This window comes from Nostoc parmelioides FACHB-3921, from assembly GCF_014696625.1.
Lineage (GTDB): Bacteria > Cyanobacteriota > Cyanobacteriia > Cyanobacteriales > Nostocaceae > Trichormus > Trichormus parmelioides.
In genome coordinates, this window is record NZ_JACJQL010000001.1 from 1 (window position 1) to 230,686 (window position 230,686).

At 41.7% G+C, this 230,686-nt stretch carries 181 protein-coding genes, 1 tRNA gene, 1 pseudogene and 1 riboswitch; of the genes and pseudogenes, 87 read left to right on the plus strand and 96 right to left on the minus strand.

The features are described 5' to 3' along the window. The first annotated feature begins 350 nt into the window (after nucleotides 1-350). Nucleotides 351-1,340 (plus strand): protochlorophyllide reductase, encoded by a 990-nt coding sequence (locus tag H6G14_RS00005; protein ID WP_190565125.1) that lies wholly within the window; start codon nucleotides 351-353, stop codon nucleotides 1,338-1,340. Nucleotides 1,341-1,481: 141 nt separating this feature from the next. Here H6G14_RS00005 and dnaK read toward each other — a convergent pair whose 3' ends face one another. Further along, nucleotides 1,482-3,383, minus strand: a complete 1,902-nt coding sequence (gene dnaK / locus H6G14_RS00010; protein ID WP_190565126.1) for a molecular chaperone DnaK — start codon at nucleotides 3,381-3,383, stop codon at nucleotides 1,482-1,484. A gap of 676 nt (nucleotides 3,384-4,059) precedes the next feature. Here dnaK and H6G14_RS00015 point away from each other — a divergent pair. Next, nucleotides 4,060-6,573, plus strand: coding sequence for a U32 family peptidase (locus H6G14_RS00015; protein ID WP_190565127.1), 2,514 nt, complete (start codon nucleotides 4,060-4,062; stop codon nucleotides 6,571-6,573). Nucleotides 6,574-6,816: 243 nt separating this feature from the next. Here H6G14_RS00015 and H6G14_RS00020 read toward each other — a convergent pair whose 3' ends face one another. Next, a complete protein-coding gene (locus H6G14_RS00020; protein WP_190565128.1) occupies nucleotides 6,817-7,515 on the minus strand; it encodes a YdcF family protein in 699 nt (232 codons plus the stop codon). Nucleotides 7,516-7,838: 323 nt separating this feature from the next. On the opposite strand from H6G14_RS00020, the gene ctpB reads away from it, so the two are divergent. Both ctpB and H6G14_RS00030 read left to right on the plus strand, forming a co-directional pair. Next, nucleotides 7,839-9,176, plus strand: coding sequence for a carboxyl-terminal processing protease CtpB (gene ctpB / locus H6G14_RS00025; protein WP_190565129.1), 1,338 nt, complete (start codon nucleotides 7,839-7,841; stop codon nucleotides 9,174-9,176). 181 nt (nucleotides 9,177-9,357) lie between these two features. Next, nucleotides 9,358-10,569: an RNA-guided endonuclease InsQ/TnpB family protein gene (locus tag H6G14_RS00030; RefSeq protein ID WP_190565130.1), complete on the plus strand. Its 1,212-nt coding sequence runs from the start codon at nucleotides 9,358-9,360 to the stop codon at nucleotides 10,567-10,569. Nucleotide 10,570: 1 nt separating this feature from the next. Here the strand turns inward: H6G14_RS00030 and H6G14_RS00035 are convergent, their stop codons facing one another. Continuing rightward, nucleotides 10,571-10,807 carry a hypothetical protein gene (locus tag H6G14_RS00035; RefSeq protein ID WP_190565131.1) on the minus strand — a complete coding sequence of 79 codons (237 nt, stop codon included), beginning with the start codon at nucleotides 10,805-10,807 and terminating at the stop codon, nucleotides 10,571-10,573. 598 nt (nucleotides 10,808-11,405) lie between these two features. Here H6G14_RS00035 and H6G14_RS00040 point away from each other — a divergent pair. Further along, nucleotides 11,406-12,407, plus strand: coding sequence for a cyanophycin synthetase (locus H6G14_RS00040; protein WP_190565132.1), 1,002 nt, complete (start codon nucleotides 11,406-11,408; stop codon nucleotides 12,405-12,407). 36 nt (nucleotides 12,408-12,443) lie between these two features. On the opposite strand, the gene H6G14_RS00045 is transcribed toward H6G14_RS00040, so the two are convergent. From H6G14_RS00045 to rbsK, 5 genes are all read right to left on the minus strand, one after another. Further along, entirely contained in the window at nucleotides 12,444-13,181 is a 738-nt protein-coding gene (locus H6G14_RS00045) for a cobalt-precorrin-6A reductase (protein ID WP_190565133.1), read from the minus strand. 291 nt (nucleotides 13,182-13,472) lie between these two features. Next, nucleotides 13,473-13,865, minus strand: a complete 393-nt coding sequence (locus H6G14_RS00050) for a DUF1636 domain-containing protein (protein ID WP_011317143.1) — start codon at nucleotides 13,863-13,865, stop codon at nucleotides 13,473-13,475. Between the two features lie 18 nt (nucleotides 13,866-13,883). Then, nucleotides 13,884-14,059, minus strand: a riboswitch (cobalamin riboswitch). Between the two features lie 236 nt (nucleotides 14,060-14,295). After that, nucleotides 14,296-16,143 carry a vWA domain-containing protein gene (locus tag H6G14_RS00055; RefSeq protein WP_190565134.1) on the minus strand — a complete coding sequence of 616 codons (1,848 nt, stop codon included), beginning with the start codon at nucleotides 16,141-16,143 and terminating at the stop codon, nucleotides 14,296-14,298. A gap of 169 nt (nucleotides 16,144-16,312) precedes the next feature. After that, complete coding sequence (locus H6G14_RS00060; RefSeq protein ID WP_190565135.1) at nucleotides 16,313-16,918, minus strand: DUF4360 domain-containing protein; 606 nt, start codon at nucleotides 16,916-16,918, stop codon at nucleotides 16,313-16,315. A 97-nt stretch (nucleotides 16,919-17,015) separates the two neighbouring features. Beyond that, on the minus strand, nucleotides 17,016-17,939 hold the full coding sequence (rbsK, locus tag H6G14_RS00065; protein ID WP_190565136.1) for a ribokinase: 924 nt from the start codon (nucleotides 17,937-17,939) through the stop codon (nucleotides 17,016-17,018). A 206-nt stretch (nucleotides 17,940-18,145) separates the two neighbouring features. Between rbsK and H6G14_RS00070 the strand changes: the two genes are divergently transcribed. The 3 genes from H6G14_RS00070 (at nucleotide 18,146) to H6G14_RS00080 (ending at nucleotide 23,326) form a co-directional block, all read left to right on the plus strand. Next, a complete protein-coding gene (locus H6G14_RS00070; protein WP_190565137.1) occupies nucleotides 18,146-20,605 on the plus strand; it encodes a dynamin-like GTPase family protein in 2,460 nt (819 codons plus the stop codon). 624 nt (nucleotides 20,606-21,229) lie between these two features. Then, on the plus strand, nucleotides 21,230-23,017 hold the full coding sequence (gene aspS / locus H6G14_RS00075) for an aspartate--tRNA ligase (protein WP_190565138.1): 1,788 nt from the start codon (nucleotides 21,230-21,232) through the stop codon (nucleotides 23,015-23,017). 99 nt (nucleotides 23,018-23,116) lie between these two features. After that, complete coding sequence (locus H6G14_RS00080; protein WP_190565139.1) at nucleotides 23,117-23,326, plus strand: hypothetical protein; 210 nt, start codon at nucleotides 23,117-23,119, stop codon at nucleotides 23,324-23,326. A 200-nt stretch (nucleotides 23,327-23,526) separates the two neighbouring features. Here the strand turns inward: H6G14_RS00080 and H6G14_RS00085 are convergent, their stop codons facing one another. From H6G14_RS00085 to H6G14_RS00100, 4 genes are all read right to left on the minus strand, one after another. Beyond that, nucleotides 23,527-24,720, minus strand: a complete 1,194-nt coding sequence (locus H6G14_RS00085) for an MFS transporter (protein ID WP_190565140.1) — start codon at nucleotides 24,718-24,720, stop codon at nucleotides 23,527-23,529. Nucleotides 24,721-24,817: 97 nt separating this feature from the next. Next, nucleotides 24,818-26,623 (minus strand): molybdate ABC transporter permease subunit, encoded by a 1,806-nt coding sequence (modB, locus tag H6G14_RS00090; RefSeq protein ID WP_190565141.1) that lies wholly within the window; start codon nucleotides 26,621-26,623, stop codon nucleotides 24,818-24,820. Between the two features lie 250 nt (nucleotides 26,624-26,873). After that, entirely contained in the window at nucleotides 26,874-27,797 is a 924-nt protein-coding gene (gene murQ / locus H6G14_RS00095; RefSeq protein WP_190565142.1) for an N-acetylmuramic acid 6-phosphate etherase, read from the minus strand. 92 nt (nucleotides 27,798-27,889) lie between these two features. Then, entirely contained in the window at nucleotides 27,890-28,324 is a 435-nt protein-coding gene (locus H6G14_RS00100; RefSeq protein ID WP_190565143.1) for a DUF3110 domain-containing protein, read from the minus strand. 325 nt (nucleotides 28,325-28,649) lie between these two features. Here H6G14_RS00100 and H6G14_RS00105 point away from each other — a divergent pair, with 325 nt between their 5' ends. Then, entirely contained in the window at nucleotides 28,650-34,796 is a 6,147-nt protein-coding gene (locus tag H6G14_RS00105; protein ID WP_190565144.1) for a translocation/assembly module TamB domain-containing protein, read from the plus strand. Between the two features lie 48 nt (nucleotides 34,797-34,844). Here H6G14_RS00105 and H6G14_RS00110 read toward each other — a convergent pair whose 3' ends face one another. From H6G14_RS00110 to H6G14_RS00125, 4 genes are all read right to left on the minus strand, one after another. Continuing rightward, nucleotides 34,845-35,228 (minus strand): response regulator, encoded by a 384-nt coding sequence (locus H6G14_RS00110; RefSeq protein WP_190565145.1) that lies wholly within the window; start codon nucleotides 35,226-35,228, stop codon nucleotides 34,845-34,847. A 324-nt stretch (nucleotides 35,229-35,552) separates the two neighbouring features. Beyond that, the gene (locus H6G14_RS00115; protein WP_190565146.1) at nucleotides 35,553-40,457 is read right to left on the minus strand and encodes a response regulator; all 4,905 of its coding nucleotides are present in this window, start codon (nucleotides 40,455-40,457) and stop codon (nucleotides 35,553-35,555) included. Nucleotides 40,458-40,795: 338 nt separating this feature from the next. Further along, a complete protein-coding gene (locus H6G14_RS00120; protein ID WP_190565147.1) occupies nucleotides 40,796-41,032 on the minus strand; it encodes a DUF6737 family protein in 237 nt (78 codons plus the stop codon). Nucleotides 41,033-41,070: 38 nt separating this feature from the next. Continuing rightward, nucleotides 41,071-41,559, minus strand: a complete 489-nt coding sequence (locus tag H6G14_RS00125; RefSeq protein WP_190565148.1) for a hypothetical protein — start codon at nucleotides 41,557-41,559, stop codon at nucleotides 41,071-41,073. 565 nt (nucleotides 41,560-42,124) lie between these two features. Between H6G14_RS00125 and H6G14_RS00130 the strand changes: the two genes are divergently transcribed. Together H6G14_RS00130 and H6G14_RS00135 are read left to right on the plus strand one after the other, a co-directional pair. Continuing rightward, nucleotides 42,125-42,991 (plus strand): D-Ala-D-Ala carboxypeptidase family metallohydrolase, encoded by an 867-nt coding sequence (locus H6G14_RS00130; RefSeq protein ID WP_242053313.1) that lies wholly within the window; start codon nucleotides 42,125-42,127, stop codon nucleotides 42,989-42,991. Between the two features lie 370 nt (nucleotides 42,992-43,361). Next, nucleotides 43,362-43,772 (plus strand): hypothetical protein, encoded by a 411-nt coding sequence (locus tag H6G14_RS00135; RefSeq protein WP_190565149.1) that lies wholly within the window; start codon nucleotides 43,362-43,364, stop codon nucleotides 43,770-43,772. Nucleotides 43,773-44,123: 351 nt separating this feature from the next. Here the strand turns inward: H6G14_RS00135 and H6G14_RS00140 are convergent, their stop codons facing one another. Further along, nucleotides 44,124-44,300: a hypothetical protein gene (locus H6G14_RS00140; RefSeq protein WP_190565150.1), complete on the minus strand. Its 177-nt coding sequence runs from the start codon at nucleotides 44,298-44,300 to the stop codon at nucleotides 44,124-44,126. Nucleotides 44,301-44,312: 12 nt separating this feature from the next. Here H6G14_RS00140 and H6G14_RS00145 point away from each other — a divergent pair, with 12 nt between their 5' ends. After that, entirely contained in the window at nucleotides 44,313-46,958 is a 2,646-nt protein-coding gene (locus tag H6G14_RS00145; protein ID WP_242053314.1) for a tetratricopeptide repeat protein, read from the plus strand. A gap of 38 nt (nucleotides 46,959-46,996) precedes the next feature. On the opposite strand, the gene alaS is transcribed toward H6G14_RS00145, so the two are convergent. Next, the gene (gene alaS, locus H6G14_RS00150; RefSeq protein ID WP_190565151.1) at nucleotides 46,997-49,639 is read right to left on the minus strand and encodes an alanine--tRNA ligase; all 2,643 of its coding nucleotides are present in this window, start codon (nucleotides 49,637-49,639) and stop codon (nucleotides 46,997-46,999) included. A gap of 539 nt (nucleotides 49,640-50,178) precedes the next feature. Here alaS and H6G14_RS00155 point away from each other — a divergent pair. The 3 genes from H6G14_RS00155 to H6G14_RS00165 all read left to right on the plus strand — a co-directional run bounded on the left by H6G14_RS00155 (nucleotide 50,179) and on the right by H6G14_RS00165 (nucleotide 53,781). Next, a complete protein-coding gene (locus tag H6G14_RS00155) occupies nucleotides 50,179-50,355 on the plus strand; it encodes a cation transporter (protein WP_190565440.1) in 177 nt (58 codons plus the stop codon). 787 nt (nucleotides 50,356-51,142) lie between these two features. Then, nucleotides 51,143-52,141, plus strand: coding sequence for a GGDEF domain-containing protein (locus tag H6G14_RS00160; RefSeq protein ID WP_190565152.1), 999 nt, complete (start codon nucleotides 51,143-51,145; stop codon nucleotides 52,139-52,141). A gap of 878 nt (nucleotides 52,142-53,019) precedes the next feature. Further along, a complete protein-coding gene (locus tag H6G14_RS00165) occupies nucleotides 53,020-53,781 on the plus strand; it encodes a hypothetical protein (protein ID WP_242053315.1) in 762 nt (253 codons plus the stop codon). A gap of 35 nt (nucleotides 53,782-53,816) precedes the next feature. Here the strand turns inward: H6G14_RS00165 and H6G14_RS00170 are convergent, their stop codons facing one another. Further along, nucleotides 53,817-54,515, minus strand: a complete 699-nt coding sequence (locus H6G14_RS00170; RefSeq protein ID WP_190565153.1) for an ATP-dependent Zn protease — start codon at nucleotides 54,513-54,515, stop codon at nucleotides 53,817-53,819. Between the two features lie 210 nt (nucleotides 54,516-54,725). On the opposite strand from H6G14_RS00170, the gene H6G14_RS00175 reads away from it, so the two are divergent. Then, nucleotides 54,726-55,928: a DUF4336 domain-containing protein gene (locus tag H6G14_RS00175; RefSeq protein ID WP_190565154.1), complete on the plus strand. Its 1,203-nt coding sequence runs from the start codon at nucleotides 54,726-54,728 to the stop codon at nucleotides 55,926-55,928. Nucleotides 55,929-56,045: 117 nt separating this feature from the next. On the opposite strand, the gene H6G14_RS00180 is transcribed toward H6G14_RS00175, so the two are convergent. Both H6G14_RS00180 and H6G14_RS00185 read right to left on the minus strand, forming a co-directional pair. After that, nucleotides 56,046-58,184, minus strand: a complete 2,139-nt coding sequence (locus tag H6G14_RS00180) for a serine/threonine-protein kinase (protein WP_190565155.1) — start codon at nucleotides 58,182-58,184, stop codon at nucleotides 56,046-56,048. Between the two features lie 43 nt (nucleotides 58,185-58,227). Further along, a complete protein-coding gene (locus H6G14_RS00185; protein WP_190565156.1) occupies nucleotides 58,228-59,919 on the minus strand; it encodes a serine/threonine-protein kinase in 1,692 nt (563 codons plus the stop codon). A gap of 220 nt (nucleotides 59,920-60,139) precedes the next feature. On the opposite strand from H6G14_RS00185, the gene H6G14_RS00190 reads away from it, so the two are divergent. Then, the gene (locus H6G14_RS00190; protein WP_190565157.1) at nucleotides 60,140-61,657 is read left to right on the plus strand and encodes a phenylacetate--CoA ligase family protein; all 1,518 of its coding nucleotides are present in this window, start codon (nucleotides 60,140-60,142) and stop codon (nucleotides 61,655-61,657) included. 93 nt (nucleotides 61,658-61,750) lie between these two features. Here H6G14_RS00190 and H6G14_RS00195 read toward each other — a convergent pair whose 3' ends face one another. The 3 genes from H6G14_RS00195 to H6G14_RS00205 form a co-directional block, all read right to left on the minus strand. Continuing rightward, entirely contained in the window at nucleotides 61,751-62,503 is a 753-nt protein-coding gene (locus H6G14_RS00195; protein WP_190565158.1) for a thioesterase domain-containing protein, read from the minus strand. Between the two features lie 144 nt (nucleotides 62,504-62,647). Further along, the gene (gene fldA, locus H6G14_RS00200) at nucleotides 62,648-63,160 is read right to left on the minus strand and encodes a flavodoxin FldA (RefSeq protein WP_190565159.1); all 513 of its coding nucleotides are present in this window, start codon (nucleotides 63,158-63,160) and stop codon (nucleotides 62,648-62,650) included. A gap of 432 nt (nucleotides 63,161-63,592) precedes the next feature. After that, nucleotides 63,593-64,534: a DUF1338 domain-containing protein gene (locus tag H6G14_RS00205; RefSeq protein WP_190565160.1), complete on the minus strand. Its 942-nt coding sequence runs from the start codon at nucleotides 64,532-64,534 to the stop codon at nucleotides 63,593-63,595. Between the two features lie 95 nt (nucleotides 64,535-64,629). Here H6G14_RS00205 and H6G14_RS00210 point away from each other — a divergent pair, with 95 nt between their 5' ends. The 3 genes from H6G14_RS00210 (at nucleotide 64,630) to H6G14_RS00220 (ending at nucleotide 65,695) form a co-directional block, all read left to right on the plus strand. Then, a complete protein-coding gene (locus tag H6G14_RS00210; protein WP_190565161.1) occupies nucleotides 64,630-64,923 on the plus strand; it encodes a helix-turn-helix domain-containing transcriptional regulator in 294 nt (97 codons plus the stop codon). 137 nt (nucleotides 64,924-65,060) lie between these two features. After that, the gene (locus tag H6G14_RS00215) at nucleotides 65,061-65,354 is read left to right on the plus strand and encodes a DUF433 domain-containing protein (protein WP_190565162.1); all 294 of its coding nucleotides are present in this window, start codon (nucleotides 65,061-65,063) and stop codon (nucleotides 65,352-65,354) included. Continuing rightward, nucleotides 65,351-65,695, plus strand: a complete 345-nt coding sequence (locus H6G14_RS00220) for a DUF5615 family PIN-like protein (RefSeq protein ID WP_190565163.1) — start codon at nucleotides 65,351-65,353, stop codon at nucleotides 65,693-65,695. Before H6G14_RS00215 ends, H6G14_RS00220 begins: the two co-directional genes overlap by 4 nt. 267 nt (nucleotides 65,696-65,962) lie before the next feature. Here the strand turns inward: H6G14_RS00220 and H6G14_RS00225 are convergent, their stop codons facing one another. Next, on the minus strand, nucleotides 65,963-66,256 hold the full coding sequence (locus tag H6G14_RS00225) for a hypothetical protein (RefSeq protein ID WP_190565460.1): 294 nt from the start codon (nucleotides 66,254-66,256) through the stop codon (nucleotides 65,963-65,965). Between the two features lie 446 nt (nucleotides 66,257-66,702). On the opposite strand from H6G14_RS00225, the gene H6G14_RS00230 reads away from it, so the two are divergent. Continuing rightward, nucleotides 66,703-67,461, plus strand: coding sequence for a Uma2 family endonuclease (locus H6G14_RS00230; protein WP_190565164.1), 759 nt, complete (start codon nucleotides 66,703-66,705; stop codon nucleotides 67,459-67,461). A gap of 109 nt (nucleotides 67,462-67,570) precedes the next feature. Here the strand turns inward: H6G14_RS00230 and H6G14_RS00235 are convergent, their stop codons facing one another. Next, the gene (locus tag H6G14_RS00235) at nucleotides 67,571-68,875 is read right to left on the minus strand and encodes an acetyl ornithine aminotransferase family protein (RefSeq protein ID WP_190565165.1); all 1,305 of its coding nucleotides are present in this window, start codon (nucleotides 68,873-68,875) and stop codon (nucleotides 67,571-67,573) included. 395 nt (nucleotides 68,876-69,270) lie between these two features. On the opposite strand from H6G14_RS00235, the gene H6G14_RS00240 reads away from it, so the two are divergent. Further along, nucleotides 69,271-70,635 carry a hypothetical protein gene (locus tag H6G14_RS00240; RefSeq protein WP_190565166.1) on the plus strand — a complete coding sequence of 455 codons (1,365 nt, stop codon included), beginning with the start codon at nucleotides 69,271-69,273 and terminating at the stop codon, nucleotides 70,633-70,635. Between the two features lie 275 nt (nucleotides 70,636-70,910). Then, on the plus strand, nucleotides 70,911-71,570 hold the full coding sequence (locus H6G14_RS00245) for a pentapeptide repeat-containing protein (RefSeq protein ID WP_190565167.1): 660 nt from the start codon (nucleotides 70,911-70,913) through the stop codon (nucleotides 71,568-71,570). Between the two features lies 1 nt (nucleotide 71,571). On the opposite strand, the gene H6G14_RS00250 is transcribed toward H6G14_RS00245, so the two are convergent. The 3 genes from H6G14_RS00250 to fraC all read right to left on the minus strand — a co-directional run bounded on the left by H6G14_RS00250 (nucleotide 71,572) and on the right by fraC (nucleotide 74,058). Beyond that, nucleotides 71,572-72,345 (minus strand): ABC transporter permease, encoded by a 774-nt coding sequence (locus H6G14_RS00250; protein WP_190565168.1) that lies wholly within the window; start codon nucleotides 72,343-72,345, stop codon nucleotides 71,572-71,574. 94 nt (nucleotides 72,346-72,439) lie between these two features. After that, nucleotides 72,440-73,471, minus strand: a complete 1,032-nt coding sequence (gene fraD, locus H6G14_RS00255; protein WP_190565169.1) for a filament integrity protein FraD — start codon at nucleotides 73,469-73,471, stop codon at nucleotides 72,440-72,442. A gap of 47 nt (nucleotides 73,472-73,518) precedes the next feature. After that, nucleotides 73,519-74,058 carry a filament integrity protein FraC gene (fraC, locus tag H6G14_RS00260; RefSeq protein WP_190565170.1) on the minus strand — a complete coding sequence of 180 codons (540 nt, stop codon included), beginning with the start codon at nucleotides 74,056-74,058 and terminating at the stop codon, nucleotides 73,519-73,521. 293 nt (nucleotides 74,059-74,351) lie between these two features. On the opposite strand from fraC, the gene H6G14_RS00265 reads away from it, so the two are divergent. Both H6G14_RS00265 and thyD read left to right on the plus strand, forming a co-directional pair. Continuing rightward, nucleotides 74,352-75,488, plus strand: a complete 1,137-nt coding sequence (locus tag H6G14_RS00265) for a cob(I)yrinic acid a,c-diamide adenosyltransferase (RefSeq protein ID WP_190565442.1) — start codon at nucleotides 74,352-74,354, stop codon at nucleotides 75,486-75,488. Nucleotides 75,489-75,637: 149 nt separating this feature from the next. Next, nucleotides 75,638-76,558, plus strand: coding sequence for a thylakoid membrane protein ThyD (gene thyD, locus H6G14_RS00270; protein ID WP_190565171.1), 921 nt, complete (start codon nucleotides 75,638-75,640; stop codon nucleotides 76,556-76,558). Nucleotides 76,559-76,568: 10 nt separating this feature from the next. Here the strand turns inward: thyD and H6G14_RS00275 are convergent, their stop codons facing one another. The 5 genes from H6G14_RS00275 to H6G14_RS00290 form a co-directional block, all read right to left on the minus strand. Further along, on the minus strand, nucleotides 76,569-76,751 hold the full coding sequence (locus tag H6G14_RS00275) for a DUF6887 family protein (protein ID WP_190565172.1): 183 nt from the start codon (nucleotides 76,749-76,751) through the stop codon (nucleotides 76,569-76,571). Next, nucleotides 76,748-76,924 (minus strand): DUF6888 family protein, encoded by a 177-nt coding sequence (locus H6G14_RS34305; RefSeq protein WP_422394060.1) that lies wholly within the window; start codon nucleotides 76,922-76,924, stop codon nucleotides 76,748-76,750. Before H6G14_RS34305 ends, H6G14_RS00275 begins: the two co-directional genes overlap by 4 nt. 57 nt (nucleotides 76,925-76,981) lie before the next feature. Continuing rightward, nucleotides 76,982-77,227, minus strand: a complete 246-nt coding sequence (locus H6G14_RS00280) for a hypothetical protein (protein WP_190565173.1) — start codon at nucleotides 77,225-77,227, stop codon at nucleotides 76,982-76,984. A gap of 102 nt (nucleotides 77,228-77,329) precedes the next feature. Next, nucleotides 77,330-77,752 (minus strand): tetratricopeptide repeat protein, encoded by a 423-nt coding sequence (locus H6G14_RS00285; protein ID WP_010996542.1) that lies wholly within the window; start codon nucleotides 77,750-77,752, stop codon nucleotides 77,330-77,332. Between the two features lie 78 nt (nucleotides 77,753-77,830). Then, on the minus strand, nucleotides 77,831-78,187 hold the full coding sequence (locus tag H6G14_RS00290; protein ID WP_011317092.1) for an iron-sulfur cluster assembly accessory protein: 357 nt from the start codon (nucleotides 78,185-78,187) through the stop codon (nucleotides 77,831-77,833). Nucleotides 78,188-78,488: 301 nt separating this feature from the next. On the opposite strand from H6G14_RS00290, the gene H6G14_RS00295 reads away from it, so the two are divergent. From H6G14_RS00295 to H6G14_RS00315, 5 genes are all read left to right on the plus strand, one after another. Beyond that, a complete protein-coding gene (locus tag H6G14_RS00295; RefSeq protein WP_190565174.1) occupies nucleotides 78,489-80,129 on the plus strand; it encodes a DUF6930 domain-containing protein in 1,641 nt (546 codons plus the stop codon). 2,062 nt (nucleotides 80,130-82,191) lie between these two features. Next, nucleotides 82,192-82,368: a ribbon-helix-helix protein, CopG family gene (locus H6G14_RS00300; protein WP_190565175.1), complete on the plus strand. Its 177-nt coding sequence runs from the start codon at nucleotides 82,192-82,194 to the stop codon at nucleotides 82,366-82,368. A gap of 294 nt (nucleotides 82,369-82,662) precedes the next feature. Beyond that, entirely contained in the window at nucleotides 82,663-84,102 is a 1,440-nt protein-coding gene (gene zds / locus H6G14_RS00305) for a 9,9'-di-cis-zeta-carotene desaturase (RefSeq protein ID WP_190565176.1), read from the plus strand. A 43-nt stretch (nucleotides 84,103-84,145) separates the two neighbouring features. Then, complete coding sequence (locus H6G14_RS00310; RefSeq protein WP_011317088.1) at nucleotides 84,146-84,601, plus strand: SRPBCC family protein; 456 nt, start codon at nucleotides 84,146-84,148, stop codon at nucleotides 84,599-84,601. Nucleotides 84,602-85,616: 1,015 nt separating this feature from the next. Next, the gene (locus H6G14_RS00315) at nucleotides 85,617-89,651 is read left to right on the plus strand and encodes a PAS domain S-box protein (RefSeq protein WP_190565177.1); all 4,035 of its coding nucleotides are present in this window, start codon (nucleotides 85,617-85,619) and stop codon (nucleotides 89,649-89,651) included. 181 nt (nucleotides 89,652-89,832) lie between these two features. Here the strand turns inward: H6G14_RS00315 and H6G14_RS00320 are convergent, their stop codons facing one another. The 3 genes from H6G14_RS00320 to H6G14_RS00330 form a co-directional block, all read right to left on the minus strand. Further along, the gene (locus H6G14_RS00320) at nucleotides 89,833-90,072 is read right to left on the minus strand and encodes a 2Fe-2S iron-sulfur cluster-binding protein (RefSeq protein WP_190565178.1); all 240 of its coding nucleotides are present in this window, start codon (nucleotides 90,070-90,072) and stop codon (nucleotides 89,833-89,835) included. A gap of 15 nt (nucleotides 90,073-90,087) precedes the next feature. Next, nucleotides 90,088-91,563 (minus strand): cobyric acid synthase CobQ, encoded by a 1,476-nt coding sequence (cobQ, locus tag H6G14_RS00325; protein ID WP_190565179.1) that lies wholly within the window; start codon nucleotides 91,561-91,563, stop codon nucleotides 90,088-90,090. A 417-nt stretch (nucleotides 91,564-91,980) separates the two neighbouring features. Next, nucleotides 91,981-92,385, minus strand: coding sequence for an Npun_F0494 family protein (locus H6G14_RS00330; protein WP_190565180.1), 405 nt, complete (start codon nucleotides 92,383-92,385; stop codon nucleotides 91,981-91,983). Nucleotides 92,386-92,550: 165 nt separating this feature from the next. On the opposite strand from H6G14_RS00330, the gene H6G14_RS00335 reads away from it, so the two are divergent. Continuing rightward, complete coding sequence (locus H6G14_RS00335) at nucleotides 92,551-92,988, plus strand: peroxiredoxin (RefSeq protein WP_011317083.1); 438 nt, start codon at nucleotides 92,551-92,553, stop codon at nucleotides 92,986-92,988. 67 nt (nucleotides 92,989-93,055) lie between these two features. Here the strand turns inward: H6G14_RS00335 and H6G14_RS00340 are convergent, their stop codons facing one another. From H6G14_RS00340 to H6G14_RS00350, 3 genes are all read right to left on the minus strand, one after another. After that, complete coding sequence (locus tag H6G14_RS00340) at nucleotides 93,056-93,445, minus strand: hypothetical protein (RefSeq protein WP_190565181.1); 390 nt, start codon at nucleotides 93,443-93,445, stop codon at nucleotides 93,056-93,058. Between the two features lie 44 nt (nucleotides 93,446-93,489). Beyond that, entirely contained in the window at nucleotides 93,490-94,377 is an 888-nt protein-coding gene (locus H6G14_RS00345; RefSeq protein WP_190565182.1) for an ABC transporter permease, read from the minus strand. A gap of 152 nt (nucleotides 94,378-94,529) precedes the next feature. Further along, nucleotides 94,530-95,549, minus strand: coding sequence for an ABC transporter ATP-binding protein (locus H6G14_RS00350; protein WP_190565183.1), 1,020 nt, complete (start codon nucleotides 95,547-95,549; stop codon nucleotides 94,530-94,532). Between the two features lie 717 nt (nucleotides 95,550-96,266). Between H6G14_RS00350 and H6G14_RS00355 the strand changes: the two genes are divergently transcribed. Continuing rightward, nucleotides 96,267-96,680 carry a hypothetical protein gene (locus H6G14_RS00355; protein WP_190565184.1) on the plus strand — a complete coding sequence of 138 codons (414 nt, stop codon included), beginning with the start codon at nucleotides 96,267-96,269 and terminating at the stop codon, nucleotides 96,678-96,680. Nucleotides 96,681-96,742: 62 nt separating this feature from the next. On the opposite strand, the gene H6G14_RS00360 is transcribed toward H6G14_RS00355, so the two are convergent. Further along, nucleotides 96,743-97,006, minus strand: a complete 264-nt coding sequence (locus H6G14_RS00360; RefSeq protein WP_190565185.1) for a hypothetical protein — start codon at nucleotides 97,004-97,006, stop codon at nucleotides 96,743-96,745. Between the two features lie 265 nt (nucleotides 97,007-97,271). On the opposite strand from H6G14_RS00360, the gene infC reads away from it, so the two are divergent. Both infC and trxA read left to right on the plus strand, forming a co-directional pair. Then, a complete protein-coding gene (infC, locus tag H6G14_RS00365; protein ID WP_338421173.1) occupies nucleotides 97,272-97,739 on the plus strand; it encodes a translation initiation factor IF-3 in 468 nt (155 codons plus the stop codon). Between the two features lie 323 nt (nucleotides 97,740-98,062). Beyond that, nucleotides 98,063-98,389 (plus strand): thioredoxin, encoded by a 327-nt coding sequence (trxA, locus tag H6G14_RS00370; RefSeq protein WP_190565186.1) that lies wholly within the window; start codon nucleotides 98,063-98,065, stop codon nucleotides 98,387-98,389. 235 nt (nucleotides 98,390-98,624) lie between these two features. On the opposite strand, the gene H6G14_RS00375 is transcribed toward trxA, so the two are convergent. Then, entirely contained in the window at nucleotides 98,625-98,915 is a 291-nt protein-coding gene (locus H6G14_RS00375) for a hypothetical protein (RefSeq protein WP_190565187.1), read from the minus strand. 925 nt (nucleotides 98,916-99,840) lie between these two features. Between H6G14_RS00375 and accD the strand changes: the two genes are divergently transcribed. Next, nucleotides 99,841-100,791 (plus strand): acetyl-CoA carboxylase, carboxyltransferase subunit beta, encoded by a 951-nt coding sequence (gene accD / locus H6G14_RS00380; RefSeq protein ID WP_190565188.1) that lies wholly within the window; start codon nucleotides 99,841-99,843, stop codon nucleotides 100,789-100,791. A gap of 79 nt (nucleotides 100,792-100,870) precedes the next feature. Here the strand turns inward: accD and H6G14_RS00385 are convergent, their stop codons facing one another. Further along, nucleotides 100,871-102,283: an MFS transporter gene (locus tag H6G14_RS00385; protein WP_190565189.1), complete on the minus strand. Its 1,413-nt coding sequence runs from the start codon at nucleotides 102,281-102,283 to the stop codon at nucleotides 100,871-100,873. A 425-nt stretch (nucleotides 102,284-102,708) separates the two neighbouring features. Between H6G14_RS00385 and H6G14_RS00390 the strand changes: the two genes are divergently transcribed. Both H6G14_RS00390 and H6G14_RS00395 read left to right on the plus strand, forming a co-directional pair. After that, nucleotides 102,709-103,911, plus strand: coding sequence for a murein hydrolase activator EnvC family protein (locus tag H6G14_RS00390; protein ID WP_190565190.1), 1,203 nt, complete (start codon nucleotides 102,709-102,711; stop codon nucleotides 103,909-103,911). A gap of 41 nt (nucleotides 103,912-103,952) precedes the next feature. Continuing rightward, a tRNA-Arg gene (locus tag H6G14_RS00395) sits at nucleotides 103,953-104,025 on the plus strand. 139 nt (nucleotides 104,026-104,164) lie between these two features. Here the strand turns inward: H6G14_RS00395 and H6G14_RS00400 are convergent. Then, nucleotides 104,165-106,693 carry a mannose-1-phosphate guanyltransferase gene (locus H6G14_RS00400; protein ID WP_190565191.1) on the minus strand — a complete coding sequence of 843 codons (2,529 nt, stop codon included), beginning with the start codon at nucleotides 106,691-106,693 and terminating at the stop codon, nucleotides 104,165-104,167. Between the two features lie 586 nt (nucleotides 106,694-107,279). On the opposite strand from H6G14_RS00400, the gene H6G14_RS00405 reads away from it, so the two are divergent. Then, on the plus strand, nucleotides 107,280-107,471 hold the full coding sequence (locus H6G14_RS00405; protein WP_044521340.1) for a hypothetical protein: 192 nt from the start codon (nucleotides 107,280-107,282) through the stop codon (nucleotides 107,469-107,471). A gap of 306 nt (nucleotides 107,472-107,777) precedes the next feature. On the opposite strand, the gene H6G14_RS00410 is transcribed toward H6G14_RS00405, so the two are convergent. Then, nucleotides 107,778-108,185: a hypothetical protein gene (locus H6G14_RS00410; RefSeq protein ID WP_190565192.1), complete on the minus strand. Its 408-nt coding sequence runs from the start codon at nucleotides 108,183-108,185 to the stop codon at nucleotides 107,778-107,780. 539 nt (nucleotides 108,186-108,724) lie between these two features. Here H6G14_RS00410 and H6G14_RS00415 point away from each other — a divergent pair. From H6G14_RS00415 to phnE, 3 genes are all read left to right on the plus strand, one after another. Further along, nucleotides 108,725-109,699 (plus strand): phosphate/phosphite/phosphonate ABC transporter substrate-binding protein, encoded by a 975-nt coding sequence (locus H6G14_RS00415; RefSeq protein ID WP_190565193.1) that lies wholly within the window; start codon nucleotides 108,725-108,727, stop codon nucleotides 109,697-109,699. A 307-nt stretch (nucleotides 109,700-110,006) separates the two neighbouring features. Continuing rightward, nucleotides 110,007-110,741 carry a phosphonate ABC transporter ATP-binding protein gene (locus tag H6G14_RS00420; protein WP_190565194.1) on the plus strand — a complete coding sequence of 245 codons (735 nt, stop codon included), beginning with the start codon at nucleotides 110,007-110,009 and terminating at the stop codon, nucleotides 110,739-110,741. 68 nt (nucleotides 110,742-110,809) lie between these two features. Next, complete coding sequence (gene phnE / locus H6G14_RS00425; RefSeq protein WP_190565195.1) at nucleotides 110,810-111,604, plus strand: phosphonate ABC transporter, permease protein PhnE; 795 nt, start codon at nucleotides 110,810-110,812, stop codon at nucleotides 111,602-111,604. Nucleotides 111,605-111,686: 82 nt separating this feature from the next. On the opposite strand, the gene ald is transcribed toward phnE, so the two are convergent. Beyond that, complete coding sequence (ald, locus tag H6G14_RS00430) at nucleotides 111,687-112,778, minus strand: alanine dehydrogenase (RefSeq protein WP_190565196.1); 1,092 nt, start codon at nucleotides 112,776-112,778, stop codon at nucleotides 111,687-111,689. 302 nt (nucleotides 112,779-113,080) lie between these two features. Between ald and H6G14_RS00435 the strand changes: the two genes are divergently transcribed. From H6G14_RS00435 to H6G14_RS00445, 3 genes are all read left to right on the plus strand, one after another. Then, nucleotides 113,081-113,251 carry a chlorophyll a/b-binding protein gene (locus tag H6G14_RS00435; protein ID WP_010996510.1) on the plus strand — a complete coding sequence of 57 codons (171 nt, stop codon included), beginning with the start codon at nucleotides 113,081-113,083 and terminating at the stop codon, nucleotides 113,249-113,251. A gap of 493 nt (nucleotides 113,252-113,744) precedes the next feature. Then, nucleotides 113,745-114,041 (plus strand): hypothetical protein, encoded by a 297-nt coding sequence (locus H6G14_RS00440; RefSeq protein WP_010996509.1) that lies wholly within the window; start codon nucleotides 113,745-113,747, stop codon nucleotides 114,039-114,041. Between the two features lie 113 nt (nucleotides 114,042-114,154). Next, nucleotides 114,155-115,195 (plus strand): WD40 repeat domain-containing protein, encoded by a 1,041-nt coding sequence (locus tag H6G14_RS00445; RefSeq protein WP_190565197.1) that lies wholly within the window; start codon nucleotides 114,155-114,157, stop codon nucleotides 115,193-115,195. 27 nt (nucleotides 115,196-115,222) lie between these two features. Here H6G14_RS00445 and radC read toward each other — a convergent pair whose 3' ends face one another. Further along, nucleotides 115,223-115,954, minus strand: coding sequence for a RadC family protein (gene radC / locus H6G14_RS00450; protein WP_190565198.1), 732 nt, complete (start codon nucleotides 115,952-115,954; stop codon nucleotides 115,223-115,225). A gap of 169 nt (nucleotides 115,955-116,123) precedes the next feature. Next, entirely contained in the window at nucleotides 116,124-117,062 is a 939-nt protein-coding gene (locus H6G14_RS00455; protein ID WP_190565444.1) for a phosphoribulokinase, read from the minus strand. 575 nt (nucleotides 117,063-117,637) lie between these two features. Here H6G14_RS00455 and H6G14_RS00460 point away from each other — a divergent pair. After that, nucleotides 117,638-119,239, plus strand: coding sequence for a peptide ligase PGM1-related protein (locus tag H6G14_RS00460; RefSeq protein ID WP_190565199.1), 1,602 nt, complete (start codon nucleotides 117,638-117,640; stop codon nucleotides 119,237-119,239). 14 nt (nucleotides 119,240-119,253) lie between these two features. Here the strand turns inward: H6G14_RS00460 and H6G14_RS34310 are convergent, their stop codons facing one another. Then, complete coding sequence (locus tag H6G14_RS34310) at nucleotides 119,254-119,418, minus strand: DUF4351 domain-containing protein (protein WP_422394064.1); 165 nt, start codon at nucleotides 119,416-119,418, stop codon at nucleotides 119,254-119,256. Further along, complete coding sequence (locus H6G14_RS00465; protein WP_422394062.1) at nucleotides 119,403-120,230, minus strand: Rpn family recombination-promoting nuclease/putative transposase; 828 nt, start codon at nucleotides 120,228-120,230, stop codon at nucleotides 119,403-119,405. Before H6G14_RS00465 ends, H6G14_RS34310 begins: the two co-directional genes overlap by 16 nt. Here H6G14_RS00465 and menB point away from each other — a divergent pair. Then, nucleotides 120,229-121,062, plus strand: coding sequence for a 1,4-dihydroxy-2-naphthoyl-CoA synthase (gene menB / locus H6G14_RS00470; RefSeq protein ID WP_011317058.1), 834 nt, complete (start codon nucleotides 120,229-120,231; stop codon nucleotides 121,060-121,062). The two genes, H6G14_RS00465 and menB, sit on opposite strands and share 2 nt — an antisense overlap. A gap of 149 nt (nucleotides 121,063-121,211) precedes the next feature. Here menB and H6G14_RS00475 read toward each other — a convergent pair whose 3' ends face one another. Together H6G14_RS00475 and H6G14_RS00480 are read right to left on the minus strand one after the other, a co-directional pair. Continuing rightward, a complete protein-coding gene (locus H6G14_RS00475; protein WP_190565200.1) occupies nucleotides 121,212-121,526 on the minus strand; it encodes a hypothetical protein in 315 nt (104 codons plus the stop codon). Nucleotides 121,527-121,898: 372 nt separating this feature from the next. After that, the gene (locus H6G14_RS00480) at nucleotides 121,899-122,456 is read right to left on the minus strand and encodes a DciA family protein (protein WP_190565201.1); all 558 of its coding nucleotides are present in this window, start codon (nucleotides 122,454-122,456) and stop codon (nucleotides 121,899-121,901) included. 393 nt (nucleotides 122,457-122,849) lie between these two features. Between H6G14_RS00480 and H6G14_RS00485 the strand changes: the two genes are divergently transcribed. The 5 genes from H6G14_RS00485 (at nucleotide 122,850) to H6G14_RS00505 (ending at nucleotide 127,914) form a co-directional block, all read left to right on the plus strand. Further along, nucleotides 122,850-124,169 (plus strand): hypothetical protein, encoded by a 1,320-nt coding sequence (locus H6G14_RS00485; RefSeq protein ID WP_190565202.1) that lies wholly within the window; start codon nucleotides 122,850-122,852, stop codon nucleotides 124,167-124,169. A gap of 243 nt (nucleotides 124,170-124,412) precedes the next feature. Then, the gene (locus tag H6G14_RS00490; RefSeq protein WP_190565203.1) at nucleotides 124,413-125,120 is read left to right on the plus strand and encodes a PspA/IM30 family protein; all 708 of its coding nucleotides are present in this window, start codon (nucleotides 124,413-124,415) and stop codon (nucleotides 125,118-125,120) included. A gap of 162 nt (nucleotides 125,121-125,282) precedes the next feature. Beyond that, nucleotides 125,283-126,059 (plus strand): PspA/IM30 family protein, encoded by a 777-nt coding sequence (locus H6G14_RS00495; protein ID WP_190565204.1) that lies wholly within the window; start codon nucleotides 125,283-125,285, stop codon nucleotides 126,057-126,059. Between the two features lie 222 nt (nucleotides 126,060-126,281). Further along, nucleotides 126,282-126,617, plus strand: coding sequence for a thioredoxin family protein (locus tag H6G14_RS00500; protein ID WP_190565205.1), 336 nt, complete (start codon nucleotides 126,282-126,284; stop codon nucleotides 126,615-126,617). A 73-nt stretch (nucleotides 126,618-126,690) separates the two neighbouring features. Then, complete coding sequence (locus tag H6G14_RS00505) at nucleotides 126,691-127,914, plus strand: LL-diaminopimelate aminotransferase (protein WP_190565206.1); 1,224 nt, start codon at nucleotides 126,691-126,693, stop codon at nucleotides 127,912-127,914. 362 nt (nucleotides 127,915-128,276) lie between these two features. Here the strand turns inward: H6G14_RS00505 and hetR are convergent, their stop codons facing one another. The 6 genes from hetR to H6G14_RS00535 all read right to left on the minus strand — a co-directional run bounded on the left by hetR (nucleotide 128,277) and on the right by H6G14_RS00535 (nucleotide 136,627). After that, entirely contained in the window at nucleotides 128,277-129,176 is a 900-nt protein-coding gene (gene hetR / locus H6G14_RS00510) for a heterocyst differentiation master regulator HetR (RefSeq protein ID WP_010996495.1), read from the minus strand. A 949-nt stretch (nucleotides 129,177-130,125) separates the two neighbouring features. Then, nucleotides 130,126-132,435, minus strand: coding sequence for a septal junction formation protein SepJ (gene sepJ, locus H6G14_RS00515; RefSeq protein ID WP_190565207.1), 2,310 nt, complete (start codon nucleotides 132,433-132,435; stop codon nucleotides 130,126-130,128). A gap of 632 nt (nucleotides 132,436-133,067) precedes the next feature. Next, nucleotides 133,068-134,366: an inorganic phosphate transporter gene (locus tag H6G14_RS00520; RefSeq protein ID WP_199325993.1), complete on the minus strand. Its 1,299-nt coding sequence runs from the start codon at nucleotides 134,364-134,366 to the stop codon at nucleotides 133,068-133,070. A gap of 77 nt (nucleotides 134,367-134,443) precedes the next feature. Next, nucleotides 134,444-135,502 (minus strand): alcohol dehydrogenase catalytic domain-containing protein, encoded by a 1,059-nt coding sequence (locus H6G14_RS00525; RefSeq protein ID WP_190565208.1) that lies wholly within the window; start codon nucleotides 135,500-135,502, stop codon nucleotides 134,444-134,446. 55 nt (nucleotides 135,503-135,557) lie between these two features. Continuing rightward, nucleotides 135,558-136,115 (minus strand): PIN domain-containing protein, encoded by a 558-nt coding sequence (locus H6G14_RS00530; RefSeq protein WP_190565209.1) that lies wholly within the window; start codon nucleotides 136,113-136,115, stop codon nucleotides 135,558-135,560. Between the two features lie 59 nt (nucleotides 136,116-136,174). Next, nucleotides 136,175-136,627 carry a helix-turn-helix domain-containing protein gene (locus H6G14_RS00535; protein ID WP_190565210.1) on the minus strand — a complete coding sequence of 151 codons (453 nt, stop codon included), beginning with the start codon at nucleotides 136,625-136,627 and terminating at the stop codon, nucleotides 136,175-136,177. A gap of 199 nt (nucleotides 136,628-136,826) precedes the next feature. On the opposite strand from H6G14_RS00535, the gene H6G14_RS00540 reads away from it, so the two are divergent. From H6G14_RS00540 to patX, 3 genes are all read left to right on the plus strand, one after another. Further along, entirely contained in the window at nucleotides 136,827-138,284 is a 1,458-nt protein-coding gene (locus H6G14_RS00540) for a serine/threonine-protein kinase (RefSeq protein WP_190565446.1), read from the plus strand. Nucleotides 138,285-138,797: 513 nt separating this feature from the next. Further along, complete coding sequence (locus H6G14_RS00545; protein ID WP_190565211.1) at nucleotides 138,798-140,585, plus strand: FAD-dependent oxidoreductase; 1,788 nt, start codon at nucleotides 138,798-138,800, stop codon at nucleotides 140,583-140,585. A gap of 85 nt (nucleotides 140,586-140,670) precedes the next feature. After that, on the plus strand, nucleotides 140,671-140,904 hold the full coding sequence (gene patX, locus H6G14_RS00550) for a heterocyst-inhibiting protein PatX (RefSeq protein ID WP_190565212.1): 234 nt from the start codon (nucleotides 140,671-140,673) through the stop codon (nucleotides 140,902-140,904). A gap of 481 nt (nucleotides 140,905-141,385) precedes the next feature. Here patX and H6G14_RS00555 read toward each other — a convergent pair whose 3' ends face one another. Then, nucleotides 141,386-142,270 (minus strand): ferritin-like domain-containing protein, encoded by an 885-nt coding sequence (locus H6G14_RS00555; protein ID WP_190565213.1) that lies wholly within the window; start codon nucleotides 142,268-142,270, stop codon nucleotides 141,386-141,388. A gap of 287 nt (nucleotides 142,271-142,557) precedes the next feature. On the opposite strand from H6G14_RS00555, the gene gifA reads away from it, so the two are divergent. Beyond that, nucleotides 142,558-142,761: a glutamine synthetase inactivation factor IF7A gene (gene gifA / locus H6G14_RS00560; RefSeq protein WP_010996485.1), complete on the plus strand. Its 204-nt coding sequence runs from the start codon at nucleotides 142,558-142,560 to the stop codon at nucleotides 142,759-142,761. Nucleotides 142,762-143,013: 252 nt separating this feature from the next. Here the strand turns inward: gifA and glnA are convergent, their stop codons facing one another. Further along, nucleotides 143,014-144,438: a type I glutamate--ammonia ligase gene (gene glnA / locus H6G14_RS00565; protein WP_011317041.1), complete on the minus strand. Its 1,425-nt coding sequence runs from the start codon at nucleotides 144,436-144,438 to the stop codon at nucleotides 143,014-143,016. A gap of 359 nt (nucleotides 144,439-144,797) precedes the next feature. Here glnA and apcB point away from each other — a divergent pair, with 359 nt between their 5' ends. Then, complete coding sequence (gene apcB / locus H6G14_RS00570) at nucleotides 144,798-145,307, plus strand: allophycocyanin subunit beta (protein ID WP_190565214.1); 510 nt, start codon at nucleotides 144,798-144,800, stop codon at nucleotides 145,305-145,307. A gap of 313 nt (nucleotides 145,308-145,620) precedes the next feature. Here apcB and H6G14_RS00575 read toward each other — a convergent pair whose 3' ends face one another. The 7 genes from H6G14_RS00575 to gloA all read right to left on the minus strand — a co-directional run bounded on the left by H6G14_RS00575 (nucleotide 145,621) and on the right by gloA (nucleotide 157,315). Then, nucleotides 145,621-147,405: a M61 family metallopeptidase gene (locus tag H6G14_RS00575; RefSeq protein WP_190565215.1), complete on the minus strand. Its 1,785-nt coding sequence runs from the start codon at nucleotides 147,403-147,405 to the stop codon at nucleotides 145,621-145,623. 567 nt (nucleotides 147,406-147,972) lie between these two features. After that, on the minus strand, nucleotides 147,973-148,656 hold the full coding sequence (locus H6G14_RS00580) for a Crp/Fnr family transcriptional regulator (protein ID WP_190565216.1): 684 nt from the start codon (nucleotides 148,654-148,656) through the stop codon (nucleotides 147,973-147,975). Nucleotides 148,657-149,118: 462 nt separating this feature from the next. Further along, the gene (locus tag H6G14_RS00585; RefSeq protein WP_190565217.1) at nucleotides 149,119-150,312 is read right to left on the minus strand and encodes a pilus assembly protein PilB; all 1,194 of its coding nucleotides are present in this window, start codon (nucleotides 150,310-150,312) and stop codon (nucleotides 149,119-149,121) included. 750 nt (nucleotides 150,313-151,062) lie between these two features. After that, nucleotides 151,063-151,299, minus strand: coding sequence for a 50S ribosomal protein L28 (rpmB, locus tag H6G14_RS00590; RefSeq protein ID WP_011317036.1), 237 nt, complete (start codon nucleotides 151,297-151,299; stop codon nucleotides 151,063-151,065). 231 nt (nucleotides 151,300-151,530) lie between these two features. Further along, nucleotides 151,531-153,507: a molecular chaperone HtpG gene (gene htpG / locus H6G14_RS00595; protein WP_190565218.1), complete on the minus strand. Its 1,977-nt coding sequence runs from the start codon at nucleotides 153,505-153,507 to the stop codon at nucleotides 151,531-151,533. A gap of 248 nt (nucleotides 153,508-153,755) precedes the next feature. Further along, nucleotides 153,756-156,398 carry an ATP-dependent chaperone ClpB gene (gene clpB, locus H6G14_RS00600; RefSeq protein WP_190565219.1) on the minus strand — a complete coding sequence of 881 codons (2,643 nt, stop codon included), beginning with the start codon at nucleotides 156,396-156,398 and terminating at the stop codon, nucleotides 153,756-153,758. Between the two features lie 479 nt (nucleotides 156,399-156,877). Beyond that, nucleotides 156,878-157,315 carry a lactoylglutathione lyase gene (gloA, locus tag H6G14_RS00605; RefSeq protein ID WP_190565220.1) on the minus strand — a complete coding sequence of 146 codons (438 nt, stop codon included), beginning with the start codon at nucleotides 157,313-157,315 and terminating at the stop codon, nucleotides 156,878-156,880. 381 nt (nucleotides 157,316-157,696) lie between these two features. Between gloA and H6G14_RS00610 the strand changes: the two genes are divergently transcribed. From H6G14_RS00610 to H6G14_RS00640, 7 genes are all read left to right on the plus strand, one after another. Continuing rightward, on the plus strand, nucleotides 157,697-158,290 hold the full coding sequence (locus H6G14_RS00610) for a hypothetical protein (protein ID WP_190565221.1): 594 nt from the start codon (nucleotides 157,697-157,699) through the stop codon (nucleotides 158,288-158,290). Between the two features lie 392 nt (nucleotides 158,291-158,682). After that, a complete protein-coding gene (locus tag H6G14_RS00615) occupies nucleotides 158,683-159,021 on the plus strand; it encodes a P-II family nitrogen regulator (RefSeq protein WP_010996475.1) in 339 nt (112 codons plus the stop codon). Nucleotides 159,022-159,193: 172 nt separating this feature from the next. Beyond that, nucleotides 159,194-159,988, plus strand: coding sequence for a Tab2/Atab2 family RNA-binding protein (locus H6G14_RS00620; protein ID WP_190565222.1), 795 nt, complete (start codon nucleotides 159,194-159,196; stop codon nucleotides 159,986-159,988). Nucleotides 159,989-160,052: 64 nt separating this feature from the next. Beyond that, nucleotides 160,053-160,481, plus strand: a complete 429-nt coding sequence (locus H6G14_RS00625; protein ID WP_190565223.1) for a thermonuclease family protein — start codon at nucleotides 160,053-160,055, stop codon at nucleotides 160,479-160,481. A gap of 269 nt (nucleotides 160,482-160,750) precedes the next feature. Continuing rightward, the gene (locus H6G14_RS00630) at nucleotides 160,751-161,605 is read left to right on the plus strand and encodes an aldo/keto reductase (protein ID WP_190565224.1); all 855 of its coding nucleotides are present in this window, start codon (nucleotides 160,751-160,753) and stop codon (nucleotides 161,603-161,605) included. 119 nt (nucleotides 161,606-161,724) lie between these two features. Further along, complete coding sequence (ilvC, locus tag H6G14_RS00635) at nucleotides 161,725-162,720, plus strand: ketol-acid reductoisomerase (protein ID WP_011317028.1); 996 nt, start codon at nucleotides 161,725-161,727, stop codon at nucleotides 162,718-162,720. A 103-nt stretch (nucleotides 162,721-162,823) separates the two neighbouring features. Further along, a complete protein-coding gene (locus H6G14_RS00640; protein WP_190565225.1) occupies nucleotides 162,824-163,633 on the plus strand; it encodes an EndoU domain-containing protein in 810 nt (269 codons plus the stop codon). Nucleotides 163,634-163,888: 255 nt separating this feature from the next. Here H6G14_RS00640 and H6G14_RS00645 read toward each other — a convergent pair whose 3' ends face one another. From H6G14_RS00645 to lepB, 10 genes are all read right to left on the minus strand, one after another. Continuing rightward, a complete protein-coding gene (locus H6G14_RS00645; protein ID WP_190565447.1) occupies nucleotides 163,889-164,668 on the minus strand; it encodes a COP23 domain-containing protein in 780 nt (259 codons plus the stop codon). 298 nt (nucleotides 164,669-164,966) lie between these two features. Then, nucleotides 164,967-166,553 carry a M48 family metallopeptidase gene (locus H6G14_RS00650; protein WP_190565226.1) on the minus strand — a complete coding sequence of 529 codons (1,587 nt, stop codon included), beginning with the start codon at nucleotides 166,551-166,553 and terminating at the stop codon, nucleotides 164,967-164,969. A 188-nt stretch (nucleotides 166,554-166,741) separates the two neighbouring features. Further along, a complete protein-coding gene (locus H6G14_RS00655) occupies nucleotides 166,742-167,053 on the minus strand; it encodes an RNA recognition motif domain-containing protein (RefSeq protein ID WP_011317024.1) in 312 nt (103 codons plus the stop codon). A 419-nt stretch (nucleotides 167,054-167,472) separates the two neighbouring features. Further along, a complete protein-coding gene (gene speB, locus H6G14_RS00660) occupies nucleotides 167,473-168,513 on the minus strand; it encodes an agmatinase SpeB (protein WP_190565227.1) in 1,041 nt (346 codons plus the stop codon). A 91-nt stretch (nucleotides 168,514-168,604) separates the two neighbouring features. Beyond that, a complete protein-coding gene (locus H6G14_RS00665) occupies nucleotides 168,605-170,344 on the minus strand; it encodes a R3H domain-containing nucleic acid-binding protein (protein ID WP_190565228.1) in 1,740 nt (579 codons plus the stop codon). A gap of 39 nt (nucleotides 170,345-170,383) precedes the next feature. Next, nucleotides 170,384-171,598, minus strand: coding sequence for a circadian clock protein LdpA (gene ldpA / locus H6G14_RS00670; protein WP_190565229.1), 1,215 nt, complete (start codon nucleotides 171,596-171,598; stop codon nucleotides 170,384-170,386). A gap of 64 nt (nucleotides 171,599-171,662) precedes the next feature. Next, nucleotides 171,663-173,075, minus strand: coding sequence for a hybrid sensor histidine kinase/response regulator (locus H6G14_RS00675; RefSeq protein ID WP_190565230.1), 1,413 nt, complete (start codon nucleotides 173,073-173,075; stop codon nucleotides 171,663-171,665). Nucleotides 173,076-173,257: 182 nt separating this feature from the next. Continuing rightward, nucleotides 173,258-175,093 (minus strand): GGDEF/EAL domain-containing response regulator, encoded by a 1,836-nt coding sequence (locus tag H6G14_RS00680; protein WP_190565231.1) that lies wholly within the window; start codon nucleotides 175,091-175,093, stop codon nucleotides 173,258-173,260. A gap of 932 nt (nucleotides 175,094-176,025) precedes the next feature. Continuing rightward, complete coding sequence (locus H6G14_RS00685) at nucleotides 176,026-176,817, minus strand: MOSC domain-containing protein (protein ID WP_190565232.1); 792 nt, start codon at nucleotides 176,815-176,817, stop codon at nucleotides 176,026-176,028. A gap of 114 nt (nucleotides 176,818-176,931) precedes the next feature. Next, nucleotides 176,932-177,579, minus strand: a complete 648-nt coding sequence (gene lepB, locus H6G14_RS00690) for a signal peptidase I (RefSeq protein WP_190565233.1) — start codon at nucleotides 177,577-177,579, stop codon at nucleotides 176,932-176,934. 290 nt (nucleotides 177,580-177,869) lie between these two features. Here lepB and H6G14_RS00695 point away from each other — a divergent pair, with 290 nt between their 5' ends. Then, nucleotides 177,870-179,189, plus strand: coding sequence for a dihydroorotase (locus H6G14_RS00695; protein WP_190565234.1), 1,320 nt, complete (start codon nucleotides 177,870-177,872; stop codon nucleotides 179,187-179,189). A 1,162-nt stretch (nucleotides 179,190-180,351) separates the two neighbouring features. Here the strand turns inward: H6G14_RS00695 and tsaE are convergent. After that, complete coding sequence (gene tsaE, locus H6G14_RS00700; RefSeq protein WP_190565235.1) at nucleotides 180,352-180,810, minus strand: tRNA (adenosine(37)-N6)-threonylcarbamoyltransferase complex ATPase subunit type 1 TsaE; 459 nt, start codon at nucleotides 180,808-180,810, stop codon at nucleotides 180,352-180,354. Between the two features lie 302 nt (nucleotides 180,811-181,112). Here tsaE and H6G14_RS00705 point away from each other — a divergent pair, with 302 nt between their 5' ends. From H6G14_RS00705 to H6G14_RS00715, 3 genes and pseudogenes are all read left to right on the plus strand, one after another. Beyond that, nucleotides 181,113-181,352, plus strand: coding sequence for a hypothetical protein (locus H6G14_RS00705; RefSeq protein ID WP_190565236.1), 240 nt, complete (start codon nucleotides 181,113-181,115; stop codon nucleotides 181,350-181,352). A gap of 56 nt (nucleotides 181,353-181,408) precedes the next feature. Beyond that, a pseudogene (locus H6G14_RS00710) lies at nucleotides 181,409-181,650 on the plus strand (hypothetical protein); the annotation flags it as partial. 241 nt (nucleotides 181,651-181,891) lie between these two features. Continuing rightward, nucleotides 181,892-182,137: a DUF3592 domain-containing protein gene (locus H6G14_RS00715; RefSeq protein ID WP_190565237.1), complete on the plus strand. Its 246-nt coding sequence runs from the start codon at nucleotides 181,892-181,894 to the stop codon at nucleotides 182,135-182,137. 10 nt (nucleotides 182,138-182,147) lie between these two features. Here H6G14_RS00715 and H6G14_RS00720 read toward each other — a convergent pair whose 3' ends face one another. After that, nucleotides 182,148-183,518 (minus strand): gluconeogenesis factor YvcK family protein, encoded by a 1,371-nt coding sequence (locus H6G14_RS00720; RefSeq protein WP_190565238.1) that lies wholly within the window; start codon nucleotides 183,516-183,518, stop codon nucleotides 182,148-182,150. A gap of 171 nt (nucleotides 183,519-183,689) precedes the next feature. Between H6G14_RS00720 and ruvC the strand changes: the two genes are divergently transcribed. Further along, nucleotides 183,690-184,181 carry a crossover junction endodeoxyribonuclease RuvC gene (gene ruvC, locus H6G14_RS00725; protein ID WP_190565239.1) on the plus strand — a complete coding sequence of 164 codons (492 nt, stop codon included), beginning with the start codon at nucleotides 183,690-183,692 and terminating at the stop codon, nucleotides 184,179-184,181. Between the two features lie 29 nt (nucleotides 184,182-184,210). On the opposite strand, the gene H6G14_RS00730 is transcribed toward ruvC, so the two are convergent. From H6G14_RS00730 to H6G14_RS00740, 3 genes are all read right to left on the minus strand, one after another. Then, nucleotides 184,211-185,491 (minus strand): O-antigen ligase domain-containing protein, encoded by a 1,281-nt coding sequence (locus tag H6G14_RS00730; protein ID WP_190565240.1) that lies wholly within the window; start codon nucleotides 185,489-185,491, stop codon nucleotides 184,211-184,213. 64 nt (nucleotides 185,492-185,555) lie between these two features. Beyond that, nucleotides 185,556-186,953 carry a GumC family protein gene (locus H6G14_RS00735; RefSeq protein WP_190565241.1) on the minus strand — a complete coding sequence of 466 codons (1,398 nt, stop codon included), beginning with the start codon at nucleotides 186,951-186,953 and terminating at the stop codon, nucleotides 185,556-185,558. Then, nucleotides 186,950-187,978: a polysaccharide biosynthesis/export family protein gene (locus tag H6G14_RS00740; protein WP_190565242.1), complete on the minus strand. Its 1,029-nt coding sequence runs from the start codon at nucleotides 187,976-187,978 to the stop codon at nucleotides 186,950-186,952. Before H6G14_RS00740 ends, H6G14_RS00735 begins: the two co-directional genes overlap by 4 nt. 350 nt (nucleotides 187,979-188,328) lie before the next feature. Between H6G14_RS00740 and H6G14_RS00745 the strand changes: the two genes are divergently transcribed. The 13 genes from H6G14_RS00745 to H6G14_RS00805 all read left to right on the plus strand — a co-directional run bounded on the left by H6G14_RS00745 (nucleotide 188,329) and on the right by H6G14_RS00805 (nucleotide 204,327). After that, on the plus strand, nucleotides 188,329-189,426 hold the full coding sequence (locus H6G14_RS00745; protein WP_190565243.1) for a polysaccharide pyruvyl transferase family protein: 1,098 nt from the start codon (nucleotides 188,329-188,331) through the stop codon (nucleotides 189,424-189,426). 67 nt (nucleotides 189,427-189,493) lie between these two features. Continuing rightward, on the plus strand, nucleotides 189,494-190,672 hold the full coding sequence (locus H6G14_RS00750; RefSeq protein ID WP_190565244.1) for a glycosyltransferase: 1,179 nt from the start codon (nucleotides 189,494-189,496) through the stop codon (nucleotides 190,670-190,672). Continuing rightward, nucleotides 190,669-191,655 (plus strand): glycosyltransferase family 4 protein, encoded by a 987-nt coding sequence (locus tag H6G14_RS00755; protein WP_190565245.1) that lies wholly within the window; start codon nucleotides 190,669-190,671, stop codon nucleotides 191,653-191,655. The genes H6G14_RS00750 and H6G14_RS00755 overlap by 4 nt, the downstream gene beginning before the upstream one ends. Continuing rightward, entirely contained in the window at nucleotides 191,652-192,929 is a 1,278-nt protein-coding gene (locus tag H6G14_RS00760; protein ID WP_190565246.1) for a lipopolysaccharide biosynthesis protein, read from the plus strand. Before H6G14_RS00755 ends, H6G14_RS00760 begins: the two co-directional genes overlap by 4 nt. Then, nucleotides 192,926-193,915, plus strand: a complete 990-nt coding sequence (locus H6G14_RS00765; protein ID WP_190565247.1) for a glycosyltransferase family 2 protein — start codon at nucleotides 192,926-192,928, stop codon at nucleotides 193,913-193,915. The genes H6G14_RS00760 and H6G14_RS00765 overlap by 4 nt, the downstream gene beginning before the upstream one ends. Before the next feature lie 86 nt (nucleotides 193,916-194,001). Continuing rightward, nucleotides 194,002-195,033 carry a glycosyltransferase family 2 protein gene (locus tag H6G14_RS00770; protein WP_190565248.1) on the plus strand — a complete coding sequence of 344 codons (1,032 nt, stop codon included), beginning with the start codon at nucleotides 194,002-194,004 and terminating at the stop codon, nucleotides 195,031-195,033. Between the two features lie 83 nt (nucleotides 195,034-195,116). After that, nucleotides 195,117-195,572, plus strand: a complete 456-nt coding sequence (gene pssD / locus H6G14_RS00775; protein ID WP_190565249.1) for a PssD/Cps14F family polysaccharide biosynthesis glycosyltransferase — start codon at nucleotides 195,117-195,119, stop codon at nucleotides 195,570-195,572. Then, on the plus strand, nucleotides 195,569-196,078 hold the full coding sequence (locus H6G14_RS00780) for a glycosyltransferase (protein ID WP_190565250.1): 510 nt from the start codon (nucleotides 195,569-195,571) through the stop codon (nucleotides 196,076-196,078). Before pssD ends, H6G14_RS00780 begins: the two co-directional genes overlap by 4 nt. Then, nucleotides 196,075-197,076, plus strand: coding sequence for a sugar transferase (locus H6G14_RS00785; protein ID WP_190565251.1), 1,002 nt, complete (start codon nucleotides 196,075-196,077; stop codon nucleotides 197,074-197,076). The genes H6G14_RS00780 and H6G14_RS00785 overlap by 4 nt, the downstream gene beginning before the upstream one ends. Further along, nucleotides 197,077-197,553 carry an ATP-binding protein gene (locus tag H6G14_RS00790; RefSeq protein WP_190565252.1) on the plus strand — a complete coding sequence of 159 codons (477 nt, stop codon included), beginning with the start codon at nucleotides 197,077-197,079 and terminating at the stop codon, nucleotides 197,551-197,553. It abuts the gene before it with no gap. A gap of 155 nt (nucleotides 197,554-197,708) precedes the next feature. Beyond that, complete coding sequence (locus H6G14_RS00795; protein WP_190565253.1) at nucleotides 197,709-198,038, plus strand: STAS domain-containing protein; 330 nt, start codon at nucleotides 197,709-197,711, stop codon at nucleotides 198,036-198,038. 246 nt (nucleotides 198,039-198,284) lie between these two features. Next, nucleotides 198,285-203,636, plus strand: a complete 5,352-nt coding sequence (locus H6G14_RS00800) for a trifunctional serine/threonine-protein kinase/ATP-binding protein/sensor histidine kinase (protein ID WP_190565254.1) — start codon at nucleotides 198,285-198,287, stop codon at nucleotides 203,634-203,636. Further along, nucleotides 203,629-204,327 (plus strand): response regulator, encoded by a 699-nt coding sequence (locus H6G14_RS00805; protein ID WP_190565255.1) that lies wholly within the window; start codon nucleotides 203,629-203,631, stop codon nucleotides 204,325-204,327. Before H6G14_RS00800 ends, H6G14_RS00805 begins: the two co-directional genes overlap by 8 nt. A gap of 201 nt (nucleotides 204,328-204,528) precedes the next feature. Here H6G14_RS00805 and H6G14_RS00810 read toward each other — a convergent pair whose 3' ends face one another. The 3 genes from H6G14_RS00810 to H6G14_RS00820 are packed head-to-tail and all read right to left on the minus strand — an operon-like array spanning nucleotide 204,529 to nucleotide 210,288. After that, the gene (locus H6G14_RS00810; protein ID WP_199325994.1) at nucleotides 204,529-205,794 is read right to left on the minus strand and encodes a PP2C family protein-serine/threonine phosphatase; all 1,266 of its coding nucleotides are present in this window, start codon (nucleotides 205,792-205,794) and stop codon (nucleotides 204,529-204,531) included. A 38-nt stretch (nucleotides 205,795-205,832) separates the two neighbouring features. Continuing rightward, complete coding sequence (locus H6G14_RS00815; protein WP_190565256.1) at nucleotides 205,833-209,729, minus strand: response regulator; 3,897 nt, start codon at nucleotides 209,727-209,729, stop codon at nucleotides 205,833-205,835. Beyond that, nucleotides 209,719-210,288 (minus strand): heme NO-binding domain-containing protein, encoded by a 570-nt coding sequence (locus H6G14_RS00820; protein WP_190565257.1) that lies wholly within the window; start codon nucleotides 210,286-210,288, stop codon nucleotides 209,719-209,721. The genes H6G14_RS00815 and H6G14_RS00820 overlap by 11 nt, the downstream gene beginning before the upstream one ends. A gap of 490 nt (nucleotides 210,289-210,778) precedes the next feature. On the opposite strand from H6G14_RS00820, the gene H6G14_RS00825 reads away from it, so the two are divergent. Then, entirely contained in the window at nucleotides 210,779-211,744 is a 966-nt protein-coding gene (locus H6G14_RS00825; RefSeq protein ID WP_190565258.1) for an aldo/keto reductase, read from the plus strand. A 180-nt stretch (nucleotides 211,745-211,924) separates the two neighbouring features. On the opposite strand, the gene H6G14_RS00830 is transcribed toward H6G14_RS00825, so the two are convergent. Beyond that, nucleotides 211,925-213,220: a DNA cytosine methyltransferase gene (locus H6G14_RS00830; RefSeq protein WP_190565259.1), complete on the minus strand. Its 1,296-nt coding sequence runs from the start codon at nucleotides 213,218-213,220 to the stop codon at nucleotides 211,925-211,927. Between the two features lie 237 nt (nucleotides 213,221-213,457). On the opposite strand from H6G14_RS00830, the gene H6G14_RS00835 reads away from it, so the two are divergent. Continuing rightward, the gene (locus tag H6G14_RS00835) at nucleotides 213,458-214,042 is read left to right on the plus strand and encodes a Uma2 family endonuclease (RefSeq protein ID WP_190565260.1); all 585 of its coding nucleotides are present in this window, start codon (nucleotides 213,458-213,460) and stop codon (nucleotides 214,040-214,042) included. Between the two features lie 55 nt (nucleotides 214,043-214,097). Here the strand turns inward: H6G14_RS00835 and H6G14_RS00840 are convergent, their stop codons facing one another. The 7 genes from H6G14_RS00840 to purC all read right to left on the minus strand — a co-directional run bounded on the left by H6G14_RS00840 (nucleotide 214,098) and on the right by purC (nucleotide 221,657). Beyond that, nucleotides 214,098-214,235 (minus strand): hypothetical protein, encoded by a 138-nt coding sequence (locus H6G14_RS00840; protein WP_158629508.1) that lies wholly within the window; start codon nucleotides 214,233-214,235, stop codon nucleotides 214,098-214,100. Nucleotides 214,236-214,352: 117 nt separating this feature from the next. Then, entirely contained in the window at nucleotides 214,353-215,507 is a 1,155-nt protein-coding gene (gene lpxB / locus H6G14_RS00845) for a lipid-A-disaccharide synthase (protein ID WP_190565261.1), read from the minus strand. 123 nt (nucleotides 215,508-215,630) lie between these two features. Beyond that, nucleotides 215,631-216,449 (minus strand): acyl-ACP--UDP-N-acetylglucosamine O-acyltransferase, encoded by an 819-nt coding sequence (gene lpxA, locus H6G14_RS00850; RefSeq protein WP_190565262.1) that lies wholly within the window; start codon nucleotides 216,447-216,449, stop codon nucleotides 215,631-215,633. A gap of 247 nt (nucleotides 216,450-216,696) precedes the next feature. Beyond that, the gene (gene fabZ / locus H6G14_RS00855; protein WP_011316993.1) at nucleotides 216,697-217,212 is read right to left on the minus strand and encodes a 3-hydroxyacyl-ACP dehydratase FabZ; all 516 of its coding nucleotides are present in this window, start codon (nucleotides 217,210-217,212) and stop codon (nucleotides 216,697-216,699) included. Between the two features lie 77 nt (nucleotides 217,213-217,289). After that, a complete protein-coding gene (gene lpxC / locus H6G14_RS00860) occupies nucleotides 217,290-218,141 on the minus strand; it encodes a UDP-3-O-acyl-N-acetylglucosamine deacetylase (RefSeq protein ID WP_190565263.1) in 852 nt (283 codons plus the stop codon). 127 nt (nucleotides 218,142-218,268) lie between these two features. Beyond that, a complete protein-coding gene (locus H6G14_RS00865) occupies nucleotides 218,269-220,791 on the minus strand; it encodes a BamA/TamA family outer membrane protein (protein ID WP_190565264.1) in 2,523 nt (840 codons plus the stop codon). Between the two features lie 128 nt (nucleotides 220,792-220,919). Then, on the minus strand, nucleotides 220,920-221,657 hold the full coding sequence (gene purC, locus H6G14_RS00870; RefSeq protein WP_190565265.1) for a phosphoribosylaminoimidazolesuccinocarboxamide synthase: 738 nt from the start codon (nucleotides 221,655-221,657) through the stop codon (nucleotides 220,920-220,922). A 765-nt stretch (nucleotides 221,658-222,422) separates the two neighbouring features. On the opposite strand from purC, the gene H6G14_RS00875 reads away from it, so the two are divergent. After that, nucleotides 222,423-222,707: a DUF7219 family protein gene (locus H6G14_RS00875; RefSeq protein WP_190565266.1), complete on the plus strand. Its 285-nt coding sequence runs from the start codon at nucleotides 222,423-222,425 to the stop codon at nucleotides 222,705-222,707. 115 nt (nucleotides 222,708-222,822) lie between these two features. On the opposite strand, the gene H6G14_RS00880 is transcribed toward H6G14_RS00875, so the two are convergent. Then, nucleotides 222,823-225,402, minus strand: coding sequence for a GAF domain-containing protein (locus H6G14_RS00880; RefSeq protein WP_190565267.1), 2,580 nt, complete (start codon nucleotides 225,400-225,402; stop codon nucleotides 222,823-222,825). Nucleotides 225,403-225,552: 150 nt separating this feature from the next. Continuing rightward, entirely contained in the window at nucleotides 225,553-226,689 is a 1,137-nt protein-coding gene (locus H6G14_RS00885) for a glycosyltransferase family 4 protein (RefSeq protein WP_190565268.1), read from the minus strand. 579 nt (nucleotides 226,690-227,268) lie between these two features. Between H6G14_RS00885 and H6G14_RS00890 the strand changes: the two genes are divergently transcribed. Continuing rightward, on the plus strand, nucleotides 227,269-228,138 hold the full coding sequence (locus H6G14_RS00890; protein WP_190565269.1) for a zinc metalloprotease HtpX: 870 nt from the start codon (nucleotides 227,269-227,271) through the stop codon (nucleotides 228,136-228,138). 51 nt (nucleotides 228,139-228,189) lie between these two features. Next, the gene (locus tag H6G14_RS00895) at nucleotides 228,190-228,618 is read left to right on the plus strand and encodes a nucleotide exchange factor GrpE (protein WP_190565270.1); all 429 of its coding nucleotides are present in this window, start codon (nucleotides 228,190-228,192) and stop codon (nucleotides 228,616-228,618) included. Between the two features lie 111 nt (nucleotides 228,619-228,729). Here the strand turns inward: H6G14_RS00895 and H6G14_RS00900 are convergent, their stop codons facing one another. Beyond that, entirely contained in the window at nucleotides 228,730-229,554 is an 825-nt protein-coding gene (locus H6G14_RS00900; protein WP_338421174.1) for a phosphate/phosphite/phosphonate ABC transporter substrate-binding protein, read from the minus strand. Nucleotides 229,555-229,696: 142 nt separating this feature from the next. Here H6G14_RS00900 and H6G14_RS00905 point away from each other — a divergent pair, with 142 nt between their 5' ends. Then, nucleotides 229,697-230,599 (plus strand): c-type heme family protein, encoded by a 903-nt coding sequence (locus H6G14_RS00905; protein ID WP_190565271.1) that lies wholly within the window; start codon nucleotides 229,697-229,699, stop codon nucleotides 230,597-230,599. Nucleotides 230,600-230,686 lie beyond the last annotated feature (87 nt).

Genomic DNA, 230,686 nt, shown 5'->3' on the forward strand with positions numbered 1-230,686 from the left:
CCCAAGTTATTGTGTTGTTACAATGCTTTTTCGTTCCATATTTTATCTGCTAAAAATTTTAATGATAATGATAATCGAAAAGAGGGGGGAGGAGGCGAGCGACGCTCGCCTCCTCCCCCTCCCCACCACATGATTATCATTTTTATTTAGATAAGTTTAAGTATTTTAGCTCATTGACAAAATACACTTTAATCTAACCCCTCACGAGTGGATTTATTAAGTAATTTGAACCAAAAGTTAAGATTGATGTGACTCTATGTAACAGTCAGTAATCAACCAATCAGAGGTAGCAACTCCTTAAGGTAAGATCCTGAAAATAGGAAAAGGCGATTACATAGAGTCTTAAGACAATGGCACAGGATCGAAAATCAACAGTTATAGTCACTGGAGCTTCTTCTGGGGTTGGTTTGTACGCTGCAAAAGCCCTTGCTAAAAGAGGATGGCACGTCGTCATGGCTTGCCGCAATTTAGAGAAAGCAGAACAAGCCGCGCAAGAAGTCGGCATCCCCAAGGATAGCTACACCATCATACATATTGACTTAGGCTCATTGGATAGTGTGCGCCAATTTGTCAATGACTTTAGAGCTACTGGCAAATCCTTAGACGCTTTATTGTGCAATGCTGCCATTTATATGCCCTTAATCAAGGAGCCTTTACGCAGCCCAGAAGGTTACGAATTGACTATGACCACCAATCACCTTGGTCATTTTCTGCTGTGTAAGCTGATGCTTGAAGATTTGCAGAAGTCATCGGCTGTGGATAAACGACTTGTGATTTTAGGCACTGTCACCCACAACCCAGACGAACTAGGTGGTAAAATTCCCCCACGCCCAGACTTGGGTAATTTGGAAGGGTTTGCCCAAGGTTTTAAACCACCAATTTCTATGATTGACGGCAAGAAATTTGAACCAGTGAAGGCTTACAAAGACAGCAAAGTTTGTAACGTCCTCACCATGCGGGAACTGCATCGCCGTTATCACGAATCCACCGGCATTACCTTCACTTCCCTTTATCCCGGTTGTGTGGCCGAAACACCACTATTCCGCAACCACTATCCCCTATTCCAGAAAATCTTCCCCCTATTCCAGAAGTACATTACTGGTGGATACGTATCCCAAGAGTTGGCAGGAGAAAGGGTTGCAGATGTAATTGCTGCACCTGAGTATAAACAATCTGGTGCTTATTGGAGTTGGGGAAATCGTCAAAAGAAAGATGGTAAGTCTTTTGTACAAAAGGTTTCTCCCCAAGCTCGTGATGACGAAAAAGCCGAACGCCTATGGGATTTGAGCGAAAAGCTAGTCGGACTGGAGTCACAAAAGCCAGTTGCACTCAATAGTTAGTAATTTGTGTTGGTTGTTGAAGGTTGACAGTCAACGGTCAACTGTTAACAGGCCTCATAAAAAAAATTCCCACCCAAACATCGATTTGGGTGGGTGATATTGAGTAGGTACAAATTAATGTACCTTAAATCATTACCAAGATTATTTAGTCTCTGTAAAATCAGCGTCAATTACATCATCACCACCATCAGATGAAGTAGTACCGCCATCTTGAGGAGCCGCACCAGGCGCAGCACCGCCACCAGCTTGTTGATAGATGTTGCTACCAACTGCGAACAATGCTTGTTGCAATTCTGGGGTCAGCTTTTTGATTTGCTCGTCGTCTTCCTTAGCAATGGCTTCCCGCAGGTCTTTCACTAAACCTTCAACTTTGGTTTTATCAGCTTCGGGGACTTTATCGCCCAATTCTTGTAGCTGCTTCTCAGCTTGGTATGCCAAAGAATCGGCTTGGTTTTTACGCTCAATTTTTTCCCGACGTTCTTTGTCAGATGAAGCGTTTTGTTCCGCTTCTCTCACCATGCGGTCAATGTCAGTTTTATCCAGAGTGGAAGCACCAGTAATACTGATGGACTGTTCCTTACCAGTACCTTTGTCCTTAGCGGTGACGTTCAGGATACCGTTAGCATCAATGTCGAACACGACTTCGATTTGGGGAACACCCCGTGGTGCTGGAGGAATACCATCGAGGCGGAAGGTTCCCAAGCTCTTGTTATCGTTCGCAAATTCTCGTTCACCTTGGAGGACGTGAATTTCCACGTTGGTTTGACCATCCACGGCTGTAGAGAAGACTTCAGATTTCTTGGTGGGAATTGTGGTGTTACGAGGAATAATTTTTGTCATTACACCACCCAAGGTTTCTACACCCAAGGACAATGGTGTTACATCTAACAACAAGATACCTGTGACTTCACCACCCAGTACACCTGCTTGAATCGCTGCACCAACTGCTACAACTTCATCAGGGTTAACAGTTTGGTTTGGTTCTTTACCTAGCAGATTCTTAACAAGTTGTTGTACCGCAGGGATACGGGTAGAACCACCAACTAAGACCACTTCGTCAATATTGTCTTTCTTAAGTTTGGCATCCCGTAGCGCCTGTTCCACAGGAATACGACAACGGTCAATCAAGTCGGCACAAAGTTCTTCAAACTTAGCGCGAGTCAGGGTCATATCCAGGTGTTTGGGGCCGTCCTGGGTAGCGGTGATGAATGGTAGGTTGATTTCTGCTTGGGTTACGCTGGAAAGCTCAATCTTGGCTTTCTCTGCTGCTTCAGTTAAGCGTTGCAGTGCTTGTTTGTCTTTGCGGAGGTCAATACCTTCGTCTTTTCTGAACTGTTCAGCGAGGAAATCAACGATTTTTTTATCAAAGTCGTCACCACCAAGGTGGGTATCACCAGAAGTAGCCAATACTTCAAATACGCCGTCGCCTACTTCTAGGACGGATACGTCGAATGTACCGCCACCAAGGTCAAATACAAGGATGGTTTCATTGCTCTTTTTATCAAAACCGTAAGCCAAGGAAGCGGCTGTTGGTTCGTTGATAATCCGCATGACTTCAATACCAGCAATCTTACCAGCGTCTTTGGTAGCTTGACGTTGGGAGTCATTGAAGTATGCGGGAACGGTAATTACCGCTTGGGTTACAGTTTCACCAAGATATTTACTAGCATCTTCCACTAGTTTGCGGAGAACCTTGGCAGAAATTTCTTCAGGAGCAAATTGTTTACCGGCTCCAGGAGAGTCCACCTTAACGTTACCGCCACTGCTGAGAACTTTGTAGGAAACTTCTGTAGCTTCGTTTGTTACTTCGTCGTAGCGACGACCAATAAAGCGCTTAACAGAATAGAAAGTGTTTTCGGGGTTCATCACCGCTTGACGCTTGGCGATTTGTCCTACTAGGGTGTCGCCATTTTTAGCAAATGCTACTACCGAAGGTGTGGTGCGGAAACCTTCTGCGTTGGCAATAACTGTGGGTTTACCACCTTCCATTACTGCGACGCAGGAGTTAGTTGTTCCTAAGTCAATTCCAACTACTTTTGCCATTTTAGGTGCTGGCTCCGTATAACTACAAATGAATGGGAATATAAAGGGCTTAATTTTTGAACTAACTAGTGAAAAAAGCAGTCAGTTCAGTATCCATAACCGTTGATTTGGTCTTCCTGGGTGGGAAACTTCAAGTTATGCTGATATATATACTGAAGCTCAGGGATCGCCAGTCCATGAAGGGTGGTTTCCCGAACCTTGAATGGGACGGTTAATTTTAAAAGTTGTTTTTAGCTGGTTCATGGATTAAACTGCTGTCACTCTGTCTAATTTATGAGAATTAATACTTTGAGTAATTAGGGTCAACCGTAAAGTTAATGTGGTGTTTGCCGTCTTCAGAGATAAATAACTCTGGTTTGCCTAAGATTAACTAGGCAATAAATGTAGTGCACTCCCCTAATTACGTTAAGTTACTGATATAAATACACCATTGGTAATTGCTGATTCTCTTCCAGTCGCCAGTTTTTCTTAGATAAAATTAACGCGGTGTGCAACTTTCGCTCAAACCTAACCCCCAACCCCTTCCCTGCGAGGGAAGGGGAGTAAGATTCAAAGCCTCTCTCCGCTTGCCTAACGGCAGGCTAACGCCAACGGGGAGAGGTTTGGAGAGGGGTTTCAAAAATAAGTCGCACATCGCGTAAATTACTATGGTGATACATAACCTTTGCCAAACTTGATGAAAAGCGCTGACAGACAAAATCCCCAATCCTCCTTTCCACGTCCTGACATCCTCGCACCGGCTGGTAACTGGGAATGTGCTAAAGCTGCTGTAGAAAATGGGGCAGATGCGATTTATTTTGGTTTGGATAGGTTTAACGCCAGAATGCGGGCGCAAAATTTTACTGAGGCAGATTTACCGGAATTAATGGCATTTCTGCACCTGCGGGGTGTAAAAGGTTATGTCACCGTCAATACACTGATTTTTCCCCAAGAATTAGCCCAAGCGCAGCAATATCTCCGCACAATTATTGCTGCTGGTGTGGATGCGGTGATTGTGCAGGATGTGGGTATTTGTCGGCTTATCCGTCATTTGTCACCGGATTTTCCCATTCACGCTTCCACACAAATGACCATCACTAGCCCTGCTGGCGTGGAATTTGCCAAGTCTCTTGGTTGTGAATTGGTAGTACTAGCCCGTGAATGTTCTCTTGCGGAAATTAACAAGATTCAACAGCAGATTGCACAAAGGTCTGCTTCCCTACCCCTAGAAGTTTTTGTTCACGGGGCTTTGTGTGTAGCCTATTCTGGTCAATGTTTGACTAGTGAAGCCTTGGGGGGACGTTCTGCCAATCGTGGTGAGTGCGCCCAGGCTTGCCGAATGCCCTATGAATTAACTGTTGATGGGGAAATTATAGATTTAGGCGATCGCAAATATTTACTTAGCCCCCAAGATTTAGCAGGATTGGACATCTTACCTGATTTGGTCAAGTCAGGAGTGACAAGTCTCAAAATTGAAGGGCGGTTAAAAGCACCAGAGTATGTGGCTAATGTTACCCGTGTCTATCGACAAGCATTAGATCGGGTGATAGGACACTCACAAAGGGATAATGTATCACACCAAGAACGCTACGACTTAGAAATGGCTTTTTCTCGTGGACTTTACACGGGTTGGTTTCAGGGAATTAACAATCAAGAACTAGTTCACGCCAGATTTGGCAAGAAGCGAGGAGTTTACTTAGGTGAAGTTAGCCGCATTCGTAACGAAGAGGTGACAATTAAATTAGCGGCACCTGTGAAGCCAGGGGATGGTGTAGTGTTTGACTGTGGTCATCCAGAGGCGAAAGAAGAAGGCGGTCGAGTCTATGGGGTAGTGCAGAAAGGTAAAGAAGTTGTATTAAGTTTTGGTCAAGGTAATGTGAACTTCCGCCGCGTTCATGTGGGAGATAAACTGTGGAAAACTAGCGACCCAGAACTTGATAAACAATTGCGCCAAAGCTTTGCTGGAGATAACCCCCAATTTCAACGTCCCATAGACTGGGAAATTCATGGGGAAATTGGTCAGCCATTGATAGCGATCGCCCGCGATGAACTTGGTAACATTGTACAAGTAGAATCAGCAATTTCACTAGTCCCAGCCCACACCAAACCCTTAGATACAGAACGTCTACAAGAACAATTTGGTCGTCTAGGTAACACACCATTCCGTTTAGGAACTCTCACCAATCACCTCAGTGGTGCTGTCATGGTTCCCGTCAGTGAGTTAAATCGGATGCGGCGAGAAGTTGTGACTCAATTGGAAGAGTTACGCAGTCAACCCAAACGCTGGCAACTACGTAGTCATGTTTCTTTCCAAGACCTCCTCCCTCCCCTATCTCCCCCATCCCCTCAATCCCCCTCCCTCATTGTTTTAGTCCGCAACCTCAAGCAACTCCAAGCCGCCTTACAAACTGGTGTCGAAACCCTATACTGCGAATTTGAAGATCCCCGCACCTATAAAGAAGCAGTAAAATTAGTACATGAGGTAAGGCTAGAATCCGCCTCTCCCCAAATCTTCGTCGCTCCTCCCCGCATTACCAAACCAGGCGAAAACTGGATTTTACAGCAAGTCCGCGCCGCCAAAGCTGATGGTTATCTCATACGCAACTACGACCAGTTAGAATTTTTTGCAGGCGATATTTGCATTGGTGATTTTTCGCTGAATGTTGCCAACCCCTTAACCGCAGGCTACTTTAAACAAAACTTTGCTTTGGAAAGGTTGACAGCATCCTATGATTTAAATATCAATCAACTAGAAAACTTACTTACCAGTTGCCCAGCCCAATGGTTTGAGGTAACCATCCATCAACATATACCGATGTTCCACATGGAGCATTGTGTATTTTGCGCTTTTCTCTCAGAAGGAACTGACTATACCAATTGTGGCAGACCTTGCGAAAAACATGAAGTAAAATTGCGCGATCGCGTGGGTAGTGAACACGTCCTACAAGCAGACGCAGGCTGCCGTAATACTGTATTTAACGGCACAGCCCAAACCGGAGCCGAATACGTACAGCGTTTGATCAGCTTGGGTTTACGTCACTTCCGCCTTGAGTTTGTCAATGAAACACCTGAACAAGTGACTAAAACAATACAGCGTTATCATCAATTACTAGCAGGTGAAATTACAGGTTCTCAACTGTGGCGAGAGTTGAAATTACAAAATCAGCTAGGTGTAACTCGCGGCCCCTTGGGTGTAGCAGCACTGCGATGAAATGCTTGCTGGGAGAGGAAAAGAATCCGCCACTAAAATTCATAAAAGCGGAGTCCTCCCTGTGGGACTCTACGCGAACGTGGGTGGTCGAGGTTGCTCACCCCGCCAATGCAGGTAATAGGTAATGGTAGTCCAATTACCTATTACCCATTACCCATTACCAGATTCCTCATCCCCTTGTGGGTGGCTGTATTTAATTTTGAATTTTGAATTTTGAATTTTGAATTTTGAATTGTTAACCTCTCACATCCTCAAGTCCCCTTGATATTCACACTTAAAACCTCGACTTTGCCAAGTTGACATATTTACTTTGCTCAGTTGCATAACTTTTGGACATTGGGGCTGAATGATTTGACTCAAGCCAGCCCATAATATACTACGAGTGACATCTAACCCTGTTTTGATCCAAGACTCCCGATTACCAGGAACACCAGTTTCTTTAACCACCTCAACTTCTACCCAAATACCACGAGCGCCTAAAAGAATCTGTGCCATCCATTTAGCTCTTGGTAAATGAGTGGGTGAAGTAATTAGTCTGACTTTATGTACTCCCCAACGTTTTAATATCGGTACTCCATAGTAGAAATTTTCAAAGGTGGAATTAGCACATTTTTCCAGCCAAACATTAGACAAATCTGCTACCTCACGCTCAAAAATTAGCTTGATACATGGATCTGGAGAACCTTGGGAAATTAAAATGGGAATTTGTGGATATTGTTTGGCTATTTGGGCAATATAAATTTCCCGTCTAATACTACCGCCAAGGACAAAGAAGGCATCTGGAGGCTGAGAAGAAGCAAAAACTAGGGTTATAGTGGTGATGATTAGCCAACTGCCAAGCACCAGACATAAAACCCCCACAAGTTTTTGTATTAAGCGCCACTTTTTCCTTATGTCTTCTGTTGTAGGGACTGATAAATTTCTGTTGAATTTGCGCCTCATGACACAAGATAAAAAAGCTTGGTTAGTTAAGCTGAAAAGACCAGCAATTCTCTGATAGAAGTGCTATCTTAGGAAATTAATATGGGGTGTAAAGATGACAGTAACAAAACTGTCACACTATTGTCACACTGCTAGATTAGACTAGCTAAGAAACTCAAAGAAATAGTAATGATTGTTAATAAATTAATGCAAAATATTAGCATAATTTAAAGGGGAGAATTAATGAGGGGAGTGTAGCTAAAAATTGAGTATAAAAACTTAAAACTTTACCGAAAGTCTGATTGCTAAACTGTCAAAATCACAATAAATCCCTGCTGATATACATGAACTCATCTGCGAAACATCACTCGCTGCTCCAGGTTGCTATGATTGGAGGAGCGATCGCTACAACAGCAACTGTATCTGTATTTGGCCCGGCTTGGACTCGTAGCGTTCGTGCCGCTTTACAAGACAGTCCTAAAGCGGTAGTAGACCAAGTATGGCAATTAGTAAACAACGAATATGTTGATGGTAAGTTTAATCAACAAGATTGGCTGGCAGTTAGAAAAAGTTTATTAAGCAAAGATTATTCATCTAAAGAAGAAGCTTACGTGGCGATTCGGGAAGCCCTACAAAGGCTGAACGATCCATATACCAGGTTTATGGACCCCAAGCAGTTTGAAGTCCTTACCAGTCAAACATCTGGGGAAGTATCTGGTATAGGTATCCGCATGGAGTTAAACGAAACAACCAAGCGGCTGACTGTTTTAGAAGCCATAGAAAACTCTCCAGCCTTGAAAGCTGGGATTAAAGCAGGTGATGAAATCCTAGCCATTGACGGCAAACCCACTCAGCAAATGAAAGTGGATGATGCCTCTAAATTAATTCGCGGTAAAGAAGGCACAGCTATTACTTTACGTCTAGGACGTACTGGAAACAGCGCCTTTGATTTGAAGCTCACCAGAGCCAAAATAGAAGTCCCAACCGTTGCGTATAACCTCAAGCAAGAAGGTAGCAGACGGGTTGGTTACATTCGCTTACGGGAGTTTAGCGCCCACGCCGCCGAGCAAATGGCACGAGCTATCCGCAATTTAAACGGTCAAAAAGTAGATTCTTACGTGTTAGATTTGCGGGGAAACCCTGGTGGTTTATTGCAGGCGAGTATTGAAATTGCTCGGATGTGGTTAGATGATGGTGGCATTGTCCGCACCGTTAACCGTCAGGGATTTAACGAAGATACAAAAGCTAACCGGACTGCCTTAACAAAACTCCCCCTAGCAGTATTGGTAGATGGTAACTCAGCTAGCGCCAGTGAGATTCTGACAGGTGCGCTCAAGGATAATAAACGAGCTGTAGTAATTGGTGGTCAAACCTTCGGCAAAGCTTTAGTCCAGTCAGTCCATGAATTACCAGATGGTTCAGGTTTGGCCGTGACGATCGCTCACTACTATACTCCCAACGGTACAGACATCAACCATAAAGGTATTACACCAGATATCAAACTGGAGTTAACCGACGCACAGGAACGCCAACTAGCCACCAATCCCAAACTAATTGGGACTCAAAACGATCCGCAATATGCCCGTGCGATCGCTGTATTATCTGGCAATACCTTTGCTCGTCCTCCCCTCAATCAAAGCAATCAACCAATGAGTCTGGGTGCGAATGAGTTGAAGTTTTAAAAATCTGTTCTATGAGTGATTAGTTACCAGGTGTTCATTAGATTCTCCGGGAAACCGCATCCCCTTGTGGGTACGGAGGGATAGGAGCGTCGATGGAGTGGGGTTCGATGCCCCCGAAATCGACACACAATCTTTGCAACTCACAGATAACCTCTCTGATATATGAAGGTATAATGTGTGTATGCAAAGAACGATTCGCATCCAACTCAAACCCGACATTGAAACTGATTCGGTGCTGTCTCAAACGATTGAGCAATACACTTGGTCGTTTAATGCTGTTTGCAAGCATGGATGGAAAAACGACTTGGCAAATGGCGTGGAGTTGCACAAGGCAACCTACTACGACCATCGGGCTATTACTGGTTTGCCTTCTCAACTGGTCTGTGCTGCTAGAGTCAAAGCAACCGAGGCTTTGAAATCGGCTAAGAGCCTGAAGAAGAAGGGCAAGACGGTTAGTTGTCCAATCTCGAAACGTTGCCCAATTCGGTACGACGCTCGGTCTTACACGGCTTGGTTTGACCGTTCTGAGTTGTCGATTCTCAGTATCAACGGACGGGTAAAACTGTCCTTTGAAATCGCTGAATACTATCGGCAATATCTGGCCTGGAAAAACACCAGTGCGGACTTGCTGCAAGACCGCAAGGGTTGTTGGTGGCTGCACGTTGTCATGGAGATTGAAACTCCTCAAGCCAGTGTTACTGACGAGGTTGTAGGTGTGGATTTGGGTATCGCTTCTCCGGCTGTGGATAGCAGAGGAAGCAAGTATGGTTCTGGCCATTGGAAGAAAATAGAAGACAAAACATTTGAGTTGCATCGTAGACTGCAAAGCAAAGGCACGAAATCTGCCAAGGGACATCTGAAAAAGTTGTCGGGCAGACAGAGACGGTTCCGCAAAGATTGTGACCATGTGCTGAGTAAGCGACTGGCTCGGTCTGTTGAGTCTGGTGCAACATTGGTTTTTGAAGACCTCACAAATATTCGCGGTAGAGCCAAGATGAGAAAGGCTCAACGCCGTAGATTGCATGGATGGAGCTTCGCTCAATTCCAAGCATTCGTGACCTACAAAGCTGAAGCTAGAGGCGTGAATGTGGGCTTCGTTGATCCGCGCTACACCTCCCAGAAATGCAGCCAATGTGGACATATTGAGCGAGGAAATCGCCCGTCTCAGGCTGAATTTCGGTGTAAGAAGTGTGGGTATGAGCGCCATGCGGATTACAACGCAGCGATAAATATTAGAGCAGAAGGAATCAGAATGCTAAAGGCGGAAGGTTCAGCCGTCTCTGCTGTAGGAGGGGAGATAAGACCAAAGCTTGGGCGAAAGTCTAAGTTGCGGCACTCCCCTGTGAGTACAGAAGCCGACACTGTACTTGGTACTCCAAGTCAGTGTGGGTAGTTCACATAGCTGCTTCTTCACGTTGACAGTCAAAAACAATCATAAAGGAAGCATTCGGTATAACTTGGCGTAGATGCTGTATGTAACCATCTGCATCAGAACGACTGCGAAAGCGAGCCACAATCTCACGTTGTGTATCCGGAAGTAACCGCGCAATAGCCCAAGAATTTAAACGTTGTTTATAGGCGATTGGCTGAGTTTCAGAGTTTGTTGTTGTGTATTCAGTGTTTTGTGGCATGATTGTCTTAACCGTATAAAGTTTCAGTAAGGTGTTAGTAAATATCTGAGCAGAGATTTACTAACTCTTTTTTTATGATCTGCCACCTTGTTATTCGATTATTTAAAAATTGTCAACACTGAGTGCTACATTTTAGACCTAACTTAAGTTATGAATTGTAGTCGTCTTCTAGTTGTAAATCAGCAAGAGACTGGCTTCGCTACAGATTATTGACTCCAGTCGTTTAGCAGCGATCGCCATCTATGAGAAAGCAAACTCACGCTTAAAATTAAATTTAGTAAATTCTCATTGCTGTAGTTCCTGGTATCATTTCTTCAGATAAACTTAATATTAGTATTTATTTAAAATATTTTGTATTAAATCTTACAAAAATTTCTAAAAACTTTAGTATATATTCTGTCTTTGTGTTATATGGTATATAAGTATTTGATAAATATCAAATCTTGCTTAAATTGCTTTAGATAATTTCTTAACATTTACATAAACTTTCCAGATAAATCGCCAAACAATTGAATTTAGTATTTATTAGTTTTTATCTTGACCAAGATTGAGATGTTAGTTAAAATTCCTGCATTAAATTATACTTTTGGACTAAAAAATGCCATTAGTCACGTCAATAATTCAGAAGATAGCACCCCAAATAGGTGCGGTTGTTGTGGTAGATCCAGAATATGAATTAGTGGGGCATATTACATTTAAGAATGGAAAAAAATCATTTTTTAGTACGACGAAATTAAATATTAACGGTTTTGGTTCCGCAGAAATAGCAAAAGATAAGGGTTATTCAAAATTCTTCCTTAAACATTTTGGTTATCATGTGACTGAAGGGCAAACCTTTTTTAGTCATAAATTTTGTAAAAAAATAGGTAATGAAAGAGATATTGATGCTGGATTTGAATATGCTAAATTTATTGGATTTCCAGTAATTATTAAACCCATTAATTTAAGCCAAGGAAAATTAGTTACAAAAGTTCATAATAAAACGGAATATTATCAAGTATCAAAAAAAATATTTCGAGCTAATGCAGGATTGATTATTGAGAGATTTTATCTCGGTAAAGATTACAGAATTGTGGTGATAGATGACGAAATAATAGCGGCATATCAAAGGCTGCCTCTATCAGTAATTGGAGATGGAAAATCAAATGTTACAGAATTGATACAGCGTAAACAAGATGGTTTTATCCAAAATTTGGGAAAAAAAATTATTGATGTTGATGATTTTCGGATTAAACGCAAGTTGCAGAAGCAAAGCCTCAACTTAAACAGTGTGATTCCCAACGGTAAGGTAGTGTATCTTTTAGATAATGCCAATTTATCTAGTGGTGGTGAAGCAGTGGATGTTACGGACAATATTCATCCCGACTTTCAGAAATTGGCTTTAAACGTCACAAAAGATATGGGATTACGATTAATGGGTTTGGATATAATCACTCAAGATATTACCAGACCAATGGTGGATTATGTGATTATTGAAGTTAATGGTTCTCCTGGCCTGACACATTATGCTTCCATTGGAGATATTCAAACTAAGAGAGTGGAAGATTTATATCTCAAAGTTTTGAAAGCATTGGAAACGGAGTACAACAGCGAAAATTAAGTAGCCGTGATGAACGGCATATGCCAGAACTTATGGTTACAACTTTTCTAGTAGCCAGGCTACCGCCGTATCAGTATCTGTCACTTGTTCACCGTTTGGTACGACTGGACGATTGACCATGACAACTTGTACGCCTAGTTCTCTTGCTGCAACAATCTTGGCATAGGTGGCATCACCGCCACTATTTTTACTAACTAAAGTATCAATATTATGTTGAATGAGGATGTCTCTTTCTTGGGGTAGGGTAAAGGGGCCGCGATCGCACAATATCACCCCAGGCGGAACTAAAGCATCAGCAGCAGGAGGATCGATCATCCGCATGAGAAACCAAATATCATGTAGATGAGCGAAGGCGGAGAGTTCTTGTCTACCAACAGTTAAAAATACTCTTTTGGCTTGATTTTTCAAAATAGCGGCGGCGGCGCTTGTAGTATCAACTTCTATCCAGCGATCGCCTGCTACTTTCACCCAGGGAGGACGGATTAACATCAAACGTGGTATCCCCACCTCATCAGCCGCCAGCGCCGCATTCTCAGAAATTTGTGAAGCAAAAGGGTGAGTAGCGTCAATTAATAAATCAACCTGCATTTGACGCAGATACTCAGCTAATCCAGGCGCACCACCAAAACCCCCCACACGGACGTTACCAGATGGGAGAGAAGGTTCACGGGTGCGACCGGCTAAAGATGCGATCGCTTCAATACCGGGAATAGTGGCAACTTTGGCACTGAGTTCGGCTGCATCTCCGGTTCCACCCAGAATTAAAAGGCGCATCTTAACAAGTAAAAAGTAAAAAGTAAAAAGATAATCCCCATAAATAAAGCGCAAAGTCAGAGTGCCGGCTTCCGGCGAACTGAACTTTGCAAGATCGAGGATTTATAATGAACGCCTTATTTCTCGCGCTATGCGTCTCGAAATAAATGTTTCTATTTCGTTGCATAAATGAATTTAGGGCGAAGTCAGAGCGCCGGAAACCAGCGATCTGAACTTCGTAAGAGAGGGGCTTATGACCATTGTTCTTTTTCTTTCTTTTGCCTTTTAGCTTTTAACTTTTGCCTTATTTGGTCAGGTGGGAATCCTGGCGAGAATGCCTTTTTTCAAAGGTTCGGGACGTTCTGACCAAGGCAGTAAACCATCTGCTTTATCGTAGTATTTACTAGCACATTCCAATACCGCAGAGGCATGATCATCTACAGCTAGATCACCAAATAAATAGGTCAATTTACCTTTGCCTGTAAAAGCTACAACACAAGAACGGTTGCAAGCACTCATACATTCAACTTCTCGGATCGGGAATTTATCCCGTAACTCCCACTCTTGTGCTAGCTGTTGGAGTTGATTTAAAAGTTTTTGACCGCCGCTTTCACCTACGCGTTTACCATCTTGCCAGACACTAGCGCAGGTTTTGCAGACAAAGAGTGTGTGTTCTGCCACACTCAAGGAATTATCAGTAGTCATCCGTACCTCGCAGATGTTGAGAATCGTCAATTTCGGCGGGCATTCTGGCTGGGAAAGTTACAAGAGTTTTCTTTCCTTCACAGTTGCGGGACAGCGCCGGACTTACACCGTTCACCTACGAAAGATTGCAGGTATACTTTCCCCGTTACCTCTGGTGACTGCTCCCCACCAGAACCGAATATTTACTTAATGGTAACATCTAGGACTTAAGCATGAAAACGAAAAATCAAGGGTTTGGAGAAGGGTGTAGGGGTATGAATCAATTCAAAATACCCTACGGGAAGCTAAAGCTACAAAATACCCTACGGGAAGGCTACGCCAACAAAATTCAAAATAAATGTTTGAAACCCTTACACCCTTACACCCCTACACCCAGTCTCAACAGAAAATCTGGGTGCGTAAGTCTTATGTTTCCAACTCTTAACTTAATTTAGTTAGTGATATTTGGTTGTAAAAATCGCTTAATCTCACCAGAAGCAATATAAGATTTGCCATCGGGTGCTGTCTTCACTTCCTCAACGACATAAAGCATTCCTTCCTCACGAATTGAACGAGGAAAACGCATATTCCAATCCGGTTCATATCCGTCGGAAACTACCCTAGCGCGCAACTTGCTGCCATCTTTGACGCATTGAATGAGAACACCATGATCTATGGTATCAGTGGTGGGAAGATCGGCCGCAGTGGCTGGGGCTTTGGAGGCTTTACTTGTGCTAGTTGACCTCGATTGTCTAGGAGCAACAAAAATATCTGTTTCGCCAGGTTTGGCAAAACGGCTGACTTTGCCGACTACACGGTAGAAAGAGCCATTGCTTGACAATTCTAGTCCTTCAACAATATACCGCGCTCCTTCAGCACGAATGGAACGGGGAAATTGAACATTTTTAGTTTGGTCGTAACCATCAGATATAACTTTAATCCGCAGTTTACCGCCTTCACGGACGCAAGCAAGTTCCACTCCAGTACCGATTTCATTGACAACCGGCATTGCGTATACTTCATCGCCAGCAGTGACACCTCGCCCCGCCAAATCACCGCGATTACGCGTCATTGTCTGATAACTTTGATCCCGCAGTTCTTTCCGCCCGGCGTTACCTAGAGCTTGTTGTGCAATTCGACCTGCGAAATACTCCAGCTGATCAATCTCTTCGGCAATTTCAAAATTCTCATTTAAGCCTTGGTCTCGGAGATACTGCACCAAATCACGGAGGGTTTTTTCCGCAGCTTGATGTTGACCATGTTCTGCTAATTCGAGGGCTGTTTCTTTAGCTTTGGCGATCGTCAGGCGGCTGAGGTCAAGGATAATATGACTGGAAGAGGCTAACGCTGATTCCTCGATTGTCCCAACTTTGGCGATGACATCTGTTGTTCCGGAAACGCTTTGAATAACGTCATTCTGCACTACATCAGCACTGTAATGCAGCTTCATCACTGGTAAATTACCTACTTGAGCAGAAGATATCATCAAACTCAAACCCAGAAGTTTATCTTCTCCCTCGTAAAGCTCCCCCAAGGTAATCACAGGTTGACCAGCTTCATTTTGGCTAACTTTCGCAAGACTTAAAGTATCAACCAGAGTGATACCATCAGCTAACTCTAGTGTTACTTTCAAGTTTTGACCTACCACAGCTCTAAGACTATCCAGTTCAATGCTAAAAACTTCTGCTGCTTCATCAATGCTTTGAATGAAGTAGAAGTTGCCATTAGCAGCTCTCGCCATCCCAATTAGTAGATCCTCATTGAAACCTTGAGCAAACCCCAAAGTAGTTGTAGTAATCCCTTCCTCAGCTTTTTGGGCCGATGTGGCTGTGAGTATCTTTGGGTCTTGAATACCCATATTGGCGTGACCATCAGTCAGCAGCAGTACACGATTAATTTTTTGCGGATCAAGTTGATTCTTGACATACTCACAGCCCTTAAGCCATCCTCCCGATAAGTTAGTAATACCACCTGCCCTCACCTGACGGATGGACTTTTTGAGCGCAGGTTTGTCAGTTACAGGTTGGGGTGAAACAACCGTATCTACCGCATCATCGTAAACTACCACTGAGAGAATATCTTTTGGCTCAAGTTGATCTACCACAGATTCAGCCGCCTTGAGGGCATGATGTAAAGCTGCACCTGCCATAGAACCTGAGCGGTCAATTACAAGGGAAAGGTTAAGGTTGCGTCGGGGAGATTCGGGTATTTCCGCACGAAAACGCAGTAGGATATTAGCCTTTAATGAAAATCCGGCAGGTAAAATAGGTTGGTCGAATTCATAACTTGTTTTTACCATTTCATTTTCCCCTGTGAGTTATTTGTCATCAGCCGCAACCCTGATGATGTTTCAACACTAAGTGTTGCGATTAGTGTACCCAGGATGTTTTCATGACTTAGGGTATAAAAAACCCAGCCTGACATTTTGGCAAAGCTAAGAGTTTCTTAACTCCTAGCTTTGGAAAAACCTAACGGCACTGACGATATTTAACGTGATAAACCAAGCCACGGTGAGCCAGGTCAAAAGAGTCAACAGTTGCCATCCCTTGGCCACTAGCAGTCATTGCAGCATTCACACGCATATTTACACTGTCACCACAACGTGACCAGACATTACCCACAGTAACTAATTTATCTCGGACGTTGTAGTCAGTTTCGCCTCTAAATGTTCTGGAGAAAACTGGCCCGCGCTGACCAGCAAAAAAGTACTCTGCTCTTAGTCTCCCAGTGGTGCCAGGAGCAACATAGCCCCGATAATCAGCATCATAAAGGGAAATTTGAAAGCCTTGGGGTACTTTAATCGGAATGCTCATATTACAGCTTTTGCGACGTTCTGCTGCCTTATTGCCTAGAGCAATAAATTGATCAAATAGAATACTTAACTCTTGACCATCAGGGCTAACATTCACACTAGCAGACCCATCGGGGCAACCGTTACCACCATATTCTGCGCCTAAAATTTCAACTTTGTTGTTAGCAAGGGCAGGGCCGACAGAAGCCATGATCATTGTGGACGCGGCTAGAAAAGCTTTTACGAAGTTGATAGATGTTTTTGTGAAGTTTTGATTAGTCATAAATCTACTCTCCTGTATGGAGTATCTTGAATAGCTTTAAATTCAAGTGTAATCCGAAGAATTTCGGAAACTTCGAGTATAAGAAACTTCACAAAAGTCACAAACCTCTTTCCTTGAGGAAAGCCTCAAGTGTCAACTTGTCAGGTAACGAAGTTTGTGCGCCCAATTTTGTTGCGGCTAAAGCACCTGCTGCCGCACCCCAAACAACTGCCTGATGTAAGGAAAGCCCAGAATAAAGTGCTGTTGCCAAACCACCATTAAAGGCATCACCAGCCGCTACAGTATCAACTGTATCCACAAAGAAGGCTGGGACAAAAAAGGTATCTTTGTCTGTGGCGCAAACAACACCTTTAGCGCCCAGTTTAACGATCGCACTTTTCACACCTTTTTGCAATAACGCTCTGGCTGCCTTTAGCGCTGTATCTTCCCCGTCTACAGGAAAGCCCACAAGTTGTCCGGCTTCTACTTCATTGGGGGTAATGATATCAACCAAGGGGTAAAGTTCTGCTGGTAAATCTGATAGTGCAGGTGCGGGATCTAAAATTACTGTGATATTCTTACTTCTTGCTGCTTGGGCAGCTGCGATAACGGCGGGTACAGGAATTTCTAATTGTAATAGCAGGGCTGTAGCTGTGGGTAATATGTGTGATAGTCGTTCTACATCTGATTGATTGACTCGTCCGTTAGCACCAGGAATAACAACTATTTGATTTTCACCATCATGAGCGACGGTAATCATCGCCACTCCAGAACTGGTAGTTTCATCTACAAAAATATTGTCAGTTCGTACGCCAGCATTTTGCAGATTTTCCATCAGTTCTGTACCAAAACCATGTGCGCCAACACGTCCCACCATTTGGGTAGGAACTCCCAGTTTGGCTACTGCTACAGCTTGGTTTGCACCTTTACCCCCAGGAACCTTGAAAAAGTCTTCTCCCAGTAAGGTTTCTCCTGCAATTGGTAACTTGGGTGCTGTGGCAACTAAATCTATATTGATGCTACCGAAGACGATAATGCTCATAAGAATGATTTTTATTGATCATCATAAATCTTACGCTCTGGGTCATAACTAATAAGTGATGATGCTTTATTTCTACTTTTACCAATTACTCATTCCCAAAGTATTATTAGCCATACCAATTCTCAATTAAATTCAGTATGTATTAATACTGAACTTTTAGTATAAAGTTTTTGTTAGGTTTTACATAGAAGCTTATAGGTGCTTTTATGTCGGGTATGCCTTCGCAGTGTCATAATCTAAAAGATCAAGTTGAGTCTATATTGCAGCTTTTACAGCAGGAATTATCTTTGCGATCGCAAGATATCACATCTGTACAAACTTCTCTAGGTAAGGCGATTTCTCCCAAGTTTGAAATTGTGTTTGCTGGTGCATTTAGTGCAGGTAAGTCTATGCTGATTAATGCACTATTAGAACGGGAATTGTTATACAGTGCAGAAGGACACGCCACAGGTACAGAGTGCAAAATTGAGTATGCAGAATTAGATAAAGAACGGGTAGTTTTAACTTTTTTAAGTGAGGTAGAAATTCGGGAACAAGCAAACTCTCTGTGTCAACAGTTGGGATTTACGACAGCAGTTAATATTAATCAAGCTGAAGTGGTTAGCTTATTACATCAAGGATGTGAAGCGATTATTCAGCAAGAGGGTGGTGAGAGTAAATCAGAACGTGCCAAGCAAGCTAAAGCATTAATACTTTTACTACAAGGATATGAGGCGAATCGACAACATATTCATACAGTAAATAATGCTACATATTCGATGGAACATTTTAATTTTTCCAACCTGAAAGAGGCGGCTGGATATGCGCGTCGTGGTAGTAATAGTGCCGTATTAAAACAGATTGAATACTTTTGCAACCATCCGCTTTTGCAAGATGGAAACGTGATTATTGACACCCCAGGGATTGATGCACCAGTGGAAAAGGATGCACAACTAACCTACGCCAAGATACAACATCCTGATACTTCGGCGGTGGTGTGTGTGCTGAAACCTGCTTCGGCGGGTGATATGACGAAAGAGGAAACAGAACTGTTAGAAAAGATGCGGCAAAATGGAGGAATACGCGATCGCGTGTTTTATGTCTTCAATCGCATCGACGAAACTTGGTACAATACCCAGTTAAGGCAACGCTTGGATAATTTAATCAACGCACAATTCCGGGACACAAGCCGGGTTTATAAAACCAGTGGGTTACTCGGTTTTTATGGGAGTCAGATTAAACAGACAAGTACTCAAGATAGATTTGGTTTAGATTCTATCTTTGGAGAAAGTGCCAAAGGTGCAAATGGTAATGAGGAAACACCACAATTTGTTTACGCCTTTAATAACTACTGTGTCAGTTCTGGTAAATTAGCCTCTAGTAATTTTCGGATTTCTCTCAATGGTTTTGAAACACCGAATCAAAACTATGTGCGGATTTTAGCTGAACAAGGAACACCTTTAATTAATCAGTTAATTCAAGATAGTGGGATTGAAGAATTTCGCACAGCTATCACACGTTATCTGACTGAAGAAAAGCATCCCCAGCTTTTTAAAAATCTTGCTGATGATTTAGAAGATATTTGTATTAACCTGAAAAAACATTATCAGACTGTACATCGTGACTTAGATAGTCAGCCTCGTGAAATTGAGATGATGAAGGCGCAGGAATTACAATATCTCAATCAGCAATTGCAACAAGTTGGTAAAGATTACAACCTACACATAACAGAAGAAGTTAATAATGTAATTAATCATGTTTGTGATGGATTTGAGGCAGATTTTCGCCAATTGCAATCACGGATGATTCGTCGTTTAGATGAATTGTTGGATACATTTTCCGTCGCTGATGCTTATCGTCGTGCTACTCTGAGTCATCCGCGTAATGCTACTGCGCCATTACTGGCAATTTTAGTAGAGGCGTTTTATTATTTGGCGAACCAATTAGAGGATATCTTAGTAGATTCATCTCAGGAACTAATGACTAATCTTTTCCAAAGGTTGATGGAGAAGATTCGTAAATCAGAATATTATCGCCAGTTGTATCGTTTGCTGGGTAACGATGCGGGGATTGAACAAGAACTCAAAGCTTTAGAAAAACGTGTGACTCAATCTTTAGTAGATGCAGCTAGTGTAGAATGCGATCGCTTTGTTAGAGAAAGTCCCAGTTTTTATGATGAAAATACTTTTTCTATATATCAATTCCGTCAAACCTTGCTGCAAACATCTCAAAGTTATGACAGCGAAAGTATGGTAGAAGCAGAGCCAGCAATTAGGCAATTATTAAAGTTAGATTTTGAGCCAAAGGTTTCTCATACTATTCGCAAAACATTCCGTCAAACTATTAACCAAATCCTCAAAACTCAATTGTTGCCAATGGCGAAACAGCAAGGAGATGAGATTTTACAACAGTACCCACAAGCGAGAGTTTATTTAGAAGACAAATTGCAACAAGAAGCGGAGGAGAAGATTAATAATAATAACCGCTTACTTGGTGTCGTGGAAGGAAAAGTAGATGTGTATAATACGGCGATTGCTAATATTAACAATTGTTTACAAGCGATGCAATTATATGACCATTTATTACCTTTAATTAATCTGGGCGAGTTAACAGTTGTTGAGCAGATTGCAGCTAGTAATGGTGTGATTGTCTCTGACGGGTTATTAGATGGAGTGGCGCAGGTTTAGGAATTAGGTGATTTTGAAGTCCGCCTGTGCGGACTTTTTTTGATTATAGTTGTTGTGAAATATTCTACTTTTAACTTATACCAATTCAGTTAATGATTGCAATACATCCTTGGGTTAAGAAGACGCGATGAATCGCGTCTCTACAAATGGTTTATTTGTCGCATTCTTTTTTCAAATTGGTATTACACAATCCATCTTGATACCTTTTCTTAATGAAGATGTGCTTTATTCTGGACTTTAGAGACTTTGTATCTAACGTCTCTACATCATTTATTGGTTGCAACTTCATAGAGAATTTGTATGAGCGTTGTTGATACTTGATTGCCACCGACTATATGATCAGCTTTTGAAAGGGATGATGTAGCAAAGCCAGGGTAGGGGCGATCGCATCAAACTGTTTAGTAGCTCTATAATTTTTACCTGAACAAGAACAGGCTGAAGTATTAGAGTTTGTGGGTATGCAGAGGATTTCTGGTAAAAATATACTCAGGTGTATTAAGGTTATAGAATGTCGCGTAATGAGATTATGCCAACTGTTCTTCAATTAGATACGATTGATGCTAGATAATGGGAAGGCTTTGGCATTCACTAGCAAATCTAGCCCGGAAGAACAAATTAACAACTATGCGAACTCACTATTGCGGCGAACTCCGACAAAAGGATATTGGAGAAACTGTTACCTTATATGGATGGGTAGACCGTCGCCGCGATCATGGGGGCGTGATATTCTTGGATTTACGCGATCGCTCTGGCATTGTCCAAGTTGTCAGCGATCCGCAACGCACCCCAGATTCCTACGAACTGGCTAACTCTCTACGTAATGAATACGTTGTGGAAATTACTGGTAGGGTAACACAACGTCCAGAAGAATCACTGAATAGCCGCATCCCGACTGGGGAAGTGGAAATCTACGCTGATAAGATTGAACTACTCAATGGGGTGCGGAAACAGTTACCCTTTCAAGTTTCTACAGCCGATACTGAGACGGTGAGGGAAGACTTACGGCTGAAATATCGTTACTTGGACTTGCGGCGCGATCGCATGGCGCGTAACATACAACTACGTCATCAAGTGGTGAAAGCGATGCGTCGTTATTTGGAAGACGTAGAAGGTTTCATCGAAGTGGAAACCCCAATTCTCACCCGTTCCACCCCCGAAGGCGCGCGGGATTATGTGCTACCTAGCCGCGTCAATCCTGGTGAATGGTTTGCTTTACCCCAATCACCACAACTATTTAAACAGATCCTCATGGTATCTGGGTTAGATAGATATTATCAAATTGCGCGATGCTTCCGCGATGAGGACTTACGCGCCGACAGACAGCCAGAATTTACGCAGTTAGACATGGAAATGAGTTTCATGTCTGAGGAAGAGATTATCGAACTGAACGAAAAGTTAGTTAGCTATATCTTCAAAACCGTTAAAGGCGTTGAGTTACCGCTTCCGTTCCCCCGTCTCACCTACGCCGAAGCAATGGAACGTTACGGTTGTGATAAACCAGATACCCGCTACGATTTACAACTGGTTAATGTTTCCGATGTCATGAAAGACTCTGGTTTCAAAGTCTTTCGGGATGCTGTCGCCAATGGTGGTATCGTCAAAATTCTGCCAATTCCCAACGGTAACGAGCAAATTTCTAACGTGCGGATTAAACCGGGTGGGGATTTATTCAGAGAAGCCAGCGAAGCCGGTGCAAAAGGTTTGGCTTACATCCGTGTGCGGGAAGATGGGGAAATTGACACCATCGGCGCAATTAAAGATAACCTCTCAGAAGAGCAGAAACAGGAAATCTTGCAGCGCACAGGTGCAAAACCAGGACATTTGTTACTGTTTGGTGCTGGTGATGCGGCTACCGTAAATAAAACCTTGGATAGATTGCGGCAAGCGATCGCCAAAGAATTTGGTTTAATTGATCCAGATAAAATCAATTTGCTCTGGGTTGTCGATTTCCCCATGTTTGAGTGGAATGCAGACGAGAAACGCCTAGAAGCACTACACCACCCATTTACCGCACCCCACCCTGATGATTTGCATGACTTAAAAACTGCCCGCGCTCAAGCTTATGATTTAGTATTCAACGGTTTTGAAGTTGGTGGCGGTAGTCGGCGGATTTATCAACGGGAAGTCCAAGAACAGGTATTTGAAACCATTGGTTTATCTCCCGAAGAAGCCCAAAATAAATTCGGTTTCCTGTTGGAGGCGTTTGAATATGGTACACCGCCACACGGTGGTATCGCCTACGGTTTAGACCGATTGGTGATGTTGTTTGCTGGGGAAGAATCGATTCGAGATGTTATTGCTTTTCCGAAGACACAGCAAGCACGTTGTTTGTTGACAGATGCACCTTCTGGTGTAGATGTCAAGCAGTTGAAGGAATTACACGTTGCTTCGACTTATAAGCCGAAGTCTTAGGGATGAGAAATAAGATACCTGGATTTTTGAAAGTTCGGGTATCTTATTTTTAACGCGGAGGTTCGCGGAGGGTAAGAGTTTGAAAGTTGGAGTTATGCAATGTCATCCACCGCAATTACGACAGTTATCAAAATGATGGAGTCTCTACCTGTAGAGATTCAGGCGCAAGTTGCAGAACATCTTCGAGAGTATATTAGCGATTTACAAGATGAAGCACGATGGGAACAATCGTTTCAGAAAACACAAGCCAACCTGGTTGCTGCGGCTCGTCGTGCTAGAGAAGAAATGCGTAAGGGTGTAAAGGTATAGGAGGGGTGTAAGGGTTTTTGGCGTTGCTGATTGGTGGGATGATTTTTGTCGGGCTACGCCCCACCAACGCTAACACGCAAAGGCGCAAAGGCGCAAAGAATAACTATTTTGCTGTGTACAAAAGTCCCAATTCATCCCGCATTTATGCAACGCCGGGTTTTTAACTCAGTCCCCAATCCCCAATCCCCAGTCCCCAGTCCTTAAGACGCTTGATTTGTGATAGTTGTAGGGGAATCATCGGCTTTTAGTTTCACCCAAACGAAGAAGGGAATTGCTAAAAGCTGGGTTGCAGAGGAGAAGACGATCAATGTAGTGATGGAATGATCGTATAGAATCCCCATGAGAGCGCTGCCTAAGAACCAGGATAGACCGTAGCCAGTGCTGAAAATGCCGTAGGCGGTGGCGCGTTTATGTTTGGGAACCATACCGGCGATCGCCGCTTTTAAGATGGATTCTTGCGCTCCCATACCAATTCCCCAAAATGCTATGCCTAAAAGTGCTAGATGGGTATCGCCTAAAAATACCAGTGGGGCAAATAAACATGAGATAAAAGCCGCGATAATTAAGATAGAAATGCCTAGTCGGTCAAATAGGTAGCCAAATATTAAGGCAGCGATCGCATCTACACCCATCGCCAAGGCATAAAACAGAGGTATTGTCTCTCCTGTAGCAATGGCTGATTTTTGAAAATGGAAGGCAATTAAGGGAAAATCTGCATATCCGGCGGCAATAACGGCTACTGCACCTAAATAAATCCAAAATATGCGCGGTAATCCTTCTTGTTGTTTCTGTTCCTCGGTTTCTTCTTCAAAATCACTGGGATTGGGATAGAGAAATTGTAGTACTAACAACACCACCAATCCCAAAACCGCAGGTACAATCAAAATCGTAAAGGCGTGACGATACTCTCCCTGGAAATAGACCATTGCAGCCACAGCCAAAGGCCCCATAACTGCACCGGTCTGATCCATTGCCTCATGTAAACCAAAGCCAAAGCCTCTGCCAATTTGACTCGCACCGTGGGAAAGCAGCGCATCTCGTGGGGGAGTACGCACAGCCTTACCAGTACGTTCAGCCATCATCAAACCTGCGGCTGCTTCCCATCTTCCGGTTAAGGCTAACAATGGTACAACGGCAGTGTTTAAGATGTAACCTAAAGTTGTAATTCCCCAATATTTGCGTGACTGGTCGCTGAGATAACCAATCACTAAGCGTAAACCATAGCCAATCAACTCACCAAAACCAGCTACTAAGCCTACCACAGTGCCGCTAGCGCCTAAAACCTGTAAATAAGCCCCTGTGATACTGCGCGCCCCTTCATAGGTCGCATCGGCGCAAAGGCTCACGAAACCTAATAAGATGACAAACCTTAACGCGGCTGATTTCTGTGGCATACCATTCTTTGTAATTTACGGCTTCCATATTGAAACACTGAATTACAAAAAACAGTTGTTGATGAACTACAAAATTAGATTGTTTATGCTTTTAAATTTAATTCATGAGAATTAAGCGTAGTGGATCTAATGTGACATACCAAGGAAATGGTTTTTCTTTGATATTTAGCCATTTTTCTTTGAAGACTTCTGCTTGTAGGTTGTAATCTTGTGGGCTGTTGGCTGGGGAATGGAGTTTTAAAAATAATGTAATGCGATGGGGTGTTTCACTTGTCCGTACTAGCCAGCAGGGAAAGGTGTTTTCTTGGTTGGGGTCATTGGTAAAGGTTATTTGATGGGCGCGGATGCCGATGTGAGATAATTCGTTGGGAATTGGTGCAATAACTTTAAGATGACAACCCCAATCTATTGCTTCTATTTGTTGCGCTGATTCGACAATAGCATTGGAGAAGTTTTTACAGCCAGTGATTTGAGCCACACTCACAGTAGCGGGATGCTCAAAAATCTCATATTTAGAACCATAATGTACCGGGCTACCGTCCTCCAATACCAAGAGATTGGGGCAAATTCGGTAAGCTTCTTCCATGTTATGGGTGACAAATAAAGATACACCTTGGTAGTTTGTGAGGGTTTCCATCATTTGCTGTTCTAATTGACTCCGCAGGTGGGTATCAAGGGCAGAGAATGGCTCATCTAACAATAAAGCCTCTGGTTGACTGGCTAAAGCCCTAGCTAAAGCTACCCGTTGTTGCTGTCCTCCTGAAAGTTGGTGCGGATAGCGATCGCCTAATCCTTGTAACTGCATGGCGATCAGTTGTTCTTCTACCTGCACCCGCATACTGTTGTCTGATAGTTTTTTGGGTAAGCCAAAAGCAATGTTTTGCGCCACTGTCATGTGGGGAAACAGGGCGTAATTTTGGACTAAAAAACCGATGCGGCGATCGCGGCTAGGCAAATTAATTCCCTGTTCGGAATCAAATAATACCCTACCATTCAATACTATCCGCCCTCTTGTAGGTGTTTCAATCCCTGCAATACATCGCAGAATCATACTCTTACCGGCACCCGAACCCCCCAACAATCCCAAAGGTTGCTCATCGGTGGTGAAAGCAACTTTTAAATGAAAACTGGGCAGATGTTTTTCTATATCTACCAACAGTTCCACTTGAGAAGCAGGCGCAGACAACAAAACTACTTCATTCCCTTGCTCTTTTGTCTGTTTTGCTTGTCCCCCTCTTCCCTTCTTTTCCCTCACCTCTTGCCAAAAGTTAACAGCAATAATCCCCGATAGGGAAATCACCATAATCATAATTGCCCAAAACCAAGCCTCATTGGTCGCCCCCGCTTCCACTGCAAAATAAATCGCCATTGGGATTGTTTGCGTTTGTCCAGGGATATTCCCAGCCAACATTAACGTTGCACCAAATTCACCCAAGGCACGGGCAAAGGATAACATTGTCGCGGCTACAATCCCAGGGAATGCCAAAGGCAAACTGATACGCCAAAAGATAGTAGATTCACTAGCCCCCAAGGTTCTCGCTACCCGTAGTAAATTACCGTCAATCTGGGCAAAGGCTCCCAATGAGGTTTTATACATGAGAGGAAAAGAGACAATGGTCGCGGCGATCGCTGCCCCATACCATGTAAAAACTATACTGAAATCAAAAAGCCCCATCAGTTTCCCCATAGGGCCGTTTTTCCCGAAAAACAGCAGTAACAGAAAGCCAACAACAGTAGGAGGTAAAATCAAGGGAGCGACAAAGATACCTTCAATCAAGGATTTGCCTTTACCGCGATAACTCAACATCCAATAAGCAGCAGCAATACCTAAAAAGAAGGTGATGAATGTGGCAAGTAAGGATGTTTTGAGTGATATCCAAAGCGGCGACAAATCTAGTGGCATGGTGATATTTGTATAGAGTTCGTAATTCGTAATTACTTTGCGCTCAGAGTTTTATGAATTAGCAACAAATCTTGTAGTAATTAAGATTCCTCTTCTGGCTTCAAATAATAATCTACCAACTTTTTACGCAAAAGGTTGGTAGATGACAACAAATTACCGAATATACTTAAAAGTCAATGGTCAATAGTCAACATTGCAAGATTTTTGACTAATGACTAATGACAACTGACAACTGACAACTGACAACTAACTAATCACCTTGATTTTTATAACTAGTAACAGCTTCCCGAAGATTTCCTTGATGTGCTGATAAAAGCCGATCGCCTGCGTCTTTATCCAAACCAGTCCAGTGCATTACCAGCGCCAATTTTACCCACTTACCACTACGTTCTAATAAAAAACCAGCCGCTTCCCGACTTAAGCCGGTGAGGTCTTGCAAAATTCGCAAAGCGCGATCGCGTAATTTCTGATTTGTGACTGCTACATCCACCATCCGATTGCCGTAAACTTTGCCCAGCTTGACCATCACCCCAGTCGAGAGGATATTTAGCGTTAATTTGGTAACTGTACCGGCTTTGAGACGTGTGGAACCTGCCAATATTTCCGGCCCTGTTAACAGGCGAATGTCAATATCAGCTGTAAAACTCACTTGTTCAGCAGGTACACAAGCAATGAAAATTGTCAAGGCTCCCCGTTGACGAGCAGAGTTAATTGCACCGTGGACAAAAGGCGTTGTTCCACCAGCCGTAATACCAACAACAACATCTAACTGGGTAATATGACGTTGAGCGATCGCTGCGTCTCCATCTTCCGCCCGGTCTTCTAAATCTTCCGAACTGCGTACCAATGCACCCGCACCACCAGCAATAATTCCCTGTACCAACTCTGGGGGGGTACAAAAAGTTGGTGGACACTCAGCCGCATCTAACACGCCTAACCTACCACTGGTTCCAGCACCAACATAAAACAAGCGTCCCCCTTGACGCAGGCGATCGGCTGTCTGTTCAATCGCTGTCGCAATCTGGACTTTAGCCGCCGCCACCGCCTCCACAGTCTTGAGGTCTTCACTATTAAACAACTCCACCAATTCCAGAGAACTGAGTTGATCTAAGTTTTGACTGAGAGGATTGACTTGTTCGGTCAATAAATGCCCACGTTCCTGCAAATTTGCCATGTATTTTGATGTCCCCTGCCATTATGTAACTTAGTCCAGAATCTTCATGTACAGACGTTGCATGAAACGTCTCTAATGACTAAACGACTAAGTTACAACAATCCTTCCAATTTGCGACGAATATTTTCCAACTCAGTCTCAGAAAACTCCGAATCTTGAGCCGGTGGTACTAGGTCAGACTCAAAACTTTCGTCCTCAGTATCCTCGTCATCATACTGACCATCAGGTTGCCAGTCAGTTTCTTCCACGTTAATATCTGGGGGAATTACGAGGTCGCTATTTTCTGGGATTAATTCCCAATCATAATTAGCACTGGCGCAAAATTCCTTAACATCCTCAGCATCAATCGCCTCTACTGTGGGAGTGGGGAAATCCTGGGCTTCCAACATGAGGGCAAAACGGACAGCATCATCTTGGGATTCAAACATGAGAATTTTATTGCGGTCGCCCACACGAACGGTATGAATCCCCTCATTTTCCGTATTAGCGTTAAAAATTAAAACAAAAACCCGCATTGGCGTAATCATCTATATGTTCCGAGGTCTATTGATTAATTAAAGTTCTAGACCGTGTACCTGGGAAAGTCACAGCAATATTTTCACTTTAATTCAGATTTGACTGACAATATTAATGGTTTATTTTCCCGCATTGAGGATATGGGAGATGAAAAGGTATGGTAACAAGGAGCAAAAATTCTTAGTCCACAGCCCCTAGTCAATTTCACTCACCGAGTTGATCCGAATGTCAAAAGTCCTAATTGATTTGTATCCTGGTATTGGCATATAAACGCAAATGCCAAATAATGCTTGCAGTGCGTCAACCACCTCCAGCAAATAAAAGTAAATTCATACCATGAATAATCCTCCCAAGCAAAATCAAAGCCCACAAACCTCACGTAGGAGTCTATGGTTGCTGATTTTGAGTCGTGGCGGTATGGCAGTAGGTGGACTTTTAATTGTGGGTTTGATGGGAGGTGTTTGGCGTTTATGGACTTTCGTCCAAAAGGAATTAACACCGTTAGCGCAAGCAAGTCTGACTACAACTCTTAACCGTCCCGTACAACTGGGAAAAGTCACTAACTTTTCGTTAATTGGAGTACAGTTTGCGGCTTCGTCCATTCCTCCTACGCCTACAGACCCAGATAAGTTAACAGTGGATGCAGTGGAAGTGGATTTTAATCCACTGCTGTTAGTTTTTAATCGCCAGCTAAAACTAAATGTGACCTTAGTCAATCCTAATGTTTACATCGAACAGGATAATCAAGGACGCTGGATTACTACGACCATAGTGCCACCAGGTTCAGCAGGAGCGATTAAAACAGACTTAGATCATATCAATTTCCGTAATGGTAAGTTGTCGCTGCTACCACAGGTGAGGAATTTGGCAGTGGGTGAAGCTAAAACTACAACCCCCTCATCTTCTTTATACCCCCCTGCCTCCTGCCCCCAGCCCCCCTGCCTCCTGCCTCCATTAGAATTTTCGCAACTCAATGGAACGGCTCAAATACTGGAAAACAACCAGCTAATTAAGTTCTCAGCTAAAGGTATATCCGATAGCGGGGGCAGTGTGGAAATGGAGGGCGAAGTACGTCCTAAGACGACTGCGGCGAATATTCAAGTGCGAGGACAAGAATTACTGGCGGCGGATGTTAGTCGCTTGGTAAAGTTACCAGTGGGTCTAGAAGCCGGTAAAGTTAATGGTGATTTGCGAGTTGAATTATTACCAGGACAAACCCCTTTACTATATGGCAGTGCTGATTTGCACAAGGTGACAGTCCAAATTCCTCGCGCACCGCAAGTATTGACAAACACCCAAGCTAATGCTTATTTCCAAGGCACAGAAGTAAAATTAGAAAATGTGGTGGCTAACTATGGCAGCATCCCTCTAGTGGCGGCGGGGACAATCGACACCAAAGCAGGCTATAAGCTAGCAGGGCGTGTTAACTCAGTGAGTGTAGCCAATGCCCAAAACACACTCAAATTAAAATTCCCTGTACCGGTGGCTGGACAATTACAAGCTGATTTACAGGTAGTGGGAGCCGCAAATAAGCCTATTCTCTCAGGTATAGTTAGGACTATTAATACTGCCCGCATCGATAAAGTTGATTTTCAGAGTATTAGTAGTAAGTTTGAGTTTTCGCCCAACGACAACTTAGTTAGTTTGGCAGATGTCCAAGGCAAGACCACAACAGGCGGCACAATTACTGGTGGTGGCAGAATCTTAGTTGGGGAAAATGCCCAACTGAATCTGAATTTCACTGCCAGGAATGTAGCCGGAGATGCGATCGCCAAACTATACAATGCTAATACTCCATTTCAAATTGGTACTGTATCGGCTACGGCTCAAGTCACAGGTACGCCCACCAATGTCAGAACTTTAGTAAACTTTGCCGCACCGCAGGCAGCCTATCCCGCCACTGGGGAAGTGATTATCGGCGCTAATCGTAATATTAACTTTCGCAATGTGGCTGTGAAGGTTGCGGGTGGAACGGTGCGGGGTTATGGCAATTTTGCTAATGAACGTTGGCAAGCTGTAGCTAACGCTAACGGGGTGAATTTGGCACCATTTGTCAACCAAAATCAACTGAAAAATGTCTCCTTAGCAGGGGCGCAATTTAACGGTCGTTTAATTCTGGCTGGTACGGCTACACCCTTTCAAATTGCCAGCATTCGTACAGAAGGGGCAGGGGTGCAAATTGGTGGCGGGACAGTTGCAGTATCTAATATTCAACTGCAAGACCAGGCCTTTGCCGCCAAATTGGTGGCGAATAATGTCCGCCTAGCACGCATCCTGAAAAATGCGCCGCCAGCTTTAGCTAATCCTTTGGCTGGGACATTCCAAGTAGCCGGTAATAGAGAAAATTTTAGCCTCAAAACCTTACAAGCTACAGGTGATGCCCGCCTTAGTGTAGGTAGAGGAACAGTTACGGCCGGGAATATTCAATTAGCTAACAGTGTATATCAGGCACAAGTCCAAGCTAATAATGTCCCTGTGCAACGCTTGGCAACCTTACCACCCCAGTTTCAAGGCAACCTGACGGGGAAATTTGCTGTTACTGGTTCTGCTGAGTCCTTCAGTCCCCAATCTATCCAAGCCAGTGGTCAAGCACGGTTAAATGTTGGCAATGGTACGATTACCTCTTCCAACATTCAATTAGCTAACGGTAGATATCAGGCGCAAGTCCAAGCTAATAACGTCCCTGTACAAAATTTAGCCGCAGTACCACCAAAGTTGCAAGGTAATTTAACTGGACAATTCAATGTTGCTGGTTCCGTTGCACCCTTCAGTCCCCAATCTATCCAAGCCAGTGGTCAAGGGCGTTTAAATGTCGGCAATGGTACGATTACAGCTTCTAACCTACAATTAGCTAACGGTAGATATCAAGCACAAGTCCAAGCCAATAATGTCCCCGTACAACGTTTAGCAGCAGTACCGACCCAGTTGCAAGGTAATTTGAACGGGCAATTAAATCTGACTGGTTCTGTTGCACCCTTCAGTCCCCAATCTATCCAAGCCAGTGGTCAAGCACAGCTAAATGTTGGCAATGGCACAATTACAGCCGCCAACATCCGAGTTGCCAATGGTAACTATCAGGCGCAAGTCCAAGCCAATAACGTCCCTATACAACGTTTAGCTGCTGTACCGACCCAGTTGCAAGGTAATTTGAATGGACAATTTAATGTTGCTGGGTCTGCTGCATCTTTCAGTCCCCAATCTATTCAAGCCAGTGGTCAAGCACAACTACAAGTGGCGGGAGGGGGTACGATTAATGCGGCGAATATCCAACTGGCTAAAGGTCGTTATCAGACTGTAGTGGCGGCGACTGGGTTGCAGTTAAATCGTTTTAATCAACAGTTGCGGGGTCAATTTGCTGGCCAGTTGCAACTAGCAGGTAACTTGGGTTCGACGCGGTTAGCGGATGTGAGTGCTGCGGGTCAGGTACAATTAACTCAAGGCCTCCCCGGTGTTGAGCGTCCCCTGAATGCGGCGATCGCCTGGAATGGTGAAAGGTTAACAATTCAACAAGCTACAGCCCCCGGTTTAAATATCAATGGTGATATCTTAGCCAACGCTACCAAACCAGGCATACCAGAAATTACCGCCCTCAATCTCAACGTCCAAGCCCAGGACTTTAATCTACAACAGTTACCAGTCACCTTACCGAATCAAGTAGCTGTGACAGGCAGAGCAGATTTTAACGGTAAAGTTACAGGTAAATTGCCTTTGCCCAATGTTAACGGGCAACTCAGCTTAAAGGATTTAGTAGTCCAAAACATTGCTTTTGAACCTTTATTAACAGGTAGGATTCAATCTGGACAAGGATTAAACTTAAATTTAGCTGGGAATAGCGATCGCCTTGCCCTGAGTTTAGACAGTAATAATCGCCCCCAATCCTTCCTAGTACAGTGGCAACAAGCCTTAGCCTCAGGTCAAGTGAAAGGCAATGATTGGGCTGTGAAAGTTGCCAACTTCCCCTTAACGCTGTTCAACTTGTCACCACCCCCAAGTCTGCGTTTAGGTGCTGGGAGAGTAGCCGGGACAGTGACAGGGGATGTGCAGTTTAACCAGCGTACATTTGCGACTAACGTCAATTTGGCGATCGCTAATCCCGAAATTGGTAGAATTAAAGGCGATCGCTTCACAACCCAATTCCGCTACAGTGATGGTACAGCCACCCTCACCAGTAGCCAATTTATCAAAGGAAACAGTCGTTACGCCTTAGCTGGTAATTTTGGGCTAACCCCCAAAGGCCCCCGCATCCAAGGCAAGCTGAACGTTACTCAAGGTAACATCCAAGATGTGCTGACAGTAGCACAAATCTTTGATTTACAAGACTTCCAGCGTAATGGAGACGAACCCAACTACGGTACGGCCTCGGATCTCAAGACCTACGCCCAAGGTTTGCCTGATCAGTCTTTATTCGACCAAATCAAGCGCTTTTACGAAATTGATGCGATCATCGCAAAACAAGAAGAAGAACGTAATGCTTCACCCATACCAAACCTAGCAGATTTGCAAGGAACCTTTAACGGAGAAGTAGCTGTAGACACTGCCACTGCTAATGGTTTAGCAGTACAGTTCAATTTGAATGGTCAAAACTTTGTCTGGGGTAAGGAAGCAGAACCCAATCGTTTTTATCGTGCCGATAATATCATTGCTGAAGGTAGTTTTGCTGATGGGGTTTTGCAGCTGCGACCAGTGCGTATTGAGTCCGAGAATAGTCTGTTAGCCTTCACTGGTAATATAGGCGGGAACGAACAATCTGGACAACTGCGCGTCAATAACTTTCCCCTTCAGTTACTCAATAACTTCGTCAATCTCCCAGTCGGTGTGACGGGGAATCTTAGTGGGACAGCAGCTTTAGCAGGTAGTATTGCCAACCCTCAAGCCAGAGGAGAATGGCAAATCACTGAGGGTACACTCAACCAAAAACCCGTGGAATCAGCCACAGCTAGTTTTAGTTACGCTAATGGTCGCTTAAATTTTGGTAGTACAGTCGCTATTACTGGGCCGCAACCTGTGAATATTTCAGGTAGCATACCTTATCAGTTACCTTTTGCCTCCGTCGCCCCTGATAACAATCAAATCAGTTTGGATGTCAAAGTTGAAAATGAAGGATTGGCACTACTGAATCTGTTAAGTAATCAAGTAGCCTTTGAAGACGGTCAAGGTCAAATAGACTTGAAGGTAAGCGGAACCAGAGAACAGCCTATAGTCGAGGGTATTGCTACTATCCAAAAAGCTACTTTTGCGGCTCAAGCTTTACCAGAAAAAGTCAGAGATGTTACAGGTAGAGTCCGGTTTAATTTTGACCAAATATTAGTAGAAGGTCTGGAAGGTAAATTTAGTCGCGGACAAGTACAAGCGTCTGGAGCAATTCCTGTATTCGACAACAGTAGCGTCGCTATCGAAAATCCTCTCACTGTCAACCTTGAACAGTTAAAACTTAATCTCAAAGGCTTGTATCAAGGCGGTGCTAATGGAAATATTCAAGTTACTGGTTCTGCACTCAATCCTAGAATTGGCGGTAAGGTGGATTTGTATAGTGGTCAAATATTATTAGCAGAATCCAGTGATCTTAACCAACCTGCAAATAATGTTTCTGCATTATCACTAACGAAGTTTAACAAACAAGACACACCCATAACTACAACTGCCAACACGAGTTTCAACAATTTAGAACTGGAGTTAGGTAAAAACGTAGAAATTGCCCGTCCTCCCCTTCTCAGTTTCGCTGCTACGGGGAATCTCAAAGTTAATGGTTCTTTAGCTGATCCTGTACCTGTAGGCACTATTCGCTTAAGAAAAGGCGGGGTGAATTTATTTACAACTCAGTTTAACTTGACTCGTGGTTACGAACACACCGCCACTTTTAGAGCTAATCAACCCCGTGACCCCGATTTAGATATTCAACTACTGGCTAAAGTGCTAGAAGTGGTGCAGAACAGTGACCTAAACAGAGTTAATTCTGTAGGGTTAGGTGCTTTAGAAACTGTGAGAGTTGAAGCCAATATTAAAGGCCCAGCTAGCAGACTGAACGAAAGCTTGGAATTAAGAAGTAGTCCCTCCCGGAGTGAAACTGAATTAGTCGCCCTTTTAGGTGGTGGATTTGTTGATACTCAAGGACGTGGTGACAGTACCTTAGGTTTAATTAACATCGCCGGGTCAGCTGTTTTCGGTAACTTTCAATCTGCTTTTAATCAAATCGGTACTGCTTTTGGTTTAAGTGAATTGCGAATTTTCCCCACAGTGATTTCTGACAATCCAGAAGCTAGTAATAGTAATAGTAGTAGAGTTGGTTCCAGTATAGAATTGGCAGCTGAAGCGGGAGTAGATATTTCTAACAAGTTCTCTATTTCTAGCATCAAAATTTTAACGGCAAATGATCCTTTCCAGTGGGGTCTTAATTACCGTATCAATGATGAGTTTCGTATACGTGCTTCTACTAATTTAGAAGATGATAGTCGTGCAGTAATTGAGTATCAAAATAGGTTTTGAGAATTGGTAATTGGTAATTGGTAATTGGTTGGGCTTGACATCGGTAGTTCAGGTTAAACTCCAGCCAAGGGCGGTGGCTACTTGACCAGCTAATTCTAGCGGGTTGAAGGGTTTAGCGATCGCACTCACCATTCCCAACTGGGCGTAACGGCGACGATCAGAGGCTTGAATTTTGGCGGTTAATAAGATTACTGGTATTTCTTTGGTGACGGAATTGGCTTGCAGTTTCTCAAATGTAGCGATACCATCCATATCCGGCATCATCACATCTAATAAAATTGCATCTGGTTGGTAAGTCTCGGCTTTATTTATGCCTTCTTGTCCTGAACTGGCTGTGACAACTTCCCAGCCTGCTACTGTTTCTAAACAAATCTTGGCAACTTCTTGAATATACTGCTCGTTATCGACCACTAAAATTCGTTTATTGTTCATAATTTAAGTTAGTTATTAGTTATAGCTGTTGACGGTTAACGGTTGACTGTTGACAGACTTGAAAGCCTTGTCTTGTCAGAGTTTTATTGGGAGAAGTTAGGTTTAAAACCTCGCCCCTTGTGGGCGATAGCTCCCCTGCTCCCCTGCTTTTTTACCTGAGCTTGATGTCTTAATCTATCTGGCTACGGCTATATTAGTCATTAGTTCATAGTCAAAAGTGATTCTCCCTTATTCCCCAATCCCAAATCCCCAACTAAAGTCAAAAGTCAAAAGAAAAAATCTTTTACCTTTTTACTTTTTACTTTTTACTTTTTTCCCCAATCCCTAACCCCTAACATTTGTCTGCGTAATTCGCTGAAGTAGTTCAATTACCCGTTGTTCAAACTCCTTGGTTGTGACACGGCCTTTAGTTAAAAATTCTGTATGTCCTAGCTTGAGGCGTTTACGTTCTGATTCATCCAAGTCCTTAGCAGAGTAGACTACTACCGGAACATTACATAGGCGCTGGTGTTTCTGTAGCCAATCTACCACTGCAAAACCATCAGTTTCCGGCAAAATCAAATCGAGAATGAGTAAGTCAGGATTAACTTCTTGGCTGAGGTGGATGGCTTCCCGTCCGGTTTTGGCTGAGAAAGTTTCAATATCATGTCTTTCAAACAAGGTAACGAATAGTTCTGCCAAATCTGCGTCATCTTCAACTATAAGAATACGGACTCGCCCGGAAGATTTGGTGTAGGCGTAGCCTGTCGTAGACATTGCTTGTCTGAGAGAATGTAAAAGATTACTTTCTTGGACTGGCTTACTTACCCAATCAACAAAATCACTACTGGGTTGTTTATTTGTAGTCGGTTTGTACACACTGCAAATCACTATTGGGATATGTTTGGTTTCTGTACTTTCCTTCAACATAGCCATTGTTTCCCAACCATTCATCCCTGGCATGAGCAAATCTAGTACAATCACATCTGGATGTTGAGTTGACGCCGAGGCGATCGCTTCTTGTCCAGTAGCTACTGTGACTACTCGATATCCCCCTTGTTCTAAGAGTGACTGTAGTTCTGTGCGGATGAGTGGATCATCATCACAAACTAAAACTAGGGGGGAGTGGGTAGAAGAGATTGGAGAAGGTGCAGCCCCTTCTGGGGATAAGGGGTAATGGGGGAGAGAGTCGGCAAGTTCTGAATTTTGGGATATTGGTAAAATTGGTAAAGTAAAGTAAAAACTACTACCTTCACCCAAGACACTTTCTGCCCAGATGCGTCCGCCATGCTGCTGTACGATACTTTGGCAAATAGCTAAACCCAAACCAGTACCGTCATGGTTGCGTGAATCGGAAGAATCTACCTGTTGAAATCGCTCAAAAATACTATCAAGTTTGTCGGCGGGAATACCGCGTCCGTTATCTTTCACTGTCAGCAATAGTTCATCGCCGTATTGTTGTGCTAATAACCACACTGTTTTTTCCGCCGTCGAGAATTTAATTGCATTACTCAACAGGTTAGTTAATGTCTGCACAATCCGGTCTGGATCAACCCATAATTGGATTGATGGATGGGAAACTGATAATTTCACTCCAGCTTTATTAGCTAAAGGCTGCATAATACTAACTGCGGACTCTATCAAGTCGGTAAGGTTGCAACTTTCTCGCTCCATTTTTACCCTACCAGATTCGATGCGTTCTATATCTAATATGTCGTTAATCAAACGTACTAGGCGTTCTGTACTGTCAGTGGCAATTTCCAACAAACGTTTTCCCTGTTCTGAGTCGGCTGGTAATAAACCACTAGCCAGCATTCCTAAGGAACCATGAATAGAAGTTAAGGGGGTGCGGAGTTCATGACTGACAACAGAAACAAACTCATCTTTCATCCGTTCGATTTGTTTTCTTTCTGTAACATCACGTAAAATTACCGTATAAAATACTTCTTTGTCTAGTTGAAATTTGGAGATAGAAGCTTCAGCCGGGAATTCTGTTCCATCTTGACGACAACCAAATATTTCTCGCCGCTCTCCCATACGCCGCGCCAAGTTGGGAGCCTGCCCAAAATCAGCTACGTGTTGACGATGGGCCTGGGTGAAACGCTGGGGTATGAGTGTATCCAGGCGCTGTCCGATAATTTCCTCGGCAGAGTAGCCAAAAATTTTCTCTGCACCTTGATTAAATAAAGTTATTTGTTGGTTACCGTTAATAGAAATAATGGCATCATCAGCAATGTCTAAAATGCGTGCCAGTCGCACTTGGGATATGCGTAGTGCTTCTTCTATGCGCTGGCGTTCGTCGAGTTCTGATTGCAATTGTCGATTGACGTTGACTAACTCAGCAGTTCGTTCTGCTACTCTCAACTCCAGTTCGTTATTGACTTTTTGCAGAGTTGCTTCTATTCGCTTGCGGGAAGTAATATCTCTGACTATACCCAACATCCGCACGGCTTCGCCCATTTCGTTGTAGTAGAGTTTGCCTGTTCCTTCAATCCAGTGAATATCTCCATCTGGCGAAATGATGCGAAATTCATGACTGTAGTCGGTTTTTTGCTGGCGAGCAGAATTGATTACCTCTGCTAATCCTCCCCTGTCTTCAGGATAAATACAAGCTTGAAAGGCTTCATAAGTCCCATCAAATTTCCCTGATTCTATGCCAAATAATCGGGCGTGACCTTCAGACCAGATAATTTGGTTAGTAGTGATATTCCAGTCCCAAATGCCTAAGTTAACTGCTTCTAGGGTTAGGGAAAGACGTTCTTGACTTTCTCGTAGTGCTGCTTCGGCTATTTGGCGATCGCGCCGATTGCGTAATGCTACTATGCCATAAGCCACATCTGCTGTCAGTTCCTCTAAAAGTTTCACTTCATCACTATCAAAAGCATTCGCTTCCGCAGCGTAGATGTTCAAGGCACCAAAAGCTTGACCATTATTCATTAAAGGTAAAGAAATGGACGATGCGTAACCCCGATTATTAGCTTGACAGCGCCAAATTTCAAATCTAGGATCAGTCAAAATATTTTGAATAATGGCAGTTTTTCCGGTGCGAATTGCCGTTCCTGTCGGCCCTTGACCCCGGACTGTATCTGCCCAAGTAAGATTGAGAGATTGCAGATATCCTTGTTCATAACCGGCTTGAGCTACCGGATGAATACTTTTTTCAGCATCATTTTCTGCAAAAGCCACCCAAGCTAATCGATAGTTACCAACATCCACTAAAATTTGGCAAACTTTCTGCAATAACTCATTTTCATCTTGAGTACGTATCACTAATTGATTGCAGTCACTTAAAGTTTGCAAGGTGCGATTAATGCGTTTAATTTCCAGTTCTGCTTGTTTGTATTGGGTGACATCCCGTGTAATGGACAACTGCACCAAATTACCATCTGTTTCATTTCGCACGGGTACAGCGTGAGTCGCCATCCAGCGACGATTACCACGACAAGTGATAATTTCAAATTCCAGAGTTCCCTGTTGTCCTTGACAAACGCTTTCATTGAGTTGGCGAAACACCTGCTGATATTCAGGAACTACTAACGAATACACTCGCTTACCAATCACTGCACCAGCACTATCAGCTTCTATCGCTGCCACACCGGCTGGATTGATATCCAATAAAGTACCATCAGTAGCCACTATCATCACGCATTCTGGTTCAGCGTTAAAAATAGTGCGCCAATCTGTGAAGCTAGGGGATGGAGGAGAAATTTTTTCCCCTACACCCCTACTCTCACTCACCCTACGTAGTAATTTCACCCGTTCTAACCGATTGATAATTCGCGTTACTAGTTCAGGCCCCACAATGGGTTTGCTAACAAAGTCGTCAGCACCAACACTAAATACCTGATTGACAATTTCCCCGTCTTTGTGAACCGTCAGGAAGAGTATGGGCAATTCACTCCATTGGGGATCATTTCTCACCACCTGGCAGAGTTCTATACCATTGGTATAAGGCATCTCTACATCTAGAATTAACAGGTCTGGATTCACATCTCTTAAGGTTTCCCAGAATTGACGCGGATCATCTAAGGTAATTACTTGTAATCCCCAAGGATGAAGTAATGTTTGCAATATGGCAAGAATTTGCGGGTCGTCGTCTACTGCTAAGACTTTTGCTTCTGCTTGGGGAGGTTGTGGCTGGAGGATAGCTGCTGAAGTTGTTTCTGGTGATGCTGCTTGCGATTCATGTGCTGCAACCTCTTGCCTTAATAACTTGACCCAATTTTGCAAACTCTGAATCTCAGTTGGCGTTAATTTCTTACCAGATTTTAATAGTTGCTCAATTTTCCTAGCTAACTTCGACCCTTCAGGTAAACCAAAAGTCCCCAGTGAGCCGGCTAATGTGTGGGCTTCTCGTATTGCCTGTGAGTATAATTCTGAGTTTAAAGCTTCTTGGGTAAGCGTGATCATTTGCGATCGCTCAAAAGTCATCGCCGCTTGTTCCAATACCTTAACTTGCTCATCTACCCGCACGTAAAACCTTTGCCAAATACCAGCTATTGCAGTTAGTGTTTGCTGCTGAGATTTGCCTTTTGAAGTAGACTGTTTTACCTCCTCCTTGCTTCCTTGTTCCTCTTCCTGTGCTTTGAGGCGATAACCAATTCCATAGACTGTTTCTACTAAATCACCAGGCGCTCCCGCGTTACGCAATTTCATTCGCAAGCCCTTTATATGGGTGCGTACCGCTTCTTCCCCTGGAGTGTCTTCATAAGACCATATATGTTCTAATATCATGCTACAGCTAAACACTCGGCGGCTGTGACGCAAAAATAACTCCAAAAGTGCATATTCCTTGGGAGTTAGTGATAGTAAATTTTGATTGTACCTGACTTCACAACTACTGGGGTCAAGCTGCAAATTACCCCATTCTAGAATCGGCTGCGCTGTTGTACCTCCCCGACGTAATAAAGCCCGCACACGCGCCACTAACTCTTCTTCATCAAACGGTTTAACTACATAATCATCTGCACCTGCATCTAACCCAATCGCCTTTTCATGGCTACTATCACAACCAGTTAATAATAAAATTGGCATCTGCCGACCACTTGAGCGTATTTGCCGACAAAGGCTAATCCCATCCAATCTGGGTAGCATCACATCCAAAAGAATCAAATCATAATCGTAAGTTTGGATTAAATCCCAAGCGGTGATACCATCAGATCCTACTTCAACTGCATAGTTCTGATTGGTGAGAACGGCTGTCAGCGCATAAGCATTTAACTCGTCATCCTCGACAATTAAAATTTTCATATTATTAAGTTTACTAACGTTAATTATTGAATAGACTTAATAGATTAGGAAAGAAATCTTCTGGATTAGGGAACTCCAAAAAAGAAATTATTCCGTTGAAAGTTGTTGACCGTTGACTGTTAACTGTGAACCGTCAACGGTCAACAATCCCAATAAAATATTTTTTTACTTGGAAATCCTTTAAACCCAAATTAATAAAATTCTTGTACTTAAAACTATCTTAGTTTATAACTCTTATGAAAATTAAGTTTAATTAACTAATATAAATATTTATCAATCTTTAGGAATAAATTATTCAGGAGCAAATCGTAAAAACTCGATTTTGCAATACTGTTGTATTAAGAATCCAACTCAGCAGATTCTAAAACTCCACTGCGAATCATTAGTTGCGGCCAAATTAACAAAAAAAATCCCATCCAAACTAATACAGGGATAGCAACAATGACAGTTACCCAGATAATTTTTAACAGTAACCAGCTACCACAAATTAAACTTAAACCTGTAAGTAGAATTGACCAAGGTTGACACCACCAAGGTTTATAATTCCAGGGATTGAGGGTTTTTTGCTCAGACATAAGTTATATTTTGTTCTAGTTGTAACTTTTACTTTATATTAGCGTCTTCGTCTTAATTGCTCTGTCCATGCTTCTAAAGAGATATACTGATTTTCTATAACATCTAAAGCCTCTATTACACCAGTTTTAGACACACGAAACCAATAAATAGTTGTATTATGGTCTGGCTGGTCTTCATAGACGCGGACTTTGTAGTAAGGATCGTCAGGGGTAGGTAAACCATCAACGATCGCATCTACCTTGATAGCTCCTCTTGATAGTCTCTGAATTGTTCTAGCTTTGCGCTGTACTTGAGGAAGATTCCAGACTAAGCTACGAGCTGTTTTTTCATCAATTTCTTTAGCAGTCTGACTGACATTGACAGTATTAGTTTTATGAAGTCCAGCTAGCAATTGTGGTTGAACTGGTTCCTTATGAATTTGCTTGGCAATAATTTGAGTGTTCCCCGCATTTGCTGGAGACAGTCCTTGTCCATATACTCCTATTAGTAAAGCACTCATCAGAGGATACCAGATAATTCTTTTCATGCAGCTGTCCTTCATAACGTTTGTACTAATTACAGCTTTTGAGTTGATATAGCCGTAGCCAGATAGATTAGGACATCTAACTAAGATAAAGCCCTGACAACACAAGGCTTTCCAGTCTGTCAACCGTCAACGGTCAACCGTCAACAGCTATATCAGCAATTTCTATTAATAAATTTTAATACAAAATGAAAAAATAATTATGTGGTTTAGCTGTTAATGTACTATTTATCACAGTGTTATCATTCTCAATGTAACTGACTTAGATAATACTCATTTGTAGAAATAAAATGACTAATGCTCAGATAATCACTTATTTTTATACGTTTTGATATTCATTCATATATCAGCAAAATAATTAAAATTGGTATCATTTTTACTACTTGTGTGCGATTTTATTTTACAGAGTTATACTAGATGACTAGTCAAAACTACTAGTATATAAAGGGACTAGGGCTTATTTATTCAATACGCTGCTCAACTCCCACTACTGCCCTAAGCACAGCTACACCCGCCTATGCGGCTTTGTATGACTTTTTCCCATAAGTAATCTTGTCTTATTGGAAATTTGACTCAGGGAATTGTAGTTCTTTATCACCACATTAAGCAGCCAGAGAAAGACTCAGAAGCAGTAATGCTTCAATTTATTACCCAAGGAGATGTATTCATGACGGAATCTACCGTAGAATTTTCTAGCTTAGAGAAATTTCAAGCCAGTAATAGTACTGTTAAGATTAGCGAAGCTGATACCGATATTATCAAAGAAATTCAAACCCTACTGAATAAGAAGGGACTTTATAAAGGTAGTGTTGATGGCGTTGCTGGTAATCTCACCCAAAAAGCATTTGCAGAATTTAAAGAGAGCGTTTGGTTAGATTCCCCTGATTTATTGGGGCCGACTACTGCGGCTGCATTACTAGAAATTGCCGAAGACCATCAAACCAATGAAGAACAAACTCGCACACTCACACCTTTACCTGCATCAACTTTAGGAACTAAAACCGGACGTTCCTTAAGGTTGGTGACTGGAGAAACAGTTTACGAAAATGAATTGGTAGTGGCGGGTATTCCCTTAACTTGGGGAGAAATCACCAAGGGATGTGACCCCCAAAGAAACCCTGAATCAAAAACAATTATTAACAATATTATCAAAGCAGCCAGAGGCTTTGGCAAAATTCGAGATAAATACGATAGCCCAATTTCCATTAATTCCGCCTATCGTACACCTGCGGTGAACCGTCGCATAGGTGGCGCTCGTTTTTCGCAGCATATTAACGGTTTAGCTTTGGATATTGCACCTGTAGATGGTAACTTTGGCAAACTCTTACAAATTTGCCGTGCTTCTGACTGTACAGGACTAGGTAGAGGAATGCACAGAGGTTTCATCCACTGCGACTGGCGGACAGGCGGTCGTGTGGTTTTTGATTATCCTTAATCAATTCTATTGTCAAAGGATAACCTCTAAGTAGGTGCGATCGCACTAAGTAAAGTTGAGATATATAAAACATAACCCCTTTCCAACACGGGAAGGGGTTAAAAATATTACACCTTATCCATTCATACTAGTAATAGATTAGACTAATCTAGCGCTTCTCGTTTGTATGCAATGCACTCTGACCTCTCTCCAAACCTCTCTCCTACAAGGAGAGAGGCTTTGAGTATTACTCCCCTTCCCTTGTAGGGAAGGGGCTGGGGGTTAGGTCTGTATTTGACTCAACTACAAACCGCTATATTCCTTTTCACACCTAAGTAAATACGCTAAGATCAGACCTAACATTTACAAAAGTATTGTATAAGTTCTCACAATGATAGATATCGCCTCAATCGTTACATTTCTTGCACCCTATCTGCCATCTCTGCTGAATGTGGGTAGTAAAGTGGCCGAAGGTGCATATCAACAAGCTGGTGCAGATGGTTGGGATAAAGCCAAGGCTATTTGGGGTAAGCTACATCCTAAAGTAGAGGCAAAGGAAGCCGCCAAAGAAGCGGCTGGAGATTTAGCAGAGAATCCAGAGGACAAAAATTTCCAAACTGTTTTGCAAGTGCAACTCAAGAAGATTTTGGATGCTGATACAGCACTGGCGCAAGAGATAGCCGAAATTTTGCAAGCATCGGCTAAAAAACCTGGTGACAATATTCAGATGAGTGCGAATGCTTACGACCAAAGTACGGTGAAGCAAGTCGGGAAGATTGAGGCTAAAGAGGTGAGTTTTTAAACGCAGAGGGGCGCAAAGGTAACGCGGAGGGGCGCGGAGTGTTATTCTCGATTCTCTGCGCTTCTGCGTGAGGCTTTTTCTGAAATTCTTAGGGACTTTTAGATCAACAACATCTAAATAGGTAGGGTGCCTCAGTGCGAGAAAACCTAACTGTATAGCAAAATGATTCATACTGACGCATCCTACTAACCGTCTATTTGCAATAATCTGTTTTTTGGTCTTCCCTGATTGAGCTAAGTTCTCGTTTTGAGCTACAGGGTTCTCGTTTTGAGCTACAGGGTTCTCGTTTTGAGCTACAGGGTTCTCGTTTTAAGCTACAGGGTTCTCGTTTTAAGCTACAAGGTTCTCGTTTTAAGCTACAGGGTTCTTGTTTGAAGCTACAGGGTTCTCGTTTGAAGCTACAGGGTTCTCGTTTTGAGCTACAGGGTTCTCGTTTGAAGCTACAGGGTTCTCGTTTTGAGCTACAGGGTTCTCGTTTAAAGCTGCAAGGTTCTCGTTTGAAGCTACAACATCAATTTTAATAGTCACCTGCTGTAAGCAATGACAGAAAAACCCCAACCAGATAACCCCAACAATATTGAAATGAATGTCACTGCCCAAGGTGATAGTAAGGTAACTATGGTAGGGCAGTTAAATGCAGCAGAAGTAAAATTTATTGTTGACGATATAGAACCAATACTAGAGCGACTACAACAAATTTCTCAAGTAGAATCGCCGGGGGTTCTCAAAGCTGGGAATCCAGGTAAAAGTTTGGCTTACTGGCAAGGACGAACCACAGAAATTGAGCAAATACAGCAATGGTTAAGTGATGATAATACCTTTTTAATTGGTATAGAAGGCATCGGTGGCACGGGTAAATCAACGCTGGCGACAAAGATTTATGATGAAATTGCAGGTTTTCCTAAGCGGTTTTGGGCTGATGTCAGTAATGGGGCAAGTTTTAGCGATTTAGCCAGACAAGTATTAACAGAATTTGGCTTTTATGTACCAGAACAAGAAGCGCAGTTAGTGGAGGCATTAGTTAGGTGCTTGCGTTCTGGGCAATTTTTACTGATTATTGACAACCTGGAAAGCTTATTACAACCTGATAGACAGTGGGGAAGTCTATTTTACGGTGAGTTTTTTCAAGCATGGGTGGAATCTGGCGGTAATAGTAAGGTGTTAGTCACCACCAGGGAAAGACCGGAATTAAAAGGCTTTGAGTGGTTAACCCTGACAGGTTTACAAGTAGATGAAGGGGTAGCACTGTTAACCGCATTGGGCATTAAAGGAAATTTAGGGGAGTTTGTCGAATTAGTAGATGGGCATCCCCTACTGTTGAGATTAGTAGCAGATTTATTAAAAGAAGAATATTCACAAGACCCGGATTTAAGTAGATTAGCAGATTTAGGCTTAGGGAATTTGCGCCAGTTGTTGACAGATCCCCAAGTGGTAGGTGTGCATCGCCGGGAAAATGTGGGGATGGTGTTGGTGTTGGATGCCAGTTTTGCAAGATTGAGTGAGTTACAAAAGGCGTTATTGCTGAATATTAGTGTGTATCGTGGTGCGGTTGACAGTGCAGCAGCCGTGGCTATGTTGCCAGGAAATTCAGAACCAGAGATTGAGGGAGAATTAAGGAATATTGTTAAGCGTTCTTTGTTGGTAGAAAAGTTCAATGGTAAGCGGCGATTTGGGTTTCAGCCTGTGGTGTGGGAGTATGTGCGGTACAAAGCTGGTGATCAGACAGAGGCGCATCAACGAGCCATTGAGTATTATCGCTCAATTGCTAAACAACCACCTTGGACAACAAGAGATGATGTTAAAGAATACTTGGAAATATTTGATCACTTTTATCAGTTGCAAGATTATAACTCTGCCTTTGATAGCATTTGGGACTGCAATGAATTTTTAACCTTGCGGGGTTATTACACTGACCAAGTGGAATTATATGGGCAATTGGTCAGTAAATGGCAAGAAATTGACGATAGAGAAAATTGGAATTATCGGGCTTCTCTCACTTCATTAGGCAATGCTTGCGTATTTCTGGGAGAGTACCAACGGGCGATTAAGTACCACCAGCAGTCTTTAGTTATCGATAGGGAGATAGGCGATCGCAGTGGTGAAGGTAATTCCTTAATGAATTTGGGTAATGCTTACCTCTGCTTAGGGCATTATCAACAGGCGATTGATTTCTACCAGCAGTCTTTGGAAATTTTTAAAGGAATTAGCGATCGCAGTGGTGAAGGTAATTCCTTAATAAATTTGGGTAATACTTACTTTTCCCAGGGACAGTATCGACAGGCGACTGATTTCTACGAGAAATCTTGGGAAATTTTTAAGGAAATTGGCGATCGCAATGGCGAAGGTAAATCCTTAAACGGTTTGGGCATTGCTTACCGTTCTCTGGGAGAGTACCAACGGGCGATTGAGTTTTTCCAGCAGTCCTTGAATATATCTACAGAGATAGGCGATCGTAATGGCGAAGGTAAATCCTTAAACGGTTTGGGCATTGCTTACCGTTCTCTGGGAGAGTACCAACGGGCGATTGAGTTTTTCCAGCAGTCCTTGAATATATCTACAGAGATAGGCGATCGCAATGGCGAAGGTAATTCTTTAATGGGTTTGGGCAATGCTTACCGTTCCCTGGGACAGCACCAACGGGCGATTAAGTTGTTCCAGCAGTCCTTGGAAATTTTTAGGAAAATTGGCGATCGTAAAGGTGAAGGAGATTCCTTAAACAATTTGGGCAATGCTTACTGTTCTCTAAGACAGTATCACCAGGCGATAGAGTCCTACAAGCAGTCTTTGAATATAGCCAGAGAAATTGGCGATCGCAACGGCGTAGGTAATCCCTTGGGCAATTTAGGCAATGCTTACCGTTCCCTGGGAGAGTGCCAACAGGCGATTGACTTCTTGCAGCAGTCTTTAGTCATTGCTAGGGAGATTGGCGATATTCGAGGGGAAGCAACAGACTGGTTTAATTTAGGTTTGGCATTAGAAAACATCAACCGAGAATCGGACGCGCTTGGTGCTTATCGCAATGCTCGTGAACTGTATGAAAAAATGGGACTTGATGCCAATGTGCAGAATTGCAACGATGGAATTGAGCGTCTATCTCAACCACAAACGCCTGTAGTTACTCGTCGTGGTTTTTGGGCGTGGTTGCGGCGGTTGTGGCGTTGGCTTCGCTCTTGGTTTCGGGGGTGATTTTGTAAGTACACCCCCACAACTTAATTTCTCACACCCTAACCTAAGGCAGATTTTAACTCACTCTGGGCTTGTTCCAAGGCTGCTGGTAGTTTACTGGCATCGCGTCCGCCGGCTTGGGCGAGGTTTGGTCTACCGCCGCCGCCGCCGCCGCAAATTTTGGCGATCGCCCCAATGAATTTACCGGCTTGTAACCCTTTTTTGTTGACTTCTGGGCTGAAGGCTGCAACTAAGCTAACTTTGTCGGCTTCGGGAACGGAACCCAACACCACAGCACCGTTACCGATTTTTTGTAGTAGGCGTTCGGCTGCACTTTTCAAGGATTCGGGGTCAACGCCTTCCAATTGGGCAACTATGATTTTATGGTCGCCAAGAGTGTCTGCTGTTTGTATTAAGCTGTCGGATTTGGCGATCGCTAGTTGTCCCTTGAGGGTTTCTAGTTGCTTTTCGCTGGTTCTCAGTTCATTTTGCAGAGTGGTGATTCTCTCTGGTAGTTCTTCGGGTTTGACTTTAAAGCGATCGCTTAAGTCTTTAACTACTTTCTCCCGCACATTCAAGTAATCCAGCACAGCCAGGCCGGAAACAGCTTCAATCCGCCGTACTCCGGAAGCAACACCAGCTTCAGAAATAATCTTAAATACGCCAATCTCTGCGGTATTACTTACGTGGGTACCTCCGCATAGTTCCATAGATACGCCAGGAAAATCTATCACTCGGACTTCATCACCGTATTTTTCCCCAAACATGGCTACCGCCCCTCTAGCTTTCGCCTCAGCTAAGGGTAGTACTTCAATTTTGGCGGAGTGGGCTTCAGCAATCCAGGTGTTAATCTGTTCTTCAACTTGTTGGATTTCCTCGGCTGTCAACCCACGGGGAGAGTTGAAGTCAAAGCGCAATCTGTCGAAAGATACGAGAGAACCGGCTTGTGATATGCCATTATCAACGATGGTCTTTAAGGCTGCTTGTAATAGATGGGTTGCAGTATGGTTAGCTTGGGCGCGACGACGACCAGCGCGGTCTATTTGGGCGGTGACGTTATCGCCTACGCGCAGAGTTCCGCGTTGAATGCGTCCGAAATGCACGAAGAAATCAGATTCTTTTTTGACATCTTCCACCTGAACAACGATACCATCACCGGAGATATAACCGCGATCACCGATTTGTCCCCCAGATTCAGCATAAAATGGCGTTTTATCAAGGACAATCTGCACTTCTGTTCCGGCTTCTGCTTCTTCTTGAACAACGCCATCGACTAACAAAACTTCTACTTTTGCCGTTGCTGTTGCTTGGCTATAACCGATGAACTCGGTAGCGTGGATGTGTTCTGCGAGTTTGTCGAGGGAACCTTGCACAGTTAAATCGATGGTTTCGTGGGCTGCTTTAGCCCGTTCCACTTGTTTCTGCATCTCGACATTAAAGCCGTCCTCATCAACGGTGAGGTTGTTTTCTTCAGCGATTTCTTGAGTGAGTTCCAGGGGGAAGCCGTAGGTATCGTAAAGAGTGAAAGCACTTTCACCACTAATAATGGTTTGTCCTTGCTTCTTCACCTGTTGGATAATTTCCTCTAGGAGTTTTTCCCCTCTATCCAAGGTGTTGAGGAAATTTGCTTCTTCCCGTTGCAGTTCTGCTTTGATGACGGTTTCCCGTTGGCGGACGTTGGGGTATGCTGATTCGGAAAGAGCGATCGCCGTTTCCGCAACTTGGTTGATAAACTCCCCGGTAATCCCAATTAATCTTCCATGACGCACCACCCGCCGAATTAATCGCCGCAACACATAACCCCGTCCCACATTAGAAGCGCGGATTTCATCAGCAATCATGTGGACAACGGAACGGACATGATCACCAATCACCTTCAGGGAAACTTTGGTACTCTCATCGCTGCTGTGGTAGTCAATGCCAGCAATTTTGGCTGCTGTCTCGATAATCGGGAAAATTAAGTCAGTTTCGTAATTATTCGGTACTTGTTGCAGGATTTGGGTGATTCTCTCCAAACCCATCCCGGTATCAATGTTTTTGTTTTGCAGTGGTGTTAAATTACCCGACGCATCCCGGTTGTATTGCATGAATACCAAGTTATAAAACTCGATAAATCGGGTATCGTCTTCTAAATCTATATTTTCATCACCCCGTTCTGGGTGGAAGTCGTAATAAATTTCTGAACAAGGGCCACAGGGGCCAGTGGGGCCAGATACCCAAAAGTTATCATCTGCACCCATGCGCTTAATTCTGGCTTCCGTTACACCAATTTGATCGCGCCAAATTGCGTAGGCTTCATCATCTTCCTCAAAAACGCTGACTACTAGGCGTTCTTTGGGTAAGCCAAAAACTTCTGTGGAGATTTCCCAACCCCAGGCGATCGCTTGTTCTTTAAAATAGTCACCAAAGCTGAAGTTGCCCAGCATTTCAAAGAAGGTTTGATGTCGTTTGGTGCGTCCTACATTCTCGATGTCGTTGGTACGGATGCACTTTTGCGAAGTTGTCGCCCGTTTAAATTCTGGTGTGCGCTGTCCCAGGAATATTGGCTTAAATGGTAGCATCCCCGCGATCGTCAGCAGCACGGTTGGATCTTCCGGCACAAGGGAAGCACTAGCCAAAATCTGGTGTCCCCTTCGGGCATAGAAGTCGAGGAATCGGGTGCGAATTTCGTTACCACTCAGGTGCTGCGGGTTTGAAGACATGGGAGGAAAAGAAAAAGTAGTTTAATGGGGGACTAGGGATTGGGGATTGGGGATTGGGGATTGGGGATTAGGTATTAGTACTAATTTTTTTATCCCAGTTCCCAATACATAAAAAGTATGCCTCAAGGTAGGACGATTATGTTAAGAGTCAGCAGCCTTGGGACTTGGGTCTACTAAGTGTATTTTCATAAGTAGGTTTATATATTTTTGCATTTTGTTTGCTTTCGCTGCCAGTCTCCTTGGTAAGTAGACTCACCTCCACATTTTTTCTGTATCGTATGTATTTCCTCAACTACCTATCTTTAGTCGGATGAATATTGACAATTTACTTAGAGAATTTGAATTCAAAGTACATACCAAGGTTAATCATGTCTTTAAAACTGAAAGTTCCTGATAAGGTGATATGCACCTAAATCAAATACTCTTGCGTCAGGGCTGTCCATAGTCAAGAGTCCAGAGTTAAAGGCTAGCTTGGACTGTGGACTTTGGACTTTTGACAACCTGAGTGCGAAATATACAATTTAAATGCGTAACAGCTTATTGCCTGTGATAACTGTGCAGTAAAAATTACTGAGTCTATTCATGTAATGGAACCTGATGCTCTAGTGAAGGTAGATGTTCAGGATAAAACGGTTACTGTAGACTCTAAAGCTACTGAAGAGTTTATTAAACAGGTAATTGTGGCTACCGATTATACGATAGAAGGCTATCAATAATTATCATATTTTTACCAAGATACAAAGCTGAAATCACTATATTTAGGTTATGTTTACTTTCATCTTTATATCTATGAATCGTAATAGCCAATAACCCCTAATACTGGAATTACGTAAAAGTAATATTTAAGAGTATTCGTTTTTTTTGCAAATGATATTATCAACAACTGCTAACTTCTACACAAAATAGTCTTTTTCAAAAAGCTATTTTGCAAACTTTTCTCTAAAAATTCTTTACTACACAGTGAATATACTTAAATAAATAAGTGATATATATTTGGGTAAATACCTCAATGAAATCCACTAATTAGGTATTATTACACAGAATAAAGCGGTGATTATCATAAAATACAGTCACGTTGAGTAGTTATCTATACTTATTTTCTAGATATATAAAATATTTATAATTATTTATTAATGAACTATAAAAAAAATCTTTGTCCCTAAAAAATGAATTTAAAAACGACAATTAAGTTAATGTTTTTAAGCTATAAACACCTGAGAAAATACAGTGGCTATGTAGCTATAATACAAAATCTTCAGTATTTTTACTGTTTAAAAAATAAAATATAAAAACTAAAGATAAGTAACAAAAGTCTATCTTTATATAATTTTCATCTACCTTAGGTGATGTATTAAGATGATATTAAAATTACTAGGTAATATTATATTTAGAGTTAAGACTATATCAGTATATGTAAAGGTCTCTTGTTTCCAGAGACAATATATTCATGAATCGGCAGAATATCAGTAATTTTTAGCTAGAAAAAAGGCAAAAAATATAGCCATGACTATGACAATTCTGGTCTTTGGAAGTTATGACTTTCTCACAAAACTTCCCGATCAGATCCATAAGAGAGCTACTGATAAGTTAGTAGTGATTACGGATTTTCATCAGGCCACATCGCAGATCCAAACTGCGTCACCTGATGTCATATTTGTGCAGGCAAGCCTCAAAGGTAGTATAGAATTGTGCATCTGGTTGAAAGAACAAACTCAGCTATCGTATATACACTGTATTCTTGTGGAAGATCGTCCTCAACAACTAGCACAGCGAAGTCAAAACGGCTGGGAATGGGAGTTTGAGATGAATGCCACAGCACTTCACCAAGGTGCAGATGCTTATATTTGGCAACTGCCGACGGAAGTAATGGCAACTCACAATCTGATATTAGGTCAATTTACAGTTGGTTTGCGTAAAGCACAGAAGTACCGCGATTTGCTCCAGAAAAACCATATCTTATCAGCGATCGCTTTAGCTGATTCTTTGACAGAATTGAACAATCGCCGTGCTTTGGAATGGGATTTACCCAGACAAATTACCAAAGCTCGTAATCAAAATCTTCCTTTGAGTTTGGTGATTTTAGATGTGGATTATTTTAAGAAAGTCAATGATCAGTATGGACACTTAGTTGGCGATCGCCTGTTGCAGTTGTTGTGTACTCGGCTACGCCATAATTTACGCTCTCAAGATACCGCGTTCCGTTATGGTGGTGAGGAGTTTGTCGTCATTCTAGCTCATACTACTGGTGAAGAGGCAATGATCGTGGCGGAACGCCTCAATCGCATAGTAGGTGAACAACAGTTTAGTATCAATAGTAAACTTATGATTAATGTCACTATTAGCTTGGGTGTAGCCTGCCTGGAAACAGATGATGATGAACAGGGAAATAGTCTGTTACATCGTGCCGATCAATGCCTACTCGCAGCTAAAGCATCTGGACGTAATCAGGTTCTTGGGGCGCATCAATTATCTAAATTTTCATCCCTAGAAGCCGTTTCTTAATAGTATTTTTCTTTGCTAACAAATTTATTTCTAGGTACAGTATTTCATTAGTCAATATCGAATTACACTTAGCAGTATTCCGCTTGCCACTACGCTCACAAATGCGCTGATGGTATATGAAGCTGTACCCTAAATTAATTGGTTATCAACGTTAACACATAGTACTTGTTATTTGCTTAATCTTGTTAATACTTGTATAGATTAGTAAGTGTATAAATGAGTGTGTAATTGTTTCTGTTCAAGCAGTAATCACTCACGTATATAAGAATCTAAAAGCTTTAACTAAAATAGATGTAAGTTTTTAACAATTTATTTGCGACCCACAAGGGGATAGAGTTTTGTCAGTGGTCAGTGGTAGGGGCGGATTGATGAAACTCATCGTCCGAGAGTGAGAATATCTGTAAACCCGCCCTTACTAACAACTGACACGCGTTCGCGTAGAGAAGCGCAATAAAACCCTGACAATCAAAGGCTTTCAACTCTGTCAACAATCAACAGTCAACAGCCATACATCCCAAAACCCAAATTTTTTTTCATGTGATTCACTCCAGTGACGAAATAACAGCACTCGGTAGAATTCTGAACATCTTATTTAAAAATTTATTATTCATTACTTAATCTAGAGTTAACCTAAATATTGTTTGGCTACGATTTTTCATGTTCTAGGTAAACGAATCTAAAAAAAAGAGTTGATTACGCGATCGCTTTGCAGTTTTCAGATGTTTTTGGATCTGCTTTGACACCTTTGTGCGGTCGATTTTTACATAAGCTATGACGTTTTTAAATTACATAGTCACTTGCATGGTTTGTTGAGTGCTGACGGTTAACTGTTAACAGCAATTATTGAATTTGTATCTATCAAAAGGAGTAATTTTTTGATGACAAAATCAGGGGATATGGCAAACTCAGGATTATTTAAAGATATGCGATCGCTGATAGTCACAGTAGTTTTACCTGCGACTGTTTTTCTTCTGTTCATGCAGATTATATTTAAGCTGAATGGCATTCCCTTTTATACATTGGTTGCAGATCCTAACGAAATCGGTAAGCTACCTCCTTACGCCGGCATGATTTCTATGTTAGGCATACTTTTCTGGTGTGCATCGGCAGCAATTTCTATATTTACTGCTAGCTTGTTAAGTAAAAATAAGCTTGTGAGATCAAAAAAATGGTCAGATTTCCTGTTATTCTCCGGATTTCTGACTCTGTTTATCCTTCTTGATGACTTATTTCAAATTCACGAATATTATTTTCATCCCTTTATAGATTTGCAGGCTTGGGAAAATCCTAGAAGAGTTCAAAATTTCTTTGAGACAGTATTTTTTATTATTTATATGATTTTTATCGGTATGTATTTATACCGTTTTAAGTCTATCTTTAAAATAACTAATTACTATATTTTACTTTTAGCTCTTTCATTCTTTGCAATTTCCACTATCGTTGATATCGCTACACCAGAAAGTATGTTCTTACATTACACAATTGAGGAAGGCTTAAAATTCTTAGGAATTGTTACTTGGTTCAGTTATTTCATGGATTGTTGTTATCAGCAGTTAAGGAGTTTAATTTGGATTGAACAACAAAGAATGCACATAGGAGATACACAAGAAATTACTTCTTTGATCAAAGATGATGTGTAGCTAAAATCTTCCTGCTGACAATTAAGTATATTTGATCATGAGCTTCTGTCTGCTTCCACCGGAGCATTAGCGATCGCTGTTTGACAATCGGCGATCGTTGATTTTTGACGTATAGCTTGGACTAAAGCTTGGTAACTCGCCCAGTTATTTTGTAGTAAAGTTTTAGCTTGAAGAACATGAAACCGTTGTTTCTGCTGACAAACTGATTCAGAAAAACCCAGAACTTTAAAGATAGTTGCTAATTTGCTTTTATCATCGGTTCCACCTTCAGCGCGCTCAAAAACCAAAGTTTCCGCAGCGATTCCTGCCATACAAATAGTGCAGTAGCGTTCCAATGCCTGATTACTGATTTTACCTTGTTCTACTTGAGACACTAATTCAACATCATCAAAGGTAACACCGCCTTGGCCAGGTTGCCCTTGTCTCCACGCTTCCCATGCACTGAGAGTATAACCTGTAACAGGAACACCCAAGAGGTATGCTACCAAAAAGTGTCCAGCTTCGTGGTGAATAATGCGATCGCGGTGTTGTGGTGAAAACCCCGCGATCCAATCTAAAAGGATAGTCCCGCCTTTGCCTTGCAAGCTAAAACTATCAAAAGTTGCTATACCTAAAATTGTGAAGGTAGCGATCGCGGGGACTGCTGGCGACAAGTTAATTAACGGCCCCAATAAAGCCGACATCGTCATGAGAAAAACAGAGATTGCAACTAGATTTAAAGCAGTTTGACTCATGTTTACTTTTTTAAGTACAAATTAACTTGTCTTCATTATATGGATGAATGCTCCATAAGAGGGACTGGGGATTGGGGACTGGGGATTGGGGACTGGGGATTGGGGATTGGGGAGGTAGGAGGAAGAAAATTGACTACTGACTACTGACTATTGACTACTGACTATTGACCACTGACTATTGACTACTGACTACTGACTATTGACTAAACGATGAATCCACAAGTACAGTCCTACAACAATGATCCCCAAGATTGGTCATGGCCGTTTTGGCCTGCTTTACCGCTTTATCCCTACGGTAGAAAGCGCACACTTTGCCGGGAAGTAGTTAAGGATACTATTTGGACATTTGACCAAGTACAAGGCATTCTCTACACCGTAGTGCCGATTAGGATGACTGTAATTAAGCTAAATGCAGGTGGTTTGCTAATTTATGCGCCAGTCGCCCCAACGAAGGAATGTGTCCGACTAGTTAATGAGTTAGTTGCCCAGCATGGTGAAGTTAAGTACATAATTCTACCTACCAGTTCTGGCCTAGAACATAAAATATTTGTCGGCCCCTTCGCGCGCAAGTTTCCCCATGCACAGGTATTTGTTGCCCCCCATCAGTGGAGTTTCCCATTTAATTTACCACTGAGTTGGCTGGGTTTTCCCCAAAACCGGACTCAAGTACTACCAGAAGACCCTACTCAAACGCCTTTTGCGGATGAGTTTGATTATGCAGTACTGGATATTAATTTGGGACGAGGTTCTTTTGTGGAGGTGGCATTTTTACATAGGCGATCGCATACTCTACTGGTTACCGATGCTGTCCTTTCTGTACCAGCAGAACCACCCGCTATCTTGGAATTAGAACCGTACCCCTTGCTATTTCACGCCAGGGATAACGCAGGGCAAGTCATTGAAGACAACCCAGCTAATCGTCGCCAAGGATGGCAGCGTATTTCCCTATTTGCTATTTACTTTCGCCCTAGCGCCTTGGGATTAACTGAATGGGGGCAGATGTGGCGCGATGCACTCAAAGCACCCGATCATTCCGCCAAAGCATACTTCGGTTTTTTCCCCTTTCGCTGGCAAGAAAATTGGCAACAGTCCTTTGCTGCCTTATCTGCCAATGGAAGGCCTTTTGTCGCCCCGATTTTACAAGTGCTGATTCTGCCCCAAGCCCCAAAAAAAGTTCTCAACTGGGCTGATACAGTAGCACAGTGGAATTTTCAACAAATTATTTCCTGTCACTTTGACTCCCCATTTATCGCCAGTCCTGAACAATTTCGCCAAGCCTTCACTTTCCTAGAAAATAACTCTGTTGATAGCGACAATCAGGCTTTGTTGGCAGAAGATTTGCGATTCATCAAAGAACTGGAAGCAAATTTATTGAAACAAGGCATTGCTACACCACCGAGAGAGAAAGTATAGCTGTTGACGGTTGACTGTTGACGGTTGACAGACTTGAAAGTCTTGTGTTGTGAGGGTTTTATCTTGGTTTGATGTCCTAATCTATCTGGCTACATCTGTATACGCAGGGGTGGAAAGTTACCGTTTTGTGTTTGGTGTGGGTGTGGGTGTTTCTGTGGGCGATTCACTTGGGGTTGGTGTGGGGGTTGGTGTGGGGGTTGGTGTCGGAGTTTCGCTGGGGGTTTCGCTGGAGGTTGGTGTAGGTTCTGGTGGTGGGGTGGGATTTTCTACTGTGAGAGTGAGTCGATAATCTGCGGATGTGGATGCAGTAGATACGACAACGAATTCGTAAAATCCCGATTCTGGGAGTTCAGTTGATAAACTGCGTTTCTCGGAATCTTCTAAAAATATGGTTTTTCCTGAGGGGGAATATACGGACAATAAAACTTTGGAGTTGGCTTGTAGCTGCAATTCTAGAGATTGGTTTTGAGCTAAGTCAGCAATAAAAACTCTACCTCCAGCAGGTTGGAGAGTGCCACTGACTGTTTTACTTGTGGCACCTGGATCAAAGACAATCTTTTGAAAGACGGTACCAGCAACGATCGCACTTAGCTTATCACTGACAAAGGCTTGCCAAACTTGTCCAATTGGTTGCTCAATAAAGTTTTTGCCCTTCTGTTCAGGAAAAGCTCTGAAGAAGGCTGCATCACCTAAATCATATAAAGAACGGCTGCCAACGTTGATTTGATTGACTTCTACTTTCCAGCGATCGCGTTCTGCGGCAGTATAAGTACCTAGTTGTCGTCTAGCCTTGTTACTCAGTGGTTTGAGTTTATCTAACAATTCAGCCGCGACTGCATCCCATTCTGCCCGTAAGTTTTCATCTTCTGCCCCATCGCTGAGGGTGCGTCCCCGTTCACTGGGGTTTCTATCCCAGAAAATTTGATTGACTACATTAATATAAAAGTTAAAATCTATACCCAACTGTTGACGGCGATCGTTCAATCTTTGTTTGCGTCGTCGTTCTGTGGGGGAGTATTTATCTAGGGGGTTGGTGGGTTGTGTTTCTGTTGGGGTGGGAGTGGGTTCAACGGAGATGGAGTTGCGATCGCTGTTACTCATCCCTAACCAAACTAAGCCAGCCGTACCGATTAATAAGAATGCGGCGGTTGGAATCAACCAGTTTTTCCTTTGAGGTGCGGGGGAAATGGCAGGAGTGGGAAGGGATGGGGCTACGGCAATTGTATCGGGTGTAGAAACAGGTGGTGGTGTGGGAAGGGGTGTTGGTATGGGGGGTTGAGTGGGGGGATAATTGACTGGTGCTGGGTTAAGCGCGTGTAATATTTGCTGGGCAGACTGATAGCGATCGCCTGGTCTAGCCGCCAGCATTTTATCTAATACTTGCCCAAAAATTGGACTAAGGCTAATTTCTCGCCGCCAATTCCAAGATAAGTTATATGTATCAAGTAATTCCTGTGGTTGTTTTCCAGTCAGTAAAACTACTGCCGTGACCGCCAAAGCATATAAATCACTGTGGGGAGAGACATTTCCAGTTTGCATCTGTTCTGGTGGTGCAAATCCCACTTTACCTAGTAGGGTAGCGGCTGGAGGAGATGCAACTACACCTGGTTGATAATATTGAGATGCAACAACGGCTACTACTTGTTTGACACCACCAAAATCAATCAATACTGGTAGCTTGTCAACACTGCGAAGAATGAGATTATCTGGGGATATATCACGATGAATCACACCCAGAGAATGGATATAGTCCAAAACTGGGAGAATTTGCTGCAACAGTTGACGGATTTCTGCTTCTGTAAACCGTAACCCTTGCTGTATGCGTTGATTTAATAACCCACTATAAGTTTCCCCTTCTACATAATCTTGAACTAAAAATAGATATTCTTTACCGGCTAGATTGACACGAAATATTTCTCGAAAGCGGGGTATTTGGGGATGTTGTAGCTGATGGAGAACCTTGGCTTCCCGTTGAAACAACTCCTCAGCTTTTTGTAAGACGTAGGCTGTTTGAACTTGGGGTGAAAATTCTTTTAAAATACAAAGTTCGCGGAAACGGTTAATATCTTCAGCTAAATAAGTGCGCCCAAATCCCCCCTGACCAACTTGACGTACAATCAGATAGCGATCGCTTAAAGTTAACCCTGGTTGAATGCTCTGAGTTAAAAAATTATCCACTAAATTCTCACCACACTTAAGACAGAACCGAGTCCCTGGATAATTCTCGTGTCCTTTTGAACAATATAATTTAGTCATTAGTCATTAGTCATTAGTCCATAGTCAGTAGTTACCAATTAGCCTACTTAGATTGTGCTTTACTTACTTGATCAGCTGCGATCGCATACCAAACTTGACCGAAAGTTTGTTGATTCAGTTTCCCACGCTGCTGACCTGGAAACAACCGATCAAATTTTTCATTTGTGTCTTTATTTAGTTGGCTGACTGTGTAATTTCCCAGTTGTCCAGAGCGTGCTTGTCTTCTCCAAGTTTCATAATCTTTTTGGGTGTAGCTTCCCAGTTTTCGCCGAGCTGCTGTACTGAGGTTCGCTTGTTCTATTTTATTCAAAAATTCACCAGCGACAGCGTGCCATTGATCTCTTAGGGGCGCATCTTCTGGTTTTGATGTGAGGCTACGTCCTTTTAATTCTGGCTTTTGAGCATAGAATAAGCTATCTGCCATTTGAATAAAAAATGTTTCGGGGATTTCTAGCTGTTGACGACGGCTGAGAACTTCACTGCTACTAGTTTTGTTTTTGTCGCTGACTGGTTGCGCCAGTGGATTGGGTAAGGATGGTAATTCGGGTAAGGAAATTGAAGGGATAGTAATTGAAGACACTCCTCGAACTACGGAATTTACTAATGCCCAAGTACCTGCACCTGTTAAGACAACTAAAGCTGTTCCCCCAAAACTGACAGCGAAAGGACGCAGCCAAACCGGTAAAGGTAACTTTTGGCTCACTGCTTGAGTTTTGTTGTGTAGTTTACTAGCGAGAACTGTTACCTTGCGTCCGGGAGACACTACCATCGTTTTAATCTTGGTGAGATGGGTAGTTGGCGGCTTGGTAAGTGATGAGTGTGAGGGTAAGTCGGTGAGGATTTGGGCTGCATTTTGATAGCGATCGCCTGGCTTATATGCAAGCATCCTTTTTAACACAGATTCTAGTTGAATACTGGCGTTGATTTCTTTCCCCCAACGCCAAACACCCTGATAGCTGTCGTATAATTTTTGTGGTTCTTTACCTGTAAGTAATACTAAAGCGGTTACTGCCAAGGAGTATAAATCGCTGTTTATAAATACTTTCCCCTGTCGTAGCTGTTCCTCTGGAGCGTAACCTTTTTTACCTAATAAAGTATTATTACCAGCCAACTTGGTAGACCAGAAACCCTGAGATGCTGGTAATTGTTTCACACCACCAAAGTCAATGAGTACGGGTAAATTATCAGAACGGCGCAAAATTAAATTATCGGGGGAAATATCTCGGTGGACTGCATTTTGAGAGTGAATGTAAATCAAAACAGGTAAAATTTGCCGCAGTAGAGTAATCACTTCCTCTTCAGTAAAAGTTTTCCCCTGACTTTGACGCTGTTCTAAAAGTTGCAGATAATTATCACCCTCCACATAATCTTGTACTAAAAAGAAAAAATCTTTAGTACCAATCTTGGCTTGTAGGGAACCGTGAAAACGGGGAATCTGGGAATGCTGGAGTTTCTTGAGGACATTTGCTTCTCGCTCAAACAACTCCTTGGCTTTTTGTAAATCCTCTTTGTGTTCTACTTGGGGTGCAAATTCCTTCAGCACACAAGTTTTATGAGACTTTTTGATATCTTCAGCTAAATAAGTGCGTCCAAAACCACCCTGTCCCAATTGACGTATGATGCGATAGCGATTATCTACAACTTGCTTCACAGCAAGCGGTAAAGGCTCACCGCAGTGAGTACAAAAACGATTACCGCTATTATTTGCGTGTTGCTTACTGCAATAAACCTGCATGGCGCTGAAAGATAGGTAAGGGTTTTTCTAAATTACTACAACAACTGTAGTCGCATTTACGAATATTCTCTAAAGACGGGGAATGTTTGAGGAACAGAAGAGGTGGGAGAGAGGGGAAATATTATGTAAGGAAGTTGTACTGCAATGTTTCTAACGACCACTGACTTTTTTTGAATGTTGAATTTTGAATTTTGAATTCCCCGAAGGGGTTAGGTGCATTATGAATCAAGAATCTAGAAGAAAGGACGTGATTGAGGCTTGGGGAGATTTTGTTTCTACTTCCCTGGAATCTTTGCTGGAAGAACATCGTGAAATCTCTGATGAGTCAGCAGTTTTAAGTTTATTTCGTGATGTAGTCGCTCATGTACCTGCATATCAGGCTTTTTTAGCAGAAAGAGGTATTGATGCTGCTGCTATTCAAACTTTAGAGGATTTTGGCACATTACCTGCGATCGCTAAAGATAATTATATTTCTCGTTATCCTCTCACCGACTTGTGTCGCCACGGCAATTTGTCTGGTTGCGATATGATAGCTGCTTCTTCTGGTTCCACAGGTAAACCCACATTTTGGCCTCGTTTCTTCACTGATGAACTGCAAATCGCCGCACGCTTTGAGCAGATTTTTCACGATAGCTTTGCTGCTGACACGAGACGTACCCTAGCCGTGATTTGTTTCACTTTAGGTACTTGGGTAGGTGGTATGTTCACTACTAATTGCTGTCGTTATCTTGCCAGTAAAGGCTACCTCATCACCGTCATTACACCGGGTAATAATAAGGAAGATATTTTACGGGTAGTGCAGGAACTCGGCGGAAATTTTGAGCAAGTGGTGTTGTTGGGATATCCGCCATTTCTGAAAGATGTGATTGATACTGGGATTGCCCGTGGTGTGGAGTGGCAACGCTATCAGATTAAACTGGTGATGGCGGGGGAAGTATTCAGTGAGGAATGGCGTAGCTTAGTTGGGGAAAGAGTGGGTTCCCAAAATCCTTGTTATGACTCAGCGTCACTTTACGGTACAGCCGATGCAGGTGTGTTGGGGAACGAAACACCCTTAAGTATTTGTATTCGCCGTTTTTTCGCCCAAAATCCCGAAGCAGCCAAAGCTTTATTTGGTGAATCCCGCTTACCTACACTGGTACAATACGACCCGGTTAGCCGCTTTTTTGAAATCCAAGACGGTCAATTGCTATTCTCTGGTAACAACGGTGTTCCCCTCATCCGCTACAACATCTTAGACACAGGCGGAATCATCAGTTATGATGCTATGCTTCAATTCCTCACAAATTGGGGCTTTAATCCCCTAGAAACCCTTGCTTCTACTACTCCCAACCCCCCCAGAGGAATTAATCAACTACCCTTCGTCTACGTCTTTGGACGCTCAAACTTTACAGTCTCCTATTTTGGAGCTAATATTTACCCCGAAAACATCTCCGTCGGTTTAGAACAACCAGTTATTCAAGCATGGGTAACAGGTAAATTCGTCTTGCAAGTAAAAGAAGATGCTGACAAAAACCGCTTTTTATCCGTAGTTGTAGAGTTAGCGCCAGGAGTAGAAGATAGCGAAGACAAACGCCAAGCCATAGCCGCCTCAATTCTTACCCAACTATTGCGCCTGAACGGTGAATTTGCCAACTATGTTCCCCCAGAATATCAAACACCACAGATAGCCCTAGCGCCAATGGGCGATCGCGAATATTTCCCCATCGGCGTAAAACATCGCTATACACGCCAATAATTCTCTCCTAACTCTCTGCGTCTGTGCGTGATAAATCACTCCAAATTCCACAACACCAGAAAATGATGAGTATTGGGTTTAAATGGCACAGTGCTAATTTTGCCAATAATGGGAAACTAAATAAGAAGTCTGCATTGGCTGTAGATGACGGAGTTGCCAAAAATTTAACAATTGCTCGCCTACTGTTTGCGGATAGAAATAGTGAAAAAAATGATGTCCTTTAGGACATTCCCAAAGATGATCCTCTGGTTTCAAGCAATTTGACCAATCTTTTAATGCAGTTGAAGAAACAATAGGATCATTTTTACTACCACATATCATTAGGGGCATATTTACGCCACCTTGGGGTAAATGAACTAACTTGAAAAGAGAGTGTAACAAAGGAGATTGTTCTAAATCTCTATCTAACACTGCTACTAATTTTTTAGTAGTATGAGATGGCTGTTCACCAAAGAGATTGCGAACAGTATTTGCTAAAATCTGCTCACGACTGATGGTAAATAGTTGTCTTTGTAAGTAATAGTGTGCGTGCCAAGTATTGGCTGGTTGGGAAGCCACAGCCAGGAGACTGAGCGATCGCACTTTTTTGGGATACCTGCGAGCAAAACTCAGCGCGATCGCCCCACCCGCCGCATGACCTGCTAAATTTACAGGATAAGGACACTGCCCCATAAATTCTGCTAGTAAGTCTACCGCTTCATCTATAGAACTGCCTTCATCTCTGTGATGGCGATATTCCCACTGAGCTACATTCACGTCTTTCGATATGTATTGTAGAAGTGGTTTATCAAAACGTTGCAATACAGGACTAGAACTTATCCAAAGAACATCGAGATCATCAGACATAAAGACACCATATTATTAGGAATTAACAATCATCCATAGTCAATAATCCATAATCAACAGTCCATAGTAAAAGCTATAAACTGTTGATTATAAAGAAGGGGATGGAACCTGAACAGCAGCTTAAATCTGTCAGAGGAAAAATTTTTACAAACCAAATTCAGACTTTAATTGAGAAACCCAAGCTTTGATGCGATCGTCTGTTAATTCAGATTGATTATCTTCATCCAGGGCTAGTCCTACAAACTTGCCATTTCTTAATGCCTTGGAATCATTAAAATCATATCCATCAGTTGACCAATAGCCGACAGTTTTACCACCACATTGGGAAATCTTTTCTTCCAAAATACCGATCGCATCCTGAAAATTATCTGCATAACCTATTTGGTCACCAGTTCCAAAGTAGGCAACTAATTTACCATTGAAATCTACATCATCCAGTTCTGAATAAAGTCCTTCCCAATCGCTTTGCAGTTCGCCAATATTCCAAGTAGGACAGCCAATAATCAAATATTGATAATCATTCAAATCAGTTACTTCTGCTTGGGAAACATCGTGTAATGTCACCACATCATCGCCAAACTCGTCTCGAATGATTTCTGCTACTGATTCAGTTTTACCAGTTTGAGTACCGTAGAATAAACCAATTTTATTTGACATTGTGACACCTGATCTTTAGAAAAACAAAGTAATATTCGTGATGCACTGGGCAATGGAACCGGGATTTTTCCTCAGCACAGATTAGGGTGAGTTGGAAAACTCAACTCCCCGAAACCCGAAGCGTGATACTACACTTACTACGAAAAATAAGTTTTTAGTCTGTGTAGATAAAAATGCCTTCGTGCAGGCGCGAACGTAGAGAAGGGCGTTAACTTATTGAATATTTATTTCAATAAGCTTTGAAAATATAGTATCAGATTTATTGAGATTATTTTGCATTAAACAATTATAAAATTTTGTAACGAAAGTGAGTGCGACAAATTTAAAAAGCCCCTCTCCGCGTCGGAGAGGGGTTGGGGAGAGGTCATCGAACTCACATTAACAAAAGTGAGAATTTTAGTGGGCGATCGCATACAATCCTTCTAAACCTTATTATTTTCCTGTCTTCGCGGTATCACACTCAGCCAGTCTAGTCATTTCAAATAGCTGTTGGGCATTATTTCCCAGAAAGCCATCAAATAACGTTTCCTTTCCAGGTTCCACTTGTAGGGGATAACGTTGGGCTATTTCGTAATATGCGTAAGTCCAAGGAATTTCGACTTCTTGACTACTAATATCATCTATGACCGTTACCATTTCTTTAACCGCTTGGGTTGCTGTTTGACGCAAACCCCAGGTAACATCGCCTTCAATTTCTGCCTTCATAGGTACACCCAAATTAGCCAAACCACGGGCAGTATTATCTATATCTGCATATTCTGGAGTTTGATGGCGATTAACGTAGCCTGTAAAATGATTAACAGCATAACCATGTAACAATACCCATGCGCCATATTGAGTAACTTGATTTACTGCTTCCACCACAGAACGCCGAGGAGTCAACCAAGGACGGGTGAAAAAATTTTGCAATTGTTGGGCAATAACTTCGTCGTTTCCTTCTGCTGGGGAGAAATAAGTTAGAGGCGAGGTAAATTCATCAGCAACGGTAGAGACTGTTTGAGTAATGAGTTGGATAATATGATCTGGCAATTCATCAACAATTAACTCGCTGATAAATAACTTAGGTAAATCAAACTCTATTTGTTGAGGATGGCGATAATAACGGGCATAAAGATGAGTTTGCGGAAAGTTATATTCTCCCGCAGGTTCATAACCCAAAGCTTCAGCTATTTGAGACAGATAGCTAATACCCAGATTTACTTTACCTCGTGGGCTATCTACCGATAAACGTAAAGACCGAAAAGCAATATGGTCGTTAGCCACAGTCCCACCAGCCGCAGTAATCATTTGTTGATACGTGCGCGCATAAGTAACTCTGGCGCTGTAGTTTTGCCAAAGCAGTGAAAAAAGATTTAGTGCGGTTTTCGGTGTCATGCTAATTAACTGTAGAGGTTTAAGCACAGTTTAGTCATTCAGCAGGAAAAATCACACCTAAACAGAATATTGGCAAGACTACAGGAGTAGAGATGATGCCTAGAAGTACAAGCTATCACAAAAAACTGATACAAGACCTTCAAAATCCCCTAGAAGCAGCAGCTTATATTGAAGTTGTTTTAGAAGAAGGCGACCCAAAAATGTTAAGTAAAGCACTCCAAAATGTCATAGAATCGCATGGTGGAATGGATCAGCTTTCTACACGAGTCAAGGAACTCTACAATAAACTTGACCGGATGTTATCAGATAAAGGCGAAATTGAGTTTTACAGTTTAAATTCTTTGTTAGATGCTTTAGGCTTACATTTGGCAGTAACAGTAAAACCATAATTCTAGTGTTGATATTATTGAATAACAGAGATGACTTTCTTACACAGAGATGACTTTCTTACTTCGCCAATTAGAATTTGATTACATTTAACATCTGTGGTACATTAACACCATATACTGCCAATATTTGCATCAGTATGACAGCTACAACAAACTCTCGTTATGTCACTCGACAACCGAAAATTTTATCAGGTGAACCGATTATTCAAGGAACTAGAACACCTGTGAGAGCGATTGTTGAAAATTGGCGTTTAGGAATTAGACCAGAGGAAATACCGTTACATTTACCTCATTTAACTTTAGCCCAAGTATTCGATGCTTTGAGTTTTTACTTAGATAATCAAGCAGAAATCAATGAATATATCGAACGCAATCATGTCCCTGATGAATTAGCTCATCCTGATATTAAAGCTAGATTAAATCAACAATGACAATTTTTGCCCAAGTTTATATTGATGAAGATGTAGATGTTCTAGTGGGTACTTTACTCTTAGCAAGAGGTTTTGATACAACGACCGTAAGAGAACAGCAAATGTTAGGAGAACCAGATCAAAAACAATTAGCTTTTGCTGCATCTATTGGACGCTGCGTATTAACACATAACCGACTTTATTTTGAAGAATTACACACAAATTATGTAGTTAATAGTCAAACTCATGCAGTGATTTTGATTGCTAAACGTAGAAATGCCTATGAAATTGCTGAGAGGGTTGCTATCCTTCTTGATACTTTGACAGCAGATGAAATTGCTAATCAATTATTGTATATCTAGCGCAGTAATACTAAAAACTAAAGCAAGAGAGTGGAGTAGCGCGTCTACTTTAACTATACTGATCGCCCAGGCTTTTGTTCTCTCGCTAATACCAATATTTTGATTCATACATTTCAATCTGAGTTGATAACATTTTTCCTCAAATTAAATGTCATTTATTTTAATTGATAAAATTGCGAATTGCGTTAGCGTAGCGGGGCGTTAGCCCATTGCGAATTGCGAATTGTTTTAGATGTTACAGTTTACCAGTCTCTATGCTCGCAGTTTTCACAAATCAGAAAATAAATAACTAATCGCAACCCTTTCCTGACTAGAAGCCTGATAGCCATATTGCGATCTCCATATAGCACCCCCCGCGTACTCATCATGATTACCTCTCGAACCCTCTTGCCCACTTACAACATAACAACTCCAGAACCGCATGGGGAGGTGTCCTTTTTTTGCCGAAACATACAATGACCAAGCCGCCTTTTGTTCTGTAGTGTTAACTTTCCACGACATAGAACCAATGCCAAAAGGCAGACTTAGAGAGACAGTTTCCAAGGAAACGCGATCGCGCATAAGTATAACTAAGCAAATTTAACTATAATTAGTGAATATTATAGTAATTGATGAAACTCTTCTACCAAAGTATTTTCAGGATGTGTTGGTAAAATGCGATCGCTACAGCGATGCTATCCCCATATAAATCATTATCAATCAGCAAGATTATGATAGTAATAACATCTGTGCATCTAATCTCAGAGGTTATTTGAGAAATGGTTAGCTGTGTTTAAACACTTGTTGATCCCCCCTAACCCCCCTTAAAAAAGGGGGAACAAGAATTAAAGTCCCTTTTTAGAAAAAGGGGGAACAAGAATCAAAGCCCTCTTTTAGAAAAAGGGGGAACAAGAATCAAAGTCCCCCTTTTTAAGGGGGATTTAGGGGAATCTAAAAGTATTTGATACATCACCAGGAACTTTTCAAACATCCCATCAGCCGATATCACCCATAGCCCCAATTAAGTCATGTCAATCGCCCAAGATTTACAACCAGTAGCAGGTATAATATTTCCACCAGGAGATATTGAAAGTGACCAACCAATAGAAGATATAATATTTCCGCCAGGAGATATTGAAAGTCACGAACCACCATTGGAAAGCGATTTACATCTACGCCAGATTGTTCTGTTATTACAATGCTTAGAATTGTGGTGGCAAAACCGCAATGACTTTTATGCGGCGGGAAATCTGACAATCTATTATAGTCAACGTCAACTCAAATCAGAGGACTTTCGCGGCCCTGATTTTTTTTTAGTGCGAGGATGTGAAAAGAAACCGCGCAAAAGTTGGGTAATCTGGCAAGAAGACGGTAAGTATCCCAATATTATTGTTGAGTTACTGTCACCTTCGACAAAAGCCACGGATAAAGATTTAAAAAAGCAAATTTATCAAGATATCTTTCGCACACCAGAATATTTTTGGTTTGACCCCAATAATTTAGAATTTGCCGGGTTTCATTTAGTAGACGCTCATTACCAACCGATAGAAGCGAATCCCCAAGGTTGGTTATGGAGTCAGCAGCTAGATTTATATTTGGGTGTGTATAACAATCAGTTACGCTACTTTACAGCACAAGGAGAGTTAGTGCCAACACCGGAAGAATTGGCAGCACAGGAAAAACAGCGTGCGGAACAAGAAAAACAGCGTGCGGAACAAGAAAAGCAACGTGCTGAACGCCTAGCCGCTAAGTTGCGAGAATTGAATATTGACCCTGATAATCTCTAAAATGTGAGTTTTTTCGTCAAAAGTAGAGAAGCTACATAATGCTGTCAGGCATTTAACTTGCACATCTTTTCGTGTTGGCAGTTGACAGTTAACCGTCAACTGTCAACCGTCAACAGCTATATCTTAAAATTTCTGCCAGGATATCCAGGGTGGTTTGGATTTGTTCGCGGTTGATAACTAGCGGTGGACAGAAACGAATTGCGGCTTTACCACAACCTAGTAATAACAGTCCCCGATAGAAGGCTTCTTGGATAATGCGATCGCGCAATGTAGAATCAAAATTACCGTCTTCATCTAATAAATCCACCGCCACCATTAATCCTTTACCTCTGGGTAAGGACATTCTGGGGAATTGTTCATGCAATTGGGTTAAACCAGTTTGTAATAATTCGCCCATTTGGGTGGCGTTATCCATCAAGCCACTTTCGAGTAGTTTGAGGGTGACAATACCCGCCGCACAAGCTACTGGATTTCCGCCGAATGTGGTGGCGTGGGAACCGGGAGGCCAAGTCATCAATTCAGCACGGGCTAAAATCGCTCCCAAGGGCATCCCACTAGCGATACCTTTGGCGGTGGTAATAATATCAGGTGTGACATTCCAATGCTCAATGGCAAACAAGCGGCCGGTGCGCCCCATACCTGATTGCACTTCATCCACTACCATCAATATGCCATAGCGATCGCAGATATTACGTATTCTCTGCAAAAATCCATCCTCTGGCACAATATAACCGCCTTCTCCTTGAATTGGTTCAACAACAATAGCGGCTACTTCATGAGCAGGGATGATTGTAGTCAATAAATTATTTTCTAAGTAATCTAGGCTAGCGTGAGTGCCGTAGGGAATGTGAGTCACCCCTGGTACTAACGGCCCAAAATTGGCACGCTGTACAGTTTTAGAACCAGTCAAAGACATAGCCCCGTAGGTACGCCCGTGAAATGCGCCTAAAAAAGCGATGATGAGCGATCGCTTGGTGTAATATCGAGCTAGTTTAATGGCTCCTTCGTTGGACTCAGCACCAGAATTGGTGAAGAATACCTTTGTATCGTGAACAAAAGGGGCTTGGCTGGCTAGGTTTTCGGCTAGTTCCACCATCGGCTCATAATAGAAATCCGTCCCCGACATATGTATGAGACGCGCCGACTGTTCTTGAATTGCCCTGACTACTTCTGGGTGGGCGTGTCCGGTGGCGGTGACGGCGATACCTGCTGTCATATCTAAAAATACATTACCATCCACATCTTCCACCATACAGCCCTCACCACGATTCACCACCAAGGGATAGTCGCGGGTATAAGAAGGAGACGTAACAGCGCGATCGCGTTCTACAATTGCTTTAGCTTTAGGCCCCGGTAAGGATGTCACCAAACGAGGTGTATAAGGCAAATGTTGATTAATAGGGATACTTAACATTTTGTTTTCAGGTATTTCTGTATCCGGATAATGAAACTGCCAAGTGTAATTCTTAACAGTAGCGAGTGATTCTCTATGTGTATAACTTAGTAATTGACAAACCGACAAGAATATATGATTGCGATCGTCAGAAAATACAAACAATTTTTCATGAATCTGAAGAGAGATTCCTCAGCAATCTGCATTTTTCCTCAATTACTGAGTGTTTATCTTGGCTAGTAGACAGACTATAGTCAAATGCTCAAGAATAGGAATGAAAGTTTAGTCATCAGTATGCAGGTTATAATGTGACGTTAGGCTGACTTTCTCCCTAGAAGTGGGAGAGCTTTGATGCCCTGTCAAATGCCTTAAAAGCGCATTATCAAAATTAGTATTGGGAAATTTGTTGGCAATTTATGAGTATCCTGTTCAGCCCAAAAATGAGACTCTTGCTAGGTGTTGCAGCTTTATCACTGGTGGGTATAGCGAGTAGTACTATATATGATAGTTACTCCCAAGCTAAACAGCCAAACCAAAAATCTCTAGATGATAAAAGTTTCGGCTTAAATCAACAGGTAATAGCTAATAAATCTCAACCCAGGGTAACTCAAGCAACTATTCACAATCCGCCAATAAATACTTCTTCGGGACAGAAAACAGGCATCAATCAGGCGGGAATATCTTCTCAACAAGTAACGCCACAAAATACGCCTAACTCAATTCCTAATGTAGCCACAACATCTATCACTTATCCCATTATTGACGAGTGGAGAAAGTATAAATTTAGCGTCAATGGCAATCAAATTTTATCTCCAGCACAATTACCGACGGCTAAAGTTAATGTTAATCAATCAGATTTATTAACAGTCCTTGTCAACACAAGAAAATATTTTCAAGAACATGGCTCAGACGACCCAGATATTTTACGTCCCGGATTACTCAGTACACAAAAAGTCACAACAGAAGACATCCTCAAGACTCTAGACTTCATGATTGAAGTCCTCAAGGAAGACATCGCCAAAAATCGCATCACTCGGTTACAAAATCCCAACTTTATCAACCGCAACTTCCGAGTTATTAAATGGACAGCATATAACCCAGAAAATCAGGTACAAAAGCAACTGAGGTTGACAAAATACGCTGTATTTACTCACCCAGGCTCTCGGAAACGTACAGCAACTTTTAACACACCAATTTATAGTTTAAAAGACAATAATATAGCCGACAAATTCTATACCAGATATACAAAACAGGATGTTTTATCTGGCATTTATGAACCGGGAGGTAAGGAATTTGGCAAAGTTGAACCTCTGGCTTATTTAACCAGAAATGGACTCGAAGAAGCTTTAATGCAAGGGACAATTCTCATAAATTTTACTGATGGTTCTAGAGCCTTTTTTAACGTTGATAGAAATAACGGGATGTCTTACGTCCGTGGATTAAAAGCAACATCACAAAAGCGTTATTGGTATTTTCGGCAAGTTGATGCAATTAAAGGTTACGGACACAAGATAGACGCTAAAATTTCTGTTAAGCCAGGAGTTACTTTTGCCGGAGATGTTTTAAATATTGGCTTAGGTAGAGTAGTTTTGTTAGAGCATACGCAAGGTGGACGTAAGCAATTACAAATGGGAGTGATTGCAGATACAGGCGGAGCATTTTTACCCAATTTATACCAACTTGATTATTTAGCTGGAATTTTTCCCAGTCAAAACTCTTTTAGGCAATATATTAGGCAGTTACCTGAATATGCCACAGCATATTTTTTGGTGAAAAAGTGAAACCTAAACTTAGCATAACTAGTCTATGAGTGATGAGTGCTGATTACCTCGTCACCAATTCTCCATCACCTTGCTCATTATTAGTGTTTCATGACTTTGATCAGCTATTTATGTTGTTAAAATAGCTGAACCCAAGGCATTTTGCAGCATAGCAAAATAAATTCTATTTTTTAGGAAGATTTTGCTATGTTCATTTAGCTTTCAGGGTGTAATCTCGTTATACAGTATCTTTCATAATAGTCTTGTTCGCTCATTGACACTCGCAGGTGAATAACATGAGAAATTTTGCTGAACCACAAGCATTACTCCTGAGTCAAATCAAAGATAAACTTTGTCAGCGTCGAGATTTTAATGGCTGTAATTTGAGTGGAATTGACTTAAGTACAGTGGATTTAAGTGGTGTTAACTTAATAGGGGCAGATTTAAGTTTTGCCAATTTGTCTGGTTGTATTCTTACGGGTGCAAACTTGACTGGAGCAAACTTAATGCAAGCTAGTCTGCGTGAGGCTAAGTTGTATGAAGCTATTTTATCAGAAGCTAATTTGACAGATGCCGATTTAACACAAGCAAATTTGTGTGGAGCTTTGTTATGGCGATCGCAATGTCGTAATATTAATCTTTGGGGTGCTTCTTTATGCGCGGCTGATTTACGTGAAGCTGACCTCACTCAAGGCACATTAGTAGAGACATCTTTAATTGAGGGCAATTTATCCAGAGCTAATTTGACAGATGCAAAGTTATCTGGAGCCACACTACTGGAAGCTAATTTAACAGAAGTCAACTTCACTAACACTGACCTAACATGGGCAAATTTGACCAAAGCTAACTTAACTAATGCCAACCTAGAAGGAACAACAATAGCTTTCGCTAAATTACGCGATACTATTATGCCTAATGGCAAAATCTGCAATCCCCAAATAGTGATTTGGGAATGATTTAAAACTCCCGGCGAGAAAAAAGGGAAATAGCGATCGCCAATAACATGGCAATATAAACAAAACCATAGACAGCATTACCCATGAGTGCGATCGTATCAGGTAGTGCTTGTATACCGTAAACAGCATCATTTTTTAAATCTAATCGAGATAAATCTGGCAATATCAGATATAAAATCTGACTAATACCTTCCATTGCTGGGTTACGACTAAGGCGACTAAACTCTACTATGTTTTGAGTAATATTGCCCATGAGATACACGGCAAAAGTTAAAGCTATAGCCAGTAAGGAGCTAGTAAAAACCCCGAAGGTAATAGCTACAGCCGTTATCAAAGATAACTGCAAACATAGAAACAAGACGGCAATTAAAATACTCGGCGTTGTGTGGGGAATATTCCCAAACTGCAAAAAGAGTAAATAAATTGCCGTCATACTGACAACTAAAACAGTCAGTACGGACGATAAACCAAAAAATTTCCCCGTGATAATTTCTCCACGACTCACGGGTTTAGCAATTAATAACAAAATAGTTCTTTTATCTATTTCCTTATTAATCAATCCTGTACCCACAAAGACAGCGATAATCAAACTGATGACACTCATCGCCGCCAAACCGAAATCTAGAAACATTTTATCTTCAGTTGATGCAGCAAACTCAGGCAAAGCCCGAATAGCCACAGCCAAGAGTAAAACATAAAAACCGATAATATACAGGATGCGATCGCGTACCACTTCCTGAAATACATTCTTAGCAATTACAAAAGTTCTCATCATATTTATCCTCCCCAATCCCAGTTCAAGGCAAAAGTCAAAAGAAAAAATCTTTTACTTTTTACTTTTTACTTTTTACTTTCTTGTCCCCAATCCCTCACTGCTGCGGTGGTGCTGCACCTGAGAATAATTTATTCAAGCGATCGCATTGTATTTCAGCAACGGCTTTTTTCTCCTCCGGTGTTCTACTGTTAGTATTAGTATTAATTGGCGTTGTTGCCACTGGGTCAATTTGGCATGATTTCCGCAGAAAATAACCACGGGGATTAGCAGTCGGGCCTGTCCAAATGCTGAGTAAATCTAATCGGTAGCCTGACTTATTATTGACTACACGCGGCTCAACACGCCAGAGTGCTTTTTCTTCATATTGTGCCAAATTATTATTTAATACTTCTCTACCTAGTTGACCAACTCTGACATTGGCTTCTAATAGCCATCTTTCAACTTCTGACCAAGGTCTTTCTGCGATTTGTTCCTCGACTAATGGTTGTAATCTATCCAAAATCACAACTCCATTAGTAGGAATTTTCTGTTGCTCTTCTCTGGTAATTACAAAAGTACTACGTCCAAAGTTTTCAGCTAATAAACTAGGATATTCTTGTAACCATTTATCCAAAACAAAGTAAAACTGAAGCCAGCAACTTATCATCATACAACTGGCAACTAAAACAATGATTTTTTGCCGAGCATCTGGTTTAGGAATCCGAGTTTTAGAGTCTGTGTCGCTTCCTTCAATAAATTCAGGAATTGCTGTGATTAATGCTGATATTGTCGGCCAAAGAACAACTGTTCTGGATGAAATAACATCTTCCTGATTACTAAAAGCAAATACACTAACTAAAAATCCTGTAATTACTGCTCCTACTGGCATGAAAGTACCAGGAACTCTCAAAGGATCATCAGTTGTATACCAAGCTGTACCTGCAATTAAAAACAACCAACCGCAAAGGGCAATTATATCTCTGATATAACCTGTAGCAAAATAGGACATTACCCAGGAAAACACACTCAAATAAATGAAGGTCTGCCAAGAATAAGCTGTGGTTGGGACTAATAGTTTTCTGACTCGCTCATAAACATCTTCAAAAATTTTAAATATCCCAAAAAGGTCTTTGAATAATAAATTCATAATTTACCTCACTTTAGATTTCTGTATACGAATATCCTTGTTTTTGCTTACCTGTTGCGTATCAATAAAATAATAGTTATGGCGGTGTAACTTAACGAATTAGCAATAAGTGTTGTAGTTACTAAATTTGTATCTTGAAGCCTAATTTTACTAATGAACCGTATTTTCTGACGATAAAATGGTTGGGGTTCTTCTTGCTTCTTGCCGATGTCTTCACTTAAGGTAAAAACAAAAAGCCTCAAAAGAAAAAATTTCATTAAAAAAGTAGAAAAGAAAATGATAAAAGTAGTTAAAATAAGAATACCTTGGGTATTGGTTGATCTAAAAATATTAAAAAATATGTAATTAATTAACTCAGCTTTGATCGGTACTGGTAATACAGGCTCCACGAAAAAAAATATTACCCAACCGATGACACCAGAAAAGCTATTGACGGCGATCGCATAAAAGACACTAGTCTTCTTATCAAAATTGAGTCTCCTATGGTAGATATAACCTTCTATGGGAATAGCAATCAGTAAAAACAACAAGTTAAACAAAATTGCGCCAATCGGCAAAATCCTGGGTATGGTCAAATCTTCAAACATAGACACTCAACAAAAAAGGGAAACTGTAGAGAGTATAGCTGTAATAATGAATGCTGAGTAATGAGTACTAAGTGTTGAGTAATAATTATCCCATTCTCAGTTCCCCATCCCCAATCCTTACTAACTCTCTTGGTGTGCCAGTATACTCCGATTTATCTTTAATAAGACTTACGCACTCAGATTTTCTGTTGAGACTGGGTTTAGGGGTGTAAGGGTGTAAGGTTTTGAATTTAGAGCGTAGCGACCTAACCTCCGGTAAGATAGGAAACTGCCACGTTACAGCTTTTCAACAGATGACAAGGAACGGCATCGGTATCCGCACGGCACAAGTGCGTTCAGAACGGCTTACTGGCCAAATTCATGTATATGATGGTGTCGGTAAAGGTAAGTCACAAGCAGCGTTGGGTGTAGTTTTACGCTCCATAGGCTTAGGAATAAACGCACCGAACAATTCCAATCGTGTACTGCTATTACGCTTTTTAAAAGGGCCAGAACGAGATTATGACGAAGATGGAGCGATCGCTGCATTACAGCGTGGATTCCCCCATTTAATTGACCAGGTACGCACCGGGAGAGCAGAATTTTTTGGCCCAGAAGAAATCACCGCCTTTGACCGTGCTGAAGCGGGACGAGGCTGGGATGTGGCCAAAGGTGCGATCGCTTCTGGTTTGTATTCTGTTGTTGTCTTAGATGAAATTAACCCAGTCCTTGATTTAGGGTTACTTTCGGTAGATGAGGTAGTGGGAACACTAAAATCAAAACCCCAAGAGTTAGAAATTATTGCCACAGGAAGAGGTGCGCCGCAAAAATTACTTGACATTGCGGATTTACACTCAGAAATGAAACCCTTACACCACCCCAAAGCCACAGAACTCTTGATGAAGGGGATTGAAATTTATACTGGTGCAGGTAAAGGTAAATCTACCAGTGCTTTGGGTAAGGCATTACAAGCAATTGGTAGGGGTATTAACCATCCAGGGTCAACGCGGGTATTAATTATGCAGTGGCTCAAAGGTGGTAGCGGTTATACAGAAGATGCCGCGATCGCCGCCTTGCGGCAATCATACCCTGAGGTGGTAGATCATCAACGCTGCGGTCGAGATGCGATCGTTTGGCGCAATTCTCGACAAGAATTAGACTACGTAGAAGCAGAACGGGGTTGGGAAATAGCTAAAGTTGCGATCGCCTCTGGACTATACAAAACCATCATCCTTGATGAACTTAATCCCACCGTTGACTTGGAACTACTGCCGGTAGAGCCAATTGTCCAAGCTTTACTTCGTAAACCCCGCGACACCGAAATCATCATTACCGGACGTTGCCAAAATCAACCAGCCTATTTTGACCTAGCCAGTATTCACTCCGAAGTTTACTGCCACAAACATTATGCCAATCAAGGTGTAGAACTAAAAAGGGGCGTAGACTTTTAAGTTGGTCAACAGTCAACAGTCAAAAATCAAGGTCTTTAGCTATTGACTATTGACTACTGACTATTGACTATTGACTTGTCCCCAATTCCAGCAACATAAGTTGAAAATTTGATAAAAAACTTTAAAATAAGGGTTTGGGAAGGTGCATTATGAAAGTAGCAATTACAGGCGCAACAGGATTTGTCGGAACACGACTAGTACAAAGACTTCACAAAGAAGGTCATCAAATAATTGTCTTAACCCGTAACACTACATCAGCCCGCAGGCATTTTCCTGCACAAACATTCGCCAATGTAGAAATTGTTGCTTATACACCCACTACATCCGGGGCGTGGCAAGATGTAATTGCTGGTTGTGATGGTGTAGTCAACTTGGCAGGAGAACCCATCGCAGAGGCACGCTGGACACCAGAACACAAACGAGAGATTCTTAACAGCCGTCAACTAGGCACACAGAAAATAGTCGAAGCCATAGCGAAAGCTAATCCCAAGCCTACAGTCTTAGTTAACGCTTCTGCTATTGGTTACTACGGTACAAGTGAAACCACTACCTTTGATGAAAATAGCCCCTCTGGTAGGGATTTTCTCGCTCAAGTTTGTCAAGCTTGGGAAGCAGAAGCTCAAAAAGTGAAAGAATCAGGCGTTCGCCTAGTGATACTACGTTTAGGTATTGTTCTAGGGTTGGGTGGTGCTTTAGGAAAAATGATTACCCCTTTTAAACTCTATGCCGGGGGGCCAATTGGTAGCGGTCGTCAATGGTTTTCTTGGATTCACATTGATGATTTGGTGAATCTGATTGTGCAAGCTTTAACCAACCCACAACTAGAAGGCGTATATAATGCTACGGCTCCCAATCCGGTTCGCATGAATGATTTAAGCCAAACTATGGGACAAGTAATGAACCGTCCTTCATGGTTGCCTGTCCCAGGTTTTGCTATAGAAGCTCTTTTGGGAGATGGGGCGATCGTTGTTTTAGAAGGTCAACAAGTACTTCCCAAACGAGCTTTAGAAACCGGGATTAAATATCAGTATCCGAATTTACAACCAGCCTTACAAGAAATTTTGCAGTGAAGTTAATTCTTCACGATGCCAGTCTTTTTTTTAGCTCAGTCTCTAACTGTTCACCTGTGCTAACCACAACCCTGTTTGGTTTAGCCCTAACAATCGAGAGATAGTGTTGAAAGGCTTCTTCATCTTGGGGATGAAGTTTTACGTATTCCCTGAGTTCCACCTCTGTTAATTGCAAGTAATTTGCATCACTCATTGTATGATAGTCTCTCCATTGCTCAAAATCTCTGCTTGAATTGTTTGTCCTATAAGTACTACTATTCTTTGTGAGCGAGCATCGTATCTAGTTAGCTCTATCGTTTGTAGTAGGTTACTCGCTCGTACACATAAATTGTAGAAAGCTTTTAACTGTTCTACTGTGGGTTCCATTTACCAAAATGTTTCAGTATCAGCCCCTACCTGATCCATTGACCGAGTGATGATGAATTATTGACTAGAAAGAAATTTTTTGGATACCCAACTGACCAAACCACTCAGAATTGCACCACCCATCAGAATGCCGATCGCTGGGTTAAATACAGGTTGCCAAAGTTTGTGCCACAAATCTAGACCTAGATTAACTCCGATCGCTTCACCCATAATAGCGATCGCAAACCAAATAAAGCCTAACAATACCAGAAATACATCCGCTACTAAAATCAAATTTAGCCAGTTTAATAATTTTTCTTTCATGAGGAAGTGGGAATTGGGGATGAGTGATTGGGAACTGGGGACGAAACAATGATCTTGAATATAAGTTCTAACCTTTAGTCTCTATCCCCAATCCCCTAACCACTATTCATTAAACAACCAGCCTTTAACTTTGGCCAAGCTCTGCCAATCAGGTTTTCTACTTAAACCATCTGCAATACTATTTTGAATCTCATCGCGCCAGTCGGGATTGACCAACATTAATTGTTGTGTAATATCAATATGTTGCCGCAAGCCTTTTTGACCAGTTTCTAGCATGGCCACAGCGAGATTTACCCTAGCTTGTGGGTCTTGAGGATTGATTTTTACAGCTTTTTGTGCTGCCTTGAGAGCTAAGTTAGGCTTATCCTCCAGCAAATATAACCAAGCTAGACAAATCCAAGCAGCGCTGGCTTTGGGAGCGCGATCGCATACTTCTTTAAACACGGGGATCAAATCAGCAGCAGGCTCCCCAGCTTTATAACGTTCTAATCCTGTATCAAACAGGGAATCAACAGTGTTAGTCATTAGTTATTAGTCATTAGTCATTAGTCATTAGTCAGTAGTTACTCGGAACTAACAACTGACCACTGACAATTGACAATCTTACACCCCAAATGACTTACCGCAACCGCAGGTCTGAGTAGCATTAGGATTGGTAAACTGGAAACCACCACCGATCATGGCATCGCTATAATCAAGCATTAAGCCATAAAGATATAAAATGCTTTTGCGATCGCAGACAATTTTGAAGCCATCGTAATCAAAAACTTCATCCTGAGGAGTGATCTTGCTTTCCTGTTCAAAGTCCATCATGTAAGACATCCCAGAGCAGCCACCTTGGCGTACTCCCACCCTCAAGCATAAATCTTGACCTTGCTTTTCTTGCAGGGACTTTACTTGCCGCAAAGCGGCTTCGCTCAACAGTATCCCTCTTTGTTGAGACTGAGTTGCTTGTGTCATCCGCTTTTCAACTCCTTAAATGATGTAAAATATCCGCTTCGGGCTTGTGATTGCCCTTGGTTTGTCTTTCAGTTTTTTTATTCATTCTAGCGACAATGATGACGCTAATCGCTAAATTGTGAACAGTCTATCAAAAGCAGGGCAAGATTTTTATTCTAGAATTGAGAGACTCAGTGTATTTAAAGATTTGGTATTTTTAGAGTTCCAGCCTGAGCTATAACCAAGCCAAGAACATTTGCTTCATGGCCAGCCATTCCCGAAAGTGTACTTTTCCATCGCCTGTTTCTGATTAACCTACTCTATGACAAGTTTTAATCGCTCTACCAGTCGTCGGTTGAAGAAATTAACCCAAATTCCTTCTGTATGGGAGGGCGATCGTCGTCCGTTGTCATCATCGCCTACCCCAAATTTCAACTCAGAGTCCAAGGGCGATTGTATTCTCTGGGTGGATGGCTCCCAAGGTATTGTCCGAGGAATGGATGTAATATCAGAAGATACTGGCCCGGAAGCGATCGTTCGCACCTTAATGCGAGCAATGGAACATCCCCACAGTCCAGCCAAACCCGCACGACCCCAAAAAATTGTCGTGCGCGATCGGGAAATTCAATTTTATCTGCGCGGTGTCCTCCAAGATTTGGATATTGCGATCGATTATTCGCCGGAACTACCCTTAATTGATGAACTGTTTCGCGGGTTTGCAGAAATTATCGACAGTCAAATTCCTGATGTTCCTCCCCAGTATGCCAAACCTTTACACGAAAAAGCCTATGCTATTTGGCAAGCCGCACCCTGGGAATTTTTAGAAGAACAGCAAATCATATCTATAGAAATTAATAAATGGGATGTAGGTACACTCTACGCCTCAGTCATGGGAATGCTGGGAATGGAGTATGGAATTTTGTTTTATCGTTCCGAAGATTCCCTCAAGCGATTTCGTGCAGCAGTTTTACAAGATGACGAATCCCAAGGTCACTTAGAAGAGGCTTTTCTCAAACAAGATTGCTTGTTCCTCACTTTTGAGCGTGAAGATGATACTGATGATGAAGATGAATTTGACGATTTAGCTGATTTGGCATTATCAGAAATTAGCCCAACGTTTGGCAACATCCATCCATTAGAAGGATTGCGCTCTGTCTTATATGATGAGGAGGCGGCTGTTGTCTTCCTAGCTTTAGAAAGTTTTTGTCGCTTCATTCGTGACCATCGTCGCCAATTATCAAGTGGTGAGTTCCCCAATCTCAACCATCGTTATCGGATCTCCTTACCTGCATCCGATGAAACAACGAAAGCATTATCTGTCACTGTCTCTACCATGCCACAACTCGCCACAGAGTTAGAAGAAATGGCAGACTTAGCAATAGATGATGAAGAATTTGGTGAATTAACTTCCATCGAGTCTCGCTCTCTACGTGATGACTTAATACCAGAAGACTCATTTCTCAGTTTAGGTGTAGTGTCCTGGGAAATGCTCGACTACCTACGTCAAGGAGTAAAATATCATCAACTGGGCGAATTTAAACAAGTCGGTGATGGTTTACCCGTAATTTTGATTCAAACCTCCCGTCCCAAAGCCAAAACGGTGATCGAAAATATTGAAGCAGTGGGAGGATTAAAAGCTATCTGCTTTAATCCGGGATCTGACCCCTTTGATGGCGATCGCTATGACTTGGGTTTATTGCAAACTCAAAATGGTGAATTATTCCTATTTGGGGAATTTTTGGATGATGATCCTGTTCATGTAGAAGCCCGTCGCAAGTGGAATCAACGTTGTAAAAATACCAAAGGCTTCTGTGGGTTAATTATTGCCAAAGGTTTGACCGGTGCTTCCCGTGGCAATCCTCAATTACGAGATATGATGGCTCTATTTGAAGCGCGATCGCTCTCACCCAAGGATTTAGGTCTAGGAACTCTTCAGCTGATGCCCCAGTTTCAATTAGAGTAAGATCCGGTTCAATGCCAAACTTGACTAACACTCCTTGAAATTATTCTTTTCAGAAAATAAAGGAGTTTTATATCGTTTATTTTTCTTATCCAGATTCAGCATAAGGATTTTCAGGAACGCATAAGGACTTCCTAAAATCGTCCTGACCATATGTTGTGGCTGTCGCTAGTAGTGTTATACCAATTCAAAATTCAAAATTCAAAATTCAAAATCAAGAATCAAGGCAGAACAAGCGTTTGGGGCTTTATATCTGTCGCATTCTTTTTTCAAATTGGTATTAGAACATCAATGACACAAAAAGACTTTTCACCCAGTCCCTAATCCCCAGTCCCCAGCTATAAATACTTTTCACACCCCATACCCGCTTTACAGACAGGTTTCTACAGTCTCAACACACAACCTGGTTGGGTAAGTCCTATGCTTGTGAAAAATCCGCAACCAAACACGAATAAACGAAGGGTTCGCTATTTTTCGCCGCTTTTGGACGAACATCTGTTATTTTTTCAACACTAAAGTGCTAACTACAAAACAGTCTTGGTCGTGCTGTTGTTCTTCACTGAAGAAAACTCTTCTCTATCCCCTATTGCATATCTAGACAGCAACCAATAAAAACTGTGAAGTTTCTAAGCTTTTAGCTGACATTATTACTTTATTAAAATTTTATAAACTAGGATTACCCTTGTAACTTCTGTTAACTATCTGGGTAGATTAAAGTTATTGTGCCTAGATTGCCAGGCATAAAATTTATCAGGGTTTTTGGGAAAACAATCTAGCTGAGGTGAATAAATAATTAACCTGGATATTTGTTTTGTTATGTTTTTGATTACTTGTCAATAATTTTAATCAAAAATTTAGCAATAATGACTTTGACTTCATACTTTTCTTACAAAGACGAAAAAGTCTAGATTGTACTTTTGATAAAGATGAATACAAGTATAAAAAACATAGATATAATAGCCCTATAACGACCACTTAATTGCTGAGATAAAGGTTCCTAATTATTCTTCTTATGGGTGCTAACAGTAAGGAACTAAAGCTAGTTGTTCTGGAATAATCTGGTTTAATATCTAGTTTTTATTTAAGCCATTGATTGAAAACTCCTGTGATTCAATTCATGAGGCAAAATAACAAAATTAGATAAAAAATCTATGATTTTGCTAAAAAATAGTACCCTAAACAGATATATCTGCTCATCATGTACTAAGCAAAAATATTCTGGTGTATAAGTACATTAACTAGCTGATTTCAATTTTTGTAAAGCTGCATTGTTGTCAACCACAAAGTAAACCAATTAATAATCAGCAATTGATACCATATGTGAATCATAACAGCGAAAATTAAAGGAACAAAACACAATTAATCGCATCTTTACTATTTAGGTAACAAAGGATTTTTAATAAGCTGTTCCAATGCCTATAGTGGTTAGTTTTTCATGGGATTAACCATAAATCTTAGAAAAAATAACCACACGATTATAAGATGGAACTGTTTGATCTTATGATTCCGACTGATGTTATCTTTCTTAGCTAATACACCAATAATATCTATCTGAGGCTAAGAAAAAACAAGTAATGCAGATTAAAAAACCGTGGTAATCATTCAAAATATGACTTTTACGAGTGTACAAATTCAATTGTGCCAATCGTGAGAGTGATTGCTTGATGATATGTACTCTGACGTAGTTGCTGATGAGAGAGTCATTATCAAGCATTGTGGGTGATGTTAGCTGGACTAGAATGTCACATAGTTTTGATAATTCAAAATTTTGGAGACTTTTACGAAGTGAACATTAAATTAGTCAGGCCCACCTCTACAATTTAATTGCCGAACTTTAGTGACCTATTGCTAAGGTTATTCCCTGGAATAGTTGAGTGTACCCTATTATTCCTTCACCAGTGGTAATTAATTTCTTATATTTTCAGGAAGAAGGATGAATAATTTGACAAAAAAGACATTTTTATCATCAACGGTATCGCTTGTTTCGTGACACAAATTCTGATAATCTTATCGTCTTCATCTTTGATTAAGTTGTTTTTGATGATGTCAATACACAGCAAATAGCATGATAATGACTAATAAAAAATGGGCCGTTAAACGCATAACTGTCAACTTAGCAGCACAGGAAGCAGAAAAACTGGAAAAATATTGTCAACAGACAGGTAGACCAGCAACTGATGTGATTCGGGAACTGATTAGAAGTTTACCTGTATCAGATGACAGCAAAGAAACAGGTCGGTAGGAGGTGTGGTAATTTTTTTGCTGCAAATTTACGACCACATCTATATGACTACTCAACAAACATCTATGATGCTTTTTTAGTCTACTTTGACTAACGAAAGTTAGTTTACTGGAATATGCACACTTCAAGTCAAGTGTTTCTAATAACCAGAATCAAAAGGGGTAATAAAAGCTTATTGATCATCAGGTGCATGACTTTGTTGTCTTTCAATACACTGCTGAAATTTATATAACTAGCAAATTCCGACACCAAGCCAGTTACAATTTGTAAAGAAGCTGAAGAAGGAAGAACGGAATGCGCGTTGCAATCGTAGGAGCGGGATTGGCTGGGCTAGCAACCGCTATAGATTTAGCTGATGCTGGCTGTGAAGTCCAGATTTTTGAATCCCGTCCGTTTGTTGGTGGTAAAGTTGGCAGTTGGATTGATGGCGATGGTAATCACGTTGAAATGGGTTTGCACGTTTTTTTCGGGTGCTACTACCAACTATTTGAACTCATGAATAAGGTGGGGGCGTTTTCCCATTTACGCCTCAAAGAACATACCCACACCTTTGTCAACAAAGGGGGACGGACAGGTGCTTTGGATTTTCGTTTCTTCACAGGTGCGCCCTTCAATGGGTTGAAAGCGTTTTTTACCACCTCTCAACTCTCATTACAGGATAAACTACAAAATGCGATCGCTCTAGGTACAAGCCCCATTGTGCGTGGATTAGTAGACTTTGAAGGGGCGATGAAAACCATCCGCAACCTAGATAAAATTAGCTTTGCCGATTGGTTTCGCTCTCACGGCGGTAGTAATGGTAGCATTAAGCGAATGTGGAATCCCATCGCCTATGCCTTGGGATTTATTGACTGTGAAAATATCTCCGCCCGTTGTATGTTAACAATCTTCCAATTCTTCGCAGTGAGAAGCGAAGCCTCTGTACTGCGAATGTTGGAAGGTTCGCCTGATGAATATTTACATCAACCCATTCTGAGATATTTAGAAGCTAGGGGAACAAAAATTTACACTCGTCGGCAAGTACGGGAAATTAAGTATGCTGAAGCAGAAGGGCAAACTCGCGTTACTGGCATAGTAGTAGCCAAAGGTGATGAAGTAGAAGAAATTACCGCAGATGCCTACGTTTGTGCTTGCGATATTCCTGGAATACAGCGAGTTTTACCTCAAGAATGGCGGAAATGGTCGGAATTTGATAACATTTATAAGCTAGATGCAGTACCCGTTGCCACTGTGCAGATGAGATTTGATGGCTGGGTAACAGAACTGCAAGATGAAAATAAACGCAAACAGCTAAAAGAGGCTGTCGGTCTAGATAATTTGCTCTATACCGCAGATGCTGACTTTTCCTGTTTTGCTGATTTAGCCTTGACTAGTCCTAGTGATTATTATCGTCAAGGTCAAGGGTCATTGTTGCAACTGGTATTGACCCCAGGAGACCCATTTATCAAAGAAAGTAACGAAGCGATCGCCCAACACGTCCTCAAACAAGTATATGAACTGTTCCCCTCATCACGGGAGCTAAATATGACTTGGTACAGTGTAGTCAAGCTAGCTCAATCTCTCTACCGAGAAGCTCCAGGTATGGATGTTTACCGTCCTAGCCAAAAAACTCCTATAGCCAATTTCTTTCTGGCGGGTAGTTATACGCAGCAAGACTACATCGACAGCATGGAAGGGGCGACAATTTCAGGACGGCAGGCGGCAAAAGTCATCCTAGATAATATTAAAAAATAGAGTTAGAGCTGCTAATCTAATCAAATCTCAAATCCGAAATAGAATGTCTAACTGGCTAGAACATAGCGTACAGGTAGAAGTGGAAGCCCCCATAGATTTAGTATGGGGGTTATGGGCTGACTTAGAACAAATGCCTAAATGGATGAAGTGGATTGACTCTGTAAAAGTTCCACCAGAAAATCCTGATCTATCACTTTGGAAACTCAATACTGGTGGACTGGAATTTACCTGGAAATCTCGCATTACCAAGGTTATTACCAACCAAATTATTCAATGGGAATCGATTGATGGTCTGCCCAATCAAGGCGCTATCCGCTTTTACGATCGCCACGGTCATAGTATTGTCAAAATGACTATTTCCTATGCTATCCCTGGCTTTCTAGGCAAAATCATGGATAATTTGTTTTTGGGTAAGGCTGTGGAATCGACAATTCAAGCTGATTTAGAAAGGTTTAGGGAGTATGCTTTAAATCTTCATCAGTCATCAGTTAATCGTTGAAAAAGTGTAGAGACGCGACAATTGCGTCTCTATTACGTAGTGACTGAAAAAGTTAGTAGTTACGTTAATGCCCTGCTAAGGGACTTCCAACTAAAAAATATACAATCACTGTGGTAAGCAGGGGAGGCAGGGGGAGCAGGGGAAGTAGGGGAGGAAGAATACAATGATCATATTTGCTCTGACCCATTGAATAATTTATTTTCTGGAAGTCCCTAATAAAAATTAAAATATATTCTTATGGGATTGGTTAGCTAGAGGAGAAAACTGCGATCACCATTGGATGTCGTGATAGTGGAATATAACGGCATTTTCTACTAAAAACAGCAGCAAGCGATTAGCGATTACACCAGCTTGCCTAACTAGAATTAGGCAAAAATTTTAGCTCTTTTTACAAATAGTAAAACCACTAGATACTGACGTTTTTTCATAACTATAAATCAAATTTATACCTAATTAAAATAGATTTTTTTTTATTAAAAGCTAAATACGGAGCTAACCACATTAACTTTCAAAACCTTGATATTTTTTATACTGTAAGAGGATGTTTGAAAAGTATCATTGCTAACACCAAAATCTTAAAAACCTAACCCCTTGAGCCTCCCCTTCCCTACGTTCGCACAGCGTGTCGTTAGCGTTGCGTAGCAAAGACAGGGAATGGGGGTTTCAAAGCCTTTCTCCGTTTCGGGGAGAGGTTTGGAGAGGGGTTTATAGTATACTTTTCGACTTTTCAAACACCCTCTAACAATCCTTGGGAAGAAATTAACTCCTAGAGTTGCTTAGTTTGTATTTTGTAAATAGTTATATAATCAATCTAAGACATTTTAATCATAAAAAAGTTATCAAAATTACAAAATAATATCTCAGTATATTAGTCAAAATTAACATCAGAACTGTGATTTGAGAAAAAAGCTAAATTTTGTCATCTGGACTGAAAATTCATACTTTTTAAGCTGATTTTGTGCTGCTCAGAATTTTAATATCACTTTTTTATTGCTTTCACGGAAACACTTAACTAATGCCATCACTTTATCCTGTGGATTTTCCTACCATAGAGCAGGTAATGGAATGTTCCCCTTTAACTGTGTTACCGGATACTCTGCTCATTGATGTAATTGCTCTCATGAATCCGGTAAGCATCTGTACAATAAATTCTGCATCTAATTTTAGTAGTTGTGTTTTAGTAGTTGAGGAAAAGAACTTAGTAGGTATATTCACTTTACGGGATGTAGTCAGGCTCACTGGCGTAGGGGTAGATATATCCAGGAAAAAAATTTCCGAGGTGATGACTCAGCCAGTCATTAGCTTGACACAGGCTGCGGCTCAAAATGCTCTCACCGCTCTAGCTTTTATGCGCCAGCATCACATTCGCCATTTGCCTGTGGTAGATGAGCAAGGACAATTGTTAGGCTTGATTACTCAAGACAGAATACGTCAGGTGGTTCAACCAGCGCATCTGCTGAAACTGCGATGTGTGACAGAGGTGATGGTAACGGAAATTATTCATGCACTGCCAACTACATCTGTGTTGGAATTATCTCAGATGATGAGCGATCGCCGGATCAGTTGTGTTGTCATTGTCGCACCGCAAGAGACAAAACTGATCCCGGTGGGGATGATTACGGAGAAAGATATTCTCAAAGTCCACTTACAGGGACTAGATATCGCCCAAACCCCAGCGCAAACCGTGATGAGTTCCCCTGTATTCAGTATTAGTCCCAGCGAATCTTTGTGGACTGTTAATCTGTTGATGCAAGCGCGAGGGGTGCGACGGTTAGTTGTGGTGGGTGAACAAGGCCAACTCCAAGGACTAGTGACACAAACCAATCTCCTGCAAGTGCTTGATCCTGTAGAAATAGTCAACGTCATCCAAGCCTTAGAAGCCAAAGTTGCAGAGCAAACATTTCAACTCCAGCAAACCAACCAGCAGTTAGAAGCAGAAATCAAACAACGCCACCAAGTTGAGGAATCACTGCGCCAAGTACAACAAGAACTAGAGTTGCGGGTGGCGGAGCGGACAGCCAAACTAGTGCAATCTAATGCGCGTCTACAACAGCGTGAACAGCAGCTGCAAGCCTTGTTTGATCACGCTGTGGATGCGATCCTGATTGCGGATGATGAGGGACGTTATGTAGATGTCAATGCAGCAGCTTGTGAATTATTTGGTGTATCTAGGGAAGAACTTTTAGCTTCCACAATTGCGGATTTTGCTGCACCAGAATTTAATTTTACCCAAGCTTGGCAACAGTTCCGTGAACAAGAACAAATGTCGGGTGAGTTTCAATTGCATCGTCGCAACGGTACAGTAAGAGCAACAGAATTTGCGGCGGTTGCCAATTTTATACCACATCGTCATCTTTCCATTATCCGGGATGTGAGCGATCGCCAGCAGGCTAAAGCAAATCTGCAAAACAGCGAGCAACGGCTACAACTGGCACTCTCAGCCAGCAGCACAGGTATGTGGGACTGGAATCTGCAAACTAATGAGGTGGTCTGGTCTGAGAGTATGTGTTCTTTATTTAATATCGATCCCCAGACATTCAACAACAGGTTTGAATCATTTGTAAATTTCATCCACCCTGAAGACCGAGAATTTGTAGAACAACACCTGATGCAGTGTATTGATCAAAATACCATCTGTAATGTCGAGTTTCGGGTAGTGTGGCTTGATGGTACAGTACACTGGGCAAGTGGCAAAGGAAACGTCTTCTACGATGAAGTTGGGAAACCAATCCGGATGATTGGAGTGCATCAGGACATTACAGAACGCAAACAAGCTGAGGCAAAACTGCAAAAAAGCGAGCAACGGCTAAAACTAGCACTCTGGGCCGGTAATACTGGTACTTGGGACTGGAATCTGCAAACCAATGAAGTTATCTGGTCTGATCATCTGTTTTGTTTATTTGGTTTAACCCCTGATACGTTTGATGTCAGCTATGAAAATTTTTTAAATCTCATTGTCCATCCTGAAGACCGAGAGTTGCTGCATCAATCAGCGTTGCGAGCCATTGACCAGCGAGTACCCCATGATATCGAATTCCGGTTTCTTTACCCAGATGGTACAGTTGGTTGGTCATTATGTAAAGGTCAAGTATTATACGATGACATCACGGGTGAGCCACTCCAGATGATTGGGGTGAATATGGACATTACTGAGCGTAAAAACGCTGAGGAAGCTGTCAAAGAAAGTAATCAAAGGCTACAGGCGATTATAGATAATTGCCCGGCTGTTATCTATGTTAAGGATATGCAGGGACGGCATATTCTGGTGAATTCCGAATTTGCAAGAATCACCCACCTGACACGAGAGCAAGTCAAAAATAAAACTAATGTAAAAGTCTTCTCTCCTAAAACTGCTCAACCCTTAAGTATAAATGATCAAGAGGTTCTCTCTTCTATGACTCCTGTGCAGTTTGAGGAAGAAATTCAATTTGAGGATGGGCTACACACTTACTTAACTGTCAAGTTTCCCCTCTGCGATGCGACTGGTGAACCCTATGCGATTTGTGGTGTTTCCACAGACATAACAGAGCGCAAACAAGCCCAAGAGCAAATCCGTCAACAAGCAGCTTTAATTAATGTTGCGACAGATGCCATTTTTGTCCGTGATTTAGCAAACCGCATATTGTTCTGGAGTCGAGGGGCAGAAAACTTATACGGTTGGACAGCAGAGGAAACTGTGGGGAAATTAGCCCATGAACTTTTCCATAAAGAATCCTCATCTCAATTGGAAGCAGCTGTAACAACTACTCTTGAACAAGGTTCTTGGCATGGAGAATTAGAGCAAACCACCAAAAATGCTCAAGAAATTATTGTTGCTAGTCGGTGGACACTGGTACACAATCAATTCGGAGATTCCCCGTCAATTTTAGTCGTTAACACCGACATCACTGAGAAAAAACAACTAGAGCTACAATTTTACCGCGTTCAACGGCTGGAAAGTATCGGCACTCTAGCTAGTGGCATTGCCCACGACCTCAATAATGTGTTTGCTCCCATTGTGATGATTGCCCAACTGTTGCCTTCCAGATGTAAAAATGTGGATATAAGGACTCAAGAACTGTTCAAAACTCTAGAAACCAGCTCCAAGCGTGGCTCTGATTTAGTAAAACAAATTCTCACCTTTGCCCGTGGTACCGAAGGTCAACGCATCCTCCTACAACCTGGACATTTGCTCAAAGAATTAGCTAAAGTCATCCAACAGACATTTCCTAAATCCATTGAAATCATTACTGATATTCCGACAAACACCTTGTGGATGGTGCAAGCCGATCCCACCCAATTAGAACAGGTGTTCATGAACTTGGCAGTCAATGCCCGTGACGCTATGCCCAATGGTGGTAAGCTTACTATCACTGCCACCAATCGGGTAATCGACTCTACCTATGCCCGAATGCACCTAGAGTCGGAAGTAGGAGACTACATTGTTGTCACCATCTCAGATACAGGCACAGGAATTCCGCCAGAAATCTTAGAACGCATATTTGATCCCTTTTTTACCACGAAAGAAGTCGGTAAAGGTACAGGGCTAGGACTATCAACGGTTTTAGGTATCGTCAAGAACCACGGCGGTTTTGTAGAAGTGGCAAGTCAGGTAGGTCAAGGCACAGAATTTCAGGTGTTCTTACTCAGAGGAAAAGGAACAGCAACCGAGACCATAGCAAAAACAGAATTGCCTAGAGGTAATGGCGAGTTGATTTTAGTTGTCGATGATGAAACGATCATCCAACAAACTGCACAAGAAGCCCTAGCGGATTATAACTATAAAATTTTGGTAGCTAACGATGGCATTGAGGCGATCGCTCTCTATGTCGAATATCAACCAGAAATCAGTGCCGTCTTGCTAGATATGGTTATGCCCAACATGGACGGATTAACCGCCATCCGCACTCTACGCACCATCAACCCCAAAGTCAAGATTATTGCCTCTAGTGGTTTACCCGCAAACGAGCAACAAGCGATTGTGGCTGGTGCAGACAGATTTATATCTAAGCCCTACACAACCACGGATTTATTGACTACTTTATCGGATGTCATCGGGGTTAAAGAGTAGAACATTGCTTACTTACAAAATGTCTTACCAAAATACTTGCAATTATGCTACTTTCTCAAAAATGATGAAGAGTTCTATTTAAGCCAAGACGGGGCAATAGAGATGCACCGCACTGACTCTCAAAACTCTTGCTCTGGCTAGATTGTAGCAACTCTTACAAGAAACTAAGGGCTACATTTTCTTACCAAGTTGGGTCGCTGAATAGATGAATAATTAATTCTTCGCGCCCTGGTGGTACAGCACTAAGACAAGCACGGATGACTTCACCATCTTCAAGTTCCACAGTGCAAGCATGACATGAACCCATCAGACAACCAGTGGGAATGAATACTCCCGCCCGATCTGCTACATCTAATAGGGCTTCTCCCACTTCAGCATTAGTGGTGACATTATCTGGCAAGAATCGGACGCGAACATTCATGAGATACTAGCCTCATTAGGGCAGAAAAGGAGTCAAGTCTAAATGGTTTTCTACTTCAGTAGCTATATTATCTAACATCTGCTCTCGTTGTTCGCGGTAGTTAGCCACACCTGTAGGTAGAGATTTTAAACCGCGTTGTTGACGAAGACGATTTAACCAAGCTCGTCTCCAGGGGCCATTGTCGAACAATCCATGTAGATAACTACCCCAAACAGATTGACAACTATCTACTAACCCTAAGTTAACGTCATCGAATAGAGGTTGGAAAGCTTGGTTATCGCCTTGTGGTTCCACGCGCGATCGCCCTTGGTGAATCTCAAAACCGTTGACGGGTAAGCCCAGTTGTGGGAAATTTGAGCTAACTTGGCGCTGACGAGCAATCTTTTGTCCGGTGATGACGGTTCTAATTGGTAAGAGATTTAAGCCTTGATATCTACCAGCTTGCCCTTCGATACCTTCTGGATCGGCGATCATTTGCCCCAGAATTTGATAACCGCCGCAAATACCCAAAACTGTACCCCCGGACGCTGCGTAGTTCTGGATTGCTTCTGCCATGCCAGTCTTTTGCAGTAATATCAAGTCAGCAATTGTAGTTTTTGTCCCTGGCAAAATTACTGCGTCTGGGTGTCCTAAATCTTGTTTCGGGCTAATGTATTTGACGGCAACGGTGGGTTCTGATTCTAGGGGATCGAAGTCGGTAAAGTTGGCTATTCGCGGTAAGCGAACGACGGTGATCTGAAGATCTGCGTGGGCTTTGTGGGTTTTGCGTTCTAACAAGTCTAGGGAATCTTCGGCGGGAAAAATTTCTTGTAAGTAGGGAATTACACCGACCACGGGAATACCAGTCCGTTCTTCTAACCATTTGATTCCTGGGTCTAGGAGCGATCGCTGTCCCCGGAATTTGTTAATCACTACACCTTTAATTAGTTGGCGTTCTTCTGGGTCTAATAATTCTAGTGTGCCAACTACGTGAGCAAAAGCACCACCACGGTCAATATCAACTACTAATAGAGTTGGGGCATTCAAATATTTTGCTACCCGCATATTAGTTAAGTCACGGTGCTTGAGGTTAATTTCTGCTGGACTACCCGCACCTTCGCAAACAACTAAATCAAATTCAGTTCCTAAATGTTGTAGAGATTCTTCAATTGCCCGCCAACCTGGTTCAAAATACTGCTCATAATAGTCAGCAGCATTGACTCGGCCTACAGGTCTACCTCTGATAATGACTTGAGAAGTCATATCTCCTTGGGGTTTGAGCAGAATTGGATTCATTTCTACCCACGGTACCACCCCTGCTGCCCAGGCTTGTACTGCTTGCGCGTAGCCAATTTCTCCCCCATTGGCTGTGACATAGGCATTTAATGCCATATTTTGCCCCTTGAAGGGTGCCACTCGCCAACCACGCCGGGACAAAATGCGACAAATAGCCGTACTTATCAGTGATTTTCCAGCGTGGGATGTTGTTCCCACTACCATTATTGATTTCATAGCCACTTTTAGTTATTCAAAAATAAGGGGTGAGATAGTTGGGGGATAATATAGCAATTTACTGCTCAAATGTCAGAAATTCGGGCAGCTACTGGAGTAAATTGGTGACAGGCATTGTCCGCAAGTTTAGAGAATATACCAGCGTCATGACTTACTCATCAAACCCTAATTAACAATCTCACCAATTCAATCAAATGAAAATGGTAAAGATTTCATAAATGGGTTGATGTTTCTCCGTATATATTGTTCCCTAGAATTGCCTCATCCTAACTTTTGAGGTTCTGTTTTAGTACAAGGGATGTGAGGGTGTAAGGGTGTAAGGGTGTAAGGGTGTGAGGGTGTGAGGGTGTGAGGAAAAGAAAGATTTACCCCTATACCCCCAAACCCTTATACCCCTATACCCCTATACCCCTATCTTCAAAACGGAAGTCGAAACCAACGAATCACGATATCGTATAGGCGATCGCGCCATGAAGGTGCAGGCAGGTTTTTTCCTTGGTATTTTTCTATGAGTTGGTGTCCCAGGGGAGTGAGGCGGAAACTATCTGTAATGCCTTGCCCGTCCACTTCTCGCCGTAATAAACCCACTTGGATTAACCAATCTAATTCATTATCGCAAGTCAATTCTGATAATGGATTTTTGGTATAACCGTTTTTAACACCGGCTTCGTTGGCGATCGCACCTACGGAAACGCTCTGACTACGCATAGTTGCAAATAGTCCAATATTGAAGGGAGAACAAATGAGCGATCGCCTTGCTCTTTCTATGGTGGTTTGTGGGTACGAGAAAGCTTTAGGTGTTGGGGAGTCCATTATAGGCATAATTTTTAATTCGTAATTAGGATTGAATACTGGGAATTTGACAGGAAAAGAATTTTTTCCAATCACCAATACCCAATCCCCAGTTTTCTAAGATTGTCATGAAACTATTGTAAATTATTGTAAAATTTCAAAGTCATCAAAAATCTGAAACAGGAAAGGTTCATTATGCCTCTAGCAGTTGGTACGGATGCACCTGCATTTACCGTCAAAGATACCAACGGTAACACCGTTTCGCTATCTGATTTTGCTGGTAAGACAGTGGTTTTGTATTTTTACCCCAAAGATGACACACCAGGCTGCACTAAACAAGCTTGTAGCTTCCGTGATGCTCAATCTGATTACAAAAACAAGGATGTAGTTGTTTTGGGTGTGAGTGCTGATGATGAAGGTTCTCATCAAGCATTTACCCAAAAATATAATCTGAATTTTCCCTTGCTGGCTGACACTAATAAAACCTTAATCAGCGCTTACGACGTTGATGGTGGCGGTTATGCCAAGCGTGTCACTTACGTAATTGGCCCCGACGGTAAAATTGTTCATGTTGATGCTAGTGTCAACACAACAACCCATGCTAGCGATGTTTTAGCTGCTTTGGGGCTGTAAGTTAAGTACTGAGTAGTGAGTAAGGAGTCATCACTTTTGATTTTTCTCTTACTCCCTACTCCCTAAATTAATTGTTACCAGGGATAGTCAAAGTTGATGGACTATCAGCTGATGGTGTCGCACTGGCTGGCAAAGTGGGAAGTATCTGTCCCTGGGGCTGAACAGTAGTAGCCTTATTTTGCCTTTCTCTAAATGCCCTAGCTGCATCGTCTATTTGTTGACTTTTGCTATTAGAGTCAAATGAGCCATTTCCTAAGTTTGCCCGATGGATGAGGTCAAACATATTGAAATTGCCAGAGTCGAAGTTCAGGTTATTATTTTGGTTGTCTGAATTATTACCACCTGCATCTACTGTGCCGAGTTGAGCCAGGCTTGGCTGTGCAGTCATGAAGGAAGCAAAGCTGATTCCTGCTAAACCTACTAAGAGTCTGGTTACTGGTAAAAATAGTTTTTTCATGGATTTTGACTCTAAAATTCCTCTAACACCATCCTGCTTTGATTTTAAGCAAGAGTCCGCCGTAGTTGGGGCTGAATACTCAACAATGCAACAAAAGCAAAGCTAAACAATATTAGCAAGGCTCCTCCAAAAGTGACATCACCCCAAGGTGCTTGCATGACCACATCACCCAATCCCCAATGACTGTGGAGATAAAGATAACGAATTGGTTCAATGGCGTAGCTGAGGGGATTGAGGGTAGCAACAACCTGCAACCACTTGGGCATAAAGGATAAAGGAGCGAGAGCAGTACTCGCAAAAAGTAATGGTAGGTTAGTAACAAAGATTACTGCTATTAATTCAATGTGTCCAGGTAGGGCAAAAGCCAATCCTAAGGAAATTGCAGTGACACCTAAAGCCAGTAGGAAGACAATTAAGGCGATCGCACCCAGTCCCGCTATATCTGGTAAGCCAGCACCTAGAAACGCTGCCGCACCAACGATTACGGCAGCTTGCAGTAAACTTTGGCTGACAATAAAGATAGCTGAAGCAAAGACAATGGAAAAGCGAGAAGCAAGGGGAGCAACTAATAACCGATTCAAAAAGCCGAACTCACGGTCAAACATTACAGGTAAACCAGCATTCAATGCTCCGGCAAAGGCTGTAAATACGATTACACCTGCCGCTAAAAATTGCCCGTAATTTGTTGTACTCCCAAATAAGCCTTTAGGAGCATTTTGGAACAAAGCGCCAAATAACACCAACCACATTACAGGCTGAATAATCCCAGCTAATAAGGTGGAGGGACGGCGTTGTAATTGAATAAACAGGCGACGAGTTAAAGCCAGGGTTTCCTGCACTAAATCACCAAAAAAGTTAGGTGCAGTATTAAGGTTCGTTTGCGGTGATGTGGCTGGTTGCCAATTGATATCTGATTTTGGGGTGACACTCATGTTTGTTAGTTGTCAGTTGACTGTTGACGGTTGAGCGATAAGCTAATGCACGTCTGAATTGCATAACTACTAATAAGGGCTGTTAGCTGTTAACTGTTCACTGTCAACAGCCCTCACGATAGATCGAGCAACTCAAAAGCAGAATAGCTTACCTATCTCATGTTCTGTTTCTTTTCGGCTTTGGGGTCGCGGTTGGCTACTGCTGCTAATTCGGCATCCAGTAGGGTGCGTCCGGTGGCTGCTAGATAGACATCATCGAGGCTGGGACGGGATTGGGCGATACCAAAAATTGGTAGGCTGGCGTTGTTGAGTGCTTGCTGGATGGTAATTAAAGCATCATTTTGTGGTGTTACTACCAGGTTCAAGGAATTACCTTGCGCGTTGTTGATGATAACTTCCTTGACAAAAGGTAGTCCTTGTAGTAGAGATTTAGCTTGTTCTGCTTCTGCTGTGGGGGAGAACTCGCGGATTCGTAAGGTGATGCGATCGCCTCCAACCCTATCTTTTAGCTCTGAAGGTGTACCAACGGCAATCACTACACCACGGTCAATGATAGCCACGCGATCGGCTAGCGCGTCAATTTCTTCTAAATAGTGGCTGGTAATCACCACCGTTGTCCCCGATGCTCTGAGTTTTCGCAAGAATTCCCATACCACAAAACGGCTTTCAATATCAAGTCCTACTGTTGGTTCATCTAACACCAACACATCTGGCGAGTGCAGTAAGCCAGCCGCTAAGTCTAGGCGTTTGCGTAAACCACCAGAATAAGTTCCGGTTTTTTTATTGGCGTATTCTTGTAAACCGAGTAAATCTAAAACTGTCTCGATTCGCTGTTTGGCTACGGCATTGGGGAGGTGATAAAGTGCTGCTTGTAATTGCAGCAGTTCTTTTCCTGTTAGCACTTTATCTAAGGCAACTTCTTGAGCAACATAGCCTAGCCGTTGTCTAGCTACTCTGGGATTATCCAACACAGAAATACCAGATACCTCGATTTTGCCTGCATCTGGAGTGGTGAGGGTACACAAAGCACGTAGAGTAGTGGTTTTACCTGCACCGTTGGGGCCGAGTAAACCAAAGATTTCCCCTGGTTCTACCTGGAAAGAAACATCTTTGACGGCTTCAACAGTACCGTAACGCTTTTGTAGATTTTGAATTAAAACGGCGGGAGCCATGACAGCTAGACCCTAACTATACAATTCTCAACAATATCTATATATATTGTAGTTGAGTCGTGTTAGGTCAGGCGATCGCATAGCTACATATCGGCTATTTTATCCTGGAGATATTCGCCAAGTAAGCTAATGCACGCCTAGATTGCATAACTATTAATAAGGACAGTTGACTGTTAACGGTCAACGATCAACCGCTTTCTCTATGGATTATGCACCTTAAAAGCAGAATAGCTTATTTGAGTAATTTATTAACGACGAAGCTGCGGGTCTATTCCTGGTGGAACATTACCCAAGCAGGGTGTCAACTGATACAAAACGAGTTTTAATGTCTCTTTTTTCTCTCCTCGTTCTTCTCTTTTTTGCATAATGTCTTGGTAAATTACGGATTTTTAACTAATTTTCTTTCTATTTAAAACAGATAAATCATATTTTACATATACATTCGCTTAAAATATTAACTCCAAAGTTAAACTACAAATCAGCTACTAGATCTTCGTAAAATTCATATCTCATCAGGCTTTCAGAGAGAGATTATGTAGTCTTGTTAAATCTCGTGTTAAAATAAGGAGTGAGAATAAAAGTCGGGCACAAATTTTGTTTCTGATATTAATAGGTTTTTACCTTTTGTTATTGACAAGCTTGTCTCCGGAATTTCCATCTCTAACCACTCATAATTTTGGAGACAACTTATGTCAAACTATATGATGTCTGCTATTTATGGAATCTAATAAGTACAAAATTGAGTATAAGTTTCATTCCATTACTATTGAAGAAGAAGAACTAAGCGGAAAAGCTTATTACTACAAGATTTCTGGTGAATTATGTCACCACAACGGATTCGTTAATTCCATCTCTGAGGCTGAAAAAGAAGCTAGAGAGAAAATTGACGAAAAATTTCATCAAATAGATAGAAAATCCGCCCTACACAGATATTGCGTAATGCGTGACTTTGAAAGCTTTGTTGAATTGTTGAATCAACACAAAGAAATGTCTCCAGAAATTACGTATCAAATAGCCTCCCAACTGGCTTTAGCTTCAACTTTAAAATATTTTACTAAGGAAGTATTAAGTAATGAGATAAATACTTCCTCAGAAAATAGTCAAGAGTTAAACCCAGAGAATTTTCAATAGGGTATTTTTTGGGAAAATATTCTGGCGATCGCCCAACATTAGTTAATCACTTTAATTTTGCTCTACCTTAATTCAACATCTTTCTCAAAAACAAAAACAGAATCATCTATGGTTTTTTTGTATTGAAAACCATAATCTAACAAAGCTTGCTTTAAATTTTGCAAATCTGGTTCTTTGAGTAAATCCTTCTGGGATTCTATCTCAATAGCGTTATGATTTACTTGAAAATGGAAATGCTGTTTAAATTCCTGATAGTCCCAATTTAATTTTCTCGCTGCATTTAACTCGATAGCAGCCAATGTGTTATCAAATTTCTGCGTAACCATAACTTAAATGCTCACTTTATCTTCACCACATTTTAACAATCCAAATAAAGAAAATCACTAACATAAAATATTTATAAATAATCAAGGGCAAAAATAATTCACTTTACATTAAAAAAATCAACCTTTTGGTTAAGGTCATCAAGGAAGTGATGAAGTAATATTTTATAGTAAACAATATAGATAGTACTGTGTTACCTTAGTAATACTTGCAAGACAAGGCATTGAAAATTAGGAGGAAGCGATTATCGTAGTCCAAAAGCAGCTGATTAATTCCCAAATCAAGTCACCCCAGGTATTCTTGATTGACCATGAGAATAATAATCGTGGTTTAATCGATACCTACGAAGCTCTACAGTTAGCCCAGAGTGTAGAGCTTGACCTAGTTGTAGTTTCGCAAAGCAAAGACACTCCAGTAGCGAAAATTCTTAACTACGGTAAGCTACAGTATCAGAAGAAAAAACGCCAGGGTCAAAGTGCTAGACCCACAGTCAAAGAAGTCCGATTTCGCCCTAATGTTGGTGCGGCTGACTATAATTTACGTATTGAGCAAGCGCTTCAGTGGTTGAGTAAAGGTGATTCCGTTAAATTTGCTATTCGTTTACGGGGTCGAGAAAATCAATATCGAGAACAAGCAGGACTAATGCTAGAACGCATTGTGACTGATCTGAGTCAAGTAGGAAAAGTCCAGTCACTTGATAAACGCTCGCTCATTGTTCAAATTATGCCCGCTTAAAGCTTAAAATACTCTCAGCGCTCTATGCAACCAAGTATAGAGCGCTAATTGTTCATTTCATGAGAGTATATCTATTAAGAGATAGGAATCTTGTAATTAGCATGAATGAAATGATTACACAAGAACTAAAAGGAGCATTTTTCTTTTAATATCTTGTAATGTCTGTATTGCAAAATTTTCCCTAGTAAGGCACCAAGAACTGATAAGAAGGTTCTTGATCAGGTATCTGCGGTGAACAACTAACTGTATCAACACAGAACCAATCATAACTTTTATCTTCTTCTGTTTACAAAAATTTTAGTTTGATACTGGAAATAAAATTAATGACCACTGATACAGTTACTTACGTTCAAGAAAATGAATTTGATGCCGTTTTAAGTGAAGATAAAGTCGTTGTTGTTGACTTTACTGCTACTTGGTGTGGCCCATGTCGTCTTGTCAGTCCATTAATGGATCAACTTGCTGATGAGTACAAAGGCCGTGTGAAAGTGGTTAAGGTAGACGTAGACAACAATAAACCTCTCTTCAAAAGGTTTGGACTCCGCAGTATTCCAGCAGTGTTAATTTTTAAAGATGGTGAGTTAACAGAAAAGATTGTGGGAGTTTCCCCTTATGAGCAGTTTAGTGCAGCTGTGGAAAAGCTTGTTTAACTTGTTTTTGCGTATTGGTGAAACAAGTGCTGTGGTGCGGACTAGGTACTGTTAAAATCGTTATATTATTGTTGCAGTGAGCAACGATTATTAATGAATTTTAATGTTGACAAAAAAATATTAATACAGACAGAATGTTAAGATATTCTGTCTTTTTTATCGAAAATTTGAGTTATCCCTTGAGCCTTTGTTGGGTTTGACGATCGCCTACGGTGAGCGATCGCCATTTATCTGTCTAGTTGGCAGAAACCTTGTCGCCTTCTTGGATACTGCTGACACAAAAGTTAATATGAGAGCGAATAGCCTGCTCATAAACCACAGTTTGCTTGGTACGTACTCCTATAGGCTGGTATACTAGCTTGATTTCGGGAAATTCGCACCAATACATCAGAAAAATATCTTTTGCCGGAGTAATAATCTCGTAATTATTCTCTTGCTTTTTCTTTTTCAGCTTGCAATTATTTAATTGTAACTTCTGTCTAAATAGTTTTTCAAATTCGGGAATTACATTTGAAGTAGTTTCCATACTGTATACACGTTGAAACGCGTTATTAGGGCGAACTTTATCTGTTGATAGTACTAAGTATGACATCTTTAGCTACTTTAAATTAAAGCTAGTCATGTCAAATCTTGAGGTATTGAGCAATTTAGAACAACGATAGCACTTGCAGAGACGAAATATTTGTCAGAACTACCACGGCGATCGTTTCTAAATCTAGCAAAACAGTTACCATGACAACTTTCCTCGTAGTTTTGTCGCTGCAAACTCAGACTATTTAGTTGGTTTTATAGTCATCACTCATTACATGATGAAAAACCTTACAAGCCACATTCCTTATTCCCCACAACTGTAACGTTCATTACCCCATTGATACTTGAGATTTTGATAATATCAGCTTGTGACTTGTATCACCCTCTTAACGAAATAGGACTTACGCAATGAAAATCCTCGCTTTGGCAAGGTATGAGGTTTTTAAATGCCTATACCTCGTTTGGTGAGGCTCACCAGCCGACTATACCACCATACTCCTGAATGCTTGAGCTTTTCGTTGCTATTCGTAAGTCCGCAAGAAGCACCTGTTGGCTAGCGCAACTAATGTACATAGATGCTGATTGCTCATCAACTAGCAACATAAATTTTGAGATTAGGAGCAAGAATTCAAGCTGGGGTTGGGGAAAAGCGTCTTGTGGTAGGGTTGATATTCCAATAGCTTTAATTTTGCCAATACATTTACAAGATGTGATGAACTAGAGACTTGTATTGGTATCAGTATTTTCGTTAAGCTGGCAACCAAAGATGCAAAATTAATGTCTCAATTGCTTATAAGCGTATTTTGACGATGTAGTCAAGAGTAAAGGGAAAAAATTAGTAGTCAAGAACTTATGATTATTAACTTCCCAGAACAGATTGACCTATTTTCGACCTCGTATCCCACTTGAATAAGATAAAAATGGCGAACAACGAAGAATCACGCGGTTTAAAGTCTCTATTTGATTGGTTCGCAAACCGACGTAAAGCGGGTGCAACCAACCCCGAACGCCAAGAACGCGAAATTGCCGATGGGCTATGGCACAAGTGTTCTAAATGTGGTGTATTGACATATACTAAAGACCTAAGAGCTAATCAAATGGTCTGTGTTGAATGTGGACATCATAATCGGGTAGATAGTGATGAGCGCATCCGCCAACTGATAGATCAGAATACCTGGAGGCCGATGGATGAAAATCTGCGGGCTACCGATCCATTGCAGTTCCGCGATCGCAAAGCCTATAGCGATCGCCTCCGGGAAATGGAAGACAAACTCGGCCTATTAGACGCAGTTAAAACTGGTTTGGGGCAAATCAACAGTTTACCTGTTGCTTTAGCTGTGATGGATTTCCGCTTCATGGGCGGTAGTATGGGTTCCGTTGTCGGCGAAAAAATTACCCGCCTGATTGAACAAGCCACCCAACGACGTTACCCAGTAGTCATCATCTGCACCTCTGGGGGAGCGAGAATGCAGGAAGGAATGCTTTCTCTGATGCAGATGGCTAAAATTTCCGCCGCTTTAGAACGCCACCGCGACGCGAGATTACTTTATATCCCCGTATTAACAAATCCCACCACTGGCGGCGTAACGGCTAGTTTCGCCATGTTAGGAGACATTATTTTGGCAGAACCAAAAGCCACAATTGGTTTTGCAGGTCGCAGAGTTATTGAGCAAACCCTCCGAGAAAAACTGCCAGACGACTTTCAAACAGCAGAAGACTTGCTCAAGCACGGCTTTGTCGATGACATTGTACCTCGTACCCAGTTAAAAAACACCTTATCTCAACTAATTGCCCTACACCAACCCGTCCCTACAACCCCCCCTATGGTGCTGTGGGAGACGATGAGTCTTAGTTCCACAGCTGCTGAATAAATGGGAGTGGGGAGTTTCGACTGTTAATTGTTGAGTAGGAAATAATTACTTCCTTTATCTCCCCAGTCTCCACTCCCCATCACTTCCCCGGTTCTTGGATAAAAAACAAGGGAATTAACGCTAACAGGCGCAATGCAGTAGATAGAACAAAAACTGCCAATAAACCTCCATATTGGGTGAATTGGGCGATAAAACTACCTATAGTTGTGCCTACAGCACCACTGACACCAGCGACAGCAGAGGCGATCGCAAAATAAATTGACTGATTCCTTAAGGGTGCAATCCCTAGCTGTATATTGTTATTACATAAATCAATAGCTGCCGCAGTTCCGCCCAATAAAATATGTAATAAAGGCAACCATAGCCAAATATCTAAAGTGTTAATACCAATTCCTAGCCACAATAATGGTGTCAGCGCTACTAAAATTCCTATATAAATTAAAATACGTCGATTCCCGATTTTATCTGCTAACTTGCCCCATAACATTAACATCAGCAAATTAGCTGCCGCTAGAAAACTGCCATAAATTGTCACCCAACTCACATCTAGATTTAATGTGTCTAGCAGATAAAAATTAAAAAACGGGGCGCTAATATTTACAGCTAACATCCACAGACCAAAATAAACCAGAAACATCAGGAAATTTGAGTTTTTCCAAATGGTAATAGACTCAGTTTCTGGTGGAATAATTGTCAGATGTAAGGTGGATGCAGATGTATCACTAACTTTATTATTTTGAGGATATTGGACAACCTCATTTTGTAATTGTGGATTCACATCTATTTTGAAGTATTGGCACCCCAAACTCAAAAACCCAAACAAGATACTAATTAAAAGTACTACGCCATAACCTTGGATAGTTCCACCATACCAGTGAGAGACAAGCAACCCAGCTAAGGGTACACAAATCAAGTTAGTCAAGCTAGCTGCGCTATTACGTAACCCAAAATACCTACCTCGTAAACGCCGAGGAACGATCATTGCTAGCCAACTTAACCAAGAAGCACTCCCTAATCCTCCCAATAAATTTGTGATTAATAGAATTGATAACGTCAATATTTCTAATTGTTGAGCATCGACACTTCCCTTGGTGAATAAAATTATCCCGATCAATAAAATCAGCCATGAAAACCTCGCCGTGCCATAAATCAACATAGAATATCGACAACGGCTGGTGGTACGCTCAGATAAGTAAGCTCCCAATGGCTGAATTAGATTGACCAACATGGGAATTGAAGACAACATCCCGAACACAATGGGACTAGCATCTAACTCTACTAAGAAATTACTCAGCAAAATCCCACCAGTACCCAAAGAATAAACTGTTGCAAATACAGAATCGACAGTTGATGCTTTTAAACTAGTGCGAATTACATCCTTAGGAATGCGAATACTAGATTGATTAGCTAGCGTGAGTGTTGTCTCTGGTGGAGTAATCTGGAGGATTTCCGAATTTAGAGAAGTAGCCGTTTCAATTGGGACAGAATCCATAATTAAATGAGTGATTTACCCTGCTACGAACAGGTAAGGGGTGTTTTACTGAGTCCACACGTATCTTTACTTACATTGTTGTGTACTAACATGACCCTAAAGTAATAACCATAAGAATTCATAAGGTGATATGCACCTAAATCAAATACTCTTGCGTCAGGGCTGTCCATAGTCAAGAGTCCAGATTTAAAGGCTAGCTTAGACTCTGGACTGTGGACTTTTGACAACCTGAGTGCGAAATATACAATTTAAATGCGTAACAGCTTACTTTGGTTGTATATTGCTCTTTTCCTGTATCTCGTAAAAAACAATTTATACATTATTGAGATGTAGAAACAGGGTGAATAATGACTCAATGTTAGATTTGTCTAGGTTTAGGGAACAATGCTGTTTATGCTTGCAATTCCTTGGCTGAAGATAACGGCATGAAAGCGCCAATTGTCCAACAAAAAAGATTTTGGAAATTATGTATTGTATTGTGCTGTGTTTTGTGCGTATTTTTAGTATTACTACCAGTATTTGCTAATAATTCCTCTTCCATTGATACCTTAAAACAGCAGCAGCAACAAATTCAACAAGAAAGGCAAAATGTTTTACAAGAACGCGATCGCCTCACTAATCTCCAACAAGCAGCGCAAAACCGCCTGACTGGTATTGCTAACAATTTGCAAACCACCAACAGTCAAATTAAAGATAGTGAATTGCGATTACAACAGGCTAGCCAGCGTCTCCAGCAGCTAGAGGCCAAATTAGCTGTGACAGAACGTGCTTATGAAGAACGTCAAGTTGCCACAGTAGCACGATTGCGATATCTTCAGCGATCGCCTCTCAGTCAGGGATGGGCTGTTTTATTGCAAAGCAGAGATATCAGTGATTTTTTCAGTCGTCGTCATCAGTTGAAGTTAGTTTATCAGGCAGACCAGCAAATTTTAGCGAAACTCAGCACCCAAGCCAACTTGATTAATCAGCAGAAAACGGAATTAGAGGAGCAAAAAAACGAAGTTGCTTTGATTAGGGAACAACTATTGACACAAAAATCTGATTATCAAGCTCAAGCCCAATCTCAGTCAGAATTAATACAACGCTTAAGTAGCGATCGCCTCGCCCTAGAAGCCGCACAAAATCAACTAGAGAGAGATTCTAAAAACCTGGAAGGGTTAATCCAACAAAAGGTAGCCGAAGCCAAAGCCAGAGAAGAAGCGCAAGCAAAAACCAACAGCCGGACAAATATCTTGATCAAAGGAACAGGACTATTTGCCTTTCCTAGTAATGCACCTACAAGTAGCCCCTTCGGTTGGCGGGTACACCCCATTCTCGGCTATCGCAGGTTTCACGCCGGGTTAGATTTTGCCGCTAGTTATGGCAGTACAATCAGGGCAGCCGATTCGGGAACAGTGATTTTTGCTGGCTGGTATGGCGGTTATGGTAGAACTGTGATTATTAATCACGGCGGTGGTATCACAACACTGTATGGACACGCCAGTGAATTATATGTTGCCGAGGGGCAAACAGTACAACGAGGACAGGCGATCGCGGCTGTTGGTTCTACAGGCTTATCTACTGGGCCACATCTGCATTTTGAAGTCCGCCGCAATGGTACACCAGTCAACCCGGCAGATTATCTTTAGCCCAAAATATTCTGGAGTATGATATAATCGGCCAGTAAGAAGGGCGCGTGGCTCAGTGGATAGAGCAACAGATTCCGGTTCTGTGGGTCGGGGGTTCAAATCCCTCCGCGCTCGTTTTTTTGTACATTAACTAATTATTTGTCTGTGTTGACAGACTCATATTTGTATTTGGTAATTGGTAACGGGTAATGGCTAATTGTAAAAATCAATTACCAATTAGCTATTACCCATTACCGCCCATATTATCAACTATTCACACTTCCGCCGGGTGATATTCCTGCTGTCTCTCTACGAAACTCTGCACACGGGAACGGTAATCCCGCACCGTCTCATCTACCCAGTCGCGCTCGTGACTATTTGCATACAAATGTACTAACGGTTCGCTAGCATCTGGTAAAACTAACAGCCAACTGTCATCAAAAGGTTGGCGAATCTTCACCCCATCGATGAGTTCGAGGTTTTGGGCTGGGTGAGTTTCCACCAAGTAGCGCATCAATGCACCTTTAGCCGACCAGGGACAACGGATGGTATGGGTTCTGTAAATTACACGGGGTAATTCTGATCTTACAGTAGCCAGCGATCGCTCTTGTATGGTTAACATTTCAATGATCTTGGCAATGCAGAACATGGAGTCAAACCCCGGATGCAGTTGGGGAAAGATAAAGCCAGTTTCGCCGCTACCACCTAACACCACATTGGGATTTTTTTGACAAGCTTCCATCAAAGCTGTCGCATTGGCTTTGGTGCGAATGATCCTACCATCATGGCGACGGGCGACTTGTTCCACTGCGCTGGAAGCATGAACCGGCACAACTACCGTTCCTCTGGGGTTGGAAGTCAAAATCATATCTACCATCAGTGCGGTTAATAGTTCGCCGCGAATGGGGTAGCCTGATTCGTCAACTAAAATTAGCTGTTCGCCGTTAGCGGAGACTTGGACACCGAAATTAGCCTTCAACGCTTCCACCACATGACCTAACTGAGTTAGCAGTGTTTCCCGATCTGTTGTGGTGACAGCATTTTTATTTAAACTGGCGTTGAGGACTACTGCATCAGCACCAAATTTATCTAGCATTTGGGGTAAAACAGCCCCAGACACAGCATAAACATAGTCAATTACGACTTTTGCCCGGCTGTTGTTGAGGGTAGAAACATTCAACAGTTTCTCAAAAGCTGTGCAGTAAAGGTCGATAACTTGGCTGGGGTAAGCCACATCACCAATTTCGTGGGTTAAAGCCCGGCGCATATCTTCCTTAAAGTAAGCCCCTTCAATTTTCTTTTCTTGGGCTTTGGAGATATTAATTCCCTTATGATCCATGAATTCTATCAGGATATAATCGGCGCGATCGGGATGTACTCGTACATGAATTCCCCCAGCCACTCCCATTGTGGGTATCACTGTCCGGGCGATGGGGATGGCTGTTGCATCAAGATTTTGAATATCCACACCTACAGACATTAAACCTGCAATGAGCGATCGCGTCACCATGCGGGAAACATTACGTTGGTCACGGGACACAGTTACTTTCGCACCAGGTTTTAAAGTAGAACCATAAGCAGCCCCTAACTTCACCGCAAACTCTGGGCTGATGTCGATATTGGCTAATCCTTGTACCCCACGTTGCCCAAATAAGTTTCGTTGGGCGGTGTTACCCCAAATCAAGTTGATGTTTAAAATTGCCCCTGATTCAATCTTTTTACTAGGCCAAACTCTGACACCAGGGCTAATCTGGGCTTCTTCCCCAACCGTGGATAAAGAACCAACTACAGAGGCTTCTAACACATGGGCGCGGCGGTCTACACGGGTTCCACGAGAGATTACACAAGCACTCAACTGGGCTTCTTCTCCAATAATTGCCCCATTCCACACAATCGGACGCTTGAGATTGGCATCAGCACCAATAGTGACATTATCTCCAATCACAGTTCCAGCCTCAATTTGTACTCTCGCACCGATACGGCAATTGTTACCTATCACGGCTGGGGCTTCTATATGTGCAGAGGGGTCAATATAAGTATTTTGTCCTATCCACAAGCCAGGAGAATTTTCCCTGTAAGCAAAATCTAGTTTTACCTTACGTTCTAAACCATCATACTGAGCTTCCCGATAAGCATCTAAGTGTCCGACATCACACCAGTAACCTTCGGCAACGTAACCATACATTGGCTCATCTTTAGCCAGTAGTAAAGGAAATAAATCTTTAGAAAAGTCGCATTCTGTATTAGATGGAAGATATTCTAAAACTTCTGGCTCCAGAATGTATGTTCCAGTATTAACGGTATCAGAAAAAATTTCGCTGGTAGAGGGTTTTTCTAAAAAGCGTTTAATTTTGCCTGTTTCATCGGTGATCACTACACCAAATTCTATAGGGTTAGGAACCCTTGTTAAAATTAGAGTAGCTTTTGACTGTTGTTTTTTGTGAAAAGCGATCGCTTCTCCTAAGTCAAAATCTGTGATGCTATCATCACTAATTACTAAAAAAGTTTCGTCCAGAAGTTCCGCAATGTTTTTCACACAGCCGGCTGTTCCTAGAGGTTGGTCTTCTTCGACGGCGTAGGTCATCTGCACCCCAAAATCACCGCCATCTTGAAAATAGTCTCGCAAGACATCAGGTAGATAATGCAACGTGGCAATAACTTCTGTAATGTGATGTCTCTTGAGGAGATTAATGATATGTTCGGCAATTGGGCGATTGAGGATCGGTACCATTGGTTTTGGTAGATCGCAAGTTAACGGGCGAAGTCGCGTTCCGGAACCGCCTGCCATCAGCACTGCACGCATAAATCCTCCTTAACTTTTTGCAGCATTGGCTGCGTTTAAACCCGTGAGAGTATATTGTGTTTTTATCTAGTTTCCTATGGATACTGATATTTGAAACACCCCCGTAAGAAGCATCTGACAGTAAATAAGCAAAAGTACTTATTATGCTGTTTTGGCAATCACCTCCGGTCGGTCGAAACGCCATTGCCACAAGTGCTTATGTTTTATGGGGGTCTGGACTGAATCAGTTTATTTATGCTAGCTACCAAAAACTGAAGAAGCAACCAAGTGGAAGGAAAAAGTAATATAGAAATAAAGTTTGCTTTGTTCCGCTTTGATTAGGCAGTTTATTTTACTTATAATATTGTTCTATCCTGACAATAGATGTTCTTATGAGTTAATTGAGAAATAGGGGTAAAATCTATAACCTCATGAGAGAATGTATCATGAAACAACACTAATTTTAAAAAATACTAGTACAGATACACTTGCATAAACCATCTGTAGAAAGTTGAGTCATACTGGGATTAATGTGGATAATTTATCGCTTACGTACTGCGGAAATATTTATCTCGAATTACTTCATTGATTAACGGAGTTGATGGTAATGGGAAAATTAATTATTTTCGGCTTAATTGTGATTTATATAGGTGGTGTGTGGAAGTTTTGGAATGGTTTCTCAAGAACAAATTTCACCCAATCTTTGCCCAATAAGATAGGTTTAGCATTGCTTTGGCCAGCTTTATTTGTTGCCAATGGTTCTTATCGCCGTAATTTTAGAAAGGCGTTGAAAGGTTAAAAATGCTTTTCAATGAAGAAACTCAAATTTATAGCTGTTGATTGTTGACTGTTGATAGGCTACAGCTATAGAAGTTAACTACTGGCAATTGGTCGGAAACCATTGTATTTTTATTACAAAAAACCCATCCACAAAGGGATGGGTTTTGCTTAATAAGCAATAGGTAATCGCCAAGAGCGCCTATTATCTATTATCTTTAAAGTTATGGCGAATTGCGTTGGCGTTAGCCTTCTCTACGAGACGCTACGCGTTGCACCAGGCTATTGCGTTGGCGTTAGCCTTGCCGAAGGCTATTGCGAATTGGTTTTATCTTCTGCGCTGGTTATTACGCCAGATATTGACTGCTGCCCCTGCGCCTGCGCCATTGATAGCGTTGTTGAGAGGTCTTCTGCAACCACCAGTAATCGCGCCAGTTACTACACCAGCACCACCACCTACAGCTACGTCTTGTATCACACTACGGTTTCTGGTATTTCTTCTCAAACCATTTGCACCGTTAACAGCAGCGCCAGCCGCCGCACCCTTAGCAGCATTATCTAACACCGAACCACATCTGGTGAATACCCCGGTTAAGATACCAGCACCGGCTCCAATGGCTGCATCTTCAACTACTCGGTTATCAGCAGCAGCAGGTTGTAAAGGAACCAAGGTAATACCTGCTAAACTTGCAGCCATAAGGCTGGGGAGAAGTGTGCGTTTTAGAATTAGTTTCATAATTTTCCCTTCTCAAAACATCCACAATTAGAGCATACTTATGCTGATTGTTGTCACAGATGTCGTTGATTTTCCTAGTTTTATTGTAGACAACTGCAACCGTCTTTGTATATGACTATGGTCATAATTACACTAACAGAATCAGTATTTTATCTACTAAAAGCAGCAATATTTATTCTCTATTCAAATAATTTAATTGAGTGCTTCCCTACAAAACAGTGTCTCATCACTATGCAGGTAAATATGCTAATACCTGAACAAGTTTTATGTATGCTGTCAACAACTTGACGGGAAAATGCTCGGCTATTTTGCTTTTAAGTTACATAATCCATCGTCAGGGCTGTTGACAGTCAACAGTTAACAGTTAATAGCCCTTATTAGTAGTTATGCAATTTAGACGCGCATTAGCTTACCTCCTCTAACTAGTTTTGTACATTTCACTATTGACTTTTGTTCTTAAAAGCTCTAGATTCTTTTATCGGGACAGTTGAAATTAATTTGCAAAAATACTGCAAATAGTTCTTGATGGAGATGTGCAAATGAGTGTAGGCCAAAAAGGCTTGTTAGGTGCTGGCGCGGCATTGATGGCGCTAATGGGTGTAGCAGTTACTACCGTTAGCGGTATCCAAGCGACAACTGCTAATTCTATTTCTAATCAACAAGCGCCGCGCTTACTTGCCCAAAAACTGAAGACTTTAACAGTAATTTTTCCCAGTCGTTCTGATTCGACAGATTTGCAATCTAAAGCAGATGCTGTAGCAGCTTTTTTATCAAAGGATTTGGGTATTCCTGTCAAAGCACAGATAGGTGATGATACTGCGGCAGTGGAAGCTTTAAGAGCGAACCGGGCTGATGTGGCTTTTTTGAGTAGTCGCCCAGCTTTGAAAGCTGAACAATTAGCCAATGCTCGTCTGTATCTAGCGGAAGTACGTGACAACTATTCTGGTAGATTCACTTATAATTCGATATTTGTTGTCCGCAACAATAGCCCATTGAAATCCAGAAATAATGCCAAAGCCACCCTAGAACAGCTACGGGGCAAAAAAATGGCATTTACATCTCCCACCTCAGGTTCAGGGTTTATTTTCCCTGTTAGTGAATTAGTGAAACAGGGGTTTGTCCCTAACCGCGATCGCCTTGATGGTTTCTTTGGTCAAGTTGCTTATGGTGGTAACTATAGCAAAGCCTTACAAGCGTTACTACGTGGTCAAGCAGATGTGGCTGTTGTTTCAGAATATGCCATGTTTCCACCGTACATTACAGCAGAAGAAAAAAATCAGTTGCGAGTACTGCATAAAATTTCTGGTGTACCTGCTCACGGTATAGCTATTGATGATGACGTTGCTGCAACCGATAGAGAAAGAGTTATTAATTCTCTACTCAAGTTAAATCAGTCACAAAATAACCCTCTGCTACGTAACTTGTACAACTCCACCGAATTAGTGAGAGTTGATCACAATCGTCACTTAGCACCAGTTCGTGATGCTCTTAAACGCGTTGGCATCGAACCATAAAATTTAGTGCTGTAAGCGCTAGCAGGGCGTTCAGCCCGTCAAGAGTTATGAGTACTAATTTAAGCACTATTAACTAGACAGGGTGTAAGGGTGTAGGGGTATAGGTTTAAAGCTCTTACACCCCTATACCCCTATACCCTTGCCAAAGCCCTTGATTTTTCGTTTTCATGCGTAAGTCCTAATTCTCATAAATTGATGAAATTGACCAAGACAGTCCTGATGAAGCAGGTTTCACAGTCAAACAGGAAAGATGTCTTTTTCTACACCCTTATACCCTTACACCCCTACACCCCTTTCAAGTCAGAGGATGAGTGATTACGTAATTGAATGTCACAACTTAGAGACAGCTTATGTTGGCTCTTTGAATCGCCCCATCCTCAACGAGATTAGTTGTCAAATCAAACAGGGTGAATTTGTTGTACTGCTAGGACTCAATGGAGCTGGTAAGTCTACATTATTGCGATCGCTTGTGGGATTAGTGCCATTAGTTAGGGGAGAAGTCCACATCAACGGCGTAGCGATGAATAGCCGCATACTTCCCCAAATTCGCCGCGATGTTGGAATGTTGTTTCAAGGTGGTGGTTTAATTCCCCAGTTATCAGCCATTGAAAATGTATTATGCGGTAGACTCGGCACGAGAACAACTTGGCAGACATTATTTGGCTTTCCCAAACGCGATCGCCTATTGGCATTAGAATTACTCGAACAGTTAGGTTTAAGAGAGTTAGCTTACCAAAAAACCAGCAAACTCAGTGGTGGACAGCAACAAAGAGTAGCGATCGCTCGTGCTTTAATTCAATCACCGCAAATACTCCTAGCCGATGAACCCACAACGGGATTAGATGTCATCGCCACCCAACAAGTAATGGAAACTTTAGCAGAATTACACGCCCAGCAAGGTATGACAGTCATCGCAGTTCTGCATGATTTGGGAATAGCTGCTAGATATGCCCAACGAGCGATCGTTCTAGATGCCGGACGCATTGTTTATGAGGGTTCCTGTGATAACCTGCAAGCCCAGTTTGTGGTAAATAATCAATAGTCAATAGTCAATAGTCAATAGTCAATAGTTATTCTTCTTTGCCTCCCCTGCTCCCCTGCCTCTCATATATGAGTTATTTACCAATTTCCAAACTTCTACGGCGCTACTCTTGGGTAAGCTCTTTAGTTATATTATTAATTGCTTTTATAATTTACACTTGGGCTTTGCAAGGACTGAAAGTTGATTTTGCCCTCTTGACATCCAGCGCCCCTTACATTGCTGATTTCATCTCGCGCCTATTTCCTCCTGACTTCAGAGTTATCGATATTGCTGTTAAGGCACTGATAGAAACCGTACAGATGTCGCTTTGGGGGACAACCATCGGTGCTATTATCTCAGTGCCGATCGCCGTCGCTAGTGCTAGTAATGTTGCGCCTAGTTGGCTGCAATGGCTGGCAAATCTGCTGCAAAATGCGGTGCGTTCTGTCCCTTCAATTATTCTGGGGCTAATTTTTGTTGCTGCTACAGGCTTAGGCGCACCCGCAGGCACCCTAGCCTTGAGTATATACACTATCGGCTACCTAGCCAAGTTTTATCAACAAGCGATCGAAGCAGTCCAGCCCCGTTCTTTAGAATCTCTGCAAGTTATAGGCGCATCTCGATTCCAAATTGCTCAGTATGGAATTTTACCCCAAGTTTTGCCTCTGAGTTTGGGTTATACCTTATGGATGTTTGAATACAACATCCGCGCCGCTTCTGTCTTGGGTGTCGTTGGTGCAGGTGGGATTGGCTTTCAGTTGAAAAGTTACATTGATGGATTTGAGTACAATAAAGCCACAACTATGATGTTAGTACTGTTGGTAGTTGTGACAGTAATTGATGGCTTCAGCAGCCAGTTACGCCGCCGTCTTGAATCGATGTAAAACGTAAATTGGTAATGGGTAATGGATAATAGCAAAGAATTTCTTCTCAATTACCGATTACCAATTACCAATTACCCTAAAATTAACTGACTAAATCAGGAAAAACCTCTTTTACAGCCGGGTGTACAAGGCGATGATTCTGCACATTTAAACCCTTGGCCAGTGCTTGATTCACTTCCAGTGCTTTGAGTCCTTGATTTGCCAACTGCACAACGTAAGGTAATGTACTGTTGTTAAGTGCTTGAGTGGCTGTCCAAGGTACTGCACCTGGCATATTAGGAACGCCATAATGCACTACGCCCTCTTCAACGTAGATTGGGTTGGTGTGGGATGTGGCGTGTAAGGTTTCCACACAACCACCTTGATCTACAGCCACATCAACTATTACTGAACCTGGGTGCATTTGTTTGACTAATTCACGAGATACTAAAATTGGCGCTCTGCGTCCCAGTACCAAAACAGCACCAACAAGTAAATCTGCTTCTTTAACTGCGGCTTCGATATGGGCAGAACTGCTGTAAAGTAATTCCACTCTGGAACCAAACAAAGTTTCTAAATAAGATAAACGCTCAACATTTACATCTAATATTTGTACGGCTGCACCCATACCTACGGCAATTCTGGCAGCTTCTGTACCAACTACACCACCACCGAGAATCACTACTTTTCCTGGTTTAACTCCAGGAACACCACCCAGCAGTACACCTCTACCACCTTGTTGGCGTTCTAAATAGCGTGCGCCAAATTGTACTGCTAACCGACCGGCAATAATGCTCATGGGGGTCAGTAGTGGTAGTCTGTTAGCGCCTGGTTGCTCTACGGTTTCGTAAGCGATCGCACAAATGCCACAATCAATTAAATGCTCTGTTAATTTGCGATCGGCTGCTAAATGCAGATAAGTAAACAATATCTGCCCTTTCTGTAAAAAGTTGTACTCACTCGTCAGTGGTTCTTTAACTTTAACTACTAACTCTCGGTTCCAAACTGCCTCTGCTGTAGGGACAATATCCGCTCCTACACTGCGATAATCATCATCGGTAAACCCTGCACCACTACCAGCTTGAGTTTGAACAAAGATACTATGACCATTTTCCTTCAACACCCGCACGCTAGCAGGACTTAACCCCACCCGAAATTCTTGATCTTTAGTTTCTTTAGGAACGCCGATTTCCATTTAACGCCTCTGATAAATTTTTTGTTTAATTTAGCCTGCCAGTATCAGACTGACACTTCCGTATTGTGGATAGCTATCTACAACATTAGTTTTCCCAATCCCAAAGCCGCAAACTCCTACCCTTGACTATTGCCCCAGTGCTTCTACAATATATAAAGATTAATTACAATTTGTTAAAAAGTCATTGTGTGGCTTCCGAAATAGAAGCTACTAGATTTTTCGACTTAACCTTGGCGTTTTCGCCTTGCAATTAGCTCAAAACTCGTTATTAAGTCCCGTTTGCCGAAAAGAGGTTTTTCAAAATGTCCCAAACACAGCCAACAGTTACACCCAAGCTAGAAGAGCCAAAATTTGGCTTCAATGAATATGCAGAACGCTTGAATGGTCGCGCTGCAATGATTGGTTTTCTTTTGATGGTAGTCATTGAATACGCCACCAATCAAGGTGTCTTGTCCTGGCTCGGACTTAAGTAATGTGGAGTGGGGGGCAATACGGTTCGGATAAGCAGGGGAAGCAGAGGAGGCAGGGGAGGAAAGGAGGTTATTTTCATAATTTTTCTCTTCCCCTGCTTCTCTTCTCCCCTTACTTCCCCTGCCTGCCTTAACCAAGAAATCCCTTAACCGAACCGTATTACCTCCTGCCCGACTGAAACCAATGTTAAAGTTGTAAGCTAGTAATTAGCAGAGTTAGAACCAGCTGGAACATCTAGCTGGTTTTGACTTTATTAACTTATAGTGAACTACCTCACGCAACTTGTCTGATATAACTATGAGGCACACCGGAGAGTGTTAGTAATATCTGAAAACTTGCAAAGTCTTCATGTAAGGGAGTGAATTACTACACGGAAACCCCACTGAAAAAATTATAATCTTTACTTAAAGATGCCTTTTATTCAGGATAGTAATTCTCCGGTAAGGTATTCTTGGTAAATTTACACAAAAGGTTATCTGGAAAAACCAAGCTGTGATGAACGTTGTATTACCTCGTTTTTTAAAGTCAGCCTACAGAAAAGAACCAGTCATTAGTGTGTTAATCACAATGGGTGTGGTAGATGCGCTAATTGGTGGGTTAGATGATAGCTGGTCATTATTTGCTGTTGGTTTGGGAACAGCAGGTGTCAGCCTCGCTTTTAAGTTGTGGCGTAGTAGTCAACAGCGCTCTCCTGTTATAGAAGAGCCTGTAGTACAACATTACTTGCCCCCTCGCTCGTCTAGTCCGACTCTGCCGATGCTGAGTGTGCAGAAGAAAAAACCACCGTATTAGGGAGTGCTGAGTTAATAAGTGTTGAGTCTGCACTTGACTATCAGTCGATTAGGTGTATTTAAGCCAGGTGAGGAAAAACAGTGAGGAGCGAGCGAACAGGAGGTACGTACTTTATGGTACGGCCATACTTGATATTACTATTTATGGGGGTTATGGCTCTGCCTGTGAGTCCAGGGACAGAGTTAAGGGTAAATGCGGCGGATAGGGTGCAAGTTACACCCAACCCAGAACCAACCACAGGATTTACCAATCCTAGCCTCCTACATAGCCTCAACGCCCATTCAGGGAGGGTAAAATCTTTAACTTTCAGCCCAGATAGTCGGACTATCGTCAGTGGAGGGGCTTATAATGATGGCATTATTCGGCTGTGGAACTCAACAACTGGTAAAAGAGTAGGAACTATCAACAAAGCGCAAAAAAATGCGGTGGAGTCTTTGGTGATTTCCCCTGATGGACAAACTTTAGCCAGTTCTGGCAGTGACAATATTATTAACCTGTGGAATCTTAAAAATAATCAATTTACGCGCTCTTTTGTAGGACATACCGCCAGCGTCATGTCCTTAGCTGTATCTTCAGATGGTAAGGTTCTTGTTAGTGGTGCTTTAGATGGGATTCGGGTGTGGGATTTGCTCCAACAACGTCCATTATCTACTTTAGTGCGCTTTGATAATAGAATTGATACCCTGGCAATGAGTTCTGACGGTCAAACTCTGGCTAGCGGCGACACAAAAGGTGTAATTAAACTGTGGAATTTAAGTACAGGTAAATTAATCCGGGAGTTTACAGCCCATTCTGGTACAGTTACAGATATTGTCTTTACACCCGATGGACAGAATTTAATTAGTTCCAGTAGCGATCGCACTATTAAAGTTTGGAATATCCCATCAGAAAGACTCAGCCGCACTCTCACAGGTCATAATAATTGGGTAAATGCGATCGCTATTAACCGCGATGGTAAAACTCTGGCTAGTGCTGGTAGAGATGGAATTAAACTCTGGGATTTATCGACTGGTGAGTTATTAAATACACTGATTGGACATAGTGATTGGGTAAGTGCGATCGCTTTTAGTCCGGATGGTAAAACCCTTGCCAGTGGCGGATTCGACGGCAGAATTAGTATTTGGGGTAATCCACCAGTTACAGTTCGTAAGTAACAATATCTACTTACTTGATGTTTGGATTTAATCACCTTGAGGATAGTCATTCCACAAGGTGGTAATTTCCCGTAAACTTTGATGATTACCATTGCCCAAAATCAAATGATCTAACAAGGGAATCCCTAAAAGTTGCGCTCCTGCTAATAATTGGCGCGTCAATTCTATATCTTCTGGGCTGGGTTCCACGTTACCGGAAGGGTGATTGTGGGCAACGATAGTGCGTGTTGCGCCTTGGCGGATGATTTCCCGAAAAATTTCGCGCGGAGAAGCTAAAGTTTCTGTAGCTGTGCCAATGGTAATGACCTGTGTTCCCAGTAAACGATTTTTGACATCTAATAACAATACAGCAAAGCGTTCTTGACTCTGCCACATCAAATCTTGACTCAGCGCCGCCACCGCAGCCACAGGACTATCAATTGGTGTTTTATCTAAGGGACGGAATTGAAAGGTGCGTTTACCCAATTCAACCGCCGCTAATATACTTGTGGCCTTTGCTGGGCCAATTCCGGGGATTTGCATTAACTCAGCCGGAGTAACTTCTCGCAAAACTGCCAATGGGTCACGCTGATTTTTACCCAACTCCTGCAACAGATATTGCCCTAAACCAACGGCTGAGAGTTTGCCAGGCCCTTGACCAGTGCCTAAAAGAATTGCGATTAATTCAGCTGTAGCTAAAACTTTTGGCCCGTGAGTCATTAACCGTTCACGGGGACGCTCATTTGTGGGTATATCAGCAATTCTCAGGCAGTAAGTCATAGGATAACTGGGAAAATAGTTACTGTAGATGCAACTATCTTTAGTTATCCCTTGTTTGCGTTCACAATTACCCTAGCTTGAGAAAATCTTTAATTTTTGCTTTTTCTTTGTGTATTTTAAAGTTGTTGACTGCAAACTGTGAACAGTCAACCATGAAAATAAAAGATTTTTACTGATACATTTGCGTTGCCTTGAGCATATGGTAGGTGATGATTAACTGAGTCAGGGCGAGGGGGTAACTTTGTAGTGTTTCGCCAGTTGTCCCAGCAATCTTGCCGAGTTCTGGGTTGCTTTCGCGATCGCATACACTACTTAAGTAAGGCATATCAGAACAGAGAATATGCTCTAATTTATTTACCTGTTCTAAAGTGGCGTGACCATCAACTTCTAACACATCAACTGGTTTACTCATATCTCTATCCAAACCCAGGCGAATAGCTGACACAGAATTACCATTAGTCAAATTAATAATGGGGGTAAAATCTGGGTGAGGAATGGTAGGACGCAATACTAAACGCACGTTGAGATGTCCATTGCTTTCATCTCCATCCTCATGAGGTGGATAGAAACTGACAACAATATCAGACCATTGTCTTTGGGGACGAATAAATTGTTCTGAATCTGGTTCGCGCTTTTCTAATTCTGCTAAAACTTGTTCGGGAGTGTAGCCACGTTTTTGCGTGTCGCGTTTCACTTTCCATTTAGCACGGAGGTTCTCTGGAGGGGCGAGGTAAACTTTCACATCGTAGCAGTCACGGGCGGCGCGAGTAGAATAACCAAGCAATCCCTCGATAATGACGAATTTATTGGGTTTTATATATTGAGGCGGCTCAAAACTTCCGGTTTTATGACTATAAACTGGTTTAAGAATTGGTTGTCCTGTGCGTAGCAGCGATAGATGCTGCTGCATAATATCCAAATGGTTACAATCGGGGTGGAGGGCGGTAATTCCTATTTCTGCACGTTGTTGGCGATCGTACCGATGGTAATCATCTGTGCAGATGAGTGTAACATTTTCTGGCCCCAGTACTTGAGCAATGCCCCTAGTTAGTGTTGTTTTACCAGCAGCACTATCACCAACAATACCAAGAATTATTGGACGGCTCATCATATCCCCCCGATACAAGTAACTATAGTAATAAATTTTGCAGAGAATGTTTTTTTATTTTAGAAGGGATTGTGTCAAGTCATTTAATTGCACACATTTGTGCAACATCTCTATACATTTAGAAAGAGGATAATTCTTAATTGCTTGCACAATTGCACCTAAATTCCAGTAGTATTTAGGGACTTTATGTTGTAATCAAGTTTTCAACATCTAGAAGTCAGCATAGATAGTATTTTGATATTCTTATTGCCATACTTCAGCATCAATGATCCCTAAGTCAGAATAAATTCAGTCTTTGATATTCCAGCTTCATGCTTTTAATCAAATCAGATTGATGATGACTCAATGATTTTCCTGGGTTCTGGATACTGACTCCTGCATTCTTAAATATGTAAAATACTGGCTAAGTATCAGAAATTTTCCTACTTTTGAGGCATAGCCAATCAAGGTCAATCATACCTACTATGACGGCAGTAGATACAGTCAAGAACTATTGCATAACAGCTATATATGACTTTCTTTGGGATATATAAGAATAATCAGGCAGTATTGGAGAGCAAATGGGGGCAGGGACTATGGTAACGCTAAATCATACAGAATTAGAATCAGTTGATCAGTTTCGTAGTCTGCAATGTACTTTACGCGATCGCTGGAAAACTATCGAGCAATTTGATACTGGTGAAGCGGATATTGTCGTGATTCCTTCCTTAAGTATTGACCAGCGCGAAATTCAAAAAGTTGAAGGTTGCGAACATTATGAAGAAAGATTACTTTTTGCTTTGATGCGGTTACGAAATCCCCGGACAAGATTGATTTATGTAACATCAACTCCATTACATCCCAGCATTATCGATTATTATTTACAACTCCTGCCAGGTATTCCATTTTCTCATGCACGTAATCGCTTGCTACTGCTTTCGACTTATGATTCTTCTCCTAAACCTCTAAGTCAAAAAATCTTAGAACGTCCTCGCTTAATGGAAAGAATTCGGCAAGCCTTGAGGTTAGAAAAATCATTTATAATTTGCTACAACTCGACAGATTTAGAAGCAGAATTATCACTCAAATTAAATGTACCATTGTATGCTGCTGCACCAGATTTGCAGATTTGGGGGACAAAAAGTGGTAGTCGGCAAATCTTTGCAGAAAGCGGTGTACCCCATCCTGATGGGAGTGAACTGGTTTGGCGCTATCAAGATTTAGCCGTAGCGGCTAGTGATTTGTGGGAACGCCAACCTTCCTTAAAACGGATGGTAGTCAAATTAAATGAAGGGATTTCGGGAGAAGGAAACGCCCTGCTAGACTTGCAGCCAATTATGAATGTTGCACCAGGACAAGCATCTACAGCAGAAAGGGTAGCAGCAATTAGCGATCGCTTTTCTTCTCTGCGTTTTCAAGCCAAGCAAGAAAATTGGCAGAACTTTTCGGGACGAATTACCGAATTAGGGGCGATTGTCGAAGCATTTGTGGAAGGGGAAATTAAGCGATCGCCTAGTGTGCAAGGACGAATCACACCCACGGGTGAAGTAGAAATTCTCTCGACTCACGACCAAATTCTTGGCGGCCCAGATGGTCAAATTTATTTGGGTTGTCGCTTCCCGGCTGATGAACGCTATCGCTTGCAATTACAACAGTTAGGTTTACAAGTCGGTAGAAAACTGGCAGAAAAAGGAGCTTTAGAAAGATTTGGGGTAGATTTTATCACCGTTGACCAAGGTAACGGTCAATGGGATATTCAAGCAATTGAAATTAACCTCCGCAAAGGTGGGACAACTCATCCTTTCATGACCTTAAAATTACTGACTAACGGTCGTTATGAGCTATCGACTGGTTTATTTTATAGTCAGCAAGGTCGCCCCAAATACTACATTGCTACAGACAACCTACAAAAAGACCGCTATCGTGGATTGCTACCCAACGATTTAATGGATATCATCGCCCATCATAGATTGCACTTTGATAGCTGTACGGAAACCGGGACGGTGTTTCATCTGATGGGTTGTCTTTCTCAGTTTGGCAAATTGGGATTAACTAGCATTGGTGATTCTCCCCAACAAGCCGAAGATATCTATAACAAAGTTGTCAAAGTTTTGGACGAAGAAACCCGCGTTAATAATAAACAGTTTCCCCTGTTTTCTGATTATACCTTCCCCAATTCCTGGGATGGATATAGTTAATTTGTAATTCCCAATTATCTTGTAGCTTGATTTTGCAACCACCCTACCAAATCGGTGATAGTCGAGAAATCTAACAACGCCTCAGCTAAAGCCTCTAACTGTTCTAGAGATAAAACCTCAATCTGGCGTTGCTGTTCATCGGGAATTGCCCCTACTCGTTTGTTTAATTGTCGGAGAATAAGCGATCGCGCCTCTTCCGTCCCTCTTCCCGTCCCTCTTGTCTTCCTTCGCCTCGTCCTTCTTGTTTCGCTTCTCTATAAACTCTTGTTTCTTCCAACTTTAGTCCCAGCATCGCTTCAATTTCCTCTCGACTTAAGGTAGCAAATTTGTAGACCATAATTGTCGTCACTAAATCTATTATCGCTCGTGACGAAAGGATGTCTACCTCTTGTTGCTGTGCTTGCTTCAGCAAAAACCTTGCTGATTCTACTGCTTCTGTTTCCGGAATGGTCGTCAGCAGCATCAAGCCTAATCCCAATGGTTGTTGTCGCAAATCCCCTAACTCATCAAGATATACCCGCCGCACTTGACCACTTTCTAATAATGCTCTATGAATTGTTGTATTTGAAGGTTCCAGGCTGCGCGAGGCATAAATTATGACTCCAAACCAGTCATCGTAACGAATGGTATGGCGATAGAGAAACAAAAACAATTCGCTAAAAAAGCGATGATATAGGTCGTCATCCTTTTGAAACTGAACTTCAGCAAAGAACACAACCTTAGAAGCTGCATTGGCGGGGGGTAGGAACACGCCATCAATCCGAAATGCTGTTTCTTTGACCTCGACCGATTCAAACTGATATCCAGCAGCTTGTGGGGGTGGTTGGTCTAGTAATTCAAACAGCAAACCGGGAAATTGCTTGAATAATTTGTAAAAGATAGAGTCGCGTCGCATAAACCTAATTGTATAAGCTTGGGGTGCTAAATATTGGCGATCGCAACTCCCCACCTCTGCGATAAAATTCTCAAGCACAACAGCTATAATTCTCATGCAAATCGACTGGCAATCTACCAAAACCTACGAAGATATCCTTTATCACAAAGCTGATGGTATGGCGAAAATTACCATCAACCGTCCGCATAAACGTAATGCTTTTCGCCCCAAAACCGTTTTTGAACTGTATGACGCGTTCTGTGATGCTCGTGAAGATACTAATATTGGCGTAGTTCTATTTACTGGTGCAGGCCCCCATACTGATGGCAAATATGCCTTCTGTTCTGGTGGAGACCAAAGCGTGCGAGGGCAAGCTGGCTATGTAGATGATGCTGGCATTCCTCGATTAAATGTGCTGGATTTACAGCGCCTGATTCGTTCTATGCCAAAGGTGGTGATTGCTTTGGTGGCTGGATATGCGATCGGTGGTGGACACGTCCTACACTTAATTTGTGACCTTACCATCGCTGCTGATAACGCTATTTTTGGGCAGACTGGCCCCAAAGTGGGCAGCTTCGACGGTGGTTTTGGTGCTAGCTATCTTGCCCGAATTGTCGGACAGAAAAAAGCACGAGAAATTTGGTTTCTCTGTCGTCAATATGATGCCCAACAAGCTTTAGAAATGGGTTTAGTAAATTGCGTTGTGCCGATAGAGCAACTAGAAGCAGAAGGAATTAAATGGGCTGGAGAAATTCTAGAAAAAAGCCCCATTGCCATTCGCTGTCTCAAAGCAGCATTTAATGCTGATTGTGATGGACAAGCAGGTTTACAAGAACTAGCTGGTAATGCCACCTTACTTTATTACATGACAGAAGAAGGTGCTGAAGGTAAACAAGCTTTTTTAGAAAAACGTCCACCAAATTTTCGAGACTTTCCTTGGCTACCGTAATCGGGTATTAAAGATTAGGTATTGGGTATTGGAAAAATTAATTAATCACCAGTCCCCAACTCCTAATCCCCAGTCCCCAACTATAAATCTTAAAAGGCAAATCTAAATTCTACGCAGACTGTAAACACAGTCAGGTAATATATGAATGGTTAAATAAGTACTGTCTCAGCTTTTGCTTGTTCAGAAGTAGAGGCAGTTTTCTCCTGACTTACAGCGAAAACAGCATTTTCTACATCACACACCAAAGGTTCAGATTCTACTAACACTGGTGTAGCATCAGGTAAACTCCAAGCATCTTCCAACGTTTCCCAAGAAGGAGCAAAAGGTGGTAACGCTAAAGAGCAAGCTTTCCAACAGGCTTGCACCGGCGCTCCCAGCTGTTGGCACATCCCGCCTCGGCGACCCTCTGGCTTGTAATGGCGACAATATCGACAGGCAGATGTCAAAGAATTAATGGGTTTCATTTGGTTTCATCTTTAGTGCCGTTTAGGGCTGATTTCGTCTCTATATTTTCCTTCTAGATAGAAATACGTATTGATCCCATAACCCGTGATTATATCTAGGTTATAACCCTTTTAACGGCAAAATAAACTTTATTATGTTTTTAGATTTATGTTATATTTTTCAATGTTACTTATAGTGGTTACATATAAATTATCGCCAATAACTTATTGGGGATCAACGGTAAAGATAAAACTTTAGAGGTAGAAGATTTTTTTAATTAAGATGTAATAGCTCCTATCTTAGTCAAGTTATCAGGTATTTTTTAGTAAAAAAGTGAAGTTGCCAACCAGCTTCAATTTTATATAAAAATAGCATTTTTATACAGAAAATAATTACATATTTTTAGGCAACTGCTTAACGCTACAAAACCCACAAACCCCCCAACGCTGGAGTTCGCCTGGTGGTGTAGGGCATTGACATTGAGGACAAAGGGGTAAATTTTGCGATCGCCTCTGCCTTGTCTTCGCCCAATGACCAAAAACCTGATTTACATCTTGATTAACTGCTGTTACTTGACCCTGGTCTTCATTGACATCACCCAAATAACTGGGATGTTGGCTATGTAACGCTATTTGTAGCGCTTTTTCCGGCTGTGGATGGCGTTGCCAACCAGCAGTAGAAAAACGCAAATCTACAATAGGGGTAGATAACTTTTGATTTAACTTTAAAAGTAACGTCTGACGGCTAAATGTCAAATTTTGCGCCCAAGCGGCGCTAGAAGTTGCTACGCGTAAAACATCACGCTGTAGTGATAAAGGTTGAGTTTGGGAAGCAATGGCGCTGCCTACAACTTCTGCCCAAAACTGGCATACTTGCTGAAATGGTTGTTGTTGCCATTTCGCCTGCTTTTCTAGAACACCTAAAATATCATTAACGGATTTAAAAGACATCTTGCCAAATAACAGTCAGAATTAAGCTTATACCAATTCAAAATTCACTCATACCCTTCTCCTATGCAAATACGCTATGCGTAGCTTGCTTCCCCGTAGGGGTAAGGGTTCTCCGCAGGAGTACAAAATACAAAATTAAGAATCAAGACAGGACAAGCATTTAGGGCTTTATATCCGTCGCCTTCTTTTTTCAAATTGGTATTAGTTCTGGGATCTATACTAATAGACAATTTTCTTTAGCATTGCTACAAAACTAGCATCTCGTCGAGAAGATGAGACTGCCCTTCCTGACAGAGATGTTACGCGAACACCACATAACTGGCTGAACTTTTCCAGATAAATTTTGAATTGTTAATTACCCACTCCCCCCTAAAAAAATGAGGTGTAGAGACAATGAGTCAAAAACCCCTGATAGATTCTAGTACTGGACTAAAACAACCATTGGTTGCGGCACTAGCGAGTTTGGAAGTGCAGTTAGAACAAGAATTAGCTCGTTATCGGCGTACACGTATGGGAATAAGGGCAAACAGTCCATCTCGTGTGAATAGTTATGCTCATAATTATCCTCAAGAGTTGACCGACAAGAATGCCACAATGGCACATACTCAACCATTGACAGTAGAAAATAAATCCCAGGCAAAACCTTTATCTCTGGCCGCAAGCCCTGAGGAGAAAACAGCCTCAATTATTATCAAGTCAAATGTTCAGGACAAAAACCCAACACCAAATGCGGAAAATCTTCCCTCTCCTGCACGCCTAAATCCTTACACTCCTACAACTGTCGCCAAAACAGAAACACCAAATAAAGATCCACTACACACCACACCTGAAGGCAATACACAAATTCCTTTACCTCCAGCTAACTCCACCGACACCAGCAGTATAATACCGGCGATCGCTCAAGGTAGTCAAAGCGAAAAACTCTTAGCCAATGATACTCCTGCCCAGCCCAATGACTATTTAGAATCCAGTGAAGCATTACTGCGGAGTCTCACAGATGAACAGTCGGAAACTAGCCAACCAAACAACTCTAGCGATAGCCTGCTATCACCTTTAGGCATTGGTTCCATATTGCTGTTATTAGTAGCAAGCCTGACCTTAGGGTACGTCGTTTTCAATCCCAAAACCTTACCCCAGCTAAATTTCAGCAGATTATTTAACGGTAATTCTTCTCCTACTACCGAAAATACCCCAGAAGTTGCCAATAATCCCCCAAGTCAATCGCAAACAGAACTTACTTCTATTCCTAAGTATCCCGACTTAACCGCTAGAGAGTTTCCAGAGTTGAGAAATCCTCTTGATGTAGTTGGCTTACAACCTAAAGTACAACCAACACCCATCGCCCCCGCCAACACCCTTCCTATCCAGCCGCCAGTTATACCTCCTGCTTCCAACCCCTTACCAGAGGCGCAACCTTTACCTGCCTTAGATGCCTCATCAACTCCCCGCCTACAACCCTTACCCCAAGGGACAGCAACTCTCCCCCCAGCTAGCAACCAAATCAAACCATCAACAGATGGACTGTACCATATAGTGGTAGACAATCAAGGGTCTAATGCCTTGAGCGCTGCCCGCCAAGTAGTTCCAGATGCTTACTTATCCAGAAACAGCACATTAATCTATCTAGCTACGGTCAAGACAAAAGAAGAGGCAGAACAAAGGTTAAAACAGTTACAGGCTAAGGGAATTAAAGCACGCCTACAGCAGCCATAGGTTGCAAAAATTTACGATACGATTAAGGAATGGGGGACAAAAAAGACTGGATATGAGGTGTGGGGCATTTTTTCGTGCTAACGCCAGCAAAACTCAAACGTGATGCCTCTAGCTTATCTACCAATTGTGCTTGCACGCTTCTACAAAATTAACTTCTGGAATTTTGTTGGTGCAAGTTTTACTGTAGGCTAGGCAAAAATTTCCCTGTTGGGGTTGACTGGCAAAAATGAATGGAGAGCCGAAATGGAATTGATTAAGCGTATCCAAAGGGTGATTAGCGCTAACTTCAATAGTGTAGTGGCCAGTAAAGAAGATCCAGAAAAAATTCTGGAACAAGCTGTCATGGAAATGCAGGATAACTTGCTGCAATTGCGACAGGGAGTAGCACAGGCGATCGCCACCCAAAAACGCACTGAACGCCAAGCCGCATCTGCCCAGTCCACCGCAGAAGAATGGTATCGCCGCGCTCAATTAGCACTACAACAAGGTAATGAACCTCTGGCGAGAGAAGCCTTGACCAAACGCCAGTCTTATGTAGATGCGGGTAAGACCTTCTCAAGTCAAATAGGAGAGCAAATCGAGATAGTAGATAGACTAAAAAAAGATATGCGCTCACTAGAGTTAAAAATTGCCGAAGCGAAGACTAAAAAAGATATGTATATCGCTCGCGCTCGTTCAGCCGAAGCATCCTACAAACTTCAAGAAATGTTAAGTGGAGGATCAGCCACTAGCAGCTTGAATGCTTTTGAGCGGATGGAGGAAAAAGTTTTGCAAATAGAAGCAAAATCAGAACTCATCACTCAAATGGGTAGCGACGACTTGCAAAAACAATTCGATTCTCTAGAAGCGGCTAATGATGTTGATAGTCAACTAGCGGCAATGAAAACACAAGCCTTAAATGGGGGAGAAAATACCCCTCAGCAGCAACTACCTCAAGGCGAAAACTATTAAAATTTAGTTAATTACCAACTCTAGGATATATCTTAACAATTAACGGGTGTCGGGACTGACTGAAGCCAACCGGAAAGATTACATTGAAAGTGGAAGCTATTAAATAGTAAAAAAGCGAACTAATCAACCAAGCGCGTAAACTCCAAAAGGAAAAACAAAGTTATGGGATTATTTGACCGTATTAAGCGAGTAGTCAGTGCTAACCTCAATGATTTAGTCAATAAGGCCGAAGATCCAGAAAAAATGCTGGAGCAAGCCATCCTGGAAATGCAGGAAGACTTGGTGCAGTTACGTCAAGGGGTGGCTCAAGCGATCGCCGCCCAAAAACGTACAGACAAACAATATACTGATGCCCAAAATGAAATTAGTAAGTGGCAACGTAATGCCCAATTAGCATTGCAAAAAGGTGACGAGAACCTAGCCAGACAAGCCCTAGAGCGGAAAAAGACTTATACCGAAACCAGCACAGCCTTAAAAACCAGCCTAGATCAACAAAGTACTCAAGTTGAAACCCTCAAGCGCAACTTAATCCAGCTAGAAAGCAAGATTTCTGAAGCCAAAACCAAGAAAGAAATGCTCAAAGCGCGGATTACCACCGCCAAAGCCCAAGAGCAACTGGAAGGGATGGTACGTGGTATGAATAGCAGCAGTGCTATGGCTGCCTTTGAGCGCATGGAAGAAAAAGTCTTGATGCAGGAAGCCCGCGCCCAATCAGCAGCAGAGTTAGCCGGAGCAGATTTAGAAACCCAATTTGCCCGTTTAGAATCTAGCAGCGATGTTGATGATGAATTGGCAGCCCTGAAAGCCTCCTTAGCCCCTGCACCAGAACAAAACCTACTACCCCCACAACAACAAGAACAACAATCCACTGCACCTAAATCTAAAGAGGTTGTTGATTCCGACTTGGAAGCTCTACGCAAGGAATTGGACAAGTTGTAAGATTTGCAGCCCAACAAATTTTAGTTAGTCCCACGCCTCTCGGTTGTGGGATTTTTAATCATTATCAGACAATTGTACAGACGCGATTAATCGCGTTTATAACAATTGTACAGACGCGATTAATCGCGTCTCTATCAAATTACAACTGACAACTAACTCCCAGTTTGAGATACAGTAATTTGTGTGCCAACTTTGTATCGATGCCAACTAATGGAGACTGCAATGAATAAGGGTGTAATCACCATAACTGATGCTGAGTTTGAAAGCGAAGTGTTGAAAGCCGAGCAGCCTGTATTAGTTTATTTCTGGGCTTCTTGGTGTGGCCCGTGCCAGTTGATGTCACCACTGATTAATTTAGCGGCTAATACCTACAGCGATCGCTTGAAAGTTGTCAAACTAGAAATTGATCCCAATCCCACAACTGTCAAAAAATACAAGGTAGAAGGCGTACCAGCCCTCAGATTAGTAAAAGGAGAAGAACTAATAGACTCTATCGAAGGAGCGATTAGTAAAAATAAATTACTCAGTTTCCTAGATACGCATTTAAATAATAATTAGTCCATAGTCCATAGTCCATAGTCCATAAGTAACGACCATCGACTATTGACTATTGACTACTGACTAATGACCAATGACTAATATGCAATTCTCACAGCGTTTACAACCTCTGCAATCTAATGTCTTTGCTGATATGGATAAGGCTAAGGCCTTGGCTTTAGCAGCAGGGAAAGAATTAATTGATTTGTCTCTGGGATCTTCTGATTTGCCAGCTGAGGCTCATGTGATTGAAGCGATCGCTAAATCTTTATATGATCCCAGTACCCACGGCTATTTACTTTTTAATGGCACAAGAGATTTTCGCCAAGCCGCAGCTAACTGGTATGAACAAAAATTTGGAGTCAAAGTCGATCCCGAAACAGAAGTGCTGCCTTTAATTGGTTCTCAGGAAGGTACTGCTCATTTACCTCTGGCATTGCTAAATCCTGGAGATTTTGCTTTACTACTGGATCCCGGCTACCCTTCCCATGCTGGGGGAGTTTACTTAGCTAGTGGGCAAATTTACCCAATGCCATTAAAGGCAGAAAATGATTTTTTACCTGTGTTTGCTGATATCCCGACGGATGTCTTGGATCGCTCACGAATGATGGTGTTAAGCTATCCTCACAATCCCACAGCAGCGATCGCACCTTTATCTTTTTTTAAGGAAGCTGTGGCTTTTTGTCAGGAACATAACATTGCATTGGTGCATGATTTTCCTTATGTGGATATGGTGTTTGAGGATGCTGGGAACTTGGATATAAATCTTCCCCAATCCCCAATCCCTAATCACCGATCCCTAGTCCCTTCAATTCTCCAAGCTGACCCAGATAAAAGTGTTTCTATTGAATTTTTCACTCTTTCTAAGTCCTACAATATGGGTGGCTTTCGCATTGGTTATGCCATTGGTAATGCCCAGATGATTCAGGCTTTACGCCAAATCAAAGCAGCAGTTGATTTTAATCAATATCGGGGAATTTTAAACGGAGCGATCGCCGCTCTGACTGGCCCGCAAGCAGGCGTAGAAGTTGCTGTGTCAACCTTTCGCCAACGTCGTGATGCCTTTATTCATGCTCTACACCACATTGGTTGGTATGTTCCCACTCCCAAAGCCACTATGTATATCTGGGCAAAATTACCATCCTCTTGGGGTCAAAATTCCATAGAATTTTGTACACAGTTAGTCAAACAAACTGGTGTAGCGGCTTCTCCTGGTGCTGGCTTTGGCAAATCTGGTGAAGGATATGTGCGCTTTGCCCTCGTCCATGAACCATCTATCTTAAAAATTGCTGTTGAAAGAATTAGTAATTTTCTCTAATCTAGCCTAAGTAATAGTTATAGCTATTGACAGGCTTGAAAGCCTCGTTTTATAAGGGTTTTATCTTAAATTGATGTCCTAATCTATCTGGCGACGGCTATATCAATCAACCTAAAATTGTGACAAACAGGACATCCGCACGCGATAGGCTGCTTTTAACTTCCCCGTAACGACTCTTGTCGCGTTGGCTGAATTCTTGCTACATCAGGGAGTAAATCCTGAATTTTCAACAGTTAAAACTGCCCATCGCTGCTGTGTCATCTGCCATGCCAAGTATTTAATTTAGTTTGCCGAGTCATTTGTCATCACTAGCAGAAGTTTCTTACTGAAACATGACTAGTACTTTTATTCACTCTGGGTGCTTAATCTTCTTTTCTACCAAACACCATTTGTAGAATCATAGGGATACCACCTACTTGGTGATATTTATCAGCCCAGGTACGGATAATTTCATCCAATTCCTGCATGGCTTCATCCCAACGCTCTGGTGGCACATCTAGTTCTTCTAAGGCTCGCATAGCGTTTGGTCGCTTTTCTGCCCAGTCTTTCATCATGCGGAAATACCGAGCGGTATCTTCCACCATGATATAAGTACGCTCTTGGTCGTCTGCTGGGGCATAGAAGGGGCGAGTCAGGGCATAGAAGGGCATTCCCCAAGGAGAATCAATTCTTGTCACCGTGCCAGAGTAGAGGAGACGACGCTTGATATGCTCTGCTAGGGCTTCGCTTAACTCCATGCGGTGTTCTGGGGGCAAATCTTCTTGCGATCGCTTGTGGAGGAACTCGATCAACTCCAAAAACTCAAAGGAAGTAACTAACTGAGCGTCGGGAAGATTGCTAGGTAACTTATGCTCAATTTGTCTTTTTTCTTCACTTGTGAGACTTGTACCGGGAATGCGCGATCGCCCTGGTATCCAAGGGTACTGTTCCATCCAGACGTAGGGGAACTGAATCAAATACCGAGGTTCTTGGGAACCTAAGGTCTTGAGCAGTTTGCCCTCCATCAGGGCTTGTCTGACTTCCTCTACGATGATTTTGACCCGTTTTGGCTCTAGGTGGTGCAAATGTCCGGTCATCCGGAGGTTTTGTCCTTGCTCTAGATAAGTCATGTAAATGGCACACTTAGCCGCCGTTGCTGCTGCATCTAAGAATGCTCCATGCCTATGCCCGCTCGTCCTCATGGCGCTAAAAGCCAGATATAGCATGATCTGATCCATTGCACTGGGGCCAAGACGCTTGATCAGATCGATGTCGTTACTCATATTACAAATAGTTGAATAGCACGCTTATTAGTCTAAAAAAGTAGTTGGTATACACCCATAGGGGGGTGAGATTGTGACACCAAAATGTTTATGATGTTTTAAATAAAAGTCGATTAATGGTCAAGATGCTCATTCCTCCGTAATTTATGGCATATAACTAGCAACAGTGTTGTTACTAGACGTGCTTGTATCTTACCGAAAAATCACAAAATAACTGCCAGAATTTCCTCATTTATAACATTTGTCAATTACTGGCGAACTTTATGGTTCTAATAAGTAACCTACAAGGACTTTCCCTATTATCCGGAACTTATCTGCTCTTTAATAGCGTCAATAAGTTTGCTATTTTTAACACTTTTTGGCTGCACCCGGATCTGGGAGATAGCAACACAACGGCCAATTATGGGAGACCTTAGTCGCACAATCTCTCCTTGAGGTGACCACTATATTCCTGGATAATTTCACCCAGATGCTGACCGATTATTGCCGGAAATAACAGGGAGTGATCTTTTGAAAAAGTCACCTGCCCACTGCACCAAACTCACTAACGCCCATTGAATCAATAGAGCGTTCTTATCTGCCGAGCTGCTGACAAGTTTCTTTGCTCTTGTGGCAGTGTAGGTCGTTGGCTGGAGGGAAAATTATAGACCGTTAAACAACACAGGTAATTCCAAATTAGCAATACCTTTTATTTCCTCACAACATAATATTCTATATTTATCTGTCATATTATTAAAATTGCATGAATTAATCTACTCTTAACTTTTCTTTTGCTAAAAATTTCCAGGCTTGATGAATAACCAATGGTTTTTCCATAGAAAAATCAAGGTTTGCTGACATTAAGGAGTTTTGACTACTGAGTCAGAAGTCCAGAGTCGTTAATTATTCTCTTCCTGCCACCTCAGTGACCAAACATTTGTTTTATTTATAAGTCCCTTATAATCAGGGTTTACCCCTCCACATTGGCAGGTTTGTTGGGATTTTGTATTTTACCTACACCAAAAGCAATTGCCCCAAAAGTGACGAATAAAACTCCGAATATCTGGGCAATATTTAAAGTTTCTTGAAGTATCAAACCAGCAAAAATTACGGTCAAAATAGGTACGCTGGCGCTAATAATAGCTGACCGCAACCCACCTAATTTATTGATCCCAATATGGCTGAATACATAGCTCAATAGAGTTAAAGCACCCAAAATAAAAGCACTTAACACAATTTCAAGTAACTTAGAAGGGTCAACAACTAAGCTCCAATTTTCTGGTAACGGTATCATCAAGAAGATAAAACTCAAACCCAACATAGTAATGAAGTTAATCAAAGACAAAGATACTGGATGGACTTTAGCGGCACATACACGGGTCAGTATGAGGTAACAAGCAAAGGCTGTACCAGCGAGAATTGCGGTGATGCTACCAAGGGGACTAGTTCCTATACCAGTGCTGGTTGCTCCCGCAAAAACTAACACCTCGCCACAGAAAATAGAGCCGATCGCACTAGCGCGAAATACACCAGGGCGATCGCGGAACAGAAGCCAGGATAATACCCCATTAATCAGTGGATAAACGAAGAAAAGGGCGATCGCCACTCCGGTGGAGACTTGACCAATGGCCAGATAAATCAAAACTTGCGATAAAAACAAAAAGCAGCCACTAGCAAACATTAACTGGACAACTCTCTGGGGCTGAGAACGACTTCCAGGCTGATTATTGCCTAATGATTGCTTCAGGTTTTGCAGATCCTGCCACACTTGCGGATACATCATGGGTGCTAAAAGGATCATTAGTGGTACAACTACCATCAACCGCAAAGTCAGAATTAACATAATATTTCCCAAGGTCGGCGAGATTAATCCCGCCACTTCCAGCATTGCGGAGAGTTGAGAAGTTTTATAGAACATCCCCTTCAGGACTACGTTGTATAACGCTGTCATCACCGTGGACAACACCACCAACAAAAAACCCACTTGGACTGGGGACAGATTTGATGATTTACGTGATCTTGATGAGGAAGGTGTTGATCCCCGTCTGACTACCGATGCAGGTGGAGGAGTTGAAGCTTTACTTGCCGATGAATCTCGACTGAGTACAGAAACTGGCTCAGGAGGTTTTTCGGAAGAGGGTGAGAACTTGGTTTTACTCGTAGAAATTGGCTCAGGAGGTTTTTCGGAAGAGGGTGAGAACTTCGTTTTACTCGTAGAAATTGGCTCAGGGGGTTTTTCTGAGGAGGGTGAGAACTTTGTTTTACTTGTAGAAATCGGCTCAGGAGGTTTTTCTGGAGTTGGTGGAGATTTAGCCGCACCCGCAGATAATTCTCTGTTAATTACAGAACTGGGTTCAGCAGCTTTTTCCTGAACTGATTGTAATTTCGTCTCGCTGTCTGGTGACACCTTGGGGATCACAGACTGTGGCTCTGGGCGTGTTTCCTGGGGTGGTGGAACTATTGGTACTGGTATTGATTTCTCAGGAGGAGTAATACTAACCGATGGCTTGGTAGTGCTAGTTTCCTCTACTGGTGTAGATGCTTGTAAAGGATTGGGTGATGGTTGATCAGGAAATTGCAATACCGTAGGTGGTGATAAATTCACTACCACCGGAGAGCTTGGGGATTGTAGTTCTGGAGGCTGCAACACCGTTGGCGGGGATAGTTGGGGCGTTGCTGTTGATGTTTCTTGGATCGCTCTTGTCAGTTCTCCACGTAGACGATCAATTAACTCTTCGACAATTGTTTCTCCTTGCTGCTGTTGGTTATACATTCGAGACAACTGCTGGGAGAGATTACTTTGGTAGTTTTTGAGTTCTTGCTGGAGAGAATTAAAGGCGATCGTCAGGTTATCGTCTAGACTACCCAACATTTTTTCTACCTGCTCGTTGTTCTCAATAGCAGGGCCGATGCTTTGGGCTGACTTGAGAGCAGCTATTTGGCTCTCTGTTTGGTTGGCTATTTTTGCTAGTGATGATTGCAGTTGAGAACAGATGTGCTTGGCTAAAGCTTCTGACAATTGACGGATTAATACTTGCTGCTCTGTAATCCGCCGTACCTCTTGTAAATGTTCTTTTTCTTCAATTAGCTGCTGAACTTCATCTGTTAAACGGTCTTTTTCTGTCTGTAGTTTTTTGATTTCTTCCTGAAATGATCTGAGGACATTCTGCTGTAGACTTTCTAAATCTTCCACAACAGCCCATAGAGCTGTTTCTGCTGCCCTGGATAACTCACCTCGGACTCGCGGGTCGTTGTCTGGTCGCTTCTCAAATCGCCCCATTAGCTTCTAACCTCTATACACCTTGACGATACAGCTGCTGCCTGTAAATTTGCGTGGCGCTCACTCTAATTTCCTGTATTTTTTCAGATAAACTCAAGAATCTTAACAGGACTTACGGATAACAACGTCATTTTGTCATGACCAACCCAAGGTTGGCAAAGCATATAATGTGACTCACAGCTTACTAAAACACGTTTCCTTCAATCTCATGGGCTGCATTGCATCAGCCCGATTTCAGTCTTTGTATCCGAGTGAGATTTTATCTTAAGAAAACAACTCACTAAATATAAATACTTGTTATTTTTGTGGCAACAGTAATTTATCAAGTTCTGCAATTGGATACTTGGCAACAAAAAAGCGGGTGCAGTTGTAATATTTATATGTAGATTTATGCAGAATGTAGATGTAATAACCGTTTATAAATTCAATATGGGGCTGATGCTGCGCGTTTTGCCAAAATTAAAGTTATTCCCTAGACAACATTTTAATAAATTACCTGCCATTTTGCCAAAATACTTCTAGCAGATATTCGATATGGTTTTTGTGGGCGATGCCCACCCTACAGATACTTAGATATTTTCAATAATCAAATCGGATTCCTATATTTAAGTCATATTTCAGAATATTTTCAATTAAACAAAGAAAATCCGAGCAATGCTAAAGATAGCAGCGCTGAGGACTGCACTGACAGGCACTGTTACTAGCCAGGCGGTGGCAATACCCTGGAGAGTCTGAAATTTAACTGAATCGAGGCTCTGCACTAGTCCTATACCCACTACACCACCCACAAGGGCGTGAGACGTGGAGACTGGTAAACCCATGCGAGATGCAAGTAAGATAGTGGTGGCGGTTGCGATTTCGGCACAAAATCCACTACTGGGTTGTAAAGCAATAATGTTTTCGCCGATTGTGGCAATAACTTTTTCACCCCAAACAGCTAAACCACCAACAATCCCTACGCCACCCAGAACTAAAATCCACAAGGGAACAGTGATCCCATCACTAGGGACTTGACCAGTTTGATTGATATAAACGATCGCTGCCAAAGGAGCGATCGCATTACCCACATCATTAGAACCATGTGCAAACGCTACAAAGCAAGCACTCAGGACTTGGAAGCGGGCAAATATGCTTTCGATGGGATTGTTGACGGTTGACGGTTGACGGTTGACGGTTGACGGTTGGCTGGGGATTTTTTCCCCTGCCTCCTCTAGCTGTCGCCAACTGATTAGTGTCAATGCTACTGCGGCAAATGCACCTGTGATGAGGGGGATATCGTGGTGGGGGATGTTGACACCGAATTGGTTGATGAGGAAATTGGTTAGGGGTTGAGTTAGGGAAGGGAGGACAATTACGCCAAATACTCCTAGAAGAACTGCACTTAACCAGGGAATCCACTCTTTGAGTTGGGATACTTGGTTTGGTTGTTCTAAAATCCAGTGTTTAATTTGACTATAGAATAAAGCGGCGATCGCTCCACTAATCACTGGGGTGAAAATCCAACCGATAGTAATTAGTCCAATGGATGACCAATCAATGGCATTTACTCCCAAAGCCACCCAACTAAAGCCAGCGATCGCACCTACAACTGCATGAGAAGAAGATACAGGTAAACCACGGGAGGTGGCAATTTGCAACCATAAACCACAAGAAATTAATACTGTCATCATGCCAGTAACTAAAACTTGAGGTGTTGCTGCAAATAAGTTAGGGTTTGCAACCTTCGTTGCTAGGGTTTCTGTTACACCATGTCCAAACAAGACAGCGCCAGTGAACTCCAACACCCCGGCTATGATGATCGCCTGCTTCAGACTAATAGCTTTGGAACCAACAGAAGTTCCCATCGCATTAGCGACATCGTTAGCTCCCAGATTCCAGGCTACATAAAAGGCTAGTAGAGCAACTAAAAGTAATGTGATTGGTATTTCCATATTGACGAAGGGGCAAAAGATAGAACAACACAGACATGGGACAGAGGGAAAAATCCCCAATCCCCAGTCCCCAGTCCTTAATCCCCAATTTTCGGATAAATCAGAATTTTGTAAGTTTCTGGTGTGGGGGCGATCGCTTGATCTACTGCTGCTGATAAATCTTTTAGGGGATAGCGATCGCTAATTAATGCTTGCACATCGATCCGACGATTAAAGACGATATCAGCTGAGAGATTTTGTAAGCGATAAGATGAACTGTAGCTGCCCATCAGGTCGATTTCTCGACGGTAGAGAATATTTGGGTTAATGGGAATTTCTAATTCGTCGGGAAATTCAGCAAAAAATAAAATTTTGCCGCCTTTTCTCGTACATTCTAGGGCTTGAAAGAAAGCTTTTTCACTGGGGACAGCCAGTAAGGTGACATCAACACCTAATCCATTGGTGAGGGCGTGAATTTTGGCTGGTAAATCGGGATCACGGGCATCAAATGCGGCTTCTGCACCGACATTGAGGGCTTTTTCTATTCTTGATGGTAGCAAATCGGTGGCGATCGCTTTTGCTCCGAAATATTTCACCAACATAACAAACATCAAGCCAATCGGCCCTGCACCAGTTACTAGAACAGTCTGTCCTGGGGCAATCTGGGCTTTTTTAACTGCTTTTAAGCAACAGTTTGTAGGTTCAACAAAACTCGCTTCTTCAAAACTGATCCCGTCAGGAATGGGGATTAAGCCGCCATTCTCTACAATATGACCAGGAACCTTCACATACTCTGCAAAGCCACCGCCACTGGCATTAAATCCGGCGGTGGTGGAGATGTTTTTATAAACATCACACATGGAAAAATTATCATTCATACAATAGGCACAACGCATACAAGGAATGTGGTGCATCACCGCCACCCGTTGTCCTACTTGCCAACCTTTTACTTGCGAACCCACTGCGGCTATATTCCCGGCTGTTTCATGACCAAAGATGCGTGGTGGTTCATAAAGTGGATAACGAATTTTTTTAATATCTGACTGACACAAACCGACGACTTGCACCTGTACCAGCACTTCATCTGGTTCCAGTGTCGGTAGGGGGATCTCTTCGTAAGAGAGTTGATTTACACCTCGAAATACCTGTGCTTTCACGTTGGTTTTCCACTACTCAACGTTACTAGATTTAACATTAGTCGTCCACGTTCAGCTATAAGGTTTCAGATTTATCAGACAAAACATTACGCACAAAATCTGGCACTTCTCTACCTAGTAAGTCCAGTAGTTCTGTAAAACTCATTGGTGGCTTTCTGAGGCTTTGTGATTGTCTTTGCAATACTTTCACCATTTTTTCCGGGTCGATGTTGTACAAATTAGTCAAAAATTCATCTGGAGACTGTGCTTCTATATTCCAAGGAGCTAGATTCTGCTGTTGAAAATGCTTAAGATTGGAGGTGACAATTATATCAGCCCTAGCTAATACAGCAGTCGCAAGTACATGGCGATCGCCAGGATGATTGGTCATCACTTGAGTTAATTCATCAGGTACAACAACCATTGCATCTGGAAAAGCTGCTTTCATTCTTGCCTCAAGTCTTTTTGAGCTTTCCAGTGACATTCTCCCTGTGGAAACAAGATTACGAGTTGTACCATCAAGAATTGCTTGCGACCAAAAGGGTAAGTAAAAACTAGCTTCAGATGCACAGAGTAGGGTATCCCGTAAATACATGGGGAAAAGTACGCAGGAATCTAGTACAGCACTTAACATTTATTGATACTATGGGGGTCAAATCAAATCTATCCAATGAACCTGTAATTACAGAACCCCTACTCATAAAAGCCTAGTTCTTGACTTTCGGCGATTAATTCATCGAGTGATTTTCTACGCTCAGTATCTCGCTTCTGTTTGTATTTCATCAAATCCTCAAACTTTACACGCCGATGTGTTCCCACCATCATGTAAGGAATTTCGCCTTGCTCTAATAATTTAATGAGATAGGGGCGCGATACATTGAGCAAATCTGCTGCTTGTTGAGTCGTTAGTTCTTTGTTTTGAGTAATTATGGATACAGCTTTACCTAAAGCCATTGCCTGAACAACTTGACGCAACACCTGATAAACCGAGTCAGGAATAGTAATTGCTTCTTGGTTGCCTCCTATTAACTTTGGTTTAAATTCTTTGATGTTAAGTAGACGCTCTATTTCTTTAATGTCTGAAGCTTCTTGTTCTTGAGCCATCACTGACTCTAAAGGCTGGTTATGCCTGGGTACGATGGTCATGGTGGTGAACTCTCAAAATCAGGTATCTACAGATATATATATGATATATCTCAGTTACATAAACGCAATATCCAAAACATAAATAATTACTAGATATATTTGTGGAAGAAATTCGCTGCTTGGCATATGTAATAGTGAGGTTAAAATACAGACAATCTTCTGTACGATGGGCTACGCACTACCGGAGGTAATCGCCTGTATGTTGGGTCAGTTATTAGACGGACGCTATAAAATTACTCAAGTTTTAGGTGCTGGTGGTTTCGGTAAAACTTACATTGCTGAAGACATTAAACTTTACAATAATCTCTGTGTCGTCAAGCAACTCCAACCGATGGCTAATGATCCTATGACTTTACAAGTCGCTAGGCGCTTATTTGCATCGGAAGCAGAGTTATTACATAAATTAGGAACCCACGACCAAATTCCCCAACTACTGGCACACTTTGAAGAATATCAAGAGTTTTTTCTGGTTCAACAGTTCATCGATGGACATCCTCTTAGTGATGAACTGACTCCAGGGAAGCGATTAAGTGAGCCTTATACTATCGCTCTGTTAAAAAATATCCTGCAACCCTTAGCTTTTGTTCATCAAAACAACGTCATTCACAGGGATATCAAACCACCTAATCTGATTCGCCGTAAAAGTGATGGCAAAGTTGTGCTAATTGACTTTGGAGCAGTAAAACAGATCGGTACTCAGGTGGTGAATGGTGAAGGTGTAACTAAAATGACCGTGAGTATTGGTACTGCGGGCTATATGCCTAGTGAACAAAGTCGTGGTAGCCCTCGATTAAGCAGTGATGTCTATGCTGTGGGCATGATTGGTATTCAAGCTTTGACAGGATTGATGCCCCATCAGTTGCAAGAAGATATCCAGACGGCAGAAATTATTTGGCGTGAATTAGTCCAGGTAAGCCCAAGTTTAGCAGATGTATTAGATCGGATGGTACGTTACGACTTTCGCCAACGCTATCAGTCAGCAGTCGAGGCTTTAGCGGCGGTGCAGAACTTGGGAAATGCTTATGCACCAACGCAAACATCTCCATCACCTGGATCTAAGCCGACTTTACCTGTAAAAAATCATGGCAATACCCCGCAAGTTGCTGAACTTCCTCTATATTCTCCACCACCCGCAGTCCCAGCCCAGTATCGTCAAGAAATCCCACAAAAGTTGATAGCTTCCCCTCCTCCCACCACTGCCAAATCGTCAAAAGTAGGCATAGGTTTCTATTTGCAATGGGTGCTAGTTAATATCGTTGGTTTAGTTGGTGGCGGAATTGTGGGGGCGATCGCTTATGAAATTTTCGAGCCACTTGGTACAATTCTCAGTAGCCAAGCCGTAGCCATCACAATAGCATTGACCATCGGCTTCATGCAGGTATTAGTTTTACGGCGGTTAATTCCTGTATCTGAAAAGCAGTGGGTATTAGGAACTACGCTAGGCGTTTGTATTTCTGTTCTCGTGTGTGGTGATTATCCTGAATATTCCTTGTTGTGGATTGGCCCGATAGTTGGGATTATTCAATGGTTTATCCTCAAGCCATATGTTAAACAAGCTGGTTGGTGGATTTTAGTTAACTCTATGTTTGGCTGGATCGGTGGCGTTCTTTCGGGAGCATTGTTAGTTTTACTATTAAACAATCCCAATAATAAATAATTTTAATTACTTTAGTCTTATCTTATTCTCTTAGTTTTAAAAAACCTTGCTTACAGTACAAAGAGAATACATTTAAACATTTGTAGGGTGGGCAATGTCAACCAAAACATCGATAATATCAGCGATATAGAAATCCGATTTGATTATTGTTGGCGTAGTATGCACTGCGTATAAACATCTAAATATCTTTATGGTGTGCCATATCCGCTACAAATACTCTAGGTGTAATTCAAAAACTAAATATTTTTACCGATATATTCTACCCATGAAAAAATATTGCAAATGCAATATTTAGTTGGTCAAATCAAACTTTATTCCTGAAATTTTTGTGGAAACGGGCGATTTTAGTTACATTTTAAAAATTATATATAAATCCTATATTCAGAATACTAATTTCGCCAGCACCAAAATCATTTACTCATTAGTGAATACAGATATGAGTACATCATAAAATGCGTATACAACAGGATAAGTTTGTATGTATCCTGATTACAAATACGTAAATTTCTATTTATGGTTAATCACACTTATGTAACTGATGTATTAGTCGTTGGTGGTGGAACCGGAGGAACTGCGGCTGCCATTCAAGCAGCCCGTAGAGGTGCAAAAACTATGTTGGTAAGTGAGTTTCCTTGGCTAGGAGGAATGTTAACTGCGGCTGGAGTATCTGCACCTGATGGTAATGAATTAATGGCGTTTCAGACGGGGTTATGGGGTGCTTTTTTACAAGAATTACAACAGCGACAACCAGGGGGATTAGATAATAGTTGGGTGAGTTTTTTTAGTTATGACCCTCGTCTTGGAGCAGAGATTTTTGCTGACTGGGTACAGGAACTAACAAATCTGCACTGGATTTCTGGACAAGTACCTTTAGAAGTTTGCCAACAAGACAATTCCATCACTGGTGTCAGGTTCACAGACTTTACCGTGCAAGCCAAGATTACTATTGACGGTACAGAGTTGGGAGATTTACTAGCTTTAGCAGATATCCCTTACCGTTGGGGTTGGGAGTTGCAATCTGAATGGGAAGAACCAAGCGCCCCAAGTAGTTTTAATGATCTAACAGCAAGATATCCTGTGCAATCGCCTACTTGGGTAGTAGTGATGCAGGACTTTGGGGAACCAGTCGCGCCAAAAATTCTCCCTGCACCTAATTATGATGCGGAGCTGTTTGCTGGAGCTTGGAAAAACTACGGTGCAGAGCAATTCTTAAATTATGGACGTTTGCCAGGAAATCTCTTTATGATTAACTGGCCGATTTGTGGTAATGACTACGGCGAAGGAGTAGGACGGCTAATAGAATCAGCAGCAGCTAAGGGTGATTTTTTCCAAGAATCTCGTTGGCATAGCCAAAATTTTGCTCATTTTATCCAAACTCAGCTTGGTCTGCGTTATGGTTTGGCAGAGCAAGTTTTTCCTCATGCTTCGTCGGCATTTGCATTACACCCATACTACAGAGAAAGTCGGCGCTTGGTTGGGCTAACTACTGTTCGAGAACAAGATATTTTGCCAGTTCCCGGTGGTCAGGTAGCGTCTCTGTTTCCAGATACCATCGCTATTGGTAATTATGCCAATGACCATCACTATCCTGGGTTTGACTTGCCACTACAACCTAAATCCATCCGTTGGGGAGGACGTTGGACGGGAACACCTTTTACGATTCCCTACCGTTGTCTGGTTCCAGCTACAACAGATGGTTTATTAGTTTGTGAAAAGAATATCTCTGTTTCCCATATTGCTAATGGGGCGACTAGATTACAACCTGTAGTTTTGGGTATCGGTCAAGCGGCGGGGATGGCGGCGGCTATGTGTGCAGAGCTAGGCTGTCAACCAAGGGATTTACCTGTAAACGCATTACAAGAAGCATTGTTACAAGATAATCGCTCTCCCTCTGCCATCATACCTTTATTTAATTTATTACCTAGTCATCCGGAATGGTTGCAATGGCAAATGTATTACCTAAAGGAGCCTCAACTCTATCTAGATAGCGGCAATTGCCCAGATTCCGTGTATCAGTACTATCACTCAGAAGCAAAATCAGTACTTACACGGGGAACTGATTCCTTCACAGGCATTTTTCAGGTTTTAAATCAGCAGGACTACAGATTCACGATCGCTTCTCCGGCTGCTAATCTAGGACAAACTTACCAGCTTGTAACTTTGCGATCGCACATCAATGAACAGCTACAAGCCTTAACAGATAAGCAACATCTGACTATTTGGGGTCGTCTAAATCCTTCCGGTCATTGGTTGTTGGTGGAACATATTGACAAGATGCACACTTTCATAGGTTTTCAGTAAAAAGCACTACTTTTTTTTAGATTTTTCCGGACTCGTTATATAAAACTCAGTAGCAATAGATAAGAGAATTTACAAAGAGACTTTTATGATGCGTGCTGCTGTTCCAGTTTTAATTTCGAGTCTAGTACTTGGTTCCCTAGTTTCTGATTACCTGGGAATAGCTAGTCACAATTTCGCTTTTTCTTCCTCTAATTCACAAAACATGATCTCACTAAAATCTAAACCCAAACGCAATCAACCAGAAAAACCCCAACCACATCGCGGTACTGGACGTAGAAGTCTCATAGAAACTTATAGCAATGCTCATCTAATTGCTTAGAAGTGAGGGTTTGATACTTCCTAATCATGGGATGAGTTCATATTTTTTGTCACGGACAAATATAAAATTCGTTCAACTCTTTTAATAGCCTCTTCTCGTCCTGGGATAAACAACCCACAGTAACACCATTTTGGACTATAGATTGTCAAAGATTTACTGTATAGTCTTTTGAGCAATCCACATATTGTCAAAACTGTTTCAACGAATGTCTTGAATTAACCTGAATCGACAGCATCACCACTCTTTACTTTTATTAAAAGGGTGTCATTCAGGTTCATAATTCAGATTTAAAACATTTAGGGCTTACACATGAAAACAAACAATCAAGAGTATTGGCCAGGTTATAGAAGTATAAATTGCCGATACCTTTACACCCTCCCAAAGCAGAGAGTCTCGGTTCTGTAAGTCCTGAAATTGATAACCAGTCTTCAATCACAAGATCCCCGGCTTTCGGAAAAATTCGGGGATCTGCTCCTCTCAACTAAGGCTTATTTTCCATCTTCTTCACACCATTGATAAACATTGGTACGAACTTTTCCATAAATGTTTGTGGATTGCGTTGCCAAGCTCTTTGAGCAGCCTGAATTCTTGTAAATTGCAATTGAGGTGCTAGCAAAGTTTGTGGTAAACGTTCCATTAGATATTGGGGTCGTTGCCACATAGGCATTGTATTTGCTACTTCCATCAGATTCGCAACTCGCCGCAGTTCTGCACCTAAAGTAATATCCATCCCTGATTCAAAGGCTGCTTGTTCAATGGCAGCATATTTGCGTTTGGCTTGTTCAACTTTTTGTCGATGTTCTGGGCTTTTATTTGCTATCTGAGCTAACCAGCGATTACCCCAGCGAACGTGTCCGGCTTCTTCGGGCAGAATTTTTTCAATAGTTTCGCGGATTTTGATATTTTCTGCTGTTTGGGGTGCTTTTTTGAGGGCGTATATGTGGGCTGAAAAATACTCACAACCACGTTTCTCGGTGACGTTAATCGCCGCTAAGGTAGAAATTACGAATTCTTCTAGCGCTTGGGTAGGGTCTTGCTGTTCGCTATCTAACAACCTTTCAAATTCATCGATGTAGGAATTACCAGGAGGCGTTCCTACATTCGCACCTAAATCCACCAACAAATCAGTTAGCCACATGGCATGACGCGCTTCATCTGAGATGTGGTGAGATAAATCTCTGATTAGTTCCGGTGGCTTGCCATTGAGCCTTTCAATCAGGTCTGTCAGGTCTTTACAACTGCGCTGCTCACTATAACGATAGCGGTTGAGGGTGATCAGGTGAATTTCGCGATCGCTTACTACCTGTTTGAGAATGTCCCTCGCACTCAAAGTATTCTGAAATTTCCGTGGATAAACGACTGTCATGGGTTTGGGTAAGTTTGTTGAACTGAATAGTAATTGAGTTGTTCTCAATAGCTGCATTAGCAAATATCGCCCAGCATGAGAACAACGTAAATAAATGTAACAAATAAATCATCATACTTGGGAAAGACATCTTTTGCAGTGTTCTATTGCTGAAAAAAATAGTAAGTGCAATTACATAAATATTACAATTTATAACAAAATCTCAATTCCGTAGCATAAGATACAGAATTTTAGCTATATTGAATATGTGAAGGGTCAAATCCAATTAATATCACTAGGAGGACTGTATGTCTATTCAAGAAAAATCTCGTGCCATTATGATGCGCCAATATCAGCAAGTGAAGAATCGTCAACAATCCATGCTGATGCGTTCCGCACAAGAACTCGGTCTTCCTGCTGAAGAACTGTCCCACTATTGGAACCCCACTCAAGGAAAGATCGATCCCACCACCCGCACAATTTATGGTCGTAGTAATGCTTCGATGAGCTAAGTTTTACTCATGTTTAAGTCATGGTTGTTATTAGAGGAAGTAACTTCAACGATGAGTTGCTTCCCCTAATGTATAGCGGTTGAAGGTTGACGGACTTGAAAGCATTGTGTTGTCGGGGTTTGATCTTAGCTTGATGTCCTAATCTATCTGGCTACTACTATACTTATACATAATTTTTACAGAAGACAAAAAAACCACCCTTATGGGTGGCAAAATTTGGATTTTCAGATGTAAATTGCTAACAGGTGTTAATTAAACGTCGTAATAGATAGAGAACTCATAAGGATGAGGACGCAATTGCATCTGTTTAACTTCGTTAGCGAGTTTGTAGTCAATCCAGTTTTGGATAAAGTCTTCGGTGAACACGCCTGTATCTGTTAAGAAAGCGTGGTCGTTTTCTAGTGCTTCCAATGCTAGCTCTAAAGAACCGGGTGTGGAAGGAACCTTTGCCAATTCTTCTGGAGAAAGTTCATAGATATTTTTATCTAATGGCTCACCAGGATGAATTTTGTTCTTGATACCATCGATACCAGCGCACAGCATGGCAGCAAATGCCAAATAAGGGTTAGAGGTAGCATCTGGACAACGGAACTCTAAACGCTTGGCTTTGGGGTTAGTGCCAGACAAAGGAATCCGGATGGAAGCAGAACGGTTACCTTGGGAGTAAGCCAAGTTAACTGGCGCTTCATAACCGGGAACTAGGCGTTTGTAGGAGTTGGTGCTGGGGTTGGTGATTGCCAACAGTGCTGGGGCGTGCTTGAGAAGACCACCAATGTAGTACAGTCCCATTTCACTTAAACCAGCATACTGGTCACCTGCAAAGAGGGGTTTACCATCCTTCCAGATAGATTGGTGACAGTGCATACCAGAACCGTTATCGCCAAAAATTGGTTTTGGCATGAAGGTGACGGTTTTGCCATATTTTTTGGCAACGTTCTTGATGACATATTTGTAAATCATCAGCCAGTCAGCAGCTTCGATTAACTTACCGAAGCGGAAACCAAGTTCGCACTGACCACCAGTAGCAACTTCGTGGTGATGTTTTTCGATGGGTACGCCTAATTTCGCCATCGTCAACAGCATTTCTGTGCGGATGTCTTGGAAAGAATCTGTGGGGGAAACAGGGAAATAACCCTCTTTAAAACGTGGTTTGTAAGCCAAGTTGGGTTTGTCTGCTGTACCTTCTTTACCAGAATTCCAAGCACCCTCTACAGAGTCGAGGAAGTAGTAACCTTCGTTAGCGGTTTGGGCAAAGCGGGCGCTATCGAAGATAAAAAATTCAGCTTCAGGGCCAAAAAATGCTGTATCACCAATGCCAGTGGCAACCAAATAATCAACTGCTTTTTGAGCAATAACCCGTGGACAACGGTTGTACCATTCTCCTGTACGTGGTTCTTTGATGCTACAAACAATACTTAGGGTTGGTACTTCCATGAATGGGTCGATCCAAGCAGTGTTAGGGTCGAGAACCATTGTCATGTCTGACTCGTTGATTGCTTTCCAACCCCGGATGCTGGAACCGTCAAAAGGTACGCCATCGGTGAAGGAGCTTTCATCGATTTGGTTTTGGTACAAGGTGAGGTGTTGCCAAGTACCTACGGTGTCGATGAACTTGAGGTCAATCAGCTCAATTTTTTCATCTTGAATTCTCTTCAAGACTTCTTGTGAGGTTGTCATTGTTACTCCTTCTCTGCCAATTTCTTAAATTCAAACCAGAATCTGCCAAAGCATCTAAACCCTACTGAGCGGAACAAAGTTGATGACACACCTGAAATATCCTAGATTCTAAACATTAGATGGTTTTGTAGTCTTTGTTACAGAACGTCTGGATTACAGGTAATATTAACCTTTCTTTCGACATCTGCACAAAAGGGAGAAAGTTAATCTCATAGGGGTCAACTTTGACATAAAATCCTTAAGTAACAGATAGATTGTTTTTGTGCCGAATCTATTTTTAATAGCACAAAAATTTACTGGTGCGTAGTGCAACCAAATTAATATCAAACCATAGATAGCAAAGATTGGGAGAAGAAGGAATGCGCGATGCAGTAACAAGCTTAATTAAGAATTATGACGTAGCTGGTCGGTATTTTGACCGAAATGCGATCGATACCCTCAAAGATTATTTTGATAGTGGTACGGCTCGTGTCCAAGCAGCCGCCGCGATTAACTCCAATGCAGCTGCACTGGTCAAGCAAGCAGGTTCTAAGTTGTTTGAAGAGTTGCCAGAGTTAATTCGCCCCGGTGGTAATGCCTACACAACTCGTCGTTTAGCGGCTTGTTTACGGGATATGGATTACTACTTGCGCTACGCTACTTATGCGCTGGTTGCTGGTAATACCAATGTTTTAGATGAACGGGTGCTGCAAGGCTTGCGGGAAACTTACAATTCTTTGGGTGTACCCATTGGCCCTACAGTTCGCGGTGTACAAATTCTCAAGGATTTGGTCAAGGAACAAGTTGCAGGTGTAGGTATTGCCAACACCGCTTTTGTTGAGGAGCCATTTGACCATATTACTCGTGAATTAAGCGAGCGGGATGTTTAAGAAGGCAGAGGGCAAAAGACAGGAGGTATGATTTACAATTTGTTTTTTGTCTAGTTTTCATTGTTGGGTTGATTTCCAATATCAAGAAACTGATTCTAATTAACGCACTTTGGCTGTATTGACAAGGTGCGTTTACTTTTTTAAGTATTACGTAATATTTTTTTGAGTATGAAATTGTCAGCGAATCTGTAAAGGGTATGAGGGAGAGTTATCTGCCATAACTGGACTAATCTCCCCCACTTGTATAGGTTGTTTCTTTCCGCACCTGACTGTGAACTACGGGGAACACAAAAGAGTTATTTGGCTATGGTTATCAAATAACGGTAGAGATGGCAGCACCCAGCCACGCGGCAAAGTTTTCTTGCTGCGTCGTGTTAGGATTCTGTATCGCCAGTAGCTGATACTTAGTAGGACGTGGCGTCCCTAGCGTTACAGGATAAGTACGCAGCTCATCTTGGTGAAAAACTGTTACCTGGATAGTATCGTTGGCTTGATAATCTTTAAGGCGATCGCTCAATTGATGGGCTGTGATCTTGATACCCGCAATAGCCAGCAACTCATCACCTGCGTCAATTCCTGCCATTTGTGCAGGCGAACCAACCTCAACAAATTTAATCATCTCCCGACCATTTTCCGTGTTTACTTTCACCCCTAAGTAAGGTTCTTCTTCTCTCTCTGCTAGCAAATGCAAGCCAAAAGGTTCTAAGTACTGATTGAAGGGCAATTCTTCCGTGCCATCAATATAGCGTGCGAAGAAATCCGTCAAATCGACTCCAGCCACTGATTCGATCACCGCCTGTAATTGTTCTGGAGTGTAGCCGATTTCAGCTTGACCAAATTTTTGCCACATTTGACGCATCACATCATCAAGCGATCGCTGATTACGATACCGCGCTCTAATCAGCAAATCTAGTAGCAAAGATATCATTTCCCCCTTCAAATAATAGGAGACTTGCGAATTACCGGTATTTGTATCTGGGCGATAAAGTTTAATCCAAGCATCGAAACTCGACTCAGAAAGTGTTTGTACTTTCCGCCCTGGTGTTGTAAGTAACCTACTGATCTCCTTACTCCAATAATTTAAATAAGTCTTGGCATCATAAATGCCTGCTCGTAAAGGAATTAGTAGATCGTAATAACTGGTAGTTCCCTCGCAGAACCACAAAGATGGTGTGTAATTTTCTTGGTCGTAGTTAAATACCTCTAAGGCTTGGGGACGAATTCGCTTAACATTCCATAGATGGAAGAACTCATGCGCTAGTAATTGAATGAAGCGTTCATACTTATCTTGGGAGCGAAAGCCAAAACGCTGATAAATCAAAGAACAGCTATTTTTATGCTCCAAACCACCGTAGGCTTGAGCAAATAAATGCAGCAAAAAGACGTATCGCTCATAAGGCAATCCGCCAAACATCTGTGCTTCTACTTGGATAATTTTTTGGGTATCGCTAATTAGCTGCTGCACTTGACAATTTCCTTGTCCCCAGATTGCCAATTCATGAGGTTTTCCTAACACCTCAAACTGATATAACTGGTGTTCACCAATCTCAAAAGGACTATCTACAAGGGTATCAAAATCAGCAGCATAAAAAGTATTAGATTGCTCACCAATTGTAGGTAAAGGAGTAGTTACCCGCCATTGGGGATACGGTGGTATGACAGTCACACAAATTGGTAAGTTTTCCCATCCTGGTAGTCTAAAAAACAGTGCTGCCCCATTAAAATAACCGTGGGTAGCATCTAAATGATTTGTCCGCACTGATAGTTCGTTTGCAAAAATGCGGTAACGCACCGTTACTTCTGACACATCACCTTTATTGATTTGCCAGTGGTTTTTACTGATTTTCCGCCAAGGTAAAATCTTATCTCCTGCAAAAGCAGTAAAATCTTGTAAATTCTTGGCGTACTCTCGCACCAAATATGATCCTGGTGTCCACACCGGCATTCTTAAGTCAAGAATTGGTGATGAATAGTTTACGATTTGCAAACTCACCTCAAATAGATGCGTCTCTGGTTGGGGCATTGCCACCAAATAATTAATCGTCGGCACGGTGTCCTGAACGCCAATATCGATACGAGGTGCTGTCGCTTCAGTCATCTGTAGTTAAGAGTGATAGTTCTGAGTCAAAAGTCAATCCATACATAGTTAATAGTTAATAGTTACTGGTCAATAGTCAATAGTTAAGCAATGCAGACTCAGCATTTAGAGGTGCATTAATGCTATGAGCTATGACACAGGCAACATTACTCAGTCTACTAAAAAAAAAGTCTCCAGAGCTTGCAATTGCTGGACTTTACGCTTTTAGCGCAGACTTGCTATAGCATGAAAAATACATTTCTCAGAGGTTATTTATCAAATAAACATGACATTCAATTATGTTACGTTAAACTTCGTTAACGTATACTCAAAATTTAATATTTACATAATAATTCAGTAGGCAGAAGCCAGAATACTTTTCTCTAAGCTCCAATACTTAAAGCCGTTCCGCGCTTTAGTTATAACAGTAGATCAAAGGAACATAGTATCCATTAGATTAAATTTACAAGTATAAATACGCTTGTATTGTTTGTTTAATATGATTCTGTGAGGACATTAGCCCTCAAATATCAGGCGTTTTAGTGCTGAATAAAAACTAAAACAACAGTTTAAACAACGATGCTTTTATTAGACTTTCCCAGCTAAATTCAGCAATTGTTTAAAATTGATCAAATAGATAATATTATTAGCACTGTCAATTTTTATCCACCCTTTATCGTGTAATTTATCCATAATTTTGCTAGTTTCTTCAACACCGATTTCTGTAACCTCTGCTAAGTCCTTAAAAGGGATATTAAAAATTTCCCTACCTTGTGGTGATTCTTGACCGTAGCTCTCACCTAAACTAACTAAGGTATGGGCTAATTTCACAGCAGGTGGTGAAGAACGGATTTGTAACCGTTGGTTAATTTGTCGTAATCGTCGCACCATTAATTGCAGCATTCTATGATGCAATTGCGGGTCTTTAAATAAAATTTGAATAAAACGTTCCCTAGAAATACTGAGTAACTTGACTGGTGAAAGAGCAATTACATCTGTTGAGCGGGGAGATTCATCTAAAATCGCCATTTCTCCAAAAAAATCACCCCTTCCTAAAATTGCTAAAGCTACAGAATCATCCCCGCAGGTACGCCGGACTTTTACCCATCCAGATACAACGAAATAAACGGCATTACCCCAAGCATCTTCCATTAAAACCGCTCTACCAGTGGGATATTCATGATCAATTGCAATATTGAGTAGCCATTCTAAGGTTTGTGGATTGGCTGTACTCAATAAGGGAAAAATATCACTAAAAACCTCAGTTTGCATGAAATATCTACTAAAAATGAATTTGTTATTTGAGAATTAAGACATCTACTATAAGTTTTAAAGTCAAAATATAGCCATAGATGAAAAAAAAGTTAGTGGGACTTGAAAAGTCATTTCTCGCAACATAGAATCTATATTAAACAAGCCGCCATAGTAATTTTGTTTTGGACACAAGTAATAATAACTAATGGATTTCCGCCATGAATTTATGAATTTAAGCGTTCATAACGTTCCTTAAGAGACACTGCTCGTCGGCGGAGCGTCTCATAAGAAAGTCTGAAGGGTAATTGTTATTTACCATTCCTGATGACCAACCCCATAAACATCATCACTGCTTAATGAGACAATTGTTAACCAGCAGCTCTGTAAAAAATAGTCTGATTGGTCATTACAACATAACAATTATGGTAAAGATCGAAATCAGAGGTTTTACTGACAGCACGATGATTCTCTGTCTGATAGTCATTGATTATTTGCCGTCAGTATTTTAACTTTTTGGTCTAAGCTTTCAATTATTCGAGTGAGGGTAGATAAAGCCTCTGATTGCTCGGCTTTAAGGTGAGGATTCAGCAGTAATCGCTGATGTAATTCATGTAACTTATAGTTGAGTTGTTGAGAAATTCCTATTGCATCTCGACTCAGACGATCTAATTGCTGCTGCTGATAAAATTTTAGAGCTGCCCCCCTTAGTACTTGTAGTGTGGCCTCTTCGCCATTTATTCCTGGCATTACACGTATGCGTAATAATAAACTATTGTTTTGGTATTGGCATTCCTTCTCTATCTGTTGTGGTTCTGCGAGTCTGCTAATAGGAAAACCTGCAAAACGCTTTAATTCATTAAGTACGCCTTGAAAAACAGAGAGAGGTAAGTTTTCCAATACAGACTGTAAGACTCCATTGTCACTCCAAATAATTCTTCCTTTATATGGTTGTCTTTCCAGATATAAGCGACCAATCCCCCCACCTAAAACTCGTCCCAGTAATTCCTCTAATAGCTTTCTAGAGGGTAAATTGAGCAACGATTCAATAGGGCTGAATAGTTCTGGAGCTTGCACTTGTAAAACAGTGACATCACTTAGCAGAGGCATTGGCGATTCTTGTTGAACACTGATTTGTGGAGAATAATTGGTAGTTCGAGAATCCTTCTCTGAGTCGGCAGGCACAGAAACCTCTATTAATGACTCAAAAGATTGATGTAAGGGCTGTACTTCTGGTGAGGGGATTGTGGCGTTAGGTAGATTAAGTGTGGTGTCCACACTCTCGGCTGAAATCTCATCAGCTTCTGGTTTTTTTGCTGGCTTTACCTCTGGAGTGGATGTATTTTTATAGTTGAGGTAAGCGGAAAGTATTGCGCGATGAATGTCAGCAGCGATTTCTTGAGTTTCTATTGTGCTGTTAATATATGACACAATGCGATTTACGTAATCGAAAGCGGCGCTATCTCCTAGATTCACCATACCTAGTAATAAGCGATCGCTTTGGCACCTTAAAGGCAAAATCTGGTGGTAGAGGCAAACCTCAAAGGGCAAGATGCTATCAATTAGCTGGAATATTTGCTCTCGTTCGGACTCCTGCTCCCAATTGGTTGGATTTGTGTTGAGCAATTGTTGTCCATTGGCTCCGGTGTCAGCTGGTTTGCCCTGTGAAGACCACATAGGTTTGCTTGCTTAGTGTTTCTTTATATTCTATTTTGCTCTTCGGCACTTGGCAGTAAATAAATATACTGAGTTCAGTGAATTACAGTCACATTCACTGTTCAAAAAGTGTGGCGTAGTAAGTCTTGAGTACAAACCCTCAAGTGTATTGAATTTTTGCCAGTATCAAATAGAAATGGCTACTTATATAGCTGTTGACGGTTGACTGTTATCTGTTGACAGACTTGAAAGCCTTTTATTGTCAGGATTTTATCTTAGCTTGATGTCCTAATCTATCTGGCTACGGCTATATATTATCTGGTGGATTTTTAGCCAGTTGTAGTGAAGCGGAGATTTAGTGCTGAGATTTTACTTTCTATCTATGTAGCGTTAATCTACAGCACCTCATCAACAACTGGCGATAGGGTGGGCATCCTAAGGGTTATTTTAGGTAACATTTATCCCTTAGTTGAAGTTCTACTATCCCGTGACCCTCTTGTGATCTTATTTAAACCGTTACAACACAATCTTAGTTGCCAAAATGCCACAAAAATTTTTGGCGAGTTTTGAGTAAAAAATACTCGTAAGCAAGGGCATTGAGGCTAAGTAGGTGCTTTGTCATCTTCAGACCATGTGGGTTGATGATTCACCCACATAGGTCTTTGAGGCAGAAGATGTAGCACCAAGGGCAATTTTAATTAGGTATTTTCTGAAGATACGGAAATTAACCAGAAAATAAAATTAGCGGATTCGCAACCTATTATGAAAAGTTTAGTAATGGTTGAGGTTAATCCCAGCTTCTTTTGCCATTGCTTCTAAACCTTTGACTTCTAAGGTCTTAATGGCTTTGGTGGATAGCTTTAGTTTTACCCAACGGTTACCGCTTGGCCACCAAACGCGCTTGCTTTGCAGGTTTGCTTGTTGTAAGCGTTTGGTGCGACGGTGGGAGTGGGAAACAGCAAAAGCGTTATTTGCCTTTTTACCGGTTAGATCACATCGACGAGACATTATGTTGTATCTCCAGATTACTATTTAAGTACAGCCTTTCTATTTTAGAAGCTCTAGGACGAATATTGGGGTTACATTGATTTAAAATTCTAAATTCGTCTTGGAAAATAAATTTGTGTAGAGTGTTTTATGATGCTTTCTTCCACGCCATTATAGACATTAAGTGCGTTAGGACTAACGTCCATAACGCACGCTACAAAAGCCTTGAAGTACTTGTTACAAGATGGGTTGCTAATTTTTGGTTTGTTGTGTCAGCTTGGTCAGTACTTCATTGGAACGTTCCACAAAAGATTTCATTCCGTCTGCGTCAAACCCTTTTTGAGACATCAGTGCCAAATCATAAACGTGTTGGCAGATTAAGTTTACTAGGGGATTGGTTGATGATTGTCCGTCGCCTTGGATAATTGCGCCTTGGTTGAGATTTACCAAGTTTTGAATGAGGGGATGGGCTGTATTCACTAGTAAAATGTGGTCTTCGGGAAACTCGGTATTTTGCTGCTGCATCATGGCGGTCATTTCTCTCATGCGGCGGAGAAATTCTGGTAAGAGAACGATCGCCGGTGGTGTACCTTGAGGATCATCAGACTTGAGTGCTTCTGTGCGAATGTTGACTTTAGGTTTGTTCAGGGATTTTTCAAATAACTCTTTGATTACCTCACTCTTGGTTTTATTTGTTGTGGGGTCAACAATTTCTCCAGTTTTGTCTTGTTCGAGTAAGGTATTATCTAAGTCGGAGTCTACCCGCGTAAATTTGACATCTTGATATTCCCGCTCTAGGAAGTTGATAAAGTGGGTGTCGATGAAGGAATCAAGGAACAGCACTTCCAAGCCTTGGTTTTTATGTAGTTCGATATACGTGGCTTGGGTTGCTTCATCGGTGCTGTAGAAGACGCGATTTTCGTGGCGTTCTTTGTTGCGTTCTAAGTATTCTTTTAGGGTTGTGTATGGTAAACCTGGTGTGGGGGAGTCGGAAGTAGGGGTGACATCTTGCCAAACATCACCTTCTTGGGACTGTACTTCAACGGCTGGAGTTTCGGCTAGTGGTGCTGATTTAAAGGTGGTGCGGAAAATAATGATATCTTCAACTTGCTTTTTGAATTTCTCGTCGTTGAGAACACCAAATTTGACAAAGGTGCTTAAGTCTTTCCAGGCGCTGATGTATTGTTCACGGTCGTCGCGGTACAGTTCTTTGAGTCTGTCGCCTACTTTTTTGGCTATATAATCGCCGATTTTGCGGACTGTGCGATCGCCTTGTAAGGCACTACGTGATACATTGAGGGGAATATCGGTACTATCGATGACACCCCGCATGGGTACGAGGAACTGGGGAATAATTTCTTCGCAGTTATCGCTGACGAAAACTTGATTGCAGAATAATTTGATTTGTCCTTTGGTAACGTCCACATCGGGGCGCATTTTGGGGAAATAGAGAATCCCGTTGATAATAAAGGGATAGTCGGTGTTCAAATGTACCCAGAGTAAGGGTTCTTCTTGAAAAGGATAGAGATAGCGGTAAAATTCTAAATATTCTTCTTTTGTTAGGTTACTGGGAGATTCCCGCCAAGGTGCTTTTTGCTTGTTTAATACTTCACCATCCAGTTTGATGGGTACTGGCATGAAGTCACAATAAGTCTTGACCAGATTTTTCACCCGTGCAGATTCTAAATATTCTTCTTCATCGGGTAACAGAGTCAAAGTGATGGTAGTACCGCGAGTGGTGCGGGGTGACTCTTCTAAGGTGAATGCTGGGGAACCATCACAACTCCAGTGAACAGCTTGCGCGCCTTCTTGATAGGACAGGGTATCAATTTCTACCTTCTGCGCCACCATAAAGGAGGAATAGAAGCCCAGACCAAAGTGACCGATGATTGGCTGGTCTGATTTTCCCTCATATTTATGAATAAACTCTTCGGCACTGGAAAAAGCGACCTGATTAATATATTTTTTGACTTCCTCTGCTGTCATCCCGATACCGTTATCGGTGATGGACAGGGTTTTTTTATCTTTGTCGATGGCGAGTTGAATTTCTGGTTCTTCGACTACTCCCGTATATTCTCCAGCACGAGATACCATTTTCAGCTTTTGGATGGCATCTACAGCGTTAGATACTAGTTCCCGCAGGAAAATTTGATGGTCTGAGTAGAGAGACTTTTTGATAATTGGGAAAATATTCTCAGTATGAATACTGATGGTGCCTTGCTCTAGCATGATTTTGATTTTATTATCTGAAACTATTTGTGTAGTCAAGACATCTTAGCCTTTTACGATCATGGGTAGATGCCCAGGATATAAAAGAGCGTGATACCAATGAAGATTTTCAAGGTATAGTTTAAGCGATCGCGGCTTTTTGCCTGGATCGTTTGCCCCCAAGTGGTGATTCGGATTTCCCTACCTGTTATTTAAACGCGGAGGTAAGCGCAAAGAGGCGCGGAGATGGCACGTCTCTGTAAAATCAGCTAGGTTGTGATTTGTGTTACTGAAACTTTTACAGGTGCTTTGTTAGTAAAACTTAAACCATTTTCGCCTTGGTCTATGTAAATGGTGTCACCGGAGATGAAGGTGTTTTCTAATATCTTGGTGGCGAGGGGATTTTCGATTTCTCGCTGGATGGCTCGTTTGAGGGGACGTGCGCCGTAAACTGGGTCATAGCCTTTTTCTACTAAGAAATCACAGGCGGCGGTGGAGATTTCAAAGCAGATTTTTTGTTCTCTCAGGAGACTTTCCACCCGTTTGAGTTGAATGCGGATGATGTGGCTCATTTCGCTACGACTGAGGGCATGGAAGAGGATTGTATCATCAACGCGGTTGAGAAATTCGGGGCGGAAGTGCGATCGCAAGGCATCCATGACACGGTTCTGCATTGTGTCATATTTGGAATCATCACCAGACACATCTAAGATATGTTCGCTACCGATGTTACTGGTCATGACAATGACGGTGTTGCGGAAATCTACTGTTCTACCTTGGGAATCAGTAATTCTGCCATCATCTAAGACTTGCAATAAAATATTGAACACGTCGGGGTGGGCTTTCTCCACTTCATCCAGTAACACCACAGAATAAGGATGGCGGCGTACGGCTTCCGAAAGTTGTCCACCTTCCTCGTAACCTACATAACCAGGAGGCGCGCCAACTAAGCGGGAGACTGAGTGTTTTTCCATATACTCGGACATATCTAAGCGCACTAAAGCATCATCCGAATCAAAGAGAAACTGTGCTAAAGCGCGGGCGAGTTCGGTTTTACCAACACCTGTCGGCCCCATGAATAAGAATGAACCAATGGGACGGTTGGGGTCTTTCATCCCGGCGCGGGCGCGGCGAATGGCGGCGGAGACCGCTTCTACTGCTTCTTGCTGGCCGATAACCCGTTGATGTAAATGGCTTTCTAGTTGTAGGAGTTTTTGCCGTTCTGATTCCAACAGGCGATTTACGGGAATACCTGTCCACTTGGCGACAATTTCAGCGATGTCGGCTTCGGTGACTTGTTCGCGCAACAAGGTAGAACCTTGGCTTTGTAGTTCTAGGAGTTTTGCTTCTTTAGCTTCGCGATCGCGCTGTACTCCTTCCAGTTTGCCATACTTCAACTGCGCCGCTTTATTCAAATCATAGGCACGTTCTGCTTGCTCAATCTGCACCCTTAAAGCGTCTTCTTCTTTCTTTAACAGACTAATGGCTTCTAATACCTGCTTTTCACCTTGCCATTGATTGTTTAAATCCTGCTGTTTCTCAGTTAAATTGGTGATTTCTAACTCAATTCGTTCTAAACGTTCCTTTGTTGGCGCGGCTACTTTTTCCTCTCCCGCTAAGGACAGCTTTTCCATTTCTAGCTGCATCAAACGGCGGTCAATGGCTTCCAAGTCTGCTGGCTTGGAGGTAATCTCCATTTTTAATTGGGCGGCGGCTTCATCGACTAAATCAATGGCTTTATCTGGTAGGAAGCGGTCAGCAATATAACGTGCTGATAAAGTTGCTGCGGCTACCAGTGCGGAGTCGGAGATTTTCACATTATGGTGGACTTCGTAGCGTTCCTTCAACCCGCGCAGGATAGAAATTGTATTTTCTACACTTGGTTGGTCTACGTATACTTGTTGAAAACGCCGTTCTAAAGCTGCGTCTTTTTCGATGAACTTGCGAAACTCATCTAAGGTCGTCGCCCCAATACAACGCAGTTCTCCCCTTGCCAGCATGGGTTTGAGCAAGTTACCCGCATCCATTGCCCCTTGTTGGTTGGAGCCAGTACCGACGACGGTATGTAGTTCATCAATAAATAATACAATATTACCGTTGGATTCCGTAACTTCCCGGAGGACGGCTTTTAATCGGTCTTCAAATTCACCCCGATATTTTGCCCCAGCAATCAAACTCCCGATATCTAGAGAGATTAATTGACGGTTTTTTAGAGATTCCGGGACATCTCCATTAACTATACGCTGTGCCAAAGCTTCGGCGATCGCTGTCTTACCAACCCCAGGTTCACCAATCAAGACGGGATTATTTTTGCTCCGACGAGATAACACCTGAATTACCCGGCGAATTTCGTCATCTCGTCCAATAACTGGGTCTAATTTTCCAGATTTGGCCTGTTCTGTCAAATCCCTACCAAATTTCTGTAAGGCTTCATAACGAGATTCTGGATTTTGGTCTGTCACTTTTTGGCTACCACGAACAGCTTTGATACTCGCTTCTATCTTGGCACTGTCTACATTAAAGCCTTTGAGTATCTTCCTGCCAACACGTTCATCATCTACAAAAGCTAAAAGTATGTGTTCTACAGAGATGTAGCCATCCTTCATCCGCTCCCGAATTTCCTCGGCGCGATCGAGCATAACATCTAAGCTGCGACCGAGGTAAAGTTGGTCACTTTTGCCTACTTTCGGTTGACGTTGAGTAAAAGCTTCTAATTGCTGTTGTAAACGAATCGGGTCAATTTCTGCGCGACCCAAAATCCGCACAGCTAAACTAGTAGGATCTTCTATCAGAGCAAGAGTTAAATGTTCAACGTCTAGTTGTTGTTGTTGATATGCGCGAACTATATCCTGAGATTTGACAATTACTTCCCAGGCTTTATCAGTAAATTTATTAGGATCTGTAGGCTGCATCTTTACGATTTTTAATGTAATATTCCAAAACTTTTATTTTGGCTATATAAATTGAGTGACAAAGACAATTAAAAGAGATTCAAGGCTAATTTATTAGCTATTGCGGGAAGTTAGATTAGATGTTTGCTATATCTAGAGGCATTCCTCATAAAGCTAATTAGACTAAAAAGCTTTACACTTGATTTTTGATACTTCCTCACTGATTTAGTTCTAGATTCCCCTCCCCAAACAATAATTCCAATACTCACAGCACGTATCCGCCTACTTATACGGTAGCAGTCGGGAAAACAAAATCGGAGTTATCAACCCACCACCTATTTCCTAATTTAAAACGAAAACACCGCCATAAGCTTACTTTGCCATATGGTGTTGGGAAAAATATTTAGTTTGGTAGATAGGGGGAGATGAGGAAGTAGGGAAAAAATCAGTAGTAGTTTTATTGACTCCCCACTCAGTAATCGTCACCCTCCCTCTACTCTCTAACCCTGTTTAACTAGCTGTTCTGATGAATCTTGTTTTGCTGTTGTGCCTTGATTACTCAACTGGATTAGTTCTATCTTGTATCCATCTGGGTCTTCGACAAAAGCAATCACAGTCGAGCCATGCTTCATTGGCCCTGGTTCCCTTACCACCTTACCGCCCTGATTTTTAATAGACTCACAGGTGGCATAAATATCATCTACACCAAGGGCAATATGACCGTAGGCATTACCTAATTCGTACTTATCTACTCCCCAATTGTAGGTTAGCTCTATAACTGTGTTATCGCTCTCATCACCGTAGCCAATAAAAGCTAAGGTAAATTCTCCTCCTGGGTAATCCTTTCTCCGTAGTAACTTCATACCCAGGACATCGCAGTAGAACTTCAAAGACTCTTCCAGGTTACCCACCCGTAGCATTGTATGTAGTAAACGCATAATCACCTTCAGGTTGTTTTCTGTAAAATATTGATTTCTGCCAACATTGTACAGAGGGATTGGAGATTCGGGAGGAGGAGAGGCAAGGGAGCAGGGGGAAAATGTACAGACGCTGTATAAGCTATTTTGCTTTTAAATTGCACAACTTTTCGTGGGGGCTGTTGACCGTCAACTGTCAACAGTCCCAATTAGTAGTTATGCTTTTTTAGCGCGCATTAGCTGACAATGTTTGTTCTATTACCCATTGACCAAAAGTGTAAATTTAGATATCTTTGCACTCCGAGCATTTTTCTACTATTCTTGGGCTAGTTTCAGAAGCTATGATCTTTTGATACCATCTCTGAATACTCGGATTAATCCATTTTTGATACCAGACAACCGATGCGAACAACCACAGGTTCGGTTAACAGTAATCAGCCAAAACCTAATTCTCCAAGCTATTCTTCCTCCGTACCCCTGTACGTATACCGGGAATTGGCGGCTGAATTAAAAGCAACACAGGATAAGTTAGATGCGCTGACAGCAAAAAATCAACAATTAGCGCAAGAAAATCAAATACTGCGCCATGAAATTAGTCAGGTCGTGCAGTCTTTTTTACATCTGCAAAAAGTGGTAGATTATAAAGTCTCAGGTTTTCATCCTGAGATGGAAAAACCGACTATTGACCCATCTATACAGGCACAACCACGCCCACAAGCGGTGCGTTCACGACAACCAGTTGTTCCTGAAGCCCCAAACAGCAAGAACCGTCGCGCTGAGTTTGCTGTACCCATCACACAGATTATCTCTCCTACACCAGATACGGTTTTGATACCAGAGCAGGAAATGGTCTACCAACCCCTCTCGGCCTCAAATGCAAAGGCTAAAGAACTTAACAGTTGGTGGTTAGCTGTCTGTATCCTGTTAATTATGCTGAGTGCTTTTGGTGCTGGGTATTTAATTGTCCGCCCTTTATTTGAACACCAAAGTCGTTAGTTATAGGAGCCAAGAGGTAGAAGTAAAGAAAATTTGTGTCATCAGATGCTGATCTTACAATTTGGTTTCTACCATGCTGTATATTCTTTATTCCGACTGCCGTTTTGGTTTGTTCTTATTTGTGCTAAATATCTAAAATTAGTTTTTGCGTTGCTGCTTTTATTTAATCGTTGGTAAAAGTTACACAGACTACATCGAAAGTTTTTGCGGAAAATGGCATTTTGATATGCCCAACTCAAACTCTATTCCTCAACTGCTCATACAGAGCAGATACGGTTAAAAAAAGTTGCAATTCTCATAAGTGTCTTTAAAATAAGGCGAATGTGAAAGTGTCAGACATTGGATCTGCTTAGATATATAAACGAACCTACTAGAAATTAGGAGTCAATACAATGAAAAAAGTAGAAGCTATTATCCGCCCATTTAAGCTAGATGAAGTGAAAATCGCTTTAGTCAATGCTGGTATTGTGGGTATGACTGTTTCTGAAGTCCGGGGTTTTGGACGGCAGAAAGGACAAACAGAACGCTATCGTGGCTCTGAGTACACTGTGGAGTTTCTGCAAAAACTGAAGGTGGAGATTGTAGTTGAAGATAACCAAGTTGATATGGTTGTTGACAAAATCATTGCTGCTGCTCGTACAGGCGAAATTGGTGATGGTAAGATATTCATCTCACCCGTAGAACAAGTAATTCGGATTCGTACTGGAGAGAAGAATACAGAAGCCGTGTAAGTAGGGATTATTGTTAGTGTTAGCAGGGCGTTCTGCTCGTGCTGAGTCTTGGTAGAGACGCGTTTAATCGCTGTCTCTACAGAAAATTTTTTACGCAAAACGTAAAGTTAAGAATTTTATGGTAATACTGAGAAGCAGGCGTGATGACAGCCGTTGAGTAAGAGAGCAGATCATGACTCTGGTTTGGCAAGCAGATTTTTATCGCAGTCCTCGGCAAGATTTAGATGGAAAAATCTTGTGGGAGTTATTAATTTGTGATGTAAATCGTGGTTTCGAGTATACGGCAACTTGTCTCCAGTCAGAAGCTAATTCTAGTTGGTTGACTACCCAAATTGAATTAGCAGCAGGTGAAAAACTACCAGATATTATCCAAGTTTTTCGCCCCCAGTCTTTGAGTTTGATTGAGGCGGCTGGACGTAATTTGGGGATTAATGTCGAACCGCAACGCCAAACCCCTGCTTTGAAACAATGGTTACAAGAAAAGCAATATTCCATAGCAATAGACAAGCCACCACCAACACCGTTACCAGATAACTTATGGGGCGATGAGTGGCGCTTTGCTAGCATCCAAGCGGGTGACATCGTTGATTTGTTTAGCGATCGCCCAATTCCTATTTTATCTTTACCAGAATCCCTCAAACCAATTAATTTAGGCTTGGCATCAACAGTAGCAATTCCTGGTGTGGTAATTTATGGTGGTAGGCGATCGCTAAATCTAGCTAGATGGATTGCCCAAACCCGCCCAGTAGCCTTGAATTATATTGCCGGTGCGCCTGATGGTTTGATATTAGAAGCTGGTTTGGTGGATAGATGGATTTTAGTTACTTTTGAAGATGCAGAAGTAACGGCGGCCGCAAAAGTTTATGAACAACGTCAAAAACAAAGTCGGGGATTACATTTTTTATTAGTACAGCCTGATGATTCAGGTATGACTTACACTGGCTTTTGGTTGTTGCAAGCAATATGATCTTGACTACCTCACTCAAATAAACTAAAAATCGCTCCATCAAAGTATTGATATACAAAAAATCATGGCTTTACTTGAGCTAATTTTATTACTGGCTACCATCGTAGGTGTAGTAGACGGCAAAACCATTACAGTTAAAAATGATGCTGGGCAAACGGCTACAGTCAGACTAGCCTGTATTGATATACCCAAGACAGCTAAACAAAAGTATCATCTGGCGGCTAAACAGAAACTCCGACAATTACTACCATCCCGCACCCCTGTTGTAATTAGAGTTATCAGACCAGATAGTAAAGATATGGCTTTTGGTGAAGTGTATCTAGATAATCGCTCAGTTAATCTGCGTTTAGTGGCAGAAGGTAACGCTGTGGTTGATCAAGCATCTCTCGAAATTTGCGAAGAGACAAAAACACAATACCTCATCGCTGAAGCCAATGCTAAAAATAAACGCCTGGGACTATGGCAACAGTTAAATCCAGCAATTATTAAATAGAGATCAAGATAAATAAGTATAAGTTGTTACGCATTTAAATTGTATATTTCGCACTCAGGTTGTCAAAAGTCCACAGTCCACAGTCCAAGCTAGCCTTTGACTCTGAACTCTTGACTATGGACAGCACTGGCGCAAGAATATTTGATTTAGGCGCGTATCACCTTAATCCTGGTTACAGAGGACGATTTACCTTACCCTAGATGAATTGTCAAAAACTGCTTGACCCGCTATTAGATAGTTAGTGATGCTATCAAAATTAAGCGAAAAGTATGGAAACTACACAGCTAGGAAACACAGGTGTATTTGTCAGCGCCATTGGTTTGGGTGGAATGCCAATGTCGATATATAATCGACCACCAGAATCAGATTCAATTCAAGTTATCCACCGTGCCTTAGATTTAGGGATTACATTTATTGACACCGCCGATTCTTATTGTAAGGATGAGTCAGATAAGCACCACAATGAAAGACTGATCCACAAAGCACTTAGCACTTATGCGGGTGATACTAGCCAAGTGGTTGTGGCGACGAAAGGCGGCTTGATGCGTCCCAATGAAAGTTGGACACGCAACGGGAATCCAGAACATCTGCGTCAAACTATCCGTGTCAGTTTTGAGGCGTTGGGTGGTGAAAAACCCATTGATGTTTGGCAATACCACTCTCCAGACCCAGAATATACAATTGCAGAATCCCTGAAACCTGTGAAAGAAGCTGTGGAAGCAGGTTTGATTCGATTTGTGGGAGTTTCTAATTTTTCGGTGGAACAAATTAAGCAAGCACGGGATGTGGTGGATATTGTCTCAGTGCAGAATCAGTACAGTCCTTGGGAAAGACAGCCAGAAAAAGATGGTGTTTTGCAGTATTGTGAACAAGAAAAACTAACCTTTTTACCTTGGAGTCCCTTTGGTGGTCGTCGCCGCCATCAAGATTTACAGGATATTCCGGCGATTGCCCAATTAGCCAAAGCCAAAGGCGTATCTGTATACTCTATAGTATTAGCCTGGTTACGAGCCAAATCCCCGGCAATTTTGCCCATCCCCGGTGCAAGCAAAATTTCCAGCATCGAAGATTCAGTCAGCGCTGTAAATGTCAAACTAACTAACGAAGAAGTCCAGAAAATTTAGTAAATAACGTTGTTAACAGTTAACAGTTAACTAATCACTACTTGTACCCGTGGTAACACAATTTGGGGTAAAATCAAAGACTTGCCAATAAATGATGCTTGCTGACAGGAGATGCTTGTATGGCCCGGATGTACTATGACGAAGATGCCAATTTAGACCTTTTGGCTGGAAAAACCATTGCCATTATCGGCTATGGTTCTCAAGGTCATGCCCACGCTTTAAATTTAAAAGATAGTGGTTTGAACGTGATTGTGGGGCTATATCCGGGTAGTAAGTCAGCAGAAAAAGCCCAAGCAGCTGGGTTAACAGTGAAAAATGTGGCGGATGCTGCTAACGTTGCTGACTTCATCATGATTTTGTTACCCGATGAAGTGCAGAAAACAGTTTACAAAAACGAAATCGAACCAAATCTGCAAGAAGGAAACACTTTAGCTTTTGCTCACGGGTTTAATATTCACTTTGGGCAAGTCGTACCACCTGCGAACGTAGACGTAGTTATGGTAGCACCCAAAGGCCCTGGGCATTTGGTACGACGCACTTACGAACAAGGTCAAGGTGTACCAGCGCTGTTTGCTGTTTATCAAGATGCTAGTGGAAAAGCACGCGATCGCGCCCTATCCTATGCTAAAGGTATCGGTGGCACTCGTGGCGGTGTTTTGGAAACAACTTTCCGCGAAGAAACTGAAACCGATTTGTTCGGTGAACAAGCTGTATTATGCGGTGGTTTGAGTGCTTTAATTAAAGCCGGTTTTGAAACCTTGGTAGAAGCAGGTTATCAACCAGAACTAGCTTATTTTGAATGTCTACACGAAGTTAAATTAATTGTTGACTTGGTAGTAGAAGGCGGTCTAGCTAAAATGCGCGACAGCATTTCTAACACTGCTGAATATGGTGATTACACTCGCGGGCCTCGGATTGTCAACGAACAAACCAAAGCCGAAATGCGTAAGGTTCTCAGCGAAATTCAATCGGGACAATTTGCACGGGAATTTGTGTTAGAAAACCAATCTGGTAAACCCGGATTTACTGCAATGCGTCGTCAAGAAGCTGAACACCCAATTGAAGAAGTTGGTAAAGATTTACGGGCAATGTTTAGCTGGTTGAAGAAAGTTTAAAACATTCTTTTAAATCACTAAAAAAGACGCAACAGCAATCAAAACTGCTTTGCGTCTTTATTTTTTGGTGTTAAATTGTCAGCAAAACACTAAATTTAAATTTATGGCGAACCATAAGTTACAACAACTGCTAAGTATATTTGCTGTTTTCCTATTAACTTATCCGCTTACTCAAGCACAAGCACAGCCACAACAAGGACTTTTACCTTTTTTTGATAACGAAAATAACCCTGTTCCGGTAAATTTCCCCAGAGGACAACAAGTCGATATCACACCCCCACCACCGCAATTAAATTCTTTTGACCGAGCTGTACTGCAAACCTGTGGTTCTATTGGTACAAAAGTCAGTCCTAATAAATTTAAAGAACTACTATCTGCTTATCCTAATGTCTTACAAAGGCTGCAAAAAGTTAGCGGTGGTGAGTTGCGTCAAGGTCGGCAGAAAAAAGCCCAATTCCTAGAAGATTTAACTAATATTTGGTTTCAGCGTAAAGGTTTTGAACATATTTTTTGTGGAGAAATATATAACGCCAATGATATTGGTGGCTTACATTTTCATGGGAGATATTTACAGTTACAAAACCAGGGTATTGGCGGGCGTTTACCAAGTAATCAAAGGCGGGAAGAAGTGGTTCCCGGCGTGATTTATACATTAGGTGTGGTAATTAAACAAGGAAATCGGACAGTTACAGATGTAATTAAAGGTTATGGCTATCTCAGCAACGCCGAAGAAATGCTTGTAGATGCAACCCAAGCGTTTAAAAGACAGGGCAATAAAGAAGGGGCTTGTATTTATAATGTCCGTGACCAAGAAACAGGTAAAACTTTTCCCACAGTTTTTGTGAGGAAAAACAAGGCAATTATTACTTATTATCCTGATGCTACTCCCCAAGGAGCAAGGTGTAGACAGTAACAATTCAAAATTCAAAATTCAAAATTCAAAATTCAAAATTCAAAATACCCTACGGGAAGCAAGCTACAAAATTCAAAAATAAATAGAGTGGGCTTTTGGCTCACTCTATGACAAATGTACATATACTTAATATTTTGCACCACTGTCTTATTGCCAAAATCACAGGCTAAAAGACCGATTATTTCGTAGGGTGGGCATCGCCCACCACTTGCTTATTGAGACGGTGCAAGATATCCATATAAGAAAATACTAAAATTAGCGGAATCTATCAGGATTGAGACGTGCAGGGGCTTGGTTGGGAGATTGACGACGAATAGCTACCCCATTTCTCAGGCCTCTAGCTGTTCCCCCATCTCTGGTGTCGAGGTAGGGCTTCAAGTTGATTCCGCGTCTGGATGAACTCACTCGATTATTACCATTACCTAAAAGAGTGCTACCCAAGCTGTAAAGGTCGTTATTACCTCTGTAAGTGTTGACGGCTGTAGTTTGCTGTCCGTTATCAGCAGTCACTAGGTTTTGGAAAACGTTATTACGTACTGTGTAGGGGTCTTGGTTACGAGGTACTGTGAGGACAATCCGACAGCGTTGGTTTGCGTCGGTTGTCACACAAATGATATTTTCATTGTTTTCTACAGAAACCTGAAGTTCTTGTAAGCCATCTGGGCGATAGGACTCTAGACGATTGGCGATCGCCTGACATCTGCTAGCTGCATCCCAACCACCGCCTAAATTTCTGGGTGCTGCCCAAGGAAAGTACTGTCCTGGTTGACTTTGGGGCTGATAAACTACTGTCTGCTGTCCGTTTATAGGTACGCATCTAAATCTGACTGTGCCATCCCCATTTGTGACAGGAGGTATATTTGTTGATGTATCTGTTGGATAAGGATAGGGTACGTTTGTCGGTGTTGATGAGCCTGATGGTACAGTTGGCACAACAACGCCATCGTCAAATTGTGCTAATGCGACGGAATTACCCAGGAAAAAAGATAAACCTAAACTACCCAAGAAAGCGAGTTTCCAGCTTTTAGATAACATGAATGCTCCTCCAGTGACAAACAGTGTATTAGTCATTAGTCATTGGTTAAAGATTAGGGACTATAAACTAACGTCAGTTCGATGACCTCTCCCCAAACCCCTCTCCGACGCGGAGAGGGGCTTAGATATCCCGAAAACTTAAGGAAAAATTAGGGTTTTGAAGCCTCTCTCCTTGCAGGGGAGAGGTTTGGAGAGGGGTTTTTGAAATTCGTCGAACTCACGTTAAACTACCCCAATGAGAAATTGATGACACGCAACTTTAGTCCTGATTTAGTTGACGAAAAATTTGACTTTTAGTTCATTCCGTAGTGCGCTTTTTTTCCTCTTCTTCTTTTCTCTGTTTGAGGAGTTTGTTTACTTTCACTTTAATTTCTGCATGGCGTTGTACACCTTCATAAGCGTAGCGATTATAACTATTGCGAGAAATTAAGTTTTCTAGATAACTAACTCGCTCATTACCGCCTGGGTGGGAAGATAACCAAGTGGGAATGTCATATTTTTTTTGCTTGTCTAGTGTCACCATTAAATTCCGCAAGCCATCAGCAGCATAGCCACTAGCAACAATTAAGCGCGTACCCAAAATATCTGCCTGTCTTTCCATATCACGGCTGTAATTCATGGCGAAAAGTTGCCCAATCGTGCCACCAAAGGGTAGATATTGAGTAACGTTAGAAATGAGGTTGCCTTGGGTAACTAATTGAAAACCGTGGGATAAGACGACATGAGATAATTCATGTGCCACTAATCCCGCTAATTCTGCTTCGGAAGTGGTTTTGGCGATCGCACCAGCATTAATAAAAATTTTCCCTCCCGGTAGGGCAAAAGCATTGAGTTCTTCTTCCGGAATCACAAAAAATTCGTATTTAAATTCATTCCTACCAGCAACTTTCGCCAGTTTCTGCCCAATATCATTGACATAGGCTAAAACATCATCATCTATGACCAAAGGCAGCTGTTTTTTCGCCTGTTTCGCTACCGATTCACCGATAGATTTTTCGCCCTGTAGTAGCAAAATGGTGGAGTCAAGGGCAGAAAATGGCCCTAGTAAGCTACCAGTAACCGCATAACCCAATGCACCTGTAATAACGTTACTAATTAAATTACCCCTAATTTCCTCTCGAACGTAGGATTGATAGCGTTGGAGATGTTTATCGGCTAATTGGGTAAATTCTGGTGCTTGGGGATTGTTAGGGTTGAGGATGGCAAATTGCCTTGCAGCTAAAGATGCTTCCATCCATTTTTTTGATTTAGCCAAGGCGCTAACTCTGGCTTGGGTTAGTTCTGGTTGATTGGGATAAAGAGATGATGCCCGTTCTAAAATATCTAATGCTTCTGTTTGGCGATCGTATTGAGTGAGAACTTCAGCGTAGCGAATATGGCCAGGGACAAATTCGGGATATTGTTCAACTAATAATTGCAGAGGTACAAGAGTTCGCGTTTGCAATTTCTTGGCTATTCCCGCCTCTGCTTCTCGCCAATATACTTTACCTGCTGGTGAAAGTTCTGCGGGGTCAAGGATGGCTGGTTTCCGTTCTTTGGATGCAGTTGTTTGAGTAAAGGGTGTTTTGACTTCGCGGTAAATTTTTTCGGCCTCGGCAATTTGTCCCGCCAGATAAAGTTTATCTGCTTCTATAAGTTTTTGTTGACGGGCAATTTCTTCTGGACTGAGTGGAGGTTCTGACGCAGATGAGCGTTTTAGTGCATCTCTGAGCTTTTGATCATTGGGGTTTTCCGGCTGGGGTGTGTTTGTTTGCTCAGTGGGGGCGGGAGGTTCTTGGGCTGGTACTGGTGCTATGGGTTGAGTGAGAAGAATTAATAGTGTTGTCCCAACTGACAACAATATCCAATTCAAGGTTAGCAGCAGAGACTTACTGATGCGCTTCATGCTGAGTTCCACCTAATACAAAAGGCTCTTTTATTTAGGGTAGAAGCAATTCGGCTCATCCGACTAGAGCGATCGCCATTGCTTCACAGTAACTACTAAAAAGATGCCATCAGGACTAATTGAAGAAAAAAAAAGGCAGACGATTTGTCTGACCTCAAGAATTTAGATAAATTCCTAATTATTAATTCTTAATAACGGGAACGACCACCGCCACCGCCGTATCCTCCCCGGTTTCCGCCACCAAAGGAGCCTCTGTCTTCTTTGGGCTTGGCTTTATTGACTTTCAGGTCACGACCCATCCACTCAGCACCATCAAGACCCTCAATGGCGGCTGTTTCTTCTGCATCTGAACCCATTTCCACAAAAGCAAAACCGCGCAGGCGACCTGTTTCACGGTCAGTAGGTAGCACAACCCGTTTTACAGAACCATATTCTGCAAAAACGTTGCTGATATCCTCTTGCGTAACTTCGTAAGAGAGGTTCCCTACATAAATTGACATTATTTTCTCTCCAAAATCATGGCTGTGTAGAGATTTAAATTTCGGAGAGAGGTCTGTAAATACCACAAGGAAAAGCCTGTTAATACTAAAAACAAAGACTATCACCGATTTAATTCTCACTGTCTATGATGGCATAGAAGTTAATTTCCTGCATGAGGAAACGCGGTTATGAGAGAAGCTATGCAACAATAATATTGAGGCTGAAGACGAAAACCATTGACTTACAAGGCTTTTAAGATTTTATTTTTTAATTATTTATAAATATTACAGTCATCAATTTCCACTTAATTTAATAAATATTAGTGATACTATTACTGATTTTTATCTCCAAAAGTACACTCAAGATAGATGATGTAAATTGAAAGTTTGTGTCTAGGCAATGACCAACCGTCGATCATTGCCTGCTGAAAAATAACAGCTTATTGTTTGTGAGATAAATCCATTAAATTTGCTAATTTATAAACCACTCTCGCCCCTACATTACCATCCCATTCAGCATCACCAACTTCGCAGACATCGAAGCCAATAATTTTTCTCCCGCTATTCACCAATTCCCGAAATAGACAAAAAACTTGCTCCAATTCCAAACCACCAGGAACAGGTGTGCCGGTATTTGGACAAAGTTTCGGATCTAAACCATCCACATCAAAACTAATGTGGACGTATTCCGGCAAGTGATTGACAATTTCGCGGCTTAATTCGATCCAGTTTGTGCCACCATACAGCTTTTGTTTAATCATGGGGTCGTAGTATGCCACGATGCGTCCGTGGGATTCATCAATCATTCGCACTTCATCATGACTGATATCGCGTAAACCTACCTGCACCAGTTTAGAAATTTGCGGTAGTTTCAACCCATTAAACATAATCGACGCATGGGAAAATTCAAACCCTTCATAAGCGTCACGTAAATCTGCGTGTGCATCAATGTGGAGAATGCCAAAATTGGGGTATTTCGCTGCTAATGCTTGAAAGTAACCTAAAGGTGAACTATGGTCGCCACCAATGACTGCAACTTGCTTACCTTGATTCATGGCTACTTGACATTGTGTAAACAGCCATTGATTTACCTGTTGGGAAGCTTGATTAATTTCTGTGAGTACAGGTGTTAAATCTGGTGTGTCTGTGAGTAATTTACCTTGGGCGAGTCGTTCAATAATTTGTGCTGCTAAATCTCGATAATAATTATTTTTATCGATAATTTCTTGGGGAATTTCCACTAAGAAAATTCCTTGTTTCCAGCCATCAGGATGATCAAAGTCAAATAAATCTAGTTGCACTGAAGCATCCAGAATTCTTTGTGGCCCATTGGCTGTACCTGCACCATAGGAAACCGTAACTTCCCAAGGGACTGCAAAAACAATTAAATTTGCAGAATTATAATCGCAGGGCAAACCTAAGAGATTGCCATTGATTTCACCTACGCCGCTAGGGTTATAGTCTTGGAGTTGATTAATCATAGATTCTTGGATATTAATTTTATCAACTAAAAGCGATCGCCCTAAAATACTGGAGAGCGATCGCTGGATTTACTCGACAAACTCAGTCAGTTTACGCTGGATAAATCCGTAAACGACGGTTTGGTTCTTCCCCAAAACTATGGGACTTGAGCCGATAGTGTTCTACTAGCTCATGCTGCATTTTGCGGACTTGCGGAGAACGGGGTAATAACTCCACGGGTTGTCCTTTGGGAATGACGATTTGCTCGACGGCTAGTCTTGCTTCTTCTAAAGCGTCCATTTCGTCGTCGCTACCGTTGTGCAGAAACAATTGTAGTTCTCGGTCATCCGCTATTTCTGGATCGTCCAAGTTAAGTAAGCGCCGCAATCCACGGGTAATCTGAGGAATGGTACTAGACTTAATCACATGGATGGGTACATGACGGGCTTTAGCCATCTGCCTTAATTTAGCGTGGTTTTTGACGTGCGATCGCAATGCCAAAATTGCATCAGCATTATCTATATCTTTTGTCAATACCACAGGCAAAGTTAAAACACTGATCACCTGTTCCAGTTGATGCCTACTCACCCCATAAGGGTAAATGTGCAGTGGTAAATCTTCACCGTTGGGGCCTGGTTGTCTAGCACTGCTGCCGAAATCGATAGCTTCTGGGTAGTTAAACGATTCATCTAGCAAGCGGTCAAATTCGCTTTGTCCAGGGATTCTTTCTCGCTCTAGGGGCAATGATGGGATGGCTAGCATTTGTCCTGATGCACGCCAACCATTAGATGCTCTAGCTGGTGAAAAAGATTCTTCAGGAGTTGCCAACTGTCCGCCACGACCATTAACAACAGATAATTGTCGTGTGATGGCGACTTTGCCTTGGTCATCCACTGTTCTCGTTTGTGGACTAGGCTGACGGCCTCGGAGAAGAGTATCCACCGTATCCGCAACACTTTCGTGTACTACCCAACGTTGCCGTTCTAACATTTCCACGGCAATCTCAAAGGTAGGAGGGGCTTTCCGTTCTAAAACGGTTTTTTGACTACCCCTGCGTCTCGCTTCATCGTCTCCCAGTGTCACAGCTTGAATACCCCCAACCAAATCAGATAGGGTGGGGTTTTTGATCAGGTTTTCTATCTGGTTTCCGTGGGCAGTACCTACCAACTGTACACCTCTTTCCGCAATGGTACGGGCTGCTAAAGCTTCCAGTTCTGTACCAATTTCATCAATGACAATGACTTCTGGCATATGATTTTCTACTGCCTCAATCATTACCTGATGTTGCAGTTCTGGATGAGCTACCTGCATCCGCCTAGCACGACCAATGGCTGGGTGAGCCACATCGCCATCCCCAGCAATTTCGTTGGAGGTGTCAATGATAACCACACGTTTATGCAATTCATCTGCTAAGACACGGGCAATTTCTCGTAAAGCTGTAGTTTTACCTACACCAGGCCGTCCTAGCATGAGAATTGATTTACCAGTTTCCACCAAATCGCGGATCATGCCTATCGTACCGAATACAGCTCGACCAACACGACAGGTCAGACCAATTATCTTACCACTGCGGTTGCGGATAGCACTGATCCGATGCAAAGTTTGCTCAATTCCTGCCCGATTATCTCCACCAAAGTTTCCTACTCGCTGAACGCAATCGTCTATCTGTGCTTGAGTAACGGGTGTTTCGCTCAGGTACTCGGCTTGATTGGGAAATCTAGCCTCTGGGCGACGACCCAAATCCAAGACCACTTCTACTAAAATATCTCGTTTGGGATGGTTCTCTAGTACTTGTCGCAGGTCTTGGGGCAAAATGTCTAACAACTTTTGGAGATCGTCTGTAGTCGTCATGCTTTCTATTGTGACGTTTTGAGAGATAACGAAGAGCAATTAGCTCTCCTGCTGTGACTTGAGCTGGGAAACGAGGGAACGGGCAAGCTCTACGGCTTGCCAAAGTAATTCTGGTTCTTCTTCAAGGCGTACTGTGGCCTTAACACTGCTATTACTCACCTCCTTATTTTCTAACTGCTCAATAATCGGTGACAGCATTACACGGGCATAGCTACCGTAAGCAACTCCGGCAATATAGGCGGACGGGCGGGGGGTGAGACAGCGCGGTCTTGGGGGTTTCCCCCATAAGCGACTGCGAACCCGAAGGGCAGGGAGCAGAGGAGAAGAAATTTCCCTCATGCTCCCTGCTCCCTGCTCCCTTGCTTTTTTCAGTAGTCCCATTGCCTTTAACTTAGCAACTGTGTAGCTGTTAGTGCCACCCGCTAGTTGTATATATCCTGGTAATTTAGCTGCTAGGACTTTTTGCCCTAGTTTTACTGCTGCTAAAGTAGTACCATCTCCGATATCGCCACTCATAGGGCGACCGTCGGTTTGCCAAATTAGGGTGGTAGGAAGCGGAGAAATTAGTTCATAGATTGATTGGAGATATTCAACTAGATGTTTACCATCGGGACAGCTGATAGCCAATACCTTCAGTCGGTCTGCCCACGGTGAAATTACTTGCCATAATTGCTTAAACTCTGCCAAACGTCCCACTTTTGTATGGATTTCTACGGCATCTATTCCTGCTGACATGACCATTGGTGCGATCGCCTCTGGCGTTGACATATAGGAATTTGTATAAATTATATCATAAGGACAAACTGGCAGACAACGGCCGCAACCGTAGCATTTCTGAAATTCAACTCCAGAAAAATTATCTTTTTGATGATTAAATACAATTGCCTGAGCAGGACAGATTTTCTCACAAGGTCTGGGACAATCGGAGGGGCAATGGTGGGGATTGAACTCGGCTTTGCGGAAATGGGGGTCTTCACCGTCATTTAAGCTCACCATCAACAAGGGTGCATGACCTTTGTAGTCCAGTCCTCTTGCTTGAGCTGCCTGCACCAAATTTCTAGCTACTTGTATTGCTTCTTTGGCATCTCTAATCACGGCTGGGTCAGCAGCCACATCTATGCAGTCAGCACCAGCTAAGGTGTAGGCCAATGTTAAACTTCTCACAGCAGGTAGGTGCTGGAAACTAGCTCCGCAGATGAGCTTGAACCAGTGACCTTGGTTTAATGATTGTAAAGGGGCTAACAGATCAGTCACACTTCTATTATGCTTTTATGTGAATGAAAATAGTAGCCTGTGTTGAGTAAAAATCCTAATTTATTCAGACTGGGGTAATGGGAATTGTAATGACAAACTCTGCTCCTTCGCCTAATGCAGAAGTGCAGGTGATTTGCCCTTGGTGTTTCTGCACTACAATCTGATAGCTGATAGATAATCCCAATCCGCTACCTTTACCTACGGTTTTTGTGGTGAAAAATGGGTCAAACAGATGAGATTGCCAAGATTGATCTATACCTACACCATTATCGGCGATCGCAATCCTCACAGTTTGTGAGTCGAGTAATTCTGTGCTAATCCGAATTTGAGGATTTTGGTTAGGGGGTTCTTCCTTGATCTTGGTGATTCCCAATGACTGTAGATGAGCTGTTCCTTGACGAACGCTTACCCACAGAGGATTGACTTGGCTACTTTGTAAGCGCAGTCTGGAAGTCGTTGGTATTGCGCCAGAATCAGTTTCCTGCCTCACCTCCAAAGCATCTATGGCATTATTTAGGATGTGCATAAATACTTGGTTTAATTCGCTCGGATAACAAGTAATCAAAGGTAAGTTACTGTAATCTTTTACTACATCAATTGCTGGACGATTTGATGTGGCATTAAGTCGATGCTGTAACATTACCAAGGTGCTGTCTATTCCCTGATGAATATTTACTAGTTTCATTTCCGCTTCGTCATGACGGGAAAAGTTTTGCAGCGCCAGCACAATTTCCCGAATGCGATCAGATCCTCTGTACATAGCACCCATTAAGTTTTGCAGGTCTTGCATGACAAAACTCAAATCTGTCTTTTGAATTAGTTGTTGAATTTTGGGTGTTGGATTTGGATACTCCTGTTGATAAACTTCGATGATTTTCACTAAATCTTGGATATACTCATTAGCATATTGCAGGTTGCCATAGATAAAACTAATAGGGTTATTAACTTCATGGGCAATACCTGCTACTAATTGCCCAAGTGCCGCCATTTTCTCATTTTGAATTTGTTGAACCTGTGAGGCTTTTAAATTATTCAGGGCATCTTGCAATAAAAAATTTCTTTCTTGTAATTGAAGTTGCAACAACCGTAAATTTATTTGATTTTCAATTCGTAAGATTACTTCCGCACCATGAAAGGGCTTAGTAATATAATCAACACCACCAACATCAAAAGCTTTAACTTTATCTAGAACATCATCCAGTGCGCTAATAAAGATCACAGGTATATCACAGGTGTGTTTATCAGCTTTCAGTTGCTGACAAACTTGATAACCATCCATATCCGGCATACTAACATCCAGCAAAATGACATCAGGTAAAAGCATCTGACACGCAGTTAGCGCCATTTTACCGTTCAAGGCTTTGCGGACTTCAAAACCTTGTGCAGTTAACATCGCTGATAACAGCCGCAGATTATCTGGTGTATCATCTACTACCAAAATATTGCTTTTATATTTATTGTTATTATTTAAATTCATTACGAATAAAAATTCATCATTTATCCCCTAATAAATATATTAAGTGCTGTTTGGACGGACTTGTATAAAAATTCCCCAAACTCAACAAATATTGTGATTGATATTAATATCAAAGAATTTCTAAAAAAATCATCTTTACAGATATGAATTGAGAAAATCTGCAACAGAAGTAGCACACCAAATTACCATTCGGTTGCTGAGGTAATGAAATCCATTACCAAATTCTGCGCTATGGGTCGAGAAAATAGATATCCTTGTGCAAAATCGCATTTTAAACTTTTAAGTTGTTCCAATTGTTCTTTAGTTTCGACTCCTTCTGCGATCGCCGACATACCCATAGACGTAGCAATGCTAATCATCGCCGGCACTAATCCCATATTTTCTTGATTATCCAACATTCGATTAACAAATGATTTATCAATTTTGATTGCATTAAAAGGAAAGATATGTAAATAACTCAGGGATGAATAACCTGTACCAAAATCATCCATGATCAGTTTAATTTTCCGCTCTTTTAGTTGTTGGAGAATTACCTTAATTTCATTATTGTTTTCCATAATCACAGTTTCTGTGATTTCTAGCTCTAAACTAGATGGATCTATTTGAGTATCTTTGATAATTTGATCGATTTGTGTGATGAAGTTAGTCTGCAAAAATAATTTAGCGCTTAAATTAACACTAATACTTAGATTTTTAGGGGTTGCTGGATGAGATTGCCAGATGCGTAGTTGCTGACAAGCTGACTGTAATACCCACATATTAATAATATTAATTAAACCAGTTTCTTCCGCTACAGGAATAAATTCTATCGGCGCAATCAAACCATGAGTTGGATGCTGCCAACGAACAAGAGCTTCAAATCCAGATATTTTACCTGTAGTCAGAGAAATAATGGGCTGGTAATAAATGACAAATTCTTGTTTTTCTACTGACCTACGTAAGTCATTTTCCTTTTCTAAGGCTTTGATAACTTCCTTGTGCATTGCTGGATCAAAAACATGATATCTAGCCCTTCCTGAATCTTTAGCACGATACATAGCCGTATCGGCATCTCGTAGCAGATATTCTGGTTGATCATATCCTTGGTGACCCCAACTAATGCCAATACTGACATTCATAAAAACTTCGTATCTAGATAGTTTAAAAGACATTGATAGTTGTTGCAGAATGTAATCTGCTATTTGAATTGCCATACGGATATCTTTTATATCCTCTAATAAAATGCCAAATTCATCACCGCCTAGTCTTGCTAAAGTTGCGTCTGGTGTGAGACAAGATTGAAGACGATGAGCAATAGAAATAAGTAATTCATCTCCTACTAAATGTCCTAAAGAATCATTGACAACCTTGAAGCGATCGCAGTCTAAAAATAGTACTGCAAATTGATAATCAGATTCTTCTTTAGCTCGATTTAAAGCTTTTCCTAATTTCCTGATAAACAAAATTCTGTTTGGTAAACCAGTAAGAGCATCGTGGAGCGCCATATCAAGCAATTTGCCTTGTAACTTTTGACGCGCACTAACTTCTATTTGCAGTTTTTGCAAAGCCTTTTCTAACTCCCAAGTACGCTGCTTTACTCTTTGTTCCAATTCAGCATTCAGCGTTAATATTTCTATTCTTGCCGCTCGCAATTCTATTTGATTTTTTACACGTACTAATACTTCTTCTAATTCAAAAGGCTTAGTAATATAATCTACACCACCAACTTTAAAAGCCTTGACTTTATCAAAAACATCATCTAAAGCACTAATAAAAATTACTGGGATATCAGATGTCAGTTCCCAAGCTTTAAATCTTTGACAAACTTCATAACCATCTACCTCTGGCATCATAATATCAAGCAAAATTAAATCAGGTAATAATGTTTGACAAGCTGTATAAGCCATTTGCCAATTTAAAGCTTTACGAACGTTATATCCTTCCCTAGTCAGAATTGATGACAAGACGCGCAGATTATCCGCCATATCATCAATAATCAAAATATCGTTTTTATATGGGTCTAACTGTTGATGATTCATTCTATATTTGTTTTAGTTAGTGCCATAGTTTTTCTTCAATCTGATAGTTATTTACTAAATCCTTCAGAAAATGATAAAGTTGATTTCCCTGAAGTAAATTTTTCATAAGAGCGGATGAAGTGTATGGCTTCATACACCACACAAGCAATAAATCACAAGAGTTGCACCAACAATCGACTGTCAGGCAAATCATCTGCTACCAAGATGCGATATTCTCCTTGTGTGGTCATAATCTAATATTTTCTGCCCATTTTGCAACGCTAGATACCTCACTGTTTCTGTCGCCAAATACTTTTGCGGGACGAAAGGCGTAATGAAAAATAATCTGAGGGACTTCTTAGTAAATTTTTTGCCAATTGAGCAGTAACAGGAGTTGACGGACTGAAGTTTGACTAACATCATGTGTAAAAAAATTTCCCCAATGTTAACCCCAGGGACTCTACGATATATCAACTACTTTGAGCTTAAGGGTTAGTACTGTCTACAATAGCAAATATCATCAAGCAAGTAGCTGATGCTTATATCAAAAGATACTAAAATATGTATAAACATATTCGGTCTATTGGGGTAATTCTTCCTGATATGAAGGCTTAAACTTTGTTATAACACCATAATTTGTTCTATTGCATCTGACAATACATGAATATGTATTATTGATGTATTGTCAGATATTATTTACACTGTTTAACCAAAAAATTTTGTACTAGAAAAAGGTCGCTATTTTTACTAATTGAAGACAAAAATATAAGTAAATAATTATACTCAAAGATAAGAGAAGCAGCTACTTGATACTTAGTAGCTAGATTCATGCTGAATGATTATGTTTATTTTATTTTTCAAAAATCTCAATTTTTATCAGATATGTCCGTAGCCAGATAGATTAGGACATCAAGCTCAGATAAAACCCTGACAAAACAAGGCTTTTAAGTCCGTCAACCGCTAACACCTATAATTTTAACTTCTTCGCCCACACTAATGAACTTTCCTACTTCCGAACTGGGTAATCGTGTATTTACACTTAAACGATAAAAATGATTAAACCGAGATGTAGCAACCCATTCCGGCAATGTCACTTGACGCTTTTGGACAAATATTTTTTGAAAACTCGGATAAGCGACACCTGAAAACGAGTCTCTTGTGGGAACTACACAACGCTGGCAAGGGTTAACACCCAAAAACTGCACGTCTCCAACTTGGAAGGAAAGCACTTCGCCGGATTCCCTAAATAATTGATCTTCCCAAAATGCCGGGACACCGTCAATTTCCAGATTAGCACGCATTCGGCGGCGCATTTCATCGATAGTTACACCGGGAAACCACGAAGCTACTTCTGCCAAGGTTGCGGTACTGATTACTGTTGGCCCTGGTGATTGTAAATCATCAGGGAATCCTCCCTGGGAGTTTTGCTCTAGGGTGACAGCAAACCCCAAAAAATCACTCAAGATAGCTGCTAGTGTTTGCCTTTCTTCGTCTAGATGAAAGACATATTCTGAATCTTTCTCAGGAAATTGGAGCGATATCTCTCGATGGGAGATGTGAAAATATGAACGTAATTGATGAATAGATGGATTTCGTTTTCCATTTACCACTCTCGAATGTTCGTCAAAGATGGCAAATTCACGGTCGTACTCTAGCGCACCACTGTTGACTATTCTTCCTTGTGGAACTTCCACCCCGTCTAGTGATTTAATCGGGTAGATTAAGATTTTAGCTAGGTAAGGCATCTTAAAAATTTTTGAGCTAATAGTCAACAGTCGTTGATTGTGGGTTATGGAAGAAAAATACCAGTCTGTGGACTGTTGACTATGCTTTTGTTTTATATATAGTTATAGTTTTTTTTACTTTGGAGAGTATAGAGGCGATTTATCGATTTCTCCCACATTGTTGAGTGGCCAAAAACGAAGAACTGCACGACCAATAATATTTTGACGCGGGACAACGCCCCAACAGCGACTGTCATAGCTACTATTACGATTATCTCCTAGTACTAAATAGGAGTCAGCAGGTATGGTCTGGGGTTTCGTTAAGAAAGCTGGTTGCTGACCTGACGTACAGACATCAATAACTGTAGCTTGTTTGGAGCCGAGATATGTCACTTCATTCAGGGGTTTTTTATTGATATAGACTCTGCCGTTTCTGAGTTCTACTGTTTCCCCTGGTAAGCCAACCACCCGTTTGATAAAGGCATCTTGGTATTGCTCACGTTGTAACTCTTCTGTAGGGGAAAAAACTACAATGTCTCCCCTCTGTGGTTGAGAAAATCTGTACTTCAACTTATCAACAATAATTTTGTCTGCTTCCCACTGGTTGGGAGTTCCGTGGAGAGTGGGTTCCATCGAGCCAGAAGGAATCCAGCGTGCTTCAGCCACAAAGGTACGAATACCCAAGGCGAGAACAATACTTAATACAACTGTTCTACCTAGCTCTGCGATCCAAGAATTATCAGGTTGTTTACTAGAATTGTTGTCAGACACTTGATTTTGCATGAAATTACTGAAGTAAGAAAAGTGTAAGTAATTAACTCGCTGAGGGAGACTATATTTGTTAATCTTAACGGGAGAAAGCAGATCAGGTGGTTATCAGTTATTTGTAGTTGCTCATTAGTTATAGCTTCTGACTCTAGATTGTTGACCGTAGCAAGTGGTCTGACTCATAAAATAAAAATAATCTTTTTTGTAAATAACTGCAAAAAATTATTACAAAAAGTACTGTTGAGATTGACCTAAACGCATGGTTTTCTATAGTCTATAGCTCCTGGTTGAAAATTGTTAGCCTTATGTCATCTCCACAAAGTTTGCTAATTCGCGGCGCTCGCATCCTTTTACCGAATGGTGAATTTTTGCTGGGAGATGTGTTGACACGCGATCGCCATATCATTGAAGTAGGGACAGACATAGCCAACACTACACCAGCTACAGAGATTGACGCGAAAGGGTTGACTTTGTTGCCAGGAGTCATAGACCCGCAGGTGCATTTCCGCGAACCGGGGCTAGAACATAAGGAAGATTTGTTTACAGCCAGTTGCGCCTGTGCCAAAGGTGGGGTGACTTCTTTTTTAGAAATGCCCAATACACGTCCCCTGACAACTACCCAGGAAGCTTTAGATGATAAGTTACAACGGGCTGCGAGTAAATGTTTAGTCAACTATGGCTTTTTTATTGGGGCAACAGGAGAGAACACACCAGAATTATTAGCCGCGCACCCAACACCAGGCATTAAGATTTTCATGGGGTCGATGCACGGTCAGTTGTTGGTTGATCAAGAAGCTGCACTAGAGTCGATATTTGCTCAAGGTCAACGCCTGATTGCTGTTCATGCCGAAGACCAAGCCAGAATTAACCAGCGCCGTCAAGAATTCGCGGGTATTCAAGACCCAGCAATTCATTCTCAAATTCAAGATAATCAAGCGGCACTGTTAGCAACAAAATTGGCATTAAAACTTTCTAAAAAATATCAGCGTCGGTTACATATTCTGCATATGTCCACAGCCGACGAAGCTGAATTGCTGCGCCAAGACAAACCCAGTTGGGTAACAGCCGAGGTCACACCACAACATTTGGTGATGAACACTGGTGATTATCAGCGTATTGGCACATTAGCACAAATGAATCCGCCCTTGCGATCGCCCCACGATAACGAAGTTTTATGGCAAGCGTTGCGGGATGGTGTGATAGATTTTATCGCCACAGACCACGCCCCCCACACCTTAGAAGAAAAAGCCCAACCCTATCCCAACAGTCCCTCTGGGATGCCTGGGGTAGAAACATCCTTGGCTGTCATGTTGACGGCGGCAATGGAGGGGAAATGTACCGTTGCCCAAGTAGCCAACTGGATGTCCACAGCTGTCGCTGTAGCCTATGGTATCCCCAATAAGGGAGCGATCGCCCCTGGTTACGATGCTGATTTAGTACTTGTTGATTTGAATACATACCGCCCCGTCCTCCGAGAAGAAACCTTAACCAAATGTCGCTGGAGTCCCTTTGAAGGCTGGAACCTCACGGGATGGGCTGACACAACTATAGTTGGCGGTCAGATTGTCTACCACAAAGGCAAGTTAAACACCGAAGTACGCGGCCAAGCTTTAAGTTTCGTGTAGCAAATAATATTCTCTTTTTATGTAATCAGTTGTATTCGCGTAGTCCGTCTCGTAAAGCACGGTAGAAATAGCTTTAACTTGGTCAACTGATTGTTAATATAAGAAATTTTTTCGTAAAGTTTTTGTTTAATTAATTTAATTAATAAGTTAATAATTAGTAACTTTACGGGTATAGATCCTGAATTCGTTTTGGGAACACTTAAGTATGCGGATGGACTGGGCAGTTAGTACGGAAAGTAGTAAGCCTTTTACTTCTCCCCGTTAGCTTTTTGCATTTAACTATCCGGATTTTTTACCAAATAACTGTAGAGAAAAGTAGGGTTAAGTAAACGGGCAAATTTTCGTGAAAACAATGTTTTATACATATAAAAATTTTATCTGCACTTAATTTGTACGTTCTAAAAACCTATTTCTTACATCTCTGATTCTTTAATCCTTCTGGGCGTGGGATTGCTGAGGATACTAACATTACTTAGCAAAACCTAGCAAGAAAATATAAATCAGTATTTGTTCTTGCACAATTTAGAACAAATTTTACAGAGATAATCCAAGGAATAGGTCAATAAGAATCACAATAGTGCAAAAAATAAAAAGACTTTACCAGTATTGACTGATTTAATAAAAGTCTGCTGTAAGCCTTATCAGCTATATGATCTACCAGAGGACAAGTTTATGTCATGTTTAATATCAATCTAATTTTCCGAAAGAGCAGGTATTAAAAACATCTTTTAACTTCCTAGATATCACCTGCATAAAGTTCTTGAAGACACTTAGATTTGATTTTTTCAACCATCTACACCAAGACTGATGATGAGAAGATGCAACCGTAGCTAATCTCAGTAGATGGAAAAAGTAACCAAATGTTCTGTTGAAAAGTAATTCACCGATTTTAAGATTATGAAGGCAATTATGTTAGTGAATTTCTGTGATGAGCGCGGTAGTGGTAGATAGAACGAGTGTGAAATTCTGCCTCGACTATCGGTAAAAATTTTGTCGTTATCATGTGAAGATTGATTGGGTATGGCGTTGATGTGCTGGTAAATTTAGGATAATACTAATGTAATTTGGGGTAACTTTTTTACTGTTTCTACTCAGTGGCAAATAGCCCTAATATTATTACAGTACTAGACAGCTTTTTTACCCAATTCGGAAATAAAGTCGTTCACTTGGTAGCAATTAAATCGCTGATAATGCAATTGAATGGTGTAATTTCGGCTTGACGACTGCCCTCATCGCCATAAGTCAAAAGTACGTTAATGTAGGTACTTGGCTTGTAGGGCATTCGTTCCGACCACTCAATCGCTACAATACCCGGAATTACCTCAATCCCTTCCCAGTAAATTTCTAAATTTAAATTTAATACTTCCTGTGGCTCTAAGCGGTATAAATCTAGATGGTAAAGAGGTATACGTCCTTCTGTGTACTCATTAATCAGAGTGAAAGTAGGACTGACAATGGGTTCAGTAATACTTAAGCCTTGACCCAAGCCTTGTACCAAAGTAGTTTTACCAGCACCTAAATCACCTTCTAGTAAAATCACGCTACCGGCAGTTAAAGTTTCTCCTAAGAGAATACCTAAGTTGAGTGTTGACTCTTTATCTGCGAGAAAAATTTTAGTCATTTGGTCGATATTTCAGTTGTCAGAGACGCGATTAATCGCGTCTGTACAGTTATTGGTTGCTAATAATTTTCTTTTACCCCTCTGCATCTTAACGCCTGTCTTGAAAGAGGGTGTGGGGTACCGGCTCATGATTTTGGTGGGCATTGCCCACCCTACTTATATTTCAAAAATCAAGTATGAGTCCTAATATATAGAAAATGTGGTTTTAAATACGCTATTCCATTAAATTAGTAATATAAAATTTCCATGTGTATGTCATCAGATTACTAAGTTTAATCTAGTCAAAAATTAGGAATGATCTAATGAGTAGAGAAGCAGTTAAAGTCATTTTATGGGAAGAAAATCAAAAGGATTTTGTAAAAAAGTTCTATGATTTACAATTTATTCCCAGAGTCGGTGAGGAAGTTTATTTACAAAAAGAGAGATGGAAAGTAACCAGAGTTGAGCATGATGTAGAAGTTAGTGAGATTAATGTATATATGGAAGTAATTAAAAAAGTCAAGCAGGATAAAGTCAAGCAAGATAAACCGTCTAATTCTTAAATAAAGCTAAGTTTTACTTTTATCAAAGGGAATGTCAACTGGGTTTAATTCTTAAAGATGAACCATTATTTCAGGAACTACAACAACGTCAAGGGACTTCTGCCGGTCGTGCCAAGCTCGGAGAACGTGTCGCTGTTGAGCATTCCCCCACATTGGTCGATGGCAGGGGGAACAAGCTCGTTATGTTGGTTCGCGCAAAAATTTATTTGACCTTCGCCGTACTACCGTCATTCATAATCTTCATGTCCTTGCCAAAATTTTTACTCATACTACTGAGCAGTCTGCTACTTCATCTTGATTACTGAATCGGTGTTCTGTAGGTAGTAGTCTGCCAAGAGAACTTTGCAAGGTTAATAGCAGCAAAAAAATCTCTTTCTCCCCCTGCTCCCTCTGCTTCCCCTGCTTGCCCTAGCCCAGCAATTTTGGGTTGGTGAACTAGTAGTGCGCTAACTCGTTACGTAGAAACTGTTAGACTTGATTTGTAGAAATTTTGAACCAAAACTTCCAGAGAAGCCAAGGAAAGGCAAACCATTCAATCTATGAGTGATACACAGTTTTTACGCCTGTTTGGGTCTATATTCGTTGGCATTGGCAGCATATTGGCTCTTGCAGGCATAATTAGTGGATTCAATACTCGTTCCTTTATTGCCACCTCTGTAACTACCCAAGGAACTGTGATTGATTTAATACAACGTTCATCCACTAGAAATAGAACTACTAGTAGTAGGAGACAAAGGACATCAGTGCAACCATCTACCTTGGAGTTATACCATCTCTTACCATGAGCGATTCTCTTCACTTTCCATGATGCGCTCCACCATACCACTTTAAGAGGACTTTAGCTAATTTTTGGGGATTGTGACGCACGAATCCTGTTTCATCTTCGTACAAAACGTTAGCTAAAACAATTCTTCTCCCTAGTTGAGATACAGCTTCTCTGTCTAAGAAAACAGGATGGGAATCTTGTTGAGCATAACGGATGAGTGATTGGGCTGAGGGAGATTTTTTATGTACTAGAACAGCATCAAACAGCTGTCTTTGTCCACAAGCTGCATCAATGGCGCGAATGTGGTCAGCAACAGTATATCCTTGAGTTTCCCCTGGTTGAGTCATAACATTGCAGACATAAATCCGGGGGGCTTGGGATTGAGCGATCGCATCAGCAATATCTGATACTAATAAGTTAGGAATTAAACTGGTATAGAGGCTACCGGGGCCAATAATAATATAGTCGGCTTCTTTGATAGCCTTAATAGCAGCTGGCAAAGCCGGAGGATTAGCCGGAATGCAACCAATCTTGACAATTTTACCGCCAGCCTTGGGAATGCTCGACTCGCCCTCAATGCGGCGACCATCGGCTAATTCCGCCCAGAGGCGAACATCGCTGAGAGTAGCAGGTAAAACTTGTCCCCTCACCGCTAAGACTTTGGAACTAGCAGCCACAGCCCGTTCCAAGTCACCAGTGATGTCACTCATAGCTGTTAAGAACAAATTGCCAAAGCTGTGACCAGTTAAGCCATCCCCAGCCCGAAAACGATATTGAAATAACTCAGTTAATAACTTTTCTTCATCTGCTAAGGCTGCTAAACAGTTGCGAATATCTCCCGGAGGTAAAACACCGAATTCTTGACGTAACCTCCCAGAAGAGCCACCATCATCAGCGACGGTGACAATAGCTGTAATATTGGCACTATAGGTTTTTAACCCTCTAAGCAAAGTAGATAGTCCCGTACCACCACCAATGACTACTATTTTCGGCCCTCTGTACAAGCGTCGATGGGCTAACAGTACATCAATAAGTTCTTCTTCTGCATCTGGTCTTAAAACCTGAGTAATTGAGCCGACAGTGCGCGTTTGTCCCCAAAGCAACAACAACAAACCACCCAAAATCACCAAAGGGCCACTGATATAGTTGGGTAAAATGTTAGCGACAGCTCCCAAGAAACCCCTAACTAACTCCAACAGCCAAAAAATGGGAGTCAGCTTCACCCAAATAGCTAACCCTAGAATCGCTAGCAACACACCCCCAACACTAATTAGCAACCAGCGTTTTATCGATAATCCAGGGGACAACCATTTGAACCACTGGTTTACCCGATGGGACGTTCGACTGCGCGACTGCTGTTGCAATGCGTTGAGGGCTTGTCTGAGAAAACCGATTGACATACCTGATTCGGAGCCGTGGTACAAACAATAACTAACAGAAAATGCACACTAAATGGTTTTAACACCAAGTATGAAATTATGAAACCTTTTTTTAGTTCCACTTAAACTAAAAGCAAGTCATCAAGGCTGCCAGTATGTCCATCAAACCATAACTTGGTAAAAGATAATTTAATGGAAAAGCGAATTTTAGGATTAGACCCAGGACTGGCAATTTTAGGATTTGGGGCAATTACTTGTACAGCAGGCTTAACCCAACTACAAAGTACAAAAGTTAATGTCTTGGACTTTGGAGTCATCAAAACCTCAGCAGATATGGAGATTGGGCAACGCTTATGTACTTTGTTTGATGATTTGCACACCGTGATTGATAATTTACAACCTGATGTAGTTGCAATCGAAAAACTGTTCTTCTATCGTATGTCAAGTACAATTGTTGTGGCACAAGCCAGAGGTGTAGTGATGTTAGCCTTAGCACAGCACCATTTGCCTTATGTCGAATTTACACCAGCACAGATTAAGCTAGCTTTAACGGGATATGGTAACGCTGATAAATCTGAAGTACAAGAGGCGGTAGCACGAGAGTTAGATTTAGCAGAAATTCCTCAGCCAGATGATGCTGCTGATGCCTTGGCTGTGGCTTTGACAGCTTGGTATCAGATGTGATTTTTTCCCGAACTCAGCCGGAATTTAGATTATTCTTGACAACCGATACCCATTACCAATAGTCCAGGCCAATATAAATATACTAGTATTTCCAAATTTTCCCCAAAGGTATAAAGAAAAAGAATCATCACCACACTCAAGCCAACTTTTGCGCTAGGGCATTTGCTATCCATTGACTTGATTAATAAATAGACGAAGCTTAAACCCATTGGTAGAGCAAGTGCTATAAACCCTACAATTCCTTTAACAAACAACACACCAGCCCAAGTATGATGTGAACCGATGGGCATATGTTCCACAATGTGGGGGCCATCTTCAACTACCCCATGTCCCCAAATAGGGGCTTCTGTTTGCCAGCGATGTACTGCAATTCGCTTGAGTGCCATACGTACTCTTGTAGAACCTGCGCGTGCGGCTTTGAATCCTTCCCAAAAATTATTAAAAGCGAGAATTATTGATGGGGAGAAAATACCCCCCAGGTAGCTGAAAAATCCCAGCCCAATCAAGATTCGTGGTCGATTCAAACCAGAAAGAATTTTTGTTAGTAAGGGAATAATGATTATACAAACCTGAGCTAACCGAGACTTACAAACAAAGCACATCAAGACTGAGCCGATTAATCCAAAGGTGCGCCATTTTTTATCTTTTTCTTGCAGCGCCAGCATAAAGTAAACATTACCCACAAAACCTAACGCAGGCCCCCAAGGTGTAAATAGTCGCCAGCGTAAGTCTCCTGTACTACCGTCTATTTCGTAAAGAGGTACATCAAAAAATTCATTGCCAGGCCCCCCTACTGCTTTGAGTGGCGAAACGTAGAGAATTTGGGGTAAATGCAGAGAAGGGGTTAATAGTAAGAAAGGGGTAATGATGAGGGTATGAAAACCGACAATGCAAACAGCCCGATAAATTATTTGCGGACGGATTTTCAAGCACCCAGCTAAGGGATAGAGAGCCAGCGCCGCCCAACCTTTAGCCCAACCAATGGAAGATTTAATTATTAGACTCGTAGGCAAATTGTAATCTAAATGTCCCGCAATTAAAGCTACTTCCATGAAGAACATTCCCACAATCCAAACCCAAAGAATCCAAGAGATAGTGATTTTTTCCTCCGGTGGTGTGTCCTTGGTTTGAGCCAAAATTTTAATTATTAAAAATAGTAACAGCACCCAACCCATAACGGAGCCGACAACGTATAGTCCACCGAAAACCCAAATATAATAGGTATTAGCGATCGCCCACCAAACAACTTTTTCTGGTACATTCTCTGGCTGGATATCATCGTTTTTGCTTGGTTTAAATAGCTTTAACATTCATTCCTTCCGCACATCCCTCATAACATTAAAAATTGTTCACATCAGCTTCGATTCCGAATTATTAAGATAACCACTTAGATAACTTTTCTATCCAAGGTTTACGAATCCACACCAAGCACAAGCCAAGGGTGGAAAAGATAGAACCAGCCGCAGAGCCAGCTAAAATAAAGCCTTTTTTGGGTGCAGTGGGTTGATCGGGAAGATTAGGTTCTACCAACATCTGCACTAAAGGATAGGCTGCAAAAATATCTCCTTGTCCCAAATCTAATTTGGTGAGGGTAGAGGCAAACATAGCTTCTGCAATCTGCACATCCCGCTTTAGATTTTCTAGAGTAGATTGGCGTTGAGAGAGAATTTCTAACCGTTTTTCTAAACGCTGAATTTCTGAATCTAAAGTTTTTACCTGGGACTGGAGTCCTTTTTGATCAGATTGGTAGGTAACTAAATTCTGAAATAAAGTATCTCGACCAGAGCCATTCACCGCTAAGGCTAAACGGCTCAAGATAGTTGTAGTCATAGGTTTTTCTAAGAGAATTTGACTACGTTCTAGTAGCGCTGCTAAAGCAGCCTCCTGCCTAATTTTTTCCTTTACCACCTGGGGATGGTTGGGGCCATATTTAGTCATTAAAATTTCTAGAGTTGTGGTTGCTTCACTGTAGTCTTTGAGATTCTGTTGAAAAATTTGGTCTACTCGCAGCAAAAAAGCATCTGCGGCTTCTTGGGGAGACAGTCCTATATTTTTAGCTAGCTGCTGTAATTTTTGGCTGGTAGCGTTTTCTTGCGCTCTGGCTTCGGCTCTTTGTCGTCGCAACTGTTCAATGTTAGATGACAAGTTGCCTATTTGATCGGGAAAACTTAGACCCGAACGTAATTTGTATTCCGAAAGGTGCTTCTGTGCTTGTTCTAGTTTTTGTTGAGATGAAAGTAAGGTTTTCTGTGTGGGGGATTTTCGCTGATTGATTTCTCCAGTTCGTAAAACAGTAATCTGATGCACCATCGCCTGATATAGAGCCAGGGATTTATTTTGTGCGTCCTTGGGACTTTTGCCTGTGACTTCAAACTGCATGATTGTACTGTTATCTAACAGTTTGATCCGGGGTTTACTAAATTGTTCTTCTGGTATTTTGGCGATCGCTGCGGCTTTTTTTAAGACTGCTTCACTGGTAAAAATATATTCATAGTTAGCCCTAGCATCATAAGTAGAACTACCAATAGCAGAACTACTAGAAGATGTTGCCTGACCAATTCCTGGTAGGTTGACGTTAACACCAAAACTAGCACCAGAGAGGATTAGGGCGAACTCGCTTGTATAAGTTGGTTTGGTGACTTTTAAATATTGAATGGAAGTTCCCCAGATGAGAGCGTTCCCGGCGATACTGAGAACTGCATAACGCAGCCAACGGCCTGTCAGCAGATTTTTTAACTTGACTATTGGCACAATCAAAAGTTGTCTCTTCATTTGAATAAATCTCGCAAAATTGGAATGGGAGATAAGATTGTTTGGATCACATCCCGGAATTGAACAACTCTTGAGTCATAGCAGGCTACACTATCATTCGCTTTTAAGAAGGGGTTATTGGTATCGTCAGTAGAACGCATCAAAATATCGTCCACACGACGCTCTAAATAAGAAGTTTTCCCGGTTAACTGGTCTGTAGTCACCAAAATAGCCTTTCTGCCGGCATTTGTTCCTCTTGTCCCGCCTGCACAGTTAGCTCCAACCACCGCATGAGAAAAACGAGCGCCGTAATGAAATGATGTGGCATCACGACTAATAGAAGAAGCGCCGTTGCCTGTAGCTGGTACAGTCAAATTGGAGAGAAAAACCTTGACCCCTGTAGGCGTAATTTGCGAGGGACGCACGAGGTCATTATTCATTTTGCCTGAATCGGGAACGATAATGCGATCGCCGGCAATTAATGGCACATCTTCAAAAGGTTCACCAGTAAATATCCCCGATAAATCAATAGTGCGCGTCTCTCCATTACGAATTAACTGCACATTTTTAATGTCAGCTGTGGGTGTAACTCCACCAGCATCACGAATGGCGGCGGCTAAATAACGATTGGGGGGGTATTGTCCAGTTACAGGAACAGGAGGCTGGGTTTTTTCTCCTGGGGAAAGTTCATTAATGAATACTCTTCCCGGTAAAAATGTTGATCCACTGACAAACACCACAATCGGTGACCACTGCACCACATTCACACTTACCTGCAAAAAAGAAGGTTGAAAAAAGCCTCGCTCAATCAAAGCTGTTTTCAGGTTCATCTGTACTTCCCCTGGTTCTAAACCAGCCACAAGCAAAGGCGGTAGATAGGGGATTTCCAGGTTTCCCTCTAAATTCACCTCAAAAATCCCGCTAAACTCCTGGCCTTCCGGAATACTCACTTTCAGGCGATCGCCTGGAGATAGGGGCAAAGCTAAACACGGTGTAGATAGACTCAAGCTGACAAGAATTGTGGTGATAATTAAAGGTTTGGACATAGTAAGACCCAGTATTTTTTATTTTCATGTAATAAATAAGTTATTTTATGGCAATAGATTACGGTAATAACAATAAGTAAATATCTCAGTGCCGATATATACTTTATTCTTTTCAAAATTTTAGAATCAGAATAATTTCTCTATGATTAAATAACTACTTATTGTAGCTGTATCTCAATATTTGAAATACGTAATAAGACGGATAAAAATTCACAAATAAAATTACTTTTATGTAATTACACCAGATATTTTAAACTCTAAAATTAATCAATAACCAGACTTTTTTATACTGATATATCCCAGGAACATGAGAAGAGAGTAATAGAGATTCATCACTCTGTTAATTAAACATGGGACTCATCGTTGGTTTAGTAAATACTTATTCGACTTTAAATATTGGTGATGCGGCAATTTATAGCGCTTTAGCTGCTTTAGCATCTGGGGCGGAAGTTGTAGCCAAATTTTCAGATACAACACCGGAATATATCCCAGGATTGCAGATTCTGCCGGAGCTTGGGCGTTGTGATGCCTATATTAGTGTAGGTGGTGATATTTTCAATAATGCCCGTGAAGGTTTGATTACCAAAACTTTCATTCGGAATTTGTTGGAGTTAAGGCGATCGCCTAAGCAAACATTTCTCTTTGGACAATCAATTCCGCGATCGTGTCACGGCTTGAGTTTTCAGGCTCTAGCTTGTTCTTTACGAAAGTTGGCTGCTGTCTGTGTCCGCGATGTGGAAAGTCATAAACGTTTAACTCAAGCGGGAGTCAAGGCCATTCTTTCCTTTGATGCTGCTTTTAGCCTTTGTGTCAGTTCCCAGGCGCAAACGCAAGCAAAGCAGATATTCCAGACTCTAGAAATCATGCCAGAGAGGGCAGCCTTAATCTCACTGCGCGCCTTTGACTCGATGTATAGCCATGACAATCAACAATTTCAACGCCAATTAGTTAACCTGTGCCGTCAACTCTGGGAACGTCAATATCAACCTGTATTAGTGATTCAGTCCCAAGCTTACGGTGCAGATAACGATTTAGCTGTAGCAGAGGAAATTTCTGGGCAAGTACCACAACTGAAAATATTCAATCCCTTTACGGTAAGTAGTGACCTAGCTAAATGGGAATTGGTGATGGGTGCGTTGAGTATTTCTCCTGTGATTGTCGCCATCCGTTATCACACAGCCGTCTTAGCCCTAGCTAGTGGGCGAGTTCCTTTTAATCTCTACTACTCCAACAAAGGCCGAGACTTAAGTGAAAGACTGGGAATCCCTGGATGCAGTCTAGAGGAGTTTGATGTGGATGCTTATATAGATGCGATCGCTCATACTTCTGAGCAGACATTTGACCATGTAGCCATTCGGACTCAAGTGCAGAAAGATTTTAATGAGTGCTTTCAAAAGATAGAAACAAGCTTCTTGGCGTTGCCAGGATTTAGGGGTGTGAAAGTGTAAGCGAAAGAAAGATTTCTCTCAACCCCTATCCCCCCTAAACCCCTACACCCCTACACCCCTAAATAATATGAATCACCCACGTCTAGCTGTAGTCAGCAACTTTCGAGACGAAGCTTCTCCCAGTATGCTAGTTTGCGGAGACCGTCTTTATGATCATCTCCGTGCAGAGCATCCCGATTTAGAAACTACCCGTATCCAACCAGACTATACTTATCGATTGCGGCAGTTACCCCGACTGGGGAAAATGGGATTTGCTAGGGAAACAGACAAAATGTTAAACCGTTTTTGGGATTATCCCCGACATCTCAAATCCCGAATTTCTCAGTTTGATCTTTTCCACATCTGTGATCAAAGTTATGCCTCACTGGTGAATATACTACCCCCAGAACGCACAGGGGTATTTTGCCACGATTTAGATGTGTTTCGCTCCATCTTGCAACCAGATAAATACCCCCGTTCCATCCGCTATAACACCATGCAGCGCTATGCCTTGAATGGTTTTTGCAAGGCGGCAGTGATGTTTTACACAACCCAATCTGTGCGAGATGAAATTCTCCACTATCAATTGATCAGCCCCGATAAGCTAGTCCAAGTTCCTCTAGGAATTGCCCGTGAATTTTCTCCTCATGAGAGCAATGCAAATATGGCTGCTATTATTCAAGAGAAAATAGGCGATCGCCCTTTTTTGTTGAATATCAGCGTCAATCTTCAACGTAAACGCCTTGATGTTTTACTAGAAACCTACGCCCGTCTACGCTATCACCACCCAGACTTACTGTTGGTCAGGGTCGGGGCAGAATGGGAACCTGATATGCAGGCGCGAATAGATCGGTTGGGGATTCGTCATGGTATCCGATTATTCCCACGCTTAGAACAAAAGGATTTGGCAGAACTTTATCGGCGGGCAGCAGTAGTATTAATGACCAGTGAAGCCGAAGGCTTTGGAATGCCTCTGATTGAAGCCTTAGCCTGTGGCAGCATCATTGTTGTGAGTGATATTCCTGTGTTGCGGGAAGTAGGAGGTGATGCTGCTGTTTACTGTCCAGTGGGTAAACCGGATATCTGGGCTAAAACCATTAGCGATTTGCTCAATCACCCAGAAGCCACACCAGACCTATCAATACGTTTCCAGCAAGTGAAAAAATATACTTGGTCAGCCCACGCCGCAACTATCGCCCAAGCCTACCAAGAACGCATTCTGTCTCAAAGTAGCAGTCAACAACCACTACAGGTATTTGCCTCATGAAAGTGCTGCATATCCTTGGTTCTCAAGGCATGGGGTGGACAGGCGGGATTCGCGCTACTCTAGCCAGCTTGGCGCAGACACGGTTGTCATCTTGGGTAGAGTTTCAATTGGTGACTCAAGACCAAGCAAAAGATACTGTGAAAAGTTGGCAACCTGATTTACTGGTGTTACATCGTGCCTCATCTTGGAAGGGTATTCCAGATTTATTAACCTGGAAGGCGAAAGCCCGAATATTGATAGAACATCACTACAGTGCCGGGTTTGAACAGCATCAAGTCCCCTCTACATGGCGATTTCGCGCCATGTTACGCCTGAACTATCGGCTGATGGATCGGGTTGTATCCATCTCCGAAGGACAACAGCATTGGCTGGAGTCTGCGCGATTAGTTCCACCGGAAAAGGTGCGCTTGATTCGCTCTAGTCGCAATTTAGATCCGTTTTTGCAAGTACCAGAAAAGGCTAACTCGGACGAACTATTTACTCTGGCTGCTTATGGACGCTTTACTCATCAAAAAGGGTTTGATCGCCTAATTGAAGCGGTGCGGTTATTACCTATTGGTTCTGTACAGTTGCTCTTAGGAGGACAGGGGCCAGACGAGCGATCGCTGAAAACTTTAGCTAATAATCATCCCCATATTCACTTTCTGGGAAAAATTGATGATGTTCCAGGGCTTTTAAGCCGTTGTGACGCGGTTGTTATACCTTCACGATGGGAACCTTGGGGTAATGTTTGTTTAGAGGCTCGCGCGGCTGCTAGACCTGTTCTGGTGAGTGATGTTGATGGTCTGACTGAACAAGCAAAGAATTGCGGGATTCAGTTTCAGTCAGAGAATTGTCAACTGTTGGCAGATGCCATTATACAAATGATTCAAGCCTCCCCGGAACAACGCAAATCCTGGGGACAGCAAGGCAGATTCAGCGCTGCACAAGCCTGGGATGATTATGTGGATGCTTGGGAACAGGTCTTGAGGGAGTTTAAATGAACCGAATACAAACTCTACAGCAACGCCTGTTTCAAGACCGCTTTATCCGCAATATTGGCTGGATGGGGGCGGCGGAATTAGTTATCCGCGTGTTTAGACTGATTACTACCGTCATTCTGGCGCGGTTTCTCAGCGCTGAGGATTACGGACTTGCAGCCATTGTCTTAATGACTTACGAATTTATCCGTGTTTTTACCCGCAATGGAATTGCTGACAAAATAGTCCAGGCGGATGCTTCCGAGGTGGAAGAATTATGCCGCACTGCTTACGGGTTGAACTGGTTGATTGCTGGTGTTTTGTTTACCTTTCAATGTTTAGCATCCTTGGCGATCGCCCAATTCTATAACAATTCCCAACTCATTCTCCCGATTTGTCTCATCGCCATCACTTACTTAATCTATCCCCTGGCGATGGTACAAACGGCATTAATCAGAAGGGAAAATCGCCTGAATATATTGGCCTTAATTACTTCGGTGCAAGTATCCACCGATAATGTTTTGACGGCAATCTTAGCTTTATCGGGAATGGGAATGTGGGCGATCGTTTTACCTAAGTTTTTGGTTGCACCCATCTGGATTATTCTCACATTCAAATATCATCCTTGGCGAATGACTAAATCTTTGACTTTCGCTGGAGGTGGAAAAATTACCTCTTTTGCTTCCCGTGTTCTGGGAATTGAGTTACTTACCATCTTTCGGGAAAACGTAGATTATCTCTTAATTGGACGTTTCCTCAGTGTCCAGGCTTTAGGTGTATATTATTTTGCATTTAATGCCGGATTAGGACTGAGCCTAAGTGTAATAAATGCTATCAGAGTATCGTTGTTCTCTGACCTATGTGATCTCAATTCTCAGGCAACGTTATTTACCCAACGCTATATGCAGAGCCTACGCAAAATAGCCTTGATGATTGTGCCATTAGTCATATTCCAATCTAGTTTAGCCCCCTTCTATGTTCCTTTAATATTTGGTCATAAATGGGTGGAACGAGGAGCCGTCCCGATTTTAATTCTGATTTGTTGTTCGGCTTTATCCCGTCCCTTTGCTGATGCTGCTTCTTTGATGTTCCGCGCCTTTGGTCAACCACAAATCGAATTACGCTGGAATCTAGTGTTTACTATGTGTTTGGCTATAGCGATTTCCCTGGGAACCAATTGGGGTATTTTAGGTGCAGCGATCGCCGTGACCGCAACCCACCTAATTTTGCAGCCTCTATACACTATTTGGGCAACTAGGCAAGTCCTACCTAAATTTTTGCAGGAGGTGAAGGGATGACCAACACAAGCATATTGATCTCAGTCATTATTCCCGCTTACAATGCTGCTAAATTTTTGCCGGATGCGATCGCCTCTGTAGAAAAGCAAACTTTCCCCCATTGGGAATTACTGATAATTAATGATGGTTCTACGGATGACACAATTGAAATTGTCAGAGAACATCAAAAAACGAGCAATCGCATCTATCTAATTAATCAGACCAATCAGGGAGTTTCTGCTGCTCGTAATCAGGGTGTCGCTCATAGCCAAGGTCAAATCATCGCCTTTCTAGATGCGGATGATCAATGGCTACCTGACAAACTCAGTCAGCACTGGCAACATTTTCAGTCCAATTCTCGCTTAGGAGTCAGCTTTGCTCAAGTAGAAATACTCGATCAGGCTGGTGAACCAACTGGACAAGTATCCACTTCTCGTTTAAACAACTTAAAACCCGAATATTTCCTTTCAGAAAACCCAACAACTACCACTTCTAACTGGGTGATTCGGAAAGAAGTGTTTACCCAAGTGGGGGGCTTCTGTTTGGACATGAGCTATTCCGAAGATTTGGAATGGCTACTCAGGGTGAGTTCTACCACTGATTGGCAAATCCAGGGAATCAACCAAGTGTTGACGCGCTACCGCACAAGTTCTGGTGGACTGTCTTCCAACTTGTACTATATGGAAGCTGGTTGGAAGCAACTTGTTAACAGGGCGAGAATTTATGCACCTCAATTGGTGCATAATCATTTTGCTTTAGCTCAGGCTCTGCATCTACGTTATTTAGCTCGGCGGGCTTTTCGTTTGAAGTTACCAGCACGGGTAGGGGTGGATTTTATTACCCGTGCTTTAATTTCCGATTGGCGGTTATTTTTTCACCAACCACAGCGTACTTTTTTTACTTTGCTGGCGGTATTTGGGGCGTTGGTGATGGAGAGAATTTTTGGATTTAACACGCACAGACGCGCAGACGCAGAGGGTGATAAGAGTCTTGGCGTTGCTGAATGAGGTATGAATCAATTCAAAATAAACAACGCCAAATCTTGAATTATGAAGTATGTAGGCGCAAGCCTTTGCAGAGGTGATTACGAATTATGAATTTGTCTGTAATTATTCCTGTTTACAATTCTGAAAGCTCGGTAGCTGAGACGTTGCGGTCTGTGCTGGCGCAAACATATCGAGACTTGGAAATTATCATTGTTGATGATGGTTCTACAGATAAGAGTATTGATATCTGCAAGCAATTTCAGGATGAACGCATCAGGATTATTCATCAACAGAATCGCGGGTTGGCTGGGGCGAGAAATACAGGTATTCGTCATGCGCGAGGGGAATATTTAGCATTTGTTGATAGTGATGACCTTTGGTTACCGGAGAAGTTAGCCAAGCATTTAGAACATTTTGAGCGATCGCCAGATGTAGGGGTGAGTTTTTCTCGTTCCAGTCTGATTGATGATCAAGGTAAGCCTCTGGGTATTTATCAAATGCCTAAATTAACTGACATTACACCAGAATATTTGTTCTGTCGTAATCCTATTAGTAATGGTTCTTCAGTGGTGATTCGTCGGGCTGTTTTGGATGCTATCAAGTTTCAAGAGAACCTTTACGGGGAAGTAGAAGATTTTTACTTTGATGACAGTTTTCGTCAATCAGAAGATATTGAATGCTGGCTGCGAATTGCTCTCCAAACTACTTGGAAAATAGAGGGGATACCCGAAGCTCTCACCCTCTACCGCGTCAACATGGGAGGTTTATCAGCCAATGTTATCAAACAGTATGAATCCTGGGAACGGATTCTAGTTAAAACCCAAGCCTATAACCCTGAATTTATCAAGTGTTGGGGCAATAAAGCTAAAGCCTATCAACTAAGATATTTAGCTCGTCGGGCGACAAGAGGGCGATCGCCTGCACTCGCAGTTAGTTTACTACACCAAGCCGTGAAACTCCATTGGCGGATTTTTCTAGAAGAACCTCATCGCACCTTCATCTCCTTTGTTGCAGCCTATTTACTCTGGCTTCTACCACAATTTGCATACCAACCCTTAGAGAAATTGATCATGCAAATAACCGGAAAAAGCCAAGAACAACGTATCCAAAAAGAAAAAATTCTTAAGCCATCAATCTGAAAGATAAAAGCTATAAATACAAATCACCAATTACCAATTACCAATTACCAACCTAAATAACTCCAAAAATCAAAACAGAATCTATGAAAGTGTTACTAATTTGCTCCTCCGGTGGACATTTTAAAGGACTACAGCAATTGCAACCTTTTTGGGAAAATCACGAACGAGTCTGGGTAACTTTTAAAACTGCAACTACACAAGCTTCCTTAACTGAAGAAAAAGTGTATTGGGCTTATAGTCCCACCAATCGCAATTTACCCAATTTGTTCAGAAATTTACTACTAGCATTTCAAGTAATTAGCAAAACCAAACCAGATTTAATATTGTCTACTGGTGCTGGTGTGGCTGTCCCTTTTCTCATTCTTGGCAAATTATTTGGTAGTCAGACAGTGTTTGTCGAATCGGTGACGCGGATTAGTACTTTGAGTTTATCCGCCAGATTAGTTTTACCTTTTCTCAGCGTTTTATATGTGCAGTGGCCGCAACTGCAAACTCGTTATCCTCAAGCCGAATTAATCGTTCCTCAAGAAAGTTTATGATTTTGGTCACAGTTGGTACAGAACAATATCCTTTTAATCGCCTCATGTCGTGGATTGAAGTATTACTACAGACTGAATTAATTCAAGAAGAAATTGTAGTGCAGTATGGTAACTCGACAATTTTACCTGCTGGGGCTAGGGTTTATCGTTTCCTCAAAGAAGAGAAATTTCAGGAGTTAATTCATCAAGCGCGAATTGTCATTGCTCATTGTGGTGAAGGAACTTTACTACTGTTGGATTCTTTGGATAAGCCTTATATTTTGGTTTCTCGCTCTCAGCAATATCAGGAACACGTTGATGATCATCAAGTAGAACTTGGTTTAGCTTTATCACAAATTAATGTTCCTGTTGCTTGGTCGCCTGGTGATTTGGTGCGATTTATTCAAGCTCCCAGACAAGTCTCAGTTGCCGATGTTTCCCATGCTTCGGCGATCGCTCTTTGCCAAAGTCTAGAAAACCGTTTTGCTCAACCCTTCAAAGAATTATCAGCAGGTATATCCAAATGATTAGCCCTCATACTAAAACCCCCATCTCTCTCGTTATGACTCGGATTAATGGCACTTTATTAGTGCAGTTACCGCCAAGATTAACGGTAATTGAAGCTATTTCTTTCCGTGAGTATTTTCAAAGCTGGATAGAAGACCCTGGCTTACAAAAAATCATCTTAGATTTTGGACAAACCACAATTATTGATAGTAGTGGTGTGGGGTCATTAATTAGTAATCATAAATCGGCACAAGCCAAAAAGATTGAATTAATCTTTTGGAGCATTCATCCTCAAGTTAAATTGGCTTTTTCTCTTGTAGGTTTGGAGCAGATATTGAACATCGAAGACAATACAGACGCAATTATCCCAACAGCAACACGCAAAATTGAGCAGCGTCCACCCTTAACCCATCCATCGGTGCGATCGCCTATGAAACGAGCGATCGACATTGTGGGGGCTGTCATCGGCTTGAGTGTTACCGCCGTGCTGTTTGTACCGATAGCGATCGCTATTAAACTCGATAGTCCTGGGCCTGTATTGTTTAGCCAAACTCGTTGCGGTTGGATGGGGCGACGATTTCGCATCTGGAAGTTCCGCTCGATGGTGACAAATGCAGAAGCACTCAAAGATACTATACCTAACCAAGCTTCTGGTGCTTTCTTTAAAAATGACAACGACCCACGAATTACCCGCGTCGGTCGCTTCTTACGTAAAACTAGCTTAGATGAATTTCCCCAATTTTGGAATATTCTCACAGGAGATATGAGTTTGGTCGGAACTCGTCCACCAACTCCCAATGAATTAGAACATTATGAAGTAGCCAATTGGCAAAGACTGGATGTCAAGCCTGGACTGAGTGGTGAATGGCAAGTCAATGGCCGTTCAAAGATTCGTAATTTTGAGGATGTCATTCAACTAGATTTGCGTTATCAAAATAATTGGAGTTTAGTTTACGATCTAAAGTTAATTTTAAAAACAATCATAGTTGTTTTTAAAAAGGATTCAGGGGCAGTCTAAATGTCACCGCAAACAGATTCACAAACCCACCATTCTACTCTACAAGTTGCCAGTGACTGGGATGCACTAGCAACAGTTGTAGAATGGTTTGAACAATTCAACGATAAACAACTACCATATCAAATATGGATAGAAGGTCAAACTGCATTAATTGAGGGCTTTACAAATGCAGTTCGTCATGCCCACAAACACCTAAATCCGCTAACTCCTGTTGAGTTAGCGGTGACACTTGATCCCCAATATTTCCAGATTTGTATTTGGGATCAAGGCGATGTTTTTAATTTTGAAGCAGCTTTAGAAAAGCTTAGAGAAAAAACCAACGACCAGGCATTTAATCCTTTAGATCATGAAGCTCATTGGGGTTGTATATTTTTCCTCAAATTGAGGAGAGACTATGCTTGGACAGTTAGTTATACTCGTGAACTAGAAGGGAGAAACTGCTTATTTCTCAAGAAAAATATAGTAGCTAAAGTTTAACTACCAAATGCAAGATACTGAGGAATTAAACTGCGTGAATATTATTTATACGAGGGTGCTAATTTACCATATTTATTAAGTAACTGCATCACAAAATTCATCAACCGTGGATTTCATGTTACTTATATACACAAATTCTATTTATCAGGAGAGATATGTATTCCAATGTAAACATGAAGATTATTCAACCTAGTGGTTTTTTCGATGGTAGAAAAGGCAGGCAAATTCATGAAGAAATAAGCAAAAATATTACATCAGATATCACAACTTTTTTGATTGATTTTCAATCTGTTACCTTTATGGATAGCTCTGGATTTGGCACTTTACTATTAACACTAAAAACAGTCCGACAGAAAAAGGTTAGATTGGCACTCTGCTCAATCAACGAACAAATTAAGATGATTCTTGAATTGAGCGATACATCAAAAGTTTTTGAAGTATTTCCTGATCAAGCAGCATTTATGGAAACAATTACACAATATTAGATTTACTTTCAGTCAAGGGTTATCATACATATTTCCAAGTTCTCCAATACACTGAGATAACCTATTACTGAATCTAATAGCACATGAAAGCTGTTCACTTAGCATCCTGTAGAAAGTGCGGTCAACAGGTACGAAATCTAGTGTTTACAAATAAATGTATATTTGTAAACTTCTTGTTATGAAGTTCCATCTATTTTGGGAACAATAACTATGCAATAAATTATTTATGTAGATTCTGTAATATCTATGGTGAAGCTCACAGGTTATCAAATAGTAGAAAAAATATATGACAGCGCTAACTCTGAAGTATATCGGAGTATTAGGCAGGAAGACAACCAAAACGTTATAGTCAAAGTCCTCAAGCAGGAATATCCTACATCTATAGAATTAACTAGATATAAGCAAGAATACGAAATTACTCGTAATCTAGATTTTGATGGTGTGATTAAAGCTTATAGTTTAGAGCCATACTATAAAACATTAGTAATAATCTTAGAAGACTTTGGTGGTACAGATTTACGGGATTTCCATAATATTAACTCTATAGAGAAATTTTTGGCGATCGCTATCAAAATTACCAATACTTTAGCGCAAATTCACGCTGCTAATGTTATTCACAAAGATATTAATCCATCGAATATAGTTTTTAACCCCAAAACAGGTGAAGTTAAAATCATTGACTTTGGTATTGCCACAGTCTTTACGCGTGAAAATACCACTCTCAAACACCCCAATGTTTTAGAAGGTACTCTAGCTTATATTTCACCTGAACAAACAGGGAGAATGAACCGCGCCCTTGATTATCGGACGGATTTTTATTCTTTAGGTGTGACTTTTTATGAATTATTAACTAAACAATTACCTTTTGATACAACTGATTCCTTAGAACTCGTCTATTGTCACCTAGCTAAACAACCCGTTCCTCCCCATGAAATTCACTCAAATATACCCAAAACTCTCTCGGATATTGTCATGAAATTGATGGCAAAAACTGCCGAGGAGCGATATCAAAGTGCGTTGGGTGTTAAAGCAGATTTGGAATTTTGTCTAACACAATACCAAGAAGGTAAAAACACATCATTTTCTCTGGGAAGTCAAGATATCTCTGATAAATTCCAAATTCCCCAAAAACTATATGGAAGAGAAGGAGAAATTATTAACTTACTAACAGCCTTTACCAGAGTTAGTCAAGGAACAACAGAAATGATGTTAGTTGCTGGTTATTCTGGTATTGGTAAATCAACATTAGTCCAGGAAATTTATAAACCAATTACTGAGCGCCGGGGATATTTCATTGCGGGCAAATTTGACCAATTTCAAAAAAATATCCCTTATAGTGCAGTAGTTAAAGCATTTCAATCACTCATTCGCCAACTCTTAACAGAAAATGAAAACCAACTCCAAGAATGGAAAAATAAACTTTTAACGGCTTTAGGAATCAATGCTCAAGTAATAATTGATGTGATTCCTGAATTGGAATTAATTATCGGTAAGCAACCAGCAGTCCAAGAATTAGGCCCGGCTGAATCACAGAATCGGTTCAACTTGGTCTTTCACAATTTTATTCATGTATTTTGTCAAAAAGAACACCCTTTAGCTATATTTTTAGACGATTTGCAATGGGCTGATTCTGCTACTCTCAAATTAATTGATTTAATTATGAGAGATGAAAAGTTAGGATATTTGTTTTTAATTGGTGCATATCGAGATAATGAGGTTCATATTAACCACCCTAGTATTATCACTATTGAAGGATTAAAAAAATCAGGTTTGACAATTAAGGAAATTAATTTATTACCTCTAAATTTAGAAACAGTTAATCAATTAATTTCTGAAAGTATATACAGTGATTTCATTTCGACCCAACCCCTAGCAGAACTAGTACTGTCTAAAACTGGTGGTAATCCATTTTTCGTTAATCAATTTTTGAAAACCTTATATCAAGAAAATTTATTAATATTTGATTTTTCAAGTCTTAGCTGGCATTGGAATATTGCCCAAATTGAAGAAATGGGCATTACAGACAATGTGGTTGATTTGATGATCAATAAATTAAAAAAATTGCCACTGAATACTCAGCAAATTTTACGTTTATCTGCTTGCGTAGGTAATAGTTTTGATTTAAGTACACTAGCAATTATTTCGGAAAAATCGACTGTTAGCACCTTTAGAGACTTGCTTCCTGCGACTCAAGAAGGTCTCATTGTGCCAACTTCTGATTTAGAAATTACAGAAGCAGATTTAGTTAAATCACCACTATTAATAATTAACTATAAATTTCTTCATGACCGAGTTCAACAAGCAGCTTATGCCCTAATCGATCAAGATAAAAAACGTAATGTTCATCTGCAAATTGGGCAACTACTATTGCATAATATTTCGGATGCAGAACTAGCAAGTAGGATATTTGAAGTAGTAGATCATCTCAATATAAGTTGGGAACTACTCATTAATGATACCCAAAAAGTTGAATTATCTAAGTTAAATTTGGCAGCCGCTAAAAAAGCCAAAGAAGCTAACGCCTATGGTGCTGCTTTACAATATTTGATTTCAGGTATAAATATTTTGCCTGGAGATATTTGGCATGAACATTATGATTTAGCTTTAAATTTGTACTGGGAAAGGTCAGAAGTAGAGTATTTACTAGGAAATTTTTCCCAATCTCAATCTTTAATTTCTATTTTGCTTGAGCAAGCAAAAACGAATTTAGAAAAAGCGAAAATTTATAATTTACTAATTGTACAGTACACTCTATTAGGTAACCTGAATCAAGCTATTGCATCAGGTCGTAAAGGTTTAGCTCTCTTGGGTATTTATTTACCCGACTCTGACTTTGAAGCTAACTTAGAAGTATTGATAAACGAGGCAAATCAGCTCATAGCTAATCAAGATATCGCTGAATTTATCAATAAACCAGAAATGGTTATTCCCGAAAAAATAGTAGCATTGCATTTATTAATGAATATTGATCCAGCTAGTTATCTTGCTGATCAAAAACTCTATAAAATAATTGTTTTAGAATCATTAAATCTGTCACTTAAATATGGGAATTTAGGTGAATCAGTTAAGGGCTATACCAATTATGGGATGTTGTTAGGTGCTATTTGGAAAGACTATCAAACTGGTTATGAATTTGGCAAGTTAGCGCTAAAAGTTAGTGAAAAATTTAATAATTTGGCTCAAAAATGTAAAGCTTGTTTTGTACTGGCGAATTTTCAAACTAACTGGGTAAAACATATTAAATTTACTCGTGGAATAAACAAAGAAGGATATCATGCCGGACTAGAATCAGGAGATTTACAATTTGCCGGGTATATTTTGGCTTTTCAGTTATTTAATACCTTATTTGAAGGAGTTTTCTTAGAAGATGTATTAGCTGAATTAGATAACGGGTTACAGTTTGTCCAAAAAAATCAGAATCAGTGGGCAAAAGATACCATGCTAGCAGCACGGCTTGGTTTATTTAATCTCACATCTAGAACATCAGATAAGTTAGACTTTAGTATCAGTGAAATTAGCGAAAATGAGTATTTAACAGGTTGTGAAACTCGTCAGAGCTTTGCACCTTTATTCTGTTATTTAACATTTAAATCTCAAATTCTCTACTTGTATGATGAAGATTTAGCCGCGCTTAAGTGTTCCTTAGAAGCAGAAAAATATTTAGAATATTTAAAGGGTCTAATTCCTGTTGCTGACCAAAATTTTTATCAGTCGCTAATTCTAGCGTCAACATATCTGAAAGTTACTCCAGAGAAACAAGTAGAGTTTTGGCAAAAATTGCTAGATAATCAAAAACTGATGAAACTTTGGGCAGATAATAGCCAAGAAAACTTCCTGCATAAATATTTGTTAGTAGAGGCAGAAATAGCACGGATTTCCGGCAAATATTTAGAAGCCATGAACTTATATGACCAAGCAATTAAATCAGCACAGGAATATGAATTTTCCCAGAATGTTGCTTTAGCTAATGAACTAGCTGCTAAATTTTGGTTAAGTCAAGGTAAGGAAAATATTGCCAAAATTTATATGATTGATGCTCATTATAGTTATCAATTATGGGGTGCAAAGCGCAAACTAGAAGATATGTTGGTAAAGTATCCACAACTACTAGTAAAAATGCCAGTAATGGGCGGTGTTAAAAACATTTTATCTACTAATCATGATGTCATTACGACTCATAACCGTCGAGGTGAGTTTTTAGATATAGCTACGGTAGTCAAAGCTTCACAAGCAATATCAGGAGAAATAGTTCTGAGTGAATTGTTGAAGAAATTGATGAGCATTACAATTGAAAATGCCGGCGCATCTAATGGTTGCTTGATTCTCAATCGCAGCGAACAATTAAAAATAGAAGTCTCAATTAATATAGAAGGAAGTGTTTGCGTACACTCTTCAAAACCTTTATCTGAAAATAGTTTACCTTTATCAGTAATTAATTATGTAGCCCGGACTTATGAAGATGTGGTGTTAAGTGATGCTATTGATGAGCCTAATTTTGGAAATGATATATATATTCAATCTCATAAACCAAAATCAGTTTTAGCAACGGCAATTATTAATCAAGGAAAATTAATAGGTATTCTCTATTTAGAGAATAATTTAACTGTAGATTTTTTTACAAGCGATCGCCTCGCAATTTTACAACTATTATGTTCCCAAGCGGCGATTTCTTTAGAGAATGCTTTACTGTATGAACAGTTAGAAGACTATTCTCGCAATCTGGAAATTAAAGTTGAGGAAAGAACAAGTCAATTAAAAGCCGCTCAAAATAAAATTATTGCTCAAGAAAAACTAGCTTCACTAGGATTACTTACTGCTGGAGTTGCCCACGAAATTAGAAATCCACTTAATTTTGTTAATAATTTTGCAGCTATTTCTGCGGAATTAGGTAAGGAAATATTAGCAGCAATTGAGAATCAGTCTGGAACTTTAAACCCAGAATTATTTGAATATATCAAAGGAACTCTTACTGACATAGTAGACAATTCACTAGAAATTGAACAACAAGGATTGAGAGCAGACAATATTATTCAAAATATGTTACTATTGGCACGTTCTGATAGTAATAATCAGCTACAATTCACTGATATAAATTCCCTGCTTGAAACAGCAGTACAACTGGCTTATCATAGTCTATCTAATAAACTTAACGGTTTTAATATTACTATCGACACTGATTACGATTCTTCCTTACCAGAAGTAGCAATCATCTTTCAAGATATAAGCCGAGCTTTGATTAATATTGTTGACAATGCCTGCTACGCAGCTTATAAAAAGAAGCAAGAAGTTGGTGATACATTCATTCCCAAAATTTTCGTTAAAACTGAAAATCGGGGTGAATCATTGTTAATTACTATCCGAGATAATGGTCAAGGTATAGCACCAGATGTCATGGATAAAATTTTCAATCCCTTTTTTACTACTAAACCACCTGGTGAAGGAACGGGTCTAGGATTGTCATTAATCCATGATATTGTTGTCGGGCAGCATCAAGGAGATATTAAAATTAACACTGAAGTTGGAGAATATACAGAATTTGTTCTCACAATACCAATTAATTTATCTATTCATGAATATCAGGGTTTTACGTATGACTGAATATATATTATTTGTTGATGATGAACCACTAATCAAACGTTTGGTAACTCATTATTTTAGGCATAAGATACGTCAAGGAGAGTATGAATTTATCTTTGCTCATAATGGTAGAGATGCCTTGGAAAAAATACAAGCATATCCGCAAATAGATTTATTAGTAACTGATATTAATATGCCGGAGATAGATGGGCTAACCTTACTTAGTAAAATACGGGATCTGGATTTAGATATTAAAGCTGTCATTGTATCTGCTTACGAGGATCTTAAAAACATTAGAAGAGCCATGAATCAAGGTGCTTTTGATTTTATTACTAAGCCTATAGATTTTCAAGAATTAGAAAGCACTATGAACCGTGCTTTGGAGTATGTGCGAGAGATAAAAAATAAAAGTTCTTTAATGTCATCTGATCAATTACCAGAAGTTGAAAGTAAGGAAATATATGTCAATAATCAGTTGGTTTTGGAAAAACAGCAGGAAATTAACTATTCAAACAACTCAGATTATATCCATTTTCAGGAAATAGAGACTGGTGTTAATCAACTAATTAATCATTTACGACTTTATCAGCAAGACTTTCCCCTCGCCTCACCACAAATTTTACAGAATGCCAAAGATATTGATTTGTCATCTCTGTTGCTAGGATTACCGACAACTATACAATCAATGAAAAATAAGACTAATCAACCATGAACAAAGCATGATGAAAATTACAATAAAGTTCCTTATTTTCAGCTAAATTATTAGTTTGAGTATATCCAAAAACTTGAGTTAAGTAAGTCGATGAAAATAAACCCAACTGTGTAACAGAATGTAAAATTAGTACAACCATTGCGATTGCTTCACTTCGTTTCATTCGCAATGACATACGTTGAAATTTTCACACTGACCCACTTACTCAAGAACAAAATTTATTTCTATTAAAGAGCAGTCATCATTGAATATTTGACTGCCAGTGGTAGTTTTTATGGCTGCTAAAATATCACTTAACCTTTCTTTGCATGGTTGATTGCACATAGCTATTAGATTAATAAAGCTGTCAAAACTCCACATATTACCATCGGATTTTTCCACTTCATAAACTCCATCACTAAATACATAGAGTTTACTACCGCTTTGGATATTACAGATAGCATTGTAATATTTTGCTTCTGTAAATGCTCCAATTGGGAGACTGCGAGTAGCTAATTTTTGGATATCTAATTGAGAGTCAGTGGAAGGAGAAAGTAGTAAAGCCGGAGGATGACCGGCGCTAGCATAAGTTAACTGCTGAGAACTCCGCTTAAAAACCCCATACCACATCGTAAAATATTGACAATTTTGCTGATCCATTTGAAAGAAAAGATTTAAGTCTTGGAGAACTTGCGCGGGATTATACAGATCAGCTTGAGGAAGAGAACGCGATCGCAGTAGATTATGTATGGAAATTGATGGTAATGCTGCTGCCAATCCATGTCCAGAAACATCCAGCAGGTAGATAACTAAATGATCATCATCAAGCCAGTAGTAATCAAAACAATCACCACCTAATTGACTAGAGGGCAAAAATTGAGAATTGATGTTGATTAATCCCGATAAAGGTTGGGGAAGAATAGATTTGACATAATCAGCCGCCTCATTCAACTCTGTTTCTAAAAGCTGTTTTTGGAGTTGTAAATCTTGTGCTAATCTTTGCAGTTCTTGATTTGTCTGATATAGCCTCAAGCCAGAGCGTACACGGGCTTTGAGTTCATTTACGTCAATTGGTTTGCTTAAAAAATCATCTGCCCCCGTATCTAAGCCTTCCACTCGGTCTTCTACGGCTCGCCGTGAGGTTAATAGAATAAAAAAAGTTGCAGATAGGGTTGGCTCTGATTTAATTTTGCGGCATACTTCTAAACCATCCATTTCATCCATTTGCCAATCACAAATTATCAGTGCTGGATGGTGTTTATCGGCTTGCTCGATTCCTTGTAAACCATTGGTGGCGAGAATGACTTCATAGCCTTGTTCTTGCAATGCCTGTTTGAGAATTAATTGGATGATGCGATCATCATCAATTACTAAGATTTTGACTTTCGTGGGTGGGGATGAAGGTTGGGGGGCTGGGTAAGGTGGCGACCATTCTGAGGATGAGGGGTAATTCAGATTGGGGAGTGAGGAAAATGTATTTTCTTTCATATTTTTTAATTGGAGCTATGAGGAAAATGCTGTTTGTTTTAATGAATCAGGGTTTTAAGTGCTGCTACAACATTTTGATATTCGTTGTTGAGTTGATTAACCAAAGCAGTAAGTTGATCCATTGATTGTTCCTTGGCTTCATCCTCCACGGTTTCACAGATTTTTCCCAGGTTAATAGCTCCAATACTCACACTAGGCGATCGCAAAGCGTGAGCTATTCTGGCTAACTGTGAACGGTCTGCCGACGTTGCTGCATCTTGAATTGCTTGAATTTTGGCTGGGGTATCTTCTAGGTAAAGTTGGATTAACTCAGTGATGATGCTGCCGCCTCCATCCTCATCTGCTTCGTCGCTACCACCTAAATTTCGCAGGTATTCCAAAGTCTGTTGGTCAATTACCTCTTCTATTTTGAGTTGTGGGGTGGGTGCAGATGGCGCAGATATAGACACCGATACTGGAGACTCTGATGCTGCTTGACGCTGACTACCGAACTTTTTCAAAACTGTGGTGATATCTTCTAGGCTGATCGGCTTACTTATGTAGTCATCCATACCTGCTGCCAAGCACTGCTGACGATCTTCTGGGCGGGCATGGGCAGTCATGGCAATGATCCAAGGTTGAAGAGTAGGGGAAAATTCCTGGCGAATCTTTTGGGTGGTTTCCCAGCCATCCATTTCCGGCATCTGAATATCCATAAACACAACATCATAGAGTTGTCTTTGTAGCGCTTCCAGAGCTTCTAAGCCATTGTTAGCGACATCGGTACGATATCCCAATAGATGCAGCATATTCGTTGCAATTTTCTGATTCACCAACACGTCTTCAACCAGGAGAATTTTGAGCGGCAAATTTTCCGCCAGATGGGTATCAATAGCTGGCAGATTCGGTTTAGGTAAGCGGGAGTAAGAGGGGATTATGCCTTGAGGGGTGGACTTGCTCAACCACTTACCCCGTACAATTTGCAAGAGTGTATTGTGTAACTGGTAATGGCGCAAGGGTTTATGTAGAAAGGCAGTAAATTCCGATGCTACTTGCTTCACTTCTAAAGTTTGTTTGCCTTTAGCACTCAGCATCACCAGGGGTAAATTCTGATGCTGGGGAATGGCACGGATTTTTTTACTGAGATGAAGGCCGTTGATCTCTGGGCTATCAACATCCAACACAGCTAGAGCCAGAGAGGTATGTTGCCATAGACAATGTAGCGCCGTCGTGTTGGAATCTACAGCCTGGACATCTAATCCTAAGGACTGGAGTTGCCAGGTTAAGCATTTTCTCAAGTTGGCGTTACCGACTGCTAGCAGTAATCGTTTGCCAACCAATTCTGGATCGACGTTGACGGAACTATTGATGGCAGAGGAATTGACTTGTAAGGTAACAGTGAAATAGAAAGTAGAGCCTTGATGCGGTTGACTTTCTACCCACATTTTGCCGCCCATGATTTCACTCAGACGTTTACTGATTGCCAGTCCCAGGCCTGTACCGCCATAGCGTCTAGTCATAGAGGCATCGACTTGACTAAAAGGTTTGAATAATCGATGTAGGCGATCGCGTTCTATGCCAATACCCGTATCTTGGACTGCAAATTGAAATTCGTAGCGAGTAGGGTCTGTCTGTTTATAAATCTTCTGTTTTGCCCCAATAGTGATACATATTTCGCCAATTTTGGTAAACTTGACCGCATTACTGACCAAATTCCACAGAATTTGCCTGATACGAGTAATGTCACCCACAACTAAAGTGGGTGTGTTTGGTTCTAATTGGTACATGAGTTCGATGCCTTTTGAGGCTGCTTGAGGAGCCAGTAAATCTAAGGCTTCTTCCACACAAAGGCGCAAATCAAAAGGTTGTTCTTCTAGCTCTAATTTGCCAGACTCAATTTTAGAAAAGTCGAGGATGTCATTAATGATTGTTAATAATGTGTGACTGCTGTTGCGAATAGTTTCTACATAGTCGAATTGCTCAGGTTTGAGGGTAGTATCTAGGAGCAGTCCGCTCATACCAATGATGGCATTCATCGGAGTACGAATTTCATGGCTCATGGTGGCCAGGAAATTACTCTTAGCCATATTTGCCGTCTCTGCTACTTGTTTAGCAACGTTCAATTCTTCATTTTGCAGCGCTAATAATTGGGCTTGCCTAGTTTCCTGAGCCAATAACTTGGATTGGGTGAGGGCAATACCCATTTGATCCGCCAGATGTTTGAGGAGATCCAATTCTAATTCCGTCCATTGCCTGGGGCGATCGCACTGATGGACAATTAATAATCCCCACAAATTGCGTCGCACTCGAATTGGTACAACCAAATTAGCTTTGACCTGGAACTGTTGCAAGAATTCCACATGGCAAGGTTTCAAACCAGCTTGATACACATCGGCAATGGCAGTAATGCGTCCATCGCGGTACATAAGAAGGTATCCATCTTTGAGGCAAGGATCATAAATATCTTGGTCTAAAGTAACTGACCATCCAGGTATTACCGCCTCTTGAACCACTTTGCCAGAACCATCAGAATTGATTTGGAAAATCAGGGCGCGGTCAACTTGTAAAATTCGCTGAACTTCTGTGACTGTTGTCTGGAGAATTTTTTCCCATTGTAAGGACTGGCGGATTTCCTCTGTGATTTGTTTCAGCAGTAAAGTGTGTTGATATTGCTGCTGTAAGTTTTGTTCTGCCTGTTTCCGTTGGGTAATGTCTAAATGAGTTCCCACCATTCTCATAGCTCTACCTTGGGAATCCCGACTCACTAATTTACCCCGGTCGAGAATCCATTTCCATTCTCCAGATTTAGCAAGTAAACGTATCTCTACTTCATAGACAGGAGTATCACCTTTGAGGTGGGATATCAACCGTTGCTGCATCAAGGGGATATCATCTGGATGGATCAACTTATCTCTGAATTTAATATCGTTGGCGATTTCCATAGGAGTGTAACCCAGCATGGTGAACCAACGCGCGCTACGATAAACTTCTCCGGTAACTAGATTCCAGTCCCATAGACCCTCTTCTACAGCATCTACAGCCAGCTTTAATCGTTCCTCACTTAACCTCAAAGCAACTTCTGATTTTTTGTATTGGGTAATGTCACGATATTTCCACAGATGACCATAAAGTTTATGGTCAACCACAATCGGTATATAGTTTTGCTCTAAGGTGCGTCCGTCTTGAAGTTCCCATTCTTGATGGAGAAACATTTTGCCTTGACGCATGATCTCATCTGTGGTGCAAATAAATCTCTCTGGTTCAGTGAATAGATGTTTACTAGCTTCCACAGCTTGCTGACAATCCATACCTTGCAAAGCTTGGGGAGGTACAGGAATGCGAAAGTAATCACAAAATTCTTGATTGACTAGAACAATATGCCGGGTCGCGTCTTCCAAGAGAATACCAGACTGTAAACTCTCAATTAGTGTCCTCAGTCGTAAGGCTGTTGTTTGTAATTCAGCCTTTTGGTCTTTGAGTTTTGTAGTCAGTTTTTGAGCATCAGCAAGGGCAGAATTTTTAGCCTGTAACAGAAACAGATAATCAGAAACAGAGTCATGTAGGGGAAAATCATTGATCTTCAATCCCAGATTTTTTAAATCAGCGATATCAGTAATCCAAGGAGAACCAAGAAATAGCAGATGATCATGGGACTCCAAATTTAACATCTGTCCCTTTAGTTGTATTTCCTGATAGTGGGCTTGTAGAATGAAAAGCGATCGCGTTTGTTGGCAAATCCCTTCAAAGCTAGTGAGGCATTTGGGGCGACTGATTTGAAAATGCTCTCCCAAATAACTCTCAAGAAGCACCATAGGCTCCAAAATACGCTGAATTACCTCACCCGCCTGAACAATCTTTAATTCTCGATTTATAACCAGATGGAAGGGGAACAAAGCAGCAAATTGTTCGGGAGAAAGACCAAATTTTTTGGAGCTACTATCCCTATCAGTCGTCATAGCAATTCGAGTCTTCGTATTTAATAGAGAAGATATCGTGATCCTCACCAGTCTCACGAAAAGCGCTTTGAGTAACGTCAACCTTTGTCTGAAAGCGTTTTCCTAATCCGTGGAGTAAACCAATCACCATTGGAGCTAAACCACAGCGAGTTGATTGGTAGTGGAGTTCCATCGACTTATTACTGGTGTGTTGACACTCAAAAGCGGGGGGACGAAGCTGAGGAAAACTTAAGCCTACTCTGGCATGAAGGTTATCAAGGTTTTCCATAAACTCTGGTAAGGAGTCTCCCGCACTAGCTAAAAGTTCTCCATAGCCTTCTTCAGATGTATATGTCACCCAGTATTCCCCAAAGGCTATCAACAGTTCCTCGGCAGGCTTACCCAATACTTCACTAGCGGCACCAACCAAACGATAAGTTACATCGTCACTATAAGCTTCCATCCCCACGAAAAAGTCAATATCTTCCAGTCCGGCTTTTTGCTTGATGGTTTCCCATGTATCTTCGCCGTGATACTTGCTAATCATGTCTTGAATTGCTTTGTTCACTAAACCATACATTGCCTTAACTCCTTGTTCTGAACACTAGTGAAATTACCGAAACAATTTTCGATTGTCGGAAGGAACTCATTATAAGTGCAGATGAGCATTAATAATGCACAATACTTATCGGTTGAGGTTTTTGATTTTTTAAAGTCTATTTTTAAGCCCTGTTCATTTTTGAGTAACTGGTATTAAATAAATCCAATATTAAATTTTTGTTTGCAATCCAAATGTAATATATATTACTGTTTGTTTGGCGACTATCAGGAGGAAAAGTCATAAGTGGTTAGACAAAATTAAGTTGATGCGTCGATACAGGTAACGGAGGATCGTTAGTATTTTTTGTTGCGTTTTTTCGTTACCATAAGTAGGTCGGCGTAAATAATGATTGTTGGCATAAGGCAGGGAGCAGGGAGAGAAAGATTTTCAGCCTTCTTTACTTTCATTTACGCAGTTTGGCTTTATTGCACTGACTTACTTACAAATAGACTAGGGATTTTGCCCAAATATGACAGCGAAACAGACACGGCGTAACTTTCTCATGACCAGTGCTGCTGTTACCGGGAGTGTTGTGATGACGACTGTTTTACAACAAAATTCCACTCCTACTGCTGCACCACCAGTAATGATGCCAGAACGCATCTTAGGGCGCACAGATGTGAAATTACCTATTTTTGGGTTGGGAGGTGCGGGACAAACTCCATTATCTTGGGAAGGCAAGCAGTCTGAAGCTGAAGCAATTATTCACAAAGCCTTAGAATTGGGTATTCGCTATTTTGATACGGCTGCAAGTTATGGGCCGAGTGAAGATTATCTTGGTAAAGTTCTACCACCCCATCGTGGGAAGATATTTCTAGCTAGTAAGACTGCATACAGAGATCGGGATGGTGCATGGCGAGAATTAGAGCGATCGCTCAAACGCCTAAATACAGATTACCTCGATTTGTGGCAGTTACATCACGTTTCTTTTGCAGCAGAACTCAACACAATATTTAGTCCCTCTGGTGCCATTAAAGCTTTAGAAGAAGCCATCAGCCAAAATTTAGTTCGTTTCGCAGGTATTACCGGACATCGTGACCCAGAAGTAATTACCGAAGGGTTACGCCGCTATCCTTTTCATACGACATTAATACCAGTTAACGCCGCCGATAGACATCACCCCCGTCCATTTATCCCCGTAGTTTTACCAGTAGCGCAAGCCAACAATGTGGGTGTGGTAGCAATGAAAGTTCCAGCCTACGGACGTTTGTTTCAGCCTGGTGGATTGACGGGTATGGAACAAGCAATGGGATATAGTTTGTCTCAGCCAGGGGTTCATAGTTGCGTGATTGCGGCGGAAACTGTCAAGCAATTAGAAAGTAATGTGCAAGTAGCCCGCGCTTTTCAGCCTCTAGGCGAGAAAGAATTAGCAGTGATCGCTCAACGTACTGCTAGTATTTGGGAAGATAGTACATTTTTCCGTAGTTGGAGTTAGTGTTGAAGAAGTCAAGTCGCTTCGCTCCAATTCAAAATTCAAAATTCAAAATACCCTACGGGAAGGCAAGCCTACAAAATTCAAAATTAAAGACGGTTGACCGTTAACAGTCAGCAGTCAACCGTCAACAGCCTTCACGATGGATTATGCAACTTAAAAGCAGAATAGCTTATCTTTCCCCTACACCCCTTTCAAACTAGAATAGTGCTGTGCAGCTTGAGAAATGTTGAATTGCAGTAGCTTTTCTGTTCCTAGTTCGTGGCAAATATCGGGTTTCACAGGTGATATATTCAATCTGCGAATAATCTCCCTGGCGACTGCTTTTGCTAGTAATGGCGGTACAGAGTTACCGACTTGACGAAAACCATGCCATTTGGTGATGTGAAATCTAAACCAGTCTGGGTAAGAATGCAATCGTGCGGCTTCTCTGACTGTTATACATCGGGGTGTGAATGGATGAATTGGTCTAGGAGAGGTGAAAGAACCTTTAAATTTATCTGTTCCTGCTCTTAATGTATTGCAGACACCAGATGGATGCAGTTTATGGAATCGGCTGATGGGTTCTCTTTCACCTGGGATTGTAGCTGCAAAGCGTTCGATGGTTGCTTGTGAATGCTTGGTTCTGAGGCTGGAAGAAAGAAGACGAGAATCAAATAGGCGATCGCATGAATAATCATCTGCTAAAGTACTAATACCACGAAGTACGGCCGCGTAATTACTTGGTTTGCCATACTCGGCAATTATCCAGTCTCTTGTTAACAATTCCGGGTATTGTTCTACCTCCGGTAAATCGCCAATAGCCTCCCAAACAGTGGGACAAAGTGGTAGACGAGATAAATTTTTGGCTTTCAACTTACTTGATTTCGCTGGTTTGGTGATTGGTTTGGGGTATTTGGGTAACTTGACATCTTCCCTTGCACCAATGAGAAATAATCTTTCCCGCGCTTGCGGTACTCCATAATGAGCTGCATTGAGAACTTGATAATTCTCTTCCACCTGATAACCGTGAGTTTTAAACTCATGAATCAAGGCTTGGAGGATTTGTTTGTGTTCACCAAAAGTTATCCCCCGCACATTTTCCATAACAAAAAATTTCGGTTGTAACTCCAGTACTAACCGATAAAAGTGAAATACTAAGGAGTTCCGGGGGTCATCAAAAACCCGTTTACCCATGAGGGAAAAACCTTGACAGGGACTACCGCAAATAATTACATCTATTTCTTGGTTATTGATTTTGGAGCGATCGCGTATCTCTTTGCCTGTCGTCTCCTCTACACTTTTGCACAAAACTGAGCAAAAAGGAAAGTTATACTCATGTACTGCACAGTGAATGGGGTCAATTTCCACCGCCGCCAACACATCAAAACCAGCCTGTTCAAAACCAAGACTCATTCCTCCTGCACCTGCAAACAAATCTACAGCGATGGGTCGTCGTCGCTTAGAGTTGCGTTTTAATTCCTGGGTGCTGGAACTCATTGATGATGCAGACGTTGACCAATGAACAGTAAGAAAAATTGTTGAACCAGCGATTAATTAAAGTATTCTTAGGAAAATTAAAATTAGTATATTCTATAACAAGATGAATATGTAAATCATCATGGTTTATCTGTAATTGTTGTGACTCAGTGCTTTCGACTCAAGATTTCAGGACTGTTTTGGTGATTCAAGAAGAATTAGCATAGTATTATTGCGATCGCTATCTTAATTATCTCTATGGTTATCAGTCCTTTGACATTAAACCTAGACACCGTTCACCTCACAGACGAACAGTTCTATCAACTATGTCAAAATAACAGTGAATGGAAGTTTGAACGCACTGCTACTGGAGAATTGATTATTATGCCCCCCGTTGGCGGTGAAAGTGGTAATCGAGAAGCCGATTTAATTATTGATTTGGGTATCTGGAATCGTCAAACGGGACTCGGTTATACGTTCAGTTCTTCTACCATATTTAAATTACCCAATGGCGCAGACCGTTCTCCTGATGCAGCGTGGATTAGTCGGGAACGCTGGGAAAGCCTGACTCCCGAACAAAGACGTAAATTTCCCCCCATTGCACCAGATTTTGTCATTGAGTTAAGGTCAGCAACAGACGACTTGGAAAAGCTACGTCAGAAAATGCGGGAATATATAGATGCAGGTGTGCAGTTAGGATGGTTAATTAACCCCCAACAGCAGCAAGTAGAAATATATCGTCAAAGCCAAGATGTAGAAGTGCAGAATCTACCCACAGAATTATCGGGTGAAAATATATTGCCTGGATTTAAGTTGAGTCTACCTAGTTATGGCAATTTGTAATGGACTGTATCTAGTTGACATTTCAAAAATCCAGTATGAATACCAGACTAACTTTCTAGTTTTTTTGTAACCACTCATCCAAACGAGACATTTCTACTGCACGGTTGAGTAACAATCCATTCACTCGGTTTGAGCCAGAATGGAGAGCTAAGACATAATACTTGCCACCAATATTACCAATAATTGCACCCAAAAATAGTGAAACAGGTTATACAAACCATTGACCTTTTTTGAATTTTGAATTTGGAGCGTTACGCCTGCGCTATTAACGCGCAACATCTTGTAGAGAAGCGACTTGAGCCAGCACGCTCTAAAGCATTTGCAAAATTTCTTGAGCTGCGCGATCGCATACTCCTAATTCTCCCAAACATTGACGCATTTCGTGATAGTCTGCCAAGGTTTGCGCTCGACGCTCGCAATTGAGCAATAATTCCATCGCTGCTTGAGTGATATTCTCTGGGGTTGCTTGTTCTTGTAACAACTCCGGGACAATTGGTTTCATCACCACTAAATTAGGTGGGGAGGCGAAGGGGATAGAACCTTTGAGGATTTTCCGCGCAATCCAAACAGTAACAGGACTTAAACGGTAAACTACAACTTGTGGCACGTTTAACAATGCCAGTTCTAAATTAACTGTGCCAGATTTGGTAATGGCGATATCGGCCGCCGCAAAAACTTCTTTTTGTTGACCTGATACTACTGTAGCCCGTAAACCATAAGCCTTGATAGCTGCTTCGATTGGTTCTCTATATACTTCCAAAGACAGGGGAATCCAAAAATGCGCCTCTGGTAATTTAGCTTGGATAGTTTGGGCAGCTTGGAAAATTATCGGTAGTAAATATTTTAACTCTTGCCGACGGGAAGCTGGCAAAAGAGCGATCGCTTTTTGTTCTGGTGTAATGCCTAACTTAGCACGAGCCTCTTCTCTACTAGGAACATCCTGCATCCGGTCAAGTAAAGGATGTCCTACCCAGGTAACATTTGCACCATTGTGACTAAAGTAACGAGCTTCTTCCGGGAAAATAGCTAATAACTTATCTGTAAAACCAACTATTCGGGATGTGTTCCGCAAACTCATCGACCAAACCCATTCTTGTGGTGCTATATAATACACTACAGGCACATGAGGTAAATGCTTCTGCATATAAGTGCCGACACCAAGATTTGGCCCCATGTAATCAATCAAGACTACCAAGTCTGGGGGATTTTGTTTTAAATAGGCGATCGCTCGTCGCTGTACTATCAAAGTAGGCAAAACATAGGGCAGAGACTCAAAAATCCCCATTGAACCAATACCACTGGTATTGCCCAAAATAGTTGCCCCAGCCGCCGCCATTTTGTCGCCACCCAAGGCTACAATCTCTAACTCCACCCCCATAGCCACAGCCTGACGTTTTAGCGCTGCAATCAACAGCGCCCCTTGCAAATCGCCAGAAACTTCGCCAGTGCTAATAAATATACGCATTTTAATATTAGGGATTAGGGATTGGGGATTGGGGATTAGGGACTGGGGAAGGGGAAAATCTTTGAGTAACTTCTCTCCTCTGCTCCCCTGCTCCCCTGCTCCCCTGCTCCTCCTACCTCCTGCCTATGATTCATCACTCCCAACCGATTTTCCTCTACCAGGAATCAAGCCCCGTCTTCCTGGCATTTGTGACAGCAATAGGAAGCGACGCAGGTGTTGTAAGTGTTCTGTATCACCTAAGGTTTCTAATTCTTCTAATGCTTCTTTAAAGAGCAAATTAGAACGGTAAAGGATACGGAAGGCTTTTTTGAGCAGTTGCAAGTCGCTGGTTTCCATACCAGAGCGCTTGAGTCCCACCAGATTCAGAGTTCTAATCCTGCCTGGATTACCTTCTACCAACATATATGGCGGTACATCACGGTCAATTCGTGCCATCCCGCCTACCATTGCTTGTCTACCAATATGTACGAATTGGTGGACACCTAAAACACCGCTTAATCTGGCTTGTGATTCTATATGCACATGACCGGCTAAAGCTACAGAGTTAGCGATAATTACAGAGTCTTCAATTACACAGTTATGAGCTACATGGACATAAGCCATTAACAAATTATTGTTACCAATAATTGTGGCTTGGCCTGCCCCAGTTGCCCGGTTAATGGTGACATACTCCCGAATCAAGTTATTGTCGCCAATTTTGACCCAGGTTGGTTCTCCCACAAACTTGAGATCCTGGGGTTCCATGCCGATAGCTGCACCTGTAAAAATCTGATTTCGCGCGCCAATCTCACAAGGCCCTTCTATCACAGCATGAGCGCCAATAATTGTTTCCGGGCCGACTTTGACGTGCGCTCCAATCACAGCATAAGCACCGACTTGCACTGTTGGGTGCAGTTCCGAATTTGGATGAATTACAGCAGTTGGATGAATAAGCGTCTTCAAGGGTGAATCTCCAGAACTGTCTTGAGGAGCCAGTGCTTTGCTTTGGTTATCAAAGTTTCAGCCTCTGGCGTTGCTGAGTATGTAAATGGTCAGTGACCAAAAGTGTCGGGCGAAGCAAGTTGAGTGTGTGAGCGGCGAAAATCAAGAAATTATAAGATGCTCTTGTGGCGATTTTTTTTTACTGGTATCCTGTTTCAGGATTGAGTAAGGTATTTCACGGTTATACCGATACCACGAAAGCTAGTTGTTAGTTGATCAGCGAAAACATTAATTCGCCTTCGGCTGCTAGTTGACCGTCAACTTCGGCACGGGCTTGCATTTTCCCGAAACGACGTTGTTTAATCCATAACAGTTCCACTGTCATTACCAGTTGGTCTCCTGGTACTACTTGACGGCGGAAACGGACTTTATCAATACCCGCGAATACAAATAAACCACCTTCTAAGTTTGGCAGTTGCGTCATCACAATACCACCTACTTGTGCCATTGCTTCCACAATTAACACTCCTGGCATCAGTGGTCTATCTGGGAAATGACCAGTGAAATGTGGCTCGTTAATAGTGACATTTTTAATACCTACTGCTTGTTTTCCTGGTGTGTAGTCAATAATTTTGTCTACCAGCAAGAATGGGTAGCGGTGGGGAAGTAATTTCTGAATTTCTTCAGATGTAAAAGTCGTTTTAATTTCGGGTGGCGTTGTCGCCTCATTAGTGGCGGGTTGTTCTGTAGATGTGGGTGCTTTCACTTCAGAGAGGGTTGACATTGGCAAGGTGGTTAATTTGTAATCTTGGCATGAATGTAGGTACGTGTAATGAGGAATTTTGAGATTCGAGCCGAAATTTAGTTACTCAAAGCTAAAATTCGCTGTGCCAGTTGAATGTGTAAATTATGGCTGGCTTTATACGCTAGGAAATGAGCGCGGGGAAAATATCCCAGTAAACTCAAATCTCCTACTAGATCCAAGATTTTATGACGTACTGGCTCATTTGCAAATCTTAATGGTGGATTTACCCAGCCATCGGGGCCACAAACGAGCGCATTATCCAAACTACCACCTTTGATTAACCCAGACTTTTGTAAATATTCGATTTGATGTAATAAACCAAAAGTACGTGCAGGTGCAATTTCTTGAGCGAAGCTAGCAGCAGCTTGCTCTAGCTGTGTGGTTAGTAACCAACTATGCCATTGATTACCAATAGCTGGCAAGTCAAAATCAATCCCATAGCTAAAGCGGGTTTCTTGTGCTGGGATTGCAGCTACAAAAGCATCATCCTGATAAATCCAAATTGGTTCTTGAATATCCAATGATACTGAGTTATCTGTAATAGCTTGCTCTACTAAGCCAACTTTGGCAATACTCGTGACCCATTCGTTAGCTGAACCATCTAAAAGCGGGATTTCTGAACCATCAATTTCAATACGGGCGTTATCTACACCCATCCCCACCAAGGCTGCTAATAGATGCTCGACTGTGCGAATGTAGGCTTCACCTTTCCCCAACTGAGTTGAGAGGACTGTCTGATTCACCGCCGCCACTTGAGCCGGAATGATTGGAGAGTCTGGCAAATCCACCCGCACGAAGTAGCGACCACTACCCGCATCAGCAGGAAGTATGCGTACATGGGTACTGACACCACTATGCAGCCCTACTCCAGTGTGAGCGATCGCCTCTGCTAGAGTGTGCTGTTTCATACGAATACAGTCAGTATATAGAGATTTTTGTTATTCATAATTCATCTTTGGTAAACACCCCGATAGTCTATAGTCCATAGTCCATAGTCGTTGACTGTTGACTGTTGACAGTTAACAGTTAGCCAACCTAAAACCTTTCTCCAATACCGAAATTAATCCGACTATCGCCATCATCGTTGATACCATAGTCAATGCGAATTGGCCCCAATGGTGATTGCACACGCACACCAAGACCATAACCGTAGCCGCTACCGCTTTTATTCAGCACTTCAGCAGTTCTGGTGCTGGTTCCTAAGTCGCTACCAACGTCAAAAAATAAAGCGCCACTAACTACAGAGAAAACAGGAAAACGATACTCAACAGATGCTTGCACAAAGCTGCGTCCGCTACCTAAAGCACCTTCTTCGTAACCACGTACTGAGTTACTACCACCAAGGGTAAAGGCTTCATAGGGGGGCAAATCACCAAGGACTGTACCGCCTTGGATGTTAAAGGCTATGGTTTCCGGCCCTTTGCTAAAACCTGTGAATTTCACGGGGAGATATTGACTGTAGCTACCCCGGAACCTAGTGAGGAAAATATTACCTGAGCCTACTGGTACTGATTGATCTACGCCGAAACGTAAGAAAGAACCGCTAGTTGGCTGCAAGGGATTATTGCGGAGGTCACGCTGTGCGCCTAGTTGCACTAATAATAAGTCATCTTCTCCCGTCCCAGAAAAGCTGAGGGGAACGATTTCACTGGTGCGGTTGCCATTATCGTCAAACACAGCACCTTCTTTTCTCAAGTTACCATCAGCATCGCGGGTACTAACTCGCTGATACTGCAAGCCTGCTGAGGCCGTCCATTCTGCTCTTTCAAAAGGATTAGCCGATAAAGGGCGAGTGAAGGTAACACCACCACCTAGACGGGTGACACGAGGACGGTCTTGCTCGTCTGTATCATTAGGGTTACCAGGGTCAAATGTTCTAATATCTTCGTCCTTCCCGTCGAAAATCAAGGAGATGGAACGACGGCGGAAAATATTGGCAGTGTAAGAGGTGCGGTAAGGATCACCTCCAATCCAAGGGTCTGTGAACCGCAGGTCAAACAATAATTCTCGTTCGCCTAGCTGTACTTCTGCGCCTAGTTTTTGGTTTCTCCCGTTCAGGTTTTGCTGTTGATAGCTGACTGTACCAAACAATCCACTAGAAGAACTGATACCAGCACCAGCCGCAATTGAACCACTGCTGCGTTCTACTACATTTACCACCACATTCACCTTGGTGGGGTCTGTACCGGGGTCAAGGGAAACATTGACATCTTCAAACAATCCTGTCCCGAATACCCGTTGTAGGTCTTTCTGGACGGTGTTGCGGTTGAATACCTGTCCTGGTTTCAATTCCACTTCTCGCGTGATGATATAGTCCTGTGTCCGTCCCCGAATTGGTTGTCCTTGTTCGTTGACATCCTGTCCTTCTTTGTTGCGAAAGCGGACGCTAATATTCTCAACGACCCCTTCGGCTACTTGCAGGGTGACAACTCCATTTTCGGAAACCTGGGGCGCGCCTACAACATTGGCGAGAACGTAACCTTGGTCTTGATAACGTTTGGTTAATTCCTTAATCCCTTCTTGTAAATCCCGCAAGTTGAGAATTTTGCCATACTGGGGGCGGAAAATTTCATCAGCAGTAGCCTGGGGTAGGACTGAGGGAACGTTAGTACCAGGGTTGGCTTGAATTTCTACTTTGCTTAAGACGGGGTTGGGCTGGACAATAAAGCTGACTCGCACCCCTAATGGTGTATCTTCTGGTGATGCTTGGACGTTGGAGAAAAAGCCTGTGCCAAAGATGGCGTTAATATCTTCTTGTAACTGGGAACGGGTGGTTGTCCGTCCTGGTTGAGTGCGAATTACGTTGTAAACTTGGGTTTCTAATTCGGGGGTTAGTTGTCCTGATTGCGGTCTCACGAGGACTTCTGAAACTAATACACGGGGTTCTGTGGTTTCAGGTGTGGCGTTAGGAGTGTTGAAATTTTCTGTCCCTGGTGTAGTCCCAGGGGCTGGTGCAGGTGCTGGTTGCTCGGTGCTTGGGGGGGCTACTTCTGGCTGGGGTGCAGGTTGTTCTGGGGCTTGTACAAGCTGCTTGGCTGTTGTCGCTCTAGTTTCGAGGGGGTTAGGAACTGGGGAGGGCAAATTGGCTTTTTTCTGTGGTGATGGTGATGCGCTAACACCTGATGTGAGCGATCGCCCATAACTACCATAATTAATTGTCTGGTACTGACTCCTGAACATCGCAGTCGATGTTGGTTTGCCAATTTCTACAGGCGCTATCTTCGTCGCAGAGTTGCTTTCCTGCATGGGCGGATTTGTAGCCACTAATGTCTCTACAGTGGGTACAATCACATCTTTTTTCGTCGTCGCTGCGGATTTAGTTGACTTATCTGTCGATAATTCCCCTGATGGGGATGGCATATCTGCCAGCGCCTTGACAGTTGTGAAATCCTCCGGGGATTCTAAACTCACATTTTGTTCTGACTGCTGATTTGTCGCTGGGGCGATCGCTTCTAATGTTTGTTCTGAATTTGTAGGAGTTTGGGCATTTGCAGTTAAAGAACTACTTAAAGGTGCTGTGATTGCTACAGCCGCCACTAATACGGGAGATAAACGCATCGTCTTTAATTCCTTTCTTCCTCTTCACATCCACACACCATTACCAGGCAATTGCTTATTTATGCCAAAGGTAAAAGAACAAATATACTTGTTTGTTTTGCAATAATCAAAAATTATTCCTGATACATCTAATTTTTAATTTCTACTGCTGTTAGTACTCTTTGTAAAACCTCCTGATAAGCATCTTCTACATTTCCCAGGTCGCGCCGGAAACGGTCTTTATCCATCACCCGGCGATTGGGGTCGGCTTCTGTTGTGTTCCACAAACGGCAGGTATCAGGGCTGATTTCATCAGCCAGGAGTATTTGCTGTTGTGAGTCCACACCAAACTCTAGTTTGAAGTCTACTAGGGTGATACCGCAATTCTGCCAGAACTTTTTGAGGAAATCGTTTATTTGCAATGCTAGATGAGTAATTTCCTCTACTTGTTCCGCCGTGGCTAGTTCCATTAACAGCAGGCGATCGCGTGTTAATAGTGGATCTCCTAACTGATCGTTTTTATAATAAAACTCTACTAGGGGCTGTTTTAAGACTGTACCTAGCTCTATACCTGTTTGCTGAGATAAACTACCAGCAGCAATATTACGTATTACTACTTCTATCGGTATAATTTTGACGGCTTTTACCCGCATTTGATTGGGGGTAGGGCTATCAATAAAGTGGGTCTTGATGCCAGATGCTTCCAACTGCTGAAAAAGTTGGCTGGAAATACTACAATTTATTCTGCCTTTGCCAATGATACTGCCGCGCTTTTGCGCGTTAAAGGCAGTGGCATCATCTTTAAAATCAGCCAGTAAGACTTCTGGCTCGTCGGTAGTATAGAGAATTTTAGCTTTGCCTTCGTATAGCTTGGAATGAACAGACATGGTGGGAGGTAAAGTTTGAGCGATGAGCAGCTTTTGTCCTTTCGGGCTTCACCATTTTATCTTTAGTTATTCACGATTAGCTATTCGTCTGTAGTCAGCAAAGCAATTTTGGGTAGGGAATATTGCGGAAAATCAATGCTGTACTTGACTACGGGGAAAAATAGCTGATGGTAAATTAAGACCTCCAGCCTGCGAAATCTGGCAAAATTAAGAGAAATCTTCATATTAGATGTGTGGGATATCCTATTTTGCTCTATCTATCCCCTGATATGGCGATTATTACCTAAGTTAGGGATTGCCACATGACTATGACGAACTGAACTCTTACCTCAAGCAGAAGCAATACTGCTTGATTTTGCGATATTTTTCCAGAGTAAGCTAATGCACACCTAAATTGCATAACTACTAATCAGGGCTGTTGAACGTTGACAGCCCTCACAATCTACTGTGTCACTTAAAAGCAGAATAGCTTAGTGTGTACTTTTTTACATCAATATTAAGATTAGATGAACACAAAGAATAATTTTTGTAACTATTCTATTTTTTGTGTTAATTGCAAGTATATATTGATACTTTTAATTGAAATATAAACGAAGCAATACATAATCATCTCAAAAACATTTTAAATAGCCAGATATTATTGATTGGAGAAGATGAAATAAATTAAGTAATTAGCGGTCGTAGTACTGTATTTATACTGAATTACAGTTGAGAAGGCTACTATAAACTCATCTTGAGATGTTAAACATAAAGGAGTTAAATAAAATGGAGAAAAGCATAATGAGCAAAGACAATTTTCTCTATCCTCGTGGTCGTTATTACGGCCAAGTCAAGCCAGAAAATTTAGTTTTCAACGCTAATTTACAGGAATTTGCCCAAAGAGTAAGTTATATTTGCAACTTAGAGACAGGGGGAAAGTTATCGCCAGACGAAGCTTACGACCAAATAAAAGCTTTGTGGAAACACTTAAAACGCACCAGAAAACAACTGCAAATCGGCGAAAATCCATTTCAAAATGGAGACGATGACTCTGAAGGTGCTGAAAAATGAGAGAGGGGAATCAATTCAAAATTCAAAATTCAAAATTCAAAATACCCTACGGGTTCTCCGCAGGAGTACTAAATTCAAAATTAACTCCCTGTTCATCACTCAACACTTAGCAATCCTATTTGGTGAAAATTGTCCATACGCCGTCCCATTGAGGAGGTGGTGGAGTTTGTTGATAATTGTAGGCGCGTTCTAGGTGAATATTGACGGCTTGGTCTGTGGGTCGAATATGTTTAGCTGAGTGAAAACAAGCGATCGCCTGGGTAAAATCGCGGCATAAGTAGGCAGTCCGACCATTATGATAGTGAAAGAGGAACTCTTGAGTGTTGTCATCTAAGGGAGTATTGCGATCGCTAATTAACTCATAGATATTTACAGCTTGGTGTTTCCCTTTCACGCGGATTTTATCTAACTGGCGTACCCAAATGCGATCGCTGCATAATTGGTAAGTTAACTCGCTGAGGATAATATCACAGCCATATTCTTTGGTAACAGTTTCCAAACGAGAACTTAAATTGACACTATCACCAATGACGGTGTAATCCATGCGCTTGTGAGAACCGATATTACCTGAAACTACTTCTCCAGAACTAATACCAATACCGATTTTGATTTGTGGTTGTGCCTGAATGATGCGTCTTTGATTGAATTCCTTCAAACGTTGGCGCATATCTAAGGCTGACTGTACTGCTTGCCAAGCATGATTCTCTGTCAGTGGTAATGGCGCACCAAAAACAGCCATTAAAGCGTCACCGATAAATTTATCCAGTGTGCCTTCATAATTGAAAACTGCTTCAACCATTGTTTCAAAATATTGATTCAGGAGTGATACCACTTCAGCCGCACCTAGATTTTCGGTAAGTGTGGTGTAGCCTCGGATATCTGAAAATAAAATGGTCACCTCCTTGCGTTCACCGACCATTAAGGCATCTTCTCCCAAAGCCATTACTTGTTCAGCGACATGGGGTGTAAGGTAGCGGTACATAGTAGTTTTGAGGCGCTTCTCTTGACTAATATCTTCCAAAACCACCAAACCACCACGAACACCACCTTCTGGGTTAGTCAAGGGATTAACGGTGAGATTAATACTGCGTTCTAAGATTTGTACTTCTTCTGGGGTGAGAAACTGCGGCTGGGGAACTTGGGGTAAATTCCAGGGAAGAAAAATCTCTGGGTTGGTGCGATCGCGTACTGTCAAAATAAAGTAATCTTGAGTTTCATGCAAAACCCGACTTTCCGACATTTGTAATTGATAAATTCCCACGGTCAAACTTTGTTCTGGCACATAATGTCTAGCACCACTTTTTAAACTATCTTCTAAGCGCATCTGCAAATTTTCAATTGGTACAATTTCCCAAACTACGCGACCAATTAAATTTTGTTCCCACAGCAGCTTATTATTTTTATGATTAGCATCTCCCAAAGGACAGCCCAGTAATTCCAAGGCTGCATCATTAATTGTGACAATTCTCCCGGCCATATCTGTAGAAATTACAGCATCTGACAAGCTTTGTAAAATGTCTTTTTGATATTGTTTTTCTAGTAATACATTTTCAAATAAACGAGCATTTTCTAAAGCAACTCCCGCTTGAATATTAAAAGCCCGCATAAACTCTTCATCGGAGGCCGTAAAACTTCCTTGTTGCTTATTAATTAACTGTGTTACTCCGATCAATTCATTGGCTGAATTAAAGACTGGCAAACACAAAATATTTCTGGTTAAATAGCCTGTTTTTCTGTCGGTTGTAGGATCAAATCGGGGGTCTTTATAAGCATCAGCAATATTCAACGCATCCCCTGTAGATGCCACATAGCCAACAATACCACGATTCGCCGGAATCCGAATTTCTATTAACTTTGTGGTATCTGCTGCTACTGCTACTTTAGTCCAGAGTTCCCCCATTTCTTTGCGATACAGAAATAATGTGCTGCGGTCTGCCTGCATCAAAATTCGGGCTTGTTCCATCACTATTTGCAAAGTAGCTTCTAAATCTAAACTTTGCCCTAGTGTTTGCGTGGCGCGTAAAAGTGCTGTGACTCCCCGTTGATTGCGAGCTGCAACATAAAAAGATTGACAGGTTTCTAAAATAATCCCAATAGAAGCAGCAAAATCACGAAAAGACTCTTCATCATCTCGATTGAAGGGGATATTTCCTGTCTTATTCGCTAATTGTACGACTGCGACAATTTGATCTTTACTGCTAACAACAGGCATACATAAAATATTGTTAATCTTATAGCCCATTTGTCTCTCTAATTCTGGGCTAAACAAAGGATGGGTAGCAGTTTCAGAAATATTTAAATATTGGCCTGTACTAGCAACATGACCAGGAATTCCCACAGTGATAGGAGTACGAATTTCTAAAAATTTCTGCCCATTATCTTGAGGAACTTTTGACCACAATTGACATTTATCATGGTCAACTAAGAAAATTGCTGTGTGTTCTGCTTGGAGAATTTGACCGATTTTAAGTGTGATTGCTTCTAACACTTTCTCTAACATATTCTCTAGAGCTTCATTATTAATGAGTTCAATTGCTCTAAGAAACTGTTGAAATTCCGCAGTGATAAAGTCTAGTAAGCAAACAAATTCGTTAACAGAAAGGTCTTTGACCCGACGCAATAAAGCGTGGGTACGATTAACTTGAGTCAGTTCTGTTAACGAAGCCAAAACGCTACCAGGATTGGGAAGAGTCATTAGTTATTGGTCAGTTGTCCGTTGTCCGTTGCTGATAGTTTTCTTTTCCCCTGACTTAAAAGAGGGTGTAGGGGTGTAAGGGTTTGGGGGTGTAGGGGAAAGATATCTTTCATCCATGACTGTGAAATTTTTTCATCGGGACTGCTTTTTTCAACCAACTTTTGCCAACTTTTCTTTCATCAACACTTTCTGGTAATAATCTTGTAGCTGACGTGTAGCAGCGGCCCATCCCCACCTTTCGGCTTCTCGACGAGCATTTTGACGAATATTATCACGCTCTTGGGCGTTTTCTAAAAGGCGGACGGTTGCATTAATGGCATCTTGAATATCGGCTTTTGGGTTGAAAAGATAACCATTTACCCCATCTGTGACGATATCAGGAATACCACCGGAACGGGCTGCGACTACAGGACAGCCAGCCGCCATTGCTTCTAGTAAGACTAAACCGAGGGTTTCTGTGCGAGAGGGAAAGATAAAGGCATCGGCGCTGGCAAAAGCCGCACCTAATTCACGTCCGGTGAGATAGCCGACGAAATGAGTATTTGTACCGGAGAAGTGTTTTTCTAATGCTTGGCGGTGGGGGCCATCTCCCACCAGGGCTAATCTCGCTTGGGGAATTGCTTCTAGAATGGGTTTGATGCGCTCAATTTCTTTTTCCGCAGAAAGACGACCTACATACAATAATAGGGGGTTTTCTGGGTGGTTTTGTGACAGGTGCGATCGCATCTCTAAACTGGCTAAATCCGGGTGAAATAATTCTGTGTCTACTCCCCGTTGCCATAAATCCACTCGTTCGATACCGTGTCCTGATAGTTCTGCCACCATCGCTGTGGAAGTACAAAGATTTAAAACAGCCTGATTGTGCGCTCCTTTTAGCAGTTCCCACAGCAACCCTTCTAGCATTCCTAAACCATAATGTTGCAGATATTGCGGTAGATGAGTATGGTAAGAAGCTACTAAGGGGATTTTTTGGACTTTACTGTAAAAAATTCCTGACAAACCTAACACTGCCGGATTTACAACATGAATAATATCTGGTTGAAACTCTTCTAAGGCATAACCAATAGCTGGGCGAGGAAGTGCCATTTTTAACTCTGGATACAGAGGCAAGGGAAAGCCACTAACGCCATAAACTTTCGCTCCCTTATGTTCAGTGATTCCACCGTCAGGGGCAATCACTAAAACTTCATTTCCCAGACGTTGTAAATGATCAACGGTGTGGCGCAAGCGTGTCACAATACCGTCAACCTTAGGCAAAAAGGTTTCGGTGAATAAGGCAATTCTCATACAAAACTATGCAGTAACGGGAGATAGTCCCAACTTCTGTTGAATTTCGATATCTACAACAGAGTAAACCGTCTCCCGTAGTCTAATCAATTCGTACAGCCAGATTTTATTTTTTGTCGGCCGGGTGTCCAGCAAGATGACGGGTATGAGACTATTTTTTATTAAAGCTGCGAGAAACCCCGTCCCCTTGTGGGTGAGGAGTTTTAATCAGGACTTACGCAACTGGCACAATAGTAAGGCAAGTCAGATGTGGAAAATCCTCTAATGTGTACGAAATTATTAGGGCTAACGCACCCTACTGGCGTGGCAAGCCTTAAAAGTTGCATTAAAACTCTCTTGAATATTAATTAATAAATTAATTAAAAAATAGTATTCGATAATACATTAATTCAAAAATTAGATTTAATAATTAGCATGATATTATTGCCACGTGAGACGGAAAACCGTACTCATGTTGGAGCGCAATTTCTACCTGATAAATCCCTGTTTAGATAGATAAAATCAAAGTGCAACTCAAGTAATCTAGTTGTCTATAAAAGATTAAAAAAATCAATACAGCATTAGCAGGAGAGCGCAAATATGGGAAATCAATTTAAAACGCTTGCTTTGCTTGCTGCCCTCAGTGGCTTATTAATTGCTATCAGTTATTGGGTAATTGGCGGTAGTAGCGGCTTGATTATTGGCATTGGCTTGGCGGCAGTGACAAACCTGCTTTCATGGTATCAATCAGATAAAATTGCCTTGGCAGTTTACCGCGCCCAACCTGTGAGTGAAAGTCAAGCGCCAAGACTTTATCGCACGGTGCAGAGATTATCACAACGCGCTAATATTCCCATGCCAGGAGTGTATATTGTTCCTGGTCAAACTGCTAATGCTTTTGCGACAGGAAGAGATCCAGAACACGCGGCAGTGGCTGTCACCGAAGGTATTTTAAATATATTGCCAGAAGATGAATTAGAAGCGGTCATCGCCCACGAACTTACACATATTATTAACCGCGACACATTAACACAAGCTGTAGCTGCTACTGTTGCCGGTGCTATCTCTTTCTTGGCACAAATGGTGAGTTATAGCTTATGGTTCGGCGGAATAGGTGGACGAGATAACGAAAGAGGCGGAAATCCTTTAGGTGTTTTGTTAACTGTTGTGCTTGCACCCATAGCAGCCACTATCATTCAGCTAGCTATATCCCGTACTAGAGAATTTTCTGCTGATGCTGGTGCTGCCAAATTAACAGGTAATCCCCGCGCCCTAGCCCGCGCATTACAAAGACTAGAAGCCTCAGCGCGACAAATGCCTTTAAATGCTAACCCAGCTTTTGAGCCGCTATTAATTATCAACCCCATTTCTGGGCAGTTTTTAGGTAACTTATTTTCCAGCCATCCATCCACCGAAGCAAGAGTTCAAGCATTGCTGAAGTTAGAAAAACAACTACCGACAATAGCTTAGGTAGTAGATAACTATCGACTGTTAACTCATGACTCCAAGGATATTTCAACTATGAATGCTGACAACATCGAAATTATCGAATCTGTGGAAATTGTTGAATCTACCGTGGTGGTAGAAATTAGTCCTCAAACTGATGAAATAGTGGAAGCGGAAATGGCTGGGGAAACTGACGAAGTAAAGCGCGAAACTAAAGCGCTGATTGAAGCACTCAGAAGACGCGCGCAAGCTGAAGCCGAATCAGCAGGAACTTTCACCCGCGAAACTTACTTAAACGCTGTTCGCAAGATTCGAGAAAATCTTGATCGGGAAAGAATTATGGATCGCAGCGATCGCTTAGAATACTTTTGGGCTGTTTTGAAGGACGAAACCGAAAAAAACTGGCACTTAATGATGAAAGATTTTGTAGATTTTAGTGTACGTCTACAAAATGCCGCCAAAGCCGCCTGGGAAGCTTTTAATGCCCCTCGCCATCAAGGTTAGGTAATATTAAACTACCACAAAGCCCTACCTTATTTTGCTATCAGCCAAAATGAGGTAGGGTTTTTAGCAGTGATGCTGTCAATACTTTTCTCAACTCTCGCCAACAAAAATTTAAATTGTTTTATTAAATAACTGCACAGGCTTACTTTGTAATTGAGAAGCAATTGGTTGTACTCGTTCCACCACACTAATCATATATTTGTAATCTGGGATTGGTGCATTGGGTATATAGCCAATCTCTTGAGCTGAAGTTGAAGGAAACTCACTCATAACTTTGCGAATGAATTCCTGGCGTTTGCTTTCTATAGTTGATTTCATCAACACAACACCAGGTGGAACATAGTGGGGGTCTGTGTAGAAAATACGAAATTTAGTTCCTGGAAATTTTGACCTATAAAGGTTAAATTCTGCCATAGAAACAGCACCAGCTGCTGCTCTTCCTTCAGCTACCCATTCCATAATAGTTATTGGTGTAGGTGCAGACAAAATTTCAGCCAGCGTTAAACCATAGAGATTATAAAGGGGTAAATAATATCCTGTAGCTGAACCTAATTGTCCTAAAGCTACTGTTTTACGCTGTAAATCTTGTAAATCACTGATATTGCTGTCTTCACGGGTAATGAAAACACAACGCAAATTAGTCACACCAATTAAAGGGAATAGAGGAATATATTGATAGCGGGAAATCGCTATAGCTGCTATTCCTGGCGGAGCAAATACTAATGACCAAGCACGAGATTCTAGGCGCTCAATCGCTTTATTTTCATTAAAAGTAGGTTCTAAAATAATCTTAGCTTTTGTTTTTTCTCCTAAATAACGCTTAAAGCCAGCATACTGATTGATTATTTTGGCTCCACCATCATAGTTAATTACACCAATAGTTAATAAACCATTAGATTGCTGTTGAGATGTACAGGCATTAACTATTAAGAAAATTGATTGTCCAAAAAAAAACGCCGTGAAAACTTCCTAGACATTACTAATTTTAATTAATAAACTATCTTGCTTTTATCAGCTATCTTCGCTAAAGTATTTTACTACAATCCTTGATAAAGCTTTATCTAAAAAACTTACACTAATGTTAAAAAAAATAAAGATTGGTACAAAATTCAACTTACTATTAACTATTGTTTTTATCATTAGCATTGTAGTAAGTGGGGCTGCTTTATCTAGCATACTCCAGAATCGAGCGCAAACAGAAGTAATTTCTAAAGCTTTGGTGCTTTTGAACACAATGACTTCTGTAAGACAATATACACAAGATAGAGTCAGAAATTTGCTGTTGCCTCAACTAGAGACACAAGCAGCCTTTATTCCAGAAACAGTTCCAGCTTTCTCTGCAACAGAAGTATTTGAAAATTTACGCAAGAATGAAAAGTATCAAAATTTCTTTTATAAAGAAGCCACACTGAATCCAACTAATTTAAGAGACAAAGCCGATACCTATGAAGCGGCGATCGTGGAACGCTTTCGCAAAAATCCTTCACTACCAGAAATTGCTAGCTTTCGCACCTTACCTGAAGGGACAGTATTTTATATCGCCAGACCATTGGCTGTAAAAGAACAAAGCTGTTTACAATGCCATTCCACACCAGAAAAAGCACCCAAGAGCCAATTGTTAACTTATGGTTCAGAAAACGGTTTCGGGTGGCAACTAAATGAGATTGTCGCAGCTCAGATTATCTCTGTTCCTTCGGAAGAAGTATTTAATAATGCTCAAAGTACTTGGTTAGGAATTATGGCATTTTTGGTTGTTATCTTTGCCATAGTTGTGATTATAATTAACTTTCTCATTAAGAAAACTGTAATTCAGCGCATTAGAAGAATTGAAAACATCGCGCAAAGAGTTAGTACTGGAGACATGAGTGCAGAATTTGAAGATAAAACTAATGATGAAATTGGCGGTTTAGCAGCAGCTTTTAATCGCATGAAATACAGTTTAACAATAGCTATGGATATGCTAAATAAACAAAATGAATGAAAACTAAGCTATTCTGCTTTTAAGTTGCACAATCCATCGTGAGTACTGTTAACTGTTGACAGTCAACGTTCAACAGTTAACAACCCT

What these genes read in the sequence shown, in the direction of transcription:
- H6G14_RS00005 (WP_190565125.1), top strand. Translation starts at nt 351, where the DNA reads ATGGCACAGGATCGAAAATCAACAGTTATAGTCACTGGAGCTTCTTCT.
- dnaK (WP_190565126.1), bottom strand. Translation starts at nt 3,383, where the DNA reads ATGGCAAAAGTAGTTGGAATTGACTTAGGAACAACTAACTCCTGCGTC.
- H6G14_RS00015 (WP_190565127.1), top strand. Translation starts at nt 4,060, where the DNA reads ATGAAAAGCGCTGACAGACAAAATCCCCAATCCTCCTTTCCACGTCCT.
- H6G14_RS00020 (WP_190565128.1), bottom strand. Translation starts at nt 7,515, where the DNA reads ATGAGGCGCAAATTCAACAGAAATTTATCAGTCCCTACAACAGAAGAC.
- ctpB (WP_190565129.1), top strand. Translation starts at nt 7,839, where the DNA reads ATGAACTCATCTGCGAAACATCACTCGCTGCTCCAGGTTGCTATGATT.
- H6G14_RS00030 (WP_190565130.1), top strand. Translation starts at nt 9,358, where the DNA reads ATGCAAAGAACGATTCGCATCCAACTCAAACCCGACATTGAAACTGAT.
- H6G14_RS00035 (WP_190565131.1), bottom strand. Translation starts at nt 10,807, where the DNA reads ATGCCACAAAACACTGAATACACAACAACAAACTCTGAAACTCAGCCA.
- H6G14_RS00040 (WP_190565132.1), top strand. Translation starts at nt 11,406, where the DNA reads ATGCCATTAGTCACGTCAATAATTCAGAAGATAGCACCCCAAATAGGT.
- H6G14_RS00045 (WP_190565133.1), bottom strand. Translation starts at nt 13,181, where the DNA reads ATGCGCCTTTTAATTCTGGGTGGAACCGGAGATGCAGCCGAACTCAGT.
- H6G14_RS00050 (WP_011317143.1), bottom strand. Translation starts at nt 13,865, where the DNA reads ATGACTACTGATAATTCCTTGAGTGTGGCAGAACACACACTCTTTGTC.
- H6G14_RS00055 (WP_190565134.1), bottom strand. Translation starts at nt 16,143, where the DNA reads ATGGTAAAAACAAGTTATGAATTCGACCAACCTATTTTACCTGCCGGA.
- H6G14_RS00060 (WP_190565135.1), bottom strand. Translation starts at nt 16,918, where the DNA reads ATGACTAATCAAAACTTCACAAAAACATCTATCAACTTCGTAAAAGCT.
- rbsK (WP_190565136.1), bottom strand. Translation starts at nt 17,939, where the DNA reads ATGAGCATTATCGTCTTCGGTAGCATCAATATAGATTTAGTTGCCACA.
- H6G14_RS00070 (WP_190565137.1), top strand. Translation starts at nt 18,146, where the DNA reads ATGTCGGGTATGCCTTCGCAGTGTCATAATCTAAAAGATCAAGTTGAG.
- aspS (WP_190565138.1), top strand. Translation starts at nt 21,230, where the DNA reads ATGCGAACTCACTATTGCGGCGAACTCCGACAAAAGGATATTGGAGAA.
- H6G14_RS00080 (WP_190565139.1), top strand. Translation starts at nt 23,117, where the DNA reads ATGTCATCCACCGCAATTACGACAGTTATCAAAATGATGGAGTCTCTA.
- H6G14_RS00085 (WP_190565140.1), bottom strand. Translation starts at nt 24,720, where the DNA reads ATGCCACAGAAATCAGCCGCGTTAAGGTTTGTCATCTTATTAGGTTTC.
- modB (WP_190565141.1), bottom strand. Translation starts at nt 26,623, where the DNA reads ATGCCACTAGATTTGTCGCCGCTTTGGATATCACTCAAAACATCCTTA.
- murQ (WP_190565142.1), bottom strand. Translation starts at nt 27,797, where the DNA reads ATGGCAAATTTGCAGGAACGTGGGCATTTATTGACCGAACAAGTCAAT.
- H6G14_RS00100 (WP_190565143.1), bottom strand. Translation starts at nt 28,324, where the DNA reads ATGATTACGCCAATGCGGGTTTTTGTTTTAATTTTTAACGCTAATACG.
- H6G14_RS00105 (WP_190565144.1), top strand. Translation starts at nt 28,650, where the DNA reads ATGAATAATCCTCCCAAGCAAAATCAAAGCCCACAAACCTCACGTAGG.
- H6G14_RS00110 (WP_190565145.1), bottom strand. Translation starts at nt 35,228, where the DNA reads ATGAACAATAAACGAATTTTAGTGGTCGATAACGAGCAGTATATTCAA.
- H6G14_RS00115 (WP_190565146.1), bottom strand. Translation starts at nt 40,457, where the DNA reads ATGAAAATTTTAATTGTCGAGGATGACGAGTTAAATGCTTATGCGCTG.
- H6G14_RS00120 (WP_190565147.1), bottom strand. Translation starts at nt 41,032, where the DNA reads ATGTCTGAGCAAAAAACCCTCAATCCCTGGAATTATAAACCTTGGTGG.
- H6G14_RS00125 (WP_190565148.1), bottom strand. Translation starts at nt 41,559, where the DNA reads ATGAAAAGAATTATCTGGTATCCTCTGATGAGTGCTTTACTAATAGGA.
- H6G14_RS00135 (WP_190565149.1), top strand. Translation starts at nt 43,362, where the DNA reads ATGATAGATATCGCCTCAATCGTTACATTTCTTGCACCCTATCTGCCA.
- H6G14_RS00145 (WP_242053314.1), top strand. Translation starts at nt 44,313, where the DNA reads ATGACAGAAAAACCCCAACCAGATAACCCCAACAATATTGAAATGAAT.
- alaS (WP_190565151.1), bottom strand. Translation starts at nt 49,639, where the DNA reads ATGTCTTCAAACCCGCAGCACCTGAGTGGTAACGAAATTCGCACCCGA.
- H6G14_RS00160 (WP_190565152.1), top strand. Translation starts at nt 51,143, where the DNA reads ATGACTATGACAATTCTGGTCTTTGGAAGTTATGACTTTCTCACAAAA.
- H6G14_RS00165 (WP_242053315.1), top strand. Translation starts at nt 53,020, where the DNA reads ATGACAAAATCAGGGGATATGGCAAACTCAGGATTATTTAAAGATATG.
- H6G14_RS00170 (WP_190565153.1), bottom strand. Translation starts at nt 54,515, where the DNA reads ATGAGTCAAACTGCTTTAAATCTAGTTGCAATCTCTGTTTTTCTCATG.
- H6G14_RS00175 (WP_190565154.1), top strand. Translation starts at nt 54,726, where the DNA reads ATGAATCCACAAGTACAGTCCTACAACAATGATCCCCAAGATTGGTCA.
- H6G14_RS00180 (WP_190565155.1), bottom strand. Translation starts at nt 58,184, where the DNA reads ATGACTAAATTATATTGTTCAAAAGGACACGAGAATTATCCAGGGACT.
- H6G14_RS00185 (WP_190565156.1), bottom strand. Translation starts at nt 59,919, where the DNA reads ATGCAGGTTTATTGCAGTAAGCAACACGCAAATAATAGCGGTAATCGT.
- H6G14_RS00190 (WP_190565157.1), top strand. Translation starts at nt 60,140, where the DNA reads ATGAATCAAGAATCTAGAAGAAAGGACGTGATTGAGGCTTGGGGAGAT.
- H6G14_RS00195 (WP_190565158.1), bottom strand. Translation starts at nt 62,503, where the DNA reads ATGTCTGATGATCTCGATGTTCTTTGGATAAGTTCTAGTCCTGTATTG.
- fldA (WP_190565159.1), bottom strand. Translation starts at nt 63,160, where the DNA reads ATGTCAAATAAAATTGGTTTATTCTACGGTACTCAAACTGGTAAAACT.
- H6G14_RS00205 (WP_190565160.1), bottom strand. Translation starts at nt 64,534, where the DNA reads ATGACACCGAAAACCGCACTAAATCTTTTTTCACTGCTTTGGCAAAAC.
- H6G14_RS00210 (WP_190565161.1), top strand. Translation starts at nt 64,630, where the DNA reads ATGCCTAGAAGTACAAGCTATCACAAAAAACTGATACAAGACCTTCAA.
- H6G14_RS00215 (WP_190565162.1), top strand. Translation starts at nt 65,061, where the DNA reads ATGACAGCTACAACAAACTCTCGTTATGTCACTCGACAACCGAAAATT.
- H6G14_RS00220 (WP_190565163.1), top strand. Translation starts at nt 65,351, where the DNA reads ATGACAATTTTTGCCCAAGTTTATATTGATGAAGATGTAGATGTTCTA.
- H6G14_RS00225 (WP_190565460.1), bottom strand. Translation starts at nt 66,256, where the DNA reads ATGCGCGATCGCGTTTCCTTGGAAACTGTCTCTCTAAGTCTGCCTTTT.
- H6G14_RS00230 (WP_190565164.1), top strand. Translation starts at nt 66,703, where the DNA reads ATGTCAATCGCCCAAGATTTACAACCAGTAGCAGGTATAATATTTCCA.
- H6G14_RS00235 (WP_190565165.1), bottom strand. Translation starts at nt 68,875, where the DNA reads ATGTTAAGTATCCCTATTAATCAACATTTGCCTTATACACCTCGTTTG.
- H6G14_RS00240 (WP_190565166.1), top strand. Translation starts at nt 69,271, where the DNA reads ATGAGTATCCTGTTCAGCCCAAAAATGAGACTCTTGCTAGGTGTTGCA.
- H6G14_RS00245 (WP_190565167.1), top strand. Translation starts at nt 70,911, where the DNA reads ATGAGAAATTTTGCTGAACCACAAGCATTACTCCTGAGTCAAATCAAA.
- H6G14_RS00250 (WP_190565168.1), bottom strand. Translation starts at nt 72,345, where the DNA reads ATGATGAGAACTTTTGTAATTGCTAAGAATGTATTTCAGGAAGTGGTA.
- fraD (WP_190565169.1), bottom strand. Translation starts at nt 73,471, where the DNA reads ATGAATTTATTATTCAAAGACCTTTTTGGGATATTTAAAATTTTTGAA.
- fraC (WP_190565170.1), bottom strand. Translation starts at nt 74,058, where the DNA reads ATGTTTGAAGATTTGACCATACCCAGGATTTTGCCGATTGGCGCAATT.
- H6G14_RS00265 (WP_190565442.1), top strand. Translation starts at nt 74,352, where the DNA reads ATGACAAGGAACGGCATCGGTATCCGCACGGCACAAGTGCGTTCAGAA.
- thyD (WP_190565171.1), top strand. Translation starts at nt 75,638, where the DNA reads ATGAAAGTAGCAATTACAGGCGCAACAGGATTTGTCGGAACACGACTA.
- H6G14_RS00275 (WP_190565172.1), bottom strand. Translation starts at nt 76,751, where the DNA reads ATGAGTGATGCAAATTACTTGCAATTAACAGAGGTGGAACTCAGGGAA.
- H6G14_RS34305 (WP_422394060.1), bottom strand. Translation starts at nt 76,924, where the DNA reads ATGGAACCCACAGTAGAACAGTTAAAAGCTTTCTACAATTTATGTGTA.
- H6G14_RS00280 (WP_190565173.1), bottom strand. Translation starts at nt 77,227, where the DNA reads ATGAAAGAAAAATTATTAAACTGGCTAAATTTGATTTTAGTAGCGGAT.
- H6G14_RS00285 (WP_010996542.1), bottom strand. Translation starts at nt 77,752, where the DNA reads ATGACTAACACTGTTGATTCCCTGTTTGATACAGGATTAGAACGTTAT.
- H6G14_RS00290 (WP_011317092.1), bottom strand. Translation starts at nt 78,187, where the DNA reads ATGACACAAGCAACTCAGTCTCAACAAAGAGGGATACTGTTGAGCGAA.
- H6G14_RS00295 (WP_190565174.1), top strand. Translation starts at nt 78,489, where the DNA reads ATGACAAGTTTTAATCGCTCTACCAGTCGTCGGTTGAAGAAATTAACC.
- H6G14_RS00300 (WP_190565175.1), top strand. Translation starts at nt 82,192, where the DNA reads ATGATAATGACTAATAAAAAATGGGCCGTTAAACGCATAACTGTCAAC.
- zds (WP_190565176.1), top strand. Translation starts at nt 82,663, where the DNA reads ATGCGCGTTGCAATCGTAGGAGCGGGATTGGCTGGGCTAGCAACCGCT.
- H6G14_RS00310 (WP_011317088.1), top strand. Translation starts at nt 84,146, where the DNA reads ATGTCTAACTGGCTAGAACATAGCGTACAGGTAGAAGTGGAAGCCCCC.
- H6G14_RS00315 (WP_190565177.1), top strand. Translation starts at nt 85,617, where the DNA reads ATGCCATCACTTTATCCTGTGGATTTTCCTACCATAGAGCAGGTAATG.
- H6G14_RS00320 (WP_190565178.1), bottom strand. Translation starts at nt 90,072, where the DNA reads ATGAATGTTCGCGTCCGATTCTTGCCAGATAATGTCACCACTAATGCT.
- cobQ (WP_190565179.1), bottom strand. Translation starts at nt 91,563, where the DNA reads ATGAAATCAATAATGGTAGTGGGAACAACATCCCACGCTGGAAAATCA.
- H6G14_RS00330 (WP_190565180.1), bottom strand. Translation starts at nt 92,385, where the DNA reads ATGCCTATAATGGACTCCCCAACACCTAAAGCTTTCTCGTACCCACAA.
- H6G14_RS00335 (WP_011317083.1), top strand. Translation starts at nt 92,551, where the DNA reads ATGCCTCTAGCAGTTGGTACGGATGCACCTGCATTTACCGTCAAAGAT.
- H6G14_RS00340 (WP_190565181.1), bottom strand. Translation starts at nt 93,445, where the DNA reads ATGAAAAAACTATTTTTACCAGTAACCAGACTCTTAGTAGGTTTAGCA.
- H6G14_RS00345 (WP_190565182.1), bottom strand. Translation starts at nt 94,377, where the DNA reads ATGAGTGTCACCCCAAAATCAGATATCAATTGGCAACCAGCCACATCA.
- H6G14_RS00350 (WP_190565183.1), bottom strand. Translation starts at nt 95,549, where the DNA reads ATGGCTCCCGCCGTTTTAATTCAAAATCTACAAAAGCGTTACGGTACT.
- H6G14_RS00355 (WP_190565184.1), top strand. Translation starts at nt 96,267, where the DNA reads ATGGAATCTAATAAGTACAAAATTGAGTATAAGTTTCATTCCATTACT.
- H6G14_RS00360 (WP_190565185.1), bottom strand. Translation starts at nt 97,006, where the DNA reads ATGGTTACGCAGAAATTTGATAACACATTGGCTGCTATCGAGTTAAAT.
- trxA (WP_190565186.1), top strand. Translation starts at nt 98,063, where the DNA reads ATGACCACTGATACAGTTACTTACGTTCAAGAAAATGAATTTGATGCC.
- H6G14_RS00375 (WP_190565187.1), bottom strand. Translation starts at nt 98,915, where the DNA reads ATGGAAACTACTTCAAATGTAATTCCCGAATTTGAAAAACTATTTAGA.
- accD (WP_190565188.1), top strand. Translation starts at nt 99,841, where the DNA reads ATGGCGAACAACGAAGAATCACGCGGTTTAAAGTCTCTATTTGATTGG.
- H6G14_RS00385 (WP_190565189.1), bottom strand. Translation starts at nt 102,283, where the DNA reads ATGGATTCTGTCCCAATTGAAACGGCTACTTCTCTAAATTCGGAAATC.
- H6G14_RS00390 (WP_190565190.1), top strand. Translation starts at nt 102,709, where the DNA reads ATGAAAGCGCCAATTGTCCAACAAAAAAGATTTTGGAAATTATGTATT.
- H6G14_RS00400 (WP_190565191.1), bottom strand. Translation starts at nt 106,693, where the DNA reads ATGCGTGCAGTGCTGATGGCAGGCGGTTCCGGAACGCGACTTCGCCCG.
- H6G14_RS00405 (WP_044521340.1), top strand. Translation starts at nt 107,280, where the DNA reads ATGGGAAAATTAATTATTTTCGGCTTAATTGTGATTTATATAGGTGGT.
- H6G14_RS00410 (WP_190565192.1), bottom strand. Translation starts at nt 108,185, where the DNA reads ATGAAACTAATTCTAAAACGCACACTTCTCCCCAGCCTTATGGCTGCA.
- H6G14_RS00415 (WP_190565193.1), top strand. Translation starts at nt 108,725, where the DNA reads ATGAGTGTAGGCCAAAAAGGCTTGTTAGGTGCTGGCGCGGCATTGATG.
- H6G14_RS00420 (WP_190565194.1), top strand. Translation starts at nt 110,007, where the DNA reads ATGAGTGATTACGTAATTGAATGTCACAACTTAGAGACAGCTTATGTT.
- phnE (WP_190565195.1), top strand. Translation starts at nt 110,810, where the DNA reads ATGAGTTATTTACCAATTTCCAAACTTCTACGGCGCTACTCTTGGGTA.
- ald (WP_190565196.1), bottom strand. Translation starts at nt 112,778, where the DNA reads ATGGAAATCGGCGTTCCTAAAGAAACTAAAGATCAAGAATTTCGGGTG.
- H6G14_RS00435 (WP_010996510.1), top strand. Translation starts at nt 113,081, where the DNA reads ATGTCCCAAACACAGCCAACAGTTACACCCAAGCTAGAAGAGCCAAAA.
- H6G14_RS00440 (WP_010996509.1), top strand. Translation starts at nt 113,745, where the DNA reads ATGAACGTTGTATTACCTCGTTTTTTAAAGTCAGCCTACAGAAAAGAA.
- H6G14_RS00445 (WP_190565197.1), top strand. Translation starts at nt 114,155, where the DNA reads ATGGTACGGCCATACTTGATATTACTATTTATGGGGGTTATGGCTCTG.
- radC (WP_190565198.1), bottom strand. Translation starts at nt 115,954, where the DNA reads ATGACTTACTGCCTGAGAATTGCTGATATACCCACAAATGAGCGTCCC.
- H6G14_RS00455 (WP_190565444.1), bottom strand. Translation starts at nt 117,062, where the DNA reads ATGAGCCGTCCAATAATTCTTGGTATTGTTGGTGATAGTGCTGCTGGT.
- H6G14_RS00460 (WP_190565199.1), top strand. Translation starts at nt 117,638, where the DNA reads ATGGTAACGCTAAATCATACAGAATTAGAATCAGTTGATCAGTTTCGT.
- menB (WP_011317058.1), top strand. Translation starts at nt 120,229, where the DNA reads ATGCAAATCGACTGGCAATCTACCAAAACCTACGAAGATATCCTTTAT.
- H6G14_RS00465 (WP_422394062.1), bottom strand. Translation starts at nt 120,230, where the DNA reads ATGAGAATTATAGCTGTTGTGCTTGAGAATTTTATCGCAGAGGTGGGG.
- H6G14_RS00475 (WP_190565200.1), bottom strand. Translation starts at nt 121,526, where the DNA reads ATGAAACCCATTAATTCTTTGACATCTGCCTGTCGATATTGTCGCCAT.
- H6G14_RS00480 (WP_190565201.1), bottom strand. Translation starts at nt 122,456, where the DNA reads ATGTCTTTTAAATCCGTTAATGATATTTTAGGTGTTCTAGAAAAGCAG.
- H6G14_RS00485 (WP_190565202.1), top strand. Translation starts at nt 122,850, where the DNA reads ATGAGTCAAAAACCCCTGATAGATTCTAGTACTGGACTAAAACAACCA.
- H6G14_RS00490 (WP_190565203.1), top strand. Translation starts at nt 124,413, where the DNA reads ATGGAATTGATTAAGCGTATCCAAAGGGTGATTAGCGCTAACTTCAAT.
- H6G14_RS00495 (WP_190565204.1), top strand. Translation starts at nt 125,283, where the DNA reads ATGGGATTATTTGACCGTATTAAGCGAGTAGTCAGTGCTAACCTCAAT.
- H6G14_RS00500 (WP_190565205.1), top strand. Translation starts at nt 126,282, where the DNA reads ATGAATAAGGGTGTAATCACCATAACTGATGCTGAGTTTGAAAGCGAA.
- H6G14_RS00505 (WP_190565206.1), top strand. Translation starts at nt 126,691, where the DNA reads ATGACTAATATGCAATTCTCACAGCGTTTACAACCTCTGCAATCTAAT.
- hetR (WP_010996495.1), bottom strand. Translation starts at nt 129,176, where the DNA reads ATGAGTAACGACATCGATCTGATCAAGCGTCTTGGCCCCAGTGCAATG.
- sepJ (WP_190565207.1), bottom strand. Translation starts at nt 132,435, where the DNA reads ATGGGGCGATTTGAGAAGCGACCAGACAACGACCCGCGAGTCCGAGGT.
- H6G14_RS00520 (WP_199325993.1), bottom strand. Translation starts at nt 134,366, where the DNA reads ATGGAAATACCAATCACATTACTTTTAGTTGCTCTACTAGCCTTTTAT.
- H6G14_RS00530 (WP_190565209.1), bottom strand. Translation starts at nt 136,115, where the DNA reads ATGTTAAGTGCTGTACTAGATTCCTGCGTACTTTTCCCCATGTATTTA.
- H6G14_RS00535 (WP_190565210.1), bottom strand. Translation starts at nt 136,627, where the DNA reads ATGACCATCGTACCCAGGCATAACCAGCCTTTAGAGTCAGTGATGGCT.
- H6G14_RS00540 (WP_190565446.1), top strand. Translation starts at nt 136,827, where the DNA reads ATGTTGGGTCAGTTATTAGACGGACGCTATAAAATTACTCAAGTTTTA.
- H6G14_RS00545 (WP_190565211.1), top strand. Translation starts at nt 138,798, where the DNA reads ATGGTTAATCACACTTATGTAACTGATGTATTAGTCGTTGGTGGTGGA.
- patX (WP_190565212.1), top strand. Translation starts at nt 140,671, where the DNA reads ATGATGCGTGCTGCTGTTCCAGTTTTAATTTCGAGTCTAGTACTTGGT.
- H6G14_RS00555 (WP_190565213.1), bottom strand. Translation starts at nt 142,270, where the DNA reads ATGACAGTCGTTTATCCACGGAAATTTCAGAATACTTTGAGTGCGAGG.
- gifA (WP_010996485.1), top strand. Translation starts at nt 142,558, where the DNA reads ATGTCTATTCAAGAAAAATCTCGTGCCATTATGATGCGCCAATATCAG.
- glnA (WP_011317041.1), bottom strand. Translation starts at nt 144,438, where the DNA reads ATGACAACCTCACAAGAAGTCTTGAAGAGAATTCAAGATGAAAAAATT.
- apcB (WP_190565214.1), top strand. Translation starts at nt 144,798, where the DNA reads ATGCGCGATGCAGTAACAAGCTTAATTAAGAATTATGACGTAGCTGGT.
- H6G14_RS00575 (WP_190565215.1), bottom strand. Translation starts at nt 147,405, where the DNA reads ATGACTGAAGCGACAGCACCTCGTATCGATATTGGCGTTCAGGACACC.
- H6G14_RS00580 (WP_190565216.1), bottom strand. Translation starts at nt 148,656, where the DNA reads ATGCAAACTGAGGTTTTTAGTGATATTTTTCCCTTATTGAGTACAGCC.
- H6G14_RS00585 (WP_190565217.1), bottom strand. Translation starts at nt 150,312, where the DNA reads ATGTGGTCTTCACAGGGCAAACCAGCTGACACCGGAGCCAATGGACAA.
- rpmB (WP_011317036.1), bottom strand. Translation starts at nt 151,299, where the DNA reads ATGTCTCGTCGATGTGATCTAACCGGTAAAAAGGCAAATAACGCTTTT.
- htpG (WP_190565218.1), bottom strand. Translation starts at nt 153,507, where the DNA reads ATGCTAGAGCAAGGCACCATCAGTATTCATACTGAGAATATTTTCCCA.
- clpB (WP_190565219.1), bottom strand. Translation starts at nt 156,398, where the DNA reads ATGCAGCCTACAGATCCTAATAAATTTACTGATAAAGCCTGGGAAGTA.
- gloA (WP_190565220.1), bottom strand. Translation starts at nt 157,315, where the DNA reads ATGCGTTTACTACATACAATGCTACGGGTGGGTAACCTGGAAGAGTCT.
- H6G14_RS00610 (WP_190565221.1), top strand. Translation starts at nt 157,697, where the DNA reads ATGCGAACAACCACAGGTTCGGTTAACAGTAATCAGCCAAAACCTAAT.
- H6G14_RS00615 (WP_010996475.1), top strand. Translation starts at nt 158,683, where the DNA reads ATGAAAAAAGTAGAAGCTATTATCCGCCCATTTAAGCTAGATGAAGTG.
- H6G14_RS00620 (WP_190565222.1), top strand. Translation starts at nt 159,194, where the DNA reads ATGACTCTGGTTTGGCAAGCAGATTTTTATCGCAGTCCTCGGCAAGAT.
- H6G14_RS00625 (WP_190565223.1), top strand. Translation starts at nt 160,053, where the DNA reads ATGGCTTTACTTGAGCTAATTTTATTACTGGCTACCATCGTAGGTGTA.
- H6G14_RS00630 (WP_190565224.1), top strand. Translation starts at nt 160,751, where the DNA reads ATGGAAACTACACAGCTAGGAAACACAGGTGTATTTGTCAGCGCCATT.
- ilvC (WP_011317028.1), top strand. Translation starts at nt 161,725, where the DNA reads ATGGCCCGGATGTACTATGACGAAGATGCCAATTTAGACCTTTTGGCT.
- H6G14_RS00640 (WP_190565225.1), top strand. Translation starts at nt 162,824, where the DNA reads ATGGCGAACCATAAGTTACAACAACTGCTAAGTATATTTGCTGTTTTC.
- H6G14_RS00645 (WP_190565447.1), bottom strand. Translation starts at nt 164,668, where the DNA reads ATGTTATCTAAAAGCTGGAAACTCGCTTTCTTGGGTAGTTTAGGTTTA.
- H6G14_RS00650 (WP_190565226.1), bottom strand. Translation starts at nt 166,553, where the DNA reads ATGAAGCGCATCAGTAAGTCTCTGCTGCTAACCTTGAATTGGATATTG.
- H6G14_RS00655 (WP_011317024.1), bottom strand. Translation starts at nt 167,053, where the DNA reads ATGTCAATTTATGTAGGGAACCTCTCTTACGAAGTTACGCAAGAGGAT.
- speB (WP_190565227.1), bottom strand. Translation starts at nt 168,513, where the DNA reads ATGATTAATCAACTCCAAGACTATAACCCTAGCGGCGTAGGTGAAATC.
- H6G14_RS00665 (WP_190565228.1), bottom strand. Translation starts at nt 170,344, where the DNA reads ATGACGACTACAGACGATCTCCAAAAGTTGTTAGACATTTTGCCCCAA.
- H6G14_RS00675 (WP_190565230.1), bottom strand. Translation starts at nt 173,075, where the DNA reads ATGAATTTAAATAATAACAATAAATATAAAAGCAATATTTTGGTAGTA.
- H6G14_RS00680 (WP_190565231.1), bottom strand. Translation starts at nt 175,093, where the DNA reads ATGAATCATCAACAGTTAGACCCATATAAAAACGATATTTTGATTATT.
- H6G14_RS00685 (WP_190565232.1), bottom strand. Translation starts at nt 176,817, where the DNA reads ATGCCTTACCTAGCTAAAATCTTAATCTACCCGATTAAATCACTAGAC.
- lepB (WP_190565233.1), bottom strand. Translation starts at nt 177,579, where the DNA reads ATGCAAAATCAAGTGTCTGACAACAATTCTAGTAAACAACCTGATAAT.
- H6G14_RS00695 (WP_190565234.1), top strand. Translation starts at nt 177,870, where the DNA reads ATGTCATCTCCACAAAGTTTGCTAATTCGCGGCGCTCGCATCCTTTTA.
- tsaE (WP_190565235.1), bottom strand. Translation starts at nt 180,810, where the DNA reads ATGACTAAAATTTTTCTCGCAGATAAAGAGTCAACACTCAACTTAGGT.
- H6G14_RS00705 (WP_190565236.1), top strand. Translation starts at nt 181,113, where the DNA reads ATGAGTAGAGAAGCAGTTAAAGTCATTTTATGGGAAGAAAATCAAAAG.
- H6G14_RS00715 (WP_190565237.1), top strand. Translation starts at nt 181,892, where the DNA reads ATGAGTGATACACAGTTTTTACGCCTGTTTGGGTCTATATTCGTTGGC.
- H6G14_RS00720 (WP_190565238.1), bottom strand. Translation starts at nt 183,518, where the DNA reads ATGTCAATCGGTTTTCTCAGACAAGCCCTCAACGCATTGCAACAGCAG.
- ruvC (WP_190565239.1), top strand. Translation starts at nt 183,690, where the DNA reads ATGGAAAAGCGAATTTTAGGATTAGACCCAGGACTGGCAATTTTAGGA.
- H6G14_RS00730 (WP_190565240.1), bottom strand. Translation starts at nt 185,491, where the DNA reads ATGTTAAAGCTATTTAAACCAAGCAAAAACGATGATATCCAGCCAGAG.
- H6G14_RS00735 (WP_190565241.1), bottom strand. Translation starts at nt 186,953, where the DNA reads ATGAAGAGACAACTTTTGATTGTGCCAATAGTCAAGTTAAAAAATCTG.
- H6G14_RS00740 (WP_190565242.1), bottom strand. Translation starts at nt 187,978, where the DNA reads ATGTCCAAACCTTTAATTATCACCACAATTCTTGTCAGCTTGAGTCTA.
- H6G14_RS00745 (WP_190565243.1), top strand. Translation starts at nt 188,329, where the DNA reads ATGGGACTCATCGTTGGTTTAGTAAATACTTATTCGACTTTAAATATT.
- H6G14_RS00750 (WP_190565244.1), top strand. Translation starts at nt 189,494, where the DNA reads ATGAATCACCCACGTCTAGCTGTAGTCAGCAACTTTCGAGACGAAGCT.
- H6G14_RS00755 (WP_190565245.1), top strand. Translation starts at nt 190,669, where the DNA reads ATGAAAGTGCTGCATATCCTTGGTTCTCAAGGCATGGGGTGGACAGGC.
- H6G14_RS00760 (WP_190565246.1), top strand. Translation starts at nt 191,652, where the DNA reads ATGAACCGAATACAAACTCTACAGCAACGCCTGTTTCAAGACCGCTTT.
- H6G14_RS00765 (WP_190565247.1), top strand. Translation starts at nt 192,926, where the DNA reads ATGACCAACACAAGCATATTGATCTCAGTCATTATTCCCGCTTACAAT.
- H6G14_RS00770 (WP_190565248.1), top strand. Translation starts at nt 194,002, where the DNA reads ATGAATTTGTCTGTAATTATTCCTGTTTACAATTCTGAAAGCTCGGTA.
- pssD (WP_190565249.1), top strand. Translation starts at nt 195,117, where the DNA reads ATGAAAGTGTTACTAATTTGCTCCTCCGGTGGACATTTTAAAGGACTA.
- H6G14_RS00780 (WP_190565250.1), top strand. Translation starts at nt 195,569, where the DNA reads ATGATTTTGGTCACAGTTGGTACAGAACAATATCCTTTTAATCGCCTC.
- H6G14_RS00785 (WP_190565251.1), top strand. Translation starts at nt 196,075, where the DNA reads ATGATTAGCCCTCATACTAAAACCCCCATCTCTCTCGTTATGACTCGG.
- H6G14_RS00790 (WP_190565252.1), top strand. Translation starts at nt 197,077, where the DNA reads ATGTCACCGCAAACAGATTCACAAACCCACCATTCTACTCTACAAGTT.
- H6G14_RS00795 (WP_190565253.1), top strand. Translation starts at nt 197,709, where the DNA reads ATGTATTCCAATGTAAACATGAAGATTATTCAACCTAGTGGTTTTTTC.
- H6G14_RS00800 (WP_190565254.1), top strand. Translation starts at nt 198,285, where the DNA reads ATGGTGAAGCTCACAGGTTATCAAATAGTAGAAAAAATATATGACAGC.
- H6G14_RS00805 (WP_190565255.1), top strand. Translation starts at nt 203,629, where the DNA reads ATGACTGAATATATATTATTTGTTGATGATGAACCACTAATCAAACGT.
- H6G14_RS00810 (WP_199325994.1), bottom strand. Translation starts at nt 205,794, where the DNA reads ATGAAAGAAAATACATTTTCCTCACTCCCCAATCTGAATTACCCCTCA.
- H6G14_RS00815 (WP_190565256.1), bottom strand. Translation starts at nt 209,729, where the DNA reads ATGACGACTGATAGGGATAGTAGCTCCAAAAAATTTGGTCTTTCTCCC.
- H6G14_RS00820 (WP_190565257.1), bottom strand. Translation starts at nt 210,288, where the DNA reads ATGTATGGTTTAGTGAACAAAGCAATTCAAGACATGATTAGCAAGTAT.
- H6G14_RS00825 (WP_190565258.1), top strand. Translation starts at nt 210,779, where the DNA reads ATGACAGCGAAACAGACACGGCGTAACTTTCTCATGACCAGTGCTGCT.
- H6G14_RS00830 (WP_190565259.1), bottom strand. Translation starts at nt 213,220, where the DNA reads ATGAGTTCCAGCACCCAGGAATTAAAACGCAACTCTAAGCGACGACGA.
- H6G14_RS00835 (WP_190565260.1), top strand. Translation starts at nt 213,458, where the DNA reads ATGGTTATCAGTCCTTTGACATTAAACCTAGACACCGTTCACCTCACA.
- lpxB (WP_190565261.1), bottom strand. Translation starts at nt 215,507, where the DNA reads ATGCGTATATTTATTAGCACTGGCGAAGTTTCTGGCGATTTGCAAGGG.
- fabZ (WP_011316993.1), bottom strand. Translation starts at nt 217,212, where the DNA reads ATGTCAACCCTCTCTGAAGTGAAAGCACCCACATCTACAGAACAACCC.
- lpxC (WP_190565263.1), bottom strand. Translation starts at nt 218,141, where the DNA reads ATGAAACAGCACACTCTAGCAGAGGCGATCGCTCACACTGGAGTAGGG.
- H6G14_RS00865 (WP_190565264.1), bottom strand. Translation starts at nt 220,791, where the DNA reads ATGCGTTTATCTCCCGTATTAGTGGCGGCTGTAGCAATCACAGCACCT.
- purC (WP_190565265.1), bottom strand. Translation starts at nt 221,657, where the DNA reads ATGTCTGTTCATTCCAAGCTATACGAAGGCAAAGCTAAAATTCTCTAT.
- H6G14_RS00875 (WP_190565266.1), top strand. Translation starts at nt 222,423, where the DNA reads ATGGAGAAAAGCATAATGAGCAAAGACAATTTTCTCTATCCTCGTGGT.
- H6G14_RS00880 (WP_190565267.1), bottom strand. Translation starts at nt 225,402, where the DNA reads ATGACTCTTCCCAATCCTGGTAGCGTTTTGGCTTCGTTAACAGAACTG.
- H6G14_RS00885 (WP_190565268.1), bottom strand. Translation starts at nt 226,689, where the DNA reads ATGAGAATTGCCTTATTCACCGAAACCTTTTTGCCTAAGGTTGACGGT.
- H6G14_RS00890 (WP_190565269.1), top strand. Translation starts at nt 227,269, where the DNA reads ATGGGAAATCAATTTAAAACGCTTGCTTTGCTTGCTGCCCTCAGTGGC.
- H6G14_RS00895 (WP_190565270.1), top strand. Translation starts at nt 228,190, where the DNA reads ATGAATGCTGACAACATCGAAATTATCGAATCTGTGGAAATTGTTGAA.
- H6G14_RS00905 (WP_190565271.1), top strand. Translation starts at nt 229,697, where the DNA reads ATGTTAAAAAAAATAAAGATTGGTACAAAATTCAACTTACTATTAACT.